General features: G+C 59.9%; 217 protein-coding genes, 7 tRNA genes, 3 rRNA genes and 1 pseudogene (2 of these 228 cut by a window edge). 142 read left to right on the top strand and 86 right to left on the bottom strand.

The annotated features are described in order from the left end of the window. On the bottom strand, positions 1–746 hold the 5' portion of the coding sequence (locus HU773_RS25935; protein ID WP_057960844.1) for a choline ABC transporter substrate-binding protein. It extends 202 nt beyond the left edge of the window; the window shows 746 of its 948 coding nt (coding positions 1–746); the start codon lies at positions 744–746; its stop codon lies off the left edge, out of view. A gap of 427 nt (positions 747–1,173) precedes the next feature. On the opposite strand from HU773_RS25935, the gene HU773_RS25930 reads away from it, so the two are divergent. After that, positions 1,174–2,550 (top strand): L-serine ammonia-lyase, encoded by a 1,377-nt coding sequence (locus tag HU773_RS25930; protein WP_057440252.1) that lies wholly within the window; start codon positions 1,174–1,176, stop codon positions 2,548–2,550. Positions 2,551–3,143: 593 nt separating this feature from the next. Beyond that, positions 3,144–4,247 (top strand): choline metabolism transcriptional regulator GbdR, encoded by a 1,104-nt coding sequence (gbdR, locus tag HU773_RS25925; RefSeq protein WP_029300670.1) that lies wholly within the window; start codon positions 3,144–3,146, stop codon positions 4,245–4,247. Positions 4,248–4,342: 95 nt separating this feature from the next. Here the strand turns inward: gbdR and HU773_RS25920 are convergent, their stop codons facing one another. The 5 genes from HU773_RS25920 to HU773_RS25900 form a co-directional block, all read right to left on the bottom strand. Continuing rightward, positions 4,343–4,606 carry a hypothetical protein gene (locus tag HU773_RS25920; RefSeq protein ID WP_057440253.1) on the bottom strand — a complete coding sequence of 88 codons (264 nt, stop codon included), beginning with the start codon at positions 4,604–4,606 and terminating at the stop codon, positions 4,343–4,345. Positions 4,607–4,844: 238 nt separating this feature from the next. Next, positions 4,845–5,318 (bottom strand): thioesterase family protein, encoded by a 474-nt coding sequence (locus HU773_RS25915; protein WP_057440254.1) that lies wholly within the window; start codon positions 5,316–5,318, stop codon positions 4,845–4,847. 73 nt (positions 5,319–5,391) lie between these two features. Next, positions 5,392–6,357 (bottom strand): L-carnitine dehydrogenase, encoded by a 966-nt coding sequence (locus HU773_RS25910; RefSeq protein WP_057440255.1) that lies wholly within the window; start codon positions 6,355–6,357, stop codon positions 5,392–5,394. 57 nt (positions 6,358–6,414) lie between these two features. Next, positions 6,415–7,302 (bottom strand): 3-dehydrocarnitine:acetyl-CoA trimethylamine transferase CdhC, encoded by an 888-nt coding sequence (cdhC, locus tag HU773_RS25905; RefSeq protein ID WP_128593314.1) that lies wholly within the window; start codon positions 7,300–7,302, stop codon positions 6,415–6,417. A gap of 78 nt (positions 7,303–7,380) precedes the next feature. After that, complete coding sequence (locus HU773_RS25900) at positions 7,381–8,319, bottom strand: choline ABC transporter substrate-binding protein (RefSeq protein ID WP_170045181.1); 939 nt, start codon at positions 8,317–8,319, stop codon at positions 7,381–7,383. Between the two features lie 192 nt (positions 8,320–8,511). On the opposite strand from HU773_RS25900, the gene HU773_RS25895 reads away from it, so the two are divergent. Next, a complete protein-coding gene (locus HU773_RS25895; protein WP_186624950.1) occupies positions 8,512–9,456 on the top strand; it encodes a GlxA family transcriptional regulator in 945 nt (314 codons plus the stop codon). Between the two features lie 71 nt (positions 9,457–9,527). On the opposite strand, the gene HU773_RS25890 is transcribed toward HU773_RS25895, so the two are convergent. Next, positions 9,528–9,935, bottom strand: coding sequence for a DUF3010 family protein (locus HU773_RS25890; RefSeq protein WP_057960842.1), 408 nt, complete (start codon positions 9,933–9,935; stop codon positions 9,528–9,530). A gap of 42 nt (positions 9,936–9,977) precedes the next feature. Then, on the bottom strand, positions 9,978–10,379 hold the full coding sequence (locus HU773_RS25885; protein ID WP_057440260.1) for a lysozyme inhibitor LprI family protein: 402 nt from the start codon (positions 10,377–10,379) through the stop codon (positions 9,978–9,980). 220 nt (positions 10,380–10,599) lie between these two features. Between HU773_RS25885 and HU773_RS25880 the strand changes: the two genes are divergently transcribed. From HU773_RS25880 to HU773_RS25850, 7 genes are all read left to right on the top strand, one after another. Continuing rightward, entirely contained in the window at positions 10,600–11,577 is a 978-nt protein-coding gene (locus HU773_RS25880) for a dipeptidase (protein ID WP_032858660.1), read from the top strand. 69 nt (positions 11,578–11,646) lie between these two features. Continuing rightward, the gene (locus tag HU773_RS25875) at positions 11,647–12,177 is read left to right on the top strand and encodes a DUF5943 domain-containing protein (RefSeq protein ID WP_027606002.1); all 531 of its coding nucleotides are present in this window, start codon (positions 11,647–11,649) and stop codon (positions 12,175–12,177) included. 15 nt (positions 12,178–12,192) lie between these two features. After that, positions 12,193–14,253 carry a dimethylglycine demethylation protein DgcA gene (gene dgcA / locus HU773_RS25870; protein WP_057960840.1) on the top strand — a complete coding sequence of 687 codons (2,061 nt, stop codon included), beginning with the start codon at positions 12,193–12,195 and terminating at the stop codon, positions 14,251–14,253. Between the two features lie 49 nt (positions 14,254–14,302). Further along, the gene (dgcB, locus tag HU773_RS25865; protein ID WP_128593315.1) at positions 14,303–16,240 is read left to right on the top strand and encodes a dimethylglycine demethylation protein DgcB; all 1,938 of its coding nucleotides are present in this window, start codon (positions 14,303–14,305) and stop codon (positions 16,238–16,240) included. Continuing rightward, positions 16,240–17,460, top strand: a complete 1,221-nt coding sequence (gene etfA, locus HU773_RS25860; RefSeq protein ID WP_186624947.1) for an electron transfer flavoprotein subunit alpha — start codon at positions 16,240–16,242, stop codon at positions 17,458–17,460. The genes dgcB and etfA overlap by 1 nt, the downstream gene beginning before the upstream one ends. A 15-nt stretch (positions 17,461–17,475) precedes the next feature. Further along, on the top strand, positions 17,476–18,246 hold the full coding sequence (etfB, locus tag HU773_RS25855) for an electron transfer flavoprotein subunit beta (protein WP_057440263.1): 771 nt from the start codon (positions 17,476–17,478) through the stop codon (positions 18,244–18,246). A gap of 98 nt (positions 18,247–18,344) precedes the next feature. Next, positions 18,345–18,911 carry a GNAT family N-acetyltransferase gene (locus HU773_RS25850; protein WP_186624946.1) on the top strand — a complete coding sequence of 189 codons (567 nt, stop codon included), beginning with the start codon at positions 18,345–18,347 and terminating at the stop codon, positions 18,909–18,911. A gap of 691 nt (positions 18,912–19,602) precedes the next feature. On the opposite strand, the gene gbca is transcribed toward HU773_RS25850, so the two are convergent. Continuing rightward, positions 19,603–20,898 carry a glycine betaine monooxygenase oxygenase subunit gene (gbca, locus tag HU773_RS25845; RefSeq protein WP_057440265.1) on the bottom strand — a complete coding sequence of 432 codons (1,296 nt, stop codon included), beginning with the start codon at positions 20,896–20,898 and terminating at the stop codon, positions 19,603–19,605. Positions 20,899–21,179: 281 nt separating this feature from the next. Between gbca and gbcB the strand changes: the two genes are divergently transcribed. Then, positions 21,180–22,280, top strand: coding sequence for a glycine betaine monooxygenase reductase subunit (gene gbcB, locus HU773_RS25840; RefSeq protein WP_057440266.1), 1,101 nt, complete (start codon positions 21,180–21,182; stop codon positions 22,278–22,280). A gap of 125 nt (positions 22,281–22,405) precedes the next feature. Here the strand turns inward: gbcB and HU773_RS25835 are convergent, their stop codons facing one another. The 3 genes from HU773_RS25835 to HU773_RS25825 all read right to left on the bottom strand — a co-directional run bounded on the left by HU773_RS25835 (position 22,406) and on the right by HU773_RS25825 (position 24,454). Next, positions 22,406–22,939: an REP-associated tyrosine transposase gene (locus tag HU773_RS25835; protein WP_057960835.1), complete on the bottom strand. Its 534-nt coding sequence runs from the start codon at positions 22,937–22,939 to the stop codon at positions 22,406–22,408. Between the two features lie 72 nt (positions 22,940–23,011). After that, entirely contained in the window at positions 23,012–23,212 is a 201-nt protein-coding gene (locus HU773_RS25830; RefSeq protein ID WP_057960834.1) for a hypothetical protein, read from the bottom strand. Positions 23,213–23,413: 201 nt separating this feature from the next. After that, on the bottom strand, positions 23,414–24,454 hold the full coding sequence (locus tag HU773_RS25825; RefSeq protein WP_032858640.1) for a threonine aldolase family protein: 1,041 nt from the start codon (positions 24,452–24,454) through the stop codon (positions 23,414–23,416). A 90-nt stretch (positions 24,455–24,544) separates the two neighbouring features. On the opposite strand from HU773_RS25825, the gene HU773_RS25820 reads away from it, so the two are divergent. The 8 genes from HU773_RS25820 to fdhA all read left to right on the top strand — a co-directional run bounded on the left by HU773_RS25820 (position 24,545) and on the right by fdhA (position 34,531). Continuing rightward, positions 24,545–25,273 carry a TraX family protein gene (locus HU773_RS25820; protein ID WP_057960832.1) on the top strand — a complete coding sequence of 243 codons (729 nt, stop codon included), beginning with the start codon at positions 24,545–24,547 and terminating at the stop codon, positions 25,271–25,273. A gap of 236 nt (positions 25,274–25,509) precedes the next feature. Continuing rightward, positions 25,510–26,763, top strand: a complete 1,254-nt coding sequence (locus HU773_RS25815; RefSeq protein WP_057440269.1) for a serine hydroxymethyltransferase — start codon at positions 25,510–25,512, stop codon at positions 26,761–26,763. Positions 26,764–26,785: 22 nt separating this feature from the next. Further along, positions 26,786–28,036, top strand: coding sequence for a sarcosine oxidase subunit beta (locus HU773_RS25810; RefSeq protein ID WP_010207084.1), 1,251 nt, complete (start codon positions 26,786–26,788; stop codon positions 28,034–28,036). A 15-nt stretch (positions 28,037–28,051) separates the two neighbouring features. After that, positions 28,052–28,354 carry a sarcosine oxidase subunit delta gene (locus HU773_RS25805; protein ID WP_057440270.1) on the top strand — a complete coding sequence of 101 codons (303 nt, stop codon included), beginning with the start codon at positions 28,052–28,054 and terminating at the stop codon, positions 28,352–28,354. Continuing rightward, positions 28,351–31,368 (top strand): sarcosine oxidase subunit alpha, encoded by a 3,018-nt coding sequence (locus HU773_RS25800; RefSeq protein WP_120734260.1) that lies wholly within the window; start codon positions 28,351–28,353, stop codon positions 31,366–31,368. The genes HU773_RS25805 and HU773_RS25800 overlap by 4 nt, the downstream gene beginning before the upstream one ends. A 125-nt stretch (positions 31,369–31,493) precedes the next feature. Beyond that, complete coding sequence (locus HU773_RS25795; RefSeq protein WP_057440271.1) at positions 31,494–32,126, top strand: sarcosine oxidase subunit gamma; 633 nt, start codon at positions 31,494–31,496, stop codon at positions 32,124–32,126. A gap of 165 nt (positions 32,127–32,291) precedes the next feature. Then, positions 32,292–33,149: a formyltetrahydrofolate deformylase gene (gene purU, locus HU773_RS25790; protein ID WP_057960830.1), complete on the top strand. Its 858-nt coding sequence runs from the start codon at positions 32,292–32,294 to the stop codon at positions 33,147–33,149. 182 nt (positions 33,150–33,331) lie between these two features. Then, a complete protein-coding gene (gene fdhA / locus HU773_RS25785) occupies positions 33,332–34,531 on the top strand; it encodes a formaldehyde dehydrogenase, glutathione-independent (RefSeq protein ID WP_032858631.1) in 1,200 nt (399 codons plus the stop codon). Between the two features lie 72 nt (positions 34,532–34,603). Here fdhA and HU773_RS25780 read toward each other — a convergent pair whose 3' ends face one another. Next, on the bottom strand, positions 34,604–35,062 hold the full coding sequence (locus HU773_RS25780; RefSeq protein WP_057440273.1) for an anti-sigma factor domain-containing protein: 459 nt from the start codon (positions 35,060–35,062) through the stop codon (positions 34,604–34,606). A gap of 182 nt (positions 35,063–35,244) precedes the next feature. Between HU773_RS25780 and HU773_RS25775 the strand changes: the two genes are divergently transcribed. Then, on the top strand, positions 35,245–35,814 hold the full coding sequence (locus tag HU773_RS25775; protein WP_057960829.1) for a DUF2780 domain-containing protein: 570 nt from the start codon (positions 35,245–35,247) through the stop codon (positions 35,812–35,814). A 141-nt stretch (positions 35,815–35,955) separates the two neighbouring features. Further along, complete coding sequence (locus tag HU773_RS25770; RefSeq protein WP_057960828.1) at positions 35,956–36,201, top strand: hypothetical protein; 246 nt, start codon at positions 35,956–35,958, stop codon at positions 36,199–36,201. A 41-nt stretch (positions 36,202–36,242) separates the two neighbouring features. Here the strand turns inward: HU773_RS25770 and yihG are convergent, their stop codons facing one another. Next, on the bottom strand, positions 36,243–37,121 hold the full coding sequence (yihG, locus tag HU773_RS25765) for a 1-acylglycerol-3-phosphate O-acyltransferase, YihG family (protein ID WP_057960827.1): 879 nt from the start codon (positions 37,119–37,121) through the stop codon (positions 36,243–36,245). Positions 37,122–37,297: 176 nt separating this feature from the next. On the opposite strand from yihG, the gene rloA2 reads away from it, so the two are divergent. From rloA2 to creD, 4 genes are read left to right on the top strand one after another with little or no spacing between them, the layout of a single operon-like run. Next, positions 37,298–37,798: a retropepsin-like aspartic peptidase RloA2 gene (gene rloA2, locus HU773_RS25760; RefSeq protein ID WP_057960826.1), complete on the top strand. Its 501-nt coding sequence runs from the start codon at positions 37,298–37,300 to the stop codon at positions 37,796–37,798. Between the two features lie 58 nt (positions 37,799–37,856). After that, the gene (gene creB, locus HU773_RS25755) at positions 37,857–38,534 is read left to right on the top strand and encodes a two-component system response regulator CreB (RefSeq protein WP_057440276.1); all 678 of its coding nucleotides are present in this window, start codon (positions 37,857–37,859) and stop codon (positions 38,532–38,534) included. Further along, the gene (creC, locus tag HU773_RS25750; protein WP_057960825.1) at positions 38,534–39,973 is read left to right on the top strand and encodes a two-component system sensor histidine kinase CreC; all 1,440 of its coding nucleotides are present in this window, start codon (positions 38,534–38,536) and stop codon (positions 39,971–39,973) included. The genes creB and creC overlap by 1 nt, the downstream gene beginning before the upstream one ends. Before the next feature lie 51 nt (positions 39,974–40,024). Continuing rightward, positions 40,025–41,383: a cell envelope integrity protein CreD gene (gene creD / locus HU773_RS25745; RefSeq protein ID WP_057440277.1), complete on the top strand. Its 1,359-nt coding sequence runs from the start codon at positions 40,025–40,027 to the stop codon at positions 41,381–41,383. Between the two features lie 170 nt (positions 41,384–41,553). Here the strand turns inward: creD and HU773_RS25740 are convergent, their stop codons facing one another. The 9 genes from HU773_RS25740 to HU773_RS25700 form a co-directional block, all read right to left on the bottom strand. Then, complete coding sequence (locus tag HU773_RS25740; RefSeq protein ID WP_057440279.1) at positions 41,554–42,183, bottom strand: glutathione S-transferase; 630 nt, start codon at positions 42,181–42,183, stop codon at positions 41,554–41,556. A 356-nt stretch (positions 42,184–42,539) separates the two neighbouring features. Next, positions 42,540–42,719: a hypothetical protein gene (locus HU773_RS25735; RefSeq protein ID WP_057960823.1), complete on the bottom strand. Its 180-nt coding sequence runs from the start codon at positions 42,717–42,719 to the stop codon at positions 42,540–42,542. Beyond that, on the bottom strand, positions 42,716–43,819 hold the full coding sequence (locus tag HU773_RS25730; protein ID WP_169990375.1) for a PepSY-associated TM helix domain-containing protein: 1,104 nt from the start codon (positions 43,817–43,819) through the stop codon (positions 42,716–42,718). The genes HU773_RS25735 and HU773_RS25730 overlap by 4 nt, the downstream gene beginning before the upstream one ends. 61 nt (positions 43,820–43,880) lie before the next feature. Beyond that, complete coding sequence (locus HU773_RS25725; RefSeq protein WP_169990376.1) at positions 43,881–46,310, bottom strand: TonB-dependent siderophore receptor; 2,430 nt, start codon at positions 46,308–46,310, stop codon at positions 43,881–43,883. A gap of 27 nt (positions 46,311–46,337) precedes the next feature. After that, complete coding sequence (locus HU773_RS25720) at positions 46,338–46,550, bottom strand: hypothetical protein (RefSeq protein ID WP_115129155.1); 213 nt, start codon at positions 46,548–46,550, stop codon at positions 46,338–46,340. Further along, positions 46,547–47,542 (bottom strand): FecR domain-containing protein, encoded by a 996-nt coding sequence (locus HU773_RS25715; RefSeq protein ID WP_169990377.1) that lies wholly within the window; start codon positions 47,540–47,542, stop codon positions 46,547–46,549. The genes HU773_RS25720 and HU773_RS25715 overlap by 4 nt, the downstream gene beginning before the upstream one ends. After that, entirely contained in the window at positions 47,539–48,057 is a 519-nt protein-coding gene (locus HU773_RS25710; protein ID WP_057440283.1) for an RNA polymerase sigma factor, read from the bottom strand. Before HU773_RS25710 ends, HU773_RS25715 begins: the two co-directional genes overlap by 4 nt. 204 nt (positions 48,058–48,261) lie before the next feature. Further along, the gene (locus HU773_RS25705) at positions 48,262–48,969 is read right to left on the bottom strand and encodes a 3'-5' exonuclease (protein ID WP_120734256.1); all 708 of its coding nucleotides are present in this window, start codon (positions 48,967–48,969) and stop codon (positions 48,262–48,264) included. Beyond that, complete coding sequence (locus tag HU773_RS25700; protein WP_169990378.1) at positions 48,966–50,888, bottom strand: putative nucleotidyltransferase substrate binding domain-containing protein; 1,923 nt, start codon at positions 50,886–50,888, stop codon at positions 48,966–48,968. The genes HU773_RS25705 and HU773_RS25700 overlap by 4 nt, the downstream gene beginning before the upstream one ends. A 247-nt stretch (positions 50,889–51,135) precedes the next feature. Here HU773_RS25700 and HU773_RS25695 point away from each other — a divergent pair, with 247 nt between their 5' ends. Together HU773_RS25695 and HU773_RS25690 are read left to right on the top strand one after the other, a co-directional pair. Beyond that, positions 51,136–51,582, top strand: a complete 447-nt coding sequence (locus tag HU773_RS25695) for a response regulator (RefSeq protein ID WP_057440286.1) — start codon at positions 51,136–51,138, stop codon at positions 51,580–51,582. A gap of 130 nt (positions 51,583–51,712) precedes the next feature. After that, the gene (locus tag HU773_RS25690; protein ID WP_057960818.1) at positions 51,713–52,099 is read left to right on the top strand and encodes a hypothetical protein; all 387 of its coding nucleotides are present in this window, start codon (positions 51,713–51,715) and stop codon (positions 52,097–52,099) included. 44 nt (positions 52,100–52,143) lie between these two features. Here the strand turns inward: HU773_RS25690 and HU773_RS25685 are convergent. Continuing rightward, a protein-coding gene (locus HU773_RS25685) for an IS3 family transposase (protein ID WP_162947727.1) occupies positions 52,144–53,366 on the bottom strand; the annotation gives its coding sequence in 2 pieces (ribosomal slippage) (positions 52,144–53,015 and positions 53,015–53,366; 1,224 coding nt in all). A 109-nt stretch (positions 53,367–53,475) separates the two neighbouring features. Further along, on the bottom strand, positions 53,476–55,653 hold the full coding sequence (locus HU773_RS25680) for a malate synthase G (RefSeq protein WP_186625877.1): 2,178 nt from the start codon (positions 55,651–55,653) through the stop codon (positions 53,476–53,478). A gap of 520 nt (positions 55,654–56,173) precedes the next feature. On the opposite strand from HU773_RS25680, the gene HU773_RS25675 reads away from it, so the two are divergent. After that, complete coding sequence (locus HU773_RS25675; RefSeq protein ID WP_057440288.1) at positions 56,174–56,692, top strand: glycine cleavage system transcriptional repressor; 519 nt, start codon at positions 56,174–56,176, stop codon at positions 56,690–56,692. A gap of 222 nt (positions 56,693–56,914) precedes the next feature. Here HU773_RS25675 and rarD read toward each other — a convergent pair whose 3' ends face one another. From rarD to HU773_RS25655, 4 genes are all read right to left on the bottom strand, one after another. After that, positions 56,915–57,799 (bottom strand): EamA family transporter RarD, encoded by an 885-nt coding sequence (gene rarD, locus HU773_RS25670; protein ID WP_057960816.1) that lies wholly within the window; start codon positions 57,797–57,799, stop codon positions 56,915–56,917. A gap of 115 nt (positions 57,800–57,914) precedes the next feature. Further along, positions 57,915–58,889 carry a serine/threonine protein kinase gene (locus tag HU773_RS25665; RefSeq protein WP_032858595.1) on the bottom strand — a complete coding sequence of 325 codons (975 nt, stop codon included), beginning with the start codon at positions 58,887–58,889 and terminating at the stop codon, positions 57,915–57,917. A gap of 161 nt (positions 58,890–59,050) precedes the next feature. After that, positions 59,051–59,815: a TOBE domain-containing protein gene (locus HU773_RS25660; protein ID WP_186625878.1), complete on the bottom strand. Its 765-nt coding sequence runs from the start codon at positions 59,813–59,815 to the stop codon at positions 59,051–59,053. A gap of 65 nt (positions 59,816–59,880) precedes the next feature. Continuing rightward, positions 59,881–60,624, bottom strand: coding sequence for a ComFC family protein (locus tag HU773_RS25655; protein ID WP_186625879.1), 744 nt, complete (start codon positions 60,622–60,624; stop codon positions 59,881–59,883). Between the two features lie 92 nt (positions 60,625–60,716). Between HU773_RS25655 and bioB the strand changes: the two genes are divergently transcribed. From bioB to HU773_RS25605, 10 genes are all read left to right on the top strand, one after another. Beyond that, entirely contained in the window at positions 60,717–61,772 is a 1,056-nt protein-coding gene (gene bioB / locus HU773_RS25650) for a biotin synthase BioB (protein ID WP_057440290.1), read from the top strand. A gap of 94 nt (positions 61,773–61,866) precedes the next feature. Further along, positions 61,867–63,045: an 8-amino-7-oxononanoate synthase gene (gene bioF / locus HU773_RS25645; RefSeq protein ID WP_169990393.1), complete on the top strand. Its 1,179-nt coding sequence runs from the start codon at positions 61,867–61,869 to the stop codon at positions 63,043–63,045. Beyond that, on the top strand, positions 63,038–63,769 hold the full coding sequence (locus HU773_RS25640; RefSeq protein WP_057960812.1) for an alpha/beta fold hydrolase: 732 nt from the start codon (positions 63,038–63,040) through the stop codon (positions 63,767–63,769). The genes bioF and HU773_RS25640 overlap by 8 nt, the downstream gene beginning before the upstream one ends. Further along, on the top strand, positions 63,762–64,574 hold the full coding sequence (gene bioC / locus HU773_RS25635; RefSeq protein ID WP_186625880.1) for a malonyl-ACP O-methyltransferase BioC: 813 nt from the start codon (positions 63,762–63,764) through the stop codon (positions 64,572–64,574). The genes HU773_RS25640 and bioC overlap by 8 nt, the downstream gene beginning before the upstream one ends. Then, complete coding sequence (gene bioD / locus HU773_RS25630; protein WP_057440293.1) at positions 64,571–65,251, top strand: dethiobiotin synthase; 681 nt, start codon at positions 64,571–64,573, stop codon at positions 65,249–65,251. The genes bioC and bioD overlap by 4 nt, the downstream gene beginning before the upstream one ends. Before the next feature lie 105 nt (positions 65,252–65,356). Beyond that, positions 65,357–65,638, top strand: a complete 282-nt coding sequence (locus HU773_RS25625) for a hypothetical protein (protein WP_057960810.1) — start codon at positions 65,357–65,359, stop codon at positions 65,636–65,638. A 377-nt stretch (positions 65,639–66,015) separates the two neighbouring features. Beyond that, positions 66,016–67,821 carry a phenylacyl-CoA dehydrogenase gene (locus tag HU773_RS25620; protein WP_057440295.1) on the top strand — a complete coding sequence of 602 codons (1,806 nt, stop codon included), beginning with the start codon at positions 66,016–66,018 and terminating at the stop codon, positions 67,819–67,821. A 206-nt stretch (positions 67,822–68,027) separates the two neighbouring features. Next, complete coding sequence (locus HU773_RS25615; protein WP_057960809.1) at positions 68,028–69,320, top strand: GGDEF domain-containing protein; 1,293 nt, start codon at positions 68,028–68,030, stop codon at positions 69,318–69,320. 90 nt (positions 69,321–69,410) lie between these two features. After that, a complete protein-coding gene (locus HU773_RS25610) occupies positions 69,411–71,195 on the top strand; it encodes an acyl-CoA dehydrogenase C-terminal domain-containing protein (RefSeq protein WP_057960808.1) in 1,785 nt (594 codons plus the stop codon). 131 nt (positions 71,196–71,326) lie between these two features. Beyond that, a complete protein-coding gene (locus HU773_RS25605; RefSeq protein WP_057960807.1) occupies positions 71,327–73,105 on the top strand; it encodes an acyl-CoA dehydrogenase C-terminal domain-containing protein in 1,779 nt (592 codons plus the stop codon). A 227-nt stretch (positions 73,106–73,332) separates the two neighbouring features. Here the strand turns inward: HU773_RS25605 and HU773_RS25600 are convergent, their stop codons facing one another. Next, positions 73,333–74,253, bottom strand: a complete 921-nt coding sequence (locus tag HU773_RS25600) for a LysR family transcriptional regulator (RefSeq protein ID WP_057960806.1) — start codon at positions 74,251–74,253, stop codon at positions 73,333–73,335. Positions 74,254–74,459: 206 nt separating this feature from the next. On the opposite strand from HU773_RS25600, the gene HU773_RS25595 reads away from it, so the two are divergent. The 4 genes from HU773_RS25595 to HU773_RS25580 all read left to right on the top strand — a co-directional run bounded on the left by HU773_RS25595 (position 74,460) and on the right by HU773_RS25580 (position 76,900). Beyond that, positions 74,460–75,740, top strand: coding sequence for an aspartate aminotransferase family protein (locus tag HU773_RS25595; protein WP_057440297.1), 1,281 nt, complete (start codon positions 74,460–74,462; stop codon positions 75,738–75,740). Between the two features lie 234 nt (positions 75,741–75,974). Continuing rightward, positions 75,975–76,340, top strand: coding sequence for a type II toxin-antitoxin system RelE/ParE family toxin (locus HU773_RS25590; protein ID WP_120734244.1), 366 nt, complete (start codon positions 75,975–75,977; stop codon positions 76,338–76,340). Next, the gene (locus tag HU773_RS25585; RefSeq protein ID WP_057440299.1) at positions 76,324–76,644 is read left to right on the top strand and encodes a helix-turn-helix domain-containing protein; all 321 of its coding nucleotides are present in this window, start codon (positions 76,324–76,326) and stop codon (positions 76,642–76,644) included. The genes HU773_RS25590 and HU773_RS25585 overlap by 17 nt, the downstream gene beginning before the upstream one ends. Before the next feature lie 97 nt (positions 76,645–76,741). Then, positions 76,742–76,900: a YqaE/Pmp3 family membrane protein gene (locus HU773_RS25580; RefSeq protein WP_081044318.1), complete on the top strand. Its 159-nt coding sequence runs from the start codon at positions 76,742–76,744 to the stop codon at positions 76,898–76,900. 4 nt (positions 76,901–76,904) lie between these two features. Here HU773_RS25580 and pqqE read toward each other — a convergent pair whose 3' ends face one another. From pqqE to rpsU, 14 genes are all read right to left on the bottom strand, one after another. Next, on the bottom strand, positions 76,905–78,035 hold the full coding sequence (gene pqqE, locus HU773_RS25575; RefSeq protein WP_128593322.1) for a pyrroloquinoline quinone biosynthesis protein PqqE: 1,131 nt from the start codon (positions 78,033–78,035) through the stop codon (positions 76,905–76,907). Then, complete coding sequence (gene pqqD / locus HU773_RS25570; RefSeq protein WP_032858571.1) at positions 78,028–78,303, bottom strand: pyrroloquinoline quinone biosynthesis peptide chaperone PqqD; 276 nt, start codon at positions 78,301–78,303, stop codon at positions 78,028–78,030. The genes pqqE and pqqD overlap by 8 nt, the downstream gene beginning before the upstream one ends. Continuing rightward, on the bottom strand, positions 78,300–79,052 hold the full coding sequence (gene pqqC, locus HU773_RS25565) for a pyrroloquinoline-quinone synthase PqqC (protein ID WP_057960803.1): 753 nt from the start codon (positions 79,050–79,052) through the stop codon (positions 78,300–78,302). Before pqqC ends, pqqD begins: the two co-directional genes overlap by 4 nt. Before the next feature lie 10 nt (positions 79,053–79,062). Beyond that, positions 79,063–79,974: a pyrroloquinoline quinone biosynthesis protein PqqB gene (pqqB, locus tag HU773_RS25560; protein WP_057440302.1), complete on the bottom strand. Its 912-nt coding sequence runs from the start codon at positions 79,972–79,974 to the stop codon at positions 79,063–79,065. A 75-nt stretch (positions 79,975–80,049) separates the two neighbouring features. Continuing rightward, the gene (pqqA, locus tag HU773_RS25555) at positions 80,050–80,124 is read right to left on the bottom strand and encodes a pyrroloquinoline quinone precursor peptide PqqA (RefSeq protein WP_003194766.1); all 75 of its coding nucleotides are present in this window, start codon (positions 80,122–80,124) and stop codon (positions 80,050–80,052) included. A 163-nt stretch (positions 80,125–80,287) separates the two neighbouring features. After that, entirely contained in the window at positions 80,288–82,675 is a 2,388-nt protein-coding gene (gene pqqF / locus HU773_RS25550) for a pyrroloquinoline quinone biosynthesis protein PqqF (RefSeq protein WP_169990388.1), read from the bottom strand. Positions 82,676–82,725: 50 nt separating this feature from the next. Continuing rightward, positions 82,726–83,520, bottom strand: coding sequence for a carbon-nitrogen hydrolase family protein (locus HU773_RS25545; RefSeq protein ID WP_057440304.1), 795 nt, complete (start codon positions 83,518–83,520; stop codon positions 82,726–82,728). Positions 83,521–83,531: 11 nt separating this feature from the next. After that, positions 83,532–85,223: a flavin monoamine oxidase family protein gene (locus tag HU773_RS25540; protein ID WP_057960801.1), complete on the bottom strand. Its 1,692-nt coding sequence runs from the start codon at positions 85,221–85,223 to the stop codon at positions 83,532–83,534. A 146-nt stretch (positions 85,224–85,369) separates the two neighbouring features. Then, positions 85,370–85,831 (bottom strand): Lrp/AsnC family transcriptional regulator, encoded by a 462-nt coding sequence (locus HU773_RS25535; RefSeq protein WP_057440306.1) that lies wholly within the window; start codon positions 85,829–85,831, stop codon positions 85,370–85,372. A 111-nt stretch (positions 85,832–85,942) separates the two neighbouring features. Then, positions 85,943–86,019 (bottom strand) — tRNA-Ile (locus HU773_RS25530). 15 nt (positions 86,020–86,034) lie between these two features. After that, positions 86,035–89,778 carry a bifunctional diguanylate cyclase/phosphodiesterase gene (locus tag HU773_RS25525; RefSeq protein ID WP_186625881.1) on the bottom strand — a complete coding sequence of 1,248 codons (3,744 nt, stop codon included), beginning with the start codon at positions 89,776–89,778 and terminating at the stop codon, positions 86,035–86,037. A gap of 124 nt (positions 89,779–89,902) precedes the next feature. After that, positions 89,903–91,753 (bottom strand): RNA polymerase sigma factor RpoD, encoded by a 1,851-nt coding sequence (gene rpoD / locus HU773_RS25520; protein ID WP_057444304.1) that lies wholly within the window; start codon positions 91,751–91,753, stop codon positions 89,903–89,905. A 67-nt stretch (positions 91,754–91,820) separates the two neighbouring features. Beyond that, the gene (gene dnaG / locus HU773_RS25515) at positions 91,821–93,791 is read right to left on the bottom strand and encodes a DNA primase (protein ID WP_186625882.1); all 1,971 of its coding nucleotides are present in this window, start codon (positions 93,789–93,791) and stop codon (positions 91,821–91,823) included. A gap of 445 nt (positions 93,792–94,236) precedes the next feature. After that, complete coding sequence (gene rpsU, locus HU773_RS25510) at positions 94,237–94,452, bottom strand: 30S ribosomal protein S21 (RefSeq protein ID WP_002551877.1); 216 nt, start codon at positions 94,450–94,452, stop codon at positions 94,237–94,239. A gap of 203 nt (positions 94,453–94,655) precedes the next feature. Between rpsU and tsaD the strand changes: the two genes are divergently transcribed. Beyond that, complete coding sequence (gene tsaD, locus HU773_RS25505; RefSeq protein WP_057960795.1) at positions 94,656–95,681, top strand: tRNA (adenosine(37)-N6)-threonylcarbamoyltransferase complex transferase subunit TsaD; 1,026 nt, start codon at positions 94,656–94,658, stop codon at positions 95,679–95,681. A gap of 33 nt (positions 95,682–95,714) precedes the next feature. Here tsaD and plsY read toward each other — a convergent pair whose 3' ends face one another. Beyond that, positions 95,715–96,284 carry a glycerol-3-phosphate 1-O-acyltransferase PlsY gene (plsY, locus tag HU773_RS25500; protein WP_057960794.1) on the bottom strand — a complete coding sequence of 190 codons (570 nt, stop codon included), beginning with the start codon at positions 96,282–96,284 and terminating at the stop codon, positions 95,715–95,717. A 74-nt stretch (positions 96,285–96,358) separates the two neighbouring features. Here plsY and folB point away from each other — a divergent pair, with 74 nt between their 5' ends. Beyond that, positions 96,359–96,712, top strand: a complete 354-nt coding sequence (folB, locus tag HU773_RS25495; protein ID WP_057440310.1) for a dihydroneopterin aldolase — start codon at positions 96,359–96,361, stop codon at positions 96,710–96,712. Next, positions 96,703–97,221 (top strand): 2-amino-4-hydroxy-6-hydroxymethyldihydropteridine diphosphokinase, encoded by a 519-nt coding sequence (gene folK / locus HU773_RS25490; RefSeq protein ID WP_057960793.1) that lies wholly within the window; start codon positions 96,703–96,705, stop codon positions 97,219–97,221. Before folB ends, folK begins: the two co-directional genes overlap by 10 nt. 13 nt (positions 97,222–97,234) lie before the next feature. On the opposite strand, the gene HU773_RS25485 is transcribed toward folK, so the two are convergent. From HU773_RS25485 to HU773_RS25435, 11 genes are all read right to left on the bottom strand, one after another. Next, the gene (locus HU773_RS25485; RefSeq protein WP_186625883.1) at positions 97,235–98,482 is read right to left on the bottom strand and encodes a multifunctional CCA addition/repair protein; all 1,248 of its coding nucleotides are present in this window, start codon (positions 98,480–98,482) and stop codon (positions 97,235–97,237) included. A 63-nt stretch (positions 98,483–98,545) separates the two neighbouring features. Beyond that, positions 98,546–100,108, bottom strand: coding sequence for a SpoVR family protein (locus tag HU773_RS25480; RefSeq protein ID WP_057960791.1), 1,563 nt, complete (start codon positions 100,106–100,108; stop codon positions 98,546–98,548). Continuing rightward, positions 100,105–101,376: a YeaH/YhbH family protein gene (locus HU773_RS25475; protein ID WP_057444302.1), complete on the bottom strand. Its 1,272-nt coding sequence runs from the start codon at positions 101,374–101,376 to the stop codon at positions 100,105–100,107. The genes HU773_RS25480 and HU773_RS25475 overlap by 4 nt, the downstream gene beginning before the upstream one ends. Positions 101,377–101,489: 113 nt before the next feature. Continuing rightward, positions 101,490–103,412, bottom strand: a complete 1,923-nt coding sequence (locus tag HU773_RS25470; protein ID WP_120734238.1) for a PrkA family serine protein kinase — start codon at positions 103,410–103,412, stop codon at positions 101,490–101,492. Positions 103,413–103,695: 283 nt separating this feature from the next. Further along, positions 103,696–104,025 (bottom strand): thiosulfate sulfurtransferase GlpE, encoded by a 330-nt coding sequence (gene glpE, locus HU773_RS25465; protein ID WP_120734237.1) that lies wholly within the window; start codon positions 104,023–104,025, stop codon positions 103,696–103,698. A 32-nt stretch (positions 104,026–104,057) separates the two neighbouring features. Beyond that, a complete protein-coding gene (locus HU773_RS25460; protein WP_057440314.1) occupies positions 104,058–104,909 on the bottom strand; it encodes a symmetrical bis(5'-nucleosyl)-tetraphosphatase in 852 nt (283 codons plus the stop codon). Next, complete coding sequence (gene apaG / locus HU773_RS25455; protein WP_057960789.1) at positions 104,909–105,289, bottom strand: Co2+/Mg2+ efflux facilitator ApaG/CorD; 381 nt, start codon at positions 105,287–105,289, stop codon at positions 104,909–104,911. The genes HU773_RS25460 and apaG overlap by 1 nt, the downstream gene beginning before the upstream one ends. A 277-nt stretch (positions 105,290–105,566) precedes the next feature. Next, complete coding sequence (gene rsmA / locus HU773_RS25450; protein ID WP_057440316.1) at positions 105,567–106,379, bottom strand: 16S rRNA (adenine(1518)-N(6)/adenine(1519)-N(6))-dimethyltransferase RsmA; 813 nt, start codon at positions 106,377–106,379, stop codon at positions 105,567–105,569. After that, positions 106,376–107,365, bottom strand: coding sequence for a 4-hydroxythreonine-4-phosphate dehydrogenase PdxA (gene pdxA / locus HU773_RS25445; RefSeq protein ID WP_186625884.1), 990 nt, complete (start codon positions 107,363–107,365; stop codon positions 106,376–106,378). The genes rsmA and pdxA overlap by 4 nt, the downstream gene beginning before the upstream one ends. Continuing rightward, positions 107,362–108,696, bottom strand: coding sequence for a peptidylprolyl isomerase (locus HU773_RS25440; RefSeq protein WP_169960149.1), 1,335 nt, complete (start codon positions 108,694–108,696; stop codon positions 107,362–107,364). Before HU773_RS25440 ends, pdxA begins: the two co-directional genes overlap by 4 nt. Further along, positions 108,677–111,463: an LPS-assembly protein LptD gene (locus tag HU773_RS25435; protein WP_186625885.1), complete on the bottom strand. Its 2,787-nt coding sequence runs from the start codon at positions 111,461–111,463 to the stop codon at positions 108,677–108,679. The genes HU773_RS25440 and HU773_RS25435 overlap by 20 nt, the downstream gene beginning before the upstream one ends. 130 nt (positions 111,464–111,593) lie before the next feature. Between HU773_RS25435 and HU773_RS25430 the strand changes: the two genes are divergently transcribed. The 3 genes from HU773_RS25430 to HU773_RS25420 are packed head-to-tail and all read left to right on the top strand — an operon-like array spanning position 111,594 to position 114,059. Further along, the gene (locus HU773_RS25430) at positions 111,594–112,619 is read left to right on the top strand and encodes an aminoglycoside phosphotransferase family protein (protein ID WP_057960785.1); all 1,026 of its coding nucleotides are present in this window, start codon (positions 111,594–111,596) and stop codon (positions 112,617–112,619) included. Further along, on the top strand, positions 112,616–113,290 hold the full coding sequence (gene murU / locus HU773_RS25425) for an N-acetylmuramate alpha-1-phosphate uridylyltransferase MurU (RefSeq protein WP_057960784.1): 675 nt from the start codon (positions 112,616–112,618) through the stop codon (positions 113,288–113,290). Before HU773_RS25430 ends, murU begins: the two co-directional genes overlap by 4 nt. Position 113,291: 1 nt before the next feature. Next, positions 113,292–114,059, top strand: coding sequence for a TerB family tellurite resistance protein (locus HU773_RS25420; RefSeq protein WP_057960783.1), 768 nt, complete (start codon positions 113,292–113,294; stop codon positions 114,057–114,059). A gap of 755 nt (positions 114,060–114,814) precedes the next feature. Here the strand turns inward: HU773_RS25420 and HU773_RS25415 are convergent. Further along, entirely contained in the window at positions 114,815–115,789 is a 975-nt protein-coding gene (locus HU773_RS25415; RefSeq protein ID WP_057960781.1) for an alpha/beta hydrolase family protein, read from the bottom strand. Between the two features lie 58 nt (positions 115,790–115,847). On the opposite strand from HU773_RS25415, the gene HU773_RS25410 reads away from it, so the two are divergent. The 10 genes from HU773_RS25410 to trpE all read left to right on the top strand — a co-directional run bounded on the left by HU773_RS25410 (position 115,848) and on the right by trpE (position 128,101). Continuing rightward, positions 115,848–118,244, top strand: coding sequence for a PAS domain-containing sensor histidine kinase (locus tag HU773_RS25410; RefSeq protein ID WP_120734232.1), 2,397 nt, complete (start codon positions 115,848–115,850; stop codon positions 118,242–118,244). Between the two features lie 68 nt (positions 118,245–118,312). Beyond that, positions 118,313–118,942 carry a response regulator gene (locus tag HU773_RS25405; protein ID WP_057960779.1) on the top strand — a complete coding sequence of 210 codons (630 nt, stop codon included), beginning with the start codon at positions 118,313–118,315 and terminating at the stop codon, positions 118,940–118,942. A 225-nt stretch (positions 118,943–119,167) separates the two neighbouring features. Continuing rightward, positions 119,168–120,280 carry an ABC transporter ATP-binding protein gene (locus tag HU773_RS25400; protein ID WP_057440325.1) on the top strand — a complete coding sequence of 371 codons (1,113 nt, stop codon included), beginning with the start codon at positions 119,168–119,170 and terminating at the stop codon, positions 120,278–120,280. 46 nt (positions 120,281–120,326) lie between these two features. Next, entirely contained in the window at positions 120,327–121,367 is a 1,041-nt protein-coding gene (locus HU773_RS25395) for an ABC transporter substrate-binding protein (RefSeq protein WP_057960778.1), read from the top strand. A gap of 157 nt (positions 121,368–121,524) precedes the next feature. Continuing rightward, on the top strand, positions 121,525–122,772 hold the full coding sequence (locus tag HU773_RS25390; RefSeq protein WP_170059570.1) for an ABC transporter permease: 1,248 nt from the start codon (positions 121,525–121,527) through the stop codon (positions 122,770–122,772). Positions 122,773–122,784: 12 nt separating this feature from the next. After that, positions 122,785–123,612 (top strand): ABC transporter permease, encoded by an 828-nt coding sequence (locus tag HU773_RS25385; RefSeq protein WP_029296783.1) that lies wholly within the window; start codon positions 122,785–122,787, stop codon positions 123,610–123,612. A 216-nt stretch (positions 123,613–123,828) separates the two neighbouring features. Then, on the top strand, positions 123,829–124,977 hold the full coding sequence (locus tag HU773_RS25380; RefSeq protein WP_057440328.1) for an iron-containing alcohol dehydrogenase: 1,149 nt from the start codon (positions 123,829–123,831) through the stop codon (positions 124,975–124,977). Positions 124,978–125,061: 84 nt separating this feature from the next. Then, positions 125,062–125,736, top strand: coding sequence for a ribulose-phosphate 3-epimerase (gene rpe, locus HU773_RS25375; protein ID WP_057440329.1), 675 nt, complete (start codon positions 125,062–125,064; stop codon positions 125,734–125,736). Then, positions 125,733–126,551, top strand: coding sequence for a phosphoglycolate phosphatase (locus tag HU773_RS25370; protein WP_057444298.1), 819 nt, complete (start codon positions 125,733–125,735; stop codon positions 126,549–126,551). The genes rpe and HU773_RS25370 overlap by 4 nt, the downstream gene beginning before the upstream one ends. Positions 126,552–126,619: 68 nt before the next feature. Further along, complete coding sequence (trpE, locus tag HU773_RS25365) at positions 126,620–128,101, top strand: anthranilate synthase component I (protein ID WP_169960154.1); 1,482 nt, start codon at positions 126,620–126,622, stop codon at positions 128,099–128,101. A gap of 152 nt (positions 128,102–128,253) precedes the next feature. Here the strand turns inward: trpE and estP are convergent, their stop codons facing one another. Then, positions 128,254–130,176, bottom strand: a complete 1,923-nt coding sequence (gene estP / locus HU773_RS25360; RefSeq protein WP_186625886.1) for an esterase EstP — start codon at positions 130,174–130,176, stop codon at positions 128,254–128,256. A 418-nt stretch (positions 130,177–130,594) separates the two neighbouring features. Here estP and HU773_RS25355 point away from each other — a divergent pair, with 418 nt between their 5' ends. The 4 genes from HU773_RS25355 (at position 130,595) to HU773_RS25340 (ending at position 133,912) form a co-directional block, all read left to right on the top strand. Then, positions 130,595–131,188: an aminodeoxychorismate/anthranilate synthase component II gene (locus HU773_RS25355; protein ID WP_057440330.1), complete on the top strand. Its 594-nt coding sequence runs from the start codon at positions 130,595–130,597 to the stop codon at positions 131,186–131,188. Positions 131,189–131,197: 9 nt separating this feature from the next. Next, positions 131,198–132,247, top strand: coding sequence for an anthranilate phosphoribosyltransferase (trpD, locus tag HU773_RS25350; RefSeq protein WP_032858515.1), 1,050 nt, complete (start codon positions 131,198–131,200; stop codon positions 132,245–132,247). After that, the gene (trpC, locus tag HU773_RS25345; RefSeq protein WP_057440331.1) at positions 132,244–133,080 is read left to right on the top strand and encodes an indole-3-glycerol phosphate synthase TrpC; all 837 of its coding nucleotides are present in this window, start codon (positions 132,244–132,246) and stop codon (positions 133,078–133,080) included. Before trpD ends, trpC begins: the two co-directional genes overlap by 4 nt. Positions 133,081–133,216: 136 nt before the next feature. Beyond that, complete coding sequence (locus HU773_RS25340; protein ID WP_057960774.1) at positions 133,217–133,912, top strand: lipoate--protein ligase family protein; 696 nt, start codon at positions 133,217–133,219, stop codon at positions 133,910–133,912. Here HU773_RS25340 and crp read toward each other — a convergent pair. After that, positions 133,909–134,553: a cAMP-activated global transcriptional regulator CRP gene (crp, locus tag HU773_RS25335; RefSeq protein WP_057440333.1), complete on the bottom strand. Its 645-nt coding sequence runs from the start codon at positions 134,551–134,553 to the stop codon at positions 133,909–133,911. The genes HU773_RS25340 and crp overlap by 4 nt on opposite strands. Before the next feature lie 233 nt (positions 134,554–134,786). Between crp and HU773_RS25330 the strand changes: the two genes are divergently transcribed. Beyond that, positions 134,787–135,209: an OsmC family protein gene (locus HU773_RS25330; protein WP_005792019.1), complete on the top strand. Its 423-nt coding sequence runs from the start codon at positions 134,787–134,789 to the stop codon at positions 135,207–135,209. Positions 135,210–135,265: 56 nt separating this feature from the next. On the opposite strand, the gene coq7 is transcribed toward HU773_RS25330, so the two are convergent. From coq7 to hemJ, 6 genes are all read right to left on the bottom strand, one after another. After that, positions 135,266–135,913: a 2-polyprenyl-3-methyl-6-methoxy-1,4-benzoquinone monooxygenase gene (gene coq7 / locus HU773_RS25325; protein ID WP_029296753.1), complete on the bottom strand. Its 648-nt coding sequence runs from the start codon at positions 135,911–135,913 to the stop codon at positions 135,266–135,268. Between the two features lie 114 nt (positions 135,914–136,027). Beyond that, a complete protein-coding gene (locus HU773_RS25320) occupies positions 136,028–136,366 on the bottom strand; it encodes a histidine triad nucleotide-binding protein (RefSeq protein ID WP_032858506.1) in 339 nt (112 codons plus the stop codon). Between the two features lie 46 nt (positions 136,367–136,412). Further along, complete coding sequence (locus HU773_RS25315) at positions 136,413–137,198, bottom strand: SDR family NAD(P)-dependent oxidoreductase (protein WP_057440334.1); 786 nt, start codon at positions 137,196–137,198, stop codon at positions 136,413–136,415. Between the two features lie 63 nt (positions 137,199–137,261). Continuing rightward, a complete protein-coding gene (locus HU773_RS25310; RefSeq protein ID WP_057960773.1) occupies positions 137,262–138,224 on the bottom strand; it encodes a DUF805 domain-containing protein in 963 nt (320 codons plus the stop codon). A gap of 72 nt (positions 138,225–138,296) precedes the next feature. After that, positions 138,297–139,259, bottom strand: a complete 963-nt coding sequence (locus tag HU773_RS25305) for an NAD(P)H-dependent flavin oxidoreductase (RefSeq protein ID WP_057440336.1) — start codon at positions 139,257–139,259, stop codon at positions 138,297–138,299. A gap of 35 nt (positions 139,260–139,294) precedes the next feature. Next, a complete protein-coding gene (hemJ, locus tag HU773_RS25300) occupies positions 139,295–139,723 on the bottom strand; it encodes a protoporphyrinogen oxidase HemJ (RefSeq protein WP_057440337.1) in 429 nt (142 codons plus the stop codon). A gap of 136 nt (positions 139,724–139,859) precedes the next feature. On the opposite strand from hemJ, the gene argC reads away from it, so the two are divergent. Both argC and erpA read left to right on the top strand, forming a co-directional pair. After that, on the top strand, positions 139,860–140,894 hold the full coding sequence (gene argC / locus HU773_RS25295) for an N-acetyl-gamma-glutamyl-phosphate reductase (RefSeq protein WP_057440338.1): 1,035 nt from the start codon (positions 139,860–139,862) through the stop codon (positions 140,892–140,894). Between the two features lie 163 nt (positions 140,895–141,057). Then, positions 141,058–141,408: an iron-sulfur cluster insertion protein ErpA gene (erpA, locus tag HU773_RS25290; protein WP_003176443.1), complete on the top strand. Its 351-nt coding sequence runs from the start codon at positions 141,058–141,060 to the stop codon at positions 141,406–141,408. A gap of 68 nt (positions 141,409–141,476) precedes the next feature. Here erpA and HU773_RS25285 read toward each other — a convergent pair whose 3' ends face one another. Beyond that, a complete protein-coding gene (locus tag HU773_RS25285) occupies positions 141,477–142,568 on the bottom strand; it encodes an anhydro-N-acetylmuramic acid kinase (RefSeq protein WP_120734229.1) in 1,092 nt (363 codons plus the stop codon). A gap of 3 nt (positions 142,569–142,571) precedes the next feature. After that, positions 142,572–143,966, bottom strand: a complete 1,395-nt coding sequence (locus HU773_RS25280; RefSeq protein ID WP_057960771.1) for a peptidoglycan DD-metalloendopeptidase family protein — start codon at positions 143,964–143,966, stop codon at positions 142,572–142,574. A 210-nt stretch (positions 143,967–144,176) separates the two neighbouring features. Here HU773_RS25280 and tyrS point away from each other — a divergent pair, with 210 nt between their 5' ends. From tyrS to bfr, 55 genes are all read left to right on the top strand, one after another. After that, entirely contained in the window at positions 144,177–145,376 is a 1,200-nt protein-coding gene (tyrS, locus tag HU773_RS25275) for a tyrosine--tRNA ligase (protein ID WP_057960770.1), read from the top strand. A 553-nt stretch (positions 145,377–145,929) separates the two neighbouring features. Next, positions 145,930–147,466: ribosomal RNA gene (locus HU773_RS25270) — 16S ribosomal RNA — on the top strand. A gap of 81 nt (positions 147,467–147,547) precedes the next feature. Then, a tRNA-Ile gene (locus HU773_RS25265) sits at positions 147,548–147,624 on the top strand. A gap of 30 nt (positions 147,625–147,654) precedes the next feature. Further along, positions 147,655–147,730, top strand: a tRNA-Ala gene (locus HU773_RS25260). Positions 147,731–147,978: 248 nt separating this feature from the next. Beyond that, a 23S ribosomal RNA gene (locus HU773_RS25255) occupies positions 147,979–150,872 on the top strand. A 172-nt stretch (positions 150,873–151,044) separates the two neighbouring features. After that, positions 151,045–151,160, top strand: a 5S ribosomal RNA gene (rrf, locus tag HU773_RS25250). The 16S, 23S and 5S rRNA genes sit together here with 2 tRNA genes alongside, the layout of an rRNA operon. Before the next feature lie 189 nt (positions 151,161–151,349). Beyond that, positions 151,350–152,309 (top strand): bifunctional biotin--[acetyl-CoA-carboxylase] ligase/biotin operon repressor BirA, encoded by a 960-nt coding sequence (gene birA, locus HU773_RS25245; RefSeq protein ID WP_186624997.1) that lies wholly within the window; start codon positions 151,350–151,352, stop codon positions 152,307–152,309. Continuing rightward, positions 152,299–153,048 (top strand): pantothenate kinase, encoded by a 750-nt coding sequence (locus HU773_RS25240; protein ID WP_057438743.1) that lies wholly within the window; start codon positions 152,299–152,301, stop codon positions 153,046–153,048. Before birA ends, HU773_RS25240 begins: the two co-directional genes overlap by 11 nt. 7 nt (positions 153,049–153,055) lie before the next feature. Continuing rightward, positions 153,056–153,502, top strand: coding sequence for a hypothetical protein (locus HU773_RS25235; protein ID WP_057960766.1), 447 nt, complete (start codon positions 153,056–153,058; stop codon positions 153,500–153,502). A gap of 142 nt (positions 153,503–153,644) precedes the next feature. Continuing rightward, a tRNA-Tyr gene (locus tag HU773_RS25230) sits at positions 153,645–153,729 on the top strand. 24 nt (positions 153,730–153,753) lie between these two features. Continuing rightward, a tRNA-Gly gene (locus tag HU773_RS25225) sits at positions 153,754–153,827 on the top strand. A gap of 26 nt (positions 153,828–153,853) precedes the next feature. Continuing rightward, a tRNA-Thr gene (locus HU773_RS25220) sits at positions 153,854–153,929 on the top strand. Positions 153,930–154,087: 158 nt separating this feature from the next. After that, positions 154,088–154,163 (top strand) — tRNA-Trp (locus HU773_RS25215). Between the two features lie 45 nt (positions 154,164–154,208). Then, positions 154,209–154,577, top strand: a complete 369-nt coding sequence (gene secE / locus HU773_RS25210; RefSeq protein WP_029299242.1) for a preprotein translocase subunit SecE — start codon at positions 154,209–154,211, stop codon at positions 154,575–154,577. 9 nt (positions 154,578–154,586) lie between these two features. Beyond that, complete coding sequence (gene nusG, locus HU773_RS25205; RefSeq protein ID WP_003176436.1) at positions 154,587–155,120, top strand: transcription termination/antitermination protein NusG; 534 nt, start codon at positions 154,587–154,589, stop codon at positions 155,118–155,120. A 117-nt stretch (positions 155,121–155,237) separates the two neighbouring features. After that, positions 155,238–155,669: a 50S ribosomal protein L11 gene (rplK, locus tag HU773_RS25200; protein ID WP_003210097.1), complete on the top strand. Its 432-nt coding sequence runs from the start codon at positions 155,238–155,240 to the stop codon at positions 155,667–155,669. Beyond that, a complete protein-coding gene (rplA, locus tag HU773_RS25195; RefSeq protein WP_003176434.1) occupies positions 155,669–156,364 on the top strand; it encodes a 50S ribosomal protein L1 in 696 nt (231 codons plus the stop codon). Before rplK ends, rplA begins: the two co-directional genes overlap by 1 nt. A gap of 199 nt (positions 156,365–156,563) precedes the next feature. Beyond that, positions 156,564–157,064, top strand: a complete 501-nt coding sequence (rplJ, locus tag HU773_RS25190) for a 50S ribosomal protein L10 (protein WP_003176433.1) — start codon at positions 156,564–156,566, stop codon at positions 157,062–157,064. A 78-nt stretch (positions 157,065–157,142) separates the two neighbouring features. Beyond that, positions 157,143–157,508 carry a 50S ribosomal protein L7/L12 gene (gene rplL, locus HU773_RS25185; protein WP_003210093.1) on the top strand — a complete coding sequence of 122 codons (366 nt, stop codon included), beginning with the start codon at positions 157,143–157,145 and terminating at the stop codon, positions 157,506–157,508. Positions 157,509–157,727: 219 nt separating this feature from the next. Further along, positions 157,728–161,801: a DNA-directed RNA polymerase subunit beta gene (gene rpoB, locus HU773_RS25180; RefSeq protein ID WP_053138310.1), complete on the top strand. Its 4,074-nt coding sequence runs from the start codon at positions 157,728–157,730 to the stop codon at positions 161,799–161,801. A gap of 64 nt (positions 161,802–161,865) precedes the next feature. After that, complete coding sequence (gene rpoC, locus HU773_RS25175; protein WP_057960765.1) at positions 161,866–166,065, top strand: DNA-directed RNA polymerase subunit beta'; 4,200 nt, start codon at positions 161,866–161,868, stop codon at positions 166,063–166,065. 216 nt (positions 166,066–166,281) lie between these two features. Continuing rightward, on the top strand, positions 166,282–166,653 hold the full coding sequence (gene rpsL, locus HU773_RS25170) for a 30S ribosomal protein S12 (protein WP_002555494.1): 372 nt from the start codon (positions 166,282–166,284) through the stop codon (positions 166,651–166,653). Positions 166,654–166,770: 117 nt separating this feature from the next. After that, positions 166,771–167,241 (top strand): 30S ribosomal protein S7, encoded by a 471-nt coding sequence (gene rpsG, locus HU773_RS25165; protein WP_002555493.1) that lies wholly within the window; start codon positions 166,771–166,773, stop codon positions 167,239–167,241. A 30-nt stretch (positions 167,242–167,271) separates the two neighbouring features. Continuing rightward, positions 167,272–169,377 (top strand): elongation factor G, encoded by a 2,106-nt coding sequence (gene fusA, locus HU773_RS25160; RefSeq protein WP_029299268.1) that lies wholly within the window; start codon positions 167,272–167,274, stop codon positions 169,375–169,377. 30 nt (positions 169,378–169,407) lie between these two features. Then, positions 169,408–170,601: an elongation factor Tu gene (gene tuf, locus HU773_RS25155; protein ID WP_003176426.1), complete on the top strand. Its 1,194-nt coding sequence runs from the start codon at positions 169,408–169,410 to the stop codon at positions 170,599–170,601. Between the two features lie 157 nt (positions 170,602–170,758). Next, complete coding sequence (gene rpsJ, locus HU773_RS25150; protein WP_003186070.1) at positions 170,759–171,070, top strand: 30S ribosomal protein S10; 312 nt, start codon at positions 170,759–170,761, stop codon at positions 171,068–171,070. 81 nt (positions 171,071–171,151) lie between these two features. Further along, positions 171,152–171,787, top strand: coding sequence for a 50S ribosomal protein L3 (gene rplC, locus HU773_RS25145; RefSeq protein ID WP_003194649.1), 636 nt, complete (start codon positions 171,152–171,154; stop codon positions 171,785–171,787). A 12-nt stretch (positions 171,788–171,799) separates the two neighbouring features. Beyond that, positions 171,800–172,402 carry a 50S ribosomal protein L4 gene (gene rplD, locus HU773_RS25140; RefSeq protein ID WP_057438746.1) on the top strand — a complete coding sequence of 201 codons (603 nt, stop codon included), beginning with the start codon at positions 171,800–171,802 and terminating at the stop codon, positions 172,400–172,402. Beyond that, positions 172,399–172,698: a 50S ribosomal protein L23 gene (gene rplW / locus HU773_RS25135; protein ID WP_002555488.1), complete on the top strand. Its 300-nt coding sequence runs from the start codon at positions 172,399–172,401 to the stop codon at positions 172,696–172,698. Before rplD ends, rplW begins: the two co-directional genes overlap by 4 nt. Before the next feature lie 14 nt (positions 172,699–172,712). Further along, on the top strand, positions 172,713–173,537 hold the full coding sequence (gene rplB, locus HU773_RS25130) for a 50S ribosomal protein L2 (RefSeq protein WP_003176423.1): 825 nt from the start codon (positions 172,713–172,715) through the stop codon (positions 173,535–173,537). Positions 173,538–173,553: 16 nt separating this feature from the next. After that, positions 173,554–173,829: a 30S ribosomal protein S19 gene (rpsS, locus tag HU773_RS25125; RefSeq protein ID WP_002555486.1), complete on the top strand. Its 276-nt coding sequence runs from the start codon at positions 173,554–173,556 to the stop codon at positions 173,827–173,829. Between the two features lie 11 nt (positions 173,830–173,840). Then, positions 173,841–174,173 carry a 50S ribosomal protein L22 gene (rplV, locus tag HU773_RS25120; RefSeq protein WP_003103908.1) on the top strand — a complete coding sequence of 111 codons (333 nt, stop codon included), beginning with the start codon at positions 173,841–173,843 and terminating at the stop codon, positions 174,171–174,173. 13 nt (positions 174,174–174,186) lie between these two features. Next, the gene (gene rpsC / locus HU773_RS25115) at positions 174,187–174,873 is read left to right on the top strand and encodes a 30S ribosomal protein S3 (protein ID WP_003176422.1); all 687 of its coding nucleotides are present in this window, start codon (positions 174,187–174,189) and stop codon (positions 174,871–174,873) included. A gap of 12 nt (positions 174,874–174,885) precedes the next feature. Continuing rightward, positions 174,886–175,299, top strand: a complete 414-nt coding sequence (rplP, locus tag HU773_RS25110) for a 50S ribosomal protein L16 (protein WP_003232424.1) — start codon at positions 174,886–174,888, stop codon at positions 175,297–175,299. Then, positions 175,299–175,490 carry a 50S ribosomal protein L29 gene (gene rpmC, locus HU773_RS25105; protein WP_002555481.1) on the top strand — a complete coding sequence of 64 codons (192 nt, stop codon included), beginning with the start codon at positions 175,299–175,301 and terminating at the stop codon, positions 175,488–175,490. Before rplP ends, rpmC begins: the two co-directional genes overlap by 1 nt. A 2-nt stretch (positions 175,491–175,492) precedes the next feature. Continuing rightward, complete coding sequence (gene rpsQ / locus HU773_RS25100) at positions 175,493–175,759, top strand: 30S ribosomal protein S17 (protein ID WP_003176419.1); 267 nt, start codon at positions 175,493–175,495, stop codon at positions 175,757–175,759. 23 nt (positions 175,760–175,782) lie between these two features. After that, complete coding sequence (gene rplN / locus HU773_RS25095; protein WP_002555479.1) at positions 175,783–176,151, top strand: 50S ribosomal protein L14; 369 nt, start codon at positions 175,783–175,785, stop codon at positions 176,149–176,151. An 11-nt stretch (positions 176,152–176,162) separates the two neighbouring features. Beyond that, the gene (gene rplX, locus HU773_RS25090; protein WP_029299388.1) at positions 176,163–176,477 is read left to right on the top strand and encodes a 50S ribosomal protein L24; all 315 of its coding nucleotides are present in this window, start codon (positions 176,163–176,165) and stop codon (positions 176,475–176,477) included. Positions 176,478–176,499: 22 nt separating this feature from the next. After that, positions 176,500–177,039, top strand: a complete 540-nt coding sequence (gene rplE, locus HU773_RS25085; RefSeq protein WP_003210069.1) for a 50S ribosomal protein L5 — start codon at positions 176,500–176,502, stop codon at positions 177,037–177,039. Positions 177,040–177,052: 13 nt separating this feature from the next. Continuing rightward, complete coding sequence (gene rpsN / locus HU773_RS25080; RefSeq protein WP_003176414.1) at positions 177,053–177,358, top strand: 30S ribosomal protein S14; 306 nt, start codon at positions 177,053–177,055, stop codon at positions 177,356–177,358. Positions 177,359–177,566: 208 nt separating this feature from the next. Beyond that, entirely contained in the window at positions 177,567–177,959 is a 393-nt protein-coding gene (gene rpsH, locus HU773_RS25075; RefSeq protein ID WP_017848802.1) for a 30S ribosomal protein S8, read from the top strand. Positions 177,960–177,971: 12 nt separating this feature from the next. Continuing rightward, the gene (gene rplF / locus HU773_RS25070; RefSeq protein ID WP_003176412.1) at positions 177,972–178,505 is read left to right on the top strand and encodes a 50S ribosomal protein L6; all 534 of its coding nucleotides are present in this window, start codon (positions 177,972–177,974) and stop codon (positions 178,503–178,505) included. Positions 178,506–178,515: 10 nt separating this feature from the next. After that, entirely contained in the window at positions 178,516–178,866 is a 351-nt protein-coding gene (gene rplR, locus HU773_RS25065) for a 50S ribosomal protein L18 (protein WP_003186037.1), read from the top strand. Positions 178,867–178,869: 3 nt separating this feature from the next. Further along, the gene (rpsE, locus tag HU773_RS25060) at positions 178,870–179,370 is read left to right on the top strand and encodes a 30S ribosomal protein S5 (protein WP_003186035.1); all 501 of its coding nucleotides are present in this window, start codon (positions 178,870–178,872) and stop codon (positions 179,368–179,370) included. Between the two features lie 2 nt (positions 179,371–179,372). After that, positions 179,373–179,549, top strand: coding sequence for a 50S ribosomal protein L30 (gene rpmD / locus HU773_RS25055; protein WP_003176408.1), 177 nt, complete (start codon positions 179,373–179,375; stop codon positions 179,547–179,549). A 3-nt stretch (positions 179,550–179,552) separates the two neighbouring features. Then, positions 179,553–179,990, top strand: a complete 438-nt coding sequence (gene rplO / locus HU773_RS25050) for a 50S ribosomal protein L15 (RefSeq protein ID WP_003176407.1) — start codon at positions 179,553–179,555, stop codon at positions 179,988–179,990. Then, positions 179,991–181,319, top strand: a complete 1,329-nt coding sequence (gene secY / locus HU773_RS25045; protein ID WP_038443739.1) for a preprotein translocase subunit SecY — start codon at positions 179,991–179,993, stop codon at positions 181,317–181,319. Positions 181,320–181,347: 28 nt separating this feature from the next. Further along, a complete protein-coding gene (gene rpmJ / locus HU773_RS25040) occupies positions 181,348–181,464 on the top strand; it encodes a 50S ribosomal protein L36 (protein WP_002555468.1) in 117 nt (38 codons plus the stop codon). A gap of 129 nt (positions 181,465–181,593) precedes the next feature. Beyond that, entirely contained in the window at positions 181,594–181,950 is a 357-nt protein-coding gene (gene rpsM / locus HU773_RS25035; protein WP_024077676.1) for a 30S ribosomal protein S13, read from the top strand. A 30-nt stretch (positions 181,951–181,980) separates the two neighbouring features. Then, entirely contained in the window at positions 181,981–182,370 is a 390-nt protein-coding gene (gene rpsK / locus HU773_RS25030; protein ID WP_002555466.1) for a 30S ribosomal protein S11, read from the top strand. Between the two features lie 18 nt (positions 182,371–182,388). Further along, positions 182,389–183,009 (top strand): 30S ribosomal protein S4, encoded by a 621-nt coding sequence (gene rpsD, locus HU773_RS25025; protein ID WP_003210056.1) that lies wholly within the window; start codon positions 182,389–182,391, stop codon positions 183,007–183,009. Positions 183,010–183,031: 22 nt separating this feature from the next. Continuing rightward, positions 183,032–184,033 carry a DNA-directed RNA polymerase subunit alpha gene (locus tag HU773_RS25020; RefSeq protein ID WP_003176403.1) on the top strand — a complete coding sequence of 334 codons (1,002 nt, stop codon included), beginning with the start codon at positions 183,032–183,034 and terminating at the stop codon, positions 184,031–184,033. A 41-nt stretch (positions 184,034–184,074) separates the two neighbouring features. After that, positions 184,075–184,461 carry a 50S ribosomal protein L17 gene (gene rplQ, locus HU773_RS25015; RefSeq protein ID WP_007918448.1) on the top strand — a complete coding sequence of 129 codons (387 nt, stop codon included), beginning with the start codon at positions 184,075–184,077 and terminating at the stop codon, positions 184,459–184,461. A 228-nt stretch (positions 184,462–184,689) separates the two neighbouring features. Next, positions 184,690–186,138, top strand: a complete 1,449-nt coding sequence (locus tag HU773_RS25010; protein WP_128593464.1) for a catalase — start codon at positions 184,690–184,692, stop codon at positions 186,136–186,138. Between the two features lie 155 nt (positions 186,139–186,293). Next, the gene (gene bfr / locus HU773_RS25005; RefSeq protein ID WP_029299402.1) at positions 186,294–186,758 is read left to right on the top strand and encodes a bacterioferritin; all 465 of its coding nucleotides are present in this window, start codon (positions 186,294–186,296) and stop codon (positions 186,756–186,758) included. Between the two features lie 67 nt (positions 186,759–186,825). On the opposite strand, the gene uvrA is transcribed toward bfr, so the two are convergent. Then, positions 186,826–189,660 carry an excinuclease ABC subunit UvrA gene (gene uvrA, locus HU773_RS25000; RefSeq protein WP_186624998.1) on the bottom strand — a complete coding sequence of 945 codons (2,835 nt, stop codon included), beginning with the start codon at positions 189,658–189,660 and terminating at the stop codon, positions 186,826–186,828. A gap of 180 nt (positions 189,661–189,840) precedes the next feature. On the opposite strand from uvrA, the gene HU773_RS24995 reads away from it, so the two are divergent. The 3 genes from HU773_RS24995 to tam all read left to right on the top strand — a co-directional run bounded on the left by HU773_RS24995 (position 189,841) and on the right by tam (position 192,687). Then, a complete protein-coding gene (locus HU773_RS24995) occupies positions 189,841–191,235 on the top strand; it encodes an MFS transporter (RefSeq protein WP_057960763.1) in 1,395 nt (464 codons plus the stop codon). Between the two features lie 9 nt (positions 191,236–191,244). Next, positions 191,245–191,760, top strand: a complete 516-nt coding sequence (locus HU773_RS24990) for a single-stranded DNA-binding protein (RefSeq protein WP_017849542.1) — start codon at positions 191,245–191,247, stop codon at positions 191,758–191,760. A gap of 165 nt (positions 191,761–191,925) precedes the next feature. Continuing rightward, positions 191,926–192,687, top strand: a complete 762-nt coding sequence (gene tam / locus HU773_RS24985; protein WP_057960762.1) for a trans-aconitate 2-methyltransferase — start codon at positions 191,926–191,928, stop codon at positions 192,685–192,687. 3 nt (positions 192,688–192,690) lie between these two features. Here tam and HU773_RS24980 read toward each other — a convergent pair whose 3' ends face one another. Next, positions 192,691–193,239: a cysteine hydrolase family protein gene (locus HU773_RS24980; RefSeq protein ID WP_057960761.1), complete on the bottom strand. Its 549-nt coding sequence runs from the start codon at positions 193,237–193,239 to the stop codon at positions 192,691–192,693. A gap of 96 nt (positions 193,240–193,335) precedes the next feature. Between HU773_RS24980 and HU773_RS24975 the strand changes: the two genes are divergently transcribed. The 3 genes from HU773_RS24975 (at position 193,336) to HU773_RS24965 (ending at position 196,667) form a co-directional block, all read left to right on the top strand. Continuing rightward, entirely contained in the window at positions 193,336–194,319 is a 984-nt protein-coding gene (locus HU773_RS24975; protein ID WP_170059316.1) for a GlxA family transcriptional regulator, read from the top strand. A gap of 496 nt (positions 194,320–194,815) precedes the next feature. After that, positions 194,816–195,925: a DUF3182 family protein gene (locus tag HU773_RS24970; RefSeq protein ID WP_186624999.1), complete on the top strand. Its 1,110-nt coding sequence runs from the start codon at positions 194,816–194,818 to the stop codon at positions 195,923–195,925. Continuing rightward, positions 195,915–196,667 (top strand): alpha/beta hydrolase family protein, encoded by a 753-nt coding sequence (locus HU773_RS24965; RefSeq protein ID WP_057960758.1) that lies wholly within the window; start codon positions 195,915–195,917, stop codon positions 196,665–196,667. The genes HU773_RS24970 and HU773_RS24965 overlap by 11 nt, the downstream gene beginning before the upstream one ends. 9 nt (positions 196,668–196,676) lie before the next feature. Here HU773_RS24965 and HU773_RS24960 read toward each other — a convergent pair whose 3' ends face one another. From HU773_RS24960 to HU773_RS24950, 3 genes are read right to left on the bottom strand one after another with little or no spacing between them, the layout of a single operon-like run. Beyond that, a complete protein-coding gene (locus HU773_RS24960) occupies positions 196,677–197,645 on the bottom strand; it encodes a lysylphosphatidylglycerol synthase domain-containing protein (protein ID WP_057960757.1) in 969 nt (322 codons plus the stop codon). Next, positions 197,623–198,900 carry a cardiolipin synthase ClsB gene (clsB, locus tag HU773_RS24955; RefSeq protein ID WP_169989766.1) on the bottom strand — a complete coding sequence of 426 codons (1,278 nt, stop codon included), beginning with the start codon at positions 198,898–198,900 and terminating at the stop codon, positions 197,623–197,625. The genes HU773_RS24960 and clsB overlap by 23 nt, the downstream gene beginning before the upstream one ends. After that, positions 198,897–199,676, bottom strand: a complete 780-nt coding sequence (locus tag HU773_RS24950) for an endonuclease/exonuclease/phosphatase family protein (RefSeq protein ID WP_057960756.1) — start codon at positions 199,674–199,676, stop codon at positions 198,897–198,899. The genes clsB and HU773_RS24950 overlap by 4 nt, the downstream gene beginning before the upstream one ends. Before the next feature lie 95 nt (positions 199,677–199,771). On the opposite strand from HU773_RS24950, the pseudogene HU773_RS24945 reads away from it, so the two are divergent. Next, positions 199,772–200,173 (top strand): annotated as a pseudogene (locus HU773_RS24945) (mechanosensitive ion channel protein); the annotation flags it as partial. A 119-nt stretch (positions 200,174–200,292) separates the two neighbouring features. Next, entirely contained in the window at positions 200,293–201,177 is an 885-nt protein-coding gene (locus tag HU773_RS24940) for a sugar nucleotide-binding protein (RefSeq protein ID WP_081044312.1), read from the top strand. 167 nt (positions 201,178–201,344) lie between these two features. Here the strand turns inward: HU773_RS24940 and HU773_RS24935 are convergent, their stop codons facing one another. The 5 genes from HU773_RS24935 to HU773_RS24915 form a co-directional block, all read right to left on the bottom strand. Then, positions 201,345–202,043 (bottom strand): OmpW/AlkL family protein, encoded by a 699-nt coding sequence (locus HU773_RS24935; protein WP_057960754.1) that lies wholly within the window; start codon positions 202,041–202,043, stop codon positions 201,345–201,347. Between the two features lie 144 nt (positions 202,044–202,187). Beyond that, a complete protein-coding gene (locus tag HU773_RS24930; protein WP_057438962.1) occupies positions 202,188–202,706 on the bottom strand; it encodes a DUF3299 domain-containing protein in 519 nt (172 codons plus the stop codon). Positions 202,707–202,717: 11 nt separating this feature from the next. Next, the gene (locus HU773_RS24925) at positions 202,718–203,983 is read right to left on the bottom strand and encodes an ABC transporter permease (RefSeq protein WP_186625000.1); all 1,266 of its coding nucleotides are present in this window, start codon (positions 203,981–203,983) and stop codon (positions 202,718–202,720) included. Position 203,984: 1 nt separating this feature from the next. Continuing rightward, on the bottom strand, positions 203,985–204,695 hold the full coding sequence (locus HU773_RS24920) for an ABC transporter ATP-binding protein (RefSeq protein WP_057960752.1): 711 nt from the start codon (positions 204,693–204,695) through the stop codon (positions 203,985–203,987). Between the two features lie 135 nt (positions 204,696–204,830). Next, positions 204,831–205,442: a DUF2796 domain-containing protein gene (locus HU773_RS24915; RefSeq protein ID WP_170059319.1), complete on the bottom strand. Its 612-nt coding sequence runs from the start codon at positions 205,440–205,442 to the stop codon at positions 204,831–204,833. 135 nt (positions 205,443–205,577) lie between these two features. On the opposite strand from HU773_RS24915, the gene HU773_RS24910 reads away from it, so the two are divergent. Continuing rightward, on the top strand, positions 205,578–205,928 hold the full coding sequence (locus HU773_RS24910; RefSeq protein WP_115129107.1) for a hypothetical protein: 351 nt from the start codon (positions 205,578–205,580) through the stop codon (positions 205,926–205,928). Here HU773_RS24910 and trxA read toward each other — a convergent pair. From trxA to HU773_RS24890, 4 genes are all read right to left on the bottom strand, one after another. Next, complete coding sequence (gene trxA, locus HU773_RS24905) at positions 205,925–206,797, bottom strand: thioredoxin (protein WP_186625001.1); 873 nt, start codon at positions 206,795–206,797, stop codon at positions 205,925–205,927. The genes HU773_RS24910 and trxA overlap by 4 nt on opposite strands. A gap of 72 nt (positions 206,798–206,869) precedes the next feature. Further along, positions 206,870–207,871: an Abi family protein gene (locus tag HU773_RS24900; protein WP_057960748.1), complete on the bottom strand. Its 1,002-nt coding sequence runs from the start codon at positions 207,869–207,871 to the stop codon at positions 206,870–206,872. Between the two features lie 263 nt (positions 207,872–208,134). Beyond that, positions 208,135–208,788 (bottom strand): class I SAM-dependent methyltransferase, encoded by a 654-nt coding sequence (locus HU773_RS24895; protein WP_057960747.1) that lies wholly within the window; start codon positions 208,786–208,788, stop codon positions 208,135–208,137. Beyond that, positions 208,785–209,240 (bottom strand): YbaY family lipoprotein, encoded by a 456-nt coding sequence (locus tag HU773_RS24890; protein ID WP_057960746.1) that lies wholly within the window; start codon positions 209,238–209,240, stop codon positions 208,785–208,787. The genes HU773_RS24895 and HU773_RS24890 overlap by 4 nt, the downstream gene beginning before the upstream one ends. A gap of 139 nt (positions 209,241–209,379) precedes the next feature. On the opposite strand from HU773_RS24890, the gene nrdR reads away from it, so the two are divergent. The 11 genes from nrdR to HU773_RS24835 all read left to right on the top strand — a co-directional run bounded on the left by nrdR (position 209,380) and on the right by HU773_RS24835 (position 217,597). Beyond that, positions 209,380–209,844 (top strand): transcriptional regulator NrdR, encoded by a 465-nt coding sequence (gene nrdR / locus HU773_RS24885; RefSeq protein WP_057439031.1) that lies wholly within the window; start codon positions 209,380–209,382, stop codon positions 209,842–209,844. Then, complete coding sequence (ribD, locus tag HU773_RS24880) at positions 209,841–210,977, top strand: bifunctional diaminohydroxyphosphoribosylaminopyrimidine deaminase/5-amino-6-(5-phosphoribosylamino)uracil reductase RibD (protein WP_128593460.1); 1,137 nt, start codon at positions 209,841–209,843, stop codon at positions 210,975–210,977. The genes nrdR and ribD overlap by 4 nt, the downstream gene beginning before the upstream one ends. A gap of 47 nt (positions 210,978–211,024) precedes the next feature. Further along, complete coding sequence (locus HU773_RS24875; protein ID WP_120734218.1) at positions 211,025–211,687, top strand: riboflavin synthase; 663 nt, start codon at positions 211,025–211,027, stop codon at positions 211,685–211,687. A 15-nt stretch (positions 211,688–211,702) separates the two neighbouring features. Continuing rightward, the gene (gene ribBA, locus HU773_RS24870) at positions 211,703–212,794 is read left to right on the top strand and encodes a bifunctional 3,4-dihydroxy-2-butanone-4-phosphate synthase/GTP cyclohydrolase II (RefSeq protein ID WP_057438968.1); all 1,092 of its coding nucleotides are present in this window, start codon (positions 211,703–211,705) and stop codon (positions 212,792–212,794) included. A gap of 90 nt (positions 212,795–212,884) precedes the next feature. After that, positions 212,885–213,361 carry a 6,7-dimethyl-8-ribityllumazine synthase gene (gene ribH, locus HU773_RS24865; protein ID WP_003176356.1) on the top strand — a complete coding sequence of 159 codons (477 nt, stop codon included), beginning with the start codon at positions 212,885–212,887 and terminating at the stop codon, positions 213,359–213,361. Continuing rightward, positions 213,358–213,858 (top strand): transcription antitermination factor NusB, encoded by a 501-nt coding sequence (gene nusB, locus HU773_RS24860; RefSeq protein ID WP_057438970.1) that lies wholly within the window; start codon positions 213,358–213,360, stop codon positions 213,856–213,858. Before ribH ends, nusB begins: the two co-directional genes overlap by 4 nt. 18 nt (positions 213,859–213,876) lie before the next feature. Continuing rightward, positions 213,877–214,842, top strand: a complete 966-nt coding sequence (thiL, locus tag HU773_RS24855) for a thiamine-phosphate kinase (RefSeq protein WP_186625002.1) — start codon at positions 213,877–213,879, stop codon at positions 214,840–214,842. A 66-nt stretch (positions 214,843–214,908) separates the two neighbouring features. After that, positions 214,909–215,637: a substrate-binding periplasmic protein gene (locus tag HU773_RS24850; RefSeq protein ID WP_186625004.1), complete on the top strand. Its 729-nt coding sequence runs from the start codon at positions 214,909–214,911 to the stop codon at positions 215,635–215,637. A gap of 129 nt (positions 215,638–215,766) precedes the next feature. Continuing rightward, positions 215,767–216,384 carry a GTP cyclohydrolase II gene (ribA, locus tag HU773_RS24845; protein ID WP_057438973.1) on the top strand — a complete coding sequence of 206 codons (618 nt, stop codon included), beginning with the start codon at positions 215,767–215,769 and terminating at the stop codon, positions 216,382–216,384. Further along, positions 216,381–216,800 carry a nuclear FMR1 interacting 1 family protein gene (locus HU773_RS24840; protein WP_057960742.1) on the top strand — a complete coding sequence of 140 codons (420 nt, stop codon included), beginning with the start codon at positions 216,381–216,383 and terminating at the stop codon, positions 216,798–216,800. The genes ribA and HU773_RS24840 overlap by 4 nt, the downstream gene beginning before the upstream one ends. Beyond that, positions 216,800–217,597 carry a cobalamin-binding protein gene (locus HU773_RS24835; RefSeq protein WP_057439032.1) on the top strand — a complete coding sequence of 266 codons (798 nt, stop codon included), beginning with the start codon at positions 216,800–216,802 and terminating at the stop codon, positions 217,595–217,597. The genes HU773_RS24840 and HU773_RS24835 overlap by 1 nt, the downstream gene beginning before the upstream one ends. 146 nt (positions 217,598–217,743) lie before the next feature. Here the strand turns inward: HU773_RS24835 and HU773_RS24830 are convergent, their stop codons facing one another. From HU773_RS24830 to HU773_RS24810, 5 genes are all read right to left on the bottom strand, one after another. Beyond that, positions 217,744–219,639 (bottom strand): TonB-dependent receptor domain-containing protein, encoded by a 1,896-nt coding sequence (locus HU773_RS24830; RefSeq protein ID WP_186625005.1) that lies wholly within the window; start codon positions 219,637–219,639, stop codon positions 217,744–217,746. A gap of 134 nt (positions 219,640–219,773) precedes the next feature. Beyond that, entirely contained in the window at positions 219,774–221,672 is a 1,899-nt protein-coding gene (dxs, locus tag HU773_RS24825; RefSeq protein ID WP_120734215.1) for a 1-deoxy-D-xylulose-5-phosphate synthase, read from the bottom strand. Positions 221,673–221,782: 110 nt separating this feature from the next. Next, positions 221,783–222,670, bottom strand: a complete 888-nt coding sequence (ispA, locus tag HU773_RS24820) for a (2E,6E)-farnesyl diphosphate synthase (RefSeq protein WP_057444863.1) — start codon at positions 222,668–222,670, stop codon at positions 221,783–221,785. Further along, entirely contained in the window at positions 222,667–222,909 is a 243-nt protein-coding gene (locus HU773_RS24815) for an exodeoxyribonuclease VII small subunit (RefSeq protein WP_029299452.1), read from the bottom strand. The genes ispA and HU773_RS24815 overlap by 4 nt, the downstream gene beginning before the upstream one ends. Positions 222,910–223,001: 92 nt before the next feature. Continuing rightward, positions 223,002–223,874, bottom strand: a complete 873-nt coding sequence (locus tag HU773_RS24810) for a BrxR family helix-turn-helix transcriptional regulator (RefSeq protein ID WP_120734213.1) — start codon at positions 223,872–223,874, stop codon at positions 223,002–223,004. A 122-nt stretch (positions 223,875–223,996) separates the two neighbouring features. On the opposite strand from HU773_RS24810, the gene HU773_RS24805 reads away from it, so the two are divergent. Beyond that, a complete protein-coding gene (locus HU773_RS24805) occupies positions 223,997–224,230 on the top strand; it encodes a hypothetical protein (protein ID WP_120734212.1) in 234 nt (77 codons plus the stop codon). 181 nt (positions 224,231–224,411) lie between these two features. Continuing rightward, positions 224,412–225,887, top strand: the 5' portion of a protein-coding gene (locus HU773_RS24800; RefSeq protein ID WP_186625006.1) for a hypothetical protein. It continues 405 nt past the right edge of the window; only the first 1,476 of its 1,881 coding nucleotides appear in the window; it begins with the start codon at positions 224,412–224,414; the stop codon falls past the right edge of the window.

The following is a 225,887-nucleotide window of genomic DNA, read 5'->3' as shown; positions in this document are numbered from 1 at the left end:
TGGCCGACGTTGCTGCACTCCTGCACGTAGCCCTTGCGGGTGTTGGTGTAGATGGTGGCCTGGCCGTAGTTGGGGCCGAATGAATCGTCACCGCCAGTCAAGTACTTCATCTTGAACCGGGTGTTCATCGGGTGCGGTTCCCAGCCCAGGAATACAATGGCCTGCTCCCGTTTGGTGGCGCGCTCGACTTGCGAGAGCATCCCCGCCTCACTGGACTCGACCACCTTGAAACCTGCGTCTTTCAAGCCGAACTGATTTTTGTCGATCAGGCTCTGGATCGTGCGGTTGCCGTCGTTGCCCGGTTCAATGCCATAGATCTTGCCGCCCAGCTCCTTCTTGAACTTGGCGATATCGGCAAAGTCCTTCAGGCCCTTGTCGTACAGCGCTTGTGGCACTGCCAGGGTGTACTTGGCGTTTTCCAGGTTGGCGCGCACGGTTTCCACGGTGCCGGCATCACGGTACTGCTTGATGTCGTTTTCCATGGTCGGCATCCAGTTGCCGAGGAAGATATCCATGTTCTTGCCATCAGCCAGGGACTTGTAGGTCACTGGCACGGAAATCATCGTGGTCCGGGGCTTGTAGCCCAGGCCCTTGAGGATTTCGCTGGTGGTGGCGGTGGTGACGGTGATATCGGTCCAGCCGACATCGGAGAAGTTGACGGTGCTGCACTGCTCGGGATCAGCAGCGTGGGCCGCAAAGGGAAGACTCAGCATGGCGGCCAACAACAACGGGGGGGAACCTTTCATGGGTTTGGACTCCTGGTGTTTTTCCGGCGGTGCGAGACCGCGCTTATAAGTGTTGCAGTTGGGGCGTGCGAGCAACGTGCAGCCTCGGTACCTTGCAAACGAGTCGAGACTGATCATGTACCAGTGAAAATCTGACGCCTACAGGGTGGGTCGCATCCAGTACAGGGATGGTCGTATCCAGTGTCGGTGACGTCGCATACAGGTTTTTCCACAGGCAAAACTGCACTTTTTCTCGATCTGCGCCGCAAAAAACGGCGATTACGCCCCATTGCGAGGGGACGACGCTGGTGAGCATGGGTATGTCGGTGTCAGACGCCGGACGGCGCAACGAAAGCTTGATGATGCCGCCATCTGGGCGACTTGAGCGTAGCAGCTCCGCCACCAGGCGTTACTGCGCCTGGCCTGTGCTATCGAGGAGTTTCGCGCAATGGCTATCAGCGTTTTCGACCTGTTCAAGATTGGCATCGGGCCGTCCAGTTCCCACACCGTCGGCCCCATGCGGGCCGCGGCGTTGTTCGTCCAGGACTTGCGTGAACGTGCTCTTTTGGAACAGGTGCAGCGCGTCGAAGTTCAGCTGTATGGCTCGTTGTCGGCCACCGGCATCGGGCATGGCAGCGACAATGCAGTGATCATGGGGCTGATGGGCGAGTGGCCGGATGCGATTGATCCGTCGCAGATCGGCCCGCGTATCGAGACCCTGCGTGAGACGCAGACGCTGCTGCTGGACAACCGTGTGCCGGTGCCCTTTGTGTGGTCGCGGGACATGCGCCTGATCGACGAAAACCTGCCGTTCCATCCCAATGCCATGACCCTGGTGGTCTACGGCGCCCAGACCGAGTTGCATCGCGATACCTACTATTCGGTGGGTGGCGGTTTTGTGGTGGATGAGGCCCAGGCGCGCAGCGGAGTGGCGGATATGGACCGCACCGAACTGCCCTATGATTTTTCCAGTGCGGTGGAGTTGTTGCAGTTATGCAACACCCACAACCTGCGGGTTGCCGACCTGATGCTGGCCAATGAAAAGGTGTGGCGCTCCGAGGAGGAAATCCGCAGCGGCCTGATGAAACTCTGGCGTGCCATGCAGGACTGTGTCGAGCAAGGCCTCAAGCATGAAGGCATCCTGCCCGGCGGCTTGAATGTGCGCCGCCGCGCCGCCAAGTTGCACCGCAGTTTGCAGGAGCTGGGCAAGCCGAATGTGATCGGCTCCACCTTGAGCGCCATGGAGTGGGTCAACCTGTTCGCCCTGGCCGTCAACGAAGAAAACGCCGCCGGTGGGCGCATGGTCACCGCACCCACCAATGGCGCGGCGGGGATCATCCCGGCGGTGCTGCACTACTTTATGAAGTTCAGCGAAGAAGTCACCGAGGCCAATGTAGTGGACTACTTCCTCGGTGCGGCGGCCATCGGCATCCTGTGCAAGAAGAATGCGTCGATCTCCGGCGCCGAAGTGGGTTGCCAGGGTGAAGTCGGTTCGGCCTGCGCCATGGCGGCGGCGGGGCTGGCAGAGATTCTTGGCGCCTCGCCGGAGCAGGTGTGCAACGCCGCCGAAATCGGCCTGGAACACAACCTGGGCCTGACCTGCGACCCGGTGGGCGGCCTGGTGCAAGTGCCGTGTATCGAGCGCAATGCGATTGCCGCGGTCAAGGCGATCAATGCCGCGCAGATGGCCCTGCGGGGCGACGGCCAGCACTTTATTTCCCTGGACCGGGTGATCCGCACCATGCGCGATACCGGCGCGGATATGCATGACAAGTACAAGGAGACCTCGCGGGGTGGGTTGGCGGTGAGTGCTGTCGAGTGTTAAGCGAACGCAATGCTCAAAGCAGTGAAGATCAAATGTGGGAGCGGGCTTGTCGGATCGCCGCATCGCCGCGAAGACGTCGGCCCAGCAAACATTGATGTTGACTGACCCACAGCTTTCGCGAGCAAGCCCGCTCCCACAGGAGATCTGCGTTTAACTGACTGGCATTGGGGCTTGCCCGCGATGGTGGTGTGTCAAACCCCACTGCTCATAAAGTGAACACTCCACCCCCGATACGCCACCTTTTAGCGCGTCGCAAACAGATAAGTAGCCCCCAAACGATTTCCCTTCCGACCACCCATCACCTGTGCGTGTGGTGACACACTTTTCCTACGCCCTGAAAGCGCCTTCCCACAAGTGCTACCGATCTGCTCACAGACCCTGAGTGTAGGCTTTTTCCGGGTCATATCCCCACGCCGGGCGCGGGCTTATATAGACACCTCAACAGGTCGTTTTCAGGAGTTATTGAATACCTATTCAACTTTAGGCATGGCATTTGCTCTATCAATTCAAAGCCTCTCTCCTGACGGATGACGAGCGCAATAACAAGAGCCTCGCCTGAGGCCATTACCTGCTTTGTGTGAGGAGATACCGCGATGACGTCGTTCAACTCCGGGGCCCAACCCCAGAACCGTGCGCCTCAATCCATCGGCTTTTTGCTGCTGGACAATTTCACGCTGATTTCCCTGGCGTCCGCAGTGGAACCACTGCGCATGGCCAACCAATTGTCCGGCCGCGAGCTGTATCGCTGGACTACCTTGAGCGTCGACGGCAACCAGGTATGGGCCAGCGATGGCCTGCAAATCACCCCCGATTGCTCCATGCACAAAGCCCCGGCCCTGGACACCGTGATTGTCTGCGGCGGCGTGGGTATCCAGCGCACCGTGACCCGTGAACATGTGTCGTGGCTGCAAAGCCAGGCGCGCCAGTCCCGCCGCCTCGGCGCGGTGTGCACCGGCAGTTGGGCCCTGGCCTGCGCCGGCTTGCTCGACGGGTTTGATTGCAGCGTGCACTGGGAATGCCTGGCGTCGATGCAGGAAGCCTTCCCACGGGTGTCGATGAGTACGCGCCTGTTCACCCTCGACCGCAATCGCTTCACCAGTTCTGGTGGTACCGCGCCGCTGGACATGATGTTGCACCTGATCAGCCGCGACCATGGCCGTGAACTGTCGGCGGCGATTTCCGAGATGTTCGTGTACGAACGTATCCGCAATGAGCAGGACCACCAGCGCGTGCCGCTCAAGCACATGCTCGGCACCAATCAGCCGAAGCTGCAGGAAATCGTCGCGCTGATGGAAGCCAACCTGGAAGAGCCGATCGACCTCGATGAATTGGCCGTCTATGTCGCCGTCTCGCGGCGTCAGCTGGAGCGGCTGTTCCAGAAATACCTGCACTGCTCGCCGTCGCGCTACTACCTCAAGCTGCGCCTGATCCGCGCCCGGCAGTTGCTCAAGCAAACGCCGATGTCGATCATCGAAGTGGCCTCGGTGTGCGGGTTTGTGTCCACGCCGCACTTCTCCAAGTGCTACCGCGAATACTTCGGCATTCCGCCACGGGATGAGCGCGTAGGTTCCAACACCACCCAGCAAGTGGCGATGATGCCGATTCCGCAGGCGCTGGTGTTGTCACCGCTGGCCGGGCCGATGTCGGCGTTGAGCCAGGCGCGCAATGAGTCGACGTTTGCCAGTGTAAGGCTGTAGGCCGAGGCGTCTGCATCGCCGGCACGCCAGCGCCCACATTTTGATCTGTGAATACCTTCAAATGTGGGAGCTGGCTTGCCGACGATAGCGATGTATCAGGCCCCGGAATTCTGTTTGAACTGCATCAGGGCCGGCAACAACTGCTTATCAATCGCCTGGCGCACCGCCGGCAGAATCGTCGCGCTGCTGGTGTACATCTGCTCGACCATACCCTTGAGTGCCTTGGCCCGCGCCTCACTCAAACCGCGTACCGCGCATTCACAGGCCTGCTCGGCGGTGGCGCCGCTGGACACCTCGAAACCCAGGGAGCGCAGTTGGCTCAGCAGGTCATCCTGATCAATCAAATCCGCGTGCATCATGATGTTCATCCTGGTTAGGGGAGCCTTTGATTCTGGTGGGCCGCCAGCGGGTCGGCAAGGGCTGAATGACGTGATGGCTGGAACGACTATGAGCAGGTCGTTTTCGGGCCAGTTGCCGAGGGTGGTTGCGGGCACACTGGTTTTCAAGCAAGCAGAATGAAGGTTTGGTCACCCTCGGCCCGCACGCTCGCACAAAGCACTCTGCCCCGATCCTGTCACGGCTTGATCGGGGCTTTTTTTATTTGCCGGGCAGGCCGATGACGCGACCGAGCAGGGCCGGCCGGGGCAGGTCTGATTGCTCGGTGCTGATGGCCGTCAACCGCTGTGCAACCCCCTCACTGAAGGGGGCCGAGCGTGGCCCCGCCAGGTCGACATGCAACAGCATCTGCTCATTGCCCGCCAGCTCCCGCTCTTCGCCCACCAGGTGCAGGCTGTGATACAGATGCAGGCGCTTGTTGTCATGGGCGATCAACTGGGTATGCACTTCGACCTCGGCGCCGAGTTTCACTTCGTGCAGGTAATTGAGGTGCAGTTCCAGGGTGAACAGCGAGTGGCCACTGGCTTCGCGGTGGTCGCTGTCCAGGCCCAGGGTGTCCATCAATGCGTCGGTGGCGTAGCTGAAGATCAGCAGGTAAAACGCATCGCGCAGGTGGCCGTTGTAATCGACCCAGTCAGGGAGGATGTTGGTGGTGTAGGTCGTCAGTGCGGGCATGTCGTCAATTCCAGATCTGTGCTCGGTCAACTGCAGGAGCTGGCTTGCCTGCTCCCACAGATATCAACCGCCGTTATTCGGCGAAGCTCATGCCGTGTTTTTGCTTGGTGGTCTTCACCGCCTCCAGCACCGCCAGCAGGCAATCATCACGATAGCGTTCCAGCGCCGAAATGCTATGGCTGCCCAACTGCTCACGGGTGCCATCAACCACATCATCAATCAGTTTGTCGGTCAGTTCCGGCGCCGGCAGGTACGTCCACGGCAACTGCAGTGCCGGCCCGAACTGCGCCATGAAATGCCGCATCCCGGCATCGCCGCCGGCCAGGGTGTAGGTCAGGAATGTGCCCATGAACGACCAGCGCAAGCCGGCGCCAAAGCGGATCGCATCGTCGATCTCGCCGGTGGTCGCCACCCCATCGTTGACCAGGTGCAACGCCTCACGCCACAGCGCTTCCAGCAAGCGGTCGGCGATAAACCCCGGGACTTCCTTGCGCACATGCAGCGGGCGCATACCGAGAGATTGGTAGACCTTGATCGCGGCCTGGATTGCTTCGGGCGCGGTGTGTTTGCCACCGACCACTTCTACCAGCGGCAGCAGGTACACCGGGTTGAACGGGTGGCCGACCACGCAGCGTTCCGGGTGCGTGGCGCCTTCATAAAACTCACTGGGCAATAGCCCCGAAGTGCTGGAGCCGATCAAGGCATCGGGTTTGGCCGCCGCGCTGATTTTGCTGTGCAGTTCCAGTTTCAGTTCCAGGCGTTCGGGGGCGCTTTCCTGGATGAAATCGGCGTCTTGCACGCATTCTTCGATGGTCGCGACAAAACGCAGACGCTCCTGGGAGGCGCCCGGCGCCAGGCCCTGTTGTTCCAGGGCGCCCCAGGCATTGGCGACGCGCTTGCGCAGGGCGGCTTCGGCGCCGGGCGCCGGGTCCCAGGCCACCACATCCAGGCCGTGGGCGAGGGCGCGGGACACCCAGCCGCTGCCGATTACACCGCTGCCCAGGGCGGCGAAGGTTTTGATTTCGGTGATAAAGCTCATTTTGGTAATTTCCAGTGCTAAAGAGGTTCATTGTGGGAGCCGGTTGCGGCAGGGGGATTAGCTGCGTTTGGTCAGGCCCATCTTGGTTCGGCCTTCAGCCGGGGTCAGCACTCGCGCGCCCAGGCGGCTGAGGATCTCCCCGGCCCGCTCCACCAGTTGCCCATTGGTCGCCAGTACGCCCTTGTCCAGCCACAAATTGTCTTCCAGGCCGACCCGCACATTGCCGCCCAGCAGCACCGCCTGCGCCGCCATCGGCATTTGCATGCGGCCGATGCCAAAGCCGGCCCACACCGCGTCGGCAGGCAGGTTGTCGACCATGGCTTTCATGGTGGTGGTGTCGGCCGGCGCGCCCCAGGGGATGCCCAGGCACAGTTGGAACAACGGGTCATCGAGCAAGCCTTCCTTGATCATCTGCTTGGCGAACCACAGGTGGCCGGTATCGAAAATCTCCAGCTCGGCCTTCACTCCCAGTTCCTGGATGCGCTTGGCACCCGCACGCAACTGGGCCGGGGTGGACACATAAATGGTGTCACCATCGCCGAAGTTCAGGGTGCCGCAGTCCAGGGTGCAGATTTCCGGCAGCAGCGCTTCGACGTGGGCCAGGCGGGTCAATGGGCCGACCAGGTCGGTGTTGGGGCCGAACTCCATGGGGTGCTCGCCGCCGCCGATTTCCAGGTCGCCGCCCATGCCGGCGGTGAGGTTGACGATGATGTCGATGTCCGCCTCGCGGATGCGCTCCATCAGTTCGCGGTACAGCGCTACGTCGCGGCTGAATTTGCCGGTGTGCGGGTCGCGCACATGGCAATGCACCACGGTGGCGCCGGCTTTGGCCGCTTCTACTGCTGCTGCAGCGATTTGCTTGGGGGTGACCGGCACGTGGGGGCTTCTGGCGGTCGTGTCGCCAGCACCGGTGAGTGCGCAGGTGATGATGACGTCGTGGTTCATGGGGCAGGTTCCTTACAGGCGGGCGTAGTGATGCCGTTCGCAGCCGGTATCAGCTGCGAAGCGGTGATTTGAAAGAGGTTATTTACTGCTCAGTTGCAGGTTTTGCGCAGCCGGCTTGCCATCGAAGGTGGTCACACCTTCCAGCCAGCGCTGCTGGTCCTGGGGGTGATCCTTGAGCCACTGCCTGGCGGACTCGAACGCATCCTTGTGCTCCAGCAGCGGCTGCATCATCCGGCTCTCGTCGGCGGCGGTGAAGGTCAGGTTGGTCAGCAGCTTGTGCACATTCGGGCATTGCTCGGCGTAGGTCGGGGTGGTGACGGTCCAGACCGTGGCCATACCTTCGTTGGGGCCCAGGGCGTCCTCGCTGCCGGACAGATAGGTCATCTGCACATTGACGTTCATCGGGTGCGGCGCCCAGCCGAAAAACACCACCGCTTCCTTGCGACGCACGGCGCGGTCCACGGCGGCGAGCATGCCGGCCTCGCTGGACTCCACCAGTTGGAATTTGCCCAGGCCGAACTGGTTCTTGGCGATCATCGCCTTGATCTGGGTATTGGCCCCCGAGCCGGGCTCGATGCCGTAGATCTTGCCGCCCAGCTCTTTCTGGAACTTGGCAATGTCGGCGAAGGTTTTCAGGCCCTTGTCTGCCAGATAGGTCGGCACCGCGAGGGTCGCGCGGGCGTCCTTGAGGCTGGGCGCGTCGAGGACTTTGACCTGCCCGGCGTCGACGAAAGGTGTGATGGTCTGGGTCATCAGCGGGTTCCAGTAACCGAGGAACAGGTCCAGGCGCTGGTCGCGAATGCCGGAGAAGATGATTTGCTGGGACGCGCTGGTTTGCTTGGTGCTGTAGCCCAGGCCGTCGAGCAGCACCTGGGTCATGGCGCTGGTGGCGATCACGTCGGTCCAGTTCACCACGCCCATGCGCACGTTTTTACAGGAGGCGGCATCGGCGGCCCACACGCTGGTGCTCAACACGGCGCCGAGTGCGAGCACGCAGCGGCTGATCAGTCGGTTCATGATGGATCCCTCGGCAGGTCGTTATTGTGGGTTCCGGCGTCTTTGTGCGCCGTGCAGCCAAGTTACCCAGCTTGCTGCCCGGTAAAACGCACGGCGGCGACCCACTTTTGCACTGCAGCGACCTTGTGCCCTTGAATGGGCGATGGAACTGGCGTATCACAGACCACGCTACCCGTCTCACGAGTGCGCACCATGTCCCAGGATTTCTACTTCCTGCTGATGCCGGGGTTCTCCGCCATCGGCTTTATTTCCGCCATCGAACCGCTGCGCGTGGCCAACCGCTTTCGCGGTGAACTGTATCGCTGGCACGTATTGAGCGCGGACGGCGGCGCGGTGTTGGCGAGCAATGGCATGTCGGTCAATGCCGACGCCGGCCTGGAGCCCCTGAAAAAAGGTGCGACCCTACTGGTGGTGGCCGGCTTCGAACCGCTGGAATTCGCCACTCAGGCCCTGGAGCACTGGCTGCGTCGTCTCGACCACGACGGCGTGACCCTGGGCGCCATCGACACCGGCAGCTTCGTCCTGGCCCAGGCCGGCCTGCTTGATGGCTACCGCCTGACCCTGCACTGGGAGGCCATCGACGCGTTCAAAGAGTCCTATCCGGCGCTGACGGTGACTCAGGAACTGTTCGAGATCGACCGCCGGCGTATCACCTGTGCCGGCGGTACCGCGTCCATCGACCTGATGCTCGACCTGATCAGCCAGGCCCACGGCCCGGAGCTGGCGATCCGGGTTTCCGAGCAATTCGTGCTGGGCCGCATCCGCCCGCGCAAAGACCACCAGCGCATGCAGATCGCCACGCGCTACGGCATCAACAACCAGAAGCTGGTGCAGGTGATTGGCGAGATGGAGCTACATACCGAGCCACCCCTGAGCACCCTGGTGCTGGCGCAGATGATCAAGGTTACGCGGCGACAGCTGGAGCGCCTGTTCCGCCTGCACCTGAACGACACCCCGAGCAACTTCTACCTCGGCCTGCGCCTGGAAAAAGCCCGGCAGTTATTGCGCCAGAGCGGCATGAGCGTGCTGGAAGTGAGCATTGCCTGTGGGTTTGAGTCGCCGTCGTATTTCACCCGCAGCTACCGGGCGCGGTTTGCCAAGTGCCCGCGGGAGGATCGGCGGCGGGAGGTGGTGTAAGTCTACTGGGCATATGCCGACCCCATGAGGGAGCAGGCAAGCCAGCTCCCTCATGGGATGTGTGGTGGGGCTTATTTTTTTACCAAGGCCGAGCACGCGGCTTTAAACGCCTCATGCTGATACTTGTTCAGCGTCGCCGGCAATGCAAAGTCATGCTTCTTGTTCTGCGCATTGATGGTCTGCGGCGACAGCAGCGTCACTTCAACGCCGTCCAGCAACTGCAATACCCCTTCAATCTTGAACGTGGTCGGGCCGCCGGCGAATTCGCCTTTCTTGCTGCGTTTCTTGATCGCGATACGGGTGATGCCGTTGTCGCGCACAAACGCGGCCACCTGGCGGGCAAAGGCTTTGACGTTGGCGGCCTCGTCATCGTCCTCGAGGGCGATTTTCTTGGTGGCCAGGGCGACGTGGGTCAGGTCCTGGGCGGCAACGGCGATAATGGCTTCGCTGCCTTTGATTTCGATGCCGCAGAGAGTCATGGATAGCCTTGTTTCAGAGAAAAGGATGGGCGCGATTGTCGCTTATTCCTGGGCAATCGACTCCAAAAACTCCGACCGCTCATCACTCATCCGCGCCAGGCAGTCATTCTGCGCAATGGCATAGGCCTGGGTGCCGGTCACTGCCGGGAAGGTATCCACCGCGCAATCAGCATCCCGTAACTTTTCCCACTTCTGCTGGGCATCCTTCAGACGAGCGGTGATGTCTGCCAACTGTGCCTTGTTGCTGGCGTAGGTAGTGCCCATGCGTTCCAGCAAGCTCTGGTAGTTATCCTTGAGCAGCTGTTCGGCGGTGGTTTTGTTGTAGGAGGCGCATTCCAGGGTCTGTTTGTCGTTTTCGATGCCATCACACGGCGTGCTGTCGGTGTCTTCAGCCGCGTGGACGCCGGTGGCGAGGAGTACCAAAGCCAGGAAAATCGGTTTCATTGCGCCTTCTCATGTCAGGGGATGGGTCGAATTCTGGCTCAAGCGTAGGCCAAAGAACAGATGCAGGACAGACACGTCCGTGCACCCTTTGTCGTGGATTGACGCTTTCGGCAATTCCCCTGTCGTTTTTGCACCCGGCTCCGTCAGCCCCTGGGCATATGCTGGCCCCAAAGCGCCGGCAGACGATTCGGCGCATGAATCGCCAATAAGGGGACGCCTGATGAGCCCAGCCGAACTGCACGCCGACAGCATCGTTATCGACGGGCTGATCATTGCCAAGTGGAACCGCGACCTGTTCGAGGACATGCGCAAGGGTGGCCTGACCGCCGCCAACTGCACGGTTTCGGTGTGGGAAGGCTTCCAGGCCACGATCAATAACATCGTGGCCAGCCAGACCCTGATCCGCGAGAACAGCGACCTGGTGATCCCGGTGAAGACCACCGCCGATATCCGCCGCGCCAAGGAGCAGGGCAAGACCGGCATCATCTTCGGCTTCCAGAATGCCCATGCCTTTGAAGACCAACTCGGCTATGTCGAGATCTTCAAGCAGCTCGGCGTCGGTGTGGTGCAGATGTGCTACAACACCCAGAACCTGGTGGGTACCGGCTGCTACGAGCGCGACGGCGGCCTGTCGGGCTTCGGGCGTGAAATCGTCGGCGAGATGAACCGTGTCGGCATCATGTGCGACCTGTCCCACGTCGGCTCCAAGACATCCGAAGAAGTCATCCTCGAATCGAAAAAACCGGTGTGCTACTCCCACTGCCTGCCGTCCGGGCTCAAAGAGCACCCGCGCAACAAATCCGATGCAGAACTCAAATTCATTGCCGACCACGGTGGTTTTGTCGGCGTGACCATGTTTGCGCCGTTCCTGGCCAAGGGCATTGACTCGACCATCGACGACTACGCCGAAGCCATCGAGTACACCATGAACATTGTTGGCGAAGACGCCATCGGCATCGGTACCGACTTTACCCAGGGCCATGGCCAGGATTTCTTCGAAATGCTGACCCATGACAAGGGCTACGCCCGCCGCCTGACCAGCTTCGGCAAAATCATCAACCCGCTGGGCATTCGTACCGTGGGCGAGTTCCCCAACCTGACCGAGACCCTGCTCAAGCGCGGCCACAGCGAACGCGTGGTGCGCAAGATCATGGGTGAAAACTGGGTCAACGTGTTGAAAGACGTCTGGGGCGAATAAGCCATCGTTTTTTCTCCCCCGGCCATTCGCGCCGGGGCATTACCAAGAATTTTCTGGAGTTAAGTTTCCATGGCCAAGATCGCCCCGCAATTGCCTATCGAAGTCGACAGCGAAACCGGTGTCTGGACCTCCGACGCCCTGCCGATGCTGTACGTGCCGCGCCATTTCTTCGTCAACAACCATATGGGCATCGAGGAAGTGCTGGGCGCTGAAGCCTACGCCGAAATCCTCTACAAGGCCGGCTACAAGTCGGCCTGGCACTGGTGTGAAAAAGAAGCCGAATGCCACGGCCTGGAAGGCGTCGCGGTGTTCGAGCACTACATGAAGCGCCTGTCGCAGCGCGGCTGGGGCCTGTTCAAGATCCAGGACATCGACCTCGACAAAGGCACTGCCAGCGTCAAGCTCGAACACTCGGCCTTTGTGTATGTGTACGGCAAGGTCGGGCGCAAAGTGGACTACATGTTCACCGGCTGGTTTGCCGGCGCCATGGACCAGATTCTGCAAGCGCGCGGCAGCCAGATCCGCACTGTCGCCGAACAAGTCTACGGAGGCTCCGAAGAGGGCCACGATGACGGCTTGTTCACCGTCAAGCCGTTGTAAGCCGAGGACCGTGCCATGGCTTTCGAAGCAATGTTTGCGCCGATCCAGATCGGCAAACTGACCATCCGCAACCGCGTGCTCAGTACCGCCCACGCCGAGGTGTATGCCACCGACGGCGGGATGACCACCGAGCGTTATGTGAAGTATTACGAAGAGAAAGCCAAGGGCGGTATTGGCCTGGCGATCTGTGGCGGCTCCTCGGTGGTGGCGATCGACAGCCCGCAGGAGTGGTGGAGTTCGGTGAACCTGTCCACCGACCGCATCATCCCGCACTTCCAGAACCTGGCTGACGCGATGCACAAGCATGGCGCCAAGATCATGATCCAGATTACCCACATGGGCCGTCGCTCGCGTTGGGACGGCTTCAACTGGCCAACCCTGATGTCGCCCTCCGGCGTGCGTGAGCCGGTACACCGTGCGACCTGCAAGACCATCGAACCGGAAGAAATCTGGCGGGTGATCGGCAACTACGCCAGCGCCGCAGCTCGGGCCAAGGCCGGTGGCCTGGATGGCGTGGAACTGTCGGCGGTGCACCAGCACATGATCGACCAGTTCTGGAGCCCGCGAGTCAACAAGCGTACCGATGAATGGGGCGGCAGCTTCGAGGGGCGGATGAAATTCGGCCTGGAAGTGCTCAAGGCCGTGCGTGCAGAAGTCGGCCCGGATTTTTGCGTCGGCATCCGTCTGTGCGGCGACGAGTTCCACCCGGACGGCCTGTCCCACGAGGACATGAAGCAGATCGCCAAGTATTACGACGACACCGGCATGCTCGACTTTATCGGCGTGGTCGGCTCGGGGTGCGACACGCACAACACCCTGGCCAACGTGATCCCCAATATGAGTTTCCCGCCGGAGCCGTTCCTGCACCTGGCCGCCGGGATCAAGGAAGTGGTCAAGGTCCCGGTGCTGCACGCGCAGAACATCAAGGACCCGAACCAGGCCACGCGCATCCTCGAAGGCGGCTATGTGGACATGGTCGGCATGACCCGCGCGCATATGGCCGACCCGCACCTGATCGCCAAGATCAAAATGGGCCAGATCGACCAGATCAAGCAGTGTGTCGGCGCCAACTATTGCATCGACCGCCAGTACCAGGGCCTGGACGTGCTGTGCATCCAGAATGCCGCGACCTCCCGTGAATACATGGGCGTGCCGCACATCATCGAAAAATCCACCGGGCCCAAGCGCAAAGTGGTGGTGGTCGGTGCCGGCCCGGCCGGGATGGAAGCGGCGCGGGTCGCTGCCGAGCGCGGCCACGACGTGACCCTGTTGGAGAAAAAAGACTTTATCGGCGGGCAGATCACCACGGCGTCCAAGGCACCGCAGCGCGACCAGATCGCCGGTATCACCCGCTGGTTCCAGCTGGAACTGGCGCGGCTGAACGTCGACCTGCGCCTGGGCGTGGCGGCCGATGCCGCGACCATCCTCGACCTGCGTCCCGATGTGGTGGTGCTGGCCGTGGGCGGGCACCCGTTCCTCGAGCAGAACGAACACTGGGGCGCGGCAGAAGGCCTGGTGGTCAGCAGTTGGGACGTGCTCGACGGCAAGGTGGCGCCGGGCAAGAACGTGCTGGTGTACGACACCATCTGCGAATTCACCGGCATGTCGGTGGCGGACTTTTTGGCCGACAAGGGCTGCCAGGTCGAGATCGTCACTGACGATATCAAGCCTGGTGTGGCCATCGGCGGTACGTCATTCCCGACCTACTACCGCAGCATGTACCCCAAGGAAGTGATCATGACCGGCGACATGATGCTGGAGAAGGTCTACCGCGAGGGCGACAAACTCATCGCCGTGCTGGAGAACGAGTACACCGGCGCCAAGGAAGAGCGGGTGGTGGACCAGGTGGTGGTGGAGAACGGCGTGCGTCCGGACGAAGAAATCTACTACGCCCTCAAGCAAGGGGCGCGCAACAAGGGGCAGATGGACGTTGAGGCGCTGTTCGCGATCAAGCCGCAACCGTGCCTGAGCGAGCCGGGGGAGGGCTACTTGCTGTTCCGCATCGGCGACTGCGTGGCCCAGCGCAATACCCACGCTGCGATCTACGACGCCCTGCGCCTGTGCAAGGATTTCTGACCCAACACCGAACCAATGTGGACTCGGTCAAAAATGTGGGAGCTTCACCATGTTGAACACCTTGCTTCCTGTTCTTTTGTTCGCAGCGATGGGCCTCGCCGTCCTCGGCGCCCTGCGCCGGGTGAATATGTGGCGCCGTGGCCGTGCCGCCAAGGTCGACTTGCTGGGTGGCCTGCTGGCCATGCCCAAGCGCTATATGGTCGACCTGCACCACGTGGTCGCCCGCGACAAATATATCGCCAACACCCACGTCGCCACGGCCCTGGGCTTTGTGCTGTCGGCGTTGCTGGCGATCCTGGTGCACGGCTTCGGCCTGCATAACCGTATCCTCGGCTACGCCTTGCTGCTGGCATCGGTGCTGATGTTTGTCGGCGCCACCTTCGTCTATCTGCGCCGGCGCAACCCGCCGTCGCGACTGTCCAAAGGCCCGTGGATGCGCCTGCCGAAAAGCCTGATGGCGTTTTCGGTGAGCTTCTTCCTGGTGACGTTGCCGGTGGCCGGGCTCCTGCCTGCCGACTTCGGTGGCTGGCTGTTGGCCGCGCTGCTCGGTGTGGGCGTGCTGTGGGGCGTGTCGGAAATGTTCTTCGGCATGACCTGGGGCGGGCCAATGAAACACGCCTTTGCCGGCGCACTGCACCTGGCCTGGCACCGCCGCGCCGAACGCTTTGGCGGTGGCCGCTCCACCGGCTTGAAGCCGCTGGACCTGGCCGACAAGAACGCGCCCCTGGGCGTGGAAAAACCCAAGGATTTCACCTGGAACCAACTGCTCGGTTTTGACGCCTGTGTGCAGTGCGGCAAGTGCGAAGCCGCGTGCCCGGCCTTCGCCGCCGGCCAGCCGCTGAACCCGAAAAAGCTGATCCAGGACATGGTGGTCGGCCTGGCCGGCGGCACTGATGCCAAGTTCGCCGGCAGCCCGTATCCCGGCAAGCCCGTGGGCGAACACGGCGGCAATCCGCACCAACCGATCGTCAATGGCCTGGTGGACGCCGAGACATTGTGGTCGTGTACCACCTGCCGCGCCTGCGTCGAAGAGTGCCCGATGATGATCGAGCACGTAGACGCCATCGTTGATATGCGCCGCCACCTGACCCTGGAAAAAGGTGCCACGCCGAACAAGGGCGCCGAAGTCCTGGAGAACCTGATCGCCACCGACAACCCCGGCGGATTCGCCCCAGGTGGGCGGATGAACTGGGCGGCGGATTTGAACCTGCCATTGCTCGGCGACAAGCAAACCACCGACGTGCTGTTCTGGGTCGGCGACGGCGCCTTCGACATGCGCAACCAGCGCACTTTGCGCGCCTTCGTCAAAGTGCTGAAAGCGGCCAAGGTAGACTTCGCCGTACTGGGCCTGGAGGAGCGCGACAGCGGCGACGTGGCCCGGCGTCTGGGCGATGAGGCGACGTTCCAATTGCTGGCCGCGCGCAATATCCAGACCCTGGCCAAGTACCGCTTCCAGCGCATCGTGACCTGCGATCCCCATAGCTTCCATGTGTTGAAAAACGAATACGGCGCCTTCGACGGCAACTACCAGGTGCAGCACCACAGCACCTACATGGCCGAGCTGATCGACGCAGGCCTGCTGAACCTGGGCCAGCACAAGGGCAACAGCGTGACCTACCACGACCCGTGCTATCTGGGGCGCTATAACGGTGAGTACGAGGCCCCGCGCCAAGTGCTGCGGGCACTGGGGATTGAGATCAAGGAGATGCAACGTTCGGGTTTCCGTTCCCGTTGCTGCGGTGGCGGTGGCGGCGCGCCGATCACTGATATTCCCGGCAAGCAGCGCATCCCCGACATGCGTATGGAAGACATCCGCGAGACCGGCGCCGAGCTGGTAGCCGTGGGTTGCCCACAGTGCACGGCGATGCTCGAAGGGGTGGTCGAGCCCCGCCCACTGATCAAGGACATTGCCGAGTTGGTGGCGGATGCCTTGCTCGAAGAGGCTGCACCGGCCAAGAACACACGTGTACCAGCGGAGGTCCACTGATGAGCGACATTATCCGCCGCGACCCACGGGCCGAATGGATCGCCCGCAACCGCTTGCACCCGCTGCATGCGGCGATGCAACCGGAGCAGCACAGCTGGATGGGGCCTAACGGCATCATCCGTAAAAATGTGCATGGCATCGGTTTTATCGGCCCCAACGGCATCAAGCGGATCGACCGCAGCGGCGCCCAGCAGGGCGGTGCGACCAAACGTACGGCCGCGGCGCAAGTGCAGTTGCCGCTGCACCAGGTGCCAGCCCCGGCGTTTTACATCAACGTGGTGCCGGACATGGTCGGCGGCCGCCTGAGCAGCCACGACCGCGACTTGCTGGGCCTGGCGCGGCAACTGGCCGGCAGCGACGGTGCGGTGCTGGCAGTGGTGTTTGGCGAACATAAGGAAAGTGCCTTCGACACGGCCGGCGTGGATCGCCTGCTGGTGCTCGACGGCCACGAATTCGAGGGTTATTCACCGGAGCAGCGGGTCCATGGCCTGCGGGCTGTGGATAACCAGTTCCGCCCGCGTCATTGGCTGCTGCCCGACAGCCGCAGTGGCGGGGGTGAACTGGGGCGGCGCTTTGCCGCGAGCCTCAAGGAACGCCCGGCCACCCGGGTGTGGCAGATCAAGGGTAATGAGTGCATCGGCCGTGCCGGCGCGGGCCAGGAAGACCTGGCGCGCACGCTGCCACGGCTGATCCTCGCTGCGGTGGAATGTGCCGATCCAGTCAGCGAAACGCGCCATGAAGTGTTGCCGGTGGAGTTATCCACAGCCCTGGCGCGCAGCTTGCCGCGTATCGAGGATCTGGGTGCGGTGGCAGTGGATCCCGGTGCGATTCCCATGGCCGAGGCCGAGTTTATTTTCTCCGGTGGCAATGGGGTCAAGGACTGGGACCTGTTCCATCAGACGGCCGCGGCCCTGGGCGCCACCGAAGGTGCGTCGCGGGTGGCGGTGGATGATGGCTTCATGGCTCGTGATCGCCAGGTGGGTGCCAGTGGTATCTGGGTCACCGCCCGGGTGTATGTGGCGGTCGGGATTTCCGGGGCGATCCAGCACCTGCAAGGCATCGGTGCCTGCGACAAGGTGGTGGCGATCAACCTCGATCCGGGTTGCGACATGATCAAGCGCGCCGACCTGTCGGTGATCGGCGACAGCGGCGACATTCTCCGGGCCTTGATTGCTGCGGTCCAGGCCCACCGTAACGGCGCCAAGCGCGATGCGGCTTAAACAAAGGATATGGCCATGACCACCCATGTAATCAGCCTGGTATCCATAGGCGCCCACCCGACCTCCGGCCGGCCACGCCGCGCCGAACAGGATGCGCGTGCCGTCGAGCTGGGGTTGCAACTGGCTGGGGATAACCTGCAAGTGCTGCATGCCGGCGATATCGCCGAGCCGACCCTGCGTGCTTACCTGGGCATGGGGCTGGCGCAGTTACACGTGCTGGAACAACCGGCCGGCGCCGATGCCCTGCCAGTGCTCGGCGACTACCTGCGGGACACTGGTGCGCAGGTGGTGCTTACCGGCAGCCAGGCCGAAACGGGCGAGGGCTCGGGGATGTTGCCGTTCCTGCTGGCCGAGCAACTGGGCTGGCCGCTGATTGTCGGCCTGGCTCAGGTGGAGTCCATCGACAGCGGCGTAGCCCAGGTACTGCAAGCGCTGCCTCGTGGTCAGCGGCGACGCCTGAAAGTGCGCCTGCCGTTTCTGGCCACGGTGGATAACGCCGGGCCCAAGCCGCGGCAAAGCGCCTACGGCCCGGCCCAGCGTGGCGTGCTGCAGGAGCACGACGTGGCGGTGGTGGACGATGAGTTATTCACAGGCGCCGTGCTGCAACCGGCCAAGCCTCGGCCCAAGCGGCTCAAGGTGATCAAGGCCAAGAGCGGCGCCGACCGCATGAAGGCCGCCACGGCCAAGGCCAGCGGCGGAGGTGGGCAGGTGCTGAAGGGGGTAAGCCCTGAGGCGGGCGCTGAGGCAATTCTCAAGCTGCTGATTGAGGAGGGTGTGGTTCGCTAGGGCTGAAATAATCGCACATACATACCGCGATGCCAGCCTTTGCCAGTGCCTGGGTGTGAGCTTAAATAAATAAATTTTCAGCCAAAGGATCCAGCCCCATGCCCGTCAAATTCCGCGCGGCAGTGCCCGCCGATGCCCGCGATATAGCGCGTCTGTTCCTGATCTCTTCAGAAGGAGCCGCGGCTTACATCTGGAGCCAGCTCGCAGAGCCAGGCCAGGAACTCCTGGACGTTGGCGCCAGCCGTTATGCGCGCTCGGGTGTGGATTTCTCTTATGAAAATTGCCTGATCGCCGAATCAGAGGGCGTGGTGGTGGGCATGATGCACAGTTATGTCATGCGCCATGATCCGGATGCAGAGCCGGTTACCGATCCAGTCCTTGCTCCCTACGCGGACCTGGAGATCCCCGATACCCTTTATATTTCCAGCCTGGCGCTGCACGAAGGTTGGCGCGGCCAAGGCTTGGGCGTGCAATTTCTCGACCATGCCCGACAGCGGGCCGAGCACCTTGGGCTTATCGGCTTGAGCCTGATTGACTATGCGGCCAATACCGGTGCCCTGAGGTTCTATGAGCGCCATGGCTTTCGGATTGTCGACAGTTGCCAGATAACCCCGCACCCGATGCTAGGTGTCACCGGCAAAGCTTACTTGATGCAGTACCCGTAGCCCTCGACTGGGGGTTACCCACAATCCCTGTTGGTTCACCTGTGGATAACCTGTTCGCGGTTGTCCACACCCCAGTGAAATCAAGCCCTGCAGCCCTCTGTACGAAAAACAACCAACCTAAGCGACGGTTTTTGCTCGGCTTTTTCTGTGGATAAGGAAATAGCCTGGTTCAGAGTTGCCCCCAAAGTCTGTTGGTGCTTCTGTGGATAAGATGTTCGCTATCCGCTGTAAGCCATAGGGATAAAGGCTTGTAGTAAGTTGGTTGAAAAATGATCAATGTCGCTGTTTCAACCGATCTACGCGCGTAAAGCCTCGATTTTGCTCGGTTGCCGGCGGTTTTCCACAGAAGGGGTAAAGTTGCCCCCAAAGTCTGTTGGCGCTTCTGTGGATAAGGTGTTTGCGTTCCTCTGCAGGCCATATAGAACGTGGCTTGTGAGCTTCTGGTTAAAAACTGATCAATGTTGGATAAAACCCGCTGCTTTGAATAAGTCACGGATTTTCTTGGTTTTATTTTGAGGGAACAGGGCAGTTGCCCACAATTGCTGTGGGTGGGTTTGTGGATAAGTTGTTGGGCGATGGCTGGAGGGCAGGGTAGTAGCGGGCTGGAGTGGTGATGGTCAATTTATGAACAGATGAGTATCCAAATGTGGGAGCGGACTTGCTCCCACATTTTTGATCTCTGGTGCGTCAGTTACTCGTGTGCGGCGACACCTTTGAGGTACGGCGCCGGTGCCGCCCCCAGGTTGTTCAGCATGCGCTCGCTGTACCAGTCCACAAAGTTCACCACGCCAAACTCATAGGTCTTGGAGTACGGCCCCGGCTGGTAAGCGGTGGAGTTGATCCCGCGCTGGTTCTCCTCGGCCAGGCGCCGGTCCTGGTCGTTGGTCGCGTCCCACACTTGGCGCATGCGCTCGACGTCGTAGTCCACCCCTTCCACAGCGTCCTTGTGCACCAGCCACTTGGTGGTGACCATGGTTTCCTGGGCGCTGATCGGCCATACCGTGAAGACGATGATGTGATCGCCCATGCAGTGGTTCCACGAGTGCGGCAGGTGCAGGATGCGCATCGAGCCGAGGTCGGGGTTCTTGATGCGGCCCATCAGTTTCTTGCAGCCCTGCTTGCCATCCAGGGTCATCGACACGGTGCCCTTGAGCAGCGGCATGCGCACGATGCGGTTGCGCAGGCCGAAGCTGGCGTGGGCGTAAGGGATCTTCTCGGCGTCCCAGGCGGCGGCTGAAGCGGCGACGTGGTCCTTGAACGCCTGGTCAGCCCGTGGGTCGGTGACGTCGTCCCATTCCAGCAGGGTTTTCAGCAACTCGGGGTGGGAGGCGTTGCAGTGGTAGCACTCGCGGTTGTTTTCCAGCACCAGTTTCCAGTTGGCTTTTTCGAACAAGGTGGTCTGGATCGCCACCTTGGTGTTTTCCATGTCGTAGGGTTCCATGTAATGGTTCAGCGTCGACAAAAAGTCATCAATGGCCGGCGGGTTCTCGGCCAGGCTGATAAAGATGTAGCCGCCGGCGGTCTTCACGTTCACCGGTTTGAGGCCGTACTGCTTCATGTCGAAGTCGGCGCCCATCTCGGTGCCGGCGAACAGCAGGCGCCCGTCCAGTTCGTAGGTCCACTGGTGGTAATGGCACACCAGTTTGGCGACCTTGCCCTTGTCGCTGGTGCACAGGCGCGAGCCGCGATGGCGGCAGACGTTGTGGAAGGCATGCACCACGCCTTCGGCGCCACGAATCACGATGATCGGGTTCTTGCCGATCTGCAGGGTCAGGTAGTTGCCCTTGGCCGGGATTTCGCAGGTCATGCCGGCGATCAACCATTCCTTCTGGAAGATCTCCTGCATGTCGATATCGAACAGCCGCTGGTCAGAGTAAAACGGCTGGGGCAGCGAAAAAGTGCGCTCGCGCTCTTGCAGCATTTGCGCGGTGGCCTTGCGTGCGGGTTCCAGCGGATCGCCCAAGCTCAAGGTTGCGGTGACGTCCATTATGTGTGTCCTCAAGGCCATTCTGTGTGGCCGCGATAAGTGGCTGATCAGGTTTGCAGCAAGGCGTAAAGAAAGCGTCGTTGTTGGCTGCGAGTGTGGGCCCGGTGCTGCCCGCAACCTTATCCATTAACGACATGGCCCACTCTGTTCCCGACGCGCAACCCCAGTGGTATGGGGGCTGGTCGCGATAAGTATGCGAATGTCGCAGATAGGTAAATGGCAGGTCGCGGCGTTACGCAGAATCGCCAGCATCAAGCCGAACTACGGCCGTGGAGAACAGCATGTCCAACAGCTTCCTGAATCCTGTCACCACCCAGACCTGGGCCAATGGTCGGCACATCGTCCGTTGCGTCAAAGTCATCCAGGAAACCTGGGATGTGCGCACCTTCTGCTTTATGGCCGACCAGCCGATCCTGTTCTTTTTCAAGCCGGGGCAGTTCGTCACCCTGGAACTGGAGATCGACGGCCAGCCGATCATGCGCTCGTACACCATTTCCAGCTCGCCATCGGTGCCCTACAGCTTCTCGGTGACGATCAAGCGCGTGCCGGGTGGCAAGGTCTCCAACTGGTTGCACGACACCCTGCACGAAGGCCAGGAGCTGGCGGTACACGGGCCGGTCGGGCTGTTCAATGCCATCGACTTCAGCAACCCCAAGGTGCTGTACCTCAGCGGCGGCGTGGGTATCACACCGGTGATGTCCATGGCGCGCTGGTATTACGACACCAACGCCAATGTCGACATGGTGTTTGTGCACAGTGCCCGCTCGCCGAAAGACATCATCTACCACCGCGAGCTGGAGCATATGGCGTCGCGCATCGACAACTTCAGCCTGCACCTGATCTGTGAGAAACATGGCCTGGGCGAGCCGTGGGCCGGTTATCGGGGTTACCTCAACCAGAAAATGCTCGAACTGATGGTGCCGGACTTCCTTGAGCGCGAAGTGTTCTGCTGCGGCCCTACGCCCTATATGAACGCGGTCAAGCGCCTGCTGGAAGCCAATGGCTTCGACATGAGCCGTTACCACGAGGAATCCTTCGGCGCCACGCCACCGGAGGCGCGGGCCGATGCTGTGGAACAAGCCGAACAGGCCGCCGATGCGCCGGAAATCGACCTGGCGGATCTGCACCAGGTGGAATTTATCTCGTCAGGCAAAAGCATTCGTGTGGCACCCGGGGAAACCGTGCATGCGGCAGCTGCCAAGCTGGGCCTGCTGATTCCCAAGGCCTGCGGCATGGGCATATGCGGCACATGCAAGGTGATGAAACTGGGTGGGGAAGTGGAGATGGAGCACAACGGCGGGATTACCGAGGAAGACGAAGCCGAAGGCTACATCCTGTCGTGCTGCAGCGTGCCGAAGGGTGATGTGCGGATCGAGTTCTAATACCCCCCCCTGATCGTTCCCACGCTCCGCGTGGGAATGCCTCCCGGGACGCTCCGCGTCCCTTGTGTGCGATGTGACGCGTAGCGTCACAGGCTGCGTTCCCACGCAGAGCGTGGGAACGATCTTCAAGACCAGCGCTGGATGTCGATCAACCCCTCCATGCCCAAATAGTTGCGAGCACTGGAGTACCTCCAGTGTTCAGCAAGGTCCACATAACCCCGCTTCACTGGGTTGTGGTGGATGTAATCAAGCTTCTGGCGCATCACCGCCTCGCTGTATACCAGCTCGGCATGTGAGCCTTCCTGCCAGAGTTGATACACCCGATCTACCTTGTGTGCACGTCTGCAAAAGCGCAGACGTTGTAATACCCGTTCAGCGCCTTTGCTGTGCAGGTCATCGATGATGGTTCGAGCGGTGAAGGATTTGAATTGGCTGACGCATTTGCTCAGGTCAGGCGCCTGAGCGACGAAGTGCAGGTGGTTTTCCAGGACGACGTAGCCATAAAGGTTGAGGGCGTGGTGGTTTTGTTGATATCGCCAACAATCCAGAAGATGACTGACGAGGTAGTCACGGGTGAACAGTGGTAGCCACTCCATGACGGTACATGTCAGGAAGTGTGGTTTTTCGGGTTCGGTGATGACGTAGCGGCTTCTACCCATAGGCTCATCCTTGAGGGGACGCAGAGCGTCCTGGGAGGCGTTCCCACGCAGAGCGTGGGAACGATCAGGAAGTTAGCGGGCGTAGATATGAATCGCGAATTGCTCGCCTGAAGCTGTCGGTTCGAAGACTTTTTCGGTGATTCTCAAGGTCTGGCCAGGTTCCTGGATGATGTCACCGACCTTCGCCAGTTTGCGGAATTCATCCCAGCCGACGAGGGTGGTCGAGAGTTGGGTATCGCTTTGCAGGATGTTGCCGAAGGTTTGATTTTCCATGGTGCAGTCCTCTGCTGGATTTCCGTTTCCGGCCGATAGTTCGGCAGGCAGTGTGGCCCGCAAGGTGGCCTTTGCAGTGGCCTTTCCTTGCGGGTTCCAGGAGGCTAGCCCATGAAGAGCAGGCTGGGTGCTGTCAGAAATATCAAAAAATAGTCTCGGCATTCCGCCAGTATCAGGCCCACACCGGCAAGCCGCATGAGATCAGGCGCCCATCACCTCACGAATATCCGCTGCCAGTTCACGCACCCGTTCTTCCTCGGTATCCCACGCACACATGAAGCGCGCACCGCCCTTGCCGATGAAGGTGTAGAAGCGCCAGCCCTTGGCCGTCAGCGCCGCGATGGCCGGTTCCGAGAGTTGCAGGAACACGCCGTTGGCCTGCACCGGGAACATCAATTCCACGCCGGGAATATCCGCTACCAGGCTGCTGAGCAACTGGGCGCAGTGGTTGGCGTGGCGTGCATGTTTGAGCCAGGCGTCGTTTTCCAGCAGGCCGACCCAAGGGGCGGAAAGGAAGCGCATTTTCGACGCCAGTTGGCCGGCCTGTTTGCAGCGGTAATCGAAGTCTTCCGCCAGCTTGTGGTTGAAGAACAGGATCGCTTCACCCACCGCCATGCCGTTTTTGGTGCCGCCAAAACACAGCACATCCACACCGGCTTTCCAGGTCAGGTCGGCAGGCGAGCAGCCGAGGAAGGCGCAGGCGTTGGAGAAGCGTGCGCCGTCCATGTGCAGGTTCAGCCCCAGTTCCTTGCAGGTGGCGCTGATGGCGCGGATTTCATCCGGGGTGTACACGCTGCCCACTTCGGTGGCCTGGGTCAGGGTCACGACGCGGGGCTTGGGGTAGTGGATGTCCTGGCGCTTGAGGGCGATCTCGCGGATGGATTCGGGGGTCAGCTTGCCGTTTTCGGTGCGCGCGGTGAGCAGCTTGGAGCCGTTGGAGAAAAACTCCGGCGCGCCGCATTCGTCGGTCTCGACGTGGGCGGTTTCCGAGCAAATCACGCTATGGTAGCTCTGGCACAAGGAAGACAGGGCCAGGGAGTTGGCCGCTGTTCCGTTGAAGGCGAAGAACACTTCACAGTCGGTTTCGAACAGTTTGCGGAAACCGTCGGCGGCGCGGTGGGTCCATTCATCATCGCCATAGGCGCGTTGATGGCCCTGGTTGGCGAGCTCCATGGCGGCCCAGGCTTCCGGGCAGATACCGGAATAGTTGTCACTGGCAAATTGTTGGCTCTTGTCGGTCATGGCCCGTTCCTGTGGTCGATGTTGGTGCGCACTTTAACCAAGAATATCCGGCGCGCGCACGCACTGTTAATGCAAAGTCTCTGGGGAATTATGCACGGTACTGAAACGATTCCTTTACAGCGCGAGCGCGATGGCGCGCTGGACCTGCTCAAATGGCTGGCGCTATTGAGCATGGTGCTGGACCACTTGCGCTATGTCGGTTTAAGCCTCGATGGCCTGTACGTGCCGGGGCGCCTGGCGTTCCCGTGGTTTTGCCTGGCGATTGCGGCCAATTTGCAGCGGGTCCGTGATGCACCCGTCACCGGGCAATGGCGTTACCTGGGGTGGCTGCTGCTGTTCAGCGTGATCAGCGAGGTGCCGTATCGGCTGTTTATCGACAATGCCGATACATTGAATGTGCTGCCGACCCTGGCGCTGGGTTTGCTGGTTGCCCGAGGATGGCAGCAAAAGACGCTTTTTGACCGCGGATTGGCGCTGATTGCCCTGCTGGCCGGCGCTGTGTTCTCGGCGCAACTGATGTTCGGCTTTTTTGGTGTATTGCTGCCGCTGGCGATGTTGTTGGTGTTTAGTCGCCCCTGGTATTTCAGCGTGTTGCCGGGGTTGGTGTGTGTAGCTGCCAATCAATGGCAGGTCTTACTCAATAGCGGCAATCTCGTCGCGATGCTCGGGTTGGCCACCTGCCTGATTGCGCCATTGGCCGGATTGGTCTTGTTGCGCCATGCCCAAGGCGCCTCGCCCCCGGCCATGCGGCGCTGGGCTTATGCACTTTATCCCGCGCATTTCTTACTGCTGCTACTCCTTCGAAAGGTCATCACATAGCCCCTGTGGGAGCGGGCTTGCTCGCGAATGCGGTGGACCAGCCAATGCATGTGCTGCCTGACACACCGCATTCGCGAGCAAGCCCGCTCCCACATTTGTTCGGTGTTGTTCTGGCCATGTCGTAAACGCACCTTTGCGTGGCGTGCGTAGGCATTTGACCTGCCTGCGCCAGCCCTACCATCGCATCAAAGGGCCCTGCACGGGCCTCAACAATACGAAAGGCTGGGAGAGACGCGATGTTCAGCAAACAAGACCAGATCCAGGGATATGACGACGCACTGCTGGCGGCCATGAATGCCGAGGAGCAGCGCCAGGAAGATCATATCGAGCTGATCGCGTCGGAGAACTACACCAGCAAGCGTGTGATGCAGGCCCAGGGCAGCGGCCTGACCAACAAATACGCCGAAGGCTACCCTGGCAAGCGCTACTACGGCGGCTGCGAGCATGTGGATAAAGTCGAGGCCCTGGCCATCGAGCGCGCCAAGCAACTGTTCGGCGCCGATTACGCCAACGTGCAGCCGCACTCCGGTTCGTCCGCCAACAGTGCGGTGTACCTGGCGCTGATCAATGCCGGTGACACCATCCTCGGCATGAGCCTGGCCCACGGCGGTCACCTGACCCACGGCGCCAAGGTGTCGTCGTCGGGCAAGCTGTACAACGCGGTGCAGTACGGCATCAACACCGACACCGGGCTGATCGACTACGACGAAGTCGAGCGCCTGGCCGTGGAACACAAGCCGAAGATGATCGTTGCCGGCTTCTCCGCCTATTCCAAGACCCTGGACTTCCCGCGTTTTCGCGCCATCGCCGACAAGGTCGGTGCGCTGCTGTTCGTTGACATGGCTCACGTCGCCGGCCTGGTGGCTGCGGGTCTGTACCCGAACCCGCTGCCTTACGCCGATGTGGTCACCACCACCACCCACAAAACTTTGCGCGGTCCGCGTGGCGGCTTGATCCTGGCCAAGTCCAACGAAGAGATTGAGAAAAAACTCAACTCCGCTGTATTCCCCGGCGCCCAGGGCGGCCCATTGATGCATGTGATCGCGGGCAAGGCGGTGTGCTTCAAGGAGGCAATGGAGCCAGGCTTCAAAGCGTATCAACAGCAGGTGATCGACAACGCCCAGGCCATGGCCAGCGTGTTTATCAAACGCGGCTACGATGTAGTGTCCGGCGGCACCGATAACCACCTGTTCCTGGTCAGCCTGATCCGCCAGGGCCTGACCGGCAAGGACGCAGACGCCGCCCTCGGTCGCGCCCACATCACCGTCAACAAGAACGCCGTGCCCAATGACCCGCAGTCGCCGTTCGTGACTTCGGGCCTGCGCATCGGTACCCCGGCGGTGACCACCCGTGGTTTCAAGGTGACGCAATGCGTGGAGCTGGCGGGCTGGATCTGCGACATCCTCGACAACCTCGGTGACGCCGATGTCGAGGCCAATGTGGCCAAGCACGTGTCTGCGCTGTGCGCTGATTTCCCGGTTTATCGCTGAGCGCGGTTTTGGAGTAATGCCTATGCAACGCTACTCAGGCTTCGGCCTCTTCAAGCACTCCCTCAGCCATCACGAAAACTGGCAGAAGATGTGGCGCACGCCGACCCCGAAAAAGGTCTACGACGTGGTCATCGTCGGCGGCGGCGGGCATGGTCTGGCCACCGCTTACTACCTGGCCAAGGAACACGGCATCACCAATGTGGCCGTGGTCGAGAAAGGTTGGCTGGGCGGCGGTAACACCGCACGCAACACCACCATTGTGCGTTCCAACTACCTGTGGGACGAGTCGGCGCATCTCTATGAGCATGCGATGAAGCTCTGGGAAGGTTTGTCCCAGGACCTGAACTACAACGTGATGTTCTCCCAGCGTGGCGTCTACAACCTGTGCCACACCCTGCAGGACATCCGTGATTCCGAGCGTCGCGTGAGCGCCAACCGCCTCAACGGTGTGGACGGTGAGCTGCTGAATGCCAAGCAGGTCGCGGACGAGATTCCGTACCTCGATTGCTCGAAAAACACCCGCTACCCGGTACTGGGTGCCACCGTGCAACGGCGCGGCGGCGTGGCCCGTCACGATGCTGTGGCGTGGGGCTTTGCCCGTGCTGCCGATGCCTTGGGCGTGGACCTGATCCAGCAGACCGAAGTCATCGGTTTTCGCAAGGAAAACGGCGTGTGCATCGGCGTGGAAACCAACAAGGGCTTTATCGGCGCCAAGCGCGTCGGGGTGGTCACAGCCGGTAACTCCGGGCATATGGCCTCGCTGGCCGGGTTCCGCCTGCCTATTGAATCCCACCCGCTGCAAGCGTTGGTGTCGGAGCCGATCAAGCCGATTATCGACAGCGTGATCATGTCCAACGCCGTGCACGGGTACATCAGCCAGTCCGACAAGGGCGACCTGGTGATCGGCGCCGGTATCGACGGCTATAACGGATACGGCCAGCGTGGCTCGTACCCGGTGATCGAGCACACCATCCAGGCCATCGTCGAGATGTTCCCGGTGCTGTCGCGGGTGCGCATGAACCGTCAGTGGGGCGGCATCGTCGACACCACGCCGGACGCCTGCCCGATCATCTCCAAGACCCCGGTACCGAACATGTTTTTCAACTGCGGCTGGGGCACCGGTGGCTTCAAGGCCACCCCCGGTTCAGGCAACGTGTTTGCCGCGAGCCTGGCCAAGGGTGAGATGCACCCGCTGGCGGCACCTTTCTCCATCGACCGTTTCCACAACGGTGCGCTGATCGACGAACACGGCGCTGCGGCCGTCGCCCACTAACAGGAGAAATTCCCTATGTTGCATATCTTCTGTCCTCACTGTGGCGAACTGCGCTCCGAAGAGGAATTCCATGCCTCCGGCCAAGCGCATATCCCGCGCCCGCTGGACCCGAATGCCTGCACCGATGAAGAGTGGGGCGACTACATGTTCTTCCGCGATAACCCCCGTGGCCTGCACCACGAACTGTGGATCCATGCCGCCGGTTGCCGCCAGTACTTCAACGCGACCCGCGACACCCTGACCTACGAAATTCTTGAAACCTACAAGATCGGTACCCAGCCGCAATTCACCGCCAAGGCTTCTGGAGAGAAGGTATGAGCCAGATCAATCGCCTGTCCAACGGTGGCCGCATCGACCGTAATAAAGTCCTGACGTTTACCTTCAACGGCCAGAGCTACAAAGGTTTTGAAGGCGACACCCTGGCTGCCGCCTTGCTGGCCAACGGTGTGGATATCATCGGCCGCAGCTTCAAGTACTCGCGTCCGCGCGGCATCTTCGCCGCCGGCGCCGAAGAGCCGAACGCGGTGCTGCAGATCGGTGCCACCGAAGCCACGCAAATCCCTAACGTGCGCGCCACGCAACAGGCGCTGTACCAGGGCCTGGTCGCCACCAGCACCAACGGCTGGCCGAGCGTGAACAACGACATGATGGGCATTCTCGGCAAGGTCGGCGGCAAGCTGATGCCGCCGGGTTTCTACTACAAAACCTTCATGTACCCGCAATCGTTCTGGATGACCTACGAGAAGTACATCCGCAAGGCCGCCGGGCTTGGCCGCTCGCCGACCGAGAACGATCCGGACACCTACGACTACATGAACCGCCATTGCGACGTGCTGATCGTCGGCGCCGGCCCTGCCGGCCTGGCAGCGGCCCTGGCCGCTGCGCGCAGTGGCGCGCGGGTGATCATCGCTGATGAGCAGGAAGAGTTCGGCGGGTCGTTGCTCGATTCGCGCGAAAACCTCGACGGCAAGCCGGCGACCGAATGGGTCGCCAGTGTGATCGCCGAGCTCAAGGCCCTGCCAGACGTGGTGCTGCTGCCTCGCGCTACCGTCAATGGTTACCACGACCATAACTTCCTGACCATCCATGAGCGCCTCACCGATCACCTCGGTGACCGTGCGCCGATTGGCGTGGTGCGCCAGCGTATTCACCGTGTGCGTGCCAAGCGTGTGGTGCTGGCGACCGGCGCGTGTGAGCGTCCACTGGTGTACGGCAACAACGATGTGCCGGGCAATATGCTCGCCGGTGCAGTTTCGACCTACGTGCGCCGTTACGGCGTGGCGCCGGGTAAAAAACTGCTGCTGTCGACCAACAACGATCACGCTTACCGTGTGGCGCTGGATTGGTTCGACGCTGGCCTCACCGTGGTCGCGGTGGCCGATGCACGCCACAACCCACGCGGCGCGCTGGTGGAAGAAGCGCGCGCCAAAGGCATTCGCATCCTCACCGGCAGTGCCGTGATCGAAGCCCGTGGCAGTAAGCATGTGACCGGCGCCCGTGTGGCCGCCATCGACGTCAAAGCACATAAGGTCACCAGCCCCGGCGAGTGGCTGGACTGCGACCTGGTGGCCAGCTCCGGCGGCTATAGCCCGGTGGTGCACTTGGCTTCGCACCTGGGCGGCAAGCCGACCTGGCGTGAAGATATCCTCGGTTTTGTACCGGGCGAAGCGCCGCAGAAACGTGTGTGCGTGGGGGGGATCAACGGTGTCTACGGCTTGGGTGACTCCCTGGCCGATGGCTTTGAAGGCGGCGTGCGCGCGGCCAGCGAGGCTGGGTTTGCTCCGGTGGAAGGTACGCTGCCCAAGGCCCTGACGCGCTTGGAAGAGCCGACCCTGGCCCTGTTCCAGGTGCCTCACGAAAAAGCCACTGCACGGGCGCCCAAGCAATTTGTCGACCTGCAGAACGACGTCACCGCCGCCGCCATCGAACTGGCGACCCGCGAAGGGTTCGAGTCGGTGGAGCACGTCAAGCGCTACACCGCGCTGGGCTTCGGCACCGACCAGGGCAAGCTGGGCAACGTCAACGGCCTGGCCATCGCGGCCCGCTCGCTGAACGTGACCATCCCGCAGATGGGCACCACCATGTTCCGCCCCAACTACACGCCGGTAACCTTCGGCGCGGTAGCGGGCCGGCACTGTGGGCACATCTTCGAGCCGGTGCGCTACACCGCGCTGCAAGCCTGGCACGTGAAAAACGGCGCCGAGTTTGAAGATGTCGGCCAGTGGAAACGCCCGTGGTACTTCCCGCGCAACGGTGAAGACCTGCATGCGGCAGTCAAGCGCGAATGCCTGGCCGTGCGCGACAGCGTCGGCCTGCTGGACGCTTCGACCCTGGGTAAAATCGACATTCAAGGCCCGGATGCCCGCGAGTTCCTCAACCGCATCTACAGCAACGCCTGGACCAAGCTCGACGTGGGCAAGGCGCGCTACGGCCTGATGTGCAAGGAAGACGGCATGGTCTTCGACGACGGCGTGACCGCCTGCCTTGCCGACAACCACTTCCTGATGACCACCACCACTGGCGGCGCCGCCCGCGTGCTGCAGTGGCTGGAAATCTACCAGCAGACCGAGTGGCCGGACCTCAAGGTGTACTTCACCTCGGTCACCGACCACTGGGCGACCATGACCTTGTCCGGGCCCAACAGTCGCAAGCTGTTGAGCGAAGTCACCGATATCGACCTGGACAAGGACGGCTTCCCGTTCATGACCTGGAAAGAAGGTTTGGTGGGCGGCGTGCCGGCGCGGGTGTTCCGTATCTCGTTTACCGGTGAGCTGTCCTATGAAGTCAACGTGCAGGCCGACTACGCCATGGGCGTGCTGGAACAGATTGTCGAGGCTGGCAAACAGTACAACCTGACCCCGTATGGCACCGAGACCATGCACGTACTGCGGGCCGAGAAGGGCTTCATTATCGTCGGCCAGGACACCGACGGCTCGATGACCCCGGACGACCTCAACATGGGCTGGTGTGTGGGCCGCACCAAACCGTTCTCGTGGATCGGCTGGCGCGGGATGAACCGCGAAGACTGCGTGCGTGAAGAGCGCAAGCAACTGGTGGGCCTGAAGCCGATTGACCCGAAAGTGTGGCTGCCTGAGGGCGCGCAGCTGGTGTTCGATCCGAAGCAGAGCATCCCGATGAAGATGGTCGGCCACGTGACCTCCAGCTATGCGCACAACTCCCTCGGCTATTCGTTTGCGATGGCGGTGGTCAAGGGCGGCTTGAAGCGTATGGGCGAGCGGGTGTTCTCACCGCAGGCGGATGGCAGTGTGATCGAAGCGGAGATTGTGTCTTCGGTGTTCTTTGACCCGAAAGGCGAGCGCCAGAACATCTGATAGACCGAGGTGCGGCCTTCGCGAGCAAGCCCGCTCCCACTGGGGAAATGCATTCCGAAATGTGGGAGCGAGCTTGCTCGCGATGGCGGCAGAAGCCGCACAACAGAATTCAAGAAAGGTGCTTTATGACCGCAGCCAATGTGTACCAACAACGCCCCACCACCGGCGCCAAGGCCGAGTCGTCGCTGCACCATGCCGACCTCGCCAGCCTGGTCGGCAAGGGGCGCAAGAACGCCGGCGTGATCGTGCGTGAAAAGAAACTCCTCGGCCACCTGACCCTGCGCGGCGATGGCCACGATGCCGCGTTCGCCGCCGGCGTGCACAAGGCCCTGGGCATCGAACTGCCGGGAGCCCTGAGCGTGATCGTCAAAGGTGAAACCAGCCTGCAATGGCTCGGCCCGGATGAATGGTTGCTGATCGTGCCGAGTGGTGAAGAATTCGCCGCCGAGCAAAACCTGCGCGCGGCCCTGGGGGATTTGCATATCCAGATCGTCAACGTCAGCGGCGGCCAGCAGATCCTCGAACTGAGTGGCCCGAACGTGCGCGATGTGCTGATGAAATCCACCAGCTACGACGTGCACCCCGACAACTTCCCGGTGGGCAAGGCCGTGGGCACGGTGTTCGCCAAGTCGCAACTGGTGATCCGCCATACCGCCGAAGACACCTGGGAACTGCTGATTCGTCGCAGCTTCTCGGACTATTGGTGGTTGTGGCTGCAGGACGCCTCGGCCGAATACGGCCTGAGTGTCCAAGCCTGAGCAGATGGGCTGTTGTGGCGAGGGGGGCTTGCCCCCGTTGGAGCGCGCAGCGGTCCCGGTAAGGTCACTGCAGTTTTTCTGAAAGAACCGAGTGGCTGATTTCAGGGCTGCTTCGCAGCCCAACGGGGGCAAGCCCCCTCGCCACAAAGGCCTGAGGATTCAAGTATGAGCCGCGCACCCGATACATGGATTTTGACCGCCGACTGCCCCAGCGTGCTCGGCACGGTGGACGCGGTCACCCGCTATCTGTTTGAGCAGGGCTGCTACGTCACCGAGCACCATTCGTTCGATGACCGCCTCTCCGGGCGCTTTTTTATCCGTGTGGAATTCCGCCAGCCCGACGACTTTGACGAGCAAGGTTTCCGCGATGGCCTGGCCACCCGCGGCGAAGCCTTTGGCATGATCTTCGAGCTGACGGCGCCGAACTACCGGCCAAAAGTGGTGATCATGGTGTCCAAGGCCGATCACTGCCTCAACGATCTGTTGTACCGCCAACGCATCGGCCAATTGTCGATGGACGTGGTCGCAGTGGTGTCCAATCACCCCGATCTCAAGCCATTGGCCGACTGGCACCAGATTCCTTACTACCATTTCCCCCTCGACCCCAATGACAAACCGTCCCAAGAGCGCCAGGTGTGGCAAGTGATTGAAGAGACGGGGGCCGAACTGGTGATCCTTGCGCGCTACATGCAAGTGCTGTCGCCGGAGCTGTGCCGCAAGTTGGATGGCAAGGCGATCAATATCCATCACTCATTGCTGCCGGGGTTCAAGGGCGCCAAGCCGTATCACCAGGCATACAACAAAGGGGTGAAGTTGGTTGGCGCCACTGCGCATTACATCAATAACGACCTGGACGAAGGCCCGATCATCGCCCAGGGCGTGGAAGTGGTGGATCACAGCCACTATCCCGAGGACCTGATTGCCAAGGGGCGGGATATCGAGGGACTGACATTGGCGCGGGCGGTGGGGTACCACATTGAGCGACGGGTGTTCTTGAACGCCAATAGAACGGTGGTGCTCTGACTGACGCCATCGCAGGCAAGCCAGCTCCCACCGGGTGATATGTGAACCCTGTGGGAGCGGACTTGCCCGCGATGAGGCCCTCACAAACAACGCAAAAACAGCATCTGTAACCCGAGCACTCAAACGCGCTGCCCATCCAAAGGGGCAACGCAGTTCCATAAAAACAACAGCGAGGTGAAAGCATGTCTGGTAATCGTGGTGTCGTGTATCTCGGCAACGGTCAGGTCGAAGTACAGAAAATCGACTATCCCAAAATGCAGGACCCCCGTGGCAGGAAGATTGAACACGGCGTTATCCTGCGCGTGGTCTCCACCAATATCTGCGGCTCCGACCAACACATGGTGCGCGGCCGTACCACCGCCCAGACCGGCCTGGTGCTCGGTCACGAAATCACCGGCGAGGTGATCGAGAAGGGCAGCGACGTCGAGAACCTGAAACTCGGCGACCTGGTGTCTGTGCCGTTCAACGTTGCTTGCGGCCGCTGCCGCTCCTGCAAGGAACAACACACCGGCGTATGCCTGACCGTCAACCCGGCCCGTGCCGGTGGTGCCTACGGCTACGTGGACATGGGCGACTGGACCGGCGGCCAGGCCGAGTACGTGCTGGTGCCCTACGCCGACTTCAACCTGCTGAAACTGCCGGATCGCGACAAGGCCATGGAGAAAATCCGTGACCTGACCTGCCTCTCCGACATCCTGCCCACCGGCTACCACGGCGCCGTCACTGCGGGCGTTGGCCCTGGCAGCACCGTGTACATCGCCGGCGCCGGTCCCGTAGGCCTGGCCGCTGCCGCTTCCGCACGCTTGCTGGGGGCGGCGGTGGTGATCATCGGTGACGTCAACCCGATCCGCCTGGCCCACGCCAAGGCCCAGGGCTTTGAAATCGCCGACCTGTCCACCGACACCCCGCTACACGAGCAAATCGCCGCGCTGCTTGGCGAGCCGGAAGTGGACAGCGCCGTTGACTGCGTGGGCTTTGAAGCCCGCGGCCATGGCCATGACGGCGTCAAGGCCGAAGCCCCGGCCACGGTGCTCAACTCACTGATGGGCGTGGTGCGTGTGGCGGGCAAGATCGGTATTCCCGGCCTGTACGTCACTGAAGATCCAGGGGCGGTGGATGCCGCCGCAAAAATGGGCAGCCTGAGCATTCGTTTCGGTCTGGGCTGGGCCAAGTCCCACAGCTTCCACACCGGCCAGACCCCGGTGATGAAGTACAACCGCCAGTTGATGCAGGCGATCATGTGGGACCGCATCAACATTGCGGAGATCGTGGGTGTGCAGGTGATCAGCCTGGACGACGCGCCGCGTGGTTATGGCGAGTTCGATGCAGGTGTGCCGAAGAAGTTTGTGATTGATCCGCACAAGCTGTTCAGCGCGGCTTAACAGCAACAACCACTCGCCAATGTGGGGGCTGTGGGAGCTGGGCCCCCACATTGGCGATTGGGTGTCTGGGGATCAGCGGATCGCCAGCGCACCCTGGTACACCATCGGGCCGGTAGGCTGCTTGCTCACCGAGCCACCCTTGGTTTCCGAACTGACCATCAATTCCACCGGCTGGCTGATAGTTTCCTGCTGACGTGGGTTGAGGCCGATGATGCCTTTGCCATCCTCCGGCAACAGGCCCAAAGACACCGGCGTGCCGCCTGCAGGCAGGGCCCACAGTTCGAGGCTGCGGTCCGGTTCCGGCGCAGTGGCCGCAATCGGTTGGACTTCCAGGTAATCCTTGTGCGCCATGATTTGCGCCGCCGGCTGTTGGGTGCTGCTGACCAGGGTCGCTGCAGACTTGACGCTGTCCTGGGTGTAGAGCGCGCCGCCGATACCGGCAACCACCACCACGCAGACGCCGATGAACAGGCGCGGGCGGGTCCAGAATGAGGGCTTGTGCTCGATCACTGGGGGTTGGGACGCAGTCATAAGGCTCTTCCTGACAAGTTTTGTAGTGTGTTGATTGACCCTGTGGCTGGCGATGGGTTCCTAGTGGCAGTTTGATGGTGTCGGTTTTTGGGGCTTTTCTGAACAAATCTGTGAGCTGGAACAACCGGTGGGATGCTGGGTCAAACGGCTGCTTTAGCTCCTACATTTACGAGGTTGTCTCGATGAAGATTTCACGCGGTTTTGCCCTGTCCTGCCTCCTGACCGTGGCGGCCAGCCCGGTATTTGCAGCAGGCTTCAGCCTGGGTGATGTGGCCAACGCCGTTGCTGGCGCCCAGGGCACCAACAAGGCCGCCGCCTCTGCGCCGAGCGCACAAACCGCAGGTTTGCTGGGGGCGTTGACCAAACAGTTGAATGTCACCCCGGAGCAGGCCGTCGGTGGCACCGGTGCGATGTTGGGCCTGGCCAAGAACCAACTCAGCAGCACTGATTATTCGCAGTTGGGCAAAAGCGTGCCGGGCCTGGATAAGCTGTCGGGTGGCAACGCTTTGGGCAGCCTTGGCGCCTTGAGCGGCATGCTCGGCCAAACCGGTGGCAGCAAGACCAGCGGCCTCGATGGCCTGTTGGGGAACGTCAAGGACGCCAACGACCTGAACACTGCGTTCAGCGCCTTGGGCATGGACAGCGGCATGATCGGCCAGTTTGCCCCGGTGATCCTGCAGTACCTGGGTGGCCAGGGTGCCGACAGTTCAGTACTGGGCAAGCTAGCCGGCATCTGGGGGGCGGGGAGCTGAAAAACACCTCGGTGTGAAGTCATCCAGGGAACTGAGCGGTCGGCTCTAACCACTGATCTACACCCGCCTGGAACTCGGCCTTCTCCTCCCCCAGCGAGGGGGCTCCAGACCGGGTGTCGTTCCCTTTAAGGAGATCTTCCAATGAGCGAATCAACAATATCGCGCAATTCATTCCCGGTATTTGGCAAACCCCCGGTCGACTACAGCAAGATGACCAGGGAGGAGTTCGAGAAGGCTGCAGGCATGAAGTTCATGTCTTACGATGAAATGATCAACGGCAATAAGCCTGATTCGGAAACGGGTCGTGTCTCCGGCGGCGCGGACGCCTCCGGGAGCGTTGCCGGTGTGGGTTTTAGTGCCGGTGCCGGGGCATCGATCAAGTTTTAAATGAACCAGCCTGCCAGGTGGCCGTCACGGGCTGCGACGAGTCACCTGATAAGCTCATCAAGGCGCGCATCCTTCTCCAGCCAGAGCTGGTTGACCCAGTTCTGGACGCTCTGGCGAAACGCCGGATCATTCTCGTAATCCCCCTGCCACAACGCCGGATCCAGCTCGCGGGTGCGGATATCAACAATCACCCGGGGCACCGCGCCGCTGATCAAATCCCAGAATCCTGGAATCCTGTCCTGTGGATAGACCACGGTCACGTCGAGGATCGCATCCAACTGCTCGCCCATGGCCGCCAGTACAAATGCCACGCCACCGGCCTTGGGCTTGAGCAGGCGAGTGAACGGTGAGTTCTGCTGGGCCCGCTTGGCTTCGGTAAAGCGCGTGCCTTCCAGGTAGTTGACCACCGTCACCGGCTGGCGCTTGAACAGCTCGCAGGCCTGTTTGGTGATCTTCAGGTCCTGGCCCGCCAGTTCCGGATGCTTGGCCAGGAATGCCTTGGTGTAGCGCTTCATGAACGGGTAATCCAGGGCCCACCAGGCCAGGCCCAGGAACGGCACCCAGATCAGCTCCTTTTTCAGGAAGAATTTGAAAAATGGCGTGCGCCGGTTGAGGGTCTGGATCAGCGCCGGGATATCCACCCAGGATTGATGGTTGCTGATCACCAGGTACGAGGTATCGACCCTCAGCCCGGTATCGCCGCGAATATCCCATTGGGTGGGGATACACAGGGCAAAGATCAGCTTGTCGATCTCGGCCCAGGTCTCGGCAATCCACATCACGGCCCGGGAGGCATAGTCCCGTGACCGCCCGGGCGCCACCAGCTTGAGCAGGGCGAAGACCATCAGCGGGCCGATCAGGATCAGCGTGTTGAGTAACAGCAGCAGTGTGACGAAACAGCCGGTGAGCAGGCGGCGCATAAGGAACTCTTGCAAACGGTTGGACGGGCCATGATAAGCAGCTTGAGTCTAGAGGCCAAATCGCAATTGACCTGACGAATGTTTCACTTTGTGTTGCGTATGCTGGGTAACGATCCAACTTCGGGCTGTGTTTGCAGTCTAGTATTGGCCTACTTACCTTCAAGGAAACCTCCTACGTGAAATCCCTCCTTGCCCTGTTAGCCGTGGTTGCCCTGCCCGTGATGGCCGCCGAGCCGACCCTGTACGGGCGCTACGAATATATCCAGTTGCCGGAAATCGGCGAGACCTTCAAGGCCAAGATGGACACCGGCGCGCTGACCGCCTCGCTGTCGGCCCGCGACATCCAGACCTTCACCCGCGATGGCGAGGACTGGGTGCGGTTCCGTCTCAGTGGCAAGGATGTGAGCAACAAGGTCTATGAACACAAAGTGGCGCGCATCAGCAAGATCAAGAACCGCGCCGACGAAGACGAAGACAAGGAAGACAGCGGCGTGGCCAAGCGCCCGGTGGTGGAGCTGGAAATGTGCCTGGGCAACGTCAAGCGCACGGTGGAGGTCAACCTCACCGACCGCAGCAGCTTCAACTACCCGCTGCTGATCGGCGCCAAGGCGCTGCGCGAGTTCGGCGCTGCGGTGAACCCGGCCCGGCGCTACACCGCCGACAAACCTGACTGCTGATTGACGCCGCACAAGGCATGGGGCACCGTTCACCTTTAGCTCCCAGTGCTCGGACGCCATGCCCCATATCCTGATTGTCGAAGACGAAGCGGCGATAGCCGATACGCTGATTTTTGCCCTGCAGGGCGAAGGCTTCACCACCACCTGGCTGACCCTCGGCCAGGCCGCGCTGGAGCATCAGCGGCAGACCCCGGCAGACATGCTGATCCTCGACATCGGCCTGCCGGACATCAGCGGCTTTGAAACCTGCAAGCAACTGCGCCGCTTCAGCGAAGTGCCGGTGATGTTTCTCAGTGCCCGCGACGGCGAGATCGACCGCGTGGTGGGCCTGGAAATCGGCGCCGACGACTATGTGGTCAAACCCTTCAGCCCGCGGGAAGTGGCGGCGCGGGTCAAGGCGATCCTCAAGCGCGTGGCACCGGTGGCAGTGCCGGCCAGCGGCGGGCTGTTCCAGGTGGACCACGAGCGGGTGCAGATCCAGTATCGCGGCCAGTTGCTGGGCCTGACTCGCCATGAATTCCGCCTGCTCAATTGCCTGCTGGAACAGCCCGAACGGGTGTTCAGTCGCGAGCAGTTGCTGGATGCGGTCGGCGTGGCCGCCGATGCCGGCTACGAGCGCAATATCGACAGCCATATCAAAAGCCTGCGCAGCAAGCTGCGGGGCGTGGTTGCCGAGGCCGAGCCGATCCAGACCCATCGCGGCCTGGGCTACAGCTACAGCCCGAGCCACGCCTGATGCGCCTGGGGCTGCGGATTTTCCTGGTGTATGCGCTGTTTATCGGCCTGACCGGCTACTTTGTGCTCAACACCGTCATGAAGGAAATCCGCCCCGGCGTGCGCCAGTCCACCGAAGAAACCCTGGTGGACACCGCCAACCTGCTGGCGGAAATCCTGCGTGACGATGTGAAGAACGGCACCCTTGGCCAAAGCCTCTGGCCCACCGTGCTCAAGGCCTACGGCGAGCGCCAGCCGGGGGCAACCATCTGGGGCCTGGCGAAAAACCAGGTCAACCACCGCATCTATGTGACGGACGCCAAGGGTGTCGTGTTACTGGATTCCAGCGGTACGGCAGTGGGCCAGGACTACTCGAAATGGAACGATGTGTACCTGACCCTGCGCGGTGAGTACGGCGCCCGCTCGACCCGCAGCGATGCCGATGACCCGGCGTCCTCGGTGATGCACGTGGGCGCGCCGATCCGCGATAACGGGCAGATCATAGGCGTGGTTACGGTGGCCAAGCCCAACAGCTCGCTGCAGCCTTATGTCGACCGTACCGAGCGCCGTCTGCTGTGGTACGGCGCCGGTCTGGTGGCGCTGGGCTTGCTGTTGGGGGCCCTGTTGTCCTGGTGGTTGAGCGCGGCGTTACGGCGCCTGACCACCTATGCCCAGGCGGTCAGCGAAGGGCGTCGCGCCGAGTTGCCGCATTATCGTGGCGGCGAGTTGGCGCAGTTATCCACCGCTGTGGAGCACATGCGCACGCAACTGGAAGGCAAGGCCTATGTCGAGCGTTATGTGCACACCCTGACCCACGAACTGAAAAGCCCGTTGGCGGCGATTCGCGGTGCGGCGGAACTGTTGCAGGGGGAAATGACAGTCGCCCAGCAGCAGCGGTTCGTCGGCAATATCGCCAGTGAAAGCGCGCGCTTGCAGCAGTTGATCGAACGCCTGCTGAACCTGGCCCAGGTCGAGCAGCGCCAGGGCTTGGAGCAGCAGATTTCGGTACCGTTGGCCGCCTTGGTCGATGAGGTCCTCAAGGCGCAATGCGCGCGGATCGAGCAGGCCGGGTTGCAGGTCGAACGTCTGATCGAAGCCGACGTAAAGCTGTTTGGCGAGCCGTTTCTGCTGCGTCAGGCCCTGGGCAATCTGCTGGAAAATGCCCTGGACTTTACCCCGCCCGGCGGCACGCTGCGTTTCAGCGCCCAGGTGCGGCACCATGCTGTGGATGTGCGCCTGTTCAACCAGGCCGAACCGATCCCCGAATACGCCCTGCCACGCCTGAGCGAGCGTTTCTATTCCCTGCCGCGTCCGGTCAGTGGCCGCAAAAGCACCGGCCTGGGCCTGAACTTTGTCGAAGAAGTGATGAAGCTGCACGGCGGCTCCTTGCAGATCGGCAACGTGCCGGGTGGCGTGGAAGTGGTGCTGCATCTCCACACAGTCTCCACATTGCCCTCATAAATCCCCCACAGGCCGCCGCCAGACTCTCCCCATCAAAACAGGGAGAGACCCATGAACCGCAGCCTGCTATTCAAACTGGGCGCCATCGCGCTGCTGATCCTGCTATTGCTGATTCCGTTGCTGATGATCAACGGCATCATCAACGAGCGCCAGGAACTGCGCGACGGCGTCGTGATGGACATTGCCCGCAGCTCCAGCTACAGCCAGCAGGTCAGCGGGCCATTGATGGTGGTGCCGTTTCGCAAGACCGTGCGTGAGTGGAAGCTCAACGAAAAACTCAACAAACGCTATGAAGTGCTCAGTGAAGAACAGGGCCGCCTGTACTTCCTGCCGGAGCAGTTCGAGCTCGATGGGCAGGTGCAAACCGAACTGCGGGCGCGAGGAATCTACCAGGCGCGACTGTTCCATGCCGACAACCGCATCAGCGGCCGCTTTGTGCTGCCGGCGCAAATGGGCATCAAGGAGGACTTTGCCGATTACAAGTTTGGCCAGGCATTTTTGGCGGTCGGTATCAGCGATATCCGCGGCATTGAAAACGCCCTGAAACTGGAGCTGGGCAGCCAGCGCCTGGAGTTTGCCCCGGGCACCCAAGTGAGCTTTCTCGGCGCTGGCGTACACGTGATGTTGCCGACCCAGGACAGTAAGAACCCCGCGCCGCTGGATTTTGCCTTCGACCTGCGCCTGCAGGGTACCGAGCAACTACAGGTACTGCCGGTGGGCAAGACCAGCAAGGTCAAGCTGGCCTCCAACTGGCCCCATCCGAGCTTTGTCGGCAACTTCCTGCCGGCCCAGCGTGAGATCAACGACCAAGGCTTCAGCGCCAACTGGCAGACCTCGTTCTTCTCCACCAACCTTGAGGAATCGTTGTACGGCTGTGTGGTTGGCAGTCGCTGCGAGGACTTCAACGAACGCAGCTTTGGCGTGAACTTTATCGACCCGGTGGACCAGTACCTCAAGAGCGACCGCGCGATCAAATATGCGCTGCTGTTCATCGCCCTGACGTTCGCCGGTTTCTTCCTGTTTGAAGTGCTCAAGAGCCTGGCGGTGCACCCGATCCAGTATGCGTTGGTGGGGGTGGCCCTGGCGTTTTTCTACTTGCTGTTGCTGTCGTTGTCCGAGCATATCGGCTTTGCCCTGGCGTACCTGATCTCGGCCAGTGCCTGTGTGTTGTTGATCGGTTTTTACGTGTGCCATGTGCTGCGCAGCGTGGCCCATGGGCTGGGGTTTTCGACGGGGTTGGCGGCACTGTATGGCTTGCTGTACGGGTTGTTGAGTGCCGAGGACTACGCGCTGTTGATGGGCTCGCTGTTGCTGTTCGGGCTGCTGGGTACGGTGATGGTGCTGACACGCAAACTGGACTGGTATGGGGTGGGCAAGCGTAAGGCGGCCGAGTTGGAGGTGATGCAATGATCGGGCTACGGGAGGATCAGCGGGAGAAGGCACAACTGGTGGGGAAAATTAACGCGCTGTTTCCGGAGTGGCGCGACACCTTTGTGGCTAATGGCCTTGTTGTGGCGAGGAGGCTTGCCCCCTCGCCACAACAAGCCTCGCTCGCCACCCATAACGGGTTGCTACAGGAATCAGGCCGGCGGCTGGGTCGCCAACATTGACGGCCGCTGACTGACCTCGGCGTACCAGGCGGCCAGTTTGGGATTGCTTGAACGCCACTGCAGGTCGGGGTGGCGGAAGTCCACATACGCCAGGGCGCAGGCGACGCTGATCGCGGCGATGTCGAAATGGCTGGCCAGTTCAGCGATAGCGTCCTGTTCCAATTCGGCCAGGGCGCGGCGGATTTTGTTGCGCTGCTCCTGCAGCCAGCTATCCCAGTGTTTGTCGGCCGGGCGCATGGCGGTTTCATAGCGTACCAATACGGCCGCGTCCATGATCCCGTCGGCCATCGAGGCCAGGGTCAGGCGGCGCCAGCGGGCCGAACCGTCCCGGGGGATCAGCGGGTTGCCGACATGTTGGTGGTCGAAGTAGTCGAGGATCACCCGGCTGTCGTGCAACACATTGCCATCGGCCAGGCGCAGGGCCGGGATCTTGCCCAGCGGGTTGCCCTCGTTCAACGCGGTGATCGGGTTGACCGGCGTGACCAGCACAGTCTCCAGGACAACGCGGTCTTGCTGGCCGGTTTCGTGGAGCAGCACCAGGACTTTGCGGACAAACGGCGAGGCAGGGTTGTGGAACAAGGTCATGCTGGGCGCGAACATGGGCAATCCTCGGAAAGGGTCGGCCATAGACTAGACAGTTGCGAGGTGACTGGCGAGGGGGATCTTGGTTGTTTTTGCGGGCCTCATCGCAGGCAAGCCAGCTCCCACATTTTGATGTGTGAACACTGCCAACTGTGGGAGCTGGCTTGCCTGCGATGGCGTCCTCACGGCCGCCGCAGCAACCCCCAGACCAACCCACACACACATTTTGATGTGTGAACACCGTCAACTGTGGCAGCTGGCTTGCCTGCGATGGCGCCCTTACGGCCGCCGCAGCAACCCCCAGACCAACCCACACACATTTTGATGTGTGAACACCGTCAACTGTGGGAGCTGGCTTGCCTGCGATAGCGCCCTCACGGCCGCCGCAGCAACCCCCAGACACCGATTGCCGCCGGGATCCCCAGCCCAACCCAGCTCAGGGAATCCCAACCCCCATCCCCCAGCAACGCCGCAAACAGTCCGGCAGCACTGAGCAGCCCGATCCCCAGTGGCACCCCGAACACCTTCCAGAAATTCGATTGCCTTGGCCTCATGACTTGGCCGCCTTGCGCCGCACCAGCCATAGGTATACGCCGCTGCCCAGCACGATGATGGTCAGCACATCCAGCACCGCCCAGAGGATTTTCATCGGCATGCCGCCATAGTCGCCAAAGTGCAGGGGCTGGGACATGCCCATGGCGTCCATGTACCACGGCCGCCCGGCCACGGCGGTGACGCTCAGGTCGCTGGCGTCGATCAGCACCGGGGTCAGCAGGTGCGAGGTCAGGTGCGTGCTGCCTTTCATAAACACTGCGTAATGGTGCTCGCTGGAAAAGCGCGTACCGGGGAACGCAATAAAGTCTGGGGTCATGCCCGGCGCGGCCTGCTCAGCAATCTTCAGCAGGTCGGTGGCCGGCGCCCGCGAGGTCAGCGGTGGCGCGTTCTTATAGGGTTCGATCATCGCGGTGAGGCTGTCACTGCGCCATGCGGCGATGATCAAGTCGGCACTGGCGCTGATCACCCCGGTGACGCCCACCACCAGGGCCCAGGTCAGGGTGACGACGCCGATCAGGTTATGCAGGTCCAGCCAGCGCAGGCGCGTGGACTTGTCCTGGCGCACCGTGGCGAACTTCAAGCGCCGCATAAAGGGCAGGTACAACACCGTGCCGGAAACAATCGCCAGCACAAACAGCACGCCCATAAAGGCCAGCAGCAACTTGCCCGGCAGGCCGGCGAACATATCCACATGTAGGCGCAGCAGGAACATCGTCAAGCCGCCATTGGCCGACGGCATCTCCACGCTTTCCCCGGTGCGCGCATCGAGCATAAAGGTGTGGGACGAATTGGGCTCGGTGCCGGCGGTGGCCGCCATGATCGCAACCACCCCGTTCTTGTCGTCCTCATCCCAGGCCAGGTACTGCATGGCTTCGCCCGGGCGATGGGCCTGGGCCTTGGACACCAGTTGCTCAAGGTTGAGCTGCGAAGTATCGGCCGGCATCTGCTTGAGCTCGGGTTCGTTGCCCAGCAGGTGATCGATCTCGTGGTGAAAGATCAACGGCAAGCCGGTCAGCGCCAGCATCAGCAGGAACACGGTGCAGATCAGGCTGGTCCAGGTGTGGATGAAGGACCAGCGGCGGATGGTTGTGCTTTTCATTTTCTAGCCTTCAGACACACCAAAGCCGCCCAAGGGGCGGCCTGGTTGTTAACTCAGCCGATTACCACTGGTAAGTGGCACTGGCGACGACGCTGCGCTGATCACCGTAGTAGCAGTAGGAGGCATCACAGGTGGAGATGTACTGCTTGTCGAACAGGTTGGTGGCGTTCAGTTTTACCGAGGCACCTTTGAGGCTGTTGTCCAGGCGGCCGAGGTCGTAATGCACCGCACCGTCGAATACGGTGTAGGCATCAGCCTTGCCCAGCCAGGTATTGCCCTGGTCGCCGTAGGTGTTGCCGGTGTAGCGGGCCCCAAAGCCGATACCGAAACCGTCGAGCACACCGTCGTGCCAGGTGTAGTCGGTCCACAACGAGGCTTGCTGGTTGGGCATCAACTGCAGGCGGTTGCCTTTGAAGGTGCCTGTTTGTACCTCGGACTTGGCCAGGGTGTAGGCGGCGATGACCTTGAGGTTCTCGGTCACGTCAGACACCGCTTCCAGTTCCAGGCCCTTGACCTTGACTTCGCCGGCCTGGTCGGTGATCGACTGGCCGCCTGAGCCGGTTCTAGTCACCAGCACGTTTTTCTGGGTCAAGTCGTAAACCGCGGCGCTGAGCAGAGTGTTGCTGCCGGGCGGCTGGTACTTGACCCCTAACTCCCATTGCTTGCCTTCGGTGGGCTTGTACGACTTGACCGGGTCTGCGCTGGCGTTGCTCGCAGGTTGGAACGATTCGGCGTAGGACAGGTAGGGGACAAAGCCCGAATCGAATACATAACTCAGTGCGGCGTTGCCACTGAAGTTCTTGCTGCGGTCAGTGTTGGTAGCGTCTTGCTTGTTGAGGTACGTGGTGCCCTGATGAACCCAGTCTTCACGGCCGCCGAGAGTCAGGCGCCACTTGTCGAGGGCCATCTGGTCCTGAGCGTAGAGGCCGGTCTGCACAGTTTTCTGGTTGTAGTCGTAATAGGCCGCTGAGCGCAAAGGACGCTCTACTGGCTTAGTGTTGGCCGGGTTGAAGATGTTGACCCTCCCGCCGTCACCGTAAATCGACAGGTACGAGGTGTCGGTGCGTTGGTGGTCCAGTCCCAGCAGCAGGGTGTGGGTGATATCACCAGTAGCAAAGTCAGCCTGGAAATTGTTGTCCACCGCGAACTGACCGATGTTCTCGTCAACGTTGGTCGAGATGCGGTTCATGTTTCCCGCAGAATCAACCGGAGCATAACCATAGGCACCGACAGTCAGTTGCTGAAACGATAACTCCGACTTGGTGTAACGCAGGTTTTGCTTGAACTGCCAGGTATCGTTGAAACGATGTTCAAAGGCATAGCCCAAGGCGTAATAGGTACGGTCGTAGAACTCGTAGTCCGGATCACCCAGGTTCTTGTGGTGCGAGACTTCGCCCAGCGGTGATTTGATCTTGGTGCCCACGATCGGCAGGAACTGGCTGGTGGCGCCGGTATCGTCGCGAGTGAACTGCGAGAGCACGGTCAGCTTGGTATCGGTATCAATGTTCCAGGTCAGGCTGGGCGCAATGTTGTAGCGCTTGTTGTCGATGTGATCGACCTGGGTGCCGGCATCGCGCACCACGCCGCTGAGGCCATAAAGAAACTGACCTTCATCGTCAATCTTGCCGGTGCTGGCGAAGTTGATCTGGCGATAGTTGTCGCTGCCGTATTGCACCTGGATGGCATTGCTCGATTCCGCGCTGGGGCGCCGGCTGACCATATCCAGCAGACCGCCTGGCGGGGTCTGGCCGTAGACCGACGAGGCCGGGCCGCGCAGTAGGGCGAGACGATCAAGGTTCCAGGTTTCCGCTTTCGGGTTGGCGTACACACCGCGAGGCAATGGCAGGCCATCGAGGAAATGGGTGGGTTCGAAGCCACGCACACGCATCCAGTCGTAGCGGGTATCACTGCCGTAGCTGGCGGACACGATTCCCGGCATGTATTTGACCGCGTCATCCAGGTTCTGAACGTTGCGGTCCAGCATTTGCTGGCGGGTGGCCACGGAAATCGAGCGGGGTGCTTCTACCAGGGCCGTATCAGTCTTGCTCCCCGCCGCCGTCCGCGTAGCAACATAACCCTCCACCGGCCCCCACGCGCTCTCGTAATTCCCCTGCCCGGTGATATTGGTCTCCGGCAGCGACACCACACCCTCTGGAATCGCCACCAGGGTGTAGGTGCCTGCGCTGCTCTGCTCCAACTGCAACCCCGTCCCACGCAGGGCCTCGCGCAGTGCGCCCGGTGCATCGAACTGGCCCTTGACCGGGGCCGAGGTCTTGCCGGCGGCCAGTGCCGGGCTGAGGGTCAGGGGGAGGCCGGCCTGGCTGGCGATCTGGTTCAGGGTGCTGGCCAATGGCGCAGCCGGCAGGTTGTAGGCGCGCACACTGGACGCCTGTTCGGCGGCGAACAGCGAGGTGCTGGTCAGCGGGGCGCTGAGGGCGATGGCCACGGCTAGCAGGCTGGGGCGCAACAAGGTGTCTAATGTGCGGGACATAGGGCGGCTCCGGAATGGAAATATTTCTCAATTGCCTAGGTGCCGGACGAGAATCAAAAAGTGATAGGGCCAAGTGAAAATAAATCTGTGAATGCTCACGCGCTCTTCGTAGTTTTTGCAGTCGGCGAAGCGATTGAGGTTGAGCGCACCGGCCACCCCGCAGCGCAGTCGGCATTCAGCGGCCAGCGCCTCGGCAGCGGGGGCGCAGAGGGCTTTGTTTTCGACATTGCCTTTATTCAATTATTGCTAACGGAACCGTCTGGCACGGGCCTGGCGGCCACGTTAATCCACCACGGCGTATGTTGCTCGATCTGCACCGGCAGGGTCGGCAGCAGCGCGTTAAGCGCCAGCGTGGTGTCGTGCAGCGGGAAGCTGCCGGTGATGCGCAGGTCGGCGACGTTTTTATCCACACCCAGGTAGCCGGTGCGGTAGCGCGCCAGTTCCTCGACCACATCCCCCAGCCGCGCGTTGTCCACCACCAGCATGCCGCGGGTCCAGGCGTCGGTGCCGGGGGTTACGGCCAGCAACGGGCCGAGGCTGTTACGGCGCATCAGCACTTGCTGGCCTTCCTTGAACACCTGCTCCTGGTGCAACGCCTCGGGCTGCGCCGCAACCGCCGACTGCAACACGCTGAGCCGCGTGCCGTCGTCCTCGCGCTTGACGATAAACCGCGTACCCAGGGCGCGCAGGCTGCCGTCGCGGGTCTCGACAACAAAGGGGCGCCCATCGTTGTGCCCGGTTTCGACGAAGATCTCACCTTCCTGCAGCACGATTACTCGGCGCTTTTCGTCAAAACGCACGTCAATGGCGCTGTGGGTGTTGAGGTTGATCAGGGTGCCATCTGCCAGTTTCAGCGTGCGCTGTTCACCGGTGGCGGTGCGTTGGTCGGCCAGCCAGTAGTTGATCGGCACGTAGCGCTGGCCGGCGAACACCGCCAGGCCGCAGACCAGCACCACACTGGCCAGGCCGCTGCCGAGCTTGCGCACCCGTTGCCGAATGCCTTCGCGCGATTGCAGCAGCGCCGCCCGTGCCGGGCCGCTGGCCACGCTGAAGCGCTGGTCGAGCATGCCCAGTTGGCGCCAGGCGCGGGCGTGTTCTTCGCTGCTGGCCAGCCATTTGTTGAATGCTTCATGCTCCACGGCGCTGCTGTCCCCGGAGTCCAGGGACAGTTGCCAGGCAATCGCCGCATCCAGCACCCGTGCGCTGACCGGTCTGGAACTGACCTGGCTCACAACGGCTGGCCATACAGGGCGATGTAGCACTGGCGGATCCCCTGAGCCAGATATTGCCGTACCCGGGGCACCGACACGCCGAGGCGCTGGGCGATCTCGGCATGGCCCAGGCCGTCCAGGCGGTTATAGAGGAACGCGGCGCGGGCCTTGCTGGACAGCTTGCCAAGCAGGCGGTCGATGGCTTTGAGGTCTTCGAGGATCAGGTGCTGTTCTTCCGGGGAAGGCTGTTCGCTTTCCGGGATCAGCATCAGTTCGGTGAGGTAGGCCTGTTCCAGCGCGGCGCGGCGAAAGTAGTCGAACAACAGGCCCTTTGCGACAGCCACCAGAAACGCCCGGGGTTCGCGGGGTTCACGCAGTTCTTCACGGCCCAGCAGGCGCATGAAGGTGTCCTGGCTCAGGTCCTCGGCACGACTGGGGCAGGCCACGTTGCGCCGCAGCCACGCCAGCAGCCAGCCGCGATGGTCACGGTACAACGTGCCAACAAGCTCACTGTGGGGACTTTGGGCTGACGACAAGGCATCACCAATCGAGATGTTTAAACTAACGAGAATTATTCGCGATTGTGGCAGAGGTGGCGGATGGGTGCAATTGGCGTTGGTCGGGCGGGACGGATGTTGCTGAGGGGGCTTGCTCCCGTTTCAGGGCCGCTTCGCGCCCCAACGGGAGCAAGCTCCCTCGCCACAGGTTACCGATTGCCTCTCTTAACTGAGCGGCAGCCGTTAGAAGGAAGGGGCTTGTTTGCGACGTTTCCACTGGCTCAGGCGTTGTTGCAACGCGGCAGGGCTGTCCAGCCCTTGCTGGCGGGCACGGCTGAATAGAATCAACATCAACTCTGCGGTGGCCAGGGCATCGGCGCTGGCGTGATGGCGTTCGCCCACTTGCAGGTTGAAATGGGCAATCCAGTCATCCAGGCCGGCTTCGCGGATATGCGCCTGGGGGCACAGCATGGGCGCCAGGTCTGCCACGTCGAGGAACGGATGGGTCAGGCGATAACCCAGGCTGTCCTTGAGCGCTCGGCCAAGCATGTGCTGGTCGAATGGTGCGTGGAACGCCAGCAGCGGGCTGTCGCCGACAAAGTCCATGAAGTCCAGTAACGCCTCGGCTGGATCGCATCCGGCAGCGATCGCACTGGGGCCCAGGCCATGGATCAGCACGCTGGGGCTGATTTTGTTGTCGGCCCGTTGCAGGGTACGTTCGAACTGCTGGGAAAAGTCGACCGCGCCGTCTTCGATCACCACCGCGCCAATCGACAGCACCTGGTCGCGATTGAGGTTCAGGCCGCTGGTTTCCAGGTCCAGTACCACCCAGCGCTGCTCGCGCAGACTGTGTTCGCCGAGTGCCTTGGGGGCAGCCAGTTGTTGCAGGCGCGCCTGTTGCTGGGCATTCAGGCCTGGCCGGGCAGGGCGCAGCCAACTGAACAGGCTCACAGCTGATACCTCAGGGCCAGGCTGCTTTGCAGGCGTTGGGCCTGGCGCAGGGACTCACGCAGGATGCGCCGGTCCAGGTGGTTGAGGCTGTCGGGGTCGACCCGGTTGGAGTAGGGCTGGTTCTCGCGGGTTTGCAACTGGTGCTGCTGCATACGGGTTTGCTGGATAAAGTGGTAGGCCTCTTCATAGGCCGCGCCGTCCAGGCGTTCGATCACCTCTTTATCCACCAGCTGACGCAAGCGCTCCAGGGTGTTGTTGGTGGCGATGCCATTGGCCAGGGCCAGCAGGCGGGCACCGTCGACGAAGGGCGTGAGGCCCTGCACCTTGAGGTCGAGGGTGGCCTTGTCCGAGCCTTTGCGCGTCAGCACGAAGTCACGGAAACGCCCCACCGGCGGGCGCTGGCGCAAGGCGTTCTCGGCCATCATCCGTTGGAACAGGCGATTGTCCGCCACTTGCTCAAGCATGCCCTGGCGCAGTTGCTCGCAGCCTTGCTCATCGCCCCACACCACCCGCAGGTCGAAGTAGATGCTGGACTTGAGCAGGTTCTCTGGCGTCGCTTCGCGGATAAATGCGGCAAAGCGCCGGGCCCATTCGGCACGGGACAGGCACAGCTCGGGGTTGCCGGCCATGATATTGCCCTTGCACAGGGTGAAACCGCACAGCGCCAGGCTTTGATTGATCTGCTGCGCCAGGGGCAACAGCAGGCCACGAATCTCGGCGGCGTGGGCGGCATCGCGGGCATCGAACAGGATGCCGTTGTCCTGGTCGGTGTGCAGCGTCTGCTCACGGCGGCCTTCGCTGCCAAAACACAGCCAACTGAATGGCACGCCGGGGTCGCCCTTGTCTGCGATGCTCAGCTCGATGACCCGGCATACCGTGTGATCGTTGAGCAGGGTGATGATATGGGTGATCTGGGTCGAGGACGCGCCGTGGGCCAGCATGCGCTCCACCAATTGGCTGATCTCGCCACGGATCGCCACCAGGTTTTCCACCCGTGGTGCATTGCGGATGGTGCGTGCCAGGTGGACCAGGTCAACCCGTTGCAGGGAAAACAGATCGCGCTCGGACACCACTCCACACAGGCGCCGGTCCTTGACCAGGCACACATGGGCGATATGCCGTTCGGTCATGGCAATCGCCGCGTCGAAGGCGCTGTGATCCGGGCTGAGGAAGAAGGGCGCCTGGGTCATATGCTGTTCGATGGCCTGGGTGAAATCGCTGGTGCCTTCGGCCACGACATGGCGCAGGTCACGCAGGGTGAAAATCCCCAGGGGCGCCTTGTGTTCATCGACCACCACAATGCTGCCGACCTGCTGCTCATGCATCAGTGTGACCGCCTCACGCAGCGGCGTCCGCGGTCTGCAGGTCACGGGGTGACGCATGGCCAGCTCGCCCAGGCGGGTGTTCAACGAATACTGGGTGCCGAGGGTTTCCACGGCCTTTTGCTGGACTTGCTGGTTGACCTGGTCCAACAGGCTGCTGACCCCACGCAAGGCAAAGTCGCGAAACGGTCCGGACAGGGCAAACAACTTGATAAACGCCGGCTTGTTCAATTGCAGGCAGAACGTGTCTTCGGCGGCCTTGTGCTCAGTTCGCGTCGCCCGTTCCCCCAGTAGCGCGGCCAGGGGGAAGCATTCGCCGGTGGTGATTTCGAAGGTGGTTTGCGCCGAATCCGGCCGCTCGCCGATCACCCGCCCCTGTTTGACGATGTAGAAGTGCTCCACAGGGCCTGCCGACGGTTTGAGAATGCTCTCGCCGGGGCCGTAGAAGCGCAACTGGCACTGCTCCACCAGAAACGCCAGGTGGGCGTTTTCCATCTGATTGAACGGAGGGAAGCGTTGCAGGAATTGCAGGGTGCCGTGAATGTTCTGCAATACCGCAGTTTTCCCTGCCTGGGTGAAAGCATCAGCTTTACTCATAACCATGACCGCAGTTTTTTTGTCGTTATCGTCCCTCATGGTCGACCCCCACGCGGCGGGTGCCCATTGGACGTAAGTCTAGGTAGCTATCCGGCCTTCAATGACTAGGGAAAAACCTTACATGAATATCGTCCAGACCCCGTAGAACGCCCACTAGGAAAACTATCCGACGAAGTGCACATTGTTCGCCCTTCCGGTGATGTCTGACTTCTGTGCTGGGAGATTGAGTGCAACTGCTGAGAAATATATGCCCGACCAAGATATTTTGAGCGATGCCGAGCGCGAGGCGTTAAGCGCCGTGATGCTGGAGCCTGATCTACCGCCGCAGCGGGTACTGATCGTTGATGACGATAAAGATGCCCGTGAACTGTTGGCGGAGATTCTTGGGCTGGATGGCATTCGCTGCATGACGGCAGACAGCGGCGAGGCGGCCTGGGAACTCTTGAATGCCAGCACATCCATTGGTTTGTTGATCACCGATTTGCGCATGGCGCCCAGCAACGGCCTGGAACTGATCCGCAAAGTACGCGAGTCCACCCGGGCTGCGTTGCCGATCATCATCATGTCGGGGGATGCCGAGGCACCGGACGTGATCGACGCGATGCACCTGAGCGTGGTGGACTTTTTGCTCAAGCCGATTGATAGCGTGAAGTTGGCGAAGATGGTCAAACGCGAGCTGGGGATGGCGCAGTAGGGGGTGTTTTTACCGTTGGTCAGTACTGTCAGATTTCACAGTATCGGCGGTTTGAGTGGCGCTTGTTTAATCGTTGGGAGGGAGCTGGTTTGGGATCAGCGCCTCTAAATGACGCGAACAGGAGTTCATTATGAGTACTGAAAAAAACAACCCGCAACACAGCGCTAATATTCACGCCTCTATCAATGGTCAGCAGGAGGTATTTTCTCCGAATCAGTTTTTTGGTATCCCTTCCCAGGTCAGAATGGACACAGATATTACTACCCACCTGACAATTAATTACGGCCAGGACCTGAAGAACGGGACTCATACCCTGACGCATACTCAGTTTGGAATTGAATATTTAGATGCAACCGGAAGCACATTCACTCATCCAGTTGCAGGCACCATCGTTGTGAAAGTCGTCGGTAATAACCATACCGGTCAGTTGATCGGCTTGAAGGTTGACGGAACGGGCTCAGGGCAAGGCAGTAAGTTGGAGCTGTCGGGTAGTTACCTGATTGTGGTTTCAGGTTAAGCCTTGCTGTCTAGTCCTGAAATAGGTTTACACCTATTTCAGTCTCAAAACGCCCGATGCACTGCATCGGGCGTTTTGTATTTCAGGGACAGGTGTGGCCGTTCCCCGTTGTAGATCAGCACCGACTCATCCACCATTTTCACTGCGTCCGCCAGATTTTTAGGGCGATACAGCAGGAACTCGGTCTTCAAAATGCCGTTTATCCTCTCTGCCAGAGCATTCTGGTAGCAGTCATAGCCGTCGGTCATTGAGCATCTGACGCCATGACTAGCGTGCAAGCGTTGATAAAGCTCAGAGCAGTATTGGGCTCCGCGGTCTGAGTGATGGATCAGTGGCAGCGTGCTTCGGCGTTCGCCAACGGCCTTTTCCATCGCTTTGATCACCGACTCGGTATGCAAGCTCTCATGCACATGATGGCCTACGATCTTGCGTGAGTAGGCGTCTGTCACCAGGCTCACATAAGCCACGCTTTCCTGTGTCGGCAGGTAGGTTATGTCTGCAACCCAGACCTGTTCTGGCCTATTGGCCACGACCTGCTCCTGACCTGCTTTGAGCAGGTTGGGATGGCGGCGAAAGCGGTGATGACTGTCCGTCGTTTTGTGGTAAGCCCGTTTGCGCACAACCAGTTTTCGAGCATTGCGCAGGATGCTAAACAGGCGGTCTCTGCCGACCCGCACTGATGCGCCAACTTCGACGCTCATCAGGTAATGCAGCTTGCGCGTGCCTATCCGAGGCTGACGGCGGCGCTTTTCAAGAACAAAGTCCATGACTTCTTGATCTTGACGAGCTCTCTCGTCGAAAGCCCGATTGCGTTGGTAATACGCTTGGCGCGAAATGCCCATGAACAGGCAAGCCCTGGTGATGCTCAGGCCTTGGATTTGCCCTTGCGAGAGGACTTGCCGGGTCGCTTTTTTACGACGGAAACACCGTAGTCATTCTTCAGAACATTCACGACGGCTTCGAAGAATTGCGCTTTCTGATTGCTTAGCGCCAGCTGTTCTTCGAGTTCTTTGATCCGCTGCTCGGGGGTCAGCGGGAGGGTTGGCTCGGTCATGGACCTGCTCCTCGGCTCTCGAATTGAGGCGCCTTGGCTCCAGTCCTGCCGGCCGTACTTGCGTAACCAGACCAGTACCGTGGACCGGCCCTGGATGCCATAGCGCCGTTGAGCCTCTTTATAACTCAACTCGCCCTTTTCGACCTGGTCTACGACCGATAATTTAAAGGCTAACGTGTAGTCACGCTGGCTCCGCCTTTTGCCCGATTCCATTGACTCCTCCTGAAGATAGGTCAGAAGGTGTAAACCTTATTCAGGACGGGACATGCAACATAAAAAAGCCCCGGTCATAGGACCGGGGCTTTTTCATTTCAATGACCAGTTACAAACCATTCTTGGCCTTGAACTCCCTACGCCGACGATGCAACACCGGCTCGGTATAACCATTGGGCTGCTTGGTCCCTTCAATCACCAACTCCACCGCGGCCTGGAACGCGATATTGCTGTCGAAATCCGGTGCCAGCGGGCGGTACAGCGCATCACCGGCATTCTGCCGATCCACCACCGGCGCCATGCGCTTGAGGCTTTCCATGACCTGGGCTTCGCTGACCACGCCATGGCGCAGCCAGTTGGCAATGTGCTGGCTGGAAATACGCAGGGTGGCGCGGTCTTCCATCAGGCCCACATCGTTGATGTCTGGTACTTTCGAGCAACCCACGCCCTGGTCGATCCAGCGCACCACATAGCCGAGGATGCCCTGGGCGTTGTTGTCCAGTTCGTTGCGGATTTCTTCCTCGGACCAGTCGGTATTCTGCGCCAGGGGGATGGTCAGGATGTCGTCCACCGACGCGCGTTCGCGCTTGGCCAGTTCAGCCTGGCGGGCGAATACATCGACCTTGTGGTAATGCAGCGCGTGCAATGCCGCGGCGGTCGGCGACGGCACCCAAGCGGTGTTGGCACCGGCCAGCGGGTGCGCGATTTTCTGCTCGAGCATGGCCGCCATCAGGTCGGGCATGGCCCACATGCCTTTACCGATCTGCGCACGGCCTTGCAGGCCGGTGCTCAGGCCGATATCGACGTTCCAGTTCTCGTAGGCGCCGATCCATTTTTCGGCCTTCATGGCAGCTTTGCGCACCATCGCGCCCGCTTCCATGGAGGTGTGGATTTCGTCGCCGGTACGGTCGAGGAAGCCGGTGTTGATAAACACCACGCGCTCGCTGGCCGCCTTGATGCAGGCCTTGAGGTTGACCGTGGTACGGCGTTCCTCGTCCATGATCCCGACCTTGAGGGTGTTGCGCGGCAGGTTCAGTACGTCTTCGATGCGGCCGAACATCTCGTTGGTGAACGCCGCTTCTTCCGGGCCGTGCATTTTCGGTTTAACGATGTACACGGAGCCGGTGCGGCTGTTCTTGCGGCTGTTGTTGCCATTGAGGCTGTGGATCGCCGCCAGGCTGGTGATCAAGCCATCGAGGATGCCTTCGGGCACTTCATTGCCCTGGGCGTCGAGGATCGCGTCGATGGTCATCAGGTGGCCAACGTTACGCACGAACAACAGCGAGCGACCATGCAAGGTCACGGCATTACCATCGACACCGGTGTAGGTGCGGTCGGCGTTCATGGTGCGGGTGAAGGTCTTGCCGCCCTTGGCCACTTCTTCGGCCAGGTCGCCCTTCATCAGGCCGAGCCAGTTGCGGTAGATCACCACTTTGTCATCGGCATCGACGGCGGCAACGGAGTCTTCGCAGTCCATGATGGTGGTCAGCGCGGCTTCCATCAGGATGTCTTTGACGCCGGCGGCGTCGGTCTGGCCGACCGGGGTGCTGGGGTCAACCTGGATTTCGAAATGCAGGCCGTTGTGCTTCAACAAGAGTGCGATGGGCTGGGCGGCGTCGCCCTGGTAGCCGATCAACTGGGCGTCGCTGCGCAGGCCGCTGTTGCTGCCGCCCTTGAGGCTGACCACCAGCTTGCCGTCGACGATCTTGTAACCGGTGGAGTCAACGTGGCTGCCGGCGGTCAGCGGTGCGGCTTCGTCGAGGAAGGCACGGGCGAAGGCGATGACTTTGTCGCCACGCACCTTGTTGTAGCCCTGGCCTTTCTCGGCGCCGTTGGCTTCGCTGATGGCGTCGGTGCCATACAGTGCGTCGTACAGCGAGCCCCAGCGCGCGTTGGAGGCGTTGAGGGCGAACCGCGCATTCATCACCGGCACCACCAGCTGCGGGCCGGCCATGCGGGCGATTTCGTCATCGACGTTTTGGGTGGTCGCCTGGAAATCCGCCGCTTCTGGCAGCAGGTAGCCGATATCTTGCAGGAAGGCTTTGTAGGCCACCGCGTCGTGGGCCTGGCCGGCATGGGTCTGGTGCCAGGTATCGATTCGCGCTTGGAAATCGTCGCGTTTGGCGAGTAGGGCTTTGTTCTTCGGTGCCAGGTCGTGGATGACCTTGTCGGCACCGGCCCAGAACTGGTCGGCGGTCAGGCCGGTACCGGGAATGGCTTCGTTGTTCACGAAGTCGAACAGGACTTTGGCGACCTGCAGGCCACCGACTTGAACGTGTTCAGTCATTGCTTGCCTCACTCTGCGGAGCTAATTCGCTTTTCAGCTTTTCAATTTACCAATGAAGCCTCTGGCCATTTAAACCACAAACCCGGCACCAGTACATGCCATCACGGCGGCTGGGTGGTTCCAATCAACGGCGCAAGGCTTGCTGACGGGGTGTTCGGGGTTACGACGGCGCCTGGGCAGACATCGACCTAACGTTATGTAGTGCGCGCCGAGGCATACTACATGATGAGTTGCGGTTGTGAAAATTAGACTAAATACGTCGTTTAGCGACCCACTTTGGTTGTACGGTCACAGCGGGGTATGGGATGTTCTCAAAAAACCAATGGATTGTTCCAGATAAATATAAAAATGGTACACGATTTGTTTTTCCTCACCGCCATGCGATCAATGTGGGAGCTGGCTTGCCTGCGATGGCCTCTACACCGCAGCACCCGCATCGCCGGCAAGCCAACTGCCACATGAGCCAACCGGTACCCGTATCTGCCTATACTGGCTAATCCACAACAAGAGGGCTGTTGCCATGGACCATCTCGTACTCACCGTGATCGCCGCCGACAAACCCGGCGTGGTCGAACGTGTTGCCCACTGCATTGCCGAGCGCGGCGGCAACTGGCTGGAAAGTCGCATGGCCCATATGGCCGGGCAATTTGCCGGGATCCTGCGGGTCAGTGTGCCGATGGAAAACCGCAGTGAGTTGGTCAGCGCCCTGGAGGACCTGTCCACCCATGGCATCCGCGTGCTGGTGGGCGAGAGCAGCGGCGCGCAAGCCTCGGCGAGCAAACCGATCCTGATGACCCTGGTGGGCAATGACCGGCCGGGGATCGTGCGCGAGATCACCGCGCTGTTGAGCAAGCAAGGGGTCAACCTGGAACGCCTGAGCACCGACGTGCGTCCGGCGCCCATGAGCAGTGACCCGTTGTTTCACGCCGAGGCCGCGTTGGCGGTGCCGTCCAGCCTGGCACTGGACACGCTGCAAGCCGCCCTGGAAACCCTGGCCGATGATTTGATGGTGGAACTGCAACTGCGCAGCGAGGAATAACCGTCCACAGGGTTGTTCATCTAAATCTTGCATGGGCCTGTGGATAAGCTGTAGAGACCCGGCGCCAGGCCACGCCGGCCGTGGCGTGTAGTGTATTGAGCAAAAAACGAGCAATTTCAACGGCTTGTGCACAAACGCCGGGGATCAGGTTGTGGATAACCTTGGGGTGAAACCCTGTAAGCCACGCCGGCCGTGGCCTACAGGGTTTTGTACGTTATTTGATCAGCGTTTGCGCAGGCTCAGCCATGCATCAACGCTATACACCGCCAGCCCGGCCCAGATAAACACGAACGCCACCAGGCTGGCGGGGCTCATGTGTTCGTCGAACAACAGCACCGCTTGCAGCAGCACCAGGGTCGGCGCCAGGTACTGCAAAAAGCCCAGGGTGGTGTAGGGCAGATGCCGTGCCGCAGCGTTGAAGCAGACCAGGGGAATCAATGTCACCGGGCCTGCGGCCACCAGCCACCAGGCCTCGGAAGTACTCCAGAATGCCAGGTTGGCGCTATGGGCTGTGGGGTTGAGCAGCAGCCACGCCAGGGCAATCGGCACCAGCATCCAGGTTTCCACCACCAACCCCGGTAGCGCCTTGACCGGCGCCTGCTTGCGGATCAAACCATAGAAACCAAAGGTCAGCGCCAGCACCAGCGACACCCACGGCAAGCTGCCGACCTGCCACACCTGTTGCGCAACGCCCACGGCGGCCAGCCCGACGGCCACCCACTGCAGGCGCCGCAGGCGTTCGCCGAGGAGCAGCATGCCCAAAAGTACGTTGACCAGCGGGTTGATGTAGTAACCCAGGCTGGCCTCCAGCATGCGCCCGCTGTTGACCGACCACACATAGGTCAGCCAGTTGCCCGCGATCAATGAGCCGCTCAACGCCAGGATCGCCAGGCGCTTGGGGTTGTCCCGCAGTTCGCGCCACCAGCCGGGGTGTTTCCACACCAGCAACAGCAAACCGCCGAACAGCGCCGACCACAGTACGCGGTGGACGATGATTTCGGCCGCCGGGACGCTGGCGATGGCTTTGAAGTAGAGCGGGAACAGGCCCCAGATGACGTAGGCACTCAGGCCCAGAATGTACCCGCGACGCGGGTTGGCGGCTTGCATGCAGAATCCTTGCTTAGGCAGCTAACAATGCCGCAATTGTAAGGATGTTTGTCAGGAAATGCGTGCTGACTTTTTGTGGCGAGGGCACAAGCCCCTCGCCACAGCGAGGCCAGTGTCAGAACAGTTTCAGGGGCTCTTCGTTGAGCGCCGACAATTGCTCGCGCAGCGCCAGCACCTGGTCGCCCCAATACCGCTCGCTGCCAAACCACGGGAAGCTGTGCGGAAATGCCGGGTCATCCCAGCGCCGTGCCAGCCACGCGCTGTAGTGCATCAGGCGCAGGGCACGTAGCGGCTCGATCAGCGCCAGTTCGCGGGGATCGAAGTCGTGGAATTCCTGGTAGCCATCCATCAGTTCCGACAGTTGCCCCAGGCATTCCTGACGATCACCAGCAAGCATCATCCACAAATCCTGCACCGCCGGGCCCATGCGACAGTCGTCGAGGTCGACGATATGGAACATCTCGTCGCGGCACATCATGTTGCCGGGGTGGCAGTCGCCATGCATGCGGATGTTCTTGTGCGGCGTGGCGCTGTACACATCCTCCACACGCTTGAGCAGGTCACGGGCCACGGATTCGTAGGCAGGCAACAGGCTCTTGGGGATGAAATTGCCTTCAAGCAGGGTGTTCAGGGAGTCGTGACCGAAGTTCTTCACGCCCAGGGCTTCGCGGTGCTCGAAAGGGCGGGTGGCGCCGACCGCATGCAAGCGCCCGAGCAACTGCCCGAGGCGGTACAGCTGATCGAGATTGCCCGGCTCTGGCGCCCGGCCACCACGACGGGGGAACAGGGTGAAACGAAAGCCCGCGTGTTCGAACAGGCTTTCACCGTTATGGATCATCGGGGCGACGACCGGGACTTCGCACTCGGCCAGTTCGAAAGTAAAGCGGTGTTCTTCGAGGATCGCCTCGTTGGTCCAGCGCTGGGGGCGATAGAACTTGGCGATCAATGGCTCGGAGTCTTCGATGCCGACCTGATAGACGCGATTTTCGTAGCTGTTGAGCGCCAATACGCGAGCATCGCTGAGGAAACCGATGCTTTCGACAGCATCGAGAACCAGGTCGGGGGTCAATGTTTCAAACGGGTGGGCCATGCGAACTCCTGCGCGCAGCAGGTCGCCGCGTCCGGCCGGGTATGGTATCGCACCGGGCCTTGGATAGGTGGCGCGTGTGCCATTGCTATCGCAGGCAAGCCCACACAATGTTTCTGTGTACACCGCTCAAATGTGGGAGCGGGCTTGCCCGCGATGAGGCCCTAAACCGGCGTACCCAACAGCACATTGCTCGGCGCAAACTGCACCTGAACCTGCGTGCCTTCACCCGCCCCCAGCGCCTTGAGCTGCTCGGGCGCCGCCAGCGCACACAGCACCAGGCCATTGGGCAAGGCTATGCGCACCTCACTGGGACCATCCTCTGCATCAAGAACCGCCTCGACCTGGCCGCCCATGCAGTTAAACCCAGGCACCGGCGCCTGGTCGGCAGCGATCAGCTCCAGCCAACCGGCCTTGATCAATGCCACCACTTCAGTGCCGATTTCCAGCTCCAGGCGCAGCGTGCTGTCGTGGGTGATCTGTGCATCGAGGGTCAAGCCGCCGGCCAGTTCCAGGCGCACCCGGTCATTGCGACCATGGCTATCCATGGCGATCACCTGGCCATGCAATTGGTTACGCGCACTGGTGCGCAGCATCAGGCGGCTCAGCAGGTTGAAGTCGCTGGCGTCTTCGGCGGCCTCCAGCACCTGGGCTTGCAGGGTTTGCAGGCGCTGATACAGGCGCAACACCCGCTCGCCCTCTGCCGAGAGTCGCGCACCGCCGCCGCCCTTGCCGCCGACGCTACGTTCGACCAGCGGTTTTTGCGCCAGGTTGTTCAGTTCATCAATGGCATCCCACGCGGCCTTGTAACTCAAACCCGCGCTTTTCGCCGCCCGGGTGATGGAGCCCTGTTCGGCGATGTGTTGCAGCAAGGCGATGCGTTGCGGGCGACGGACAATATGTTGGCTCAACAGCGACGGTAAAGGCATGGCGAACGGCTGCACACTGATTTGGAATGCACCGGACGTTGCGGGCAGGCGGCGCCAGAGTCAAGTCATGTGCCGGGCTTGGGCGTGCGCGCCAGGCAGTACACGTCGACCTGGCGCGCGCCGGCGTGCAGCAGCAGGCGGGCCAGGCTGTGGGCGGTGGCGCCGGTGGTCAGCACATCGTCCACCAGCGCCAGGTGCTGGCCGCGCACCTGTGCGTCGGGGGCCAGGGCAAACGCCTTGAGTAAGTTGCGCTGGCGTTGTTTGGCTGCCAATTGTTGCTGGGCGATGGTGTCTTGAGGGCGCAACAGCATGTGTTCATCCAAGGCCAGGTCGAGGTCGAGGTCTTGGCTTAGCCAGCGGGCGAGCATGGCGGCTTGGTTATAGCCGCGCTGGCGCAGGCGTTTGGCGGCCATCGGTACGGGAAGCAGGCGGTCGGGGCGGGTCAGTTCGGCGTTGTCGAAGCCGTCTTGCAGACATTGCCCCAATAGATTGGCCAACAGATGGCCCAGAGGCCATTTGCCCTGATGCTTGAAGCGGCTGATCAGGCTGTCCACCGGGAAGCTGTAGGTCCAAGGTGCGGTCACCTGATGGAACGCCGGCGGTGAGCGCTGGCATTCGCCGCAGATCAGCCCGCTCATCGGCAGCGGCAGGGCACACACGCGACAGCCGTCCGTCAGCCACGGCAGATCGAGTTCGCAGGCGTTGCACACCGTTGAAGGCGAGTCGGTGGCTTCATCACAGATCAAACAGGTTTGGTTGCTTTTTGACCAGATGTAAACTTCGCGTTTGTGACTGGGTTGACAGTGCATGAATCTTCCTTAAATATGCCGAGCATCCGTGTCGTGCCTGTGGGTATTGCCCTGCCCACAGCGCTTGCCCAAGCATAAACAAGGAATCGCCCATGAGCGCCAGCCTCACTGCCACTCTGCGTCACGACTGGTCTTTGGCCGAAGTCAAAGCCCTGTTCGTCCAGCCGTTCAATGACTTGTTGTTCCAGGCGCAGACCGTGCACCGCGCGCATTTCGATGCCAATCGGGTGCAGGTGTCGACGTTGCTGTCGATCAAAACCGGTGCCTGCCCGGAAGATTGCAAATATTGTCCGCAGTCGGGCCACTACAACACCGGCCTGGAAAAAGAAAAACTGATGGAAGTGCAGAAAGTCCTCGAAGAGGCTGCACGCGCCAAGGCCATCGGTTCGACCCGTTTCTGCATGGGCGCGGCCTGGAAGCACCCGTCGGCCAAAGACATGCCTTATGTGTTGCAGATGGTCAAAGGGGTGAAGGCCATGGGCCTGGAAACCTGCATGACCCTTGGCCGTCTCGACCAGGACCAGACCGAGGCCCTGGCCCAGGCCGGCCTCGACTACTACAACCACAATCTGGACACCTCGCCGGAGTTCTACGGCTCGATCATCACCACCCGCACCTACAGCGAGCGCCTGCAAACCCTGGCGTATGTGCGTGATTCGGGGATGAAGATCTGCTCGGGCGGCATCCTCGGCATGGGCGAATCCCTGGACGATCGCGCCAACCTGCTGATCCAACTGGCCAACCTGCCGGAGCATCCGGAGTCGGTGCCGATCAACATGCTGGTCAAGGTGGCCGGTACGCCCCTGGAAAATGCCGAGGATATCGACCCGTTCGACTTTATCCGCATGCTCGCCGTGGCGCGCATCCTGATGCCGAAATCCCACGTGCGCCTGTCCGCCGGCCGCGAGGCAATGAATGAGCAGATGCAGGCCCTGGCGTTCTTTGCCGGTGCCAACTCGATTTTCTACGGTGACAAATTGCTGACCACCGCCAACCCGCAGGCGGACAAGGACATGCAACTGTTCTCGCGCCTGGGCATCCTGCCGGAAGCCCGCGAAGAGCATGCCGATGAAGTGCACCAGGCGGCGATTGAGCAGGCGTTGGTCGAGCAGAAAAGCAGCGAGCAGTTCTACAACGCCGCCGTCTGACCCCCATCTCCCTGTTGGAGTGCAATCCAAATGTGGGAGCAGGCAAGCCAGCTCCTACAGTGGGTCGAGTCCAACCTGATCTACCGAGGCCAGCATGTCTTTCGATCTCGCCGCGCGCCTCGCTGCCCGCCGTACAGACCATCTCTATCGCCAGCGCCCGCTGCTGCAGAGCCCCCAGGGGCCGCAGGTGGTGGTAGACGGCAAGCCGCTATTGGCCTTTTGCAATAACGACTACCTGGGCCTGGCCAATCATCCGCAAGTTATCGAAGCCTGGCAGGCCGGGGCTTCCCGCTGGGGCGTCGGCGGGGGGGCTTCGCACCTGGTGGTCGGCCATAGCACCCCGCATCATGAGTTGGAGGAGGCCTTGGCCGAGTTCACCGGGCGCCCGCGTGCCTTGCTGTTCACCACCGGGTATATGGCCAACCTCGGCACCGTCACCGCATTGGTGGGGCAGGGCGATACGGTGCTCGAAGACCGCCTCAACCACGCGTCCCTGCTGGATGCGGGTTTGCTCTCCGGCGCACGATTCAATCGCTATCTGCACAACGATGCGCTCAGCCTGGCCAAGCGCCTGGAAAAAGCCAGCGGCAATACCCTGGTGGTCACCGACGGTGTGTTCAGCATGGACGGCGACCTGGCGGACCTACCGGCGCTGGCCCGCGAAACCCGGGCCAAGGGCGCCTGGCTGATGGTGGATGACGCCCATGGCTTCGGCCCGTTGGGCGCCACGGGGGGCGGGATTGTCGAGCATTTCGGCCTGAGCCAGGAGGATGTGCCGGTGTTGGTCGGCACCCTGGGCAAGGCCTTCGGCACCGCCGGGGCGTTTGTGGCTGGCAGTGAGGAACTGATCGAAAGCCTGATCCAGTTCGCCCGCCCATACATCTACACCACCAGCCAACCGCCGGCGCTGGCCTGTGCGACCCTGAAAAGTCTGGAGCTGCTGCGCAGCGAGCACTGGCGACGCGAGCATCTGTGCACGCTGATCCGTCAGTTCCGCCAGGGCGCCGAGCAGATCGGCCTGGAGCTGATGGACAGCTTCACGCCGATCCAGCCAATCATGATTGGCGACAGTGCCCGGGCGATGCGCCTGTCTCAGATGCTGCGCGAACGCGGGATCATGGTCACGGCCATCCGCCCGCCCACGGTGCCGGCCGGCAGCGCGCGCTTGCGCGTGACCTTGACCGCCGCCCACAGCGAGGCGCAGGTACGACTATTGTTAGACGCATTGGACACGTGTTTGCGTTTGTCAGGCCGGGAGTCCGACCATGCGTGATCGACTGATATTGCTCCCCGGCTGGGGCCTGGGTGTCTCGCCGCTGGAGCCTTTGGCCGCCGCCTTGCGCGGTTTGGACGAGCACCTGCGGGTAGATATCGAACCGTTGCCGGCGCTGGCGGGCAGCGACCTCGACGAATGGCTCGACGAACTCGATGCCACCTTGCCCGATAACGCCTGGCTGGGCGGCTGGTCGTTGGGCGGGATGCTCGCCTCTGAGTTGGCGGCACGGCGCGGCGAGCGCTGCTGCGGCCTGCTGACTTTGGCCAGCAACCCATGTTTTGTGGCGCATGAGGGCTGGCCCAGCGCGATGCAGGCGCAGACTTTCGATGCATTCCTGGCCGGTTGCCATGCCGACTCACAAGTCACCCTCAAACGTTTCGGCCTGCTGTGCGCCAAGGGCACGCAAGACCCACGGGGCATTGCGCGCTTGCTGGTCAGCAGCGCGCCGGCTACCCCCTCCAGTGTGCTGATGACCGGCCTTGAACTGCTCGCGCAACTGGATACTCGCGAGGCCTTGCAGGCCTTTCGTGGCCCGCAGTTGCATCTGTTTGCCGGCCTGGATGAGTTGGTGCCCTGTGAGGCGGCTATTGAGTTGTTGAAGTTGCTGCCAGATGTCGAAGTCGGTCTGATTGAACAGGCCGGCCACGCTTTCCTACTGGACAACCCCCACGGAGTGGCGGGGGCGATCCAGGCTTTTTTGCATGAGTGCGGTGATGACTGATTTGTCCCATCCTCCACTGCCGGGCGCCTTGCCCGACAAGCGCCAGGTCGCGGCGTCGTTTTCCAGGGCGGCGGCCAGTTATGACAGCGTGGCCGCGTTGCAGCGTGATGTGGGCGGCGAACTGCTGTCCCGTCTGCCGTCAGCCTTGCTTCCCCAGCGCTGGCTGGACCTGGGGTGCGGCACCGGGTATTTCAGCCGCGCATTAGACAGTGTGTTCCCCGAGGGCCAGGGCCTGGCGCTGGATATCGCCGAAGGCATGCTTAATCACGCCCGGCCATTGGGCGGTGCTGAGTACTTTATTGCCGGGGATGCCGAGCGCTTGCCGTTACAGGATGCAAGCTGCGAGTTAATCTTCTCCAGCCTGGCAGTGCAGTGGTGTGCCGATTTTGCCGCGGTGCTCAGTGAAGCCCGGCGCGTGCTGCAGCCTGGCGGTGTGCTGGCGTTTGCCAGCCTGTGCGTCGGCACCCTGGACGAACTGCGCGAAAGCTGGCGGGCGGCGGATGGGATGGTGCACGTCAATCGCTTCCGCCCGTTCAGTACTTATCAACAGCTGTGTGCGGACAGTGGCTTGCGTGTGGTCAACCTGGAGCAACGTGCCCATGTGTTGCATTACCCGGATGTGCGCAGCCTGACCCACGAATTGAAAGCATTGGGCGCGCACAATCTGAACCCGGGGCGCCCCGGTGGCTTGACGGGCCGGGCACGGGTTGTTGCACTGGTGCAGGCCTACGAGCAGTTTCGCCAGACCCAGGGGCTGCCGGCAACCTATCAAGTCGTGTACGCCGTATTGGAGAAACCATTATGAGCGCCGCCTATTTCATCACCGGCACGGACACCGATGTCGGCAAGACCACCGTCGCCGCAGGCCTGCTGCATGCCGCACGGCAAGCGGGCAAGAGCACGGCCGCCGGCAAGCCGGTGGCCTCGGGCTGCGAAGTGACCTCCCGTGGCTTGCGCAACGCCGATGCCCTGGCCTTGCTGGCCGAGTGCTCGTTGCCGTTGGCTTATGCCGAGGTCAATCCACTGGCCTTCGAGCCCGCCATCGCGCCGCACCTGGCGGCCCGTGAAGCCGGTGTGGCGTTGACCGTGCAAGCGCTGCTCAAGCCAATGCGGCACATCCTCGATAAACACGCGGACTTCACCTTGATCGAAGGCGCAGGCGGCTGGCGCGTGCCGCTGGCCGATCAGCACAACCTGTCCGACCTGGCCAAGGCCTTGGGGCTGCCGGTGATCCTGGTGGTGGGCGTGCGTCTGGGCTGCATCAATCATGCGTTGTTGAGCGCCGAAGCCATCGCCCGGGACGGTTTACCGCTGGCGGGGTGGGTGGCCAATATCATCGACCCGAAGACCTCCCGTCTGGAAGAAAACCTCGCCACCTTGGCCGAACGCCTGCCGGCCCCCTGCCTGGGCCGAGTGCCAAGACTCAAGCAGCCCACGGCCGAAGCAGTGGCCGGTTACCTGCAACTGGACTTGCTTGATTAGTTTTTCCTAGCGATAAGGCATTATGCCATTAGTGTTATTGACGGGCCTTTTGCCAGATTGTCTGCTTCAATAAGGGTTCATGATTTATTGCAAGGCAGGTTCGCCATGGAAATCTCTGGAAGCAGTGCGTTTTATTCAGGCCTGAGCACTATTCAGGCCGGGCAGAACCGCGTCGACCAGGCCGCCGGCAAAATTGCCAGTGCCGCCACCGGCCAGCCTTCGGATGCCCAGAATGATCGCTTGCAGGCGGTCAATCGCGGCCAGCCGACCGACTCGGCGAGCAATATGGTGGAACTGGCCGAAGGCAAGTTTCAGGTGGAGTTGGGCGCGAAAGTCGCCAAGGCTTCCGACGAAATGCTCGGCACGTTGATCGACACCTACGCTTGATCCCCTCTCGCCATATGGCGGGTGCTTTTCCTGTGGCGAGCGGGCTTGCCCGCGTCGGGCTGCGCAGCAGCCCCACACCAGCAATGCAATTCATCTGATACACCGCCAGTGCCTTTCTGGGGCGCTGCGCAACCCGACGCGGGCAAGCCCGTTCGCCACAAACGCCTGATTCTCCCATCTTCCCATTGTTGAAACGCTGTGCGGCATCACGCTGCAGGCCTCGTCGCGCCTGGCGTTGACCTGCGTCATGACAAACGGCATCCGCTGGGCGCTTGACAAGGATTGGGCGTAAACGTATGTTTCAAACAACTGTTTGACCGCTACAACAAATCCACGCGGTTGTTCATTCCAGGATTCATCAGCAGAGGTTTATCGCTATGCCTGACTACAAGGCCCCCTTGCGTGATATTCGCTTCGTTCGTGACGAACTGCTCGGCTACGAAGCGCACTATCAGAGTCTGCCGGCTTGCCAGGACGCTACCCCAGACATGGTTGACGCCATTCTCGAAGAAGGCGCCAAGTTTTGCGAGCAAGTGCTGGCCCCGTTGAACCGCGTCGGTGACATCGAAGGGTGCACCTGGAGCGAGTCAGGCGTTAAAACCCCTACTGGTTTCAAAGAAGCCTACAAGCAATTCGTCGAAGGCGGCTGGCCGAGCCTGGCTCACGACGTCGCGCACGGCGGCCAAGGCCTGCCGGAATCCCTGGGCCTGGCCGTTAGCGAGATGGTCGGTGAAGCCAACTGGTCGTGGGGCATGTACCCAGGCCTGTCCCATGGCGCGATGAACACCATTTCCGAGCACGGTACCCCCGAGCAGCAGGATGCCTACCTGACCAAACTGGTCTCGGGCGAGTGGACCGGCACCATGTGCCTGACCGAACCGCACTGCGGCACCGACCTGGGCATGCTGCGCACCAAGGCCGAGCCTCAGGCCGACGGTTCCTACAAAGTCTCCGGGACCAAGATCTTCATCTCGGCCGGTGAACACGACATGGCCGATAACATCGTCCACATCGTACTGGCCCGCCTGCCGGATGCTCCGGCTGGCACCAAAGGCATTTCGCTGTTTATCGTGCCTAAGTTCCTGCCCAACGCCGATGGTTCGGTGGGTGAGCGCAACGCGGTGTCCTGTGGTTCCCTGGAACACAAGATGGGCATCCACGGCAACGCCACCTGCGTAATGAACTTCGACGCGGCCACCGGCTACCTGATCGGCCCGGCGAACAAAGGCCTGAACTGCATGTTCACCTTTATGAACACCGCTCGTCTGGGTACCGCACTGCAAGGCCTGGCCCACGCCGAGATCGGTTTCCAGGGTGGCCTGAAATATGCGCGTGACCGTCTGCAGATGCGCTCCCTGACTGGCCCGAAAGCGCCGGACAAGGCCGCTGACCCGATCATCGTGCACCCTGATGTACGCCGCATGCTGCTGACCATGAAAGCCTTCGCCGAAGGCAACCGTGCGATGGTGTACTTCACCGCCAAGCAAGTGGATATCGTCAAATACGGCACCGACGACGAAGCCAAGAAACAGGCAGATGGCCTGCTGGCGTTCATGACCCCGATCGCCAAGGCGTTCATGACCGAAGTCGGTTTTGAGTCCGCCAACCACGGCGTACAGATCTACGGCGGCCACGGTTTCATCGCCGAGTGGGGCATGGAGCAGAACGTTCGCGACAGCCGCATTTCGATGCTGTACGAAGGCACCACGGGCATCCAGGCCCTGGACCTGCTCGGCCGTAAAGTGCTGATGACCCAGGGCGAAGCGCTCAAGGGCTTCACCAAGATCGTGCACAAGTTCTGCCAGGCCAACGAAGGCAACGCAGCGGTCAGCGAGTTTGTCGCACCGTTGGCTGCCCTGAACAAGGAATGGGGCGAGTTGACCATGAAGGTCGGCATGGCTGCCATGAAGGACCGTGAAGAAGTCGGTGCCGCGTCCGTGGACTACCTGATGTACTCCGGTTATGCCTGCCTGGCGTACTTCTGGGCCGAGATGGCGCGCCTGGCTGCTGAAAAACTGGCTGCCGGCACCAGCGAAGAAGGCTTCTACACCGCCAAGCTGCAGACTGCGCGCTTCTACTTCCAGCGCATCCTGCCGCGCACCCGCACCCACGTAGCCACCATGCTGTCGGGCGCCAACAACCTGATGGACATGAAAGAAGAGAACTTCGACCTGGGCTACTAAGCCCCGGCGGGTTCCCTGCCAAGCCGCCGCTCTTTCGGGAGCGGCGGCTTTTTTGTGGGCGCATGAAAAAACCTGAGTAGCGCGCTCAGGGATTGCGCCTGGCTGCCGTTACAGTAGTGGCAATGTGATACGGGTCACATTGAGTGTGCTTAACTGTGTTCAGTGAAGGCACTATGCCATCTTTTTTATGGGTCGGAGCTTTACCCTTGTCGCGCGCGTCTGCTGTACGTTTCAGTCATTTCCTACCGTCGTTGCTGTTATTGCTGGCGGGGTTGTCGGCTGCTTACGTCAAGGACCTCAACGTCTTCTTCACCTCCTTGTTCAATGTCCTGCCGACCTTGGTGCTGTTGCTCGGGGGGGCCTATTGCACGGTGTACCGTCGCCAGCGTGAGCTGTTCTTGATGGTGACGGTGTATGTCGCCTACTTCTTGCTGGACACCCAGACCGATTTCTACCGCGACCATGGCCGTGTGCGCGAAGACGCCGCCGTGGTGTTCCATCTGGTGTGCCTGCTGTTGCCGATGCTGTTCAGCATTTATGCCCTGTGGCAGGAGAAAACCCACCTGTTCCGCGACTTTGTCGCACGCTGCGCGGTGCTGCTCGCCGTAGGCAGCGTGGCCCTGGGCCTGGAGCAGAGTTACCCAGGGCCGTTGCTCAACTGGCTGGCGGAAATTCGCTGGCCGGCATTGCATGGCGCGTGGATGAGCTTGATCCAACTGTCGTACCCGATGTTCCTGCTGGGCTTTGTCGCACTGGCGGCCCAGTACTGGCGCGAACCGCGGCCGTTGCATGCGGCACAGCTGGTGGGGTTGCTGGGGATGTTCTGGATGTTGCCGCAGACCTTTATCCTGCCGTTCACCCTGAACATCATGTGCAGCCAGGTGATGTTGATGATTGCTGCAGGTGTGTCCCACGAGGCCTATCAGATGGCCTTTCGCGATGAACTCACCGGCCTGCCCGGACGCCGCGCCCTTAACGAGCGTATGCAGCGCCTGGGGCGCAACTATGTGCTGGCGATGAGCGACGTCGACCACTTCAAGCGATTCAACGACACCCATGGCCACGACGTCGGTGACCAGGTGCTGCGGCTGGTCGCCAGCAAACTGTCGAAAGTTAGCGGCGGCGGCCGGGCCTATCGGTATGGCGGCGAAGAGTTTGCCGTGGTGTTTGCCGGCAAGACCCTGGATGAATGCCTGCCGCACCTGGAAGAAATCCGCGAGATCATTGCCAACTACCACATCAAGTTGCGTAACCCCGACAGCCGCCCCCAGGACGATCACCAGGGGCGCCAGCGCCGTTCCGGCACGGGTGCGAACAGTGTGTCGGTGACCGTGAGCATCGGCGTCGCCGAGCGCCAGGCCGAGCAGCGCACCCCCGAAGAAGTGCTCAAGTCCGCCGACCAGGCGCTGTACAACGCCAAGGGCGCCGGGCGCAACTGTGTGGTGGCGGCCGGCCAGAACCGCCGTGGCGCGGTGCGCATGCAGGGCGCTGCCGGTTGAGTGATGGTGGTGTATTCAGCGTCTGTACAGTGATTGTCCGGGGCTCCTGGCGGCAGTAGGTTTGAGTCATCTGCCGCCGGAGACATCACCATGCCTGCCTATAAAGCTCCCCTGCGCGATATGCGCTTTCTGATTGATCACGTGTTTGATTTCCCCGCTCACTACGCTGCTTTGGGCGCCACCGAGGCCAGCCCGGACATGGTCAGCGCAATCCTCGAAGAAGGCGCGAGGTTCTGCGAGAACGTGCTGGCGCCGTTGAACCGCCCGGGGGACGAAGAGGGCTGCCATTTCGACAATGGCGTGGTGACCACACCCAAAGGTTTCAAGGAAGCGTTCGCGCAATACGTCGAAGGCGGTTGGCACGGCCTGGCGGCGGATCCGGCCTACGGCGGGCAGGGCTTGCCGTCCTCCCTGGGCTTGGTGCTCAGCGAGATGATCGGCTCCAGCAACACCTCCTGGGGCATGTACCCCGGCTTGACCCACGGCGCCATGTCGGCGATCCACGCCCATGGCACTCAAGAGCAGAAAGACACCTACCTGACCAAGCTCACCGCCGGCCAGTGGACGGGCACCATGTGCCTGACCGAAGCCCACTGTGGCACTGACCTTGGCATCATCAAGACCCGCGCCGTGCCCCAGGCCAATGGCAGCTACGCGGTGACCGGCAGCAAGATCTTCATCTCGGCCGGCGAGCACGACATGAGTGAAAACATCATCCACCTGGTGTTGGCCAAGTTGCCGGATGCGCCTGCTGGCACCAAGGGTATTTCGCTGTTTATCGTGCCCAAGTTCCTCGCCGATAGTGGGGCGCGCAATGGCGTCAGTTGCGGCTCCATCGAGCACAAGATGGGGATCAAGGCTTCGGCCACCTGCGTGCTGAATTTCGATGGTGCCGAGGGCTACCTGATCGGCGAGGCCAATAAAGGCCTCAATTGCATGTTCACCATGATGAACCACGCGCGCCTGGGCACCGGCATGCAGGGGCTGTGCCTGGGTGAAGCGAGCTTCCAGGGCGCGATCAAGTACGCCAACGACCGCCTGCAGATGCGCGCCCTGACCGGCGCCAAGGCCCCGGACAAACCGGCGGACCCGATCATCGTGCATCCTGATGTGCGGCGCATGTTGCTGACCATGAAAGCCTTCAATGAAGGCAACCGCGCCCTGACGTACTTCACCGCGCAACTGCTGGACACCGCACACCTGAGCGACGACCCGCAGCAACGCCAGGAAGCCGAGGATTTGCTGGCGTTCCTCACGCCGATCTGCAAAGCCTTTATGACCGAGACCGGCCTGGAAGTGACCAACCACGGCATGCAGGTGTTCGGCGGCCACGGTTTTATCCGCGAGTGGGGCATGGAACAGTTGGTGCGCGATTGTCGCATCGCGCCGATCTATGAAGGCACCAACGGCATCCAGGCCCTGGATTTGCTGGGGCGCAAGGTGCTGGGCAGCCAGGGCAAGTTGCTGCGCGGCTTTACCAAGATTGTGCATAAGTTCTGTGCGGCACATGCCGAACACCCGCAACTCAAGGCCCAGGTTGCACAGCTCAACGAGCTGAACCAGCAATGGGGCGAGTTGACCACCAAGGTCGGCATGGCCGCGATGAAAAACCCTGATGAAGTCGGCGCCGCCGCCCTGGATTATTTGATGTACAGCGGTTACATCATCCATGCCTACCTGTGGTTGCGCATGGCCCTGGTGGCCCAGGCGCAATTGGACGCGGGCAGTGGCGATGGGGATTACGCCCGGGGCAAGCTGGTGACCTGTGAGTTTTATTTCAAGCGCCTGTTGCCGCGCACCAGTGCCCATCGTGCGGCGGTGGAGGCGGGCAGTGATTGCCTGATGAGTTTGCCGGCCGAATTGTTCGCCTTGTAACTGTTGGCGTGACTGTAAAATACCAATTGGTCACAAGCAGACCCTATGTGTCACAAAAGTTGTTCGGTTACACTCTGGGTCTGTGAAACCGATCCTACCGAATCACTTTTAACGTTCTCACGAGGTTTGCCATGGCTGACTACAAAGCGCCGCTGCGCGATATGCGCTTCGTCCTCAACGAAGTATTCGAGGTTGCCAAGCTGTGGGCGCAATTGCCGGCCCTGGCCGAGACCGTGGATGCTGAAACCGTCGAGGCGATCCTTGAGGAGGCCGGTAAAGTCACCGCCAAGACCATCGCCCCGTTGAGCCGGAATGGCGACGAGGAAGGTTGCCGCTGGGACAACGGCGTGGTCACCACCCCGGCCGGGTTCCCCGAGGCCTACAAGACCTACGCCGAAGGCGGCTGGGTGGGCGTTGGTGGCGATCCTGCCTACGGCGGCATGGGCATGCCCAAGGCGGTCTCGGCCCAGGTCGAAGAGATGATCAACTCCTCGGGCCTGGCGTTTGGCCTGTACCCGATGCTGACGTCCGGCGCCTGCGTGTCGATCAACACCCACGCCAGTGACGAACTGAAAGCCACTTATCTGCCGAATATGTACTCGGGTGTGTGGGCCGGTTCCATGTGCCTGACCGAGCCCCATGCCGGTACCGATCTGGGGATTATTCGTACCAAGGCCGAGCCGCAGGCGGACGGTTCCTACAAGGTCAGCGGCACCAAGATCTTTATCACCGGTGGCGAACACGACCTCACCGAAAACATCATCCACCTGGTGCTGGCCAAGCTGCCGGACGCCCCGGCCGGACCGAAGGGCATCTCGTTGTTCCTGGTGCCCAAGTTCATGGTCAATGCCGATGGCAGCCTGGGCGCGCGCAACCCGGTGACCTGTGGCTCGATCGAGCACAAGATGGGGATCCAGGCCTCCGCGACCTGCGTAATGAACTTCGACGAAGCCGTTGGCTACCTGGTTGGCGAGCCGAACCGTGGCCTGGCGGCGATGTTCACCATGATGAACTATGAGCGCCTGGGGGTCGGTATCCAGGGCCTGGCGACCGGCGAGCGCTCTTACCAGAACGCGGTCGAATATGCGCGTGACCGCCTGCAAAGCCGATCGCCGACCGGCCCCAAGGCCAAGGACAAGATCGCCGACCCGATCATCAACCACCCTGACGTGCGTCGCATGTTGCTGACCATGAAGGCCGCGAACGAAGGCGGCCGGGCGTTCTCCACTTACGTGGCGATGCAACTGGACACCGCCAAGTTCAGCGAAGACGCCGCGACCCGCAAGCGCGCAGATGACCTGGTGGCGCTGCTGACCCCGGTTTCCAAGGCGTTCCTCACCGACCTGGGCCTGGAAACCACCGTGCACGGCCAGCAGATTTTCGGCGGCCATGGCTATATTCGCGAGTGGGGTCAGGAGCAGTTGGTGCGGGATGTGCGCATCACTCAGATCTACGAAGGCACTAACGGCATCCAGGCGCTGGACTTGATGGGGCGCAAGATCGTTGGCAGCGGCGGGGCGTTCTACACCCTGTTCGCCGATGAGATCCGCCATTTCATCGCCACTGCCAACAGTGACCTGGCCGAGTTCATTCAGCCGCTGAGTGCTGCGGTGGACGAACTCGACACCTTGACTGCCTGGGTCCTGGACCGCGCCAAGAGCAACCCGAATGAAATCGGTGCAGCCTCGGTGGAGTATCTGCACGCCTTTGGCTACATGGCCTACGCCTACATGTGGGCGCTGATGGCCAAGGCCGCCTTGGGCAAAGAGGCCGAGGAGGACTTCTACGCCAGCAAACTGGGGACGGCGCGCTTCTACTTTGCCCGCCTGCTGCCGCGTATCCACTCTTTGAGTGCTTCGGTGAAGGCCGGCAGTGAATCGCTGTTCCTGCTGGACGAAGCGCAGTTCTAAGCCGAAGAGGGCGTGTAAGCATTCTCTTACATGACGTGCTGCTAATCGTCCTCTATCGCCAGATTGGATCCACAGCTAATCTACTTCACATGGACGTCGCGCAGGAAGCGCAAAGCAACAACAGGGACACGTAGGATTCTGCCAGGATGGCGGAGTGAAATGGATGTCAGGGAAACAGTCTGCAAAGCCCCGCTTCGGCGGGGTTTTCTTATTGCCCGCGGAAAAGTTCAGGCCAGCCCGTCTACCGTGGCCGTCGGCCCATGTGGACCATTCATCACGTCTTCGAGCAAGGTGCGCAGCAATGCCAACGTTGCCTGCTGACGTTGTACATCCCGGCACACCAACCCCACCTTCAGCGGCACCCGTGGCTCACTCAAGGGCTTCCATAGCAGCGCCTGGCTGCTGTGTTCGTCCTGTGATCGGCCGGGCAGTACCGTCGCCAGTTTGGTATGGGGCAGGCTGTCGAGAATCCCCACCATAGTGTTCAGCTCCGCTTGCACCTGTGGTCGGCGCCCCAGGTTCGCCAGTTGCGCTTGCCAGATCTGCCTGACCTGGAACTCTTCGCCCAACAACAGCATGGGCAACTCCGCCGCCTGCTTGAGGGAGACCTTCTTGAATTCACGCAAGGGATGGTCGGCCGGGATGACCACTTTCAGTTCATCTTCATACAGCAGCACACCGTGCAAACCGGGCTGGCGTGCCGGCAGGTAGCTGATGCCAATGTCCAGCGAGCCATTGAGCAGGCGGCGTTCGATCTCAAGGCCCGTCAACTCGTAGATCTGCACCACCAGGTGCGGTTGGGCCTTGCGTACCCGCTCCAGCATCTGCGGCACCAGGCTGGTATGCACGGTTTGCAGCACGCCGATGGCCAGGGTGCGCAGCGCCTGGCCCTTGAAATGCCGCAGGGCCTCGACGGCTTGCTGCATACCATCGAGCAGCGGCAGGGCGTGGTTGTACAAGGTGTGGGCGGCCAGGGTTGGCAACAGGCGCTTGCTGCTGCGTTCGAACAGGCTCACATCCAGGTGCTGCTCCAACTGGCGGATCTGCTGCGACAGCGCCGGCTGGGAGATCGACAGGCGCTCGGCAGCCCGGCCGACATGGCCCTCTTCGTACACCGCGACGAAATAACGCAGTTGCTTGAAATCCATAAGTAATGCTTATCGAAAAAGCTGGAAAATCGAAATGGCTGTACGCCCCCAAGGCGCCTAGTCTAGCGCCTATTCACAAGGCTTACAGGGCCAGAAAGCGCGATGAATACCGTTTACAGCGATGGTGTTTACATAGGCAAGGCAAAAAACGACTTGCCGGGCTTCCGTCAATCGAGGGTTGCCAACAGCCTGCGGGGTGTGCAGGCATGAATCTGTTCAACTTGCGCCGCCCGGCACCGAGCCTGGATGACCTGTTACTGGACGCGAAAAAACCGATGCTGCGCGATGAGCTTTCCAGCCAATCCCTGATGCCCACCGTGGCCCGTCCGCCACAGGTTTTCGTACGCGGCCAGGGCTCCTGGCTGTGGGACAGCGAAGACCGTGCCTACCTGGACTTTACCCAGGGCGGCGCAGCCAACAGTCTCGGCCATAGCCCCTCGGTACTGGTGCGTGCGCTGGCTGACCAGGCGCAAGCGCTGATCAACCCTGGCATCGGGCTGCACAACCGCAGCCAACTGAACCTGGTGGACCGACTGTGCCACAGCACCGGTAGCGACCAGGCCTACCTGCTCAACAGCGGTGCAGAAGCCTGCGAAGCGGCCATCAAGTTGGCGCGCAAGTGGGGCCAACTGCATCGTGGCGGCGCCTATCGCATCATCACCGCCAGCAACGCTTGTCACGGCCGCAGCCTGGCGACACTGGCGGCCTCGGCAGGTGCTGGCGACAATCGTTTCGAGCCGCAACTGCCGGGCTTCTGCCACGTACCGTTCAACGATCTGCCGGCCTTGCATGCCGCCGTTGATGCGCAAACCGTGGCGATCATGCTGGAGCCGATCCAGAGCGACGCCGGCGTCGTTCCGGCCACCGAGCATTACCTCAAGGGGGTGGAGCGGCTGTGCCGGGAGCTGGGGATCCTGCTGATCCTCGATGAAGTGCAGACCGGGATCGGGCGTTGCGGCACCTTGCTGGCGGAACAGCGCTACGGTGTGCGCGCCGATATCGTCGCCCTGGGTAAAGGCCTTGGGGGCGGAGTGCCATTGGCGGCGTTGCTGGCCCGTGGCAAAGCCTGTTGTTTCGAACTGGGTGAGCTCGAAGGCACCCATCATGGCAATGCGCTGATGGCTGCGGCCGGCGTCGCCGTGCTCGATAGCGTGTTGGGGCACGGCTTCCTCGAACACGTACGTGATACCGCGCAGTACCTGGGCGAAGGCCTGGCCCGTGTTGCTCACCGCTATGGACAGGGCGAACTGCGAGGCCAGGGCCTGTTGTGGGGCCTGACCTTGTCGGATGATTCGGCAGATGCCGTGGTAAAGGCGGCACTGTATGAAGGCTTGATCCTCAATGCCCCACAACCCGACTGCCTGCGCTTTACCCCGGCGCTGACGCTAAGCAAGAGCAATATTGACGAAATGCTGCTGCGTCTGGCCCGCGCGTTTTCCCGCGTGCACACCGCCCAACTGCAATGCCGCAAGGGCATCGCTGTTTAACCCTTATTCCTGAACCGTCTCGCGTTATACGCGGCGCCTCCAGCCTGATTTTTTTGGCTGGGGGCGTTTTTTTGTGTGTCATTTTTGGATTGAAAAGGAGGCTTGAGATCCGTCGAAAAAAATGGCTTTTTTGCGGGCGCCGGCAGGGAGTGCCGGTAGGGGGCTGAGATTTTTGTGCGTGCCCTATTTTTAATGTCTACCACTGGGTGGTATGTTTGTGGGGAAGGGATGCCTATGAAGCTCAGACTGTTCAAAAGCCGGCATTTTGCTGATGCCGCCAGCAAAGCCTGGACCTGCAATTCGGAATTGGGGGAGGCATTTGGCGAAATGCTCAGGGGCCAGGCGGATAACTTGGGTGGTGGAGTCTGGAAGAAACGCCTCAATCACAACCGGCATCGTTCCATCGTTTTGGCAAAGGGCAGGCATTACTGGGTTTATCAGTTTCTGTTCGCCAAGCAAGGTCAAAGCAATATCAGCCACAAGGAATTGGCTGGGTTTAGGGCATTGGCAAAGGCCTATGAAGGCTTAAACGAAATACAGATCCAGCAATTACTGGATCTCAGGGAGTTTGTGGAGATAGATCATGCGCAAAAAATATGAAACTGAAGCGCTGGAGTCCATTCACCAATCGGCCAGCGCGCTGCATTCGATTGGCGCCATCAGCAAGACCACCCTTCGGCAGTTCGATGAGCTATGCATTGCGCCTGTGCCGGCGCAGATACCTGCCGCCCAGATCAAGCAGCTGCGCGAACGTAGCCATGTCAGCCAGCCGGTGTTCGCCCGCTACCTGAACACCAGCGCCTCGACAGTCAAGCAATGGGAATCCGGCGAGAAGCAACCCAGTGGTATGGCGCTCAAGCTATTGAGCATTGTGCAAAAGCACGGGTTGGACATCCTCGCCTGAGGAGGATGGCCCGGTGCCAGATTCCACTGAACCCTCACGCGCGGCCAGGGTCGATTAGCTGTACGGCTCACACGAGCCGATTTTTTGGAGCTGACCCATGGACTTCATTCGTATCATCATCGCCATTCTGTTGCCGCCCTTGGGTGTGTTCCTGCAAGTGGGCTTCGCCGGCGCATTCTGGCTGAATCTCCTGTTGACCCTGTGCGGCTACATCCCAGGTATCGTGCATGCGGTGTACATCATCGCCAAGCGCTGAGCCGTCAGCCTTTGGCGATCAGCCGTGAGTTTCGCTCATTGCGAAAAGCCAATTGCTCGATGGTCTGCGTGGCGTGCTCGGCTTCGAGGCGGGCATTAAGGATGATGTCGTGATCGGCAGACTTGCTGCACACCGGGTCGGCGTTGCTGGCGTCACCGGTCAGCATGAACGCCTGGCAGCGGCAGCCGCCGAAGTCCTTTTCTTTCTCGTCGCACGAGCGGCACGGCTCGGGCATCCAGTCGTAGCCGCGAAAACGGTTGAAGCCAAACGAGTCGTACCAGATGTGCTGCATGCTGTGGTCGCGCACATTGGGAAACTGTACCGGCATCTGTCGGGCGCCATGACAAGGTAGGGCGGTGCCGTCTGGCGTTACTGTCAGAAAGATACTGCCCCAGCCATTCATGCAGGCCTTCGGGCGTTCTTCGTAGTAGTCCGGTGTGACAAAGATCAGCTTGCACGGATGACCTTGCGCTTCCAGCTTGGCGCGGTATTCGTTGGTGATGCGCTCGGCGCGGGTCAGTTGTTCCTGGGTAGGTAGCAGGCCGACGCGGTTGAGCTGGGCCCAGCCATAGAACTGGCAGGTGGCAAGCTCGACAAAGTCCGCCTCAAGGGCGATACACAGCTCGATGATGCGGTCGATCTTGTCGATATTGTGTCGATGAGTGACGAAGTTCAGCACCATCGGATAACCATGGGCTTTCACTGCCCGGGCCATTTCCAGCTTCTGCGCGAAGGCCTTTTTGGAGCCAGCCAGCAGGTTGTTCACCTGTTCGTCGCTGGCCTGGAAGCTGATCTGGATATGGTCCAGGCCGGCCTTTTTGAAGTCGCTGATCTTCTGCTCGGTCAGGCCGATGCCGGAGGTGATCAGGTTGGTATAGAACCCCAGCTTGCGGGCTTCACTGATCAGCTCGGCGAGGTCCTGGCGCACCAGCGGCTCACCTCCGGAAAACCCCAATTGCGCCGCGCCCATTTCCCGGGCCTCGCGAAACACCTTGATCCATTGTTCGGTGCTCAACTCCTTGCCCTGCTCGGCGAAGTCCAGCGGGTTGGAGCAATACGGGCATTGCAGCGGGCAGCGATAGGTCAGCTCGGCGAGCAACCAGAGCGGCAGGCCAATCTCGGGCTTGTCAGGCAAGTTCGATCCAGTGCTCTGCACGTGCGACCTCCATGAATTGCTCGATGTCTTCACCGAGTTCGGGCACGCCGGGGAATTGCTGCTCCAGCTCGCCAATGATGGCCGCCACACTGCGCTCACCGTCGATCAAGCCACCAATCAACGCCGCACTGTCGTTGAGCTTGATCATGCCTTCGGGGTACAGCAACACATGGCCCTTTTGCGCCGGCTCGTACTGGTAGCGATAACCCTGGCGCCACGTCGGTTTTTTGCTGCGGTCGAAACTCATAGGGTGATCCCTTTATGCCAGACCCGCTGCGCGGTCACGCTGTGATAGGGCGGGCGGTTCAGTTCGTAGGCCATGCTCATGGCATCGAGCATGCTCCAAAGGATGTCCAGTTTGAACTGGAGAATCTCCAGCATCCGCTCCTGGCCGGCGCGGGTGGTGTAGTGCGTAAGCGTGATCGCCAGCCCGTGTTCGACATCGCGCCGGGCCTGGCCCAGGCGGGTGCGGAAGTATTCGTAGCCGGCAGGGTCGATCCACGGGTAATGCTGGGGCCAGCTATCGAGGCGCGATTGGTGGATCTGCGGGGCGAACAGCTCGGTCAGCGAGCTGCTGGCGGCTTCCTGCCAACTGGCCCGGCGGGCGAAATTGACGTAGGCATCCACGGCAAAGCGCACGCCGGGCAGCACCAGTTCCTGGGAGCGCAGTTGATCCGGGTCCAGGCCCACTGCCTGGCCCAGGCGCAGCCAGGCTTCGATGCCGCCGTCTTCGCCGGGGGCGCCGTCATGGTCGAGCAAACGCTGGATCCACTCGCGGCGGATTTCCCGGTCCGGGCAGTTGGCCAGGATCGCGGCGTCCTTCAGTGGGATATTCACCTGGTAGTAGAAGCGGTTGGCGACCCAGCCCTGGATCTGCTCGCGGGTGGCCCGGCCTTCATACATCGCCACGTGGTAGGGATGGTGGATATGGTAGAAGGCACCCTTGGCCCGCAAGGCCTGTTCAAACTCGGCGGGGTTCAGCGGTGTATCGGTCATTGGGGCTCTCCTACAGTTCAATGCTCATGCCGTCGTAGGCTACTTCTACATTGCGCCGGGCCAACTCGGCGCGCTCGGGCGAGTCTTCGTCGAGGATCGGGTTGGTGTTGTTGATGTGGATAAGCACCTTGCGCTGCTGGGGCAGTTGCTCCAGGACCTCTAGCATGCCGCCGGGGCCGTTCTGGGCCAGGTGGCCCATTTCGCGGCCGGTGCGGGTGCCGACGCCACGGCGCTGCATTTCATCGTCATCCCACATCGTGCCGTCCACCAGCAGGCAGTCGCTGCCGGCCATGATTTCCAGTAGCGGCGCGTCCACTTTGCCCAGGCCCGGGGCATAGAACAGTTTGCCGCCGGTGCGCAGGTCTTCGACGATCAGGCCGATATTGTCACCGGGGTGCGGGTCGAACCGATGGGGCGAGTAGGGCGGTGCGGCACTGCGCAGGGGCAGTGGGGTGAAGCGCAGGTTGGGGCAGGCGGGAATGGTGAAGCTGGCATCCAACTCGATGCGCTGCCAATCCAGGCCGCCATTCCAGTGGGTCAGCATGGTGAACAGCGGGAAACCGGTGCTCAGGTCTTCATGGACCATGTCGGTACACCATACCTGGTGCGGGCAGCCTTCACGCAAGCTGAGCAGGCCGGTGGTGTGGTCGATCTGGCTGTCCATCAAGATGATTGCGCTGATCCCGGTATCACGCAGTGCCCGGCCGGGTTGCATCGGTGCAAAGCCCTGCAATTGGGCGCGGATATCCGGCGAAGCGTTGCACAGCACCCAGTTCACGCCGTCATCGGAGAGGGCGATGGACGATTGGGTGCGCGCCTGGGCCCGCAGGCTGCCGTCGCGAAAGCCGGCGCAGTTCACACAGTTACAGTTCCACTGCGGGAAGCCACCACCGGCGGCTGAACCTAGAATCTGGACAAACATCGCCGCTCCTTCACACAAGACTCAAAATAAAAACGCCCCGGCGAGCCGAGGCGTTGCATTGCAATACAAAAGCAATCAGCGGCTGGCGAAGTACATGGTGACTTCAAAACCGATACGCAGATCAGTGTAAGCAGGTTTGGACCAAGTCATATTCATACTCCTACGAAGGGATGGGACGTTTACTACCAAGTAATACATATAGTCCACCTCCTGACGGAGATGTTCAGATGTGTGTGGGAATATTACCCATTTCTCGCCGAGCTAGCGCTGTCTTGGCAGAAAAAGCCTGTTGCAGCATCGGCAACGATTAGCTTCATTGCTGCCAGTAATCGCCCACCGCCGCACCATTGGCCAGGCACTGCCAGCCGCCGGCGGCTTGCTTGAGTTGCTGCGCCGCATCGACGAGGTTCTGACGGTTGCGGGCCTGGATCAACTGTTGCAGTTGCTCAAGATAGTCCGCGCCATGCCCCGCCAAATGCGCCTGCCAGAGCAACTCGGCGGCTTGGGCGTTGGGCAGTGTCTGTGGCGAGAACTGCTGGGCCAGGGAGGTGTTGCCCAGGTCGTCGTTCCCCTTGATCAAGGCTGGCAGTTGCGTGAGGAAGGCCTGGATGTGTTCGAGCAGGCTCGCAAGCGCGACATTGGGCGACTGCACGCCAAACAGCAGGCCGGTTTGCCCATTGAACTGTCGGATGCCACTGAATACTGCGTAGCCCACTTGCAACTCGACACGTAGGCGTTGGTAAAACGGGACCTGCGCCAGGTGAGCGAGCAACCGCCAGTCGGCTTCGTCTGCGAGGGATTGGCTGGGGGCCGGGCAAAACAGCAGCAAGGCGGCTTCGTCGCCATCGGTTGTGACGGTTTGCCAGCGATGTTGGCCGTTGATGGACAGGGCTTTGTGTTCACTGTCGGTGCAGTGTCCGGGTAGACGTGCCGCCGCATTTTTGATCGCCATTTCGCACGCAGCCGGCAGGCCCATGCCCAAGCCTTGCCAGCGAGCGGTGGCCCACCGGTCAGGTAGCGCGTTGCCGTTAGCGGTGTCGGCAAAACAGGTCGGTAGTACCTTGAGCAGTTCGCGAATGGCCATCTGCGGCGCCGGGCTGGCGAGTGCGTTGTGCCAAAGGTTAGCAGCGGGCCGGGTCAGGTCCCGTGCCAGTTGCTCGACGATGGCCGGCATCGGTTCATGCAGCCCGCTCATTTTCAGCAGCCAGTCATTGCCTACGGCTTCGAAGGATAATTCCACGCCGGCCTGACGGGCGTTGGTCCGCAGTGTTTGCAGGCTGTTGCCCAAGCCCTGCGCGGGCGAATCCAGTTGCCAGCGCAGGTAAAGGGCGCCTTCGTCGCTATCGGCAGGCAATGCTTGGCTGAACGACAGGCCTGGCAGTTCGCGCCGGCCACGGGAGCGGTCCTGGGCAAAAGTACGCAAGCCGCGATGGGCGCTGGTCTGGCCACGAATCAGTCCGGGACGTTGTTCCTGGGGTGCCCGTTGCAGGAATGGATTGCTCGGCGGCAGTTGCCAGGCCCGTTGCGCGGGTGTCGGTTGCAGCGTATTCAGCATGGCCTTGAGGGCTTGGCAGTGGGGCTCGGAAAGTTGCGCCTCGAGGTGTTCACTGTCCTGGCGCGCCAGAGCCAGGGCACCCCGGACTTGTCGCTGGCGGTCGACCAGCAGGGCGTACTCTTCACGCAGCGCGGTCCAGTCGCTGTGAGCGAAAAAGCCCAGCCAGTCGTTTAACAGTGCTTCAATGGCCAGGGCCTGTTGTGAACCCTTTGGCCCCAGGGTGAATTCGATATCCAGCAACGCCTGCCCGGCGAATTGGTACAGCACCTTGGCATGTAGCGCGCTTGCCCATTCCCGGCTTTTTAGCTCGGCGAGCAAACTGCCGGCCGCTTCGGCATTCAGCCAGGTGCAGAGGAACTCCAGGGCTTCACGGGGTGCATTACAGGCGATGAGGTGGTGCAGATGCTGTTTGTCGAGGTGTTGATAGCGATGTTGATCGCCGTCCATCAATGCCGGTGGCGCCTGCTGCGGGCGTAGGTGGCCTGAGGGCAGGCTGTCGGCAAAGCACTGGGCCAGGGCTTGCAGCTCCTCGAGCGACTGTGGGCCGGCAAGGCTCAAGGTCATTTGCCCGGCTTGATAGAAGTCTTGATAAAACCCGCGCAACCCTTGTTGGAAATCCTCCTGTGGCACCGGCAGACTGTCGCGATTACCCGCATGAAACCCCCGCAGCGGATGCCCAGTTGCCAGGCCTTCAAGTATCGCGACTTGAAGCTGTGCCTCGGCATCCTGGGACCAGGCGACAAACTCCGCCTGTAACACCTCACGCTCGCGCAGTTGCTCGTCCATGGCCAGGCGTGGGTGGGCGAGCATATCGCCCAGGCGCTGCAGCGCGTCGCCGAACACCGGGGTGGGCACTTCAAAGAAGAAGTCGGTGGTGCGCTCGCGAGTACTGGCGTTGACCTGCCCGCCGTGGCGCTGCACGTAAGCCATCAAACCGTTGGGTGCAGGAAAAGCCTCGGTGCCGAGAAACAACAGGTGCTCGAGAAAATGTGCCAGCCCCGGCCAGGCCAACGACGCGTCATGGCTGCCAGCCGCTACCCGCAAGGCTGCTGCACAGCGCTTGAGGCGTGGGGCATGACGCAGGGAAACCCGCAGGCCATTGGCCAGGGTCAGTTGTAAATAATCAGGGTGGGCCGGCACAGGCATGAGCACTTCCAGAACGTAGGAAGTGCCTATGCTAGCGCAAAGCGCGGCGGTCAGTGCTTGTGCAGCGCTGCGTATAGCTCGGGGCGCCGGTCTGCCAAGTAGTGATTGGCCGCTTGCGCGTCGCGCATCGCCTGGCGGTCGAGGGTGGCGACGATCAGCGCTTCATCCAGGCCGGCCTGGGCGACACGTTGGCCATTCGGCGCCGCGATGCTGCTTTGCCCGCAATACTGGATCTGGTCCTCATGCCCGCAATAGTTGGCGTAGGCCACATAGCACTGGTTTTCAAAGGCCCGTGCCCGCACGGTGACATCCGCGACGAAGTCGAAGGGCACCATGTTGGCCGTCGGTACCAGGATCAACTCGGCGCCGGCCAGGGCCAGACGCCGGGTGTTTTCCGGGAACTCCAGGTCGTAGCAGATGAGGAATCCCAGCTTCCAGCCGTTCAACTCGACGATAGGGAATTCGTCGCCGCCGGCGCTGAACATCGAGTGATCGAGATCACCGAACAAGTGCGTCTTGCGGTAGTTGCACAGGCGCTGGCCATTGGCGTCGATCAGTTGCACGGCATTGTAGATCTGCCCATCTTCGGCCCGCTCCGGGTAGCCGTACAGAATTGCCAGGCCCGCGTTCTGTGCCAGTTCGGCAATGGTTTGTGCCGATGGCCCATCTTGCGCTTCGGCCAGCGCGCCCACTGCTTCAACACCGATGTTGTAGCCGGTGAGGAACATCTCCGGCAGCACCAGCACATCTGCATCGGACGCCTCATGGGCGACGCTATGCAGGCGCTTGAGATTGCCGGCCACATCCAGCGGCAATGGCGGGCATTGGTACAGGGCGACACGCATGGCTTGACTCCTTATTCGGCCAGGGCGATGGGGCCGATCTCATCGAATACATCCCCAGGACCCGGGTTTTGCGGGTGGGTACTGCCACCGAAGTGGGTCATGATGCCCCAAACCGCGTTCAGCGAGGTCTGCACTGCGCCTTCGACCCAGGCAGGGGTCCAGGATACGTCGTCGCCCGCGATGAAAATCCCGCGCTGCTCGGCCGGCATATCCTTTTGCATGAAGTGCGCGTACATGCGCTGGTTATAGCGGTAGTGGCCCGGCAGCGCGCCCTTGAACGCGCCGAGGAAGTGCGGGTCGGCCTCCCAGGAGACGGTGATCGGGTCGCCGATGATCCGCGCCTTGAGGTCGACTTTCGGGTAGATCTTTTTCAACGCATCGAGGGCCAGCTTCACCCGTTTATCAATGGGCTGCGGCAGCATTTTCAGGGCGTCGCTCATCCACGAGTAGGACAGGCAGATAACCCCTGGCTTATCGTCGCCGTTGTCGAACAGATAGGTGCCACGGGTCAGGCGGTCGGTGAGGGTCATGCTCATCAGGTCGCGGCCGGTTTCCGGGTCTTTGTCCTTCCAGAAAGGCCGATCGACCATGACAAAGGTTTTCGACGACTGCATATAGCGCGTGCGATCCAGAGCCATCCACATTTTTTGCGAGAACAGGCTTTCGTCGCACTCGATCTGAGTGGTCAGCAGCCAGCTCTGGCAGGTGGTCAGCACGGCGGCGTATTCCCGGGTGTCGCCGTAATTGTCGGTGACCGCGAAACGCCCGTCGGCAGCATGGGCAATGCGCTTGACTCCAGCCCGGGGCGCGCCATGGTGCAGGGAGCTGAGGCTGGTGCCGGCTGGCCAATGGGCGCAACGCTCCGGCACGTGGCGCCAGATCCCCATGGGCACCTGCGCCACGCCACCGACCACCAGGTGCTGGTGGTCGTCGCAATTGGTCATCACCACCCGGAAGATTTCCAGCATCGAGTTGGGGAAGTCCGAGTCCCAGCCACCGGTGCCGAAACCTACCTGGCCGAACACCTCGCGGTGATGGAACGACAGCTTGGCGAACGCCTTGGACGTGGCGACGAAGTCGTAGAAGGTGCGGTCATCCCACAGCGGCACCAGGGTGTTCCACAGCTCTTTGAGCCGTGGTACATCGCGGTCGCGAATGGCTTGCTGGATATCGCTGAACTGCGAACCTGCCTCCAGGGCGTCGGCCCAGGCGTCAGCCACTTCCTGGAACAGCGCAGGAAGGTCGGCGAGTTTCTGTGCGTAATGGGTCTGGCCTTCCAGGTCGATCACGGTACTGCCGGAAGCCGGGGTCAACGGGTTGGGGAAGGGCTTGGTTTCCAGTCCCAGCTTATCCACATAGTGGTAGAACGCCGTCGACGACACCGGGAAACGCATGCCGCCCAGTTCGGCGATGATGCCTTCGGCTCCTTCAAACGCCTGGGAGCGCAGGCGCCCGCCCATTTTGGAGGCTTCATACACCACTGGCTTGAGACCGAGCTTCATCAGCTCGTAGGCGGCCACCAGGCCGGCAATACCCGCACCGACAATCGCCACTTCGGCGCCGTGGTTGGCGGCAGGAATACTGCCCAGCCCGGCCGGGTGTTCGATCCAGTCATCGAAGGCGAACGGGAAGTCCGGACCAAAGATGGTGATAGGTTTTTTACCGTCTGCAGGGTGGCGATTGTTCTTGTGAGTGGCGTTCATGGCTGACCTTGCTGGCAACTCCGCGGGGCACGACCCGTGAAGTATAGGAAAAGATGGCAGCCATTCTAGGGAGCGTAGCGCTCGTTAATAAGACGCAATGTGTCGTCGGTTTGATTTGTTTTTAGTCGAAGTGACGAAGCTGGAGGTCAGATTGGCTGGCCGCGATCCAGTTTGCTGCTGAGGATGATCGAGGTGGTGGTCTTTTCCACCCCATCGACACTGCCGATCTGGTCTAGCAATTGATCCAGCTGCTCCGGCGAATCGGTGCGCAGCCAGGCTACATAGTCAAACTCACCACTGACCGCACACAGCTGCTGGACCTGAGCCATGGCACTGAGTCGGCGCAGCACTTCCTTGCCGGAACGCGGTTGCACCGTGATCCCCACATACGCCTGCAGCCCCCCATCCACCACCCGCTGGCCAAGGCGCACGCCATAACCGGTAATCACCTGAGTCTTTTCCAGACGCGCCAGGCGCGAGGTCACCGTGGTGCGGGCAATCCCCAATTGCCGAGCAAGCATTGCCACGCTTTCACGGGCGTTGAGCTGCAAGGCGGCGATTAGTTGGCGGTCGATTTCATCGAGAACGGGAGGGCGGGTGGCGGACAAGATGGGCTCCGGCGTGGGCGGCAATGGGGGAGCATGTTACAGGCTCATGGCCAGTGGTGCTTGGGGGGACCGCTAGAAACGCGAAAGCCGCGCAGTGCGCGGCTTTGAGTATGGTGGGCCCAGTAGGACTCGAACCTACGACCAAGGGATTATGAGTCCCCTGCTCTAACCAACTGAGCTATAGGCCCTCAGTAGGTCGCGGATTATAACGATGGTTTCTCCACTGTGCTATCCGAAAAATCCGAATGGGTCATGTGAAGGAAGGTCGCGGCGAATATGTCGGGGGGCAGGGGCAGGCTGACGATGTAGCCTTGCATTTGTTCGCAGCCTTCGTCAGTGAGGAAGGCCTGTTGGGCGAGGGTTTCTACGCCTTCGGCGATGATGGTGAATTGCATGCTGTGACCCAGGGCGATGATGGCGCGCACGATGGCGGCGTCGTGGGGGTCATCGGGCAGGCCGCGGACGAAGGACTGGTCGATTTTCAGGAAGTCCAGGGGCAGGCGCTTGAGGTAGCTTAAGGATGAATAGCCGGTGCCGAAGTCGTCGATGGCCAGCTGTACGCCCAGGCGCTTGAGTTTATGCAGCACTTCCAGGGCTTCTTCGGCCTGGCTCATGATGAAGTTTTCGGTGATTTCCAGTTGCAGGCACCCTGGCTCCAGGTGGTTGTCCCGGAGCAGTTGCTCGATGCGCCCCAGCAGGTTGGGATGGCGCAGTTGGGCACCGGCGAGGTTGACGGAGAGTGGGCCAAAGTAGTCATAGGACTTGCGCCACTGGTGCAGTTGTCGGCAAGCCTGTTCCAGGACCCAGTCGCCGATTTGCAGGATCATGCCGTTTTCTTCGGCCAGGGCGATGAAGTGTTCGGGAGGCACGTCGCCGAAGGTCGGGTGGCGCCAGCGGATCAGGGCTTCGGCGCCGATCAGTTGTTGGGTCTCCAGGCTCAGCTTGGGTTGGTAATACAGAAACAGTTCTTCGCGCTCTAAGGCGCGCCGCAGTTCGTGTTCGAGGGCGACGCGCTCGTTGGCCTGGGCGGTGAGGTCCTGGGTGTAGCGTTCGACCCGATTGCGGCCCTTGGCTTTGGAGCGGTACATGGCGGCATCGGCGTTTTTGACCAGGGTGGCAACGTCGATGCCATCTTGGGGATAGAAGCTGGTGCCGATGCTGGCGCTGATAAAGAACTCGTGCTCGCCCGCCTGGAAGGGCAGGGTGAAGCAGGCCAGCAGTTTATTGGCCAGGTGCTGGGCGTCGCTGGCTTGTTGCAGGCCGGGTAGCAGGATGATGAATTCGTCACCGCCCAGGCGGGCCACGGTGTCGATATCGCGCAACTGCTCCTTGAGGCGCACGGCAATGTCCTTGAGCAGCAGGTCGCCAATCGGGTGGCCGAGGCTGTCGTTGATGTGTTTGAAGCGGTCGAGGTCGAGAAACAGCACCGCGCCCTGGCTGCCGGTTTCCTGTTGGTTATTGAGGGCGGCCTGCAGGCGATTCTCAAACAGAGTGCGGTTGGGCAGGCCGGTGAGTGGGTCGTGGTGCGCCTGGTAGTCAAGCCGTGCCTGGGCGTGCTTGAGGCTGGAGATATCGGCAAATACCGCCACGAAGTGGGTGATCGACTGGTCGTGATTGCGCACGGCGCTGATGGTCAGCCAGCTGGGATACAACTCGCCGTTCTTGCGCCGGTTGGAGATCTCGCCTTGCCAGTGGCCGTTGGCGGTCAATTGATGCCACATCGCCGCGTAGAACGCGCTGTCGTGCAGGCCGGAAGCCAGCAGGCGTGGGGTGTGGCCCAGGGCTTCGGCTTCGCTGTAGCCAGTGATTTCGCTGAAGGCACGGTTGACGGCGCTGATGTTCTGCCGGGTATCGGTGATCAATACGCCTTCGGCGGTACTTTCGAAAACTGTTGCGGCCTGTTGCAGTTTTTCCTGCATCAACTGGCGTTCGGTAATGTCGCGGGCGATGGTCAGCATGCAATCGTCATCACCGATGGGCAGTGGGCGGCTGGACACCTCGCACAGGCGAATCTGCCCGTCACTGCGTCGGATATGGCAGACGAAATCACGCACCAGGCCGTCGCGCTGCAGCAGCTCGAGCATGTGCTTGCGTTCGTTCAAGTCCACCCAGATGCCCAGGTCCAGGGTCGATTGGTCCAGGGACATCGCACTGTTGAACCCGGTGATACGGCTAAAGCCTTCATTGACTTCCAGCAGCAGGCCATCACTCTGGCGGGTCAGTAACAAGCCGTCCGGCGAGGCGTGGAAGGCCTTGGCGAACTTCTCTTCGGTAGTCTGCAGCAGTTGCTGGGTTTCCTTCAGTTGGGTGATATCCCGCACCACCACCACCAAGGCTGCGGTGGTATCGAGCTGGAAGGGTTCGGCAGAAATCAGCCCGGTAAACGCCTGGCCGTTGCTGCGCAGGAACGGCATCTCCAGGTTGCGGATACTGGTGGTCTGCACGCGCTTGAGCAGGTTGGGCCCCACACCCTGGATACCCCAGATGTTCAGCTCGGTAGCGGTCTTGCCAATGACGTCTGCGGCGCTCAGGCCAATCTGGTCCTCGAATGCTTTGTTGACCTCCAGCAGACAGCCATCGGACAGGCGGGCGATTACCAGGATGTCCGGGCACTGCTGGAACACCGAGGCGAACTTCTCCTGCGAGAGCCGCAACGCTTCCTCGGTGCGCTTGGCTTCGCTGATATCAATCATCAGGCCACGCAGAACCGGCTCATGCCCATACTTGATCAGGCTGACAATGTCCCTGACCCACAGGCAGCGGCCGTCAGCGGTGATCACCCGGTAATCAATGCTGTGGTCGCGGTTGGCGCGGGTTTCCTGCTGGCAGAAGCTGTCGGCGCGGGTCAGGTCGGCGGGGTGAATGATGTTGCGCCAGAAGCCGGGGATCAGCCAGTGAGCCCGTGGATAGCCCAGTAGTTCTTCGGCGTGGGGTGACACGTAGCTGTAGGTGAAATCGTTGATGTCAGCTTCCCAGGCTATGGCGGAGAGGCTCTCTACCAGCCCGCGGTAATGGTATTCGCTGCTGCGCAGTTTTTGCTCCAGGGCTACCCGGCGGGAAATTTCCGAACTGAGCCGGCGGTTGATCCGAATGACGATGGCCAGCACGGTACTTAATAGCAGCACGGCAGGCAGGCCGTAGAGCAGCAAGTCGGCCCAGAACGCCCGGTGATCAATGACATTGCCGACCCAGTGCTCCTGGATCTCGTTAATTTCGCTGGGGCTGAGGTCGGCGAGCACTTTATCCAGAATGCCAATCAGCAGTTTTTTCTCTCGAGGCACGCCCATTGCCAGTTGGTAGCGATAGGGCGTTTCGCCACTGACATACAAGCCGTCGAGCTTGAGCTGGCGCAGGCTCCAGACGCTGGAGGCGAGGTCGCCGACGACGGCGTCCACCTCATCGGTGGCCAGGGCCTGCAACGTCGAGCTGACATTGGGCATCGCCACCAGGTTCAGGTCGGGATGGTGGGTGCGCAGCAATTCGTGGGGGGCATAGTTCTCCACCACGGCGATCTTCAGGCCATACAGGTCCTTGAGGGAGCGGGGCTGGGCACCGCCTTCATGGGCGAGAATGACGATGGGGAAGTCGAGGTAAGGCCGGGAAAATGCGAGGAAGCCCTGACGCTCCGGGGTGGACATGATGCCCGGCAACAGGTCGAGCTGGTTGTTCCGCGCCTGCTCCAGCAATGCGCTCCAGTTGGCCGGTTCTATCAGCTTGATCTTGATGCCCAGGCGTTCCTGGAGCAGCCGCACATAGTCAGCGGCCAGGCCCTGATAGCGACCTTCTTCATCGCGATATTCAAACGGCGGCCACGAGGCATCAACGCCCAGGCGCAATTCTGGGTGGTCCGCCAACCAGCCATGCTCTTCATCTGTGAGAGTCAACGCGCCAGCCGTCGCGGTCCAGGTCAGCAGCGACAGCAGTAGCACGGTCGGCAGTCTGGGCATAACGGTCTCGTTATGGCACGGGGAATATTTCGAGTGTAGACGGGCATTGCGAGGGGGAGTGACGCGGGGAGGATTTAATCTGCACAAAGCAAAACCCCCAGGCCTGGGCCTGGGGGTTTTGTGATCACTCGTCGAGGAAGGAGCGCAAATGCTCGCTTCTCGTCGGGTGGCGCAACTTGCGCAGCGCCTTGGCTTCGATCTGACGGATCCGCTCGCGGGTCACGTCAAACTGCTTACCGACTTCCTCAAGGGTGTGGTCGGTATTCATGTCGATGCCGAAACGCATGCGCAGTACCTTGGCTTCACGGGCAGTGAGGCCGGACAGTACGTCGCGCGTCGCTTCTTTAAGGCTCTCAACGGTGGCGACATCGATTGGCGACTGCATGGTCGAGTCTTCGATGAAGTCACCCAGATGGGAGTCTTCGTCATCACCGATCGGGGTTTCCATGGAGATCGGCTCTTTAGCGATCTTCAATACCTTGCGGATTTTATCCTCAGGCATTTCCATGCGTTCGCCCAGCTCTTCCGGGGTCGGTTCACGACCCATTTCCTGCAACATCTGCCGGGAAATACGGTTGAGCTTGTTGATGGTCTCGATCATGTGCACCGGAATACGGATGGTGCGGGCCTGGTCGGCGATCGAGCGAGTGATCGCCTGACGGATCCACCAGGTGGCATAAGTCGAGAACTTGTAGCCGCGACGGTATTCGAACTTGTCCACAGCCTTCATCAAGCCGATGTTGCCTTCCTGGATCAGGTCGAGGAATTGCAGGCCACGGTTGGTGTACTTCTTGGCGATGGAGATCACCAGACGCAAGTTCGCTTCAACCATCTCTTTCTTCGCGCGGCGGGCCTTGGCCTCGCCGATCGACATGCGACGGTTGATGTCCTTGATCTCGGCAATCGTCAGACCGGTTTCGGTCTGCAGTGCAGTCAGCTTCTGCTGGCAACGAACGATGTCGGCCTGGAAGCGACCAATGGCTTCAGCGTATTTGCTTTTGCCCTTGGCCAGTGCGTCGGTCCAGCTTTCGTCAACTTCATTGCCCGGGAACTGGCGCAGGAAGTCGGCACGCGGCATGCGCGCATCACGGACACAGAGCTGCATGATCGCACGCTCTTGTGCACGCAGACGCTCAAGGGCGCTACGAACCCGTTCAACCAGGCCTTCGAATTGCTTCGGTACCAGTTTGATCGGCATAAACAGCTCAGCCAGGGCCAGCAGTTCGGCGGTTGCCTGCTTGCTGCCACGACCATGCTTCTTCAGGGCCTTGCGCGCCAGTTCCATCTGATCGGAGACCGCGCCAAAGCGCTGGGCTGCGATGATGGGATCCGGACCGCTTTCGACTTCTTCGTCGTCGTCGGTGCTGGCTTCAGCTTCGTCGTCGTCGGTTTCGTCGTCCGCTTTCACGGCTTTCGGGTCGACAGGCGGCGGTATTTCGGCAGCCGGCGGGGTAATGCCGTCGTCCGGGTCGATATAACCGCTCAGGACGTCGGACAGGCGGCCACCTTCGGTGGTCACACGAGTGTACTCGGACAGAATATGGTCAACCGTGCCTGGGAAGTGCGCAATTGCGCCCATCACTTCACGGATGCCTTCCTCGATACGTTTGGCGATTTCGATTTCGCCTTCCCGTGTCAGGAGCTCTACCGTACCCATTTCGCGCATATACATGCGCACAGGGTCAGTCGTGCGACCGATGTCGGTCTCCACTGCTGCCAACGCGGCGGCTGCTTCTTCAGCGGCTGCTTCGTCGGTATCAGAGTCGGCCAACATAAGGGCGTCCGCATCCGGAGCACTCTCGTGTACGGGGATCCCCATGTCGTTAATCATGCGGATGATGTCTTCCACCTGCTCAGGATCTGAAATATCCTCAGGCAGGTGGTCATTGACCTCTGCGTAAGTCAGATACTTCTGCTCACGACCCAGGAGGATCAAATCTTTGATACGAGACTGCTGTTGCGCTTTTCCGGACATAACACCCTATCCACTGAAGGTCTTGGCGGGCAAAAAACAAGCCGAGGATTATACCCGAGCTATGACCTCACACGCCAGCTGAGGTCGGGTTTGATGCGGAAACATTCTGTTTTAAGAGGTCGCGCATCTGTTTTGCTATCTGAATTTGCTCTTCAGCCGACAATCCCGGCTGCCTTGCTCTCTTGATGAGTTCATCGAGGGTCTGCGTGTGCTGGCCCGCGGATAACCTAGTAATGGTGTCTAAAAACTGTTGTTCAAGGTTATCGCCGTCAATTAGCCACTCCTTTTCCGCGAGAGCCTTCAACAAGCGGCCTTGTTCCGTGCCGTGCCAGCGAGCCATAAGCTGAATAGAGTTTAGCTTAGGATTTTTCTGTACGGCCTCGATCAGGGCAATTAGCACCTGGGCATAGGTGTTGCTTTCGTTGGCAAAATGTTCGGCGCTTTCCACTTTTCCCGCCAGTTGCGGGTGGTGGATCAGGGTGCGCAGGGCAATCAGCGTCGGCGCCTCCACGGCCACCGGCGTGCGCGGGGCGTAGGCCTCGTCGCGATCGCCGCGCTTGCCGTTTTTACTCCAGGGCTTCTTGTCCCATTTCTTGCCGCCGGCGCCGGGTTTCTTCGGCGTCCAGTCCTGTTGAGGCACAAAGGCTTCTTGGGGCTGGTGGACGTCAGCGTAGTCCGGCATGGCATCGTAGTCGAAGCCCGGGTCATAGGCCGGTGGCGCGTCCTGGGGCGCGCTGTGCACCAGCTGGCTGACCGCTTCGCCGCTCAGGCCGGTGATTTCCAGCAGGCGCTGGCGCATCAGGGCCTTGAGGTTGGCGCCGGGCACCTTGTCGATCAGCGGTGCTGCGAGGGTGGCCATGTGGGCCTTGCCTTCGAGGGAGCGCGGATCGGCTTCTTCGGTCAATTGCTGGAAAAAATAATCGGCCAGCGGCTGTGCGTGCTGGTGGATGCGCGCGCGAAACGCGTCGGTGCCTTCGGAGCGCACCAGGGTGTCCGGGTCTTCGCCTTCGGGCAGGAACAGGAAACGTGCGCGGCGTCCATCCTGGAGGCTCGACAGGGTGGCCTCGAGGGCACGCCATGCCGCATTGCGCCCGGCCTGGTCGCCGTCGAAACAGAACAATACGCTGGGCACCACACGAAACAGGCGCTTCATGTGCTCTTCGCTGGTGGCGGTGCCGAGAGTCGCGACGGCATTGCGCAGGCCTTGCTGGGCCAGGGCGATCACGTCCATATAACCTTCAACCACGATGATTTCATCGAGGTTGCGGTTGTTCTTGCGCGCTTCAAACAGGCCGTAGAGTTCCTGGCCCTTGTGAAATACCGGGGTTTCCGGGGAGTTCAGGTATTTGGGCTTGTCGTCACCCAGTACTCGGCCGCCGAAGGCGATGATGCGGCCACGGCTGTCGCGGATCGGGAACATCACCCGGTCGCGGAAACGGTCATAGCGCTTGCCGGTCTCGGCGTTTTCCACCAGGAGGCCGGCGTCGATCATGGCTTTTTGCTGCAGGGTGTCGCTGCTCAGGTGCTTGTACAGGTTGTCCCAGCCCGGCGGGGCGAAGCCCAGGCCGAAGTCGCGGGCAATTTCCCCGGTCAGGCCGCGGCCCTTGAGGTAGTCCACGGCGGCCTTGCGCTGCGGATGGCTTTTCAGGGCCTGGCGGTAGAACTCGGCGGCGGCGGTGAGCAGCGGGTACAACGGCGAGTCGGTGGGCTGGCGTGGTTTGTGCGGCCGGCCACTTTCTTCGCGGGGGATTTCCATGCCGGCGGCTTTGGCCAGTTCCTCGACGGCCTGGGGGAAATCCAGGTTGTCGTGGTCCATGATAAAGCCGAGGGCGTTGCCGCCCGCGCCGCAGCCGAAGCAGTAGTAGAACTGCTTGTCGGGACTGACGCTGAACGATGGGGTCTTTTCTTTGTGGAATGGGCAGCAGGCCGTGTAGTTCTTGCCGGCCTTTTTCATTTGCACGCGTGAGCTGACAACATCGACGATGTCGGTGCGGTTCAGAAGGTCGTCAATAAAGCTCTGGGGAATTAGCCCGGCCATGGCGTTCTCGTCATCACTGCGTGTAAATGAGATCCCGTGACGCACTCAAGGCGCGCATGTTGGCGGCTTGATCATCAAATGTCTGTTTGGGCTGTCAGGAAGTGTATCTGTCGAGTGTTCACTGACGGTAGTTCCAATCAGTCTTCGACGTGTTTGAAAGTGTTGCCCTGGAGTCCGGTCGCGGCCAGTGCGGCCTCGGGAGCTCATCATGGGGCACAGTCGACCTATTGATCGCCTGCTTGGAAAATAAGTGTGCTCGTCAGTAGCCTTGATAGGCTCGTCAGAAGAGACGCGCACCGCTGGCAAAAGAGCCAGTCCTGACGTGTGAAGCTTTGTCTCGGTCGCATGTGCGGCGTCGACGGTGAAGCATCAAGCGATATCCGCAAATGCCAACAGCCCGGCTGAGGGCCGGGCTTGGCAGAAGCTTGCTACGAACGTCTGTGTATTAGTACAGACGAACGGCGCGGCGCTGCTCGCGCTGAACTTTCTTGGCGTGACGCTTAACAGCGGCTGCTGCTTTGCGCTTACGCTCAGAAGTTGGCTTCTCATAAAATTCGCGGCTACGAACTTCAGCCAGAACACCGGCTTTTTCGCAGGAGCGCTTGAAACGACGCAGAGCTACGTCGAAGGGTTCGTTCTCTTTTACTTTGACGGCTGGCATCCAGAGCTACCTTCTTTCATTACCGGGAATCAACGTTCTCGTCGCAAAAAATTCGCGGCTGAGGTCGTCGGTTTTTAAGGGTTGCGGATGTTAACCCCTCATTGCCCGGAATGCAAAGCCTCTGATCGAAAACCGCTAGTCGGGAGGGGAAGTGGCGACTATTATGCGCGCCTTCGAATTCAGCCTCTACAAGGCGCAAACCCATGTTAGTACTGGGCTTAGAAACCTCCTGCGACGAGACCGGCGTCGCGCTTTACGACAGTGAACGCGGGCTTTTGGCCGATGCGCTGTTCAGTCAGATCGACCTGCACCGGGCCTACGGCGGCGTGGTGCCCGAGCTTGCCAGCCGGGATCACGTCAAACGCATGCTGCCACTGATTCGTCAGGTGTTGGACGAGGCCGGTTGCGTCGCCACCGAGATTGATGCCATCGCCTATACCGCCGGCCCGGGATTGGTCGGGGCCCTGCTGGTTGGGGCCTCCTGCGCCCAGGCGCTGGCGTTTGCCTGGGGTATTCCAGCCCTCGGCGTGCACCATATGGAAGGCCATTTACTGGCGCCGATGCTGGAAGAAAACCCGCCTGGGTTCCCGTTCGTCGCTTTGTTGGTTTCCGGTGGCCATACGCAGCTGGTTCAGGTCGATGCAATCGGCCAGTACACGCTTCTGGGGGAGACCCTGGACGATGCTGCCGGCGAGGCTTTCGACAAGACCGCCAAGATGATGAACCTCAATTATCCCGGTGGTCCGGAAATCGCGCGTCTGGCGGAAAAAGGCGTGGCCGGGCGCTATACCTTCCCGCGCCCGATGTGTGATCGCCCTGGCCTGATGTTCAGCTTCAGTGGCTTGAAAACCTTTGCCTTGAACACCTGGCAGCAAAGCGTCAGCGCCGGGGACGACAGCGAGCAAGCCCGTTGCGACATCTCTCTGGCGTTCCAGCAGGCGGTGGTGGAGACTTTGACCATCAAGTGCAAGCGTGCCTTGAAACAGGCCGGCATGAAGCGCCTGGTCATTGCAGGCGGCGTCAGCGCCAACAAGGCCTTGCGTCTGTCATTGGAAAAAATGCTCGGCGACCTCAAGGGCGAGGTGTTTTACGCTCGCCCCGAGTTCTGCACCGACAACGGCGCGATGATCGCCTTCGCCGGTTGCCAGCGATTGCAGGCTGGCCAGCATGAAAGCCTGGCCATCAGCGTGCAGGCGCGTTGGCCGATGGAGCAATTGCCGCCGTTGTGATCGACGAACATGAGGCGGGTTCAGCCGGCGTATTTAAAAATGCCGTTCGCGCCCGGCAAACAGGTCGCGTAAATTGCCGCGATGGCGCCATACAATCAGCAGGGTGAGTACGCTCATCGGCAGCAGGGCCACCGGCTCCTGCCAGGCCAGCAATGGCAGGGTCAGGGGCGTGGCGATCAATGCGGCAAGGGAGCTGGTGCGGGTCAGGTAGAACGTCAGCAGCCAGGCGGCCACCGCTAGCAGGGCTGCCGGTGGGTAGATCCCCAGCAGCATGCCGGCCGCCGTCGCGACGCCCTTGCCACCGCGAAAGCGAAAGTACAGCGGGAACAGATGGCCGAGGACGGCGCATACACCGATCCAGGCTTGTTGTTGCAGGGAGAGGCCGGCGAGATCGGCGATCAGTACGGGCAAAAGGCCTTTGCACACGTCGCCAAGCAGCGTGAGTACGGCGAGCTTCTTGCCGGCCAGGCGCAACATATTGGTGGCGCCGGCATTGCCTGAGCCACTCATTCGCGGGTCGGGATTTCCCGTCAGGCGGCTGAGCAAGATGGCAAAGGACAGCGAGCCGAGCAGGTAGGCGAGGGTCGCCAGTAACCAAGACATGCTAACTATTCCGGGCGAGGACGCCTTGATTCTAACGGGGCATTGCGCCCTTGTCGTGCTGTGGAGAAGAGTGCTTGGACAGAGTGTTTATCGAAGGCCTGGAAGTTGACACCGTAATCGGGGCCTACGACTGGGAGCGCGGTATCCGTCAGTGCCTGCGCCTGGACCTGAGTTTCGCCTGGGACAATCGCCCCGCCGCAGCTGGTGATGACCTGACCCTGGCCCTCGATTACGCCAGTGTTTGCACCCGCATCCAGGCGTTTGCCGAGCAGGCGCAGTTCCAACTGGTGGAAACGTTCGCCGAGCGCCTGGCGCAAGTCTTGATGGAGGAGTTCCAGATCCCCTGGCTGCACCTCAAGTTGACCAAGCCCGGTGCCGTCCCGGCCGCCAAGGGCGTGGGCGTGGAGATCGAGCGCGGATGTCGCTAACTCAGGTTTACCTTGGTCTTGGCAGTAATATCGAGCGCGAGCCCCATTTGCAGGCGGGGCTTGAGGCGTTAGATGGCTTTTTGACCGATATGCGTTGTTCCGCCGTGTTCGAAAGCCAGCCGGTGGGGATCAAGAGTGGGCCGTTTTTCAACCTGGTGGTGTCGGCGTATACCGATCTGTCGTTGATGGAGTTGGACCGCAGGTTGAAGGTCATCGAGGCTGACAATGGCCGTTACGCGCCGGATCGCAAGGGCTTGCCCCTGGATATTGATGTGCTGCTGTATGGCGACCTGACAGGGAATTTCGATGGGCTGGTGTTGCCGCGCGCAGAGATCCTGAAGAACGCCTTTGTGCTGTGGCCGCTGTCGTTGATGGCGCCGGAGCGTGTGCATCCTGAAGTGGGCAAGACATTTGCCGTGCTGTGGCGGGATGCACAGATTGAGCAGGTGCTGGCCCCGGTTGCCTTCAAATGGCGCGACCGGCAACTGACCCCGGACGCTCTTCTGTAGGCGCGGGCAAGCACTAGGCGTCCCCCCGCTCCTGCAGTGAATGGTGTTCTTTGTAGGCTTTCAGGGCTTTGAGCCGCTCACGCTTGAGAGCCTCACCCAGTTCCGGGCCCTTGAAGCCTTTCTCCAGCAATGGCGCCGCCGCCACCCCCCGTGCTACCCGCGCAGCACCGCGTAAATAATCCGCCTGTGGATAACTTCGCTGCTCAAGGCCCTTGCGGCCCCGTGCGTCCATTTCGCAGGCGACAACAAACTCTTCAAAACGCTGTGGTCGGCGGAATACGTCAAAACTCTGCAGCAACTCCAGCAGGGTCGAGGCTTTCAGCTCCAGGGCGCGATGGCCGTGGGTGTGATACTCGCCAACCAAAAGTGCCAGTTCCTGGCAATCCTTCGGTACTTTGAAGCGTTCATTGACCGCTCTGATCAGCTTCAGGCCCCGCTGCTCGTGAGCAATATGCCGGGGCAACTTATCCACAGGGGTCAGGCCCTTGCCCAGATCATGCAGCAGGCAAGCCCAGCGCACAGTCAAGGGTTGGGCGTGGAGGGCTGCCTGTTCCAGCACGCTCAGGGTATGGATGCCGGTATCAATTTCCGGATGGTGGGCTTCGGGTTGGGGTACACCGAACAGCGCGTCCACTTCCGGCAGCAAGGTTTTCAGGGCGTGGCAGTCGCGCAGCACCTGGATAAACACCTGGGGTTGATCTTCCATCAGCGCCCGGGAAATTTCCTTCCAACTGCGCTCCGGGGTCAGGGCATCCAGTTCGCCAGAGTCACTGAGTTGGCGCATCAGTTCCAGGGTTTCGGGGGCGACAGTGAAACCGAGGCTGGCATAACGTGCGGCAAACCGTGCCACCCGCAACACACGTAAGGGATCTTCGGCGAACGCCGGGGAAACGTGGCGCAACACTCGGGCTTGCAGATCGCGTTGGCCATGATAGGGATCGGTCAGGTTGCCGTCGTCGTCTTCAGCCATGGCGTTGATGGTCAGGTCGCGACGGATCAAGTCTTGTTCGAGGGTGACTTCAGGGCTGGCATGAAACACAAAGCCGCCATACCCCCGGCCGCTCTTGCGCTCGGTACGGGCGAGGGCGTACTCCTCGTTGTTTTTCGGGTCCAGGAACACCGGAAAATCAGAGCCTACAGGCCGATAGCCCAGGGCGAGCATTTCTTCGGTGGTGGCGCCTACGACGACCCGATCGACATCGGTAACGGGAATGCCCAGCAAGCGATCACGTACCGCTCCGCCGACTTTGTAGATTTGCATGAAAAAGCCTCCATTAGCCCTACAGGATAACGCCTGTGCCAGGCCAATGGAGGCATTGCTGCATCAAAGGTGAACCACGGCCAGGTCCAGGCGGCCGTAGTCGTTGTCGTTGTGTTCGTTGCGCGGCGGAACATGGTGGGTTTTCATGATCTGGTCGCCTTGCAGCGTCTCCAGATGGATATCAAAACCCCATAGCCGGTGCAGGTGCTTGAGCACTTCATCCGTGGATTCGCCCAGGGGTTTGCGGTCGTGCTGCTGGTGGCGCAGGGTCAGGGAGCGGTCGCCGCGCATATCGATGCTGTAGATCTGCACGTTGGGCTCGCGGTTGCCCAGGTTGTACTGGGCCGCCAGGGTCTCGCGGATGGTGCGGTAACCGGCTTCGTCGTGAATGGCAGGTACCAGCAGGTCGTCCTTGAGGTCGTCATCCATAATGCTGAACAGCTTGAGATCACGAATCACCTGGGGCGACAGGTACTGCAGGATAAAGCTCTCATCCTTGAAGCTGCTCATGGCGAACTTGAGGGTCGATAGCCAGTCGCTGCCGGCGATCTCCGGGAACCAGCGGCGATCTTCCTCGGTCGGGTGTTCGCACATGCGCCGGATATCCCGGTACATGGCAAAGCCCAGGGCATAAGGGTTGATGCCGCTGTAGTAGGGGCTGTCGAAGCCTGGCTGGAAGACCACGCTGGTATGGGAGGTGAGGAACTCCATCATGAAACCGTCGGTCACCAGCCCTTCGTCGTAGAGGTCGTTTATCAGGGTGTAATGCCAGAACGTAGCCCAGCCTTCGTTCATCACCTGGGTCTGGCGCTGGGGGTAGAAATACTGGGCGATCTTGCGCACGATCCGCACGATCTCCCGTTGCCACGGCTCCAGCAACGGGGCGTGCTTTTCCAGGAAGTACAGGATGTTTTCCTGGGGTTCGCTGGGGAAGCGTGCATTGTCTTTGTCGCTGTTCTTGTCGGCGCGCTTGGGGATGGTGCGCCACAAGTCGTTGATCTGCTTTTGCAGATGCTCTTCACGGTCCTTCTGCCGCAGCCGTTCCTCTTCGGCGGAAATGGGGTAAGGGCGTTTGTAGCGGTCTACCCCGTAGTTCATCAAGGCATGGCAGGAGTCGAGCAGGTCTTCCACGGCGTCGATCCCGTGGCGCTCCTCGCATTGCATGATGTACTGCTTGGCGAACACCAGGTAATCAATGATCGAACTGGCGTCGGTCCAGGTGCGGAACAGATAGTTGCCCTTGAAGAAACTGTTGTGGCCGTAGCACGCGTGGGCCACCACCAGTGCCTGCATGCAGATGGTGTTTTCTTCCATCAGGTAGGCGATGCACGGGTCGGAGTTGATCACGATTTCGTAGGCCAGGCCCATCTGACCACGGCTGTAGGACTTCTCGGTGCTGAGGAAGTGCTTGCCGTAGGACCAATGGTGATAGCCCAGGGGCATGCCCACCGAGGCATACGCGTCCATCATCTGTTCGGCGGTGATCACTTCGATCTGGTTGGGATAGGTATCCAGGGCATAACCGGCCGCAATGCGGCTGATTTCCCGGTCATAGGCCTGGATCAGTTCGAAGGTCCATTCGGACCCCGTGGAAATGGGTTGGCGCTTATGCTCTTTGGCGGTCATGTCACTAACCTGCGCTGGAAGAGTTCACGGAAGACCGGATAGATATCGCCGGCCGAGACCAGTTGTTGCTGGGCGAAGGTATCGGCGAAGGCTTCACCGATGCGCTCGTATTCAAACCACAGGGCCTGGTGCTCGCGGGGGGTAATCTCCACATAAGTGTAGTACTGCACGAACGGCATGATCTGGTTGATCAGGATGTCGCGGCAGATGGGCGAGTCGTCGTTCCAGTTGTCGCCGTCGGAAGCCTGGGCCGCGTAGATGTTCCATTCGTTGGCTGGGTAGCGCTCAGCCATGATTTCCTGCATCAGCTTCAGCGCACTGGACACGATGGTGCCGCCGGTCTCCCGCGAATAGAAAAACTCTTCCTCGTCGACCTCGCGGGCGCTGGTGTGATGGCGGATAAACACCACGTCGATCTTGTCGTAGTTACGCTTGAGAAACAGGTACAGCAGAATAAAGAAGCGCTTGGCGATGTCCTTGGTCGCCTGGGTCATGGAGCCGGAAACGTCCATCAGGCAGAACATCACCGCCTTGGAGCTGGGGTTGGGTTGCTTGACCAGTAGGTTGTATTTCAAGTCGAAGGTGTCGAGGAACGGCACGCGGTGGATACGCGCGCTGAGTTTCTCGATTTCTGCTTCTATTTCCTGGATATCGCCGAAGTTGTCCGGCTCTTCGCGCTTCAAGCGCGCCAATTCTTCCTTGGCTTCCCTCAGTTTGGCGCGGCTGCTGCCAGACAGGGCGATACGCCGTGCATGGGCCGAACGCAGGGTGCGGATGATATTGATGCGCGAGGGGTTGCCCTCGTTGCTGATACCGGCGCGCACGGTCTTGAAGGTGTCAGTGCCGGTCAGGTTGCGCTTGACCAGGTTGGGCAGCTCCAGGTCCTCGAACATGAATTCGAGGAATTCCTCCTGGGTAATCTGGAACACGAACTCATCCATGCCTTCGCCGGAGTTGCCGGCCTTGCCTGGGCCTTTGCCGCCGCCACCGCCCTGAGGGCGCTGGATATGCTCGCCAGTGGTGAATTCCTTGTTTCCCGGATGAACCACGGTCTGTTTGCCGCCGCGGCCGTGATGCAGCACCGGTTCGTCGATGTCCCGGCCGGGAATGCTGATCTGCTCGCCGTGCTCCATATCGGTAATGGAGCGGCGACTCACCGCCTCTTCGACGGCCTTTTTGATGTGGTCACGGTAACGCCGCAGGAACCGCTGGCGGTTTACCGTGCTCTTGTTCTTGCCATTGAGGCGTCGGTCGATCACATAGCTCATAGGGAGCCCTCCGGGCAGCTTCACGTTACAAGCTTCAAGCCGCGAGCTGGAAGCTTAGAGACAAGCGGTCAACTGCCAGGCCAGGGGCCCGGCAGCGCACGCCTGTCGCTGCCTTACTGCGATTTGCGCACCCGCAGGTACCACTCGGAGAGCAGCCGTACCTGTTTGTCGGTGTAGCCGCGCTCGACCATTCGTGTGACGAAGTCGTTGTGTTTTTGCTGGTCCTCCTTGCTGGCCTTGGCGTTGAAGCTGATGACCGGCAGCAGATCCTCGGTGTTGGAAAACATTTTTTTCTCGATGACCACCCGCAGCTTCTCGTAGCTGAGCCAGGTCGGGTTCTTGCCGTTGTTGTTGGCCCGGGCGCGCAGTACGAAGTTGACGATTTCGTTGCGGAAATCCTTCGGATTGCTGATGCCGGCCGGTTTTTCGATCTTCTCCAGCTCTTCGTTGAGGGCTACGCGGTTGAGGATCTCGCCGGTTTCGGGGTCGCGGTATTCCTGATCCTGAATCCAGAAGTCGGCGTACAGCACATAGCGGTCGAAAATGTTCTGGCCGTATTCGCTGTAGGACTCCAGGTAGGCGGTCTGGATCTCCTTGCCGATGAACTCGATATAGCGCGGCGCCAGGTACTCTTTGAGAAAACGCAGGTAACGCTCGCGGGTTTCAGCCTGGAACTGCTCTTGTTCGATCTGCTGCTCCAGTACATAGAGCAGGTGTACCGGGTTGGCGGCGATCTCATGGGGGTCGAAGTTGAAGACCTTGGACAGGATCTTGAAGGCGAAGCGGGTCGACAGGCCATTCATGCCCTCATCGACGCCCGCCGTGTCGCGGTATTCCTGGATCGACTTGGCCTTGGGATCGGTGTCCTTGAGGTTCTCCCCGTCGTAGACGCGCATTTTCGAGTAGATATTCGAGTTTTCCGGCTCCTTGAGACGCGACAGCACCGTGAACTGGGCGAGCATCTTCAGGGTGTCTGGCGCGCAATGGGCCTTGGCCAGGGAACTGTTGAACAGCAATTTGTCGTAGATCTTGATTTCATCGCTGACCCGCAGGCAGTACGGCACCTTGACGATATAGATCCGGTCGATGAAGGCTTCGTTGTTCTTGTTGTTGCGGAAGGTGTGCCACTCCGATTCGTTGGAGTGGGCCAGCAGGATGCCAGTGAACGGAATCGCCCCGAGGCCTTCGGTACTGTTGTAGTTGCCTTCCTGGGTGGCGGTGAGCAGTGGGTGCAGCACCTTGATCGGCGCCTTGAACATCTCCACGAACTCCATCAGGCCCTGGTTGGCCCGGCACAGTGCGCCCGAGTAGCTGTAGGCATCGGCGTCGTTCTGCGGGAACTCCTCCAGCTTGCGGATATCCACCTTGCCCACCAGCGCAGAAATATCCTGGTTGTTTTCATCCCCCGGTTCGGTCTTGGCGACGCCGATCTGGTTGAGAATCGACGGATAGAGCTTCACCACCCGGAACTGGCTGATATCGCCGCCGAACTCGGTCAGGCGCTTGGTGGCCCAGGGCGACATGATGGTGTTGAGATAGCGCCGTGGGATGCCGAAGTCTTCTTCGAGGATCGCGCCATCTTCTGTGGCGTTGAACAGGCCCAAGGGCGATTCGAACACCGGAGAGCCCTTGATCGCGTAGAAGGGCACCTTTTCGATCAGTTGCTTGAGCTTTTCGGCCAGGGAAGATTTACCGCCGCCCACGGGGCCGAGCAGGTAGAGAATCTGTTTCTTCTCTTCCAGGCCCTGGGCGGCATGGCGGAAGTAGGAGACGATCTGGTCGATGCATTCTTCCATGCCATGGAAGTCTTCAAAGGCCGGGTAGCGGCGGATCACCTTGTTGGAGAATATTCGCGACAGCCGCGAGTTGTTGGAGGTGTCTACCAGCTCCGGTTCGCCAATCGCCAGTAGCAGGCGCTCGGCGGCAGACGCATAGGTGCTGCGGTCCTTTTTGCACAGCTCAAGATACTCCTGCAGCGTGAGTTCTTCCTGCTGGGTGGACTCGAAGCGTTGTTGGAAGTGGCTAAAAATACTCATGACGTCGTCACCTCGCTCGATACGTGGAGCCGACGCCGGATCAATCAGTCGATGCTGGCAGCCAGCGGCGTTTGCCGTGGCCATTTCCCCCCAGAACACCCTGAAACGCTACCGATGACCCGCACGCCGGTGTACCGGCTCTCCCCTGTTTTGGATGGCCTGCGCTTAATGATAGTTGGGAATACGGGAGGTCAAGGCGAGATGCCTAATTAGTTTGGGTGCGCCGTTTCTCAGAAACGGCGCGAGCCCAAGCGTCACGCGGGGTAGCGGGGTTTGAAAAAAATTATTGCGAATCGCCTGTGGCAGTTTCCGCAGGATACGTCGTACGCCACAGCTCAAAGCCGCCGTCCAGGCTGTAGACATCGGAGAACCCCTGGCTGACCAGATAGGCCGCCGCGCTCTGGCTGGAGTTGCCGTGATAGCAGGCCACGATCACTGGCGCGTCGAGGTCGGCGGCGCGGATGAAATCGGCAATGTTGTGGTTGTCCAGGTGCTGTGCGCCCTTGATGTGGTTCAGGGCGTAAGTCTGGGGATCACGGATATCCACCACCAAGGCGCCTTGCTCACGCAGGGCCTGGGCTTGTTCGGGAGGGATACGTTTGAATTCGCTCATGGCGGGCTCCTTGGGCGGGCGGCAAGCGGCGTCTAGCGCTTGGCGGCAGCCGGCAGTGTAACGGGAAGGGGGGATTCACACTGGCAGCTCAGGCGCTCGCCGGTGTCGATGTTCATCAGGGTCATGGCTCCGCCCCAGACACACCCGGTGTCGAGGGCAAATACCCCAGGCTCGTCGCAGTGACCTTCAAGGGCGGCCCAGTGACCGAAGATGATCTTCGTTTCGCGGGTCTTGCGCTCCTTGTGGGTAAACCAGGGCTTGTAGCCGGGCAGGGCGGTTTCGGCGCCTTCCTTGCTCTTGAGGTCGAGTTTGCCTTCGGCGGTGCAAAAGCGCATGCGCGTGAAGTAGTTGGTAATGACCCGTAGGCGGGCAACGCCGGTCAGATCGTTATCCCACTTCACTGGCTCATTGCCGTACATGCCGTCCAGGTAGGTGGCGAACAGCGTGTCATCGGCCAGGGCGGTTTCAACCTCGGCAGCACATTTAAGGGCTTTTTTCAGGCTCCACTGCGGTGGGATGCCCGCATGCACCAGGGCGGTATTGCGGCCCTCGTCGTAGTGCACGAGCTTTTGCCGGCGCAGCCAGTCCAGCAACTCGGCGCGATCCGGAGCTTCGAGGATTTCGCGCAGGGTATCGCCCTTTTTCAGGCGCTCGATGTTATTGCCGACCGCCAGCAGGTGCAGGTCATGGTTGCCCAGCACGCACACCAGGGCGTCGCGCATGCCATAAAGAAAGCGCAGGGTTTCCAGGGATTGCGGGCCACGGTTGACCAGATCGCCCACCAGCCACAGACGATCTTGGGCTGGGTCGAAGGCTACACGGTCAAGCAGGCATTTGAGCGGCTCCAGGCAGCCTTGCAGGTCGCCGACAGCATAGGTCGCCATCAGTGCAGGGCTCCCGGTACCGCCAGGCGGAAGGGGGCGATGATGGCGTCGAAGTGTTTGCCGTCTTCGGCAAGCATTTGATAGCTGCCTTGCATCGTGCCGACCTTGGAGGTCATCACGGTGCCGCTGCTGTAGGTGTGGCTGGCGCCGCTGTCGATCAGTGGCTGTTGGCCGATGACACCCGCACCGCGCACTTCCTCGACATGGCCGTCGCCGTCGGTGATGACCCAATGGCGCGACAGCAGCTTGGCGGCCACCTGGCCGTTGTTCTTCACCGTGACGGTGTAGGCAAAGGCAAAGCGGTTCTGTTCAGGTTGCGATTGTTCCGCCAGGAAGCGGGTGACGACGCTGACGTCGATCTGATAGCGAGGATCGGACATGCAAGAGGCCTTAAGAGCAAAAGCGGAGGACAGCAGATGCGGATCAGTCTAGGCCATGAGGAGGGCACTAGGCCAGACATGTGTCTGGCTTGGTAAACGATGCCGTCCTGGCAGATGACGAAGCGCTACCAGTGTCGCGCTGCGCAAATGTGGGAGCTGGCAAGCCCGCACACATTGGAACTGCGGCGGGCGCTGGGAGTGGGGCCAGCAAAAACAAGTGTGGGAGCTGGCAAGCCTACTCCCACATGTGGATCGCATTGCATCAAGCCTCTGCGGCTTATTCCGCCGTCGGCGCTGGCTGGATAGCTAGCTGGTCCGCCAGACGTACAAACGCGGCCAGGTCCAACTGCTCCGGGCGCAGGCTGCCGTCGACACCGGCGGCTTCGATCTCGGCGTTGCTCAGCAATGCCTTGAGTGTATTGCGCAGGGTCTTGCGGCGCTGGTTGAACGCTTCACGCACTACCCGCTCCAGCAGGCGATGATCCTTGGCCGGATGAGGAAGGACCGCGTGGGGCACCAGACGCACAATCGCCGAATCGACTTTCGGTGGTGGATTGAACGCGCCCGGCCCGACATTGAACAGGTGCTCGACCCGGCAGTGGTACTGGACCATGATCGACAGGCGACCCCAATCACCGCCGCCAGGGCCGGCGGCCAAGCGCTCGACCACTTCCTTCTGCAACATGAAATGCATGTCGCGGATGATCCCTGCGTTGTTCAGCAGGTGAAAGATCAGTGGCGTGGAGATGTTGTACGGCAAGTTGCCGACCACGCGCAGGCTGTTGGGGGCGGCATTGAGGCTGGTGAAGTCAAACTTCAGCGCGTCGCCCTGGTGCAGGTTGAAGTTGGGCATGCCAGCGAATTGCTGGTTGAGGATCGGGATCAGGTCCTTGTCCAGCTCAACCACATCCAGTTGGCCGCCGCTATTGAGCAGGCCCTGGGTCAGTGCGCCCTGGCCCGGGCCGATTTCCAGCAGGCGGTCTTCGGGCTTGGCATGGATGGAGCGCAGGATGCGGTCGATAACGCCGGCATCGTGCAGGAAGTTTTGCCCGAAGCGCTTGCGCGCCCGGTGTTGGTAATGCTCGGTCATATACGGGTCTCGGCCATCTGATAGGCGGTTTCCAGGGCCACGTGCAGGCTGCCGGTATCGATCTTGCCGCTGCCCGCCAGGTCCAGGGCGGTGCCATGGTCGACGGAGGTGCGGATGATCGGCAGGCCCAGCGTCACGTTGACTGCGGCGCCGAAACCTTTGTATTTCAGCACGGGCAGCCCCTGGTCATGGTACATCGCCAGCACTGCATCGCAGTGCTCCAGATATTTGGGGGTAAACAGAGTGTCCGCAGGCAATGGGCCACGCAGGTCCATGCCGTCTTGGCGCAGGCGCTCTAGTGTCGGTTCGATAATGTCGATTTCTTCATGGCCCAGGTGGCCACCTTCACCCGCATGGGGGTTGAGGCCACACACCAGGATTCGCGGCTGGGCGATGCCGAATTTTTGTTGCAGGTCAGCGTGCAGGATGCGCGTTACACGCTCCAGGCGCTCGGGGGTAATGGCATCGGCAATCTGGCGCAAGGGCAGGTGAGTGGTCACCAGTGCCACGCGCAGGCCGCGGGTTGCCAGCATCATCACCACTTGTTCGGTGTGGGTCAGTTCTGCGAGAAACTCGGTATGCCCGGAAAAGGCGATGCCGGCTTCGTTGATCACGCCTTTATGCACGGGCGCAGTGATCATCCCGGCGAAGTCGCCGTCGATGCAGCCTTGTCCGGCCCGGGTCAGAGTCTCCAGGACGAAGGCAGCGTTGGCCTTGTCCAGTTGCCCGGCGACCACCTTGGCCTGCAGCGGGGTGTCCCACACGTACAAGCTATTGGCAGGTGCCGGCTGGTCGGGCCAGTTGCCCGGCGAAACGGGCAGCAAGTCGACAGCCACGCCCAGTTGCGCGGCCCGCTCAAGGAGCAGGTCGCGGCTGGTAATGGCAATCAGGGGGTGAGGCTGGGCTTGCGCGGCGAGCAGCAGGCACAGGTCTGGACCTATGCCGGCCGGCTCGCCGGGTGTCAATGCGAAACGCTGGGGTTTCACTGGACTGCCTGGTCGGTGCCTGTTGTGTCGGCGCCAGGAAGCTTGTTTTCCACGTAGGCTTCGTCACGGATCTGACGCAGCCAGGTTTGCAGCTCTTCGTCGTATTTGCGGTTCCGCAATACGGTCAGTGCTTGCTGCTCACGGGCCTGGCTGGTGTTGTCGGTGGCGCGGCGGCCAAGGACTTCCAGGACATGCCAACCGTATTGGGTCTTGAACGGCTTGGACAGCACGCCTTGGGGCGTATCGTTCATGACTTGCTGGAACTCGGGCACCAGGGCTCGTGGGTCGATCCAGTTCAGGTCGCCGCCGTTGAGGGCAGAACCCGGGTCTTCCGAGAAGCTTTTGGCCAGGGTGGCGAAGTCTTCACCGCCTTCGATGCGCTCATAGATCTTTTGCGCCAGTTCCTTGGTTTGAGCCTCGGTGCGGATTTCGCTTGGCTTGACCAGGATATGGCGAACATGCACTTCGTCTTTCAACGAAGTTTCACCGCCGCGGCGTTCCAGCAACTTCAGAATGATGAAGCCGCCAGGGGTGCGCGCAGGCTGGGTGATGCCACCTACTTCCATGGCGCTCAGCTCACGGTCAAACGGCGGTGGCAATTGAGCAGCTTTACGCCAGCCCATGTCGCCGCCTTCGAGAGCGTTGTCGCTGCCGGACTGGGCGATGGCCATCTGGGCAAAGTCGGCGCCGGCCTTGAGACGGTCATAGATCGCCTGGGTCTTGGCCGCTGCGGCATTGAGTTGCTCGGCGTTGGCGCTGTCCGGTGTCGGGATCAGGATATTGGCCAGGTGCAGTTCTTCGGAGAGCTGCATCTTGCCCAGGTCCGAGGCCAGGAAGTTCTTCACTTCCTGCTCCGATACCTGCACACGTTCGGCCACACGGCGCTGACGCACACGGCTGATGATCATTTCGCGGCGGATCTGGTCACGGGCGTCCTCATAGGACAAACCGTCACGGGCCAGGGCCGCACGAAACTGATCAATGCTCATGTTGTTGCGTTGAGCGATGGTGCCGACGGCCTGGTTCAGTTCTTCGTCGGTGATGCGGATGCCGGAGCGGTCGCCAATCTGCAATTGCAGGTTTTCGACGATCAGGCGTTCCAGCACCTGCTGGTCCAGGACGCTGGTCGGCGGCACGCCACCACCACGCTTGGCGATGGTTTGCTGAACTTCCTTGACCCGTTGGTCCAGTTGGCTCTGCATGATCACGTCGTTATCGACGATGGCCACCACCTTGTCCAGCGGTTGCACTGCAGCGTGTGCCGCTGCAGTACCCAGGAACAGCGCGCCCAGCATCAGCGGGCGCAGACAATCAGAAAGCTTGATCTTCACGTTCACGATAACCTTGGATGCCTTTGTCGAGGAAGCTCTCTACCTTGGCGCCAGTCAGGCCGCCGAGTCCTTTGAGGACGATTTGGAGGAAGAGACCGTGGTCGCCTTTTTCGTTCTGCGGGGCGATCTGGGTGTATTCGTCGTTGGAAACCCAATAACGGTTGATCACGCGCAGTTTCCAGCAGCAGTTGTCGTACTCGAAGCCACCAAAGGCTTCCAGGGTACGGTTGCGTGCATAGTCATACTGCCAGCGGGTGATCAGGTTCCATTGTGGAACGATCGGCCACATCATCGAGAAATCGTGTTGCTGGATTTTGTAGTAATCCTTCACGAAGTTCGGTTGCCCTTCGGTTCCGTAGTTGCCGCCAAACTGCCATTTACCGGTCAGTTGGTTGTAGACCACCTGGTCGTTGCGATAGCGATAACCAACGTTGATAACCTTGTTCAGGTTGTCTTCCGGCTGGTAGTGGAACATCGCGCTGCCGGAGCGGGCACTGTGGCTTTCAGTGTCCCAGTTGTAATCGGCAGTGGCGCGCCAGTCGCGGTTGAAGCGGAACTCGTAGTCCAGGGCGATTGGCGAGACGTCCGACTGCGAGTCTTCGCGGTCGGCAGCCACGACGCCAGGCAGTTGTACTTCGCGATCCTTGAAGTACAGGGCTTGGCCGACGGAAATGCGCTGACGCTCAAAGCCGTTTTCTTCGATCCAGCGGCTGGTCACGCCCAGGGACAGTTTGTTTTCGTCACCGATCCGGTCGCTGCCCGAGAAGCGGTTGTCGCGAAACAGCGAGTTGTAGCTGAACGTGGCTTCGCTGCTATCGAACACAGGGATATCGGACTGGTCTTTCTCTGGTACATAGAGATAGAACAGGCGTGGTTCCAGGGTCTGGTTGTAGTTCTTGCCAAACCACTGGGTGCTGCGGTCAAAAAATAGCCCGCTATCGACGCTGGCGATCGGTATGGAGCGGTCTTGGGAGCTCTTGAATTTCAGCCCCTCGTCAGCCATATCCCTTTTGCCGGTGCCGTCAAGATCAAGATCGTACTTGGTGTAGGCGTACTTGAGCTTCGGCGTGACGAAGCCGTAACTCCAGTTCATCGGCAACGATATGCTTGGTGCTACATTCAACCGCGTGCCGTTTGCTCGGGTCAGTCCGTTTACGTTTTCGTCCAGGCGCGGTTCGCCATTGGGGAGGGGGCCACCATCTTTATTGAAGATATTGCCAGTCCTCAGATCCCGATCAAACCGGACGGCCTCGGCGTCATAATCAAAGTGCAGCCCGCCAGGGTTGTAAGGCAATGAACCCGTGAAGGTAATCTGTGGCAATCGATCATACGGAGTAATCTGCGAGATCGTCGCCAGCTCGTAGGCTTGCAGATTCAACCTGGCTTTATAGCTGTCTCCGCGATAGCTGACACTACCTTGCTGGTTGACGAATTCACGAGTCTCCACGCCAATCTGATTGGACTTCAGATCCTGGAAGTAGAACGGATCGCTGATCTTGGTGTAGTCGATCTCAGTCAATAAACGCGAATCCAACCCGCCTTTGTGCTGCCAATTGAGCATATAGCGGGTTTTGTCGTAATCGCTCTGCTTCTTGCGTTCGTCGCTGTCATCGTTCAGATACGCACCGCCGAACTGACCTTCGCTGGACTTGGTGAGGTAGCGGAACTCGCCTTCCATCAACATGCCGCGCTTGGTCATGTATTGCGGGTACAACGTGGCATCGTAATTCGGCGCCAGGTTGAAGTAGTACGGTGTCACCAGCGTGAAGCCACTTTCCCCACCCGAGCTGAAGCTCGGCGGCAGGAAGCCGGATTGACGACGATCGTCAATCGGGAAGTAGATGTACGGGGTGTACAGGATCGGGATGTTCTTGACCCGCAACGTCGCGTTGGTCGCCGTACCGAAGCCGGTGGCCGGGTTCAACGTGATGTTGTTACCGCGCAGCTGCCAGGCATTGCTGTCTGGCTCGCAGGTGGTGTAGGTACCGTCCTTGAGGCGGATGATCGCGTTTTCGGCACGCTTGGCGTACAGCGCGTTACCACGGATGCGCGATTTGTGCATCACGTATTCGGCGTTGTCGATCTGCGCGGCGCCGGTGTCCAGTTGGACCTGGGCATGGTCGCCGACGATCAGCGCGCCATTGTCGCGCATGCGCACATTGCCGTTCAGCTCGCCACGGTTCTCGGCCTGGTACAGGCTGGCCTCTTGGGCCTCGACCTGCATGCTGCCTTGGCGCATGACCACGTCACCGGCCAGGGTGGCGACCTGGGTTTCCTGCTCGTAACGAGAGGCCTTGGCACCGATGAAGGTCGGTGCGTCGCTCTTGTCGGTCTTGTCGTTCATGCCAGGACGGGGCGGCTCGATGTACGCACCGGCGCAATAAGGACCGGTTTCGGCCAGTTGCGCTGCGGTGAGGTTTTCTCGAGGGACCCAGTCCAGGTGGCTGTAGTCAGCGCTGCGCGAACGCAGGCCACGGCCCTTGGATTCGGTGACCAGCTTGGTCTGCGGCACGGCTTCGGCACCAGCAGCTTCGCCTTGCGGCGTGCCGTTGGCCGAGCTGACGGCACTGCCGTCATGCACCGGGCGCGGTGGTAAAGGGGCTGCGCTGGCTTTCGGCGCGCAATCCCAGGCACCCGAAGCAGAGACTGAGCAGTCATACTGTTCCGCGGCGACCACGAATGAGGTGGCGAAGGGTTGCATGGCCAGCAGACTGCCGGTTACCAGCAACGGAAATTTTCTACGAAACGCGGGGGATTTCAATGCCATCTTATTAGTCCGGGCTTCCTGCGTGCCATCTGCCCGCGGTGTGGGCCGCACGCCTCTCGATGGTCTGAAAAAGATGCGTGATAATAAAGCATGACCCGCTTGACGGCTAGCGCCGTCGGAGACCCTTGTAATGCCCGACCAAGATCTACGTTTGCAACACCTGAAAGTCTGGCTCGATCAGCAGTTACCCGAGCTTTTCCATGCCCAGGGATGGGGGGCCGTACCCCCGGCTACATTGACTGCGGCCAGCAGCGACGCGAGTTTCAGACGGTACTTCCGTTGGCAGGGCGAAGGTCGCACATTGATCGTGATGGATGCCCCACCCCCCCAGGAAAACTGCAAACCTTTCGTCGATATCGCGAGAATGTTGGCGAAATCGGGAATAAATGTTCCGCAAATTTATGCAGAAGATCTCTCCCAAGGCTTTCTTTTGCTCAACGACCTGGGCAAAAACACCTATCTGGATGTGATTGACGGTGAAAATGCCGATCAATTGTTTGCCGAAGCCATCGACGCGCTGCTGGCTTTCCAGCAATTGCCGATGGACGCCGGGTTGCCCAGCTACGACGTGCCATTGTTGCGCCGTGAATTGGAGTTGTTCCCCGAATGGTACGTGCGCCGGCATCTGGGCATTGAGTTCGACGAGCAGCAGTTGGCTCAATGGCAGCGGGTCAGCCAATTGCTGATCGACAGCGCCCTGGCCCAGCCCAAGGTCCTGGTGCATCGCGACTATATGCCGCGCAACCTGATGATCAGCGTGCCGAACCCTGGCGTGCTGGATTTCCAGGATGCGGTCTACGGCCCCGTGACCTACGACATCACCTGCCTGTTCAAGGACGCCTTCCTCAGTTGGCCCCAGGCGCGGGTGCGCGAATGGCAGCGTGGTTATTGGGAGCGTGCTGGCCAATTGGGCATCCCGGTGCAGGCGGACTTTGAAGATTTCCTGCGCGCCAGCGACTTGATGGGGGTGCAGCGTCACCTCAAGGTCATCGGTATCTTTGCGCGTATCTGCCACCGTGATGGCAAACCGCGCTACCTGGCGGACGTGCCACGCTTCTTTGCCTATATAGACGCGGTGCTGGCCGATCGGCCGGAACTGGCCGACCTGGGCGAGTTGCTGGCCAGCCTGCGCCAACCGGCCGAGGCCCACGTATGAAGGCGATGATCCTGGCGGCCGGCAAGGGCGAGCGGATGCGTCCGCTCACCCTGCACACCCCAAAACCGTTGGTCCAGGCCGGTGGCAAGCGCCTGATCGAGTACCACCTGGAGGCGCTGGCGAAAGCGGGATTCACCGATATCGTCATCAACCATGCCTGGCTGGGCCAGCAAATCGAGAGTTATCTGGGAGACGGCGCGCAGTACGGCGTGCGTATCCAGTATTCGCCAGAGGGCGAGCCCCTGGAAACCGGTGGCGGAATCTTCCAGGCCTTGCCCTTGCTGGGGGAGGAGCCGTTCCTGGTGGTCAATGGCGATATCTGGACCGACTACGACTTTGTCCGCCTCAAGCAGCCCTCGAGCGGCTTGGCGCACTTGGTCATGGTCGATAACCCGCCTCATCACCCCAGTGGTGGCGATTTCTATATCAAGGATGGTTTGCTTCATGATGCAGCGCCCGGTGCCGATAACCTGACCTTCAGTGGCATTTCGGTGCTGCACCCCAAGCTGTTCGCGGGTTGCAGTGCCGGTGCCTTCAAGCTGGCGCCCTTGCTGCGCACGGCGATGGCTCAAGGCTTGGTCTCGGGGGAACACATGGATGGACGCTGGATTGACGTCGGTACGCTGGAGCGCCTGGCGCAGGTTGAAAGTCTGCTGACCGTGGGCCAGTAAGATGTTGTGGCCTGGGACTCTGATCGGCGCCGGGGCGGGTTTTGCCATCGCCAGCATTCCGGGGGCCATGTTGGGTGGGTTGCTGGGGCAGGCACTGGATCGGCGCCTGCAATTGCACAGTTGGGCCCAACTGCGCGAACGCCTGGGCGGCCGGCCGGCGCTGCGCAATGACGAACTGCTGTTTGTCCTGCTGGGCCGCCTGGCCAAGAGTAATGGGCGGGTGGTGGACGGCCATATCCAGCAGGCGCGGGTGGAGATGCGCTCGCTGGACATGAGCGAGCCGGCCCAGCGCCGGGCGATTGCCGCGTTCAACCGAGGCAAGTCGGGGACCGACCGCGTGCGCAGTTACCTGCGCGTGCTCAAGGTGCAGCCCCATGCGGCGGAAGGCGTGCTGCGCGCCTGCTGGCGCATGGTCTGGGCCGACGGCAAGGCCAGCCCCGCTGAGCGCGAGCTGATCGAGCTATGGGGCAAATGGCTGGGGTGGACGCCGCAACAACTCCAGGCACTGGCCCATGACTATGAGCCGGAACGCAAGCCCCTGGTCACCCGCGGTAGCACCTATCAAGAGGCCCTACGGATCCTCGGGGTAACCGGAACGACAGAGCCTGCGGTCATCAAACGTGCCTATCGACGGCTGCTCAGTCGGCACCACCCGGACAAGATTGCCGGCACTGGCGCCAGCCCCGCTCAAGTGCGCGAGGCCACGGAGCGCACCCGAGAGCTGCATAGTGCCTACACGATCATTCGCGAGCAGCGGGATTTCCGCTGACCCGACCGCCTGTGGCGAGCGTGCTTGCCAAAAGTGTCCACCCTGTCCCCGCACACCCGTCAACCATGTGCCCGGTCCGTAAAAAAAGAGCCCCAAAGTAACCAAGGGGCTCCTGGTATCGGAGGCCGGGGACCCACCACTCGGCACCTCGCCCAGTCTCGGTGTGCCTGCAATCCAGCAGTGATTCGGGGGGCGCCGAGATGGCGGTCTATCGGTCGATAGATGTATTGGCCGAGATATCTCTATCGCAGGCAAGCCAGCTCCCACAGGGGAATGTAGCTTCGCAGCTCTGGCTCTGTTTTTGATCTGGCTTTTGATCTTGATCTCAGGCGCCCCGTTAAACCACGCTGGCCGCAGGCAGGTATTGCGCAGTGAGCACCCCGGCAGGGATGCCGGGGTAGCCGCGACACGGCCATGGATGGCCGATCGCGGCGGGCCCACGGAGCAATGCCTGACTGCGGGCATGCCGAGCCTAGGCGAGGCACCGAGTGGTGGGGCAAGAGCGTTTTGCTTACTTTGGCGCTTCTCCAAAGTGAGCCGCCGTAAGGGCGGAACCCTAAGTGGCCATGACCGCAGCAACGGATATGTACACAAACCCAATAACCAAAAAAGAGCGAGTTGTGTAGATCCTCATGCCCCCACAGGGCCTCTTAGGTTTGTCAGATAAACCGAGCGGCGGGTTTTAGGGCTGCTGCGCAACCCAACGCGGGCAAGCCCGCTCGCCACAACCACAACCACAGACGGGGCAGTTGGGCTCAGCTACCGCTGCTTTGCGGGCTCAACCAGCCGCGAATCCGCCGGTACAACTGTTCCTGGGCCGCTGCGCTATTCCCGGGAATAGTCTTCAACGACACCTGCTTGTAGTTGTCATTCTTCAGCCGCTTGCTTGCCTGGCTGCGCTCCAGCGCCATTTTGCTGGCCAGGGCGTTGTCCTGATAGAAGACATCGGCGGTCGCCAGCTTCAATGTCGGGGTCAGCTGTTGCAGATCCGGTTGACGGCCCACCGGCGACTGCGCCGCGACCATGATGAACTTTTGCACCTGGGCCGGTTGTTTTTCGCTCAGGTAGCGCGCAGCCCACCAGGCCCCAGTCCCGTGCCCCAGCAGCACCACGCTGCGGGCGTTCTGGGTCTGGGCATAGGCGACGGCTGCGTCGATGCGGGCGAAGATCCGTGTCGCGTCGGTCTTGTCCTGCTCATCCACGCCAGAGATCACGGCCGGGTCGGTGCCCTCGGCTTCGGCGCTGGCCGCCTGTTCGATGGGCTTGGGCGCGGCGGTGCTGGCATCCTTGCTGCTGTCGACGACCGCATCGGGAGCCTGGATCACCCGCGGCGGCAGGGTATCGACACTCAGGTCGGGCAGCGACAGGCTCAGGCTGCCCCAGGCGGCATCCGGCAGCTTCTGGCGCAAAGGCCCGATGGCTTGCGGCCAGTCAGCCGTTTCTCCGGCGCCGGGGACGATAATCACCACACCCTGCGGTTCGGGGCTGTTCGCCGGTTTCCACAGTGCCAGGAACGACTCGTCGCCGGCCTGCAATTGTTGCTGCTCGTGGGGCGGCAGTTGTCGCTCCAGGGCCTGGGCTTCCTCCTGGCTACGCTCTGGCAGAGGCTGGCGTTCTGGTGGTTTTTCGGCGGCCGCCGGCGCGGTGTCAGCCGCCTGCACGCAAAAGGTGCTGGTAAACAGCAGCGACAGGCACAATGCTGGCAGTGTCGAACGGTGAAGCAGGGGCATAGTGGAATCCCGGCCAGAAGTGATCCCGGCAGCCTAATGGGTTGGATGTGAGATGTGAATGATGAATTTTCGCTGTCTGCTGGTTATCGGCTATCTGTGCTTGCCCTTGATGGCGAATGCCGCGCCTGCGTCTGTGGTGCCGCCGGCGGTGCTCAACCCGCAGCAGCGCGAGTGGTTGGCGCAGCACCCGCAACTGCGGGTCGGGGTGGTGTTGCAGGCGCCTTACGCGCAATACGACCGGCGCCTGCAGCGCTTGTCCGGGGCCAATGTCGAGCTGATGCAGGCGCTGGCCAAGGCGCTGAATATCGAGCTGACCTGGCGCAACTTCCCCACGCAGGAACAGTTGGAGGACGCCTTGCGCGATGATGCAGTCGACCTCGCCCCAGGTCTGCTACAAACCCCTGCCGGCCTGCGCCTGTGGCAGTTTTCCGACCCGTATATGCGCGTGCCCCAGCACATTGTTGGCATTCGCGACGGCAGCGGCACCGTGGACCTGGAAAAACTCGATGAACAGTCCCGGGTCGCCGTGCGCATGCCCAGCGGCGTGGCGGATTACCTGCGCAGCAATTACCCCAGGCTGAACCTGCAAGGTGTGCCCCTAGAGCGCCAGGCCTTGCAGCTATTGGTCAGCCAGCAGGCGCGCTATGCGGTAGTCGATGAGGCGCAGTTGAGCCGCTTGTCGATCGAGCCCGAGTTCGCCGGTTTGGCCGTGGTGGGCGATATTGGATTGCCGCAACTGTTGCGGGTGGCCACCCGGCGTGACTGGCCAGCCCTGGCAGAGATTGTCGAGAGCGGCCTGCGCGCCATTCCAGCCCGTGAACTGGAGCAATTGCATGCCCGCTGGCTGCAACCCAAATACCCACGCCTGTCGGAATCACCGGGATTCTGGCAAAACCTCAGCCTGCTGCTGGGCCTGCTGTTGCTCGCGTGCCTGACGGTTGCCCTGTGGCAGCGTCGGCAAAAACATGCCCTGGAACACCAGTTGCTGGCCACGCGTGAGGAAAGCGCTGCCCGTGCGGCGGGCGCCGAAGCATTGCGTCTGACCCAGTTTTCGATTGATCAAAGCACCGTGGGTATCCTCTGGGTCAATTGGGACAGCCATGTGCGCTACGCCAACGTCGCCGCCGAAACCATGCTCGGTTACGCCCCGGGAGCGTTGATCGAGCGCCCGCTGATCGAGTTCGAACCCAATCTGAGCATGGACCGCTGGCTGAACCTGTGGAAGCGCGCCCGGGCCAGTGAAGACGGGCCGCAGAGCTTCGCCACCCAGTGCCTGCGCGCGGATGGCAGCCTGTTGCCCACGGATGTGTCCTTGAGTTTCCTGCGCTTTGCCGGTGGCGAATACCTGGTGGTGTACCTCAACGACGTCACCGAGCGCCGCCGGGCGTTGGCCGCGTTGCAGGAAAGTGAAGCGCGCCTGCAAGGCATCGCCGCCAATGTGCCAGGGCTGGTGTTTCGCCTGGAGCGTCTGCCGTTGAGCGCCGCCATCGACTTTGCCTATATCAGCGAAGGCAGCGAGCGCCTGGTGGGCTATTCGCCATCCGTGCTCAGCCACCGCGATGTGGGGATTCGCAGCCTGGTCCACCCGGATGATCGCGCCAGTTACCACCAGACCCAGGACCAGGCCATCGACACCGAGAGCAACTGGTCGTGGCAGGGCCGCATCCTGACCCGCCAGGGCGAGCAGCGCTGGGCCGAGATCAAGGCGGTCACCCGGCGTCTGGACGATGGGGCGGTGGTCTGGGACGGGATCGTCTGGGACATCAGCGACAGCAAACGCATTGAGCTGGAATTGGACGCCTCGCGGGCGCAACTGCGCGAACTCTCGGCGCACCTGGAAACCGTGCGTGAGGAAGAGAAGGCGCGGATCGCCCGCGAAGTTCACGATGAGCTGGGGCAGATGCTCACGGTGTTGAAGCTGGAAACCTCCATGTGCGAGTTGGCCTACGCCCAGTTGGACCCAGGCCTGCACGAGCGCCTGAACAGCATGAAGCGCCTGATCGCTCAACTGTTCCAATTGGTCCGTGATGTGGCCACGGCGTTGCGCCCGCCGATTCTCGACGCCGGGATCGCCTCGGCCATCGAGTGGCAGGCCCGGCGGTTTGAGGCGCGCACACAGATTCCGTGCCTGGTGCAGGTGCCGGACAACCTCCCGGCCTTGAGTGACGCCAAGGCCATTGGCCTGTTCCGTATCCTGCAGGAGGCGCTGACCAACGTCATGCGCCATGCCCAGGCGCATACGGTGGAGTTGACCCTGGTGGTGGAGGGCGCCAATCTGCGGTTGACCATCAGTGATGATGGCGCAGGCTTCGTCCCTGCGCCGGGGCGCCCGGTGTCGTTTGGTTTGGTGGGCATGCGCGAGCGGGTGCTGATCATGGGCGGGCAGTTGACCCTCGACAGCGAACTGGGGGAGGGCACCACCCTGAGCGTTACGGTGCCGTTGGATTCGCCATAGATCCCTTGTGGGCTTGCTCGCACATTTTGAATGTCGGCGTTTAATCGCTATAGAGAGAGGAAATTGCCGTGATCCGCGTATTGGTAGCCGAAGACCACACCATCGTCCGTGAAGGCATCAAGCAGTTGATCGGCCTGGCCAAGGACCTGCTGGTGGTGGGCGAGGCGGGTAACGGCGAACAGCTGTTGGAAGCCTTGCGTCACACGCCCTGCGAGGTGGTGCTGCTGGATATCTCCATGCCCGGGGTCAACGGCCTGGAGGCGATTGCGCGGATCCGCGCGCTGAACAACCCGCCGGCCATTCTGGTGCTGTCGATGCATGACGAGGCACAAATGGCCGCCCGGGCGCTGAAGGTCGGCGCGGCAGGGTATGCCACCAAGGACAGCGATCCTGCGCTGTTGTTGACGGCAATCCGCAAAGTCGCCGCGGGCGGGCGCTATATCGACCCGGACCTGGCGGACCGCATGGTGTTTGAGGTCGGCCTCACCGATACCCGGCCGTTGCATTCGCTGTTGTCCGAGCGCGAGTTCTCGGTGTTCGAGCGCTTGGCTCAGGGCGCCAACGTCAACGATATCGCCCAGCAACTGGCCCTGAGCAGCAAGACCATCAGCACCCATAAGGCGCGGTTGATGCAAAAACTCAACATCAGCTCCCTGGCCGAGCTGGTGAAGTACGCGATGGAGCACAGGCTCCTATAGGCGCGTGTCTATTTGCGACATCGCTCAACCCCCAGGAAGCCCGTGCTTGCAGCTTGTCGCTTGAAGCTTGCTGCGCAACTGTCCCTTGCCCGCCATCCGTGTAGGGCAATCCCTACCCCGAACCTTCCATCCTGCTGATGCCAATCTCTCCTGCGCCCCGATTTCCGGGGGCTTGCACCTGGATTACGCTAGCTTCACAGCAGTCCAAAACACAAAGGTGCGGGTATGAGCGAGGCGGATTCAAATGATGTGCTGGTCAGCTTTCGTGGTGTGCAGAAGAGCTACGATGGCGAGAACCTGATCGTCAAAGACCTCAACCTGGACATTCGCAAAGGCGAGTTCCTCACCCTGCTGGGCCCGTCCGGTTCGGGCAAGACCACCAGCCTGATGATGTTGGCGGGCTTCGAAACGCCGACCGCCGGGGAGATCCTGCTGGCCGGGCGCTCGATCAACAATGTGCCGCCGCACAAGCGCGACATTGGCATGGTGTTCCAGAACTATGCGCTGTTCCCGCACATGACGGTGGCCGAGAACCTGGCGTTCCCCCTGACGGTGCGGGGCTTGAGCAAGACCGATGTCAGCGAACGGGTCAAGCGCGTGCTGAGCATGGTCCAGCTCGACGCCTTCGCCCAGCGCTACCCGGCGCAGCTCTCCGGCGGCCAGCAGCAACGGGTGGCCCTGGCTCGCGCCCTGGTGTTCGAGCCGCAGCTGGTGCTGATGGACGAACCCCTTGGCGCCCTCGATAAACAGCTGCGTGAACACATGCAGATGGAGATCAAGCACCTGCACCAGCGCCTCGGCGTGACCGTGGTTTACGTGACCCACGACCAGGGTGAAGCGCTGACCATGTCCGACCGGGTAGCGGTGTTCCACCAGGGCGAGATCCAGCAGATCGCTCCGCCGCGCACTTTGTATGAAGAGCCGAAAAACACCTTCGTCGCCAATTTTATCGGCGAGAACAACCGTCTTAACGGCCGCCTGCACAGCCACACCGGCGAGCGGTGCGTGGTTGAGCTGGCGCGCGGCGAGAAGGTCGAGGCGCTGGCGGTGAATGTCGGGCAGATCGGTGGCCCGGTGACGCTGTCGGTGCGCCCGGAGCGGGTCAGCCTCAACGGTTCCAGCGAAAGCTGCAGCAACCGTTTCTCGGGCCGGGTGGCCGAATTTATCTACCTGGGCGACCACGTGCGCGTGCGCCTGGAAGTCTGCGGCAAGGCCGATTTCTTTGTGAAACAACCGATCGCCGAGCTGGATCCGGCACTGACGGTCGGCGATGTGGTTCCGATTGGCTGGCAAGTCGAGCACGTTCGCGCACTCGACCCACTTCTAGAGGCGAATTGATCGCCCCCTTGGCTTCATCCAACCCTGCACGTGGAGAGAACAATAAATGTTGAGATCCCTGAAATTGACCGCCCTGGCCATTGGCCTGGCGAGTGCTTCACAGGTCATGGCAGGTCCGAACCTGACGGTGGTGTCGTTTGGCGGCGCGAACAAGGCGGCCCAGGTCAAGGCTTTCTATGCCCCGTGGGAAAGCGCGGGCAACGGCAAGATCATCGCCGGCGAGTACAACGGCGAGATGGCCAAGGTCAAAGCCATGGTCGACACCAAAAGCGTGTCCTGGGACCTGGTGGAAGTCGAGTCGCCGGAACTGTCCCGTGGCTGTGACGAGGACATGTTCGAGCCGTTGGATCCTAAGCTGTTCGGCAACCCCGACGACTATGTGAAAGGCGCGATCCAGCCCTGTGGCGTGGGTTTCTTCGTGTGGTCCACGGTGATGGCGTACAACGCCGACAAACTGAAGACGGCCCCAACCAGTTGGGCGGACTTCTGGGACACCAAGACTTTCCCCGGCAAGCGCGGCTTGCGCAAGGGGGCCAAGTACACCCTGGAATTCGCCCTGATGGCCGACGGTGTAGCGCCCAAGGACGTGTACAAAGTGCTGGCCGGCAAGGACGGCCAGGACCGCGCCTTCAAGAAACTCGATGAACTCAAGCCGTCGATCCAGTGGTGGGAAGCCGGCGCCCAGCCGCCGCAGTACCTGGCCTCGGGTGACGTGGTGATGAGCTCGGCCTACAACGGCCGGATCGCCGCCGTGCAGAAAGAGAGCAACCTGAAAGTGGTGTGGAACGGTGGTATCTACGATTTCGACGCCTGGGCGATCCCCAAGGGCCTGAGCAAGGAGCGCGCCGAGGCGGCGAAGAAATTCATCGCCTTCTCCGTTGCACCGCAGCAACAGAAAATCTACTCGGAAAACATCGCCTACGGTCCGGCCAATACCCAAGCCGTGCCGCTGCTGGCCAAGGACATCCTCAAGGATATGCCGACTACTCCGGAAAACATCGCCAACCAGGTGCAGATTGATGTGAGCTTCTGGGCGGATAACGGTGAGCAACTGGAGCAGCGCTTCAATTCCTGGGCTGCCAAATAACAAGCCCCACCGCTTAACCCCTGTGGGAGCTGGCTTGCCTGCGATGGCAGCACCTCGGTAGACCCGACACACCGAGTTGCTGCCATCGCGGGCAAGCCCGGCTCCCACAAGGGGGCCTTTCACACGGGTTTCAACTGTAGATTTTCCGGAGTTTGCCATGGCCATCGCCGTTCCCTCGAACGAGGTCACCACCCCCAGCTTGAAGCAGCGCCTGGCGCGTGCCGAGCGGCTTAACCGCTGGAAGGCCCAGGCCTTGATCGCGCCGCTGGTGGTGTTTTTGCTGCTGGTGTTCCTGGTGCCCATCGTTGCGCTGTTGTACAAAAGCGTCGGTAACCCGGAAGTGGTCGCTGGCCTGCCGCGTACCGTGGTGGCGGTGACCGCCTGGGATGGTCGTGGCCTGCCCGGCGAGTCGGTGTACCAGGCTGTCAGCGAGGACCTGGGTGAAGCCCGGAAAAACCAGACCCTGGGCGACTTGTCCAAGCGCCTGAACATGGAGCTGGCGGGTTATCGCAGCCTGTTGACCAAAACCGCGCGGGCGCTGCCGTTCAGCGCAGTGCCGGCCTCTTATAAAGAAGCGCTGGAAAACCTCGACGAACGCTGGGGCGACCCCGCGTACTGGCAGGCCATCCGGCGCAACACCAGCAGCCTCACGCCTTATTACCTGCTGGCGGCGGTCGATCATCGGATCGACGACCTCGGCGAAGTCGCGCCGGCCACGCCGGACCAGGCGATTTACCTCGATATCTTCGCCCGCACCTTCTGGATGGGCCTGGTGATTACCGTGTGCTGCCTGCTGCTGGCCTATCCGCTGGCGTACCTGCTGGCCAACCTGCCGGCGCGGCAAAGCAACCTGTTGATGATCCTGGTGCTGCTGCCCTTCTGGACCTCGGTGCTGGTGCGCGTGGCCGCCTGGATTGTGCTGCTGCAGTCCGGCGGGCTGATCAACGGCGCGCTGATGGGCCTGGGCATCATTGATAAGCCTCTGGAGTTGGTGTTCAACCGGCTGGGGGTCTACATCTCCATGGTGCATATCCTGCTGCCGTTCATGATTCTGCCGATCTACAGCGTGATGAAGGGTATTTCACCGACCTATATGCGTGCGGCGATCTCTTTGGGTTGTCACCCGTTCGCCAGTTTCTGGCGGGTGTACTTCCCACAGACTTACGCGGGTGTGGGCGCCGGTTGTCTGCTGGTGTTTATCCTGGCGATTGGCTACTACATCACCCCGGCCCTGCTGGGCAGCCCGAACGATCAGATGGTCAGCTACTTCGTGGCGTTCTACACCAACACCAGCATCAACTGGGGCATGGCGACTGCGCTGGGCGGCTTGCTGCTGCTGGCGACCGTGGTGCTGTACCTGATCTACAACTGGCTGGTGGGCGCCAGCCGCCTGCGCCTGAGCTGAGGAGCGCCTGAAATGTCCAGCAGTCCTTATATGTCACCCATCGAGCGGGTGTGGTTCTACAGCTTGCGGATCCTCTGCGGCCTGATCCTGTTGTTCCTGATCCTGCCGGTGCTGGTGATCATCCCGCTGTCGTTCAACTCCGGGAGTTTCCTGGTGTACCCGCTGCAGGGGTTTTCGCTGCACTGGTACCAGGACTTCTTTGCCTCGGCGGAATGGATGCGCGCCTTGAAGAACAGCATCATCGTCGCCCCGGCGGCCACGGTGCTGGCGATGGTGTTCGGCACGTTGGCCGCTATTGGCCTGACCCGTGGCCACTTCCCCGGCAAGGCGCTGGTGATGGCCCTGGTGATTTCGCCGATGGTGGTACCGGTGGTGATTATCGGCGTGGCGAGTTACTTGTTCTTTGCCCCGCTGGGGCTGGGCAACAGTTTCTTTTCGCTGATCGTGGTGCATGCGGTGCTGGGCGTGCCCTTTGTGATCATCACCGTGTCGGCGACCTTGCAGGGCTTCAACCACAACCTGGTGCGAGCCGCGGCCAGCCTGGGGGCGTCGCCGTTGACCGCGTTTCGCCGGGTGACGCTGCCGCTGATTGCGCCGGGCGTCATTTCCGGGGCGCTGTTTGCCTTTGCCACATCGTTCGATGAGGTGGTGGTGACGCTGTTCCTCGCCGGGCCCGAGCAGGCCACCTTGCCTCGGCAGATGTTCAGCGGCATCCGCGAAAACCTCAGCCCGACCATTGCCGCAGCGGCGACCTTGCTGATTGCCTTCTCGGTGGTGCTGTTGCTGACCCTGGAGTGGTTGCGTGGGCGCAGCGAAAAACTGCGGACGGCGCAGGTCTGACTGCTGAAACTCGATCACCTGTGGGAGCTGGCTCGCCTGCGATGGCCTCGACTCGGTACACCTGATGCACCGAGTCGAGGCCATCGCAGGCAAGCCAGCTCCGACATTGACCGCGCCCGCTTTGAATGACCCAACCATTCAGCCGCTGAATGGCAGACAACCCGCATTCCCCAGCTATTCTTGTGCCAGCCCACCAATTTATAAGAGGCCGCGCACATGAGTACCTCCTCATTCAAGATCGCCCACAAATTGCTCACCGGCCCAGGCGCCATCGAGCAATTGGCCGCCGAGCTGACCCGGCTGGATATCGACAACCCGTTGATCGTCACCGATGCTGCGCTGGTCAAGTCCGGTACGGTGCAACTGGCATTGGCGCAGTTGGGTGATCGGCCCTACGAGATCTTCGACCGGGTGCTGCCCGACCCGGAGATCGCCATCGTCGAAGACTGCATGCAGGCCTACCGCGAAGGCGGGCATGACGGCCTGATCGGCGTGGGCGGTGGCAGTGCCATTGATATCGCCAAAAGCGTCGCCGCCTATGCCGGTTATCACGGCGCACTCGAGGATTTGTTCGGTGTGGACCAGGTGCCGCGCAAAGGCCCGCCGCTGATTGCCATTCCCACCACGGCCGGCACGGGGTCGGAAGTGACCAATGTGGCGATTCTGTCGGACAAGGCCGCGCAATTGAAAAAAGGCATCGTCAGCGACTACCTGCTGCCGGATGTTGCGCTGATCAGCCCGCAAATGACCCTGACCTGCCCGCGCAGTGTTACGGCTGCCAGTGGTGTGGATGCCCTGGTGCATGCCATCGAGTCCTATCTGTCCCTGAACGCCTCGCCAATCACCGATGCCCTGGCCATTGGCGCGATCAAGTTGATTGCCAACGCCTTGCCCAAGGCCTACGCCAATCCGGCCAACCTGCAGGCGCGTGACGATATGGCCACGGCCAGCCTGATGGCCGGCATGGCCTTCGGCAATGCCGGGGTGGGGGCGGTGCATGCGCTGGCCTACCCGTTGGGCGGGCGTTTCAACATTGCCCACGGGGTGAGCAACGCGTTGCTGCTGCCCTATGTGATGCACTGGAACAAGCTGGCCTGCGTCGAGCGCATGCAGGATATCGCCCAGGCCATGGGGGTGAATATCACGGGCTTGAGCGTCAACGATGCAGCGGACCAGGCGGTGGAGGCGATGACGCGACTGTGCGCCGCAGTGGAGATCCCTAGCGGCTTGCGCAGCTTCGGCGTGCCAGAGGAGGCGATTCCGGCCATGGCCTTAGAAGCCGCGGGAATCGAGCGCCTGATGCGCAACAATCCGCGCAAGCTCAGTGCGGCGGATATCGAGAAAATCTACCGCGCCGCGTACTAGTCATTGAGTCAGGTCACGGTGCGCGCAACAAAGCATGAGGTATACAATGCGCGCCATCGTGATTTAGCTCAGAAAAGGTGCGTCATGCAGCCCTTCGTAATTGCTCCATCGATTCTCTCCGCCGACTTCGCCCGCCTGGGCGAGGAAGTGGACAACGTGTTGGCCGCCGGTGCCGACTTCGTGCACTTCGATGTCATGGACAACCACTATGTGCCGAACCTGACCATCGGCCCGATGGTTTGCGCCGCGCTGCGCAAGTACGGCGTGACCGCGCCGATTGACGTGCACCTGATGGTCAGCCCGGTGGACCGCATCATCGGCGACTTCATCGAAGCCGGTGCGACCTACATCACCTTCCACCCGGAAGCCACGCTGCATGTCGACCGCTCCCTGCAACTGATCCGCGAAGGCGGCTGCAAGGCTGGCCTGGTGTTCAACCCGGCGACCCCGCTGGACACCCTCAAGTACGTGATGGACAAGGTCGACATGGTCTTGCTGATGAGCGTCAACCCGGGGTTTGGCGGGCAGAAGTTCATTCCCGGTACCCTCGACAAGCTGCGTGAGGCCCGTGCGCTGATTGACGCCTCTGGCCGCGATATCCGCCTGGAGATCGACGGTGGGGTCAACGTCAACAACATCCGTGATATCGCGGCGGCGGGCGCCGACACCTTCGTCGCCGGCTCGGCGATCTTCAACACCCCTGACTACCAGGCCGTGATTGCCAAGATGCGTGAAGAACTGGCGCTGGCGCGTCCATGAGCGGTTTTGAGCAGCTGTTCCCCGGTAAATTGCCGCGGCTGGTGATGTTCGATCTGGACGGCACCCTGGTCGATTCGGTGCCGGACCTGACGGCTGCGGTGGATCACATGTTGCTCAAGCTGGGGCGCAAGCCTGCCGGTATCGAATCGGTACGCGAGTGGGTCGGCAACGGCGTGCAGATGCTGGTGCGCCGTGCGCTGGCCAATCACATTGATGCCGAAGGTGTCGATGAGGTAGAGGCTGAGCACGCGCTGGAACTGTTCAACGCGGCCTACGAAGACGGCCACGAACTGACCGTGGTTTACCCCGGCGTGCGCGACACCCTCAAGTGGCTGCACAAGCAGGGCGTGGAAATGGCCCTGATCACCAACAAGCCGGAACGCTTCGTCGCGCCGCTGCTGGACCAGATGAAGATCGGCCGGTATTTCCGCTGGATCATCGGCGGCGATACCCTGCCGCAGAAAAAACCGGATCCGGCGGCGCTGTTCTTTGTGATGAAAATGGCCAATATCCCGGCGTCCCAGTCGCTGTTTGTCGGCGATTCGCGCAGCGATGTGCTGGCGGCGAAAGCGGCGGGGGTCAAGTGTGTGGCCTTAAGCTATGGCTACAACCATGGCCGGCCGATTGCCGAAGAGTCGCCGGCGCTGGTCATTGATGACCTGCGACTGCTAATCCCCGGTTGCTTGGGAGCGGGCGCTGAGATAACGTTGCCCGACGCTGTCCCATCCCCTTCTGGAAATCCCATCGTGGTGGTCACTCGCAAACTCTGGATGAAAGTCATCAAGGCCCTGGCCCGCTGGCGTTGGCGCGCCTGACTGATCCTGGCCGCGCTGCGGCACGTTTGCATACCTGACTGTTAGACCCTCACGCCACGAGGCACCCCATGATCCGCGAAGAATTCCTGCGTTTGGCCGCTGCCGGCTACAACCGCATCCCCATGGCCCGGGAAACCCTGGCCGACTTCGATACGCCGCTGTCGATCTACCTGAAACTGGCCGACGAGCCCAATTCCTATCTGCTGGAATCGGTGCAGGGCGGCGAAAAGTGGGGCCGTTACTCGATCATTGGCCTGCCGTGCCGCACGGTCCTGCGGGTGCATGACCATCACGTCAGCATCACCCATGATGGCGTCGAGATCGAAAGCCACGATGTGCAAGACCCGCTGGCCTTCGTCGAAGCCTTCAAGGCGCGCTACAACGTGCCAACCATTGCTGGTTTGCCGCGTTTCAATGGCGGCCTCGTGGGGTATTTCGGCTACGACTGCGTGCGTTACGTGGAGCAACGCCTGGGCAAATGCCCGAACCCCGACCCGTTGGGTGTGCCGGACATCCTGCTGATGGTTTCCGACGCGGTGGTGGTGTTCGACAACCTGGCCGGCAAGATGCACGCGATTGTGCTCGCCGACCCGGCCCAGGCCGATGCGTTCGAGCAAGGCCAGGCCAGCCTCGAAGCGCTGCTGGACAAGCTGCGCCAGCCGATCACCCCGCGTCGCGGCCTGGACCTCAGCCGTCCGCCGGCGGCCGATCCGGTGTTTCGCTCCAGCTTTACCCAGGATGACTACGAGCGCGCGGTCGATACCATCAAGCAATACATCCTCGCCGGTGACTGCATGCAAGTGGTGCCGTCGCAGCGGATGTCCATCGACTTCAAGGCGGCGCCCATCGACTTGTACCGGGCGCTGCGCTGCTTCAACCCGACGCCGTACATGTACTTCTTCAACTTTGGCGACTTCCACGTAGTGGGCAGCTCGCCGGAAGTGCTGGTGCGCGTCGAAGACAACCTGATCACCGTGCGCCCGATTGCCGGCACGCGCCCCCGTGGCGCGACCGAAGAGGCCGACCTGGCACTTGAAGAAGACCTGCTGTCCGACGACAAGGAAATCGCCGAGCACTTGATGCTCATCGACCTGGGGCGTAACGACACCGGACGCGTTTCGGAAATCGGCTCGGTGAAGCTCACCGAGAAGATGGTGATCGAGCGTTATTCCAACGTGATGCACATTGTGTCCAACGTCACCGGCGAGCTGAAGGCCGGCCTGACGGCGATGGACGCGCTGCGCGCAATTCTGCCGGCGGGCACCTTGTCCGGCGCCCCGAAGATTCGTGCGATGGAAATCATCGACGAGCTGGAGCCGGTCAAGCGTGGGGTCTACGGCGGCGCCGTGGGTTATTTCGCGTGGAATGGCAACATGGACACGGCCATTGCGATCCGCACGGCGGTGATCAAGGACGGCGAACTGCATGTGCAGGCGGGCGGCGGGATTGTCGCCGACTCGGTGCCGGCCCTTGAGTGGGAAGAAACCCTGAACAAGCGCCGGGCGATGTTCCGTGCGGTGGCATTGGCCGAGCAGACCCCGCAAGACTGACGGTCGATCCCGATCTAAATGTGGGGTTGGGCTTGTGTGGGAGCGGGCTTGCCCGCGATGGCGGTCTGTCAGTCACCGATGTAGTGACTGAACCACCGCTATCGCGGGCAAGCCCGCTCCCACATGGGTTTTATGTTGTTTTTAAGGCCGTATTAGAAATCCAGGCTCACTCCGACACTGACCCCTTGCTGGGTCAGGCTGTCATCCTTCCTCACGTTATACGCCGCGCGCAGTGCCAACTCCTGGGTGAGCTTGTGGCTGACCCCGAGACTCAAGCGATCCGAATTGCTGCGAGGGGTGTAGCCGTCGAGTTCGAAGCCGATCCCCTGCACGCTGTTGAGCGAAATATTCACCTTTTGGGTGTCATTTTCGAACTCATGCTCGTGAGCCACTTCGCCAAAAACCTGGGTTTGCGGGGTGACGCGGTAGCTGCCCTGCAGGCCAACGCCCAGGCGTTTGGAGTCGCGTTGCTGGTCGACAAAGGTCAGCGCGGTGGAGCGGCTGCCTTTTTCCGAGTAGCCATCGACTTCGATTCGCGCATAGTCGGCGCTGATGAACGGCGACAGGTGCCAATCGCTGCCGACCCCGGCAATGTCATAGCCTACGCGGCCGCTCAAGGCCCAGAGCCAGCCGTCGGTGTCACCTTTTTCTGAGCCTTCGCTGACGCCCAGGGCGAACTTGCGCTTGAGGCTGTCGAAGTCCAGCCGGCCGCCGGTCAGCGCGGCATCGGCCCACCAGTGATTGTGCTGATACTGCGCGAATGCGCTGCCCATGTAGCTGTTGAGCTTGTAGTCCGAGTCGCTGGCGCCTGCTTCGAGAGTCTGGCGATACAGCCCGGCCGCGACACCTACGCGCCAGCTGTCGTCGAGACGATAGCTGCCGCCGACATTCAGGTTGTAGCCACTGCCGTCGCCACTGGCCGAGCTGCCTTGACCGTCGAAGTCCAGGCGCTGACCACCACCGGCGACAATTGCGCGCCATTGGCCGACGGCTTGCCAGTTGCCGTTGTCCGCCTGCCACTGGTTACGCAGCTCATCCTGATGGGCGCGCAGGGTGCCTTGGGCCATTTCTGGCAGCAGGCTCAGCTCCCAGGGGGCGGCGAGCAGCGAGTAGGCATAGTCGGCAATCAAGCGTTGCCCGGCGACGGTGGGGTGGACCGAGTCGTTGTAGATCAGCTTGGTCGGGTCCGGCTGGGTGCCGCCGATGCCATACGTCGGGTTGGCGGTGCAACTGTTGCCAGTGAAGCAGGTGCCGGTAAGGTTCTGCCCGGTCGCCAGGCCAAATCGGCCTGGGTCGGCGAAGGTTTCCTGCAACAGCAGTGGAATATTCAACGGGATGATCTGGGCGTCGATCTGCGACAGGCGCTGTACCAGTGCCTGGTTGAAAATAGTGCTCAGGGCGGACGTCCCAGCCTGCTGCGGCGTGCCGTTGATGGCGGGTGTCAGGCCCAGGTCGGGCAGCATCCACACCATGATGTAGCGCGCACCGGCTTGTTGCAGAGCCTGGGCGCTGTCGGCCAGGCGCCCGCCTGCGGCAACGGCTTGGCCTGGACTGAGGACGCGCTGTTGCAGGAAGTCATTACCGCCACCGGACAGAAAATACAGCGCGTTGGGGTCGGCCCGCCCACCGTTTGCCGGCAGATAACCCTGGCGACTGCGTAAAACAGTGCCCGCGCCCGCATTGCCGGGGGGGATCGCCGTGTCGGAGACTGAGGTGATGGAATCCAGGATGTTGTCGGTACGGTAGCCACCGACCGCCCAGTTATTGCCGTCAGGCAAGCCTTGCGCGGCGCGAACCGGCGAGGTGGAGGCGTTCAGGTCGTTTGGCGCTACACCCAGTTTGGAGCCCAGCTGGGTCGATGAAACCAGGCCGTAGTCACCCTGGAATGTGGGGCCGGTACGGTTGGTAAAACGCAGGGTGGCACCGGACACACCATCGGGGAACTGGCCGGCGTCCGCCAGGCTATCGCCAAAAACCACCATGGTTGAATAAGGTGACGGTGCTGCAAACGCCTGCGCGCAGGCCAGTGCCAGGAGGCATCCGGCAAGGGGCGCAACAAAAGATGGTCTGAGCATAGGGATTCCATATGATTGTTTTTGTATCGGAAGTGAAACACTAGCAATGTAGAGGGAGTTTTCTGTGAGGAAAATCGTTTTTTCTTACAAAACCTTCGTCATGCCCCCCGTATTTGCTGCTCTATATTGCACCGCTGGCGAGGCTACGTTACTGTGCGGGAACGTATGAATGAGACCCTCCCCGTGTTGATCATCAGCAAACTCTTGATGCGAGTAGTCAAGGCACACGCCCGTTGGCGTTGGCGCGCCTGAATTTTCTCTGCCGGCCCGGCCGGACCTGTACCGATTTGCCTTCTTCACCCTTTGTTCGACGCCCCTTGCCGGCTGACCCTGGCAACCGGAACGTGCGTCTGGCAGCGGGTCACGCTCTTAGAAGGCGGTCATTCGAAATCAGTGAATTCAAGAGGTTTGAACCCACATGTTGCTGATGATTGATAACTACGACTCCTTTACCTACAACGTTGTGCAATACCTGGGCGAGCTCGGTGCCGAGGTCAAGGTGGTGCGCAACGATGAAATGACGGTGGCGCAGATTGCTGCCCTGAACCCGGAGCGTATCGTGGTTTCCCCAGGCCCCTGCACGCCGACCGAGGCGGGTATCTCCCTGGAAGCCATCCGGTTTTTCGCCGGCAAGCTGCCGATTCTCGGGGTTTGCCTGGGCCACCAGTCCATCGGCCAGGCATTTGGCGGCGACGTGGTGCGTGCCCGCCAGGTGATGCACGGCAAGACCAGCCCGGTGTTCCATAATGATCAAGGTGTGTTCCAGGGCTTGAACCTGCCGGTGACGGTGACCCGTTACCACTCACTGGTGGTCAAGCGCGAGACCTTGCCCGAATGTCTGGAACTGACGGCCTGGACCCAGCTGGAAGACGGCTCGGTCGATGAGATCATGGGCCTGCGGCACAAGACACTGAATGTCGAAGGGGTGCAGTTTCACCCTGAATCAATTCTGACCGAGCAGGGCTACGAGCTGTTCGCCAACTTTCTCAAGCAGAGCGGCGGCACGCGCTAAGGACTTCCCATGGATATCAAGACTGCCCTGAGCCGTATCGTCGGCCATCTGGACCTGAGCACCGCTGAAATGAGCGATGTCATGCGCGAAATCATGACCGGCCAATGCACCGATGCGCAGATTGGCGCCTTTATGATGGCCATGCGCATGAAGAGCGAGAGCATCGACGAAATCGTCGGCGCCGTCTCGGTGATGCGTGAACTGGCGGACAAGGTCGAACTCAAGACCCTCGACGGCGTGGTCGATGTGGTCGGCACCGGCGGTGACGGTGCGAATATTTTCAACGTTTCGACGGCATCATCCTTTGTCGTAGCCGCCGCCGGTTGCACCGTGGCCAAGCACGGCAACCGCGCGGTATCGGGCAAGAGCGGCAGTGCCGATCTGCTGGAAGCGGCCGGGATCTACCTGAACCTGACCCCGGTGCAGGTGGCGCGCTGCATCGACAACGTCGGTATCGGCTTTATGTTTGCCCAGTCCCACCATGGGGCGATGAAACACGCCGCGGGCCCGCGCAAGGACCTTGGCCTGCGTACCCTGTTCAACATGCTTGGCCCGCTTACGAATCCGGCCGGTGTGAAGCATCAGGTGGTGGGCGTGTTCAGCCAGGCGCTGTGCCGGCCATTGGCCGAAGTCCTGCAGCGCCTGGGCAGCAAACACGTGCTAGTGGTGCACTCCAAGGATGGCCTGGACGAATTCAGCCTGGCGGCCCCAACCTTTGTGGCCGAGCTGAAGAACGATCAGGTCACCGAATATTGGGTCGAGCCAGAAGACCTCGGTATGAAGAGCCAGAGCCTGCATGGCCTGGCGGTAGAAAGCCCGGCGGCGTCCCTTGAATTGATTCGCGATGCCCTGGGGCGTCGCAAGACCGAGAACGGTCAGAAAGCGGCAGAGATGATTGTTCTGAATGCTGGCGCGGCACTTTATGCAGCCGATCACGCCTATAGTCTTACAGAAGGTGTCGCCTTGGCCCACGATGCGCTGCATACGGGTCTGGCTCGCGAAAAGCTCGAAGAGCTGGGAGCATTCACGGCCGTATTCAAGATGGAGAATGAAGGATGAGCGTGCCAACAGTTCTGGAAAACATCCTCGCCCGCAAAGTTGAAGAAGTGGCCGAACGCCGCGCACGGGTGAGCCTGGCCGAGTTGGAAAACCTGGCAAAAAGCGCCGATGCACCCCGCGGCTTTGCCAATGCCCTGATCACCCAGGCCAGGCTCAAGCAGCCAGCGGTGATCGCCGAGATCAAAAAGGCCTCGCCGAGCAAAGGCGTGATCCGCGAGAACTTCGTGCCGGCAGAGATTGCTGCCAGCTATGAGAAGGGCGGGGCAACTTGCCTTTCGGTGTTGACCGATATCGACTACTTCCAGGGTTCCGACGCTTACCTGCAACAAGCCCGCGCCGCGTGCAAGTTGCCGGTGATCCGCAAGGACTTCATGATCGACCCGTACCAGATCGTCGAGGCCCGGGCGTTGGGCGCGGATTGCGTGCTGCTGATCGTTTCGGCGCTGGACGACGTGCAGATGGCCGAGTTGGCGGCGGTTGCCAAAGGCGTGGGCCTGGATGTGCTGGTCGAGGTCCATGACGGTGACGAACTGGAGCGCGCGCTGAAAACCCTCGACACACGACTGGTTGGGGTCAACAACCGCAACCTGCACACCTTTGACGTCAACCTGGAAACCACCCTGGACCTGCTGCCGCGCATTCCTCGTGACCGCCTGGTGATTACCGAGAGCGGGATCGTCAATCGTGCGGATGTGGAGTTGATGGAAATCAGCGACGTGTATTCGTTCCTGGTCGGCGAGACCTTTATGCGTGCGGAGAATCCAGGGGCGGAGTTGCAGCGCCTGTTTTTCCCGGAGCGTGGTCTACCGATCAGTGGTTCGACACTGGATTGATTTGAAACGCGGACACTGTGGGAGCTGGCTTGCCTGCGATAGCATCACCTCGGTGTAACGCAGACACCGAGGCGACAGCATCGCCGGAAAGCCCGCTCCCACATTTTTTGTGTTTATTCAGAAAGGCAGGTGTTCGATGATCCAACCCGTAGCGATGACCGTTGAAGCAGGCCTTGCCGCCGAGCAGGACTTGCTGGCCGCCGTCTGCGCGGGTGAACAATCCTTCGGCCTGCTGTTCTGGCAGCCCAGCGACCAGGCACTGGTGATGCCTCGCCGTCTGAGTCGTCTGCCCGCCTTTGACGCGGCCAGTCAGGTATCGGCCGCCCACGGTTGGCCGGTGTTGCTGCGGGAAACAGGAGGGGAGCCAGTGCCGCAGTCTGCGGCGACGGTGAATATCGCACTGGTCTACGCGCCGCCCCGTAGCGAAGGCGACCAGGGCCGCATCGAGACCGGCTACCTGCGCCTGTGCCAGCCCATTTGCGACTTGCTGACCGAGTTGGGCGGCGATGCCTCTGTGGGCGAAATCGACGGGGCCTTTTGCGATGGCCGCTATAACGTCAATCTCAACGGACGCAAGATGGTCGGTACTGCCCAGCGCTGGCGCCAGAGTGGCGGGCGCCCGGTAGGCCTGGTGCATGGCGCATTGTTGCTGGAGAACCATCGTGAGGAACTGGTTGCAGCGGTCAATCGCTTCAATCAGGCGTGCGGCCTCGAGCAGCGGGTGCGTGCCGACAGCCATATCGCCTTGCATGAAGCCTTTGCTGCGCCGGATGCCATCAGCCGCCTCGACGGTTTATACCGGCAGATGCTCGCACAGGTGTTTGCGCACTAGCGAGTGCCGAACACCACCATCGTCTTGCCTTTGACGTGCACCAGGTTGCGCTCTTCCAGATCCTTGAGCACTCGACCGACCATCTCCCGTGAGCAACCGACAATCCGGCCGATTTCCTGGCGCGTAACCTTGATTTGCATGCCGTCTGGATGGGTCATGGCATCCGGCTGCTTGCACAGTTCCAGCAAGCAGCGGGCGACGCGCCCGGTGACGTCGAAGAACGCCAGATCACCGACTTTGCGCGTGGTGTTGCGCAAGCGCTGGGCAATCTGGCCGCTCAGGGCATAAAGGATGTCCGGATCTTGTTGGGCCAGTTCGCGAAATTTCGCATAGCTGATTTCTGCGACCTCACACTCAATCTTCGCCCGCACCCAGGCGCTGCGCTCCTGTTCTTTCCCCGCTTGTTCAAACAGGCCCAGCTCACCGAAGAAATCACCGGTATTGAGATAGGCGATGATCATTTCGCGACCGTCATCATCCTCGATCAGGATCGTGACTGAACCTTTGATAATGAAAAACAGGGTTTCCGAGCGTTCCCCGGCGCAGATGATGTTCTGCTTGGCCGGATAGCGTTGCCGCTGACAATGGGTCAGTAACTTATCGAGGTTCTTGATCTTGGGTATGGGGGTAATAGCAACCATGGTTGTATCCCGAAAAGACTGCACGGTGTGGTTGGGCTGGTATTTTTATAGAGCGGATCCATCCGGAGGATGGCAATGCGCCATAGATTTGGCGTCAGCTTAACAGACACATTCTGACTCGATCAGGGAATTTACCTATCAAAGTCTGCTGTTGAACGTATTTGGGCAGAACACTGCGCTTGCGGGGGCCTGTGATAAGCTGGCGCCCCTTTTTTAGCAGTGGAGTCTGGGCGATGAAGGCACGCATCCAATGGGCGGGCGAAGCCATGTTCCTCGGTGAGTCGGGCAGTGGCCATGTGGTGGTCATGGATGGCCCGCCGGAAGCCGGTGGCCGCAATCTGGGTGTACGGCCCATGGAAATGCTCCTGCTCGGCGTGGGTGGTTGCAGCAACTTCGATGTGGTCAGCATCTTGAAGAAGTCGCGCCAGGCGGTGGAAAGCTGCGAAGCCTTTTTGGAAGCCGAGCGCGCGACTGAAGACCCGAAGGTGTTCACCAAGATCCATATGCATTTTGTGGTCAAGGGGCGTGCGCTGAAGGAAGCGCAGGTCAAGCGGGCCATCGAGCTGTCGGCGGAGAAGTACTGCTCGGCTTCGATCATGCTCGGCGCGGCAGGTGTGGCCATTACCCATGATTACGAGATCATTGAGTTGGGCTGATCGCGGGATCTTCTGACAAAAAGAAAGGGCGCTTTGCAAGCGCCCTTTTTTGCAGCTCAGATTCGGTAGGTGCTCTTGGTCATGACCTTGGCCATCAGGCTCATGCCAAACCTCACCGGCGCCGGGAAGCGGAAACCGCCGGCATCCAGCGCACTTTCTGCGTGGTGTTCCTCGTCGATACGCATCTGCTCAAGAATCGCCCGGGACTTTTCATCCTCGGCCGGTAGTTGCTCCAGGTGCTCATCCAGGTGTTTGCACACCTGATGTTCGGTCGCGGCGACAAAACCCAGGCTGACCTTGTCGCTGATCAAGCCGGCAGCGGCGCCGATGCCAAACGACAGACCATAAAACAGTGGGTTGAGCACACTGGGGTGGCTGCCCAATTGGCGGATACGTTGTTCACACCAGGCCAAGTGGTCGATTTCTTCCTCGGCCGCGTGCTCCATGGCTGCGCGTACTTGCGGCAGCTTGGCGGTCAGGGCCTGGCCCTGGTAGAGCGCCTGGGCACAGACTTCGCCGGTATGGTTGATGCGCATCAGGCCGGCGACATGACGGGTATCCGTTTCGCTCATTTGTGCTTCGGGTTGCACGATGGCAGGTGACGGGCGATACGGCTGGCCGCTGAAGGGCAGCAGTGTGCGCATGGCTGTGTCGGCCTGCAGCAACAGTCGGTCAATCGGCGAGTAGTGACGTTGGGTAGTCATGCTGACCTCCGGGAAAAATCTCGGCGGTCAGTTTACCGCAAGAGAGGGGCGTGCGTTTGCGCTGGGTCATGCTTCTTGCAGGAGCCGGCAAGCCGGCTCCTGCAATGGCGGGTTTCAGCCGGGTGGCCAGTTCATCTGGCGTTGACCCAGTACATGCATATGAATGTGATAGACGGTCTGGCCGCCATCTTCATTGCAGTTCATCACCACGCGAAAGCCTTTTTCACAGCCTTGTTCCACGGCCAGGCGCTGGGCGGTGAACAGGATGTGTCCAGCCAGGCCCTTGTCTTCTTCCGTCAGGTCGTTGAGGGTGCGGATCGGCTTTTTCGGAATCACCAGGAAATGCACGGGGGCCATTGGCGCAATATCGTGGAAGGCCAGGACCTGGTCATCCTCGTAGATAATCCTCGCGGGTATTTCTCTGTTGATGATCTTGGTGAACAGAGTATCCACAGCTGTTTCTCCATTATGAAAGTGCAGGGTGAGTGTACCCAGCAGGTCAACGCGGGCAATAGGCCTTGTTGATCGCGCCGGCAATCTTGCGGGTCAACCAGCGTGGGCTCAAGCGTGGGCTGAACGCCAGCCAGCGGTTACGGCGACCGGGAACAATGATCGCTTTGTTCTTTGCCAGGGCTCGTACGGTGTGCAGCGCCACTTCTTCCGGGCTCATCAGCTGCTGACGGTCCAGCTTGGCGGTGTCCATCTGTGCGGTGCCGAAGAAGGCAGTGCGGGTCGGGCCGGGGCAGAGCACTGAGACCTTGATACCACAGCTTTTCAGCTCTTCGCGCAGACCTTCGGAGAAGTGCAGTACATAGGCCTTGCTGGCGTAGTAGGTACTCATCCATGGCCCCGGCTGGAAGGCTGCGACGGAGGCGACGTTAAGAATCTGCCCTCCACCGTGCAAGGCCATGGAGTTACCCAGCGCATGGCACAGGCGGGTCAGGGCGAGGATGTTGACTTCGATCAGGTCCTGCTCGGTCATCCAGTCCTGGGCCAGGAATGGGCCGCTGGTGCCAATACCGGCACAGTTGACCAGCAAGTCGATCTGCCGCTCGCCTTCTTCCAGCTCCAGCAGGAACCCGGACAGGCGCAGTGGCTCGCCCAGGTCACAGGCGCGGAACAGCACCTCGACGCCAAAACGTTGGGTCAGCTCTATGGCAATACTTTCCAACTGATCACGCTGGCGGGCCACCAGAATCAAGCTGCGGCCGCGACGGGCCAGTGCTTCGGCTAAAGCCAGGCCGATGCCACTGGAGGCACCGGTGATCAGAGCGTAACGGGTCATGCATTTCTCCATCGCAACGCCACCGCGCCTGCGACAGATGCGTCACAGGCGTGGGGCGTTTCTTCATTCTTGCGGAGAGTCTACAGGTTCGGCCGCATCGTCAGCACTTTGCACATCTTCTTCACCGGCGATGACGCTCTGGTCAGCTTCTTCATCGGTGGACATGGAGCTGCTTTCGTAGTCACTGTCCACGCTGGTTTCGAGCTGGTCCAGGTAACCGCCCATGGCCAGCATCACTGCGGCGGCGAATATCAATGGGAGCAGCGCCAGCCACAGGGTGGCCAGGACCTTTACTGCGGTCGAGTTGCGTGGCGGTGGTGCACCATATTGGTTGGCGCCTGCATTGCCGGGCAGCACGATCAACAGGATCGGGAAAATGCTGCCCACGATCGGCACCAGGTTCAGGAACCATAACCAGCCGGACCAGCCCAGGTCATGCAGGCGCTGCACGGTGATCAGGACGCTCATCCACACCGATGCCACGAGCAAGACCAGACCAAGCAGTGAGCCAATGATGATCGCCGCAGTGGGAGATGCCGCGGCAATACCCACGCCCACGGTGAACAAGGCGCCCACGATGGCGAACAGCGCCAGGCTCAGGACCAGGGTCCAGGCCAGGAAACGCAGGCGCCCGATACGGCCGTTGACGGTGAACACGTTGAGGGTGGAAAACTCTGGGAGGTCGTCCCCCACGGCTGCGCGCGGTGGTGCATACGGCGAGGTGGCCGGGCGCGAAAAATCGGAGGCGCCGGAGCCGGTCTCGTGGGTTTCAGCCAGGTTGAAAGCCACAGGCTGTTCAGCTTCGATGCGCGCATCCACCCCGGCGTTTTTCAGGGCGGCCAGGTAGGTTTCGGCATCGGGGCGAGACAGGTCGCGCTTGAGGGCGACTGGACGCCCGGTGAAGAGCTTTTCGATCGCCTCGACTTCGCTTTTGAACAATTCGGCCAGGTTCAGCTTGGCGGTGGTGCTTTCGACACCCGGGAGCAAGGCTCCATCAAACACAATCTTGAAACGGTTGTCGCTCATGCAGGCATCCTTGTCACTTTTCAGGGGGGGGGGTAATGCTGGCCTGCCTCATTCGGCAGGCCAGGCGGTGGGTCAGCGCGGCCAGCGCAATTGTGCTGCGTGCTCGCGCGCCTTGCGGTATTCGGCATCAAGGCGGGCAACCAGTTCATCGACACTGGGTAAATCGTCAATCTCACCGACGCCTTGGCCGGCGGACCATACGGTCTTCCAGGCTTTGGCCTCGTCGCTGAGTGGTTTGAGCTTGGAGCCAAAGTTGACTTCGCCCTTGCCTTGCAGGGCGGCGAGGTCGAAACCGGCGTTTTCCAGACTCTGGCGCATAAAGCTTGCAGGTACGCCGGACACCGCCGGAGTGTGCACGATATCGGCTGCGCGCGATGTGAGCAGCATCTCTTTATAGGCATCGGGGGCGTGGCTTTCGGTGGTGGCGATAAAGCGCGTGCCGAAATACGCGAGATCAGCCCCGAGCAATTGCGCGGCGAGGATTTCGTGCCCATGGTTCAGGCAGCCGGCCAGCAACAGGGTCTTGTCGAAGAACTGGCGAATTTCGGCGACCAGCGAAAATGGGCTCCAAGTGCCGGCGTGGCCACCAGCCCCTGCCGCCACCGCGATCAGCCCATCGACCCCGGCTTCGGCGGCCTTTTCGGCATGGCGCCGAGTGGTGACGTCGTGGAACACCAGGCCGCCGTAGCTGTGTACGGCGTCTACCAATTCCTTGACTGCGCCCAGGCTGGTGATAACGATCGGCACCTTGTGCTCGACGCAAATCGCCAGGTCAGCCTCAAGGCGCGGGTTGCTGTGGTGCACGATCAGGTTGACCGCGTAGGGCGCGGGGTTGTCCAGCAGCGCCAGGCCCGCTTCGATTTCTTCCAGCCAGGCCTTGAAGCCACTGCTTTCACGCTGGTTGAGTGCCGGAAAGCTCCCGACCACGCCATTGCGGCAGCACGCCAGGACCAGTTGCGGATTGGAAATCAGGAACATCGGCGCAGCCACCACGGGCAGGCGCAGACGTTGTTCAAGCAAAGCGGGCAGCGACATTGGAAGTACCCCGGATTAAGTGCGGCTAAGTAGAGTTAGAACGGCTTGACGACGACCAAAATTACAATAGCCAGCAATATCAGAACCGGCACCTCATTGAACCAGCGATAAAAGACATGGCTGCGGGTGTTTTCGCCACGGGCAAAACGTTTTACCTGAGCGCCACACATATGGTGGTAACCGATCAGGATCACCACCAGGGTCAGCTTGGCGTGCATCCAGCCACCCTGGCTGAAGATGCTCGGGTTAAGGCTGATCAACCAGATGCCGAATACCAGCGTGGCGATCATCGACGGCAGCATGATGCCCTTGTACAGCTTGCGCTCCATGATGCAGAAGCGTTCCTGGCTGACGGCATCCTGGCTTTGTGCGTGGTAGACGAACAGGCGCGGCAGGTAAAACAGCCCGGCAAACCAGCAGACAATGCTGACGATATGGAAGGCTTTGAGCCATAGATAAAGCATTTTTAGTTATTCCCAGGTTCACGGTAACTGGAGATAGTAGAGGTTAGAGCGTGCGTACGTCACCTTGACGGTTGTCGCAGAACGATACGGCCCCTATTATCGACGGCTTTCCAGTGGGTTCGTTGAGGGCAGGTTTATGGTCAAGGTCGGTATCGTCGGCGGCACGGGTTACACCGGTGTCGAATTGCTGCGTCTGTTGGCTCAGCATCCGCAAGCTGAGGTAGTGGTCATTACCTCCCGATCCGAGGCCGGCCTGGCCGTTGCCGATATGTACCCCAACCTGCGCGGCCATTACGACGGCCTGGCGTTCAGCGTTCCGGATATCAAGACCCTGGGCGCCTGCGATGTGGTGTTTTTCGCGACCCCCCACGGTGTTGCCCATGCGTTGGCCGGCGAGCTGCTGGCCGCAGGGACCAAGGTCATTGACCTCTCGGCGGACTTCCGTTTGCAGGATGCCGATGAGTGGGCCAAGTGGTACGGTCAGCCCCATGGTGCTCCAGAGCTGCTTGAAGAGGCGGTGTACGGCTTGCCAGAGGTTAATCGTGAGCAGATCAAGCAGGCGCGTCTGATCGCCGTGCCGGGTTGCTATCCGACGGCTACGCAGCTGGGTTTCCTACCGCTGCTGGAAGCTGGTCTGGCGGACGCCTCGCGCCTGATTGCCGACTGCAAGTCGGGCGTCAGCGGCGCTGGTCGCGGTGCAGCAGTAGGCTCCTTGTACTCCGAGACCTCGGAAAGCATGAAGGCGTATGCCGTAAAGGGGCATCGCCATCTGCCGGAAATTCGCCAGGGGCTGCGGCGTGCGGCGGGCAGTGACGTCGGTCTGACGTTCGTGCCGCACCTGACCCCGATGATCCGGGGGATTCACTCGACACTGTATGCAACGGTCGTGGATCGCTCGGTGGATCTGCAGGCATTGTTTGAAAAGCGTTATGCCAATGAGCCGTTCGTCGATGTAATGCCTGCCGGTAGTCACCCGGAAACCCGCAGCGTGCGCGGTGCCAACGTGTGCCGGATTGCCGTGCATCGTCCGCAGGATGGCGACTTGGTGGTGGTGCTGTCGGTTATCGATAATCTGGTCAAGGGCGCGTCGGGCCAGGCTGTGCAGAACATGAACATCTTGTTCGGCCTTGATGAGAAGCTCGGTTTGTCCCACGCCGGCATGCTGCCTTAAGGCGTTGGCTGCTGTGCAAAAGGCCCGTTGATCGGGCCTTTCGTGTTTTTAAGGGCCGCCGGGCAGATTGATATACCGTAACAATAGTTGACCGCTTTTCTAGGAGAAGCGGATAATGGCGGTCATCACGCATATGGCGGCGCTACGCCGGGAGATTATCAGCATGAGCGTTGAATCCTTCACCCCCACGGCTTTGCAATTCACCCACGGTGCTGCGCACAAGGTGAAGAGCCTGGTCGATGAAGAGGGTAATGATCGCTTGAAGCTGCGCGTATTCGTTACGGGCGGCGGTTGTTCAGGGTTTCAGTACGGCTTCACCTTCGATGAAGATGTGGCTGACGACGACACCATTGTCGAGCGCGAAGGCGTAAGCCTGGTCGTGGATCCGATGAGCTTCCAGTACTTGGCAGGTGCCGAGGTGGACTACCAGGAAGGTTTGGAAGGCTCACGCTTTGTGATCAAGAACCCGAATGCCACCACGACGTGTGGTTGCGGTTCGTCTTTCTCGATCTGATCAGTAGCGGATTAAGCAAAACGCCGCTTGGCTTTTATGGGGCCAAGCGGCGTTTTGCTATCTACGTTTCAGGCGGGGTAGATCGCGCCAAGTACACGAAGGCCGCGGGCGCCTGTCACGCTTGGACGGTTGGCGGCGATACCTTCCAGGCAGCAATGGGCCAGCCAGGCGAAGGCCATGGCTTCCACCCAGTCGGGGTCTACACCGTGGGTGGCGGTGCTGCTGACACGGGTGGTCGGTAGCATGGCGGCGAGGCGGTTCATCAGCGTCGAGTTATGGGCGCCGCCGCCACACACCAGCAGGGTTTCGGTTTGCGGCTGTGCGGTTTTCAACGACTCGACGATGGTCTGTACGGTCAGTTCCAGCAGCGTGGCCTGGATATCCTGGGCATTGAACGATGGCAGTCGACCGAGGTGGTGTTCCAGCCAAGGCAGGTTGAAGACTTCGCGCCCAGTGCTTTTCGGCCCCTTGGTCAGGAAGAAGGGGTCGCTGAGCAATGCGTTAAGCAACTGTGGCTCGACCTTTCCCGTCGCGGCCCATTGGCCGTCGCGGTCAAAGTTTTCGCCCCTTTGCTGGTGAATCCAGGCGTCCAGCAGAACGTTGCCCGGGCCGCAATCAAAACCCGCTACGGGTTTGCCGGTTTCGATCAGGCTCAGATTGCTGAAGCCGCCGACATTCAATACTGCGCGGTTACCAGTAGCCTCGCCGAACAGCGCTTCGTGAAAGGCGGGCACCAGTGGTGCTCCCTGGCCGCCGGCGGCTACATCGCGGCTGCGAAAGTCGCTGACGACGGTTATTCCGGTCAGTTCGGTCAGTAGGGCGGGGTTGCCAATCTGCACGGTGAAACCGCGGGCGGGCTCGTGGCGAATGGTCTGCCCATGGCTGCCAATCGCATGGATGTCGTGGTGAGTGAGTTGCTGCTGCTCAAGCACGGCATGAATGCCCTGGGCTGCGAGCGTTACCCAGCTTTGCTGGGCAATCGCCGAGCGTGCAATTTCATCCGGGCCACTGGCGCAAAGGCCCAGCAGCTCGGCGCGCAGGGATTCAGGCATGGGGATGTAATGTGTGGCGATCAACTTGACCGCCGTATCTTGCTCGATCAGCGCTATGTCCAGGCCATCAAGGCTGGTCCCGGACATGACACCTATATAGAGCGCCATCGCTTAGCGCTTCGCCGAAGCCAGCATGGTGGCGCGTTCCTGGTCCATGCGTGCCATCAGCGGTTGGCTTTGCTGTAGGAAGCGTGCGCGCTCGGCTTTGGCGATCGGGTCGGCCATCGGCAGCTTCTGGCCCAGGGGGTCGACGTGCACGCCGTTGACCTGGAACTCATAGTGCAGGTGCGGGCCGGTGGATAGGCCGGTGGTGCCGATATAGCCAATCACTTGGCCTTGCTTGACGTTGCCGCCGGTCTTCACGCCTTTGGCAAAGCCTTGCATGTGCCCATAAAGCGTACGGTAGCTGTTGCCGTGCTGGATGATAACGGTGTTGCCGTAGCCACCACGGCGCCCGGCCAGCAGTACCTTGCCGTCGCCGGCCGCTTTGATCGGCGTGCCGCGCGGTGCTGCATAGTCCACGCCTTTGTGGGCACGGATTTTGTTCAGAATTGGATGCTTGCGACCCATGGAGAAACGCGAGCTAATACGGGCGAAGTCAACTGGAGTACGGATGAAGGCCTTGCGCATGCTATTGCCGTCGGCGGTGTAGTAGCTGCTATTGCCTTGTTTGTTGGTGTAACGCACGGCAGTGTAGGTCTTGCCGCGGTTGGTGAAGCGCGCCGAGAGGATATTGCCGGTACCGACAACCTTGCCGTTGGCCACCTTTTGCTCGTAGATCACATCGAATTCGTCACCCTGGCGAATGTCCTGAGCGAAGTCGATGTCGTAGCCAAATACGCTGGCCATGTCCATGGTCATGCTATGGGACAGGCCCGCGCGAGCTGCGGACTGGGACAGCGAGCTATTGATCACGCCGTGGATGTAGGCGGAGCGCACCACTGGCTTGGTGGTCACGCGATTGAAGGCAAAGCCCTTGGCGCCTCTGGTCAGGGTGATGCTTTCGAGGTGGTTGAGCTTGGTGTGCAGAGTGGTCAGTTGGCCTTCAGGGCTCAGCTCGAACTCAAGCTTTTGGCCACTCTTGAGCTGGGTGAATTGCTTGGCTTGCTTATCGCTGGCCAGCACATCGCTAACGGTGGTGGCGGGTAGGCCGACCTTTTCAAATAGCGTCGACAGCGTATCGCCTTTGGCCACGACCACTTCGCGATGCACGGGGCCTTTCGCTACCTGAGCGGTTTGTTTGGTGTCGTCTGGGCTTTCTTCAATCTGCGCAAATGGCGACTCTGCGCTCGCGGTTGTGGCTTGTTGCGCGTCAGAAGCGTCTTGATCTTGTGTCAGTTGTTCAACCGGACTCTCCAAGTCAAGACTCAGGGTCGTTCGTTTGGCTTCTACGTCACTGGAAGGGAATACCAGGAGTGCCAGGCTTAGAAGGGCGGCGATACCACTTGCGGCGAGCAGGTGGGTCTTCGGGTAAAGCGGTGGCGCTTTAGACGGTTCAGTGGTCATAGGTAATTTTGACTTTGAAAAGGTGAAATGGAAAAGATGAATGACATGATGAAGATGAAATAACTGTATAAAATATAACCAAATCATCTGTGGCGCAAGCTTGCGAATGCCGGGCTCGCCGAATGGTGTCCGTTTGCAGGGCAAAACTTGTAATTAGTCCCTGATCTTGTATGGTTGGTTCCCTTTGAATCTGAGCCTTGCGGGTCTGTTATGAAGTCGGTTGAAGAGCAGCTAGCGCTGATCAAACGTGGTGCGGAAGAACTGTTGGTCGAGGCCGAGCTGATCGAAAAGCTCAAGCGTGGCCAACCCCTGCGTATTAAGGCTGGCTTTGATCCGACGGCACCGGATCTGCACCTGGGTCACACCGTGCTTATTAATAAGCTGCGCCAGTTCCAGGAGTTGGGGCATCAGGTGATCTTCCTTATAGGTGATTTCACCGGGATGATCGGTGATCCGAGTGGTAAGAGCGCCACGCGCCCGCCGCTGACCCGTGAGCAGGTTCTCGATAATGCCGAGACCTACAAGACCCAGGTTTTCAAGATTCTCGATCCGGCCAAGACCGAAGTGGCTTTCAACTCCACCTGGATGGATCTGATGGGGCCGGCGGATTTCATTCGCCTGACGTCCCAGTACACCGTTGCGCGGATGCTTGAGCGCGATGACTTCGATAAGCGCTACTCCACCAATCAGCCTATTGCGATACATGAGTTCCTATACCCGTTGGTTCAAGGGTATGACTCGGTAGCGTTGCGGGCGGACGTTGAGCTGGGCGGTACTGATCAGAAGTTCAACCTGTTGATGGGGCGTGAGCTGCAGCGTGCGTATGGCCAGGAGGCTCAGTGCATTCTGACTATGCCGTTGCTGGAAGGCTTGGATGGCGTCAAGAAGATGTCCAAGTCGCTGGGCAACTACGTCGGCATCCAGGAAGCGCCGGGGGTGATGTACGGCAAGTTGGTTTCTATCCCTGATGCGCTGATGTGGCGCTACTTCGAGCTGTTGAGCTTCCGCTCGATGGATGAGATCAACGCGTTGCGTGCTGACGTGGAGGCGGGTGCGAATCCTCGGGACGTCAAGATCAAGCTGGCGGAAGAGATTGTTGCGCGTTTCCATGGCGAGGAGGCTGCGGCCAGTGCTCACCGTGCGGCGGGCAATCGTATGAAGGATGGCGAGCTGCCGGATGATCTGCCTGAGATCGAATTGACTGCTGGTGAGGCGATGCCGATTGCGGCCGTCCTTAATAAGGCGGGCCTGGTGAAGAACTCGGCGGTTGCACGTGACCTTCTGGGTTCCGGTGGTGTGCGTATAGATGGTGAGGTTGTCGATCGCACCTTTATATACGAGCTGGGCGCGACCCACGTTTGCCAGGCCGGCAAGAAGGCATTTGCGCGTATTACGCTTAAATCCGAATAAACCTGAAATTAACTGTTGACGGCGATTTATATCTGTCTATAATTCGCCCCACTTCCGGCGCAGTCGAAACGGAAAACTCCTTGGTAAACAAAGAGTTACGCAGAATTCGACAGCGAGTTGCTTCAGTTCATCGAAGCCCAGAAGGAGTTGGTAGAGCAGTGTTGTTTGGCTCTATTAACGTTTCGATCCTCTCGGTCGAAAGCGGAGAAAAAGAGGTGTTGACAGCAGCGTGTAACGCTGTAGAATTCGCCTCCCGCTAACGAGAGATCGGAAGCGCAAGTGGTTGAAGTTGTTGAGGAAATCCTCGAAAACTTCTGAAAATAATCACTTGACAGCAAATGAGGCTGCTGTAGAATGCGCGCCTCGGTTGAGACGAAAGATCTTAACCAACCGCTCTTTAACAACTGAATCAAGCAATTCGTGTGGGTGCTTGTGGAGTCAGACTGATAGTCAACAAGATTATCAGCATCACAAGTTACTCCGCGAGAAATCAAAGATGTAACCAACGATTGCTGAGCCAAGTTTAGGGTTTCTTAAAAACCCAAAGATGTTTGAACTGAAGAGTTTGATCATGGCTCAGATTGAACGCTGGCGGCAGGCCTAACACATGCAAGTCGAGCGGTAGAGAGAAGCTTGCTTCTCTTGAGAGCGGCGGACGGGTGAGTAATGCCTAGGAATCTGCCTGGTAGTGGGGGATAACGTTCGGAAACGGACGCTAATACCGCATACGTCCTACGGGAGAAAGCAGGGGACCTTCGGGCCTTGCGCTATCAGATGAGCCTAGGTCGGATTAGCTAGTTGGTGGGGTAATGGCTCACCAAGGCGACGATCCGTAACTGGTCTGAGAGGATGATCAGTCACACTGGAACTGAGACACGGTCCAGACTCCTACGGGAGGCAGCAGTGGGGAATATTGGACAATGGGCGAAAGCCTGATCCAGCCATGCCGCGTGTGTGAAGAAGGTCTTCGGATTGTAAAGCACTTTAAGTTGGGAGGAAGGGTTGTAGATTAATACTCTGCAATTTTGACGTTACCGACAGAATAAGCACCGGCTAACTCTGTGCCAGCAGCCGCGGTAATACAGAGGGTGCAAGCGTTAATCGGAATTACTGGGCGTAAAGCGCGCGTAGGTGGTTAGTTAAGTTGGATGTGAAATCCCCGGGCTCAACCTGGGAACTGCATTCAAAACTGACTGACTAGAGTATGGTAGAGGGTGGTGGAATTTCCTGTGTAGCGGTGAAATGCGTAGATATAGGAAGGAACACCAGTGGCGAAGGCGACCACCTGGACTGATACTGACACTGAGGTGCGAAAGCGTGGGGAGCAAACAGGATTAGATACCCTGGTAGTCCACGCCGTAAACGATGTCAACTAGCCGTTGGGAGCCTTGAGCTCTTAGTGGCGCAGCTAACGCATTAAGTTGACCGCCTGGGGAGTACGGCCGCAAGGTTAAAACTCAAATGAATTGACGGGGGCCCGCACAAGCGGTGGAGCATGTGGTTTAATTCGAAGCAACGCGAAGAACCTTACCAGGCCTTGACATCCAATGAACTTTCTAGAGATAGATTGGTGCCTTCGGGAACATTGAGACAGGTGCTGCATGGCTGTCGTCAGCTCGTGTCGTGAGATGTTGGGTTAAGTCCCGTAACGAGCGCAACCCTTGTCCTTAGTTACCAGCACGTAATGGTGGGCACTCTAAGGAGACTGCCGGTGACAAACCGGAGGAAGGTGGGGATGACGTCAAGTCATCATGGCCCTTACGGCCTGGGCTACACACGTGCTACAATGGTCGGTACAGAGGGTTGCCAAGCCGCGAGGTGGAGCTAATCCCACAAAACCGATCGTAGTCCGGATCGCAGTCTGCAACTCGACTGCGTGAAGTCGGAATCGCTAGTAATCGCGAATCAGAATGTCGCGGTGAATACGTTCCCGGGCCTTGTACACACCGCCCGTCACACCATGGGAGTGGGTTGCACCAGAAGTAGCTAGTCTAACCTTCGGGAGGACGGTTACCACGGTGTGATTCATGACTGGGGTGAAGTCGTAACAAGGTAGCCGTAGGGGAACCTGCGGCTGGATCACCTCCTTAATCGACGACATCAGCTGCTCCATAAGTTCCCACACGAATTGCTTGATTCATTGAAGAAGACGAAAGAAGCAGCCCGAAATTGGGTCTGTAGCTCAGTTGGTTAGAGCGCACCCCTGATAAGGGTGAGGTCGGCAGTTCGAATCTGCCCAGACCCACCAATTTTGTGTGGGAAACGCCTGTAGAAATACGGGGCCATAGCTCAGCTGGGAGAGCGCCTGCCTTGCACGCAGGAGGTCAGCGGTTCGATCCCGCTTGGCTCCACCACTACTGCTTCTGTTTGTATAAAGCTTAGAAATGAGCATTCCATCCATGCGATGGTGAATGTTGATTTCTAGTCTTTGACTAGTTCGTTCTTTAAAAATTTGGGTATGTGATAGAAAGATAGACTGAACGTTACTTTCACTGGTAACGGATCAGGCTAAGGTAAAATTTGTGAGTTACTCAAATTGAGTATTATCGAATTTTCGGCGAATGTCGTCTTCACAGTATAACCAGATTGCTTGGGGTTATATGGTCAAGTGAAGAAGCGCATACGGTGGATGCCTTGGCAGTCAGAGGCGATGAAAGACGTGGTAGCCTGCGAAAAGCTTCGGGGAGTCGGCAAACAGACTTTGATCCGGAGATGTCTGAATGGGGGAACCCAGCCATCATAAGATGGTTATCTTAAGCTGAATACATAGGCTTAAGAGGCGAACCAGGGGAACTGAAACATCTAAGTACCCTGAGGAAAAGAAATCAACCGAGATTCCCTTAGTAGTGGCGAGCGAACGGGGACTAGCCCTTAAGTGGCTTTGAGATTAGCGGAACGCTCTGGAAAGTGCGGCCATAGTGGGTGATAGCCCTGTACGCGAAAATCTCTTAGTCATGAAATCGAGTAGGACGGAGCACGAGAAACTTTGTCTGAATATGGGGGGACCATCCTCCAAGGCTAAATACTACTGACTGACCGATAGTGAACTAGTACCGTGAGGGAAAGGCGAAAAGAACCCCGGAGAGGGGAGTGAAATAGATCCTGAAACCGTATGCGTACAAGCAGTGGGAGCCCACTTTGTTGGGTGACTGCGTACCTTTTGTATAATGGGTCAGCGACTTATTTTCAGTGGCGAGCTTAACCGAATAGGGGAGGCGTAGCGAAAGCGAGTCTTAATAGGGCGTCTAGTCGCTGGGAATAGACCCGAAACCGGGCGATCTATCCATGGGCAGGTTGAAGGTTGGGTAACACTAACTGGAGGACCGAACCGACTACCGTTGAAAAGTTAGCGGATGACCTGTGGATCGGAGTGAAAGGCTAATCAAGCTCGGAGATAGCTGGTTCTCCTCGAAAGCTATTTAGGTAGCGCCTCATGTATCACTGTAGGGGGTAGAGCACTGTTTCGGCTAGGGGGTCATCCCGACTTACCAAACCGATGCAAACTCCGAATACCTACAAGTGCCGAGCATGGGAGACACACGGCGGGTGCTAACGTCCGTCGTGAAAAGGGAAACAACCCAGACCGTCAGCTAAGGTCCCAAAGTTATGGTTAAGTGGGAAACGATGTGGGAAGGCTTAGACAGCTAGGAGGTTGGCTTAGAAGCAGCCACCCTTTAAAGAAAGCGTAATAGCTCACTAGTCGAGTCGGCCTGCGCGGAAGATGTAACGGGGCTCAAACCATACACCGAAGCTACGGGTATCACCTTCGGGTGATGCGGTAGAGGAGCGTTCTGTAAGCCTGTGAAGGTGAGTTGAGAAGCTTGCTGGAGGTATCAGAAGTGCGAATGCTGACATGAGTAACGACAATGGGTGTGAAAAACACCCACGCCGAAAGACCAAGGTTTCCTGCGCAACGTTAATCGACGCAGGGTTAGTCGGTCCCTAAGGCGAGGCTGAAAAGCGTAGTCGATGGAAAACAGGTTAATATTCCTGTACTTCTGGTTATTGCGATGGAGGGACGGAGAAGGCTAGGCCAGCTTGGCGTTGGTTGTCCAAGTTTAAGGTGGTAGGCTGGAATCTTAGGTAAATCCGGGATTCTAAGGCCGAGAGCTGATGACGAGTCATCTTTTAGATGACGAAGTGGTTGATGCCATGCTTCCAAGAAAAGCTTCTAAGCTTCAGGTAACCAGGAACCGTACCCCAAACCGACACAGGTGGTTGGGTAGAGAATACCAAGGCGCTTGAGAGAACTCGGGTGAAGGAACTAGGCAAAATGGCACCGTAACTTCGGGAGAAGGTGCGCCGGTGAGGGTGAAGGACTTGCTCCGTAAGCTCATGCCGGTCGAAGATACCAGGCCGCTGCGACTGTTTATTAAAAACACAGCACTCTGCAAACACGAAAGTGGACGTATAGGGTGTGACGCCTGCCCGGTGCCGGAAGGTTAATTGATGGGGTTAGCTAACGCGAAGCTCTTGATCGAAGCCCCGGTAAACGGCGGCCGTAACTATAACGGTCCTAAGGTAGCGAAATTCCTTGTCGGGTAAGTTCCGACCTGCACGAATGGCGTAACGATGGCGGCGCTGTCTCCACCCGAGACTCAGTGAAATTGAAATCGCTGTGAAGATGCAGTGTATCCGCGGCTAGACGGAAAGACCCCGTGAACCTTTACTATAGCTTTGCACTGGACTTTGAATTTGCTTGTGTAGGATAGGTGGGAGGCTTTGAAGCGTGGACGCCAGTTCGCGTGGAGCCAACCTTGAAATACCACCCTGGCAACTTTGAGGTTCTAACTCAGGTCCGTTATCCGGATCGAGGACAGTGTATGGTGGGTAGTTTGACTGGGGCGGTCTCCTCCTAAAGAGTAACGGAGGAGTACGAAGGTGCGCTCAGACCGGTCGGAAATCGGTCGTAGAGTATAAAGGCAAAAGCGCGCTTGACTGCGAGACAGACACGTCGAGCAGGTACGAAAGTAGGTCTTAGTGATCCGGTGGTTCTGTATGGAAGGGCCATCGCTCAACGGATAAAAGGTACTCCGGGGATAACAGGCTGATACCGCCCAAGAGTTCATATCGACGGCGGTGTTTGGCACCTCGATGTCGGCTCATCACATCCTGGGGCTGAAGCCGGTCCCAAGGGTATGGCTGTTCGCCATTTAAAGTGGTACGCGAGCTGGGTTTAGAACGTCGTGAGACAGTTCGGTCCCTATCTGCCGTGGACGTTTGAGATTTGAGAGGGGCTGCTCCTAGTACGAGAGGACCGGAGTGGACGAACCTCTGGTGTTCCGGTTGTCACGCCAGTGGCATTGCCGGGTAGCTATGTTCGGAATAGATAACCGCTGAAAGCATCTAAGCGGGAAACTAGCCTCAAGATGAGATCTCACTGGAACCTTGAGTTCCCTGAAGGGCCGTCGAAGACTACGACGTTGATAGGTTGGGTGTGTAAGCGCTGTGAGGCGTTGAGCTAACCAATACTAATTGCCCGTGAGGCTTGACCATATAACACCCAAGCAATTTGACTACTCTTGACTTGGAAACAAGCAAAAGCATCAGATTGCGGTGTGTGAAGACGAAATGAACCGAAAGTTCGAATCTCACAAAACACCGAAAGCTATCACATACCCAATTTGCTGAAGCGAGGCCATCTGGTCACGACTCAGTACCCGAATTTCTTGACGACCATAGAGCATTGGAACCACCTGATCCCATCCCGAACTCAGTAGTGAAACGATGCATCGCCGATGGTAGTGTGGGGTTTCCCCATGTGAGAGTAGGTCATCGTCAAGATTAAATTCCAAAACCCCTGTTTGCTAACGCAAACAGGGGTTTTGTTTTGGGCGGTCGAAAAGGTTCTGGCCTATCGCCATTGCATAGAAAGCAAGCTGTCCCTGCGCTCTCGCCATAAGCCAGCTTGCTTTCTATGCAATGGCTCTGCGCATGGCTATCATGCGTGCCTCATTGTGAGGCGAGACTTGCATGCTGACGTTGTTAAAACTTCTGAAAGATGGCCGATTCCACTCGGGTGAAGCGCTAGGCGCCGCCCTGGGCGTCAGTCGTAGTGCTGTGTGGAAGCAACTCCAGCATCTGGAGATCGAGCTGGATCTGACAATTCACAAGGTCAGGGGGAGGGGCTATCAATTGGCGTCCCCGCTGGTTCTATTGAGCGCTGATGAGATCGCCCTCAAGTCACAGGTCTGCGCAGGTTCAGTTTTTATATCCGAGACCATCGGCTCCACTAATGCCGAGGCTTTGCGCCTTATTGAGGCGGGGCAGTTGGCGCCGTTTCTTGTTCTCTCAGAACAGCAGACCGCAGGAAGGGGGCGTCGAGGGCGTAAATGGGTCAGTCCATTTGCACAGAATGTTTACTACAGCCTTGTGCTTCGTATCGATGGCGGTTTACGACAGCTAGAAGGGCTGAGTCTCGTCGTGGGCTTGGCGGTGATGCAAACGTTGCGCGACTTTGGTGTCCACGGTTCGGGTTTGAAGTGGCCTAATGACGTGCTCGTTGGTTCGAAGAAGATAGCTGGCATCCTTCTTGAGTTGGTAGGGGACCCTGTTGACGTATGCCATGTAGTGCTCGGTATTGGTATCAATGCGAACATGCAGAGCGCCGCGGAAGTGGATCAGCAGTGGACATCAATACAGCTCGAAACAGGTCGTGCGGTAGACCGAAATCATCTGGTCGCACACCTGAGTCAGGCGTTACAAGGTTATCTCGATCATCATAGAGATTCCGGCTTTTCGGTAATTCGCCAGGAGTGGGAGCAAAATCATCTATGGCAGGGAAAGGCGGTGTCATTGATCGCAGGTGTTAACCAGGTGGACGGGGTTGTGCTGGGTATTGATGATCAAGGCGCTCTACGTCTCGAAGTAAACGGTGTTGAGAAAATATACAGTGGTGGTGAGTTAAGCCTGAGGTTGCGTGATGATTCTTGAACTCGACTGTGGGAATAGTTTCATCAAATGGCGAGTGCTCGAGGCAAGCCACTCAGCCGTTTTTGCTGAAGGGGTTGTTGATTCCGATGTGGCGTTGCTGGGTAGCCTTCATTCGTTGACTGGACTGTCGCTGCAGCATTGCAGATTGGTCAGCGTTCGCGCGCAGGAAGAGACGAACCGCCTGGCGGGTGTGTTGGTTGCGGCCTTTGGTGTTTCTATCAGCTGTGCTGCGCCGTCGCGTGAAATGGCCGGCGTGCGCAATGGGTATGAAGACTACGCCCGTCTAGGGCTGGATCGTTGGCTGGCGATGCTTGGAGGCTTCCAGCTAGCCTCGGGAGCATGCCTGGTGCTTGATTTTGGTACGGCGGCCACTGCCGATTTCATCACGGCTGATGGCGAGCATCTTGGAGGATTTATCTGCCCGGGCATGCCCCTGATGCGCAATCAGCTGCGAACCCATACCCGTAAAATACGGTATGACGATGTTGCTGCTGAGCGTGCGTTGGAAAGCCTGGTGCCTGGCCGTACCACTGCCCAAGCCGTTGAACGAGGTTGCACGCTCATGCTCCGCGGTTTTGCTCAGTCACAACTGGAACTGGCCCGCAGTTATTGGGGGGAAGACTTCTCGGTGTTTCTTACGGGGGGGGATGCGGAGTTGGTCGCTGACGCCTTGCCGGGCGCTCGCTTCGTTCCGGACCTGGTATTTGTTGGCTTGGCGATGGCGTGCCCTTTGTCCTGAGGTTTTTATGCGTTGGTTGTTTCTGTTGCTGCTGGTCCTCAATGTTTTTTATTACGTCTGGCACCAGCAAGAGGCTCCGCTGCGTGCAAAGGATGTCACTCCGTTGGCGCTGTACCGGGGCTCCCAGCAAGATATTCAGCTGCTGAGCGAGTCGGCGGACTCTGTGTCGCGGCGTGACAAGGCCAAGGCTCCGGAGGCGCCTGCTGGCTGCTTGTATATCGGAGGGTTTTCGAGTCATGAGCAAGCGCAGTTCCTGGAGCAGCGGCTTATCAGTCTGGATATCAGGGTCCGGATCCAGTCGTTGGTCTCAGCGGGTGCGCCTTCTTTCTGGTTGCGTGTAGCGCCTGAAAGCCGCCGCCTGGCTGACGATCTGCCTTTTGAAAGCCTTGCTAATGAATTCAATGAGTTAAAACATAAAATAATGCCGTGCGAAGGCATTGCAACTGTCGAATAGTTTGCATAGAATGGCGCCCGCTCCACAGTGATGACCCTCTTGGGAAGTTGGTGTGAAGCGATCGTCACGCAGCTAACCTCATATTTTTTATGAGAAAATGCTTGACAGAAGGTCGGCGTAATGTAAAATGCCGGCTCGCTTAGGAGGGGTTCCCGAGCGGCCAAAGGGATCAGACTGTAAATCTGACGTCTACGACTTCGAAGGTTCGAATCCTTCCCCCTCCACCATTTTTAGCGTGAGCTGCAAGCTCCGCGGGTATAGTTTAGTGGTAGAACCTCAGCCTTCCAAGCTGATGATGCGGGTTCGATTCCCGCTACCCGCTCCAAGTTTGCAGGTTGTGCAAAGTGTTTCGCTCTTGTAGCTCAGTTGGTAGAGCACACCCTTGGTAAGGGTGAGGTCAGCGGTTCAAATCCGCTCAAGAGCTCCATATAACAAGGCAGATATGAAAATATCTGCCTTTGTTTTAACAGCTGCCTCGGCTTGATGTTGTTTTGCCTGGTGTTATCGGGTTGTTTCAAGTCTATTGGGGTTGGTTGTTGTAAAGTCTTTTTCAGGCCTGCATAATGGTCGGCCTGATTTTGTTTTAGGTCAGTAGCTCAATTGGCAGAGCGACGGTCTCCAAAACCGTAGGTTGGGGGTTCGATTCCCTCCTGACCTGCCAGATTCACGTGGTGTATCTGGCTTTCTTTTCACAGGATCTTCATAGATGACTCCTAAGGCTGAAGCTCAAAGCTCTCGTTTCGATCTGGTTAAGTGGCTCGCTGTCGTCGCTTTGGTGGTCGTAGGCGTTGTTGGCAATCAGTATTATTCTGCTTCGCCGATCCTGTACCGCGTACTCGTATTGCTCGCTCTTGCTGCTGTGGCCGTTTTCATTGGTCTGCAGACAGTAAAGGGTAAGTCTTTCGCTGTGCTGGTAAAGGAAGCTCGCACCGAAATACGTAAAGTCGTTTGGCCAACTCGCCAAGAAACCACGCAGACCACGCTGATTGTTGTGGCTGTTGTTCTGGTTATGGCGTTGCTGTTGTGGGGTCTTGATTCCCTGCTCGGCTGGCTTGTTTCCTTGATTGTTGGCTAAGGGTGTCCCGTGGCTAAGCGTTGGTACGTTGTGCATGCTTACTCGGGTTACGAGAAGCATGTCATGCGCTCTTTGCTAGAGCGCGTAAAGCTGGCAGGCATGGAAGATGGCTTCGGCGAAATTCTGGTTCCCACTGAAGAAGTGGTTGAAATGCGTAATGGCCAGAAACGCAAAAGCGAGCGCAAGTTCTTCCCTGGCTACGTGCTGGTACAGATGGACATGAATGAGGGTACTTGGCACTTGGTCAAGGACACTCCTCGCGTCATGGGCTTCATCGGCGGTACCGCTGATAAGCCTGCACCGATCACTGACAAGGAAGCAGAAGCGATTCTGCGTCGTGTTGCTGACGGTAGCGACAAGCCAAAGCCGAAGACGTTGTTCGAGCCGGGTGAGGTTGTTCGTGTCACTGATGGTCCGTTTGCTGATTTCAACGGTACTGTCGAAGAAGTTAACTACGAAAAGAGCCGGATCCAAGTGGCGGTGCTCATTTTCGGTCGCTCTACTCCGGTAGAGTTGGAGTTCAGCCAGGTCGAAAAGGTCTAGCTGACAAAGCATCCCAACCCCGCAGCCTTAGGCTGTGGGGTTTTGTCGTCACTGGGATAAACGCGCAAGTAACCGGGGAGCCTTTCGAGGCGCTTGAACCCGTAATTGGAGTGCCTCATGGCCAAGAAGATTACCGCTTACATCAAGCTGCAAGTGAAGGCCGCTCAGGCCAACCCTAGCCCACCCGTCGGTCCAGCTCTGGGTCAGCACGGCGTGAACATCATGGAATTCTGCAAGGCCTTCAACGCCCGTACCCAGGGTATTGAGCCAGGTCTGCCGACTCCAGTGATCATCACTGTATACAGCGACCGTAGCTTCACTTTCGAAACCAAGTCGACCCCGGCTTCGGTTCTGTTGAAGAAAGCTGCTGGTTTGACTAGCGGTTCCGCTCGTCCGAACACCGTTAAGGTTGGCACCGTAACTCGTGCTCAGCTGGAAGAAATCGCGAAAACCAAAAACGCGGATCTGACTGCAGCTGATATGGATGCAGCCGTGCGTACCATCGCCGGTTCTGCTCGTAGCATGGGCCTTAACGTGGAGGGTGTGTAATGGCTAAGCTGACCAAGCGCCAAAAGGCTATCGCCGGCAAAATCGAAGCGGGCAAGTCCTACAACTTTGTAGATGCTGCTGCTCTGCTGACCGAGCTGTCGACTGTCAAGTTCAGCGAGTCCGTTGACGTTGCTGTAAACCTGGGTGTTGACCCACGTAAATCCGACCAGGTCGTTCGTAGCGCTACTGTGCTGCCACACGGTACTGGCAAGACTGTACGTGTTGCTGTCTTCACCCAAGGCCCGGCAGCTGAAGCTGCTCTGGCCGCTGGCGCTGATCGCGTTGGCATGGACGACCTGGCTGCCGAAATGAAAGGCGGCGACCTGAACTATGACGTAGTTATTGCTTCCCCGGATGCAATGCGCGTTGTAGGTCAGTTGGGTCAGATCCTGGGTCCACGTGGTCTGATGCCTAACCCGAAAGTCGGTACCGTAACTCCAGACGTAGCTACCGCGGTTAAAAACGCCAAGGCTGGTCAGGTTCGTTATCGCACCGACAAAAACGGCATCATTCACACTTCCGTTGGCAAGGTCGGCTTCGACGCCGTCAAGCTGAAGGAAAACGTTGAAGCCCTGATCGCTGATCTGAAGCGTATCAAGCCAGCTTCTTCGAAAGGTATCTACGTCAAGCGCGTTACCCTGAGCACCACTATGGGCCCAGGTCTGGTCATCGACCAGGGTTCGCTGGACGTATAAGACACAGGTTGGCGCGAGTGATTGCGCCAATTGAAAAATTGGGGTCCCTGCCTGGCGGGGGCTATCCAAGACCGTAGGCGACGCAAGTCTTAAACCATCAAGCCTACGCAGATGGTGCTCCCGGTTCCTTACCGAATCAGACACCAAAACGACATCCGGCCTAGGCCAGATGAAACGGTAACAAGCAGGAGTTAAACCCGTGGCAATTAATCTCGAAGACAAGAAGGCCATCGTCGCTGAAGTCAACGAGGCTGCCAAAGCTGCTCTGTCCGCTGTCGTGGCTGATGCCCGTGGTGTGACAGTAGGCGCTATGACCGGACTCCGTAAAGAGGCTCGTGAAGCTGGCGTATACGTACGTGTTGTACGTAACACCCTGCTCAAGCGCGCTGTTGCTGACACTGAATACAGTGTCCTCAACGACGTGTTCACCGGCCCGACTCTGATCGCGTTCTCCAAGGACCATCCAGGCGCTGCTGCCCGTTTGTTCAAGGAATTCGCCAAGAGTCAGGATAAGTTCGAGATCAAGGCAGCTGCGTTCGAGGGCAAGTTCCTCGCAGCTAACCAAATCGACGTACTGGCAACACTGCCGACCCGTAACGAAGCTATTTCGCAGCTGATGAGCGTGATTCAAGGCGCTACCAGCAAGCTGGCTCGTACTCTGGCCGCAGTTCGCGAGCAAAAAGAAGCTGCAGCAGCCTAAGGCTGAGCAACGTCTCTCGCGTTTTTTTGTTTATTTCGATGGCCGCGTAGGCCGTCCCCCAATTCAGGAAATACAGCAATGTCTATCTCCCAAGACGATATCCTCAACGCCGTAGCTGAAATGTCGGTTCTGCAGGTTGTTGAGCTGATCAAAGCTTTCGAAGAAAAATTCGGCGTTTCCGCTGCCGCTGCTTCCGCTGGCCCAGCTGTTGCTGCTGTTGCTGCTGAAGAGCAAACCGAATTCAACGTCATGCTGCTGGAAGCTGGCGAGAAGAAAGTAAACGTGATCAAGGCAGTACGTGAACTGACCGGTCTGGGCCTGAAAGAAGCCAAGGCTGTAGTTGACGGCGCTCCTGCCCAGGTTCTGGAAGCTGTGTCCAAAGACGCTGCTGACAAAGCCAAAGCAGTACTGGAAGAAGCAGGCGCTAAAGTCGAGCTGAAGTAAGCATCGACCTTGCGTTTCCAGCCCAAGCGTTAAGCTGAAGGCTGATGGCTGGTGGCTCTTGCCACCGGCCTTTTTCCGTTCTTGGCTGTCGACTCGGTCGCCGCCACTAACGCGCTGTAGCCACCCGATGCGGTGGTGCAAACCAAGGGGTTTGCAAGATTTTCTGGCTGCTCCCGTCGGGGGGGCCAAACAAGCAGGTGACCAAGCTGGGGAACGCTGATGGCTTACTCATATACTGAGAAAAAACGTATCCGCAAGGACTTTAGCAAGTTGCCGGACGTCATGGATGTCCCGTACCTTCTGGCTATCCAGCTGGATTCGTATCGTGAATTCTTGCAGGCGGGAGCGACCAAAGATCAGTTCCGCGACGTGGGCCTGCATGCGGCCTTCAAATCCGTTTTCCCGATCATCAGCTACTCCGGCAATGCTGCGCTGGAGTACGTCGGTTATCGCCTGGGCGAACCGGCATTTGATGTCAAAGAATGCGTGTTGCGCGGTGTTACGTACGCCGTACCTTTGCGGGTAAAAGTTCGTCTGATCATTTTCGACAAAGAATCGTCGAACAAAGCGATCAAGGACATCAAAGAGCAAGAAGTCTACATGGGCGAAATCCCATTGATGACTGAGAACGGTACCTTCGTTATCAACGGTACCGAGCGTGTAATCGTTTCCCAGCTGCACCGTTCCCCGGGCGTGTTCTTCGACCACGACCGCGGCAAGACGCACAGCTCCGGTAAGCTCCTGTACTCCGCGCGGATCATTCCGTACCGTGGTTCGTGGTTGGACTTCGAGTTCGACCCTAAAGACTGCGTGTTCGTGCGTATCGACCGTCGTCGCAAGCTGCCGGCCTCGGTACTGCTGCGCGCGCTCGGCTATACCACTGAGCAAGTGCTGGACGCTTTCTACACCACCAACGTATTCAGCCTGAAGGATGAAACCCTCAGCCTGGAACTGATTGCTTCGCGTCTGCGTGGTGAAATTGCCGTCCTGGACATCCAGGATGAGAAGGGCAAGGTCATTGTTGAGGCTGGCCGTCGTATTACTGCGCGCCACATCAACCAGATCGAAAAAGCCGGTATCAAGTCGCTGGACGTGCCTCTGGACTACGTCCTGGGCCGCACTACCGCCAAGGTTATCGTTCACCCGGCGACAGGCGAGATCCTGGCTGAGTGCAACACCGAGCTGAACACCGAGATCCTGGCAAAAATCGCCAAGGCCCAGGTTGTTCGCATCGAGACCCTGTACACCAACGATATCGACTGCGGTCCGTTCGTCTCCGACACCTTGAAGATCGATTCCACCAGCAACCAATTGGAAGCGCTGGTCGAAATCTATCGCATGATGCGTCCAGGCGAGCCACCAACCAAAGACGCTGCCGAAACCCTGTTCAACAACCTGTTCTTCAGCCCTGAGCGCTATGACCTGTCTGCGGTCGGCCGGATGAAGTTCAACCGTCGTATCGGTCGTACCGAGATCGAAGGTTCGGGCGTGCTGTGCAAGGAAGACATCGTTGCGGTCCTGAAGACTCTGGTCGACATCCGTAACGGTAAAGGCATCGTCGATGACATCGACCACCTGGGTAACCGTCGTGTTCGCTGCGTAGGCGAAATGGCCGAGAACCAGTTCCGCGTTGGCCTGGTACGTGTTGAGCGTGCGGTCAAAGAGCGTCTGTCGATGGCCGAAAGCGAAGGCCTGATGCCGCAAGACCTGATCAACGCCAAGCCAGTGGCTGCGGCGGTGAAAGAGTTCTTCGGCTCCAGCCAGCTTTCGCAGTTCATGGACCAGAACAACCCGCTCTCCGAGATCACCCACAAGCGCCGTGTTTCTGCACTGGGCCCGGGCGGTCTGACCCGTGAGCGTGCTGGCTTTGAAGTTCGTGACGTACACCCGACGCACTACGGTCGTGTTTGCCCGATCGAAACGCCGGAAGGTCCGAACATCGGTCTGATCAACTCCCTGGCTGCCTATGCGCGCACCAACCAGTACGGCTTCCTCGAGAGCCCGTACCGCGTGGTGAAAGACGCCCTGGTCACCGACGAGATCGTCTTCCTGTCCGCCATCGAAGAAGCTGATCACGTGATCGCTCAGGCTTCGGCCACGATGAACGACAAGAAAGTCCTGATCGACGAGCTGGTAGCTGTTCGTCACTTGAACGAGTTCACCGTCAAGGCGCCGGAAGACGTCACCTTGATGGACGTATCGCCCAAGCAGGTAGTTTCGGTTGCAGCATCGCTGATCCCGTTCCTGGAACACGATGACGCCAACCGTGCGTTGATGGGTTCCAACATGCAGCGTCAAGCTGTACCGACCCTGCGCGCTGACAAGCCGCTGGTAGGTACCGGCATGGAACGTAACGTAGCCCGTGACTCCGGCGTTTGCGTCGTGGCTCGTCGTGGCGGCGTGATCGACTCTGTTGATGCCAGCCGTATCGTGGTTCGTGTTGCCGATGACGAAGTTGAAACTGGCGAAGCCGGTGTCGACATCTACAACCTGACCAAATACACCCGCTCGAACCAGAACACCTGCATCAACCAGCGTCCGCTGGTGCGTAAGGGTGATCGCGTTCAGCGTAGCGACATCATGGCCGACGGTCCGTCCACCGATATGGGTGAGTTGGCTCTGGGTCAGAACATGCGCATCGCGTTCATGGCGTGGAACGGCTTCAACTTCGAAGACTCCATCTGCCTGTCCGAGCGTGTTGTTCAAGAAGACCGTTTCACCACGATCCACATCCAGGAACTGACCTGTGTGGCACGTGACACCAAGCTTGGGCCAGAGGAAATCACTGCAGACATCCCGAACGTGGGTGAAGCTGCGCTGAACAAGCTGGACGAAGCCGGTATCGTTTACGTAGGTGCTGAAGTTGGCGCTGGCGACATCCTGGTCGGTAAGGTCACTCCGAAAGGCGAGACCCAACTGACTCCGGAAGAGAAGCTGCTGCGTGCCATCTTCGGCGAAAAAGCCAGCGACGTTAAAGACACCTCCCTGCGCGTACCTACTGGTACCAAGGGTACTGTCATCGACGTACAGGTCTTCACCCGTGACGGCGTCGAGCGTGATGCTCGTGCACTGTCCATCGAGAAGACTCAACTCGACGAAATCCGCAAGGATTTGAACGAAGAGTTCCGTATCGTTGAAGGCGCGACCTTCGAACGTCTGCGTTCTGCCCTGGTAGGCCACAAGGCTGAAGGCGGCGCAGGTCTGAAGAAAGGTCAGGATATCACCGACGAAATCCTCGACGGTCTTGAGCACGGCCAGTGGTTCAAACTGCGCATGGCTGAAGATGCTCTGAACGAGCAGCTCGAGAAGGCCCAGGCCTACATCGTTGATCGCCGCCGTCTGCTGGACGACAAGTTCGAAGACAAGAAGCGCAAACTGCAGCAGGGCGATGACCTGGCTCCAGGCGTGCTGAAAATCGTCAAGGTTTACCTGGCAATCCGTCGTCGCATTCAGCCGGGCGACAAGATGGCCGGTCGTCACGGTAACAAAGGTGTGGTCTCCGTGATCATGCCGGTTGAAGACATGCCGCACGATGCCAATGGCACCCCGGTCGACGTCGTCCTCAACCCGTTGGGCGTACCTTCGCGTATGAACGTTGGTCAGATCCTTGAAACCCACCTGGGCCTCGCGGCTAAAGGTCTGGGCGAGAAGATCAACCGTATGATCGAAGAGCAGCGCAAGGTCGCAGACCTGCGTAAGTTCCTGCACGAGATCTACAACGAGATCGGCGGCCGCAAAGAAGAGCTGGACACTTTCTCCGATCAGGAAATCCTGGATCTGGCGAAAAACCTGCGCGGCGGCGTTCCAATGGCTACCCCGGTGTTCGACGGTGCCAAGGAAAGCGAAATCAAGGCCATGCTGAAACTGGCAGACCTGCCAGAAAGCGGCCAGATGCAGCTGTTCGACGGCCGTACCGGCAACAAGTTCGAGCGCCCGGTTACTGTTGGCTACATGTACATGCTGAAGCTGAACCACTTGGTAGACGACAAGATGCACGCTCGTTCTACCGGTTCGTACAGCCTGGTTACCCAGCAGCCGCTGGGTGGTAAGGCTCAGTTCGGTGGTCAGCGTTTCGGGGAGATGGAGGTCTGGGCACTGGAAGCATACGGTGCTGCATACACTCTGCAAGAAATGCTCACAGTGAAGTCGGACGATGTGAACGGTCGTACCAAGATGTACAAAAACATCGTGGACGGCGATCACCGTATGGAGCCGGGCATGCCCGAGTCTTTCAACGTGTTGATCAAAGAAATTCGTTCCCTCGGCATCGATATCGATCTGGAAACCGAATAACACGTGACGCGAATCGAGAGCGGGGCAGTGATGCCCGCTCTCTGCTCCGCCAGGAGGAAAGGCCTTGAAAGACCTACTGAATTTGCTGAAAAACCAGGGTCAAGTCGAAGAGTTCGACGCCATCCGTATTGGATTGGCATCGCCTGAGATGATCCGTTCGTGGTCGTTCGGTGAAGTTAAAAAGCCGGAAACCATCAACTACCGTACGTTCAAACCTGAGCGTGACGGCCTGTTCTGCGCCAAGATCTTTGGCCCGGTAAAGGATTACGAGTGCCTGTGCGGTAAGTACAAGCGCTTGAAGCACCGTGGTGTGATCTGCGAGAAGTGCGGCGTTGAAGTTGCACTGGCCAAGGTTCGTCGTGAGCGCATGGCGCACATCGAGCTGGCTTCGCCGGTTGCCCACATCTGGTTCCTGAAATCGCTGCCGTCCCGTATCGGCTTGCTGATGGACATGACCCTGCGTGATATCGAGCGCGTTCTCTACTTCGAGAGCTATGTCGTTATCGACCCAGGCATGACCACCCTTGAAAAAGGTCAGCTGCTCAACGACGAGCAGTACTTCGAAGCGCTGGAAGAGTTCGGCGACGATTTCGATGCCCGCATGGGTGCCGAAGCTGTCCGCGAACTGCTGCACGCTATCGACCTGGAGCACGAGATTGGCCGCCTGCGTGAAGAAATTCCGCAAACCAACTCCGAAACCAAGATCAAGAAGCTGTCCAAGCGTCTGAAGTTGATGGAAGCCTTCCAGGGTTCCGGCAACCTGCCAGAGTGGATGGTGCTGACTGTTCTGCCGGTTCTGCCGCCAGACCTGCGTCCGCTGGTACCGTTGGACGGTGGTCGTTTCGCGACGTCCGACCTCAACGACCTGTACCGCCGCGTGATCAACCGTAACAACCGCTTGAAGCGCCTGCTTGATCTGTCCGCTCCGGACATCATCGTGCGCAACGAAAAGCGTATGTTGCAAGAAGCGGTCGACGCCTTGCTCGACAACGGTCGTCGTGGCCGCGCTATTACCGGTTCCAACAAGCGTCCTCTGAAATCCCTGGCTGACATGATCAAGGGTAAGCAAGGTCGTTTCCGTCAGAACTTGCTCGGTAAGCGTGTTGACTACTCCGGTCGTTCGGTAATTACCGTAGGCCCGACCCTGCGTCTGCACCAGTGCGGTCTGCCTAAGAAGATGGCGCTTGAGCTGTTCAAGCCGTTCATCTTCGGCAAGCTGGAAATGCGCGGTCTCGCGACCACCATCAAAGCGGCCAAGAAAATGGTCGAGCGCGAACTGCCAGAGGTTTGGGACGTTCTCGCTGAAGTGATTCGCGAACACCCGGTCCTCCTCAACCGTGCACCGACCCTTCACCGTCTGGGTATCCAGGCGTTTGAACCGGTACTGATCGAAGGTAAGGCTATCCAGCTGCACCCTCTGGTCTGTGCTGCGTACAACGCCGACTTCGACGGCGACCAAATGGCCGTGCACGTACCGCTGACACTGGAAGCCCAGTTGGAAGCGCGTGCGTTGATGATGTCGACCAACAACATTCTGTCGCCAGCCAACGGTGAGCCAATCATCGTTCCGTCGCAGGACGTTGTATTGGGTCTGTACTACATGACCCGTGAAGCGATCAACGCCAAGGGCGAAGGTCGTGTGTTCGCTGACCTGCAAGAAGTTGACCGTGTGTTCCGTGCCGGCGAAGCCGCACTGCACGCCAAGGTCAAAGTGCGCATTCACGAAACCGTTAACGACCGTGACGGCGGCAGCGTGAGCAACACCCGTATCGTCGACACCACTGTCGGCCGTGCGCTGTTGTACCAGGTTGTGCCAAAAGGTCTGTCGTACGACGTCGTCAACCTGCCGATGAAGAAAAAGGCGATCTCCAAGCTGATCAACCAGTGCTACCGCGTGGTTGGTCTGAAAGAGACCGTGATCTTCGCTGACCAGTTGATGTACACCGGTTTTGCTTATTCGACCATTTCCGGCGTTTCCATCGGTGTTAACGACTTCGTTATCCCGGATGAAAAAGCCCGCATCATCAGTGCTGCTACTGACGAAGTGAAAGAGATCGAGAGCCAGTACGCCTCCGGCCTGGTAACCCAGGGCGAGAAGTACAACAAAGTGATCGACCTTTGGTCCAAGGCCAACGACGAAGTGTCCAAGGCAATGATGGCCAACCTCTCGAAAGAGAAGGTTATCGACCGTCATGGCGTGGAAGTCGATCAAGAGTCTTTCAACTCGATGTACATGATGGCCGACTCGGGCGCACGGGGTTCTGCTGCGCAGATCCGTCAGCTCGCCGGTATGCGTGGCCTGATGGCCAAGCCGGACGGTTCCATCATCGAAACGCCGATTACTGCGAACTTCCGTGAAGGTTTGAGCGTACTTCAGTACTTCATCTCTACTCACGGTGCTCGTAAAGGTCTGGCGGATACCGCGTTGAAAACCGCTAACTCCGGTTACCTGACTCGTCGTCTGGTAGACGTTGCACAAGATCTGGTTGTAACCGAGATCGATTGCGGCACCGAGCACGGCCTGCTGATGACTCCGCACATTGAAGGCGGTGACGTTGTAGAGCCGCTGGGTGAGCGCGTATTGGGTCGTGTTATTGCCCGTGACGTGTTCAAGCCAGGTACCGAGGAAGTTATCGTTCCTGCCGGCACCCTGGTGGATGAGAAGTGGGTCGAGTTCATCGAACTCAACAGCATCGACGAAGTGATTGTTCGCTCGCCGATCAGCTGCGAAACCCGCTACGGTATCTGCGCCAAGTGCTACGGCCGTGACTTGGCTCGTGGCCACCAGGTGAACATCGGTGAAGCGGTCGGCGTTATCGCTGCCCAGTCCATCGGTGAGCCGGGTACCCAGCTGACCATGCGTACGTTCCACATCGGTGGTGCGGCAAGCCGGACCTCCGCAGCCGACAGCGTTCAGGTGAAGAATGGCGGTACTGTCCGTCTGCACAACCTGAAACACGTTGAGCGAGTGGATGGCCACCTGGTTGCTGTGTCCCGTTCCGGTGAGCTGGCGATTGCTGATGACTTCGGTCGTGAGCGTGAGCGTTACAAGCTGCCGTACGGTGCTGTGATTTCGGTTAAAGAAGGTGACAAGGTCGACGCTGGCGCAATCGTGGCCAAGTGGGATCCGCACACTCACCCAATCGTTACCGAAATGAAAGGTACCGTGACCTACGTGGGCATGGAAGAAGGCATCACGATCAAGCGTCAGACTGACGAATTGACCGGTATGACCAACATTGAAGTACTCGACGCCAAAGATCGTCCAGCTGCCGGTAAAGACATCCGTCCTGCCGTGAAGATGGTCGATGACAACGGCAAGGATCTGCTGCTGCCAGGCACTGACGTTATCGCTCAGTACTTCCTGCCAGCCAACGCCCTGGTCGGTGTAGCGGATGGTGCGAAGATCGCGATCGGTGATGTTATCGCGCGTATCCCGCAAGAAACTTCGAAGACCCGTGACATCACCGGTGGTCTGCCGCGTGTTGCCGACTTGTTCGAAGCTCGTCGTCCGAAAGAAGCGTCGATCCTGGCTGAAGTCAGCGGCACCATCGCGTTCGGTAAAGAGACCAAGGGCAAGCGCCGTCTGGTCATTACCCCGAACGACGGTAGCGATCCGTATGAAGAGCTGATTCCGAAGTGGCGTCACCTGAACGTGTTCGAAGGCGAACAGGTAAACCGCGGCGAAGTTATCTCCGACGGTCCGAGCGATCCACACGACATCCTGCGTCTGCTGGGTGTGAGTGCGCTGGCCAAGTACATCGTTAACGAGATCCAGGACGTTTACCGTCTGCAAGGCGTGAAGATCAACGATAAGCACATCGAGACCATCCTGCGTCAGATGCTGCGTAAAGTTGAAATCGCTGAATCCGGCGATTCGAGTTTCATCAAGGGCGACCAGATGGAACTGACTCACGTACTGGTAGAAAACGAGCGTCTGGCAACCGAAGAGAAATTTGTTTCCAAGTTCACTCGCGTGTTGCTGGGTATCACCAAGGCGTCGTTGTCCACTGAGTCGTTCATCTCGGCGGCCTCCTTCCAGGAGACCACTCGCGTACTGACCGAAGCAGCGGTAACCGGCAAGCGCGATTACCTGCGCGGCCTGAAAGAAAACGTGGTTGTGGGTCGACTGATCCCGGCCGGTACCGGCTTGGCCTACCACAGCGAGCGTAAGCGTCGCCGTGAACTCGACAAGCCGCTGCGCGTAAGCGCCAGTGAAGTGGAAGCTGCACTGACCGAAGCGCTGAACTCTAGCGGTAACTGAGTTCTGCGATAAATAAGTCCGGGCCCTGGCAGCCCCGTTCGTCGGAACAAGACAGTTTTGTCGGGTTTCGATGGAGGGGGAGGTCGGGGCCTTGCCTTGACTGGGGGCAAGATCCTCTTTAGACTCTTGTACCCCTAAATTTGGCGGGAATTCGTTCCTGCCATTTTGCTTTTCTTGCAAGACAATAGCGTCGCAAGACAACAGTGGAGCTAGTAGATGGCAACTATCAACCAGCTGGTACGTCAGCCGCGTAAGCGTATCGTCGAGAAATCCGACGTACCTGCGCTGCAGAACTGCCCGCAACGTCGTGGCGTATGCACTCGCGTGTATACCACTACGCCGAAAAAACCTAACTCGGCACTGCGTAAAGTATGCCGTGTGCGCCTGACCAACGGTTTCGAGGTTTCCTCGTACATCGGTGGTGAAGGTCACAACCTGCAAGAGCACAGCGTGGTACTGATCCGCGGCGGTCGTGTAAAAGACTTGCCAGGTGTTCGTTACCACACCGTACGCGGCTCCTTGGATACTTCCGGCGTTAAAGGTCGTAACCAGGGTCGTTCGAAGTACGGTACCAAGAAGCCTAAGTAGTAGCGGCTTTTTGTAAACTGAATCATCTTATTTTCTGAGTCGATAAGAGTAAGGTCGGAGGCGTCCCGCAAGGGCACCGATTCCGAACGAACCTGAAGACCGTTTGAGGGCTTATCCATGCCAAGAAGACGCGTAGCAGCCAAGCGCGAAGTGCTTGACGATCCAAAATACGGAAGCCAAATTCTGGCCAAGTTCATGAACCACGTGATGGAAAGCGGCAAGAAAGCCGTTGCCGAGCGTATCGTTTATGGCGCGCTGGAAAAGGTTAAAGAACGCAAGAACAGCGACCCCCTGGAAATCTTCGAGAAAGCTCTCGACGCCATCGCTCCGCTGGTCGAAGTGAAGTCGCGCCGTGTAGGCGGTGCTACTTACCAGGTTCCGGTCGAAGTTCGTCCGTCCCGTCGTAACGCCCTGGCAATGCGCTGGTTGGTAGACTTCGCCCGTAAGCGCGGCGAGAAGTCTATGGCTCTGCGTTTGGCCGGCGAGCTGTTGGACGCTGCTGAAGGTAAAGGTGCTGCTGTTAAGAAGCGTGAAGACGTGCACCGTATGGCTGAAGCTAACAAAGCTTTCTCGCACTACCGCTTCTAATCTTAGCTTCACTAATTTTGCGAGGGCTTTATGGCTCGTACTACTCCGATTAGCCGCTACCGTAACATCGGTATCGTTGCTCACGTGGATGCTGGTAAAACCACCACCACCGAGCGCGTACTGTTTTACACCGGCAAAAGTCACAAAATGGGCGAGGTGCATGATGGTGCCGCGACCACAGACTGGATGGTTCAGGAGCAGGAGCGTGGTATTACCATTACTTCTGCTGCTATTACCGCCTTCTGGAAAGGTTCTGCCAAGCAGTACAAGGACGAGCACCGCTTCAACGTAATCGATACCCCGGGCCACGTAGACTTCACCATTGAAGTTGAGCGTTCCCTGCGTGTACTCGACGGCGCGGTCGTTGTGTTCTGCGGTACTTCGGGCGTTGAGCCTCAGTCGGAAACCGTATGGCGTCAAGCCAACAAGTACGGTGTTCCACGTCTTGTTTACGTAAACAAGATGGACCGTGCTGGTGCGAACTTCCTGCGCGTGATCGGTCAGATCAAGCAGCGTCTGGGTCACACTCCGGTGCCAATCCAATTGGCTATCGGTTCTGAAGACAACTTCCAGGGCCAGATCGATCTGATCACCATGGAAGCCGTCTACTGGAATGACGCCGACAAAGGTATGGTTCCTGTTCGTAAGCCTATCCCTGCAGAATTGCAGGAGCTGGCTGACGAGTGGCGCAATAACCTGGTTGAGGCTGCTGCCGAAGCCAGCGAAGAGCTGATGAACAAGTACCTCGAAGGTGAAGAACTCACCAACGTGGAAATCAAGGCTGCTCTGCGTCAGCGTACTATCGCTGGTGAGATCGTCTTGGCTGTTTGCGGTTCTTCCTTCAAGAACAAGGGTGTTCCCCTGGTTCTCGACGCCGTTATCGACTACCTGCCTGCTCCAACTGACATTCCTGCTATCAAGGGTACTAACCCTGATAACGAGGAAGAAGAGATGGAGCGTCACGCTGACGACAGCGAGCCGTTCTCGGCTCTGGCGTTCAAGATCGCTACCGACCCATTCGTGGGTACCCTGACTTTCGTCCGCGTTTACTCGGGCGTGTTGGCCTCCGGCGACGGCGTGATCAACTCGGTCAAGGGCAAGAAAGAGCGTGTGGGTCGTATGGTGCAAATGCACGCAAACGCCCGCGAAGAGATCAAGGAAGTACGCGCTGGTGACATCGCGGCCTTGATCGGCATGAAGGATGTCACCACTGGTGAGACCTTGTGCGACGCTGCTAAGCCAATCATCCTGGTTCGCATGGACTTCCCGGAGCCGGTTATCTCGGTTGCCGTAGAGCCTAAGACCAAGGATGACCAGGAAAAAATGGGTATTGCACTGGGCAAGCTTGCTCAGGAAGATCCATCTTTCCGCGTCAAGACTGATGAAGAGACTGGTCAAACGATCATCTCCGGCATGGGCGAGTTGCACCTGGACATCCTGGTTGACCGGATGCGCCGTGAGTTCAACGTCGAAGCCAACATCGGTAAGCCTCAGGTTTCCTATCGTGAGCGCATCACGAAGAACTGTGAAATCGAAGGCAAGTTCGTTCGTCAGTCCGGCGGTCGTGGTCAGTTCGGTCACTGCTGGATCCGTTTTGCTCCTGCTGACGAAGGTCAGGAAGGTCTGCAATTCGTGAACGAAGTAGTAGGTGGTGTTGTTCCTAAGGAATACATCCCTGCTATCCAGAAGGGTATCGAAGAGCAGATGAAGAACGGTGTTGTTGCCGGCTATCCGCTGATCGGCCTGAAAGCAACCGTTTTTGACGGTTCTTACCACGATGTCGACTCCAACGAGATGGCGTTTAAGGTGGCTGCTTCCATGGCAACCAAGCAACTGGCCCAGAAGGGCGGTGGTGAGTTGCTTGAGCCAATCATGGCGGTAGAAGTTGTTACACCTGAAGACTATATGGGTGATGTCATGGGCGACCTTAACCGTCGTCGCGGCATGATCTTGGGTATGGAAGACACGGTTTCCGGCAAAGTGATTCGCGCCGAGGTTCCGTTGGGTGAGATGTTCGGTTACGCGACCGACGTTCGCTCCATGTCCCAGGGTCGCGCAAGCTACTCTATGGAATTCAAAAAATACAACACAGCTCCGGCGCACATCGCTGAAACTGTATCCAAAAAACAAGGCTGATTCAGTCCTTTAGGCAAGGAGTTAATTGTCGTGGCTAAAGAAAAATTTGATCGTTCCCTACCGCACGTCAACGTTGGCACTATCGGTCACGTTGACCATGGTAAAACCACTCTGACTGCTGCTCTGACTCGCGTTTGCTCCGAAGTATTCGGTTCCGCAATCGTTGATTTCGATAAAATCGACAGCGCGCCAGAAGAAAAAGCTCGTGGTATCACCATCAACACCGCGCACGTTGAATACAACTCGCTGATCCGTCACTACGCTCACGTTGACTGCCCAGGTCACGCTGACTATGTGAAGAACATGATCACCGGTGCTGCCCAGATGGACGGCGCAATCCTGGTTTGCTCGGCCGCTGATGGTCCGATGCCACAAACCCGTGAGCACATCCTGCTGTCCCGTCAGGTAGGCGTTCCGTACATCGTGGTTTACCTGAACAAGGCCGACCTGGTAGACGACGCTGAGCTGCTGGAACTGGTTGAGATGGAAGTGCGCGATCTGCTGAGCACTTACGACTTCCCAGGCGACGACACTCCGATCATCATCGGTTCTGCTCGTATGGCTCTGGAAGGCAAAGACGATAACGAAATGGGCACCACGTCCGTTCGTAAACTGGTTGAGACTCTGGACAGCTACATCCCAGATCCAGTTCGTGTTATCGACAAGCCGTTCCTGATGCCAATCGAAGACGTATTCTCGATCTCCGGTCGCGGTACTGTTGTAACTGGTCGTATCGAGCGCGGTATCGTCAAGGTTCAGGATCCACTGGAAATCGTTGGTCTGCGTGACACTACCGTCACCACCTGCACCGGTGTTGAAATGTTCCGTAAGCTGCTTGACGAAGGTCGTGCTGGCGAGAACTGCGGCGTTCTGCTGCGTGGTACCAAGCGTGACGACGTTGAGCGTGGCCAGGTTCTGGTTAAGCCAGGTTCGGTTAAGCCGCACACCAAGTTCGAAGCTGAAGTGTACGTGCTGAGCAAAGAAGAAGGCGGTCGTCACACTCCGTTCTTCAAAGGCTACCGTCCACAGTTCTACTTCCGTACTACTGACGTGACTGGTAACTGCGAACTGCCGGAAGGCGTTGAAATGGTAATGCCAGGCGACAACATCAAAATGGTTGTCACCCTGATCAAAACCATCGCAATGGAAGACGGTCTGCGCTTCGCAATCCGTGAAGGCGGCCGTACCGTTGGTGCTGGCGTTGTAGCTAAAATCATCGAGTAAGCATCTCTTCTGAGATAGCTTCGATGCTTTGAAAAGCCCCCGCTCAGCGGGGGCTTTTTTATTGGGTTGACACCTATCTGGGGCGTCTATAGAATTGCGCCTCCTTTTAACGGGCGCAGTGCGCTCGGTGGGAATAGCAGCCGGAGTCTGAAATCCAATGCAAAATCAGCAAATCCGTATCAGGTTGAAGGCTTTTGACCATCGCCTGATCGACCAATCCACCCAGGAAATCGTGGAAACCGCGAAACGTACTGGGGCACAAGTGCGTGGTCCTATTCCACTGCCTACCCGCAAAGAGCGGTTCACCGTTCTGGTCTCCCCGCACGTCAACAAAGACGCGCGTGACCAGTACGAGATCCGTACTCATAAGCGCGTTCTGGACATCGTCCAGCCAACGGATAAAACCGTTGATGCACTTATGAAGCTTGATCTGGCGGCCGGTGTGGAAGTACAGATCAGCCTCGGCTAAGACTCGGGTCTTAGTCGTGTAACGCTCTGAAATGGGCGGCCATAGCGGGTGAAAGCCCCGTACACTCATGAGGTTTACAACATGACTATTGGTGTAGTCGGTCGTAAATGCGGTATGACCCGTATTTTCACCGAAGAAGGTGTCTCCATTCCGGTCACGGTCATTGAGATCGAGCCGAATCGCGTCACCCAGTTCAAAACTGAAGAAACCGATGGCTATCGTGCAGTGCAAGTCACTGTCGGCGAGCGTCGTGCTTCGCGCGTGACTGCTGCTCAAGCAGGTCACTTCGCTAAAGCAAACGTTGCAGCTGGTCGTACTGTTATGGAGTTCCGTCTTGAAGATGGTGACTACCAGGCTGGCGATCTGATCAACGCTGAAATCTTCGCCGCTGGTCAACTGGTTGATGTAACCGGTCAGTCCAAGGGTAAAGGCTTCCAGGGTACGATCAAGCGTTGGAATTTCCGTGGCCAAGACAACACTCACGGTAACTCCGTTTCCCACCGCGTCCCGGGCTCTATTGGCCAGTGCCAGACTCCTGGTCGTGTATTCAAGGGCAAAAAAATGTCCGGTCATATGGGCGCTGAGCGCGTGACCGTGCAGTCCCTCGAAGTAGTGCGCGTCGACGCTGAACGCAATCTGTTGTTGGTCAAGGGTGCTGTTCCTGGCGCTACTGGCGGCAACCTGGTTGTACGTCCAGCGGCCAAGGCTCGCGGTTAAGGGGAAGCTGACATGCAATTAAATGTAAATGACGCTCAAGCGATCGAAGTTTCCGAACTGACATTTGGCGGCGAATTCAACGAGACGCTCGTTCACCAAGCAGTCGTGGCCTACATGGCCGGCGGCCGTCAAGGTAGCAAGCAGCAAAAGACCCGTTCCGACGTTCGTGGTGGCGGTAAGCGCCCTTGGCGTCAGAAAGGTACTGGCCGTGCTCGTGCCGGTACTATCCGTAGCCCAATCTGGCGTGGCGGCGGTACCACTTTCGCAGCTCGTCCACAGGATCACTCTCAGAAGCTCAACAAGAAGATGTATCGCGCAGCACTGCGCTCCATCCTTGCTGAACTCGTGCGTACTGATCGTCTGGTCGTGGTTCAGGACTTCGCTGTTGAAGCGCCGAAAACCAAAGATCTGCTGAACAAGCTGAACGGCATGGGTCTGACTGATGTCCTGATCGTGTCTGAAGCTGTTGATCAGAACCTGTACCTGGCTGCTCGTAACCTGCCACACGTTGATGTACGTGACGTGCAAGGTTCCGATCCAGTTAGTCTGATCGCATACGACAAGGTGTTGATCACCGTGTCGGCCGTGAAGAAATTCGAGGAGCTGCTGGGATGAACCAGGAACGCGTATTTAAAGTTCTGCTTGGCCCGCACGTTTCCGAAAAGGCTACGGTTCTGGCTGACAAGAAAGGCCAGTTCGTTTTCAAGGTTGCAACTGACGCAACCAAGCTGGAAATCAAGAAGGCCGTCGAAAGCCTGTTCAGCGTGAAAGTAGAGCGTGTTACTACCCTGAATGTTCTGGGTAAGAGCAAGCGCACTGCTCGCGGTCTGGGCAAGCGTAATGACTGGAAGAAGGCAGTTATCTCCCTTCAGCCAGGCCAAGATCTCGATTTCAGCAGCAGTGCTGAGTAAGGAAGGGGTGCATCATGGCAATCGTTAAATGCAAACCGACTTCCCCTGGCCGCCGTTTTGTGGTCAAGGTGGTCAACCAGGAGCTGCATAAAGGCGCTCCTCACGCACCGCTGCTCGAGAAGAAATCGAAGACTGGTGGTCGTAACAACAATGGTCGCATTACCACTCGTCACATCGGTGGTGGCCATAAGCAGCATTATCGTCTGGTCGATTTCCGTCGCAACGACAAAGATGGCATCTCTGCCACTGTCGAGCGTATCGAATACGATCCAAACCGTACTGCTCACATCGCTCTGCTGCTGTACGCAGATGGCGAGCGTCGCTACATCATCGCGCCTAAAGGCGTGAGTGCTGGCGACCAGCTGATCGCAGGTGCCCTGGCACCGATCAAGCCGGGCAACGCTCTGCAACTGCGTAACATTCCAGTTGGTAGCACCGTACACGGCATCGAATTGAAGCCAGGTAAAGGCGCACAGATCGCTCGTTCCGCTGGTGCTTCGGCTCAGCTGATCGCTCGTGAAGGTGTCTACGTGACCCTGCGTCTGCGTTCTGGTGAGATGCGTAAAGTACTGGCTGAATGCCGTGCGACCCTGGGCGAAGTCTCGAACTCCGAGCACAGCCTGCGTTCGCTGGGTAAAGCTGGTGCCAAACGCTGGCGTGGCGTTCGCCCAACCGTTCGTGGTGTTGCCATGAACCCGGTTGACCACCCACACGGTGGTGGTGAAGGTCGTACCTCTGGTGGTCGTCATCCGGTATCGCCATGGGGCTTCCCGACTAAGGGCGCGAAGACTCGTGGTAATAAGCGTACCGACAAAATGATCGTCCGTCGTCGCAAGTAAATAGAGGGATACGACAGTGCCACGTTCTCTGAAAAAAGGTCCTTTTATTGATCTTCACCTACTGAAGAAGATCGAAGTGGCGGCGGAAAAGAACGATCGCAAACCAGTTAAGACCTGGTCGCGCCGTTCTATGATCCTGCCACAAATGGTCGGTTTGACCATCGCAGTACACAACGGTCGTCAGCACGTCCCAGTTCTCGTTAACGAAGACATGGTCGGCCACAAACTGGGCGAGTTTGCCGGTACCCGCACTTATCGTGGGCACGTGGCAGACAAGAAAGCCAAGCGTTAAGGGGTTAGGAAATGGAAGTAGCCGCTAAGTTGTCGGGCGCTCGAATCTCCGCCCAGAAAGCCCGCTTGGTCGCCGACCAGATCCGCGGGAAGAAGGTGGGCGAAGCGCTCAACCTGTTGGCTTTCAGCAGTAAGAAAGCCGCCGAGATCATGAAGAAAGTGCTGGAGTCGGCCGTAGCCAACGCCGAGCATAACGAAGGCGCAGACGTTGATGACCTGAAGGTCAGCACCGTTTTCGTCAACGAAGGGCGTTCGCTGAAGCGTATCATGCCGCGTGCCAAAGGCCGTGCTGATCGCATCGTCAAGCGGTCTTGCCATATCACTGTCAAGGTTGCTGACAAGTAACGGAGTCGAAGAGATGGGTCAGAAAGTACATCCCATTGGCATTCGCCTGGGAATCGTCAAGGAGCACACCTCCGTCTGGTACGCAGACGGTCGGACTTATGCGGACTATTTGTTCGCTGATCTGAAGGTGCGTGAGTATCTCCAAGACAAACTAAAAAGCGCGTCCGTAAGCCGTATCGATATCCATCGTCCGGCGCAAACTGCACGTATCACCATCCACACCGCTCGTCCAGGTATCGTTATCGGGAAGAAAGGTGAAGATGTTGAGAAACTGCGTCAGGACCTGACCAAGCAAATGGGTGTGCCTGTGCACATCAATATCGAAGAGATCCGCAAGCCGGAGCTCGACGGTATGCTGGTTGCGCAGAGCGTAGCTCAGCAGCTGGAGCGCCGCGTAATGTTCCGTCGTGCTATGAAGCGCGCTGTACAGAACGCCATGCGCATTGGTGCCAAAGGCATCAAAATCCAAGTGAGCGGTCGTCTCGGCGGTGCTGAAATCGCACGTACTGAATGGTATCGCGAAGGTCGTGTGCCATTGCACACCCTGCGTGCCGACATCGACTATGCCAACTACGAAGCTCACACCACTTACGGTGTGATCGGTGTAAAGGTTTGGATCTTCAAGGGCGAAGTAATTGGTGGTCGCCAAGAAGAACTGAAACCACAAGCACCAGCGCCTCGTAAAAAAGCTGCTAAGTAAGGGGTACGCCAAATGTTGCAACCTAAGCGTACGAAGTTCCGCAAGCAGATGACAGGCCACAACCGTGGTCTGGCTCAGCGCGGTAGCAAAGTCAGCTTCGGCGAGTTCGCGCTGAAGTCTGTAGCTCGTGGTCGTCTCACCGCTCGTCAGATCGAGTCAGCGCGTCGTGCTCTGACCCGTCACGTTAAACGTGGCGGCAAGATCTGGATCCGTGTATTCCCGGACAAGCCGATCTCCAAAAAGCCTCTCGAGGTTCGGATGGGTAAAGGTAAGGGTAACGTGGAATACTGGGTAGCCCAGATTCAGCCAGGCAAAGTCCTGTATGAAATCGAGGGTGTAACTGAAGAGCTGGCGCGTGAGGCTTTTGCCCTGGCTGCTGCAAAGCTGCCGCTCGCCACCGCCTTTGTTAAACGGACGGTGATGTGATGAAAGCGAATGAACTTCGTGAAAAATCCGCACAGCAGCTGAACGAGCAACTGCTCGGCCTGCTGCGCGACCAGTTCAATCTGCGTATGCAGAAAGCAACTGGCCAGTTGGGGCAGTCTCATCTGCTCTCGCAAGTTAAGCGTGACATCGCTCGCGTGAAGACTGTGCTCAACCAGCAGGCAGGTAAGTGATCATGGCTGAAGCCGAAAAGACTGTCCGTACGCTGACTGGCCGTGTTGTCAGCGACAAGATGGACAAAACCATCACCGTTTTGATCGAGCGTCGCGTTAAGCACCCGATCTACGGTAAATATGTTAAGCGTTCGACTAAGCTGCACGCGCACGACGAAACCAATCAGTGCCACATCGGCGACAAAGTCACTATTCGTGAAACTCGTCCGCTGGCCAAGACCAAGTCTTGGGCACTGGTTGATGTTCTCGAACGCGCTGTGGAAGTCTAAGGACTAGGGGTCGGAGAAATTATATGATTCAGACTCAATCCATGCTCGATGTGGCCGATAACAGCGGCGCTCGCCGTGTTATGTGCATCAAGGTGCTGGGTGGCTCCCATCGTCGTTACGCTGGTATCGGTGACATCATCAAAGTTACCGTGAAGGAAGCAATTCCTCGCGGTAAAGTGAAAAAAGGCCAAGTGATGACTGCTGTTGTAGTCCGCACTCGTCACGGCGTACGTCGTGCTGATGGCTCCATTATCCGCTTTGATGGCAACGCTGCTGTTCTTCTGAACAACAAGCAAGAGCCGATCGGCACCCGTATCTTTGGGCCAGTGACCCGTGAACTTCGTACTGAGAAGTTCATGAAGATCGTCTCGCTCGCCCCAGAAGTGCTGTAAGGAGATCCGACATGCAAAAGATTCGTCGTGACGACGAGATCATCGTGATCGCCGGCAAAGACAAAGGTAAGCGCGGTAAGGTGCTGAAGGTTCTTGCTGATGACCGTCTGGTCATTGGTGGTCTGAACCTGGTCAAGCGTCATACCAAGCCTAACCCCGCGTCGGGCGTACAGGGCGGTATCGTCGAGAAAGAAGCGCCATTGCACGCTTCTAACGTCGCCATCTTCAACGGCGAAACCAACAAGGCTGACCGCGTTGGTTTCAAAGTAGAAGACGGTAAGAAAATTCGTGTCTTCAAGTCGACCCAAAAAGCGGTTGATGCTTGAACACTGCTAGGTAGATAAGACCATGGCACGACTAAAAGAGATTTACCGGAAGGAAATCGCTCCGAAGCTTAAGGAAGAACTTAAGCTTTCGAACGTGATGGAAGTTCCGCGCGTTACCAAAATCACCCTGAACATGGGTTTGGGCGAAGCGATCGGTGACAAAAAAGTCATCGAGCACGCTGTTGCTGACCTGGAAAAGATCACCGGTCAAAAAGTCGTTGTGACTTACGCTCGGAAATCCATCGCTGGCTTTAAAGTCCGTGAAGGTTGGCCGATCGGTGTCAAAGTGACTCTGCGCCGTGAGCGTATGTACGAGTTCCTGGATCGTCTGCTGTCGATCTCCCTGCCTCGGGTTCGCGACTTCCGCGGCCTGAATGCCAAGTCCTTCGATGGTCGTGGTAACTACAGCATGGGCGTGAAAGAGCAGATCATCTTCCCGGAAATCGACTACGACAAGATCGATGCTCTCCGCGGTCTGGACATCACCCTGACCACCACTGCCAAGAACGATGATGAAGGCCGCGCTCTGCTGCGTGCGTTCAAATTCCCGTTCCGCAACTGATTGGAGTAGGACCATGGCCAAGATGAGCATGAAAAACCGCGAGCTGAAGCGTCAGCTCACGGTTGCCAAGTACGCCAAGAAGCGTGCAGCACTGAAAGCTATCATCGTTGATCTGAACGCAAGTCCAGAAGCGCGTTGGGAAGCTACAGTAGCTCTGCAGAAGCAGCCACGTGACGCAAGCGCTTCGCGCATGCGTAACCGCTGCCGCCTGACCGGTCGTCCGCACGGCGTTTACCGCAAGTTCGGCCTCGGCCGTAACAAACTGCGTGAAGCGGCAATGCGTGGTGACGTACCAGGTCTGGTTAAAGCCAGCTGGTAAGTACTTTCGAAGTCTCGGTGGCCAGGATCGCAAGATACTGACCGCCGGTGGCCTAGAATCTGGAACAAGCCCCTTTTGGGGCTTGTTTCATTTCCGGAGTGTGTCTAAAATACGCGGCTCGCCTGAGCCCGTGTGTTTTATGCCCGGAGATTCTCGGTGACATATGTAGCCGCAAGGCTAATTTTTTTGTATTAGGAGCGTCTAGCCCATGAGTATGCAGGACCCGTTAGCGGACATGCTAACTCGTATCCGTAATGCCCAGATGGCTGAAAAGTCCGTCGTAAGCATGCCATCTTCCACGTTGAAGGTAGCTGTTGCCAAAGTCCTGAAAGACGAAGGCTACATTGCGGGTTATCAGATCAGCAGCGAAATCAAGCCACTGCTGTCCATCGAGCTGAAGTACTTCGAAGGCCGTCCGGTCATCGAGGAAGTGAAGCGCGTTAGCCGTCCAGGCCTGCGTCAGTACAAGTCCGTTGAAGATCTGCCGAAAGTTCGTGGCGGTCTTGGCGTGTCTATCGTCTCCACCAACAAAGGTGTGATGACGGATCGTGCTGCGCGCGCTGCCGGTGTCGGCGGCGAAGTTCTTTGCACTGTGTTCTAAGGGGGGATAAGCATGTCTCGCGTCGCTAAGAACCCCGTTAAGCTGCCAGCCGGTGTCGAAGTAAAATTCGCAGGCCAGCAGCTTTCGGTGAAGGGTGCCAAGGGTACTCTTGAACTGAACATCCATTCGTCCGTTGAGATCGTTGAAGAAGCTGGTGAGCTGCGTTTCGCTGCTCGCAATGGCGATCAACAAACTCGCGCAATGGCCGGTACCACGCGTGCGTTGGTAAACAACATGGTCCAAGGCGTAAGCCAAGGCTTCGAGCGTAAGCTCCAGCTGGTCGGTGTTGGTTACAAAGCGCAAGCAAAAGGCACGGTTTTGAACCTGGCCCTTGGCTTCTCGCACCCAGTGGATTACGAACTGCCGGAAGGCATCACCGCTGAAACTCCTAGCCAGACCGATATCCTGATCAAGGGCATCGACAAGCAGCTGGTAGGTCAAGTGGCTGCCGAGATCCGCGACTTCCGTCCACCAGAGCCGTACAAAGGCAAAGGTGTGCGCTACGCGGACGAAGTCGTCCGTCGTAAAGAAGCCAAGAAGAAGTAGGGCATAGCAAATGACCGACAAAAAAGTTACTCGACTGCGTCGCGCTCGCAAAGCACGCCTGAAAATGCACGAACTCGAAGTCGTGCGTCTCTGCGTGTTCCGCTCGTCGCAGCACATCTACGCCCAGGTCATCTCGGCCGACGGCAACAAAGTCCTGGCAAGCGCCTCGACTTTGGATAAAGAACTGCGTGATGGTGCCACTGGCAACATCGACGCGGCCACTAAGGTTGGCCAGCTGGTCGCTACGCGTGCTAAGGCCGCTGGCGTCTCGCAAGTGGCTTTCGACCGCTCTGGCTTCAAGTACCACGGCCGCGTTAAAGCGCTGGCTGATGCTGCTCGTGAAGCTGGGCTGGAGTTCTAAGTTATGTCAAATAACGACCAAAAGCGCGACGAAGGCTACATTGAGAAGCTGGTTCAAGTTAACCGCGTAGCCAAAACCGTTAAAGGCGGCCGTATCTTCACCTTCACCGCGTTGACCGTGGTTGGTGATGGTAAGGGCCGTGTTGGCTTCGGCCGTGGCAAGTCGCGTGAAGTGCCTGCTGCGATCCAGAAGGCAATGGAAGCTGCTCGTCGCAACATGATCCAAGTTGACCTGAACGGCACCACTCTGCAGTACGCAATGAAGTCCGCTCACGGCGCTTCGAAGGTGTACATGCAGCCTGCTTCTGAAGGTACCGGTATCATCGCTGGCGGCGCTATGCGTGCTGTCCTCGAGGTTGCTGGTGTTCAGAACGTTCTGGCCAAGTGCTACGGCTCGACTAACCCGGTAAACGTGGTTCACGCCACTTTCAAAGGTTTGAAAGCTATGCAATCTCCTGAATCCATTGCCGCCAAGCGTGGCAAAAGCGTCAAGGAGATCTTCTGATCATGGCTACCGTTAAAGTAACGCTGATCAAAAGCATGACCGGCCGCATCCCTAACCACAAATTGTGCGTTAAGGGTTTGGGTCTGCGTCGCATCGGTCACACTGTAGAAGTCCAGGATACTCCCGAGAATCGCGGGATGATCAACAAGGCTTACTACATGCTGCGTGTCGAGGGTTAATCGATGAAACTCAATGATCTGAGTCCAGCGCCGGGTTCCCGTCGCGAAAAGCATCGTCCGGGCCGTGGTATCGGTAGCGGTTTGGGTAAGACTGGTGGCCGTGGCCACAAAGGTCAAACCTCCCGCTCCGGTGGCACCATCGCTCCAGGCTTTGAAGGCGGTCAACAGCCGCTGCATCGTCGCCTGCCGAAGTTCGGTTTCGTTTCCCTGAAGGCCATGGACCGCGCAGAAGTGCGTCTGTCCGAGCTGGCTAAAGTGGAAGGCGACATCGTTACCGTGCAGACCCTGAAAGATGCCAACGTGATCAACGTCAACGTACAGCGTGTGAAAATCATGCTGTCCGGTGAAGTGACTCGCGCTGTCACTATCGGCAAGGGAATCGGCGCCACCAAAGGTGCGCGTTCGGCTATCGAAGCAGCTGGCGGCAAGTTCGAGGAATAAATGGCTAAGCAAGGTGCTCTCTCAGCGCTCGGCAAAGGCGGTATGTCTGAACTTTGGGCTCGTCTGCGTTTTCTGTTCCTGGCGATTATCGTCTACCGAATAGGCGCACACATCCCGGTTCCAGGTATCAACCCGGACCGACTCGCAGACCTGTTTCGACAGAATGAGGGGACCATTCTTAGCTTGTTCAACATGTTTTCCGGCGGCGCGCTGGAGCGGATGAGCATCTTTGCACTGGGGATCATGCCGTACATTTCGGCATCGATCATCATGCAGTTGATGAGCGCCGTCAGCCCGCAGCTGGAGCAGTTGAAGAAGGAAGGTGAAGCTGGTCGTCGCAAGATAAGCCAGTACACCCGCTACCTCACTGTCGCTCTTGCTCTTGTCCAGGCTATTGGCATGTCCATTGGTCTGGCAGGGCAGGGCGTAGCGTTCACTGGTGACTTTGGCTTCCATTTCGTCGCGGTAACCACATTTGTGGCTGGTGCGATGTTCATGATGTGGCTGGGTGAGCAGATTACTGAGCGTGGTGTTGGCAACGGTATCTCGATGTTGATTTTCGCAGGTATCGTCGCCGGTCTTCCGAGGGCAATCGGGCAGTCTTTCGAGTCTGCACGTCAGGGTGATATCAATATCTTCGCCTTGGTTGCCATCGGTTTGCTGGCAGTAGCGATTATCGGTTTTGTGGTGTTCATTGAGCGTGGCCAGCGTCGTATTGCTGTTCACTACGCCAAGCGTCAGCAGGGCCGTAAGGTCTTCGCTGCGCAGACCAGCCACTTGCCGCTGAAAGTGAATATGGCCGGTGTTATTCCTGCTATCTTCGCGAGCAGCATTTTGCTGTTCCCGGCTTCGCTGGGTGCCTGGTTTGGTCAGTCTGAAGGTATGGGCTGGTTGCAGGACATCTCGCAGTCGATCGCTCCTGGTCAGCCGTTGAATATTCTGCTGTTTAGTGCAGGGATTATTTTCTTCTGCTTCTTCTATACGGCGTTGATGTTCAATCCGAAAGACGTAGCGGAAAACCTGAAGAAGTCCGGTGCCTTTATTCCGGGTATTCGTCCAGGCGAGCAGTCGGCGCGCTACATTGATGGCGTTCTGACCCGTTTGACCCTGTTCGGTGCTCTATATATGACGGCCGTGTGCTTGTTGCCCCAGTTCCTGGTGGTTGCAGCAAACGTTCCGTTCTACCTTGGCGGGACCTCGTTGCTGATCGTGGTCGTGGTTGTGATGGACTTCATGTCCCAAGTACAATCGCACCTCGTTTCGCACCAGTACGAATCCCTGATGAAGAAAGCCAACCTGAAGGGCTACGGCAGCGGCATGTTGCGCTGAGTACCCCATAAGGTTCGAGGAGTTGGTGATGAAAGTTCGTGCATCGGTGAAAAAGCTGTGCCGTAACTGCAAGATTATTCGCCGCGAAGGTGTTGTTCGAGTAATTTGCAGCGCGGAACCGCGTCACAAACAGCGCCAAGGCTGAGTGTGATCCGCTTGAAGCCCGGCAGCTAGTGCGCTGCCGGGTTGATTATTTGTTATTACAGCGATATTATCTCGCGCCCTATTTCTTGGCTTCCGGGGCGTAGGTAGCTGTCAATTGGAGTCCCACTGAATGGCCCGTATTGCAGGCGTTAACATTCCAGATAACAAGCACACTGTTATCTCGCTGACCTACATCTATGGTGTTGGTCGCACTACTGCGCAGAAAATTTGCGCAGTTGCTGGGGTAAACCCAGCCGCTAAGATCAAGGATCTGAGCGACGAGCAGATTGAATTGCTGCGTGGCGAAGTGGCGAAGTTCACCACTGAAGGTGACCTGCGTCGCGAAATCAACATGAAAATCAAGCGTTTGATGGACCTCGGTTGCTATCGCGGTCTGCGTCATCGTCGTGGTCTTCCAGTGCGCGGTCAGCGTACCAAGACTAACGCGCGTACCCGTAAAGGTCCGCGTAAGCCGATCCGCAAGTAATCGCCCCAGCGAATCGACAGGAAAATTATCATGGCAAAACCTGCTGCTCGTCCTCGTAAAAAAGTTAAAAAGACAGTGGTTGATGGCATCGCCCACATCCATGCATCTTTTAACAACACCATCGTGACCATCACCGACCGTCAAGGTAACGCGCTTTCTTGGGCTACCTCCGGTGGTTCGGGTTTCCGCGGTTCCCGCAAGTCCACCCCGTTTGCTGCTCAAGTAGCTGCTGAACGTGCTGGTCAAGCTGCGCTGGAATATGGCCTGAAAAACCTCGACGTTAACGTCAAGGGTCCAGGTCCAGGTCGTGAGTCTGCTGTCCGTGCTTTGAACGGCTGTGGCTATAAGATCGCCAGCATCACCGACGTGACGCCAATCCCGCACAACGGGTGCCGTCCGCCGAAGAAGCGCCGCGTGTAATCCAGGAGATTGTAAAGAATGGCTCGTTACATTGGTCCAAAATGCAAACTCGCTCGTCGCGAAGGCACCGATCTCTTCCTGAAGAGCGGCGTGCGCGCGATCGAATCGAAGTGCAACATTGAAGCAGCACCTGGTATCCACGGCCAACGCCGCGGTCGCCAGTCCGATTACGGCACCCAACTGCGTGAAAAGCAGAAGGTCCGTCGTATCTACGGCGTTCTCGAGCGTCAGTTCAGCGGCTACTACAAAGAAGCTGCTGGCAAGAAAGGTGCAACCGGTGAAAACCTGCTGCAACTGCTCGAATGCCGTCTGGACAACGTTGTATACCGTATGGGCTTTGGTTCGACTCGTGCCGAATCCCGTCAGCTGGTATCGCACAAATCCGTCAGCGTAAACGGCCAAACCGTTAACGTTCCGTCCTACCAGGTTCGTGCTGGTGACGTGGTCGCGATTCGCGAGAAAGCAAAAAACCAACTTCGCATTGTCCAAGCTCTCGATCTGTGTGCCCAACGTGGCCGCGTAGAATGGGTAGAAGTAGACACTGAGAAGAAGTCGGGCGTTTTCAAGAACGTTCCTGCTCGCAGTGATCTGTCCGCCGACATCAACGAAAGCCTGATTGTCGAGCTCTACTCCAAGTAAGGGCTAGAAAATAGGTGCATCCATGCAGATTTCGGTAAATGAGTTCCTGACACCCCGCCACATTGATGTGCAGGTTGTCAGTCCAACCCGCGCCAAGATCACTCTCGAGCCTCTCGAGCGTGGTTTTGGCCACACCCTGGGCAACGCGCTGCGCCGCATCCTGTTGTCCTCAATGCCCGGCTGTGCAGTAGTCGAGGCCGAGATTGACGGTGTGCTCCACGAGTACAGCGCCATCGAAGGTGTACAGGAAGACGTAATTGAAATCCTGTTGAACCTTAAAGGTCTGGCTATCAAGCTGCACGGCCGTGACGAAGTTACGCTGACCTTGTCGAAGAAGGGTTCGGGGGTGGTTACCGCTGCCGATATTCAGCTGGATCATGATGTCGAGATCGTTAACCCCGATCACGTAATCGCTAACCTGGCGTCTAACGGCGCTTTGAACATGAAGCTCACCGTAGCTCGTGGTCGTGGTTATGAACCGGCCGACTCGCGTCAGAGCGATGAAGACGAAAGCCGCAGCATTGGTCGCTTGCAGCTTGACTCTTCGTTCAGCCCGGTTCGCCGTATCGCATACGTGGTGGAAAACGCCCGTGTCGAGCAGCGTACTAACCTGGACAAGCTGGTTATTGATCTGGAAACCAACGGTACTCTGGATCCTGAAGAGGCTATTCGCCGCGCTGCAACCATTCTGCAACAGCAGTTGGCTGCGTTCGTCGACCTCAAAGGTGACAGCGAACCAGTGGTAATCGAGCAGGAAGACGAGATCGATCCGATCCTGCTTCGCCCGGTTGACGATCTGGAACTGACTGTACGTTCGGCTAACTGCCTTAAGGCGGAAAACATTTACTACATCGGTGACCTGATTCAGCGTACCGAAGTAGAACTGTTGAAGACTCCGAACCTGGGCAAGAAATCCTTGACTGAAATCAAGGACGTTCTGGCCTCCCGCGGTCTGTCCCTCGGCATGCGCCTCGACAACTGGCCGCCTGCAAGTCTTAAGAAGGACGACAAGGCGACTGCCTGATCGTCGTAATCACCGAACGTGAGTTTGGTAAGGAATGAACCATGCGTCATCGTAAAAGTGGTCGTCACCTGAGCCGTACCAGCTCGCACCGCAAGGCCATGTTTCAAAACATGGCGGTGTCGCTGTTCGAGCACGAGCTGATTAAAACTACACTGCCGAAAGCCAAAGAACTGCGTCGCGTTGCTGAGCCGCTGATCACTTTGGCCAAGACAGACAGCCTGGCTAACCGCCGTCTGGCTTTCGACCGTACTCGTTCGAAAGCTATCGTTGGTAAGCTCTTCAACGACCTGGGCAAGCGTTATGCTACCCGTGAGGGTGGCTACCTGCGCATCCTCAAGTGCGGTTTCCGCACTGGCGACAACGCGCCTATGGCGTACGTCGAGTTGGTTGATCGTGCTACTGCTGGCGAAGCTGTATCCGCCGAGTAAGACGACAGTCTGCTACGAAAAACCGGGCCTAGTGCCCGGTTTTTTGTGGGCGATTGAAAAGCAACGTGATGTTCACTCATTGCCCTTTGGCTATGCGAGTCGATTGGGTGTTAGTAAAAATCTATTGAGTGGCATGATTTAATACATTTGAAGGTGTCATCTTCCTGGTCAATACTGCCTCCAAGCCGATTAGCCGGCAGTTCCAAGACTGACCTGAGGAGATTGAGCATGAGCCAGAATAAAACCCTTACAACCGCCAGCGGTGCTCCCGTTGCGGATAACCAGAATTCCCGTTCCGCCGGCCCGCGTGGCCCGTTGTTGCTCGACGACTTTCACCTGATCGAGAAGCTTGCCCACTTCAACCGTGAAAACATCCCAGAGCGCCGCGTACACGCCAAAGGCTCGGGAGCGTATGGGACCTTCACGGTTACCAAAGACATCACCCAATACACCAATGCCAAACTGTTTGAAGCTGTCGGTAAGCAGACTCCGACCTTTCTGCGCTTCTCTACCGTAGGTGGTGAACGCGGCTCGGCAGACACCGAGCGCGACCCACGTGGCTTCGCGCTGAAGTTCTACACCGAAGAAGGCAACTGGGACATCGTTGGTAACAACACCCCGGTGTTCTTTATCCGTGACCCGCTGAAGTTCCCCGACTTTATCCACACTCAAAAGCGCCTGCCGCAAAGCAACCTGAAAAGTGCACAGATGATGTGGGACTTCTGGTCGCACTCGCCTGAGGCGCTGCACCAGGTCACCATCCTGTTTTCGGACCGTGGCATCCCTGACGGCTACCGTCATATGCACGGCTTTGGTAGCCACACCTACAGCTTGATCAACGCCAATGGCGAGCGTCATTGGGTGAAGTGGCACTACAAGACCAAACAAGGCATCAAGAACCTGGCGCCTGCCGATGCAGCGCGTCTGGCCGGTACCGATCCGGATTACGCCCAGCGCGATCTGTTTGGGGCCATTGAGCGCGGTGACTTCCCTAAATGGCGTGTGTGCATCCAGATCATGACTGAGGCCCAGGCCAACGCTCACTACGAGAACCCCTTCGACGTAACCAAAACCTGGTCGCAGAAAGAGTTCCCGCTGATTGAGGTGGGTGAGCTGGAGTTGAACCGCAACCCGCAGAACTACTTCGCCGAAGTGGAGCAGGCCGCGTTCGGCCCAAGCAACATGGTGCCAGGCGTCGGTTTGTCGCCGGATCGCATGCTGCAGGGCCGTGTATTCGCTTACGCCGATGCGCACCGCTACCGTATCGGCACTAACCATCAGCATCTGCCAGTGAATGCTCCACGCAGTCCGGTCAATACCTATCAGCGTGACGGGTCCATGGCGTTCGGCACCAACGGCGGTGCGGCTCCCAACTACGAGCCAAACAGTTACGCCGATGCGCCAAAACAGGCACCGCAGTACGCAGAACCAGCCTTGGCGCTCAGTGGAGCGGCCGATCGTTACGACCACCGCGAAGACACTGATTACTACAGCCATGCCGGTGCGCTGTTCCGCCTGATGAACGCTGAGCAAAAAGCGCTGTTGATTAACAACATCGCCGGCGCGATGGCCGGGGTTTCCAGTGATGTGGTTCAGCGTCAACTGCAGCACTTCTTCAAAGCTGATCCAGCTTATGGAGAAGGAATCGCAACAGCGCTGGGTGTATCGCTTAACTGACTCTAAGTGATAAGCAGAACCGCCCTCATTTGGGCGGTTTTTGCGTTATTTCAGCTACTTTTCTCTGAAAATCTTCACTTTTCTGCCGTTCGTCTCGTGACCTGCAGGTCAGCATGGTTCAAACTAGGGCCTTTCAAGCAGGGAGATGTAGGGCGATGCAAGGTCACCCCGACGTAATCGATTACCTCAACACGTTGCTGACGGGCGAACTGGCAGCTCGTGACCAATATTTCATTCACTCGCGGATGTACGAAGACTGGGGCTTTACCGAGCTCTACGAGCGTATCAATCACGAAATGGAAGAAGAGGCACAGCACGCCGACGCGCTGATGCGCCGTATCCTGATGCTCGAAGGCACGCCGCGTATGCGTCCTGATGACCTGGATACCGGTACCACCGTGCCTGAGATGCTCGCCAGCGACTTGCGCCTGGAATACAAAGTCCGCGCTGCGCTGTGCAAAGGCATTGAGCTTTGCGAGAAGCACAACGACTACGTGACCCGGGAAATCCTGCGCGTACAGTTGAACGACACTGAAGAAGATCACACCTACTGGCTGGAAAAGCAGCTGGGTCTGATCAAGTTGATCGGTCTGGAAAACTACCTGCAATCGCAGTTCTGATTTCGCCGGCATAAAAAAGCCCCTGTCACCATAGCGGTGACAGGGGCTTTTTGTTGGGCCCGAAAACTCAGGCCCGGTCGCGCGCCAGCAACGGCTTCAGATAGTAGCCAGTGTGGGACTGCGGCATCTCGGAAACCTGCTCCGGCGTACCCACCGCAATAATCTGCCCACCCTTGGAGCCGCCTTCCGGCCCAAGGTCCACGAGCCAGTCGGCCGTCTTGATTACATCCAGGTTGTGCTCGATCACGACTACCGTGTTGCCGTGGTCGCGCAGGCGGTGCAGTACGTCGAGCAACTGCTGAATATCCGCAAAGTGCAAGCCGGTGGTCGGCTCATCGAGGATATACAAGGTCTTGCCGGTATCGCGCTTGGACAGCTCGCGAGACAGCTTCACCCGCTGCGCCTCACCACCGGACAGCGTAGTCGCCGACTGCCCTAGTTTGATATACGACAAGCCCACGTCCATCAGGGTCTGGAGTTTGCGTGCCAGGGCCGGCACTGCGTCAAAGAACACCCGCGCCTCCTCGATGGTCATCTCGAGGGTTTCATGGATGTTCTTGCCCTTGTACTTGATCTCCAGGGTTTCGCGGTTGTAACGCTTGCTCTTGCACACATCGCACGGCACGTAGATGTCCGGGAGGAAGTGCATCTCGACCTTGATCAGGCCATCGCCCTGGCACGCCTCGCAGCGCCCGCCCTTGACGTTGAAGGAGAAGCGCCCTGGCCCATAACCCCGCGAGCGGGACTCCGGCACACCGGCGAACAGTTCGCGAATCGGCGTGAACAGCCCGGTATAGGTTGCAGGGTTGGAGCGGGGCGTGCGACCGATCGGGCTCTGGTCGATATCCACCACTTTATCCAGCAGCTCCAGGCCCTTGATGCTGTCATGGGCGGCAGCTTCCAGGGTGGTAGCACCGTTCAGTGCCGTGGCACTGAGGGGGAACAGCGTGTTGTTGATCAGCGTCGACTTGCCAGAGCCGGATACACCGGTCACGCAGGTCAGCAGGCCCAGGGGGATTTCCAGGTCGACATTGCGCAGGTTGTTGCCGCGCGCGCCCTTGAGGTGCAGCGCCTGTTTTTTGTTGCGTGGCGTACGTTTGGCCGGCACTTCGATTTTTACCCGGCCAGACAGGTATTTCCCTGTCAATGAGTCCGGATGGGCCATGACTTCCGCGGGAGTGCCCTGGGCCACAATATGGCCGCCATGCACGCCGGCACCAGGGCCGATATCGACCACATAGTCCGCCAGGCGAATGGCATCCTCATCGTGTTCGACCACGATCACAGTGTTGCCGATGTCCCGCAGGTGCTTGAGCGTGCCCAGCAGACGATCGTTGTCACGCTGGTGCAAGCCGATGGACGGCTCGTCGAGAATGTACAGCACGCCCACCAGGCCGGCGCCGATCTGGCTGGCCAGGCGTATGCGCTGGGCCTCGCCGCCAGACAGGGTGTCGGCACTGCGATCCAGGGACAGGTAATCCAACCCCACATTGACCAGGAACTGCAGGCGCTCGCGGATTTCCTTGAGGATCTTGTCGGCAATTTCGCCGCGTCGCCCGGTCAGCTTCAATACGCCGAAGTATTCGCAGGCATCGCCGATGGGCAGGTTGGTCACGGCCGGCAGGGTTTTCTCGCCGACCCAGACGTGGCGGGCCTCGCGACGCAAACGGGTGCCGCGGCAATCCGGGCAGGGCTGGGTGCTGAGGAACTTGGCCAACTCCTCGCGCACGCTGGCCGACTCGGTTTCCCGGTAGCGCCGTTCCAGGTTAGGCACGATGCCTTCGAACGGGTGGGAGCGCTTGACGATGTCGCCACGATCATTCAGGTACTTGAAGTCGACGTTCTGCGAGCCGCTGCCGTGCAGGATGACTTTTTGTTGCTCGGCCGGCAGCTCGTTGAAGGGCACTTCCAGACTGAATTTATAGTGGGCAGCCAACGACCCGAGCATCTGGAAGTAGTACACATTGCGCCGGTCCCAACCACGTATCGCGCCCTCCGCCAGCGTCAGGTCGCCATTGACCAGGCGCTTGATATCGAAGAACTGCTTGACCCCCAGCCCATCACAGGTCGGACAGGCGCCAGCCGGGTTGTTGAAGGAGAACAGCTTGGGTTCCAGCTCACTGATGGCGTGGCCGCAGATCGGGCAGGCGAAGCGCGCGGAGAAGATGATTTCTTCGCCCGGCTCGTCGTCCATCGGCGCCACCAGGGCAATACCGTCTGCCAGCTTCAGCGCGGTCTCGAACGACTCCGCCAGGCGTTGCTGCAGATCGGCACGCACCTTGAAACGGTCGACCACCACATCAATGGTGTGCTTCTTCTGTTTATCCAGCTTCGGCACTTCATCCAGCTCATACAGCTTGCCGTTGATCCGGGCGCGGACAAAGCCCTGGGCGCGCAACTCTTCGAAGACCGACAGGTGCTCGCCCTTGCGCTCACGAATCACCGGCGCCAGCAGCATCAGCTTGGCGCCTTCCGGCTGGGCCAGCACCAGGTCGACCATCTGGCTGACGGTCTGGGCTTCCAGCGGGATATCGTGATCCGGGCAGCGCGGAATACCGACGCGTGCATACAACAAGCGCAGGTAATCGTAGATTTCGGTAATGGTGCCCACGGTGGAGCGTGGGTTGTGGGAGGTCGACTTCTGTTCGATGGAAATGGCTGGCGACAGGCCTTCGATGGTGTCGACATCAGGCTTTTCCATCATCGACAGGAACTGCCGGGCATAGGCCGACAGCGACTCCACATAACGACGCTGGCCTTCGGCATACAGCGTGTCGAACGCCAGCGATGATTTGCCGGACCCGGACAAGCCGGTGATGACAATCAGTTTGTCCCGGGGCAGGGTCAGGTCGATGTTCTTCAGGTTGTGGGTTCTAGCCCCACGAATCAGGATCTTGTCCAAGATGGCCTCGCACGGCGGGCGTATAAATAATGCAGGAGTATACGGTTAAAGACTGGATGAATATACACTGTCAGTTTGCCCATTTCAGCCTTACATGAAAGCTGCGCGGCAAAGCGCCGCATATACCCTCTCAAACGATGGGACTGGTAGAATCGCCGCCGGTTCACACGAGGTTTTTCCATGCACGATCCCCACAGCGAACGCATGAGTAGCGGCGAGACCCGAGCAGCAAGCGGTCTGGCCCTGGTGTTCGCCTTCCGTATGCTGGGCATGTTTATGGTGTTGCCGGTACTGGCGACCTATGGCATGGACCTCGCAGGCGCGACCCCGGCCCTGATCGGCCTGGCGATTGGCGCCTATGGCCTGACCCAGGCGATTTTCCAGATTCCGTTCGGGATCATTTCCGACCGCATTGGCCGCCGACCGGTGATCTACCTGGGGCTGATCATCTTTGCCCTGGGCAGTGTGCTGGCGGCCAATGCCGATTCGATCTGGGGCGTGATCGCCGGACGTATCCTGCAGGGCGCCGGGGCGATTTCTGCGGCGGTGATGGCGCTGCTGTCGGACCTGACCCGCGAACAACATCGCACCAAGGCCATGGCCATGATCGGCATGACCATCGGCCTGTCGTTTGCCGTGGCCATGGTGGTGGGCCCCTTGCTGACCCGCGCCTTTGGCTTGCACGGCCTGTTCCTGGCCACTGGCGGCATGGCCCTGTTGGGTATCGTGATCGTGGCCTTTATGGTGCCGCGCTCCACCGGGCCGCTGCAGCACCGTGAATCGGGCGTGGCGAAGCAGGCGCTGCTACCGACCCTCAAGCACCCGGATCTGCTGCGCCTGGATTTAGGTATCTTCGTATTGCACGCGATGTTGATGTGCAGCTTCGTCGCCTTGCCCCTGGCGCTGGTGGAAAAGGCCGGGTTGCCCAAGGAGGAGCACTGGTGGGTGTACCTGACCGCATTGCTGATTTCGTTCTTCGCCATGATCCCGTTCATCATCTATGGCGAGAAGAAACGCAAAATGAAACGAGTTTTGCTCGGCGCCGTCGCGACATTGATGCTCACTGAACTATTCTTCTGGCAGTTCGGCGACAGCCTACGGGCACTGGTAATCGGCACGGTGGTGTTTTTCACCGCGTTCAACCTGCTGGAGGCGTCACTGCCTTCGCTGATCAGTAAAGTGTCACCGGCAGGCGGCAAAGGCACGGCAATGGGGGTGTATTCCACCAGCCAGTTCCTCGGTTCGGCGCTGGGCGGCATCATGGGCGGCTGGATGTTCCAGCATGGCGGTTTGTCGGTTGTGTTCCTCGGATGCGCCGGGCTGGCTGCACTTTGGCTGGTCTTTGCTGTTACCATGCGCGAACCTCCCTACGTCACAAGTCTGCGTTTGCCGCTATCGCCCGAGGCGATCCGTGAAAGCGGTCTGGTAGAACGCCTGAAGGCCGTCGTAGGGGTAACAGATGCAGTCGTGGTCGCGGAAGAAGCGGCCATTTACATCAAATTGGACACCGAACTATTGGATCGCGCGACGCTCGAGCAACTGGTCAACCCAGTGCCGACAGCGCGCCCAGCCTAGGAGAACGTTATGGCCCGTGGGGTTAACAAAGTCATATTGGTCGGTACATGCGGCCAGGATCCCGAAGTTCGCTACTTGCCTAACGGTAACGCCGTGACCAACCTGAGTCTGGCGACCAGCGAACAGTGGACCGACAAGCAGACCGGCCAGAAGGTCGAGAAAACCGAATGGCACCGTGTGTCGATGTTCGGCAAGGTTGCAGAGATCGCCGGTGAATACCTGCGCAAGGGTTCGCAGGTCTACATCGAAGGCAAACTGCAGACCCGCGAGTGGGAAAAAGACGGCATCAAGCGTTACACCACAGAAATCGTGGTCGACATGCAAGGCACCATGCAATTGCTGGGCGGCCGTCCACAGGGCGACCAACAGGGCCAGGGCGGCATGTCCAACTCGGCACCGCGTCCACAGCAGTCCCGTCCGCAGCCAAGCCAGCAGCCACAGCGTGAGTCGCGTCCAGCGCCACAGCAGGCGGCACCACAGCCAGCCGCTGACTTCGACAGTTTTGATGACGATATTCCGTTCTAAGGCCACCTTGGCCCGGACTATCCCGTAACACCAGGAACCCCCGCTGGCATTTGCCTCGGGGGTTTCTTGTTTTTAGGTAGGGAAACTCCCCGGCTCTGGCATTTGTCCCTAAGCGTCACAAGATTTAGGCTGTAGCGCACTCCCTTACCCAAGAAGGAAGCCCCGATGACCTGGTCTGCCCAGCAGTATTCGATGTTTGAACAACAGCGCACCCGTCCCGTCCGGGATCTGGTCGCCGCCATTCCCGCAGGCGACGTACGAACTGCAGTCGACCTGGGGTGTGGCCCCGGCAACTCCACCGAGGTGTTGGCCCAGCGTTTCCCCCAGGCGACGATTACTGGCTTGGACAGCTCGCAGGACATGCTGGTCAGCGCCCGTGAGCGGTTGCCGGCACTCAACTTTGAATTGGCCGATATCGGCGCCTGGAAGCCTGCGCGACAGTTTGATGTGATCCTCGCCAACGCCTCGCTGCAGTGGGTACCGGACCACGCCACCCTCTATCCGCACCTGGTGGCGCAATTGACGCCGGGCGGGACGCTGGCGGTGCAAACCCCGGACAACCTCAACGAGCCCGCCCACCGCCTGGCCCGTGAAGTGGCAGCGCAAGGGCCGTGGGCGGACAAGATCGGTGCGGTCAAGCACAACGAGCGCCACGGGGCACGTGATTACTACGAGATGCTGAACAAGCATTGCAGCACCGTCGATGTATGGCACACCACCTATTACCATCCGCTGAGCGGCCATGAGGCGGTGGTGGAATGGTTCAAGGGCACGGGCCTGCGGCCATTTCTGGCGCCGCTGGATGAGGCCGAGCAAGGTGCTTTTCTCGACGTCTATCTGGCGCGTATCCGCGAGGCTTACCCGGCCCTGGCCGATGGCACGGTGTTGCTGCCATTTCCACGGCTGTTCGTCCTCGCGACACGCTGACAGTCAGGCCTTCAGGAACTCGTCCGCCGACACCACGCTGGCGTAGGCAAAGGCCAGTGACGCCATGTAGGCATCATGCACCTGCGCCGCCGGAACGGTCTTGCCATTGAATTCCTGATCGCGGGTAGCACAGGCGTCGTGGATCACCGTCACGTTGTAGCCATAGTCCGCCGCTGCGCGAACCACGGCGTCGATGCACATGTGGCTCATGCTGCCGACGACCACCAGGTCGGTGATGCTGTGTCGTTCGAGTAATTCGCGCAGGTTGGTTTGGCGAAAAGCGTTTACGAAGTGCTTGAGCACCACCGGCTCGTCGTTTTCGTTCTGCACCTTGGCATGTATATGGGCGCCTTCAGAGCCTGGGGTGAAGAAGGGCGCATCTGCCGAGGTGAACTCATGGCGCACGTGGATCACTGCATCGCCGGCCTGACGAAATGCGTGGAGCACTTGTTGCGCCTTGTCGGCCGCCGCTTCCACACCGGCTAATGGCCACTTGCCTTGGGGGAAGTAGTCGTTCTGGATATCAATTAGGATAAGTGCTTGCTTGGCCATGTGTGTTTTCTCGTGAGGGGTTGATGCGCCCAGTATCGTAGCTGGCGCATGGCGCGGGGATTGGCTCTACCGACAATAACAGGGGGAAAACTGACAATGGCTGTGGAACGCGCGATCGTCGAGCTCGGCGTGCTGATCTACCGTGGCGCGCAGATGGCGGCAGTACACGGTTTGACCGACCTGTTCGGCGTCGCCAATCGTATCGCCGCCGAGCATCAGAGCCAGCAGCTACCCTTGCTGCGTGTCAGCCACTGGCAGGTCAATGCCGAGGGTACGCCTGTTCGGGCATTTGACAGCCAGACGGGTCCCGATCAACCGTTGATGGCTGTGCTGGTGCCGCCGTCGATTGGCGAGTTTTGCGAAGAACAGGCGCCGCCCGCGCTGTTGCACTGGCTGCGCCAGCAACATGCGGCAGGCACCGTGCTGGGAGGTGTGTGCATCGGTTCGATCATGCTGGCGCGCAGCGGCTTGCTCGATGGGCGTAGCGCCACTGCCCACTGGTCTTCTTCCAGCGCCTTCGCCAGTCGTTTTCCTGCGGTGCGCCTGGAGGCCGACAAGCCTATCGTCGATGATGGCGACCTGATTACCACTGCCGGGCTGATGGCCTGGTCCGAGCTGGGCCTGCGCCTGGTCGACCGCCTCATGGGTCCGAGCATCGCCGCCGACACCGCGCGCTTTCTGGTCATTGAGCACAGTGACAGCGCCAGCCAGTGCGGCAGCAATTTTGCGCCGATCCTCGGCCATGGCGACGCGGCCATTCTCAAGGTCCAGCACGCGTTACAGGCCAGTGGCGCGGTGGATGTCTCCCTCGCGGCGATGGCCCAGGCTGCCGGGCTGGAAGAGCGCACCTTCCTGCGCCGGTTTCGCACTGCCACCGGCCTGAAACCCACCGAGTACTGTCAGCACCTGCGGGTGGGCAAGGCGCGACAGATGCTGGAGTTCACCACTACCACCATTGATCAGATTGCCTGGACTGTGGGCTATCAGGACCCCAGCGCCTTTCGCGGGATCTTCAAAAAAATCACCGGCCTTGCGCCCAGTGATTACCGTAACCGATTCGGCGTCAGGGCCCCGACCTGAATCCCGAACACGCCAACCCCCTATGTGCGAGCGGGCTTGCCCTAATGCCGATCAGTTAAGCGAACGCAATGCTCAAAGCAGTGAGGATCAAATGTGAGAGCGGGCTTGTCGGATCGCCGCATCGCCGCGAAGACGTCGGCCCAGCCAACATTGATGTTGACTGACCCACCGCTTTCGCGAGCAAGCCCGCTCCCACAGGGGATCTGCGTTTAACTGACTGGCATTAGGGCTAGCCCGCGATAGCGGTGGACCAGTCAGAGCGGTACTCACTGATAGACCGCTATCGCGGACAAGCCCATATTTTTAATCGCCCCAGCGCCCTGGATCGTGCAGAACGCCGGACCTTGCTCGGCCCGTCGTGCAGAATGATGCAGGCCAAATGCTACTGCTTGCCCCCTAACCACTTGATCCGCCAACCCTTTGCCCCGACTGCGCCTTGGCCTGATCCCTGCAACCCTTGCACTACACACCTGCAAGCCTTGCCCAAGGGGGACGCATGACCCCGACCAACCGCAAAAAAGCCGTGGTGGCGCACTCGGTCCGGCCCGATGCACCGTTGCACGAAGTGGAAACCAACCGCGCCCTGGCCCGTTGGCTGGCGCAGATCCTCGGGCTCGACTACGGCGCCAGCTACAGCGCCGACCTGCATGCCCCCGCCGATCTTTACCTGCTGCCAACCCAGACCCTGATAGGCGCGGCCCAGGCACTGAGCCTGGGCGTGAAGGGGCCGGAGGACTTGTGGGGCGGTTATGTGGACCACGATTTTATCTGCACCAAAGCCATCACCCATGGCCTGCACGCCCCTGATGCAGTGGCCCCCGAGGGCTGGTCGCCGCTGTTTGCCGAGCGGGTACGCGGGGTGGTCCTCGATGGCTTGAGCGTGTTTGCCATGGAGGATGCCCGCATCGCCGCCACACAGTTGCTGGACAGTGGGCCGATTCGCCTGAAGCCGGTGCATGCCTGTGCCGGTCGTGGTCAGGAGGTGATCGAAAGCCTCAAGCAATTGGAGCTGATCCTCGCCCGCCCGGACATGCCAGAGCTGTTCACTCAAGGCGTAGTACTGGAGCAGGATTTACAGGAGGTCGTCACCCACAGTGTCGGCCAGAGCTTTATTGGCGGTCGTGTATTCAGTTACTGCGGCGAGCAATACCTGACCCAGGACGGGCAGGGCGAAGCGGTCTATGGCGGCTCCAACCTGCTGGTGGTGCCGGGGTACTACGAAGCGTTGCTGGCCCTGGCGCTGGACAATGATGTGCGCCTGGCCATCGAGCAGGCACAAGTGTTCGATAACGCCGCCGATGAAGCCTATCCTGGGTTTTATGCCTCGCGGCGCAATTACGATATCGCCCAGGGCCTGGACAGCCAAGGCACGCGCCGCAGCGGGGTGCTGGAGCAGTCCTGGCGCATGGGCGGTGCCAGTAGCGCCGAGGTCGCGGCGCTGCAGAGTTTTATCAATGATCCCGGCCTGCGCGCGATTCGTGTGTCGTCCGTCGAAACCTATATCGACCAGCCACTGCCCGCCCATGCGATCGAGATCTATCGCGGCCCGGCAGAGCACGGCGACTTTCTTCTCAAGTACGTAACGGTCCAACCTTATGACGGCTAGAAGCGAAACCATCACCATTGATATCGACGACGAACAGATGAGCGGGACCTTCCTCAGCCCCAAATCAAAAGTGCCGGGTGTGTTGTTTGTGCATGGCTGGGGCGGTAGCCAGGAACGGGACCTGGAACGGGCCAAAGGTATCGCCGGCCTGGGCTGCGTGTGCCTGACCTTTGATCTGCGCGGGCACGCGGGCAACGGCATCCCCTTGTCGCGGGTCACCCGCGAAGACAACCTGCGGGACTTGCTGGCGGCCTATGATCGATTGCTGGCGCACCCGGCCATCGACACCTCGGCGGTAGCGGTGGTGGGCACCAGTTATGGCGGCTACCTGGCGGCGATCCTCACGTCATTGCGCCCGGTGCGCTGGCTGGCGCTGCGGGTACCGGCGCTGTACCGCGACCAGGAATGGCACACGCCCAAGCGCGACCTGGATAAAGTCGACTTGATGGATTACCGCAGCACCCTGGTACACGCCCAGAGCAATCGCGCATTGCACGCCTGTGCGGCGTTTACCGGTGATGTGTTGATTGTCGAATCGGAAACCGATGACCATGTGCCCCACGCTACCATCATGAGCTACCGGGCTGCATGCCAGCAGACCCATTCGCTGACCCACCGGATCATCGACGGTGGCGATCACTCCTTGAGCGACCCGGTGTCCCAGCAGGCCTACACCTCGATCCTGGTGGACTGGATCACCGAGATGGTGGTGGGCGAGCGCTTGAGCATCATCCAATCCTGATGACGGGTTTCACGCGGGTGTTTTCTTCACCCGCAAGGCCTTGGCCTTCGCCTCCACCGTGAGGTACATCAGCAGCGCTACCAGCAGCGGCAAAATAAAATAGATCGCCCGGTAGGCAATCAATCCGGCGAGCAGGCTGCCCCGTGACGCTTCATGTTGCAGCAGCGCGATAAACACCGCTTCCAGCACGCCAAGGCCGGCCGGAATATGCGTCAGCACCCCGGCGATCGCGCTGATCAGCAACACCCCCAGCACCAGCGGGTAGTCCAGCTTCGCCGGCAGCAAGGTGAAAATCACGGCCGCCATCAGCGACCAGTTCAACGCGCCGAGCGCCAGTTGCAGACACGCCATGCGCAGCGACGGCAGGTTGATCTCGATCCCGCGAATTGACCAGGCGCGCTTCTTCGAGAACTGACACGCAGCCAGATAGCCGAGGCTCGCAACGATCAGCAACACGCCAACCCCTTGCAGCGCGCCGCTACTGAGCTTCCAGCCCGGTGGCATCGTCACCAGGCCGCTGCTGAACACCACGCCGGCCAGGGCCATATAGCCAAACCAATTGGTGGCCAGGCTCAAGCCGAGGATTTTGGCGATATTGCCGTTGCTCACCCCCAGCCGCGAATACAGCCGATAGCGCATGGCAATCCCGCCGACCCAGGCGCTGAGGTTGAGGTTGAACGCATAGCTGATGATGCCCACCGGCAGGATCTGCTTCCAGCGCAAGGGTTGGCGGATGTAGGTGCGGCCGATCAGGTCAAAGCACGCATACACCAGGAAACTGCACAAGGTCAGCCCGGCGGCGATCCACAAGGTGCGCAGCTTGAAGTCGCCGAGGGTGTCGAACACCTCGCTCCAGTCGATACGCCGGGCGAGCAGGGTGAAGAGCACGATCAGCAGCAGAAAGAACGCGATGGTCAGCGGTTTCTTCCAGCGCTTGAAACCGCGGGGGCTGGCATCAGCCGTGTGGGCTTGGCTCATGGTCCTGGCTCCGGTCATGGACAAAGGGTTTCAAGCGCGGTTTATGGGCAGGCAACCAGCCGGTCCAGGCCGGGAAATGCCGCAGCACATGGAACACCACAAACCCCACGGTCACCCGCCATAACCAGCCGCGTGGGGTACGGTTTTCCGGCATGGTCTTGCAGTGGTTGCGGCTCAAGTCTTCCAGGCGCTCGAACAACTGTTGATTGAACCCCCGGTCATGAATCAGCACGTTGGCTTCCAGGTTCAACGACAGGCTCAACGGGTCGAGGTTGCTCGAGCCCACGGTGCTCCAGGCTTCGTCCACCAGGGCTACCTTGCCGTGCAACGGGCGCTGGCAATATTCGTGGATCACCACGCCTTCCTTGAGCAGGTAGTCGTAGAGCATGCGAGCCGCCAGCTTGGCCAGCAGCACATCGGGCTGGCCCTGCATGATCAGTTGCACCCGCACCCCACGCCGCGCGGCATTGCGCAGTTCGCGCAGCAGACGATAGCCGGGAAAGAAATAGGCATTGGCGATCACCACGCGCTGGCGGGCGTGGCGCAGGGCGTGCAGGTAGGCTTCTTCGATATCGGAGCGGTGTTGCAGGTTGTCGCGGTAGATCAGGCGTACCAGGCCATCACCTTCCTCTGTAGCCCAGGCAGGCCGTTGCTGACGTCGCCAGCCACGCCGCGTACGCACCGGGCGCCCGCTTTGTGCCAGGGCAAAGTGATGCAAGTCGGCCACAGCCGGCCCGATCACCTGCACCGCATAATCCTGCTTGGCCTCGGGCCCGAAGTCCGCCAGGTGGTCGGCGGAAAAATTGATCCCGCCGATAAACCCCACCGTGGCATCTACCACCACGATCTTGCGATGCAAGCGGCGAAACCAGTTGGTGCGAACCCCCAGGGTCTTGGGCGCCGGGTCAAACATCTGCACCGTGACCCCGGCCTGGGCCAGTTCGCCGAGAAACCCCGGGCTCAGTTCGCCACAGCCAAAGCCATCAAGGCTGACCACCACCTTCACCCCGCGCTGCGCGGCCTCGATCAGAATCCCGTGCAGTTCATGACCGACCTTGTCCTCGAACAGAATAAAGGTCTCCAGGAGGATTTCCTGGCGGGCCTGGCGCAGGGCCTCGAACACCTTGGGGAAGTACGCCTCACCGTTTTCCAGCAACTCCACCTGGTTGCCGGGCTGCCAGGCGTAGTCCAGATCCCTGGCCCTGGTGTCATCTGGTGGCTGATCGGTGGCGATGTGTTCCACGGCGCCGTTCATAATTCAATCTCCACCGACAGCGGCGCGTGATCCGACAGGTGCGACCAGGGGCGAGTTGTCAGCACTTGCGGCTGATGGACCTTGAGGTTGCGCACATAAATGCGGTCCAGTGCCAGCAGTGGCAGGCGCGCCGGAAACGTACGGGCCGGTTTGCCGTGGGCTTGCACGAACACTTCCTGCAGGCCGCTGTGGCTCAGGTCGGCCTGCTGGCGCCAGTCATTGAAGTCGCCGGCGACGATCAACGGTGCTTCGCCGGGGATCTCGGCGACCCGCTGCGCCAGCAGTTTCAGCTGCTGTTGGCGGTGAATCTCGCGCAGCCCCAGGTGCACGCAAATGGCATGCACCTCCCGGCCGGTGCCGGGCAGGCGCAACACACAATGCAACAGCCCGCGGCTTTCGTGACCGCTCTGGGAGATGTCGAGGTTGTCATAGCGAATGATCTGGAATTTCGACAGCAATGCATTGCCGTGGTCGCCATGGGGGTACACCGCGTTGCGCCCGTAGGCGAACTGCGGCCAGATACTGTCGGCGAGAAACTCGTACTGCGGCATGCTCGGCCAGTTGCTGTAGCGGCGCGGGTGGTGCTCATGGGTGCCATGCACCTCCTGCAGGAACACCACATCGGCAGCCACGCCGCGCACCGCCTCGCGCAATTCCGGCAGGATGAAGCGTCGATTGAGGGCAGTGAAGCCCTTGTGAGTATTGACCGTCAGCACCTTGAAGCGGGTGATGGCAGCGCTGGGCGTGACAGGCACCCATTCTGGAATCACAGCCATGGTGGCTCCCGTGGGTTGGCGGGGCAGTGGCCTCCGTTCGTTAATGGCTGACTGTGGTGTTCGAAGGAAAGTTTCGACGGTCCTACAAACGGCACATCCATGGCCTGACCATCCGCACCCTGCACCTGCGCGACGGCAAGGGCTTTTTGCATTCGGTGCAGTTCACCTATGACCCCGACGGGGACGGGGCCGTGGCGTTGATCCGCGAAGCCGGGCAGTCGATTCGCGACGATGTGTTCCTCAAGTACAACCTGCAAGGCCCGCTGGAAGTGTTTGGGGTCGATAAGATGGACCTCAATGGCGTGGTCCTGACGGCGCAGTTCCGTGCGGTGTCTGGTGGGCAGTACGCGGTCAGTCGCGCTTTCAACCAGCGTCTGAAAAAGCTTGTGGATAACTGCCCCGCAGTACACTTCGCGCAAACTTATCCACAGCCGGTGCTTTTGCCGCAGCGTGTGGCGCAGATTGAGGAGGAGGGCGCGCTGCCCAAAGCCACTTAGTAAGTGACGGTTGCGCTACAAACCCGCAAAATGCAACGATTCTGGCAAACACCTACGGCATGGCGTCACCGCCTGTCGATACTAGCCATCGTTCCAAACAGACCGGGCCTGCTCAATCTATGCGAATGCGCCTTATGTTACTGGGCGGCGGGAATGCTCTCGGGCAAGCGCTGATTCGCCTCGGTGCGGAGGAAGATATCGGTTTCCTCGCCCCGCGCCCGCCCCAAGACGGCTGGGATGCCGCCAGCCTTACCCAGTTGCTCGACGACACCCGTCCCGATGCCTTGATCAACCTCGCCTACTATTTCGACTGGTTCCAGGCCGAGAGCGTGAACGAGGTTCGCCTGGCCGGGCAGGAATCCGCCGTCGAGCGCCTGGCGGAGTTGTGCCAGCACCACAGCATCACGCTGCTGCAACCGTCCAGCTACCGGGTGTTTGATGGCTCGCGCGCCACCGCCTACAGCGAAAAAGACGAGCCGGTGCCCCTGGGCCTGCGTGGCCAGGCGCTATGGCGCATTGAGCAGAGTGTGCGCGCTACCTGCCCGCAGCATGTGCTGCTGCGTTTTGGCTGGTTGCTCGATGACAGCGTCGACGGCACGCTGGGACGTTTCCTGGCGCGTGCCGAGAAAACCGAGGAATTGTTGCTGGCCGACGATCGACGGGGCAACCCGACGCCGGTGGACGATGCGGCGCGGGTGATCATCTCGGTGCTCAAGCAACTCGATTGTGCGGCACCGTTGTGGGGCACCTACCACTATGCGGGGCAAGAGGCGACCACGCCTGTGGCCCTTGGCCAGGCGATCCTCAGCGAAGCGCGTAACTTCCATGCGCTGGCGGTCGAAGCGCCGACGGCCCAAGCCCATGCCGCGCGGCCGGATGCCGCCGACGAGCCGCAACATGCGGTGCTGGCCTGCAAGAAGATCCTGCATACATTCGGCATCAAGCCACGGGCGTGGCGTGCGGGACTGCCGGCGTTGCTCGATCGCTTCTACCGGCATCACTAGCTGACTGAACACAAAAAAATGTGGGAGCCCGGCTTGTGTAGGAGCTGGCTTGCCTGCGATGCAGACACCCCGGTCTATCAAAGACATTGAGGTGATGCTATCGCAGGCAAGCCAGCTCCCATACAAGCCTGCTCCCACATTGTTGTGTGGCGTTTGTTACGTCGGGTTTAGAACTTGTAGCCGATACCGACCATGTAGACCATCGGATCCACGTCCACATTGACCTTGGCACGAGTGCCCGCCGCCAGGGCGTTGTTGTCGACGGTGGCCTTGGTGCTGATGTCGATGTAACGCACCTGACCGTTGATCATCCACTTGTCGTTGATCATGTAGTCCATGCCGACCTGTGCGGCCCAGCCCCAGGAGTTCTCGGCCTTGAAGTTGCTGAAACCTTCGCCCTGGGCGCGGCTGCCGACGTGTTCGTCATAGATCCAGGTGTAGTTGATACCGGCACCGATGTAAGGCTGGAACGGCGACTTGCTGTCCAGCGGGTAGTACACCACGCTCAGGGTTGGCGGCAGGTGCTTGAGGGTGCCGAGCTTGCCGTTGGCGGCGCCGAGGGCGGTGTTCTTGATCTTCACATCATGCTCGAACGGGGTGGCGGCCAGCAGCTCGATACCGACGTGGTTGGTCAGCATGTAGGCGAAGTTCAGACCCAACTGCGTGTCGCTGCTCATGGTCGCCTTGCCACCCAGGTTGGTGCCGGCCAATGGGCCCTGGTCAACCTTGACGCTGCCGCTGTCGGCCTTTGGGTTAACGGTGATAGCACCGGCGCGAACGAGGATGTCGCCAGCCTCGTGGGCGTGGGCGATAGGGGCGGCGAGTGCAAGCGCGAAGAGGGAAGCGCTGAGCAGTGACTTGTGCATGAGTGGCTCCAAAGGACGTTTTTAGTTGGCTGTGTCCAATGGTAAAGATCGTTGCGGCCGGGCCTTTGACTCAGCTCAATGAAACGGCGATCAGCCAAATACACCGCGCCCACATTGGGATTGCGGTGTTATTGCGGGCGGGGTTTAGTTCGGCAACTCGTAGATGTAGATCTTCTCGGCGTCCATCTGATAGCCAGCATCCGCCAGTTCGCTGGTAGACGGCTTGACCTGCATCTGGCCTTCGATCCAATACGGCTGGTACAACTCCTCCAGCTTCACACCAATCTCACTGCGCACATGCACGATCTGGTTCGACGGCGGGGGCGGCACGTGGATGCAGGCGCCGAAGTACGGCACCAGCAGAAACTCAGTGGTGCGGCCTTCCTCGCTGACCTCCAGCGGCACGATGTAGCCCGGCAGGCGGATATGCTGGCCGTTGAGGGTGGCTACCACCGGCGCGTTGGGCAAATCCTGTTTGGCCGCTGGCGCAGCTTCCGCCGCCAGGGCGTCGGCCATGTTCGACAGGTTGTGCAGCGGTGTCATGTTCGGCACCTCCACCGGGGCATCCGGCGGAATCATTTCTTGCCATGACAAGTCTCGGGGCGCCTCGGCCCAGGCGGGCAGGGCCACCATCAGTAACAGCGCAAGCAGGGCACGGCGCATCAAAGCCTTCCTTAGAAACGGATCGACAGACCATCGGCCAACGATTGGCGATAGGCGCGCCAGGCCGGCACGCTGCCCATTAGCAGGGCGGCGACCAGAATACCGGCGAGCAGCGTCCATTCATACGGGCTGGGCAGCGCGAGCGGCAGATCCAGGCCGTAATTGGCCTGCAAATAGCCACGGGACGCGGCGATGCACACATACAGCAGGCCAACCCCCGCGACCACCCCGGCCAGCGCCAGGGCGAAGGCCTCGAAAATCAGCAGGCTCGCAATGTGCCACGGCCGTGCGCCCACCGAGCGCAGGATCGCCATTTCCCGACGGCGCTCATTGAGGCTGGTGAGGATCGCGGTGAGCATGCCGATCAATCCGGTCAGCACCACAAACAGCGAGATCACGAACAGCGCCTTTTCTGCGGTGCCCATCATGCTCCACAACTCTTGCAAGGCCACGCCGGGGAGGATCGCCAGCATCGGCTCGCCGCGAAATTCGTTGATCTGCCGTTGCAGGGCAAAGGTCGAGATCTTGTTATTCAAACCCAGCATAAACGCGGTAATGGCTTGCGGCGTGAGGTCCATATTGCGCGCCTGGTCGGCACTGATCCGGCCTTTGCCCTGGGCGGGCACGCCGTTGTGCCAGTCGATATGGATCGCTTCCATGCCGCCCAGGCTAATGTGCAGCGTGCGGTCCACCGGGGTGCCGGTGCGTTGCAGGATACCGACCACGGTGAAGGGTTTGTCATCGTGCTTGACCAGGCTGACCACTGCCACGCCGTGGGCCAGTACCAGCTTGTCGCCGAGCTTGTAATGCAGGGCGTCGGCCACTTCGGCGCCGAGCACCACTTCAAACGGGTCGGTATCAAACGCGCGGCCACTGGCCAGTTGCAGGTTTTGTTTGCGGCCGTACTGGTAGTGTTCGAAGTAGGCTTGGGTGGTGCCCATCACCCGGTAACCGCGATGGGAGTCGCCCAGGGACATGGGGATCGCCCATTTCACCTGCGGGCTGGCGGCAAAGTGCTCGAAGCTGTCCCAGCGGATGTTGTTAGTCGCGTTGCCAATGCGAAACACCGAATACAGCAGCAGGTTGACCGAGCCGGAGCGGGCGCCGACGATCAGGTCGGTGCCGCTGATGGTGCTGGCAAAGCTGGCGCGGGCCTCGGTACGCACACGCTCTACCGCCAACAGCAGGCACACCGACAGGGCGATGGCGAATGCCGTCAGGATCGCGGTAAAGCGGCGGTTTGCCAGGCTGGCCATGGCTAGACGGAACAAATACATCTCAAACCTCGAGCGGCGTGGCGGCGCGATTAAGCTCGGCCAACGACAGGTTGCGGTCAAACAGCGAAGCCAGGCTCTGGTCATGGCTGACGAACAACAGGCTGGCGCCCGCTTCGCGGCATTCGGCGAACAACAATTGAAGGAAGGCTTCCCGGGCGTCGTGGTCCAGGGCCGAGGTCGGTTCGTCGGCGATCACCAGTTCCGGCTGGCCGATCAATGCCCGGGCGGCGGCCACCCGTTGTTGCTGGCCGATCGACAGCGCATCGGCGCGTCGCCCAAGCAAATCAGGGTCCTTGAGGCCCAGGTGTGCGAGCAAGGTAGCGGCGGCCTGGTCGACACTGCCGTGGCGCTGGATCGCCCGCTGTGCGCGTAGCTTGGAGAAATGGCAGGGCAGTTCGACGTTCTCGCGGACTGAGAGAAACGGCAGCAGGTTGAACTGCTGGAAGATATAGCCGGTGTGGTCGACCCGAAACCGATCGCGGGCGCCGGCCGACAGTTTGGTCAACTCCTGGCCCAGCAGGCGAATGCTGCCGCGACTGGGAATCTGCACTCCACCCAGCAGGCCGAGCAAGGTGGTTTTGCCACTGCCGCTGGGGCCTTTCAGAAACAGGGTTTCCCCTGGCTCCAGGCGAAATGCCGGGATGTCCAGCAACTGGGGGTGACCGGGCCAGTTAAAGCCCAGGTCGGACAGTTCGATCAGTGCTTGGGTCATGGGAACTCAGTATCACCTGCAGAGCGCGGTCAACTGTGGAGGCGGGCTTGCCTGCGATGGTATCGACGCGGTGTCACTGATCCACCGCGTCGTCTGCATCGCAGGCAAGCCCGCTCCTACATCAACCGTGTGGAGTCAGAATTTCAGGGTCGCGGCCTGAGGCGTCGCTTCAACACCCTGCTGGCCGCTCGGGCCGATCAGTTGTACCTGAATTTTCTGGGTGGCGGGGAAGGTCTTGAAGATGTTCGCCAGATCGAGGTTTTTCAGCGCCGCGGGGCTGGCGCAGGTGAACTGGTAGTGGGCGTGGATTTCGCTGTGATCATGGTCATGGTCATGGTCATGGTCATGGGCGGCCGCGCCTTTGCCATCAGTGGCGTGGTCATGATCATCGTCTGGCTTGTCGCCAAACAGCGGGCTTTCCAGCTCCTGGCTACTGACCACGCAACCGGCGGCCTTGGGCAGGCTGAACAGCACTAGTGGTTGTTCCAACTGCTTGCGGGCGGCGGCGAGCTTGGCTTTGTCGGCGTCGGTGGTGGCCAGGTGCTCGAAGCCCACCAGATTCATCGCCGGGCTTTCCAGCTCCAGTTCCAGCGCCTTGCCGTCCAGCACCGCGTTCAGGCGGCCGACACCGTGCTCGTGGGCGTCCAGGCTGCCATGTTCATGGTCATGATCGTGGTTATGTTCGTCAGCGGCCTGGGCGGCCAGTGGCAACAGGGCAAACGGCAAAGCGAGCAACAGGCGGCGCATAGCGAGACTCCAGGGCGTGAATGAAGATTTTGTTATGTGATCTTATAACAAAAGAGTCGAGAGTTTGACCGCCTGCTTGGCGTTGCGCAAGGCACATGGGAGCATGCTCGTCAGAAAAGTGCTGGAGGACGAGCAATGATGCGAATTCGTGGAACCATCGGCGAGCTGCCTGTGGATTTGACCCTGGAACTGGACGACAGCGATTGGGCGCGGCTGGGCATGCACCTGCAGACGGCCACGCCGGTGACGGGCGAAGTACCGGCTGCCCCGGCGCCGGTCAACCAGGACGAGAGCCTGTGGCAGGCCGCCCAGGACCTGCTGCGTGAGGCCGGGCAACTCAGCGGGTTGGAATTGTCGGATCGCCTCGAAGGGCTGGCCGGCAGCGCCCCGGCGGGCAAGCGCCTGTTGGTGCGCCTACGCCATAGCGCCAAGGTGAAGGTGTCCAGCGGCGGGGATACGCCGCAGTACAGTTGGATCGCTGATTAGTACAGCGCGGCGAACAACTTGCGGCGATACACCGTGACCAGCGGGTGGTCGTTGCCCAGCAACTCGAACACTTGCAGCAGCGTCTTGTGCGGCAGGCCTTCGTAGTAGCTGCGGTTGCGGATAAACAACTTGAGCAAGCCTTCCAGCGCCGCGTCGTATTGCTGGCGAGCCAATTGCTGCACCGCCAGTTGATACGCCGCTTCATCGTCCTGCGGGTTTTGCGCCAGGCGGGCCTTGAGGTCAGCGGTATCCGGCAGGTCGGCAGCCTGGCGCAGGAACGTGATCTGCGCCTTGGCGCCGGCGAGGGCGGCCTTGTGAGCATCGCTCTTGACCGCATCCAGCACGGCCTGCGCCTCGCCCAGTTCACCGCGTTCGGCCAGGCAGCGGGCGTAGAGGATCAGCGCGGCGGCGTTGGTGTTGTCTTCACCGAGCAAGGCCACCAGCACCGCCTCGGCCTCACTGATGCGGCCTTCGGCAAACAGCGCCTGGGCCTGTTCCAGCGGGTCCGCCTCAGCCGGTGGCGGCATCTGCACATGGGGCTCCAGCAGCGCGCGAATCTCAGACTCCGGCTTCGCCCCGGCAAACCCATCCACCGGCTGGCCGTCCTTGAACAGCACCACGGTCGGCAGGCTGCGAATGCCAAAGCGCGCGACAACATCCTGCTCGGCTTCGCAATCGACCTTGGCCAGCAGCAACTCGCCCTGATAACTCTCGGCAATCTGCGCCAGCAGCGGCATCAACGCCTTGCACGGCGCACACCACTCGGCCCAGAAATCCACCAGCACGGGTTTGTGGAACGAATTTTCGATGACAGCCTGGTCGAAGGTGGCGGTGGTGACATCGAAAATGTACGGCGTGGGCTCACTCATGGAGGTTCTCAATGACGCGTGGGATGGGGCAACTATAAAGACTGGCGGGCTCTATCGGAAGCAGCGCAAGGATCAAGCACGAGATACGTGCCAAAAAGGGTCCTGATACCAGTCACGAGGGAACCCCATCGCTTTTAGGTTGAGGTGGGGGAAGTCGCTGATCAGGTGATAAAGGTGCTGGTCCCAGTGAGTGTGGGGGCTTATCTGATGCATCAAATGGTTAAGCATGCAAAGTGTCGAAAAAATGCGGGTATGGGGCCCTGGCTGGAGCAGATGGTTTGGCCACGGGAAGTTGGCTTTCCTGGGTAATTCAGGACGAATACCCAGTTGCCGATTCCACATTCTTGAGTGATGGGCGCACATGTTTCGCACAGTGGTCAAGGTGTGAAGCCAGGACTGCAGCAGTGGCGCGGGGAGCCCCAGTCGCCTGGCAACGGCTTTTTTATCCGCGTCCTTGGCCAGGCCCTTGTAGAGATGGGAGAGGTCGCCCAGCGTCAACTCTTCCAGCATGGCCCAACCCGGCATGAGAGAGGGGTGGTCATAGGTATTTGGATAGTGGCGCGCGTAGCTTTCTTTGGCTCTTTGACGCTTGAGATGGTCTTTTCGATTGTCGTCTGTGTGTAGTCGGTCGACGCGCAAACATTCGCGTTCATAGTCACGGGTCGCCACAGACTGTCTGGTGTGTAGCGTTGCAAGCAGGCGCTGGTGGTCAAATGTCGGGTGAAAAGCCTGGCTGTCGATGTACCAATGGCTGCCGTAGGTGGGGCCCATGTGATTACTGATGACTGCACGGGAGGCGATCTCGACCCGCTCAATGGCATCCATGGTCAATAGGCGCAGGCGACGGTCAAAATCGTAGAGTCGTGCCAACTGGTGAAAATGGGTGCCGGCATGGAAGTGGTGGTCGATATCTTCCGACTGTTGGAAAGGCCGCATATAGGGGCTTAATCGAAAGAAACTGACCGATTGCAGGAAGCGCCGGGCGCCTGTTTCATCTTCAATGATCAAGCCCCGAGACTTGAGCAGCTCCAACTGGGCCGGGACATCAAGGGCTGGTTTGTCGAACGCCCTCATGCTGGAAAACCAGCAGGCATAAAAAACCCGCACAATTTGTGCTTGGTTGCTGGCGCAACCAGAGGCATGGCGGGTGTATTGCCAAGCAGATTATGCAACTGCCCAGGTTTTTGCAACGCCCTTGGAGGGGCGCTGAGCGGCGAAAAAACGGGGAAATGCATGCAGGTCGATCGTCCAGGCCGCGTGCGGGAGAACGCTATTTTCCATGTCCTGCCGGGCGCTGTCTTAGCCACTCTATTGCTGAAAATTTGTAACTGAGAGGCCTAGCGTCGTGAATGGTACAGACTCACCCTGCGAAACTCCCAAGGCTCCGCCAGGTCCGGCAGGGTCAGCGCCTCGAGGATGCCCAGCCGCTGATAATCCGCATGCTGGAAATCCCGTACCCGCGAGTCGGCGACCAGCGCTTCGCGCCCGCGGGTGAGGAATTGATCCAGCAGCGGCAGGTTCGCCCGGTCGTACAGCACGTCGGCCACCAGGATCAGGTCGAAACGATCGGCTTCGGCAAAGAAGTCCGCCGAATAGCCCAAGGTCACGCCATTGAGTTCAGCATTCGCACGGCAGGCGCCGAGCGCCAGTGGGTCCAGGTCACAGGCCACCACTTCCAGGGCGCCGGCTTTCACTGCGGCAATTCCCGCCACGCCGGAGCCGGCGCCAAAATCCAGGACGCGCTTGCCCGCCACCCACTCGGGGTTGGCGGCCAGGTAGCGGGCCAATGCCAGGCCGCTGGCCCAGCAGAAGCTCCAGTAGGGCGGCTCATGCAGGATGCGCCGGGTTTCCTCGGGGCTGAAGGCGCGGTCCATGTTGTCGGCGTCCAGCAGCCACAACGACAGGTCGGTGCCGGGCAACGGGCAGGGCAGCAGTTGCGCGTCGCCGATCAGTTCGCTCAAGGCCCGTTGCAGGTGCAGCGGTGGCGTCATGGGGCGCGCACGAGTTGCAGGGGCCCGGTGGTCTGGGTGATAGCTTGCTCGATACGCACCGCCGGCAGGTGCAGGATCAACTGCCCGGACTGGCTGGCGCGGCCACGCAGTTCAACGCGGGCGCCGGCGGGAAACGCTTGCGGGTTGAAGCGCAGGCGGAAGGCCAATGGTTTGTTGTTGCCGATCAGCACGCTGCTGGCGAGCAGTTGTTGCGGGCGGCTGCGCGCGTCGATCACCAGCAGTGCCAGCTCCACTTCAGCGCCGGCGGGCACACCCGTGAGGGTGCCGCTCACTTCACGCTGGTAGGCCGGCAATGGCCCCAGCGGTTCCTGGCCGGGGATTTTTTTCTCTTGCTGCGGCGTGGGTTGCGGGGCGGCTGGTTTTGGCGCTTCGCTGCTGCAGGCGACCAGAAAACTGAACATTGTGAGTAAAACCAGCGGTCGTAACGGCATGTACGGCTCCAAAAAGGGCAAAAATCCGTGAACTGAACATAAGAAACATAATAGTCAGCCTATATACCGTAAAGGCTATGGCTTGTCTTGCCACGGGGATGCGCTACCATGGCCCTCCCTTTTTTTGTTGCCTGCCACCATGCACTGTCCCTTCTGCGGTGCCAACGACACCAAGGTCATCGACTCGCGTCTGGTCGCCGAGGGCGACCAAGTGCGTCGCCGGCGCGAATGCCTGGCCTGCGGTGAGCGTTTCACCACCTTTGAAACCGCCGAACTGGTACTGCCCCGTCTGATCAAGTCCGACGGCAGCCGCCAGCCCTTCGACGAAGATAAACTGCGCGCCGGTATGCAGCGCGCCCTGGAAAAACGCCCGGTCAGTGTCGAGCGGCTGGAAGCGGCGCTGGCGCATATCAAGCACAAGCTGCGGGCGACCGGTGAGCGCGAGGTCAAGAGCCTGGTGGTTGGAGAACTGGTAATGGGCGAGCTGCAAAAGCTCGACGAAGTTGCCTACATTCGTTTCGCCTCGGTGTATCGACGCTTCCAGGATCTCAATGAGTTCCGTGAAGAGATCGACCGCCTGGCCCGTGAGCCGGTCAAAGAATGAACCCTCCTTCTGCAGAACAGGCCGTGCTCGACGCCCATTACATGGCCCGTGCCCTCGAACTGGCGCGCAAGGGCCTGTACACCACCCATCCCAACCCTCGGGTCGGCTGCGTGATTGTGCGCGACGGGCAGATTGTCGGTGAAGGCTGGCATGAACGCACCGGCGAACCCCATGCCGAGCCCAACGCCTTGCGCGCCGCAGGCGATAAAGCCCGTGGTGCCACGGTGTATGTGACGCTCGAGCCGTGCAGCCATTATGGCCATACGCCGCCCTGCGCCGATGCGCTGGTGACTGCCGGCGTGGCACGGGTGGTCGCGGGTATGCAGGATCCGAATCCGGAAGTGGCAGGGCGTGGCATGCAGCGTCTGGCCCAGGCCGGCATCGAGGTGCTCAGCGGCGTACTGGAAAGCCAGGCACGCGCCCTGAACCCCGGCTTCCTCAAGCGCATGGAGCATGGCCTGCCGTTTGTGCGGGTCAAGCTGGCGATGAGCCTGGACGGGCGCACCGCGATGGCCAGTGGCGAGAGCCAGTGGATCACCGGCCCCGCCGCCCGCGCCGCCGTGCAGCGCCTGCGGGCCGAGGCCAGTGTGGTGCTGACCGGCGCCGATACTGTGCTGGCCGATGGCGCGCGCCTGACCGTGCGTGCCGCCGAACTGGGCCTGGATCCGCAAACCACCGCCCTGGCCATGTCGCGCCCACCGTTGCGCGTGCTGATCGACGGCCGCCTGCGGGTGCCGCTCAACGCGCCGTTCTTCAAGGCCGGGCCGGCCCTGGTCATCACCTGTGTGACTGCGGAACACCAGTTCCCCCGTGGCCCCGAATGCCTGGTGGTACCGGGTGTCGACGGCCAGGTCGACCTGCGCTCGGCGCTGGTGGCACTGGCGGCCCGTGGCGTCAACGAGGTGTTGGTGGAAGCCGGGCCAAGCCTGGCCGGCGCGTTTGCCCAGCAAGGCCTGGTGGACGAGTACGTGATTTTCGTCGCCGGTAAATTCCTCGGTTCCGCCGCCCGCCCCTTGCTGGACTGGCCGCTTGAGAAACTGGCCGACGCCCCCCAACTCAAGATCATTGAAATGCGCGCTGTAGGCGACGACTGGCGAGTCACTGCCATTCCGCTCCCCCCAGCGAGCGTATAATTGCGACCGGTCGCCCCGGCGCCCGCACTGTTTTCCAGGAGAAGGCCATGTTCACCGGCATTATCGAATCCATCGGCAGCATCCGCGCCATGACCCCCAAAGGTGGCGACGTGCGCCTGCTGGTTGAAACCGGCAAGCTGGACCTCGGCGACGTCAAGCTGGGCGACAGCATCGCCGTCAGCGGCGTATGCCTGACGGTCGTCGAACTGCCGGGCAATGGCTTTGCCGCCGATGTCAGCCGGGAAACCCTGGACTGCACCGCGATGAATGACCTCAAGGCCGGCAGCCCGGTCAACCTGGAGAAAGCCCTGACCCCGACCACCCGTCTGGGCGGCCACCTGGTCAGTGGCCATGTCGACGGCGTCGGCGAAGTGGTGGCACGCAGCGAAAACGCGCGGGCCGTGGAATTCCGCATCCGTGCGCCGAAAGAACTGGCCAAGTACATCGCCCACAAAGGCTCGATCACCGTCGATGGCACCAGCCTGACCGTGAACGCCGTAAATGGCGCCGAATTCGAACTGACCATCATTCCCCACACCCTCAGCGAAACCATCATGGCCTCGTACCAGCCGGGTCGCCGGGTGAACCTGGAAGTGGACTTGCTTGCCCGTTACCTGGAGCGCCTGCTGCTGGGCGAAAAGGCCGCAGAGCCTGCAGCCGGTAACATCACCGAAAGTTTTCTGGCCGCTAACGGCTACCTGAAATCCTGACCAAGGGGGTGCCGCGTGGCGCTCAATAGCATCGAAGAACTGGTTGACGATATCCGCCAAGGCAAGATGGTCATCCTGATGGATGACGAAGACCGCGAGAACGAAGGCGACCTGATCATGGCCGCCGAGTTGTGCCAACCTGAGCACATCAACTTCATGGCCAAGCACGCCCGTGGCCTGATCTGCATGCCCATGAGCCGCGAGCGCTGCGAACTGCTCAAGCTGCCGCTGATGTCGCCGCGCAATGGCTCGGGGTTTGGCACCAAGTTCACCGTCTCGATTGAAGCGACCACCGGCGTGACCACCGGCATCTCTGCCGCTGACCGCGCCCGCACCGTGCAGGCTGCTGCCGCGAAAGATGCCAAGGCCGAAGACATTGTCAGCCCTGGCCATATCTTCCCGCTGATGGCCCAGCCGGGTGGCACCCTGGCCCGTGCCGGCCACACCGAAGCCGCCTGCGATCTGGCGCGCATGGCCGGGTTCGAGCCGAGCGGGGTGATCTGCGAAGTGATGAACGACGACGGCACCATGGCCCGTCGCGCTGAACTGGAAGCCTTTGCCGCCGAACACAACATCAAGATCGGCACCATCGCCGACCTGATTCACTACCGGATGATCCACGAACGTACCGTTCAGCGGATTGCCGAGCAGCCGCTGGACAGCGAACTGGGGCATTTCAACCTGGTGACCTACCGTGATTCGGTGGAAGGCGACGTGCATATGGCCCTGACCCTGGGCAACATCTGCGCCGAAGAGCCGACCCTGGTGCGGGTGCACAACATGGACCCGTTGCGCGACCTGTTGATGGTCAAGCAGCCGGGTCGGTGGAGCCTGCGAGCCGCCATGGCAGCGGTTTCCGCGGCGGGCAGCGGTGTCGTGCTGTTGCTGGGCAACCCGGTGGATGGTGATGTGCTGCTGGCGCATATCCGCGAAAGCGCTGACCAGGTGCCGGTGAAAAAACCGACCACCTACAGCATCGTCGGCGCCGGCTCGCAGATCCTGCGTGACCTGGGCGTGCGTAAAATGCGCCTGATGAGCGCACCCATGAAATTTAATGCGATATCCGGTTTCGACCTGGAAGTAGTAGAATACGTGCCCTCCGAATAAAGGCCGGCGATTATCGCTCCTTGTTCGCGGTTCAAATATCACTAAGGGGCGCGTCATATACGCGTCCCGGCTCTTTAAGAGATTTGTCGAATGACCCTGAAGACCATCGAAGGTACCTTCATCGCCCCCAAAGGCCGCTACGCCCTGGTGGTTGGCCGCTTCAACAGCTTCGTGGTTGAAAGCCTGGTAAGCGGTGCCGTGGACGCCCTGGTTCGCCACGGTGTGAGCGAAAGCGATATCACGATTATCCGTGCCCCTGGCGCCTTCGAAATTCCACTGGTTGCGCAGAAAGTTGCCCAGCAAGGCGAATACGCAGCAATCATCGCCCTGGGCGCGGTCATTCGTGGCGGCACCCCGCACTTCGAATACGTGGCTGGCGAGTGCACCAAGGGCCTGGCCCAGGTGTCCATGGAGTTCGGCGTGCCAGTGGCCTTCGGCGTACTGACTGTTGATTCCATCGAGCAAGCCATCGAGCGTTCCGGTACCAAGGCCGGTAACAAAGGCGCTGAAGCTGCCCTGTCTGCCCTGGAAATGGTCAGCCTGCTGTCGCAGTTGGAGGCCAAGTGATTTCCGACGAGAGCGATCGTTTCAACCCGCGCGACCCCCGTCCTGCAGACGCCGGCAAGCCATCGAAGAACGAAAAGCGCCGTGCTGCCCGTCAGTTGGCGACCCAGGCGCTGTATCAGCGTCAGATGGCGGGTACTTCGTTGAACGAAATCGAAGCACAGTTTCGCGTCGACAACGATTTTACCTTCGCCGACCTGCCGTACTTCCACGACATCCTGCACGGCGTGCATGCCAACCTGACCGAGATCGACACGGCCCTGGCACCTTGCCTGGACCTGACCCTCGAAGAGCTGGACCCGGTTGAACTGTGCGTGATGCGCCTGTCCACCTGGGAACTGCTCAAGCGCGTTGACGTGCCGTACCGCGTAGTGATCAACGAAGGTATCGAACTGGCGAAAGTCTACGGTTCGACCGACGGTCACAAGTTCGTCAACGGCGTGCTCGACAAGCTGGCCCCGCGCCTGCGTGAAGCCGAAGTGAAGGCGTACAAGCGCTAACCTGCGCTTGACTCCCTGATGGGCGAGTTCGAGCTGATCCGCACCTACTTCGCCGCCGCGCCCTGTGCGCAAGGCGGCGAGGGCATTGCCCTGGGGATCGGCGACGACTGCGCCTTGCTGGCAGTTCCCTCCGGGGAACAGCTGGCGATTTCAACCGATACCCTGGTGGCCGGCGTGCACTTTGCCGACCCCTGCGACCCGTTTTTGCTCGGCCAGCGCTCGCTGGCGGTGGCAGTCAGCGACCTGGCGGCCATGGGCGCCCATCCCCTCGCATTTACCCTTGCACTCACTACACCGACGGTCGCGGCCGATTGGTTGCAGCGCTATGCCCAGGGTTTGAATGCCATGGCCCAGCGCTGTGGTGTGGGCCTGGTGGGCGGCGATACCACCCGTGGGCCGCTGAGCCTGACCGTCACCGTGTTCGGCCGTGTCCCGGCGGGGCTGGCGTTGACCCGCAGTGGCGCGCAGCCCGGCGACCTGCTGTGTGTCGGCGGCGAGCTGGGCAATGCGGCCGGGGCCTTGCCGTTGGTGTTGGGGCAGCGTAGCGCTGCTGCGCAGATCGCCGAGCCGCTGCTGGGCCATTACTGGTCGCCGCAGCCGCAACTGGCCCTGGGCATGGCGTTGCGTGGCAAGGCTACGTCTGCGTTGGATATTTCCGACGGTCTGCTGGCAGATTGTGGGCATATCGCCAAGGCTTCAGCCGTAAGCCTGGTGATCGAGCGGCACCGTTTGCCGCTGTCGGCGGCGTTGCTGGCCTTTCTGGGGGATGATCAAGCACGCTCCGCAGCCTTGAGCGGTGGCGACGATTACGTCCTGGCGTTCACCTTGCCGCCCGCTGAGCTGGCGTCATTGCTGGCCGACGGTTGGCCGGTGCATATTGTCGGGCGGGTAGAAGCGGGGGCCGGCGTGAAATTGCTGGATGCCGGCGGCCATGACATCACTCCCGCCGTGCGCGGTTATCAACATTTTCGCGAGACGCCGTGACCCGCCGGGCTGCGCTACCCTTTACCGCGTTGTAGAAACGATCGCTTTACTCTGGAGGGCGTCATTATGGAGCTACGACGCTGGTTGCTGATTCTGCTGTGTGTGGTCGCGTCTCCCGTGTGGGCCGATGACACCCCCGAAGTGCCCGGCCAGATCCGTCTGGCCAGTGAAACCTGGAATGACTACACCAACGCCGATGGCAGCGGCCTGGCCTGGGATGTGTTGCGGGAAATCTTCGAGCCGGCCGGGGTCAAGGTCAAGATCCGCAGCGTGCCCTACACCCGTTCGGTCGGTCTGGCCCGGCGTGGCGAAGTGGATGCCTGGGTCGGCTCCTATCATGATGAGACCGAGGGCGTGCTGTACGCCCGCTGGCACTACGACTCCGACCACATCTACGCCCTGGGCCTGGCGGGCAGCCCGGCGCCGACCCTGGTGACCCTGGGCTCTTACCGCCTGACCTGGGTACGTGGCTACAAGTACGAGGAATACCTGCCCAATATTCATCGTTTCAACCAGATCGAACGACGTAGCGGGATTTTGCCGATGCTCCAGCATGGGCGGGCCGACTTCTACATTGATGCCCTGGCCGAACTGCAGTACATCCTCGGCCAGGCTGACGACCCATCGGCGTTCAAACTCACGCACATTGCCGAATTGCCGTTGTTCCTGGGGTTTACCGACAGTGAGAGAGGGCGGTCATTGCGGGGGGTATTTGACCGGCGCATGGAGTTGTTGGTGAAAAGCGGCGAGTTGAAACCGATTTTCCAGCGCTGGAACCAACCGTATCCGTTTTGACGCCCATAGAACCAAGGCAAAGGCCAATCGAACCTATTGATCTTTATCAGCGATAATTCAGCTTAAGCGTCTGTAGGAACGTGCTGTTACAATGCCCGCCTCTGTGAAATCTGAAATCAGGAGCACACGGTGCCCGTCGTTTTCGTCGCTGCTTCCAAGCTGCCTACCCCTTTTGCCACGTTCACCATGCATGGCTTTCTTGAAAAAGCCTCCGGGCGCGAGCACGTCGTGCTCAGCCTGGGCGATGTGGCCGATGGCGCCCCGGTCCTGGGCCGCTTGCACTCTGAGTGCCTGACCGGTGACGCACTGTTCAGCCAGCGCTGCGACTGCGGCTCGCAACTGGAAGCCGCCATGCAAGCCATTGCCCGTGAAGGCCGTGGCGTGCTGCTGTATCTGCGTCAGGAAGGCCGTGGCATTGGCCTGCTGAACAAGATCCGCGCCTACGAACTGCAAGACGGTGGCGCCGATACCGTCGAGGCCAACGAGCGCCTGGGTTTCGCCGCCGATCAGCGCGACTACGCCATCTGCCTGCCGATGCTTGAGCATTTGGGCATCCAGTCCCTGCGCCTGATGACCAACAACCCGCGCAAGGTCAAGGCCTTGACCGAGATGGGCATCACCGTCGCCGAGCGTGTGCCGCTGCACACCGGGCATAACCCGCATAACAAACTCTACCTGGCGACCAAGGCCAGCAAGCTCGACCATATGATGGGCAACGAGCATCAGGGCGAGGCAGACCGGGCGTGACGCGCGGTCAGGTCAAGCGGCGCCTGTCCTTCAGTTGGTGGCAGTACCTGGCGCTGGCGTTGTTGCCGTTGTTCGTGATCAATCTGGTATTTGGCCAGGGCGAGCCGTTGTTGCCGGTGCTGGCAATGCCATTCTTTATCGCCGGCGTTGCCTCGATGTTTGCCAGCCTGCGTTACTTCCATGCCTATAAACATGCACTGATCGCCACCTCCAAGGCCCTCGATACGCCTGAAGAGCCGGCCGCGTGGATCACCCTCGCGGCCCGTCGGCGTACGGCGCTGCTGGTCGCGGCGTTTCCCGCCTGGATCGGTGCACTGGCAGTGTTCGTCGGCCTGGAAGCGGTGCCGCTGTTCCTGCTGGCATTGTCGACCCTGGTGCTGTTCTACCTCTATCGCATCCCGCGTCAACTCGGCTGATGCGCCTCTGGCTGGCGGGTCTGCTGCTGGCCGCCAGTGCGTCGGCGATGGCGGTCGAGCGGGTGGTCAGCCTCGCACCTTCCTTATCTGAAATCGTCGTTGAACTGGGCGCCAGCGATCTGCTGGTGGGCGTACTCGACGGCGGTGAACGGCCTGACGCGCTGCGTAGCCTGCCCTCGGTGGGGCGTTATGGGCAGTTGGATCTGGAACGACTGCTCAGCCTGCAGCCTGACTTGCTGCTGCTCTGGCCCGGCAGCGTCGGCCCGGCCCAGCGCGAGCAGCTCAAGCGTTTGAACATCCCTGTTTACGTCGCCGAACCCCATAGCCTTGAACAACTGAGCAGCCAGGTCGAAGCCATCGCCCGACAGCTAGGCCGCGCTGATGAAGGTCGCCAATTGGCTGCCCGCTTGCGTCAACGCTTGGCCGAGTTGCGCCAGCGCTATCAGCGCAGCCAACCGTTGCGGGTGTTCTACCAGGTGTGGAACCAGCCGCTGTACACCGTGGGCGGTGGGCAGATCATCAGCGATGCGCTTAGCGTGTGTGGCGCGCGCAATGTGTTTGATGACCTCAAGCTGCCAGCCCCGCAGGTCAGTATCGAATCGGTGTTGCAGCGTGATCCCGAAGTGATCCTCGCGGCGGATCAAGCGCAACTGGACGATTGGAAGGCCTGGCCCCAGGTGGCGGCGGTGGCTCAGGGGCGTTTGCTGATCGTGCCGGACAAAGGCCTGGAACGGCCCAGTGGGCAGATGGTGGAGGCGGTGGGCCGGCTGTGTCAGGTGATTGCGCCGAACCGTTGAGAGCGCTATCGCAGGCAAGCCAGCTCCCACATTTGACTGTATTCACACATCAAAAGGTGGGCGCTCGGCAGTGCAGAATATTTTGGCCACACCACAGAACACATGTGGGAGCTGGCTTGCCTGCGATGGCGTCGGCCCGGACAACCTCAGAGCTGCGGCGTCCACGTCACCCCAAGCATCCACGTCCGGCCTTCTTCGCGGTACGGCTGGTTGTTCTCGAAGTTTGGATCGTCATAGCTGTACCAGGCCCGCGTATAGCGGCGATCCAGCAGGTTATCGACCTTCAGCGACAGCGCCACTTCCCGATTCAGCGCCCAACCGCTGCGCAACCCCAGCAGGTAATAGCCCGAGAGGCGGTGCTTGTTGTCTTCGGCATCGTAGCTGCTGCTGATGGCCTGCCAACTGGCGCCCAGGCTCAATTGTTCGAACTGCCGATCCAGGTCCAGGTTCAGGGTGCGCCGGGCACGGCGTGCCAGGGTGTGGCCGCTGTTGCGGTCGCGTGGGTCGATGATCGACAGGCCGAGGTTGCCTTGCCAGCCGAAGAACTCTTGCTTGAGGGCGGCTTCGAAGCCGTTGATGCGGGCGTTGGCGACGTTGTACGGAATGTAGTTGTTCTGCCGCTGCGCGATGATGGCGTCCTTGAGATCAGTGCGATACAGAGAGGTTTCCAGGCGTGTGGTGTCGGTCAGTTGGCTGCGCCATTGCAACTCATAGCTTTTCGAGTGCTCGGGCTTGAGGTAGGGGTTGCTGCCGCCGGGGTAGTACAGATCGTTGAAGCTCGGCGCACGAAAGCCTTCGCTGTAACTCAGTAGTAAATCGTTATCGCTATTGACCGGCAGGGTCAGCGTGCCGCTCCAACTGTTCTGCCCGCCGAATTGCTGGTTGTCGTCGCGGCGCAGCCCCAGTTCGGTGGAAAACCACTCGCCCTTGAAACGATGCTGGATAAACGCGGCGCGGTTCCAGCGGCTGTTTTCGCTGAACGTGGTGCTGCCGTGAAAACGGTCTTCATACCAATCACCGCCGAGAATCAGGCTGTTCTGCTGATCGAGCGTCAGGTCGTTCTGCCAGTTGATCGAGTCGCGATAGGTGTTGAACACACTGAAGTCAGTGCTGAGCTTGTCGCGTTTGGTGTCGCGGTTTTCGCTGTGGCCCAGCTCCACGCGGGTCTGCCAGGCCTCGTTGAGTTGGGCGTCGATGTACGCGCTGGCGCTGCTGACGGTGTAGTCGGTGTAGGGCTTCTGGCCGACACTTTGCCCGATAGCGAAATCATAGCGACCAAAGCTGTTGTCATATTCCGACTTGCCCCGGCTATCCAGCAGGTTGAAACCCACCTCCAGCTCATCGCTGAACTCATGGCTCAGGTTCAAGCTCAGCGACTTATTGCGATAGGCATCATGGTCGCGGTCGCTGGGGAAGGAGGTGTGGCTCCAGTCGATACCGGCGGTGTCATCCAGGCTCGCGCCCAGGTTGAAGCGCGTGCGTTCATCGCCGCCCGACAGGCCCAGGCTGCGTTCCCAGGTGTTGTGGCTGCCAAAGCCCAGCTTCAAGCGCGGCAGCAGGCCTGGTCCGGCATTGCGGCGGGTAAATACCTGGATCACCCCGCCAATCGCATCGCTGCCGTAAATCACCGAGCGCGACCCGCGCAGCACTTCTACCCGCTCAATCTGATCAATATTCAGGTATTGCAGGCCGCTGTCGCCGGACGTGCTATTGGCAATCCGCTGGCCATCCACCAGCACCAGGCTTTGCGCGGACTTGGTGCCGCGTATGAAAATCCCCGGCAAGCTGCCCCGGCCACCGGTGCGCGCCACTTGCACGCCGGGCACGCGGCTGAGCAGGTCGGTCAGGCTGGAGGGTTGCAGGCGGTCGATATCGTCCCGGGTAAACACGGTGTTGGCAGCACTGCTGTCATTGCGTGCCTGCACCTGGCGGTTGGCGCTGATCACCACATCGGGGAGCTTCAGGGCGGCGTCGCGGGTGTCGGCGAGCAGGTCCGCAGTGGGCAAGAGCAGGAGTGGCAGGGCAAGTCGAAGGTGTTTCATGGGCCGTCCATGGATTCCAAGGCAATACAAAACAAATGTGGGAGCTGGCTGGCCTGCGATCGCATCACCCGGTCTCTCTGAAAGACCGAAGTGTTTGCATCGCAGGCCAGCCAGCTCCCACAGTTTGGTCCGGTTTACAGGCCGAGCAAAGCCATGCGATGGCGAACCGCAGCCTCGATCCCCGCTTCATCCAGCCCACACTCAGCCAGCATCTGCGCGGGTTTGGCGTGCTCCACATAAATGTCCGGCAAGCCTAGGTGCAGCACCGACTTGAGGATGTTCTCCCGCGCCAGGAATTCGCTGACGGCCGCACCGGCGCCGCCCATGATGGCGTTTTCTTCAACGGTCACCAGCAATTCATGGCTGCCGGCGATCTCGCGCACCAGGGCTTCGTCGAGGGGTTTGACAAAGCGCATGTCAATCACGGTGGCGTCGATTTTCTCCGCCACTTTCAGGGCTTCGGCCAGTTGCACGCCAAACACCAGGAACGCGGTCTTGCTACCCTGGCGCCGCACGATGCCCTTGCCGATCTCGATCGGTTCCAGGTCTTTCTCGATCACCGCATCCGGGCCGTTGCCACGGGGGTAACGTACCGCTGCCGGGCCGTTGTACAGGTGGCCGGTGCTGAGCATCTTGCGCAGCTCGTTCTCGTCGCTCGGGGTCATCACCAGCATGCCGGGGATGCAGCGCAAGTACGACAGATCGTAGCTGCCGGCATGGGTCGGGCCGTCTTCGCCCACCAAGCCGGCGCGGTCGATGGCGAACAGCACGTCGAGGTTCTGCACCGCCACATCGTGAATAAGCTGGTCATAACCGCGCTGCAGGAAGGTCGAGTAGATCGCCACCACCGGTTTGGCGCCTTCGCAGGCCATGCCGGCGGCAAAGGTCACCGCATGTTGCTCGGCAATCGCCACATCGAAGTAACGCAGCGGGAAACGCTCGCTGAACGCCACCAGGTCCGAGCCTTCCTTCATCGCTGGGGTAATGCCCACCAGGCGCGGGTCGGCAGCGGCCATGTCGCACAGCCATTCGCCAAATACACCGGAGTACTTCGGCCCGCTGGCCTTTTTTGGCGCCGCCACGGGCGCGTCCAGCGGTTCGAGCTTGGTGATGGCGTGGTAACCAATCGGGTCGACTTCCGCCGGGGCGAAGCCTTTGCCTTTCTTGGTGACGATATGCAGGAACTGCGGGCCCTTGAGGTCGCGCATATTGCGCAGGGTGGCGATCAGGGTCGGCAGGTCGTGGCCGTCGATCGGGCCGATATAGTTCCAGCCCAGCTCTTCGAACAGGGTGCCGGGGACCAGCATGCCCTTGGCGTATTCTTCGGTGCGGCGGGCAATTTCCCACGCGCCGGGCAGGCGTGAAAGCACTTTTTTGCTGCCTTCGCGCATGCTGGCGTAGGTGCGGCTGGACAGAATCTTTGCCAGGTAATTGGACAAACCACCGACATTGCGCGAGATCGACATGTCGTTGTCGTTGAGGATCACCAGCATATTGGCGTCCACTTCCGGCGCATGGTTCAACGCTTCAAACGCCATGCCGGCTGTCAGCGCGCCATCACCGATCACGGCAATTGCCTTGCGATCGCTGTTTTGCAGACGGGCGGCAATCGCCATGCCCAGGGCTGCGCTGATCGAGGTGCTGGAGTGGCCGACGCCAAAGGTGTCGTATTCGCTCTCGGAGCGGCGCGGGAAGGCGGCGATGCCGTCCTTCTGGCGCAAGGTAGCCATGCGCTCGCGGCGTCCGGTGAGGATTTTGTGCGGATACGCCTGGTGACCCACGTCCCACACCAGCCGGTCGTCCGGGGTGTCGAATACGTAATGCAGCGCGATGGTCAGCTCGATGACGCCCAGGCCTGCACCAAAATGCCCACCGGTCTGGCCGACCGTGTAGAGCAATTCCAGGCGCAACTCATCGGCCAGGGTTTCCAGCTCGGCTTCACCCAGACGGCGCAAGCCGGCCGGCGTGTTGGCACGGTCCAGCAGCGGCGTGGTCGGGCGCTTGCGGGGAATCTCTTGAAACGTCGTGGGCATCAGGCGAATCGTTATAGGTATAGAAGAGGCGGCAGTTTACCTCAAGCATCGCAAACTGCCCACGCAGAGCACCGAACTTGGCCGATATGCGGCGGTAATCGCCGCCGTAATCAGTGGCGGCGTTCGACGATATACCGCGCCAGGTCACGCAGCGGCTCGGCTGCCGCGTCGAATGGTCGCAGGGCGGCCAGGGCCTGGTCGCGCAGCTCCAGGGCATAGGCCTTGGCGGCATCCAGCCCTAACAGCGACGGATAAGTCGGCTTGTCACGGGCAATATCGGCGCCCTGGCGCTTGCCGAGGGTCGCGGTATCGCTTTCCACGTCGAGAATATCGTCCTGCACCTGGAACGCCAGGCCGATGGCCCGGGCATAGATCTGCAAAGCAGCCAACTGCGCCGCTTCGGCGCGACCACTGGCCAGGGCGCCGAGGTGCACGGCAGCCTCGATCAGCGCCCCGGTCTTGTGCCGGTGCATATACTCCAGGGCTTGCTGGTCCAGCTTGAGGCCGACCGAGCCGAGGTCAATTGCCTGGCCCCCGACCATACCGGCCGGGCCTGCGGCGGCGGCCAACGCAGTGACCATGCGCAGGCGGATCTCGGCATTCACACCGCTCAAACGCGGGTCGAGCAGGGCACTGAACGCCAGGCTTTGCAGGCCGTCGCCGGCGAGGATCGCACAGGCTTCGTCAAAAGCCTTATGGGTAGTGGGCTGGCCGCGACGCAGATCGTCATCGTCCATGGCTGGCAAATCGTCATGCACCAGCGAATAGGCATGAATCAATTCCACCGCACACGCCGCGCCATTGGCTTGCGCGGCGTCCACGCCCAGCGCCTCACAGGCCGCATAGGCGAGCAAAGGCCGTACGCGCTTGCCGCCGTTCATCACGCTATAGCGCATGGCTTCATACAGCCTGGCCAACTCCGGGCTTGGCGCCACAAACAGCGGTTCCAGCGCAGCATTGACCCGGGCCTGACTGCTGGCCTGATAAACGTCGATCATTGCGCTTGTTCCGCGTCGAAAGGTTCTTCGGCCAACTCCCCATCCCGTTCCAGCAACACCTGGACCTTCTGCTCCGCCTGCGCCAGAGCGCTCTGGCAATCGCGGGTCAGGCCAATACCTTGCTCAAACGCCGTCAACGAGTCTTCCAGCGACAACTCGCCGTTCTCCAGACGCTCGACCAGGGTTTGCAGATCGGCGAGGGATTGTTCGAAATCGAGTGCAACTTTTTTGCGGGCCATGGCGGCTATTCCGGTTGACGGTAAACGGGCGCGACACTAGCAGATAGGGGGGGGAGGGGCAAATGAGGGGCGCTTGAGCGCACCGGGGTTTTTCAGTCATACAGCCAAGGCTTCAGCTCCTGCAGGTTCTTCACCACAATCTGCTGGGCCTCGGGTTTGGGGTCGAGGTTCTTCGGATCAATCTGGTAGCGCTGCAGGACGTACTTCACCAGGGCCTGGCGACTGGGGATCACCAACTGCCCATCGAGCATGCCGAAATCCGCCTCGATGATTGCCCGTTGCGCCGCCGCCAGGCGCTGGTCCGGGGTGATCACCAGGTTCACGGCGGTTTCCCAGACGTGGTCATCGCCGATCAGGTTCTCGGATTTGCCCAGCAACTCCGGTTCGCCGCGCAGGCGGCTGAGCACAAAGTCGCGGTATTTGCCGTTCTTCTCGCAGTAGGCCCGCACGTGCCAGCGCATGCCGGTGTACACCAGGGTGTGCGGGGCAATCAGGCGCACCTCCGGCTCGGGGTTGGCCAGGGACACGTACTCGGTTTCCAGGCGCAAACCTTCGCGGCAAGCCTTGAGCAGTGGGCGCAGGATTTGTGGGCGGATGCTGCGGTCCGGCACCTCCAGCACCTTGGTATGGGCATAGGCCAGCGCTAGCCCTTCAATGTGTGGTGCGCGTTCGTTGTTCTGGTACAGCAGGTGTAAATAGGCGCTGGCGCTGTCGTCGATAAAGCGCGGCTTGAAGTGCTTGCTCGGGATGTAGCCCTTGAGCTGCTTGTCATATGTCAAGTTTCGGGGCGCATGTTCGGTGATGTAGGTGTTGATGTCTTTCGAGGCCTGCTGGCGGCTGATGCCAAAGCTCTGGATCAAGTGCCCCGTGGTCAGGCGGCCCTCCCACCAGGCGACGGTCTCGATCAAACGATAGCGAAGTGCCAGGTCCCAGCGTACCTGTTCGACGGATTGTTTGCGTTTCATGACCCCTCCCATATGTGCGATTACTTTACCTGTATCTGTCTACAGTGTAGACCTGTAATAAAACACGACATATCTTTTGGCTGTCTTCGAGATCGCTCGAACTCACTAAAAGGAAGCAGGACATGGGGATGTCGGAGGTTATTTCGACAAGTGCGTTGGTACTCATTGGCGTGATTTTGCTGGTGCTGTTGATGCAGTACCTGCGCCTGCGGGAAATCTGGACGTTCGTTGCAGGGTGCCGTTCGGCGGCACGCTGGGCAAAGATCCGCGAGATGGAAAACCGTGAGCTCAAGCGCGCTTTGCGGGCAGAGCGGGCGCGGGTCCAGGAGCTGAAGGTAAGGCTGGAGCTGTCTTGAAGGGTGATCGGGATAGTGGCCTAGTGCTATTCTGCCGCGCAACCTCCGATGGCCAGGCGCAATGACGCTGAAAAAAATCAGAAAGGGAGATAGGGATATGTCGTTGTTGGAGTTTTTGCAGGCCCAAAAATATTCAAGCTCGGGACGGGTTCATGTCGCACCCAACATCCCGAAAAAACTCTTGAGCAACGCCCTTTCTGCCTACGGCCTGACCGTGGACCCCAGCGAAGTGGTCGTGCTGATTGATGACACCATGTTCGCCAGCGGCAAGGACGGTTGCTTGATCGGCCAGCAATACCTGGCCATCCGCGAGAGCTTCAGCGACGCGGTGGCCTACGCCTATGACGAAGTGGACGCCCTGGAGCTCAAGGGCAGCAAACTCTTCCTCAACAAGCGTCAGGCGATTGCCTTCAACATGCCGGACAAAGACGATCTGCACGATTGCTTTTCCCTGTTGCAGGAATGGCTGCGGACCCGGGGCGGCGAGCAATCGGCCCCGGTGGCGAAGCCTGCGGCGGTAAAGGCCTCGGCCGGCAACCAAGAGCTGTCGGCGGCCCAGGTTGATTCAATTGTGCACATGACCCTCAGCCTGGCTGAGCGGCTGGGGCTGGAGCGCGTGTATGTGCGCCCGCACATCCCGCAGAAAAAGCTGCAGGCGGCGCTGGACTCCTACGGCGCCAACATGCGCGAAGACGAGGTGTTGGTGCTGATTGACGACACCCTGTTTGGCGGCGCCAAGGAAGGCGTGTTGATGGGCGAGAGCAAGCTGGCGGTGAAGATGGTCTTCGACACCCCGCGCCTGTTTTTCTGGCGCCACTTGGATTCGTTGGCAGTGGAAAAGCGCGACCTGTTCGTCAACTCGCGCAAGGTCGGAACCTTTACCCAGGTGGGTGAGAAAGAGCTGGGTGAGTTCTTCTCGGTGATCAACGAGGCACTGGGGGATGCCCGCCGTGGGCTGGTTGATCAGCCGGTGGTGGCGGTGGCGCAACCTGCCGTCGCAGTGGTCGTCGCCAAGCCCGAAGCCGAGCCTGTGCTTGTAGAGCCGGTTGCCGAAGAAATCCTCGCCTTGGCGGTCATCGAACAGACAACGCCTGACGATCCGCAGAAAAAAGTCAGCGGCAAGGACAAGCTGTTGGGCTACGTGGCCGTGGCCATCGAGCAGAACAAATCGAAGATCCTGCCGTTCATCAAGGACAAGACCGGCGAGGCATCCCTGGCGGCCCTGCGCGATGACGGCAATGTCGAGAAGCTCGGCGCATTTATCTACGCCTTTCTGCCCGGTGTCGTGCGCCTGGCCCTCAAGGAAGAAACCTTCGTGCGTTTCGTCCTCGACAACCGCAACAAGCTCCTCGATAAACTGTTGGCCGGCGAAGCCGAGCGGGTTGCGGCGCTGCAAGACATCACCCCGACGGCGCGTCTGGCCCCGACCTATCATGCCGAACTCGATGACTTGCTGATGGACGACGAACCGGTGGTGCAACCGGGGCAGCGGGCCATTGAAAAGATGCAGGCGATCCTTGCCGACCTGAAGCAGGAACAGCGCGACGACCCGGATTCAGCGGTTATCTGGCAGTTGCCGATCAGTTGCCTGGGCGCAGTAATTCCCAAGGCGAAAAAACTCATTGGCTTCCCGGATGAAGAGCTGGAAAGCCAGGTT

Origin of the sequence: Pseudomonas shahriarae (assembly GCF_014268455.2) — a bacterium.
Lineage (GTDB): Bacteria > Pseudomonadota > Gammaproteobacteria > Pseudomonadales > Pseudomonadaceae > Aquipseudomonas > Aquipseudomonas shahriarae.
The sequence above is the reverse complement of the archived record's forward strand: the minus strand, read 5'-3'. Positions and strand labels throughout refer to the sequence as shown.

Excerpts from the sequence above, each read along its gene's own strand:
- HU773_RS25930 (WP_057440252.1), top strand. The coding sequence starts at position 1,174 with ATGGCTATCAGCGTTTTCGACCTGTTCAAGATTGGCATCGGGCCGTCC.
- gbdR (WP_029300670.1), top strand. The coding sequence starts at position 3,144 with ATGACGTCGTTCAACTCCGGGGCCCAACCCCAGAACCGTGCGCCTCAA.
- HU773_RS25920 (WP_057440253.1), bottom strand. The coding sequence starts at position 4,606 with ATGATGCACGCGGATTTGATTGATCAGGATGACCTGCTGAGCCAACTG.
- HU773_RS25915 (WP_057440254.1), bottom strand. The coding sequence starts at position 5,318 with ATGCCCGCACTGACGACCTACACCACCAACATCCTCCCTGACTGGGTC.
- HU773_RS25910 (WP_057440255.1), bottom strand. The coding sequence starts at position 6,357 with ATGAGCTTTATCACCGAAATCAAAACCTTCGCCGCCCTGGGCAGCGGT.
- cdhC (WP_128593314.1), bottom strand. The coding sequence starts at position 7,302 with ATGAACCACGACGTCATCATCACCTGCGCACTCACCGGTGCTGGCGAC.
- HU773_RS25900 (WP_170045181.1), bottom strand. The coding sequence starts at position 8,319 with ATGAACCGACTGATCAGCCGCTGCGTGCTCGCACTCGGCGCCGTGTTG.
- HU773_RS25895 (WP_186624950.1), top strand. The coding sequence starts at position 8,512 with ATGTCCCAGGATTTCTACTTCCTGCTGATGCCGGGGTTCTCCGCCATC.
- HU773_RS25890 (WP_057960842.1), bottom strand. The coding sequence starts at position 9,935 with ATGACTCTCTGCGGCATCGAAATCAAAGGCAGCGAAGCCATTATCGCC.
- HU773_RS25885 (WP_057440260.1), bottom strand. The coding sequence starts at position 10,379 with ATGAAACCGATTTTCCTGGCTTTGGTACTCCTCGCCACCGGCGTCCAC.
- HU773_RS25880 (WP_032858660.1), top strand. The coding sequence starts at position 10,600 with ATGAGCCCAGCCGAACTGCACGCCGACAGCATCGTTATCGACGGGCTG.
- HU773_RS25875 (WP_027606002.1), top strand. The coding sequence starts at position 11,647 with ATGGCCAAGATCGCCCCGCAATTGCCTATCGAAGTCGACAGCGAAACC.
- dgcA (WP_057960840.1), top strand. The coding sequence starts at position 12,193 with ATGGCTTTCGAAGCAATGTTTGCGCCGATCCAGATCGGCAAACTGACC.
- dgcB (WP_128593315.1), top strand. The coding sequence starts at position 14,303 with ATGTTGAACACCTTGCTTCCTGTTCTTTTGTTCGCAGCGATGGGCCTC.
- etfA (WP_186624947.1), top strand. The coding sequence starts at position 16,240 with ATGAGCGACATTATCCGCCGCGACCCACGGGCCGAATGGATCGCCCGC.
- etfB (WP_057440263.1), top strand. The coding sequence starts at position 17,476 with ATGACCACCCATGTAATCAGCCTGGTATCCATAGGCGCCCACCCGACC.
- HU773_RS25850 (WP_186624946.1), top strand. The coding sequence starts at position 18,345 with ATGCCCGTCAAATTCCGCGCGGCAGTGCCCGCCGATGCCCGCGATATA.
- gbca (WP_057440265.1), bottom strand. The coding sequence starts at position 20,898 with ATGGACGTCACCGCAACCTTGAGCTTGGGCGATCCGCTGGAACCCGCA.
- gbcB (WP_057440266.1), top strand. The coding sequence starts at position 21,180 with ATGTCCAACAGCTTCCTGAATCCTGTCACCACCCAGACCTGGGCCAAT.
- HU773_RS25835 (WP_057960835.1), bottom strand. The coding sequence starts at position 22,939 with ATGGGTAGAAGCCGCTACGTCATCACCGAACCCGAAAAACCACACTTC.
- HU773_RS25830 (WP_057960834.1), bottom strand. The coding sequence starts at position 23,212 with ATGGAAAATCAAACCTTCGGCAACATCCTGCAAAGCGATACCCAACTC.
- HU773_RS25825 (WP_032858640.1), bottom strand. The coding sequence starts at position 24,454 with ATGACCGACAAGAGCCAACAATTTGCCAGTGACAACTATTCCGGTATC.
- HU773_RS25820 (WP_057960832.1), top strand. The coding sequence starts at position 24,545 with ATGCACGGTACTGAAACGATTCCTTTACAGCGCGAGCGCGATGGCGCG.
- HU773_RS25815 (WP_057440269.1), top strand. The coding sequence starts at position 25,510 with ATGTTCAGCAAACAAGACCAGATCCAGGGATATGACGACGCACTGCTG.
- HU773_RS25810 (WP_010207084.1), top strand. The coding sequence starts at position 26,786 with ATGCAACGCTACTCAGGCTTCGGCCTCTTCAAGCACTCCCTCAGCCAT.
- HU773_RS25805 (WP_057440270.1), top strand. The coding sequence starts at position 28,052 with ATGTTGCATATCTTCTGTCCTCACTGTGGCGAACTGCGCTCCGAAGAG.
- HU773_RS25800 (WP_120734260.1), top strand. The coding sequence starts at position 28,351 with ATGAGCCAGATCAATCGCCTGTCCAACGGTGGCCGCATCGACCGTAAT.
- HU773_RS25795 (WP_057440271.1), top strand. The coding sequence starts at position 31,494 with ATGACCGCAGCCAATGTGTACCAACAACGCCCCACCACCGGCGCCAAG.
- purU (WP_057960830.1), top strand. The coding sequence starts at position 32,292 with ATGAGCCGCGCACCCGATACATGGATTTTGACCGCCGACTGCCCCAGC.
- fdhA (WP_032858631.1), top strand. The coding sequence starts at position 33,332 with ATGTCTGGTAATCGTGGTGTCGTGTATCTCGGCAACGGTCAGGTCGAA.
- HU773_RS25780 (WP_057440273.1), bottom strand. The coding sequence starts at position 35,062 with ATGACTGCGTCCCAACCCCCAGTGATCGAGCACAAGCCCTCATTCTGG.
- HU773_RS25775 (WP_057960829.1), top strand. The coding sequence starts at position 35,245 with ATGAAGATTTCACGCGGTTTTGCCCTGTCCTGCCTCCTGACCGTGGCG.
- HU773_RS25770 (WP_057960828.1), top strand. The coding sequence starts at position 35,956 with ATGAGCGAATCAACAATATCGCGCAATTCATTCCCGGTATTTGGCAAA.
- yihG (WP_057960827.1), bottom strand. The coding sequence starts at position 37,121 with ATGCGCCGCCTGCTCACCGGCTGTTTCGTCACACTGCTGCTGTTACTC.
- creB (WP_057440276.1), top strand. The coding sequence starts at position 37,857 with ATGCCCCATATCCTGATTGTCGAAGACGAAGCGGCGATAGCCGATACG.
- creC (WP_057960825.1), top strand. The coding sequence starts at position 38,534 with ATGCGCCTGGGGCTGCGGATTTTCCTGGTGTATGCGCTGTTTATCGGC.
- creD (WP_057440277.1), top strand. The coding sequence starts at position 40,025 with ATGAACCGCAGCCTGCTATTCAAACTGGGCGCCATCGCGCTGCTGATC.
- HU773_RS25740 (WP_057440279.1), bottom strand. The coding sequence starts at position 42,183 with ATGTTCGCGCCCAGCATGACCTTGTTCCACAACCCTGCCTCGCCGTTT.
- HU773_RS25735 (WP_057960823.1), bottom strand. The coding sequence starts at position 42,719 with ATGAGGCCAAGGCAATCGAATTTCTGGAAGGTGTTCGGGGTGCCACTG.
- HU773_RS25730 (WP_169990375.1), bottom strand. The coding sequence starts at position 43,819 with ATGAAAAGCACAACCATCCGCCGCTGGTCCTTCATCCACACCTGGACC.
- HU773_RS25725 (WP_169990376.1), bottom strand. The coding sequence starts at position 46,310 with ATGTCCCGCACATTAGACACCTTGTTGCGCCCCAGCCTGCTAGCCGTG.
- HU773_RS25700 (WP_169990378.1), bottom strand. The coding sequence starts at position 50,888 with ATGAGTAAAGCTGATGCTTTCACCCAGGCAGGGAAAACTGCGGTATTG.
- HU773_RS25695 (WP_057440286.1), top strand. The coding sequence starts at position 51,136 with ATGCCCGACCAAGATATTTTGAGCGATGCCGAGCGCGAGGCGTTAAGC.
- HU773_RS25690 (WP_057960818.1), top strand. The coding sequence starts at position 51,713 with ATGAGTACTGAAAAAAACAACCCGCAACACAGCGCTAATATTCACGCC.
- HU773_RS25680 (WP_186625877.1), bottom strand. The coding sequence starts at position 55,653 with ATGACTGAACACGTTCAAGTCGGTGGCCTGCAGGTCGCCAAAGTCCTG.
- HU773_RS25675 (WP_057440288.1), top strand. The coding sequence starts at position 56,174 with ATGGACCATCTCGTACTCACCGTGATCGCCGCCGACAAACCCGGCGTG.
- rarD (WP_057960816.1), bottom strand. The coding sequence starts at position 57,799 with ATGCAAGCCGCCAACCCGCGTCGCGGGTACATTCTGGGCCTGAGTGCC.
- HU773_RS25665 (WP_032858595.1), bottom strand. The coding sequence starts at position 58,889 with ATGGCCCACCCGTTTGAAACATTGACCCCCGACCTGGTTCTCGATGCT.
- HU773_RS25660 (WP_186625878.1), bottom strand. The coding sequence starts at position 59,815 with ATGCCTTTACCGTCGCTGTTGAGCCAACATATTGTCCGTCGCCCGCAA.
- HU773_RS25655 (WP_186625879.1), bottom strand. The coding sequence starts at position 60,624 with ATGCACTGTCAACCCAGTCACAAACGCGAAGTTTACATCTGGTCAAAA.
- bioB (WP_057440290.1), top strand. The coding sequence starts at position 60,717 with ATGAGCGCCAGCCTCACTGCCACTCTGCGTCACGACTGGTCTTTGGCC.
- bioF (WP_169990393.1), top strand. The coding sequence starts at position 61,867 with ATGTCTTTCGATCTCGCCGCGCGCCTCGCTGCCCGCCGTACAGACCAT.
- HU773_RS25640 (WP_057960812.1), top strand. The coding sequence starts at position 63,038 with ATGCGTGATCGACTGATATTGCTCCCCGGCTGGGGCCTGGGTGTCTCG.
- bioC (WP_186625880.1), top strand. The coding sequence starts at position 63,762 with ATGACTGATTTGTCCCATCCTCCACTGCCGGGCGCCTTGCCCGACAAG.
- bioD (WP_057440293.1), top strand. The coding sequence starts at position 64,571 with ATGAGCGCCGCCTATTTCATCACCGGCACGGACACCGATGTCGGCAAG.
- HU773_RS25625 (WP_057960810.1), top strand. The coding sequence starts at position 65,357 with ATGGAAATCTCTGGAAGCAGTGCGTTTTATTCAGGCCTGAGCACTATT.
- HU773_RS25620 (WP_057440295.1), top strand. The coding sequence starts at position 66,016 with ATGCCTGACTACAAGGCCCCCTTGCGTGATATTCGCTTCGTTCGTGAC.
- HU773_RS25610 (WP_057960808.1), top strand. The coding sequence starts at position 69,411 with ATGCCTGCCTATAAAGCTCCCCTGCGCGATATGCGCTTTCTGATTGAT.
- HU773_RS25605 (WP_057960807.1), top strand. The coding sequence starts at position 71,327 with ATGGCTGACTACAAAGCGCCGCTGCGCGATATGCGCTTCGTCCTCAAC.
- HU773_RS25600 (WP_057960806.1), bottom strand. The coding sequence starts at position 74,253 with ATGGATTTCAAGCAACTGCGTTATTTCGTCGCGGTGTACGAAGAGGGC.
- HU773_RS25595 (WP_057440297.1), top strand. The coding sequence starts at position 74,460 with ATGAATCTGTTCAACTTGCGCCGCCCGGCACCGAGCCTGGATGACCTG.
- HU773_RS25590 (WP_120734244.1), top strand. The coding sequence starts at position 75,975 with ATGAAGCTCAGACTGTTCAAAAGCCGGCATTTTGCTGATGCCGCCAGC.
- HU773_RS25585 (WP_057440299.1), top strand. The coding sequence starts at position 76,324 with ATGCGCAAAAAATATGAAACTGAAGCGCTGGAGTCCATTCACCAATCG.
- HU773_RS25580 (WP_081044318.1), top strand. The coding sequence starts at position 76,742 with ATGGACTTCATTCGTATCATCATCGCCATTCTGTTGCCGCCCTTGGGT.
- pqqD (WP_032858571.1), bottom strand. The coding sequence starts at position 78,303 with ATGAGTTTCGACCGCAGCAAAAAACCGACGTGGCGCCAGGGTTATCGC.
- pqqC (WP_057960803.1), bottom strand. The coding sequence starts at position 79,052 with ATGACCGATACACCGCTGAACCCCGCCGAGTTTGAACAGGCCTTGCGG.
- pqqB (WP_057440302.1), bottom strand. The coding sequence starts at position 79,974 with ATGTTTGTCCAGATTCTAGGTTCAGCCGCCGGTGGTGGCTTCCCGCAG.
- pqqF (WP_169990388.1), bottom strand. The coding sequence starts at position 82,675 with ATGCCTGTGCCGGCCCACCCTGATTATTTACAACTGACCCTGGCCAAT.
- HU773_RS25545 (WP_057440304.1), bottom strand. The coding sequence starts at position 83,520 with ATGCGTGTCGCCCTGTACCAATGCCCGCCATTGCCGCTGGATGTGGCC.
- HU773_RS25540 (WP_057960801.1), bottom strand. The coding sequence starts at position 85,223 with ATGAACGCCACTCACAAGAACAATCGCCACCCTGCAGACGGTAAAAAA.
- HU773_RS25525 (WP_186625881.1), bottom strand. The coding sequence starts at position 89,778 with ATGCCCAGACTGCCGACCGTGCTACTGCTGTCGCTGCTGACCTGGACC.
- rpoD (WP_057444304.1), bottom strand. The coding sequence starts at position 91,753 with ATGTCCGGAAAAGCGCAACAGCAGTCTCGTATCAAAGATTTGATCCTC.
- dnaG (WP_186625882.1), bottom strand. The coding sequence starts at position 93,791 with ATGGCCGGGCTAATTCCCCAGAGCTTTATTGACGACCTTCTGAACCGC.
- rpsU (WP_002551877.1), bottom strand. The coding sequence starts at position 94,452 with ATGCCAGCCGTCAAAGTAAAAGAGAACGAACCCTTCGACGTAGCTCTG.
- tsaD (WP_057960795.1), top strand. The coding sequence starts at position 94,656 with ATGTTAGTACTGGGCTTAGAAACCTCCTGCGACGAGACCGGCGTCGCG.
- plsY (WP_057960794.1), bottom strand. The coding sequence starts at position 96,284 with ATGTCTTGGTTACTGGCGACCCTCGCCTACCTGCTCGGCTCGCTGTCC.
- folK (WP_057960793.1), top strand. The coding sequence starts at position 96,703 with ATGTCGCTAACTCAGGTTTACCTTGGTCTTGGCAGTAATATCGAGCGC.
- HU773_RS25485 (WP_186625883.1), bottom strand. The coding sequence starts at position 98,482 with ATGCAAATCTACAAAGTCGGCGGAGCGGTACGTGATCGCTTGCTGGGC.
- HU773_RS25480 (WP_057960791.1), bottom strand. The coding sequence starts at position 100,108 with ATGACCGCCAAAGAGCATAAGCGCCAACCCATTTCCACGGGGTCCGAA.
- HU773_RS25475 (WP_057444302.1), bottom strand. The coding sequence starts at position 101,376 with ATGAGCTATGTGATCGACCGACGCCTCAATGGCAAGAACAAGAGCACG.
- HU773_RS25470 (WP_120734238.1), bottom strand. The coding sequence starts at position 103,412 with ATGAGTATTTTTAGCCACTTCCAACAACGCTTCGAGTCCACCCAGCAG.
- glpE (WP_120734237.1), bottom strand. The coding sequence starts at position 104,025 with ATGAGCGAATTCAAACGTATCCCTCCCGAACAAGCCCAGGCCCTGCGT.
- HU773_RS25460 (WP_057440314.1), bottom strand. The coding sequence starts at position 104,909 with ATGGCGACCTATGCTGTCGGCGACCTGCAAGGCTGCCTGGAGCCGCTC.
- apaG (WP_057960789.1), bottom strand. The coding sequence starts at position 105,289 with ATGTCCGATCCTCGCTATCAGATCGACGTCAGCGTCGTCACCCGCTTC.
- rsmA (WP_057440316.1), bottom strand. The coding sequence starts at position 106,379 with ATGACCGAGCATTACCAACACCGGGCGCGCAAGCGCTTCGGGCAAAAC.
- HU773_RS25435 (WP_186625885.1), bottom strand. The coding sequence starts at position 111,463 with ATGGCATTGAAATCCCCCGCGTTTCGTAGAAAATTTCCGTTGCTGGTA.
- HU773_RS25430 (WP_057960785.1), top strand. The coding sequence starts at position 111,594 with ATGCCCGACCAAGATCTACGTTTGCAACACCTGAAAGTCTGGCTCGAT.
- murU (WP_057960784.1), top strand. The coding sequence starts at position 112,616 with ATGAAGGCGATGATCCTGGCGGCCGGCAAGGGCGAGCGGATGCGTCCG.
- HU773_RS25420 (WP_057960783.1), top strand. The coding sequence starts at position 113,292 with ATGTTGTGGCCTGGGACTCTGATCGGCGCCGGGGCGGGTTTTGCCATC.
- HU773_RS25415 (WP_057960781.1), bottom strand. The coding sequence starts at position 115,789 with ATGCCCCTGCTTCACCGTTCGACACTGCCAGCATTGTGCCTGTCGCTG.
- HU773_RS25410 (WP_120734232.1), top strand. The coding sequence starts at position 115,848 with ATGATGAATTTTCGCTGTCTGCTGGTTATCGGCTATCTGTGCTTGCCC.
- HU773_RS25400 (WP_057440325.1), top strand. The coding sequence starts at position 119,168 with ATGAGCGAGGCGGATTCAAATGATGTGCTGGTCAGCTTTCGTGGTGTG.
- HU773_RS25395 (WP_057960778.1), top strand. The coding sequence starts at position 120,327 with ATGTTGAGATCCCTGAAATTGACCGCCCTGGCCATTGGCCTGGCGAGT.
- HU773_RS25390 (WP_170059570.1), top strand. The coding sequence starts at position 121,525 with ATGGCCATCGCCGTTCCCTCGAACGAGGTCACCACCCCCAGCTTGAAG.
- HU773_RS25385 (WP_029296783.1), top strand. The coding sequence starts at position 122,785 with ATGTCCAGCAGTCCTTATATGTCACCCATCGAGCGGGTGTGGTTCTAC.
- HU773_RS25380 (WP_057440328.1), top strand. The coding sequence starts at position 123,829 with ATGAGTACCTCCTCATTCAAGATCGCCCACAAATTGCTCACCGGCCCA.
- rpe (WP_057440329.1), top strand. The coding sequence starts at position 125,062 with ATGCAGCCCTTCGTAATTGCTCCATCGATTCTCTCCGCCGACTTCGCC.
- HU773_RS25370 (WP_057444298.1), top strand. The coding sequence starts at position 125,733 with ATGAGCGGTTTTGAGCAGCTGTTCCCCGGTAAATTGCCGCGGCTGGTG.
- trpE (WP_169960154.1), top strand. The coding sequence starts at position 126,620 with ATGATCCGCGAAGAATTCCTGCGTTTGGCCGCTGCCGGCTACAACCGC.
- estP (WP_186625886.1), bottom strand. The coding sequence starts at position 130,176 with ATGCTCAGACCATCTTTTGTTGCGCCCCTTGCCGGATGCCTCCTGGCA.
- HU773_RS25355 (WP_057440330.1), top strand. The coding sequence starts at position 130,595 with ATGTTGCTGATGATTGATAACTACGACTCCTTTACCTACAACGTTGTG.
- trpD (WP_032858515.1), top strand. The coding sequence starts at position 131,198 with ATGGATATCAAGACTGCCCTGAGCCGTATCGTCGGCCATCTGGACCTG.
- trpC (WP_057440331.1), top strand. The coding sequence starts at position 132,244 with ATGAGCGTGCCAACAGTTCTGGAAAACATCCTCGCCCGCAAAGTTGAA.
- HU773_RS25340 (WP_057960774.1), top strand. The coding sequence starts at position 133,217 with ATGATCCAACCCGTAGCGATGACCGTTGAAGCAGGCCTTGCCGCCGAG.
- crp (WP_057440333.1), bottom strand. The coding sequence starts at position 134,553 with ATGGTTGCTATTACCCCCATACCCAAGATCAAGAACCTCGATAAGTTA.
- HU773_RS25330 (WP_005792019.1), top strand. The coding sequence starts at position 134,787 with ATGAAGGCACGCATCCAATGGGCGGGCGAAGCCATGTTCCTCGGTGAG.
- coq7 (WP_029296753.1), bottom strand. The coding sequence starts at position 135,913 with ATGACTACCCAACGTCACTACTCGCCGATTGACCGACTGTTGCTGCAG.
- HU773_RS25315 (WP_057440334.1), bottom strand. The coding sequence starts at position 137,198 with ATGACCCGTTACGCTCTGATCACCGGTGCCTCCAGTGGCATCGGCCTG.
- HU773_RS25310 (WP_057960773.1), bottom strand. The coding sequence starts at position 138,224 with ATGAGCGACAACCGTTTCAAGATTGTGTTTGATGGAGCCTTGCTCCCG.
- HU773_RS25305 (WP_057440336.1), bottom strand. The coding sequence starts at position 139,259 with ATGTCGCTGCCCGCTTTGCTTGAACAACGTCTGCGCCTGCCCGTGGTG.
- hemJ (WP_057440337.1), bottom strand. The coding sequence starts at position 139,723 with ATGCTTTATCTATGGCTCAAAGCCTTCCATATCGTCAGCATTGTCTGC.
- argC (WP_057440338.1), top strand. The coding sequence starts at position 139,860 with ATGGTCAAGGTCGGTATCGTCGGCGGCACGGGTTACACCGGTGTCGAA.
- erpA (WP_003176443.1), top strand. The coding sequence starts at position 141,058 with ATGAGCGTTGAATCCTTCACCCCCACGGCTTTGCAATTCACCCACGGT.
- HU773_RS25285 (WP_120734229.1), bottom strand. The coding sequence starts at position 142,568 with ATGGCGCTCTATATAGGTGTCATGTCCGGGACCAGCCTTGATGGCCTG.
- HU773_RS25280 (WP_057960771.1), bottom strand. The coding sequence starts at position 143,966 with ATGACCACTGAACCGTCTAAAGCGCCACCGCTTTACCCGAAGACCCAC.
- tyrS (WP_057960770.1), top strand. The coding sequence starts at position 144,177 with ATGAAGTCGGTTGAAGAGCAGCTAGCGCTGATCAAACGTGGTGCGGAA.
- birA (WP_186624997.1), top strand. The coding sequence starts at position 151,350 with ATGCTGACGTTGTTAAAACTTCTGAAAGATGGCCGATTCCACTCGGGT.
- HU773_RS25240 (WP_057438743.1), top strand. The coding sequence starts at position 152,299 with ATGATTCTTGAACTCGACTGTGGGAATAGTTTCATCAAATGGCGAGTG.
- HU773_RS25235 (WP_057960766.1), top strand. The coding sequence starts at position 153,056 with ATGCGTTGGTTGTTTCTGTTGCTGCTGGTCCTCAATGTTTTTTATTAC.
- secE (WP_029299242.1), top strand. The coding sequence starts at position 154,209 with ATGACTCCTAAGGCTGAAGCTCAAAGCTCTCGTTTCGATCTGGTTAAG.
- rplK (WP_003210097.1), top strand. The coding sequence starts at position 155,238 with ATGGCCAAGAAGATTACCGCTTACATCAAGCTGCAAGTGAAGGCCGCT.
- rplA (WP_003176434.1), top strand. The coding sequence starts at position 155,669 with ATGGCTAAGCTGACCAAGCGCCAAAAGGCTATCGCCGGCAAAATCGAA.
- rplL (WP_003210093.1), top strand. The coding sequence starts at position 157,143 with ATGTCTATCTCCCAAGACGATATCCTCAACGCCGTAGCTGAAATGTCG.
- rpoB (WP_053138310.1), top strand. The coding sequence starts at position 157,728 with ATGGCTTACTCATATACTGAGAAAAAACGTATCCGCAAGGACTTTAGC.
- rpsL (WP_002555494.1), top strand. The coding sequence starts at position 166,282 with ATGGCAACTATCAACCAGCTGGTACGTCAGCCGCGTAAGCGTATCGTC.
- rpsG (WP_002555493.1), top strand. The coding sequence starts at position 166,771 with ATGCCAAGAAGACGCGTAGCAGCCAAGCGCGAAGTGCTTGACGATCCA.
- fusA (WP_029299268.1), top strand. The coding sequence starts at position 167,272 with ATGGCTCGTACTACTCCGATTAGCCGCTACCGTAACATCGGTATCGTT.
- rpsJ (WP_003186070.1), top strand. The coding sequence starts at position 170,759 with ATGCAAAATCAGCAAATCCGTATCAGGTTGAAGGCTTTTGACCATCGC.
- rplC (WP_003194649.1), top strand. The coding sequence starts at position 171,152 with ATGACTATTGGTGTAGTCGGTCGTAAATGCGGTATGACCCGTATTTTC.
- rplD (WP_057438746.1), top strand. The coding sequence starts at position 171,800 with ATGCAATTAAATGTAAATGACGCTCAAGCGATCGAAGTTTCCGAACTG.
- rplW (WP_002555488.1), top strand. The coding sequence starts at position 172,399 with ATGAACCAGGAACGCGTATTTAAAGTTCTGCTTGGCCCGCACGTTTCC.
- rplB (WP_003176423.1), top strand. The coding sequence starts at position 172,713 with ATGGCAATCGTTAAATGCAAACCGACTTCCCCTGGCCGCCGTTTTGTG.
- rplV (WP_003103908.1), top strand. The coding sequence starts at position 173,841 with ATGGAAGTAGCCGCTAAGTTGTCGGGCGCTCGAATCTCCGCCCAGAAA.
- rpsC (WP_003176422.1), top strand. The coding sequence starts at position 174,187 with ATGGGTCAGAAAGTACATCCCATTGGCATTCGCCTGGGAATCGTCAAG.
- rplP (WP_003232424.1), top strand. The coding sequence starts at position 174,886 with ATGTTGCAACCTAAGCGTACGAAGTTCCGCAAGCAGATGACAGGCCAC.
- rpmC (WP_002555481.1), top strand. The coding sequence starts at position 175,299 with ATGAAAGCGAATGAACTTCGTGAAAAATCCGCACAGCAGCTGAACGAG.
- rpsQ (WP_003176419.1), top strand. The coding sequence starts at position 175,493 with ATGGCTGAAGCCGAAAAGACTGTCCGTACGCTGACTGGCCGTGTTGTC.
- rplN (WP_002555479.1), top strand. The coding sequence starts at position 175,783 with ATGATTCAGACTCAATCCATGCTCGATGTGGCCGATAACAGCGGCGCT.
- rplX (WP_029299388.1), top strand. The coding sequence starts at position 176,163 with ATGCAAAAGATTCGTCGTGACGACGAGATCATCGTGATCGCCGGCAAA.
- rplE (WP_003210069.1), top strand. The coding sequence starts at position 176,500 with ATGGCACGACTAAAAGAGATTTACCGGAAGGAAATCGCTCCGAAGCTT.
- rpsN (WP_003176414.1), top strand. The coding sequence starts at position 177,053 with ATGGCCAAGATGAGCATGAAAAACCGCGAGCTGAAGCGTCAGCTCACG.
- rpsH (WP_017848802.1), top strand. The coding sequence starts at position 177,567 with ATGAGTATGCAGGACCCGTTAGCGGACATGCTAACTCGTATCCGTAAT.
- rplF (WP_003176412.1), top strand. The coding sequence starts at position 177,972 with ATGTCTCGCGTCGCTAAGAACCCCGTTAAGCTGCCAGCCGGTGTCGAA.
- rplR (WP_003186037.1), top strand. The coding sequence starts at position 178,516 with ATGACCGACAAAAAAGTTACTCGACTGCGTCGCGCTCGCAAAGCACGC.
- rpsE (WP_003186035.1), top strand. The coding sequence starts at position 178,870 with ATGTCAAATAACGACCAAAAGCGCGACGAAGGCTACATTGAGAAGCTG.
- rpmD (WP_003176408.1), top strand. The coding sequence starts at position 179,373 with ATGGCTACCGTTAAAGTAACGCTGATCAAAAGCATGACCGGCCGCATC.
- rplO (WP_003176407.1), top strand. The coding sequence starts at position 179,553 with ATGAAACTCAATGATCTGAGTCCAGCGCCGGGTTCCCGTCGCGAAAAG.
- secY (WP_038443739.1), top strand. The coding sequence starts at position 179,991 with ATGGCTAAGCAAGGTGCTCTCTCAGCGCTCGGCAAAGGCGGTATGTCT.
- rpmJ (WP_002555468.1), top strand. The coding sequence starts at position 181,348 with ATGAAAGTTCGTGCATCGGTGAAAAAGCTGTGCCGTAACTGCAAGATT.
- rpsM (WP_024077676.1), top strand. The coding sequence starts at position 181,594 with ATGGCCCGTATTGCAGGCGTTAACATTCCAGATAACAAGCACACTGTT.
- rpsK (WP_002555466.1), top strand. The coding sequence starts at position 181,981 with ATGGCAAAACCTGCTGCTCGTCCTCGTAAAAAAGTTAAAAAGACAGTG.
- rpsD (WP_003210056.1), top strand. The coding sequence starts at position 182,389 with ATGGCTCGTTACATTGGTCCAAAATGCAAACTCGCTCGTCGCGAAGGC.
- HU773_RS25020 (WP_003176403.1), top strand. The coding sequence starts at position 183,032 with ATGCAGATTTCGGTAAATGAGTTCCTGACACCCCGCCACATTGATGTG.
- rplQ (WP_007918448.1), top strand. The coding sequence starts at position 184,075 with ATGCGTCATCGTAAAAGTGGTCGTCACCTGAGCCGTACCAGCTCGCAC.
- HU773_RS25010 (WP_128593464.1), top strand. The coding sequence starts at position 184,690 with ATGAGCCAGAATAAAACCCTTACAACCGCCAGCGGTGCTCCCGTTGCG.
- bfr (WP_029299402.1), top strand. The coding sequence starts at position 186,294 with ATGCAAGGTCACCCCGACGTAATCGATTACCTCAACACGTTGCTGACG.
- HU773_RS24995 (WP_057960763.1), top strand. The coding sequence starts at position 189,841 with ATGCACGATCCCCACAGCGAACGCATGAGTAGCGGCGAGACCCGAGCA.
- HU773_RS24990 (WP_017849542.1), top strand. The coding sequence starts at position 191,245 with ATGGCCCGTGGGGTTAACAAAGTCATATTGGTCGGTACATGCGGCCAG.
- tam (WP_057960762.1), top strand. The coding sequence starts at position 191,926 with ATGACCTGGTCTGCCCAGCAGTATTCGATGTTTGAACAACAGCGCACC.
- HU773_RS24980 (WP_057960761.1), bottom strand. The coding sequence starts at position 193,239 with ATGGCCAAGCAAGCACTTATCCTAATTGATATCCAGAACGACTACTTC.
- HU773_RS24975 (WP_170059316.1), top strand. The coding sequence starts at position 193,336 with ATGGCTGTGGAACGCGCGATCGTCGAGCTCGGCGTGCTGATCTACCGT.
- HU773_RS24970 (WP_186624999.1), top strand. The coding sequence starts at position 194,816 with ATGACCCCGACCAACCGCAAAAAAGCCGTGGTGGCGCACTCGGTCCGG.
- HU773_RS24965 (WP_057960758.1), top strand. The coding sequence starts at position 195,915 with ATGACGGCTAGAAGCGAAACCATCACCATTGATATCGACGACGAACAG.
- HU773_RS24960 (WP_057960757.1), bottom strand. The coding sequence starts at position 197,645 with ATGAGCCAAGCCCACACGGCTGATGCCAGCCCCCGCGGTTTCAAGCGC.
- clsB (WP_169989766.1), bottom strand. The coding sequence starts at position 198,900 with ATGAACGGCGCCGTGGAACACATCGCCACCGATCAGCCACCAGATGAC.
- HU773_RS24950 (WP_057960756.1), bottom strand. The coding sequence starts at position 199,676 with ATGGCTGTGATTCCAGAATGGGTGCCTGTCACGCCCAGCGCTGCCATC.
- HU773_RS24940 (WP_081044312.1), top strand. The coding sequence starts at position 200,293 with ATGCGAATGCGCCTTATGTTACTGGGCGGCGGGAATGCTCTCGGGCAA.
- HU773_RS24935 (WP_057960754.1), bottom strand. The coding sequence starts at position 202,043 with ATGCACAAGTCACTGCTCAGCGCTTCCCTCTTCGCGCTTGCACTCGCC.
- HU773_RS24930 (WP_057438962.1), bottom strand. The coding sequence starts at position 202,706 with ATGCGCCGTGCCCTGCTTGCGCTGTTACTGATGGTGGCCCTGCCCGCC.
- HU773_RS24925 (WP_186625000.1), bottom strand. The coding sequence starts at position 203,983 with ATGTATTTGTTCCGTCTAGCCATGGCCAGCCTGGCAAACCGCCGCTTT.
- HU773_RS24920 (WP_057960752.1), bottom strand. The coding sequence starts at position 204,695 with ATGACCCAAGCACTGATCGAACTGTCCGACCTGGGCTTTAACTGGCCC.
- HU773_RS24915 (WP_170059319.1), bottom strand. The coding sequence starts at position 205,442 with ATGCGCCGCCTGTTGCTCGCTTTGCCGTTTGCCCTGTTGCCACTGGCC.
- HU773_RS24910 (WP_115129107.1), top strand. The coding sequence starts at position 205,578 with ATGATGCGAATTCGTGGAACCATCGGCGAGCTGCCTGTGGATTTGACC.
- trxA (WP_186625001.1), bottom strand. The coding sequence starts at position 206,797 with ATGAGTGAGCCCACGCCGTACATTTTCGATGTCACCACCGCCACCTTC.
- HU773_RS24900 (WP_057960748.1), bottom strand. The coding sequence starts at position 207,871 with ATGAGGGCGTTCGACAAACCAGCCCTTGATGTCCCGGCCCAGTTGGAG.
- HU773_RS24895 (WP_057960747.1), bottom strand. The coding sequence starts at position 208,788 with ATGACGCCACCGCTGCACCTGCAACGGGCCTTGAGCGAACTGATCGGC.
- HU773_RS24890 (WP_057960746.1), bottom strand. The coding sequence starts at position 209,240 with ATGCCGTTACGACCGCTGGTTTTACTCACAATGTTCAGTTTTCTGGTC.
- nrdR (WP_057439031.1), top strand. The coding sequence starts at position 209,380 with ATGCACTGTCCCTTCTGCGGTGCCAACGACACCAAGGTCATCGACTCG.
- ribD (WP_128593460.1), top strand. The coding sequence starts at position 209,841 with ATGAACCCTCCTTCTGCAGAACAGGCCGTGCTCGACGCCCATTACATG.
- HU773_RS24875 (WP_120734218.1), top strand. The coding sequence starts at position 211,025 with ATGTTCACCGGCATTATCGAATCCATCGGCAGCATCCGCGCCATGACC.
- ribH (WP_003176356.1), top strand. The coding sequence starts at position 212,885 with ATGACCCTGAAGACCATCGAAGGTACCTTCATCGCCCCCAAAGGCCGC.
- thiL (WP_186625002.1), top strand. The coding sequence starts at position 213,877 with ATGGGCGAGTTCGAGCTGATCCGCACCTACTTCGCCGCCGCGCCCTGT.
- HU773_RS24850 (WP_186625004.1), top strand. The coding sequence starts at position 214,909 with ATGGAGCTACGACGCTGGTTGCTGATTCTGCTGTGTGTGGTCGCGTCT.
- HU773_RS24835 (WP_057439032.1), top strand. The coding sequence starts at position 216,800 with ATGCGCCTCTGGCTGGCGGGTCTGCTGCTGGCCGCCAGTGCGTCGGCG.
- HU773_RS24830 (WP_186625005.1), bottom strand. The coding sequence starts at position 219,639 with ATGAAACACCTTCGACTTGCCCTGCCACTCCTGCTCTTGCCCACTGCG.
- dxs (WP_120734215.1), bottom strand. The coding sequence starts at position 221,672 with ATGCCCACGACGTTTCAAGAGATTCCCCGCAAGCGCCCGACCACGCCG.
- ispA (WP_057444863.1), bottom strand. The coding sequence starts at position 222,670 with ATGATCGACGTTTATCAGGCCAGCAGTCAGGCCCGGGTCAATGCTGCG.
- HU773_RS24815 (WP_029299452.1), bottom strand. The coding sequence starts at position 222,909 with ATGGCCCGCAAAAAAGTTGCACTCGATTTCGAACAATCCCTCGCCGAT.
- HU773_RS24810 (WP_120734213.1), bottom strand. The coding sequence starts at position 223,874 with ATGAAACGCAAACAATCCGTCGAACAGGTACGCTGGGACCTGGCACTT.
- HU773_RS24805 (WP_120734212.1), top strand. The coding sequence starts at position 223,997 with ATGGGGATGTCGGAGGTTATTTCGACAAGTGCGTTGGTACTCATTGGC.